This is a genomic window from Kribbella sp. CWNU-51, from assembly GCF_054073265.1.
This window is the reverse complement of sequence record NZ_JBSXMZ010000047.1, coordinates 1-164,636: the sequence shown is the minus strand read 5'-3', so window position 1 is coordinate 164,636 and position 164,636 is coordinate 1. Positions and strand designations below refer to the sequence as shown.

General features: G+C 68.9%; 157 protein-coding genes and 1 pseudogene. 100 read left to right on the top strand and 58 right to left on the bottom strand.

All coding sequences use genetic code 11. From position 1 onward, the window contains the following. Positions 1 to 62 precede the first annotated feature (62 nt). Complete coding sequence (locus ACXC9Q_RS36810) at positions 63 to 704, bottom strand: NAD(P)-dependent oxidoreductase (RefSeq protein ID WP_457061263.1); 642 nt, start codon at positions 702 to 704, stop codon at positions 63 to 65. 2 nt (positions 705 to 706) lie between these two features. Further along, entirely contained in the window at positions 707 to 1,609 is a 903-nt protein-coding gene (locus ACXC9Q_RS36805; RefSeq protein ID WP_457061262.1) for an EamA family transporter, read from the bottom strand. Positions 1,610 to 1,682: 73 nt separating this feature from the next. On the opposite strand from ACXC9Q_RS36805, the gene ACXC9Q_RS36800 reads away from it, so the two are divergent. Continuing rightward, positions 1,683 to 2,180 (top strand): MarR family winged helix-turn-helix transcriptional regulator, encoded by a 498-nt coding sequence (locus ACXC9Q_RS36800; protein ID WP_457061261.1) that lies wholly within the window; start codon positions 1,683 to 1,685, stop codon positions 2,178 to 2,180. Positions 2,181 to 2,185: 5 nt separating this feature from the next. Further along, positions 2,186 to 3,388 (top strand): methyltransferase, FxLD system, encoded by a 1,203-nt coding sequence (gene fxlM, locus ACXC9Q_RS36795; RefSeq protein WP_457061260.1) that lies wholly within the window; start codon positions 2,186 to 2,188, stop codon positions 3,386 to 3,388. Here fxlM and ACXC9Q_RS36790 read toward each other — a convergent pair. Then, a complete protein-coding gene (locus tag ACXC9Q_RS36790; protein WP_457061259.1) occupies positions 3,372 to 4,091 on the bottom strand; it encodes a hypothetical protein in 720 nt (239 codons plus the stop codon). The two genes, fxlM and ACXC9Q_RS36790, sit on opposite strands and share 17 nt — an antisense overlap. A gap of 134 nt (positions 4,092 to 4,225) precedes the next feature. Here ACXC9Q_RS36790 and efp point away from each other — a divergent pair, with 134 nt between their 5' ends. Then, entirely contained in the window at positions 4,226 to 4,789 is a 564-nt protein-coding gene (efp, locus tag ACXC9Q_RS36785) for an elongation factor P (protein ID WP_405067392.1), read from the top strand. A gap of 26 nt (positions 4,790 to 4,815) precedes the next feature. Beyond that, the gene (nusB, locus tag ACXC9Q_RS36780) at positions 4,816 to 5,226 is read left to right on the top strand and encodes a transcription antitermination factor NusB (RefSeq protein WP_328520027.1); all 411 of its coding nucleotides are present in this window, start codon (positions 4,816 to 4,818) and stop codon (positions 5,224 to 5,226) included. 229 nt (positions 5,227 to 5,455) lie between these two features. Here the strand turns inward: nusB and bldD are convergent, their stop codons facing one another. Next, a complete protein-coding gene (bldD, locus tag ACXC9Q_RS36775) occupies positions 5,456 to 5,968 on the bottom strand; it encodes a transcriptional regulator BldD (protein ID WP_134119831.1) in 513 nt (170 codons plus the stop codon). Positions 5,969 to 6,173: 205 nt separating this feature from the next. On the opposite strand from bldD, the gene pyrR reads away from it, so the two are divergent. The 9 genes from pyrR (at position 6,174) to ACXC9Q_RS36730 (ending at position 16,918) form a co-directional block, all read left to right on the top strand. After that, positions 6,174 to 6,809 carry a bifunctional pyr operon transcriptional regulator/uracil phosphoribosyltransferase PyrR gene (pyrR, locus tag ACXC9Q_RS36770; protein ID WP_457061258.1) on the top strand — a complete coding sequence of 212 codons (636 nt, stop codon included), beginning with the start codon at positions 6,174 to 6,176 and terminating at the stop codon, positions 6,807 to 6,809. Next, complete coding sequence (locus ACXC9Q_RS36765; protein ID WP_457061268.1) at positions 6,809 to 7,750, top strand: aspartate carbamoyltransferase catalytic subunit; 942 nt, start codon at positions 6,809 to 6,811, stop codon at positions 7,748 to 7,750. The genes pyrR and ACXC9Q_RS36765 overlap by 1 nt, the downstream gene beginning before the upstream one ends. Next, complete coding sequence (locus tag ACXC9Q_RS36760) at positions 7,747 to 9,039, top strand: dihydroorotase (RefSeq protein WP_457061257.1); 1,293 nt, start codon at positions 7,747 to 7,749, stop codon at positions 9,037 to 9,039. The genes ACXC9Q_RS36765 and ACXC9Q_RS36760 overlap by 4 nt, the downstream gene beginning before the upstream one ends. Beyond that, positions 9,036 to 9,527 carry a PH-like domain-containing protein gene (locus ACXC9Q_RS36755; RefSeq protein WP_457061256.1) on the top strand — a complete coding sequence of 164 codons (492 nt, stop codon included), beginning with the start codon at positions 9,036 to 9,038 and terminating at the stop codon, positions 9,525 to 9,527. The genes ACXC9Q_RS36760 and ACXC9Q_RS36755 overlap by 4 nt, the downstream gene beginning before the upstream one ends. Then, positions 9,524 to 10,645 (top strand): glutamine-hydrolyzing carbamoyl-phosphate synthase small subunit, encoded by a 1,122-nt coding sequence (gene carA / locus ACXC9Q_RS36750; RefSeq protein WP_457061255.1) that lies wholly within the window; start codon positions 9,524 to 9,526, stop codon positions 10,643 to 10,645. The genes ACXC9Q_RS36755 and carA overlap by 4 nt, the downstream gene beginning before the upstream one ends. Further along, entirely contained in the window at positions 10,645 to 13,950 is a 3,306-nt protein-coding gene (gene carB, locus ACXC9Q_RS36745) for a carbamoyl-phosphate synthase large subunit (RefSeq protein ID WP_457061254.1), read from the top strand. Before carA ends, carB begins: the two co-directional genes overlap by 1 nt. Next, positions 13,943 to 14,983: a quinone-dependent dihydroorotate dehydrogenase gene (locus ACXC9Q_RS36740; RefSeq protein WP_457061253.1), complete on the top strand. Its 1,041-nt coding sequence runs from the start codon at positions 13,943 to 13,945 to the stop codon at positions 14,981 to 14,983. The genes carB and ACXC9Q_RS36740 overlap by 8 nt, the downstream gene beginning before the upstream one ends. A gap of 23 nt (positions 14,984 to 15,006) precedes the next feature. Then, positions 15,007 to 15,843: an orotidine-5'-phosphate decarboxylase gene (gene pyrF, locus ACXC9Q_RS36735; RefSeq protein ID WP_457061252.1), complete on the top strand. Its 837-nt coding sequence runs from the start codon at positions 15,007 to 15,009 to the stop codon at positions 15,841 to 15,843. 112 nt (positions 15,844 to 15,955) lie between these two features. Beyond that, positions 15,956 to 16,918, top strand: a complete 963-nt coding sequence (locus ACXC9Q_RS36730; RefSeq protein ID WP_457061251.1) for a DUF4037 domain-containing protein — start codon at positions 15,956 to 15,958, stop codon at positions 16,916 to 16,918. Here the strand turns inward: ACXC9Q_RS36730 and ACXC9Q_RS36725 are convergent. Then, positions 16,891 to 17,760, bottom strand: a complete 870-nt coding sequence (locus tag ACXC9Q_RS36725) for a LysR family transcriptional regulator (RefSeq protein ID WP_457061250.1) — start codon at positions 17,758 to 17,760, stop codon at positions 16,891 to 16,893. The two genes, ACXC9Q_RS36730 and ACXC9Q_RS36725, sit on opposite strands and share 28 nt — an antisense overlap. Positions 17,761 to 17,828: 68 nt before the next feature. On the opposite strand from ACXC9Q_RS36725, the gene ACXC9Q_RS36720 reads away from it, so the two are divergent. The 10 genes from ACXC9Q_RS36720 to ACXC9Q_RS36675 all read left to right on the top strand — a co-directional run bounded on the left by ACXC9Q_RS36720 (position 17,829) and on the right by ACXC9Q_RS36675 (position 27,767). Continuing rightward, positions 17,829 to 18,800, top strand: a complete 972-nt coding sequence (locus tag ACXC9Q_RS36720) for an EamA family transporter (RefSeq protein ID WP_457061249.1) — start codon at positions 17,829 to 17,831, stop codon at positions 18,798 to 18,800. Between the two features lie 8 nt (positions 18,801 to 18,808). After that, positions 18,809 to 19,177, top strand: a complete 369-nt coding sequence (locus tag ACXC9Q_RS36715) for a hypothetical protein (RefSeq protein ID WP_457061248.1) — start codon at positions 18,809 to 18,811, stop codon at positions 19,175 to 19,177. A gap of 101 nt (positions 19,178 to 19,278) precedes the next feature. After that, a complete protein-coding gene (locus ACXC9Q_RS36710; RefSeq protein ID WP_457061247.1) occupies positions 19,279 to 19,653 on the top strand; it encodes a hypothetical protein in 375 nt (124 codons plus the stop codon). 116 nt (positions 19,654 to 19,769) lie between these two features. After that, entirely contained in the window at positions 19,770 to 20,084 is a 315-nt protein-coding gene (gene mihF / locus ACXC9Q_RS36705; protein WP_329476222.1) for an integration host factor, actinobacterial type, read from the top strand. Positions 20,085 to 20,128: 44 nt separating this feature from the next. Then, a complete protein-coding gene (gene gmk / locus ACXC9Q_RS36700; RefSeq protein WP_457061267.1) occupies positions 20,129 to 20,767 on the top strand; it encodes a guanylate kinase in 639 nt (212 codons plus the stop codon). Positions 20,768 to 20,770: 3 nt separating this feature from the next. Further along, positions 20,771 to 21,073, top strand: coding sequence for a DNA-directed RNA polymerase subunit omega (gene rpoZ / locus ACXC9Q_RS36695; protein WP_325039561.1), 303 nt, complete (start codon positions 20,771 to 20,773; stop codon positions 21,071 to 21,073). 36 nt (positions 21,074 to 21,109) lie between these two features. After that, the gene (gene coaBC, locus ACXC9Q_RS36690; protein ID WP_457061246.1) at positions 21,110 to 22,402 is read left to right on the top strand and encodes a bifunctional phosphopantothenoylcysteine decarboxylase/phosphopantothenate--cysteine ligase CoaBC; all 1,293 of its coding nucleotides are present in this window, start codon (positions 21,110 to 21,112) and stop codon (positions 22,400 to 22,402) included. 801 nt (positions 22,403 to 23,203) lie between these two features. Then, a complete protein-coding gene (locus tag ACXC9Q_RS36685; RefSeq protein ID WP_457061245.1) occupies positions 23,204 to 24,313 on the top strand; it encodes a winged helix DNA-binding domain-containing protein in 1,110 nt (369 codons plus the stop codon). A 179-nt stretch (positions 24,314 to 24,492) separates the two neighbouring features. Continuing rightward, positions 24,493 to 25,686 (top strand): methionine adenosyltransferase, encoded by a 1,194-nt coding sequence (gene metK, locus ACXC9Q_RS36680; RefSeq protein WP_457061244.1) that lies wholly within the window; start codon positions 24,493 to 24,495, stop codon positions 25,684 to 25,686. Between the two features lie 62 nt (positions 25,687 to 25,748). Beyond that, the gene (locus ACXC9Q_RS36675) at positions 25,749 to 27,767 is read left to right on the top strand and encodes a primosomal protein N' (protein WP_457061243.1); all 2,019 of its coding nucleotides are present in this window, start codon (positions 25,749 to 25,751) and stop codon (positions 27,765 to 27,767) included. On the opposite strand, the gene ACXC9Q_RS36670 is transcribed toward ACXC9Q_RS36675, so the two are convergent. Continuing rightward, on the bottom strand, positions 27,764 to 28,753 hold the full coding sequence (locus tag ACXC9Q_RS36670; protein WP_457061242.1) for a helix-turn-helix domain-containing protein: 990 nt from the start codon (positions 28,751 to 28,753) through the stop codon (positions 27,764 to 27,766). The two genes, ACXC9Q_RS36675 and ACXC9Q_RS36670, sit on opposite strands and share 4 nt — an antisense overlap. Positions 28,754 to 28,825: 72 nt before the next feature. On the opposite strand from ACXC9Q_RS36670, the gene ACXC9Q_RS36665 reads away from it, so the two are divergent. From ACXC9Q_RS36665 to ACXC9Q_RS36655, 3 genes are read left to right on the top strand one after another with little or no spacing between them, the layout of a single operon-like run. After that, a complete protein-coding gene (locus tag ACXC9Q_RS36665; protein ID WP_457061241.1) occupies positions 28,826 to 30,040 on the top strand; it encodes an MDR family MFS transporter in 1,215 nt (404 codons plus the stop codon). 47 nt (positions 30,041 to 30,087) lie between these two features. Next, positions 30,088 to 30,705 carry an HAD family hydrolase gene (locus ACXC9Q_RS36660; protein WP_457061240.1) on the top strand — a complete coding sequence of 206 codons (618 nt, stop codon included), beginning with the start codon at positions 30,088 to 30,090 and terminating at the stop codon, positions 30,703 to 30,705. A gap of 13 nt (positions 30,706 to 30,718) precedes the next feature. Beyond that, positions 30,719 to 31,261, top strand: coding sequence for a DUF1707 SHOCT-like domain-containing protein (locus ACXC9Q_RS36655; protein ID WP_457061239.1), 543 nt, complete (start codon positions 30,719 to 30,721; stop codon positions 31,259 to 31,261). A gap of 9 nt (positions 31,262 to 31,270) precedes the next feature. On the opposite strand, the gene ACXC9Q_RS36650 is transcribed toward ACXC9Q_RS36655, so the two are convergent. Both ACXC9Q_RS36650 and ACXC9Q_RS36645 read right to left on the bottom strand, forming a co-directional pair. Further along, positions 31,271 to 32,410 (bottom strand): hypothetical protein, encoded by a 1,140-nt coding sequence (locus ACXC9Q_RS36650; RefSeq protein ID WP_457061238.1) that lies wholly within the window; start codon positions 32,408 to 32,410, stop codon positions 31,271 to 31,273. Continuing rightward, on the bottom strand, positions 32,410 to 33,549 hold the full coding sequence (locus tag ACXC9Q_RS36645; RefSeq protein ID WP_457061237.1) for a C39 family peptidase: 1,140 nt from the start codon (positions 33,547 to 33,549) through the stop codon (positions 32,410 to 32,412). The genes ACXC9Q_RS36650 and ACXC9Q_RS36645 overlap by 1 nt, the downstream gene beginning before the upstream one ends. Before the next feature lie 381 nt (positions 33,550 to 33,930). Here ACXC9Q_RS36645 and def point away from each other — a divergent pair, with 381 nt between their 5' ends. From def to ACXC9Q_RS36625, 4 genes are read left to right on the top strand one after another with little or no spacing between them, the layout of a single operon-like run. Beyond that, the gene (gene def / locus ACXC9Q_RS36640; RefSeq protein WP_457061236.1) at positions 33,931 to 34,479 is read left to right on the top strand and encodes a peptide deformylase; all 549 of its coding nucleotides are present in this window, start codon (positions 33,931 to 33,933) and stop codon (positions 34,477 to 34,479) included. Then, on the top strand, positions 34,476 to 35,408 hold the full coding sequence (fmt, locus tag ACXC9Q_RS36635) for a methionyl-tRNA formyltransferase (RefSeq protein WP_457061235.1): 933 nt from the start codon (positions 34,476 to 34,478) through the stop codon (positions 35,406 to 35,408). Before def ends, fmt begins: the two co-directional genes overlap by 4 nt. Further along, the gene (locus ACXC9Q_RS36630) at positions 35,405 to 36,787 is read left to right on the top strand and encodes an RsmB/NOP family class I SAM-dependent RNA methyltransferase (protein WP_457061234.1); all 1,383 of its coding nucleotides are present in this window, start codon (positions 35,405 to 35,407) and stop codon (positions 36,785 to 36,787) included. Before fmt ends, ACXC9Q_RS36630 begins: the two co-directional genes overlap by 4 nt. Positions 36,788 to 36,840: 53 nt before the next feature. After that, the gene (locus tag ACXC9Q_RS36625) at positions 36,841 to 37,827 is read left to right on the top strand and encodes a DMT family transporter (RefSeq protein ID WP_457061266.1); all 987 of its coding nucleotides are present in this window, start codon (positions 36,841 to 36,843) and stop codon (positions 37,825 to 37,827) included. 15 nt (positions 37,828 to 37,842) lie between these two features. On the opposite strand, the gene ACXC9Q_RS36620 is transcribed toward ACXC9Q_RS36625, so the two are convergent. After that, positions 37,843 to 38,802, bottom strand: coding sequence for a DMT family transporter (locus ACXC9Q_RS36620; protein ID WP_457061233.1), 960 nt, complete (start codon positions 38,800 to 38,802; stop codon positions 37,843 to 37,845). A 129-nt stretch (positions 38,803 to 38,931) separates the two neighbouring features. Here ACXC9Q_RS36620 and ACXC9Q_RS36615 point away from each other — a divergent pair, with 129 nt between their 5' ends. From ACXC9Q_RS36615 to ACXC9Q_RS36600, 4 genes are all read left to right on the top strand, one after another. Beyond that, positions 38,932 to 40,134, top strand: a complete 1,203-nt coding sequence (locus tag ACXC9Q_RS36615; protein WP_457061232.1) for a cysteine desulfurase-like protein — start codon at positions 38,932 to 38,934, stop codon at positions 40,132 to 40,134. A gap of 38 nt (positions 40,135 to 40,172) precedes the next feature. Beyond that, positions 40,173 to 41,744, top strand: a complete 1,572-nt coding sequence (locus tag ACXC9Q_RS36610; RefSeq protein WP_457061231.1) for a hypothetical protein — start codon at positions 40,173 to 40,175, stop codon at positions 41,742 to 41,744. 69 nt (positions 41,745 to 41,813) lie between these two features. Next, positions 41,814 to 43,001 carry an ROK family transcriptional regulator gene (locus ACXC9Q_RS36605; protein ID WP_457061230.1) on the top strand — a complete coding sequence of 396 codons (1,188 nt, stop codon included), beginning with the start codon at positions 41,814 to 41,816 and terminating at the stop codon, positions 42,999 to 43,001. Between the two features lie 8 nt (positions 43,002 to 43,009). Further along, the gene (locus ACXC9Q_RS36600; protein ID WP_457061229.1) at positions 43,010 to 44,284 is read left to right on the top strand and encodes a glycoside hydrolase family 125 protein; all 1,275 of its coding nucleotides are present in this window, start codon (positions 43,010 to 43,012) and stop codon (positions 44,282 to 44,284) included. Here the strand turns inward: ACXC9Q_RS36600 and ACXC9Q_RS36595 are convergent. Beyond that, on the bottom strand, positions 44,277 to 44,753 hold the full coding sequence (locus ACXC9Q_RS36595; RefSeq protein WP_457061228.1) for a hypothetical protein: 477 nt from the start codon (positions 44,751 to 44,753) through the stop codon (positions 44,277 to 44,279). The two genes, ACXC9Q_RS36600 and ACXC9Q_RS36595, sit on opposite strands and share 8 nt — an antisense overlap. 78 nt (positions 44,754 to 44,831) lie before the next feature. After that, positions 44,832 to 45,740 carry an ABC transporter ATP-binding protein gene (locus ACXC9Q_RS36590; protein WP_457061227.1) on the bottom strand — a complete coding sequence of 303 codons (909 nt, stop codon included), beginning with the start codon at positions 45,738 to 45,740 and terminating at the stop codon, positions 44,832 to 44,834. 98 nt (positions 45,741 to 45,838) lie between these two features. Between ACXC9Q_RS36590 and ACXC9Q_RS36585 the strand changes: the two genes are divergently transcribed. After that, a complete protein-coding gene (locus tag ACXC9Q_RS36585; RefSeq protein ID WP_457061226.1) occupies positions 45,839 to 46,423 on the top strand; it encodes a GNAT family N-acetyltransferase in 585 nt (194 codons plus the stop codon). A gap of 3 nt (positions 46,424 to 46,426) precedes the next feature. Here ACXC9Q_RS36585 and ACXC9Q_RS36580 read toward each other — a convergent pair whose 3' ends face one another. The 3 genes from ACXC9Q_RS36580 to ACXC9Q_RS36570 form a co-directional block, all read right to left on the bottom strand. Continuing rightward, on the bottom strand, positions 46,427 to 47,092 hold the full coding sequence (locus ACXC9Q_RS36580; protein ID WP_457061225.1) for a response regulator: 666 nt from the start codon (positions 47,090 to 47,092) through the stop codon (positions 46,427 to 46,429). Between the two features lie 21 nt (positions 47,093 to 47,113). Continuing rightward, the gene (locus tag ACXC9Q_RS36575; protein ID WP_457061224.1) at positions 47,114 to 47,770 is read right to left on the bottom strand and encodes a response regulator; all 657 of its coding nucleotides are present in this window, start codon (positions 47,768 to 47,770) and stop codon (positions 47,114 to 47,116) included. A 76-nt stretch (positions 47,771 to 47,846) separates the two neighbouring features. Next, entirely contained in the window at positions 47,847 to 48,998 is a 1,152-nt protein-coding gene (locus ACXC9Q_RS36570) for a sensor histidine kinase (protein WP_457061223.1), read from the bottom strand. A gap of 154 nt (positions 48,999 to 49,152) precedes the next feature. Here ACXC9Q_RS36570 and ACXC9Q_RS36565 point away from each other — a divergent pair, with 154 nt between their 5' ends. Next, entirely contained in the window at positions 49,153 to 49,647 is a 495-nt protein-coding gene (locus ACXC9Q_RS36565) for a DUF6069 family protein (RefSeq protein WP_457061222.1), read from the top strand. Here the strand turns inward: ACXC9Q_RS36565 and ACXC9Q_RS36560 are convergent. After that, a complete protein-coding gene (locus ACXC9Q_RS36560; protein ID WP_457061221.1) occupies positions 49,644 to 50,342 on the bottom strand; it encodes a FadR/GntR family transcriptional regulator in 699 nt (232 codons plus the stop codon). The genes ACXC9Q_RS36565 and ACXC9Q_RS36560 overlap by 4 nt on opposite strands. A gap of 244 nt (positions 50,343 to 50,586) precedes the next feature. On the opposite strand from ACXC9Q_RS36560, the gene ACXC9Q_RS36555 reads away from it, so the two are divergent. After that, the gene (locus ACXC9Q_RS36555) at positions 50,587 to 51,798 is read left to right on the top strand and encodes an alpha-hydroxy acid oxidase (RefSeq protein WP_457061220.1); all 1,212 of its coding nucleotides are present in this window, start codon (positions 50,587 to 50,589) and stop codon (positions 51,796 to 51,798) included. Here ACXC9Q_RS36555 and ACXC9Q_RS36550 read toward each other — a convergent pair. The 3 genes from ACXC9Q_RS36550 to ACXC9Q_RS36540 form a co-directional block, all read right to left on the bottom strand. Continuing rightward, positions 51,745 to 52,944 (bottom strand): sensor histidine kinase, encoded by a 1,200-nt coding sequence (locus ACXC9Q_RS36550; protein WP_457061219.1) that lies wholly within the window; start codon positions 52,942 to 52,944, stop codon positions 51,745 to 51,747. The genes ACXC9Q_RS36555 and ACXC9Q_RS36550 overlap by 54 nt on opposite strands. Before the next feature lie 77 nt (positions 52,945 to 53,021). Further along, the gene (locus ACXC9Q_RS36545; RefSeq protein ID WP_457061218.1) at positions 53,022 to 53,660 is read right to left on the bottom strand and encodes a pyridoxamine 5'-phosphate oxidase family protein; all 639 of its coding nucleotides are present in this window, start codon (positions 53,658 to 53,660) and stop codon (positions 53,022 to 53,024) included. Next, the gene (locus ACXC9Q_RS36540; protein WP_457061217.1) at positions 53,660 to 54,937 is read right to left on the bottom strand and encodes an MFS transporter; all 1,278 of its coding nucleotides are present in this window, start codon (positions 54,935 to 54,937) and stop codon (positions 53,660 to 53,662) included. The genes ACXC9Q_RS36545 and ACXC9Q_RS36540 overlap by 1 nt, the downstream gene beginning before the upstream one ends. A gap of 143 nt (positions 54,938 to 55,080) precedes the next feature. Here ACXC9Q_RS36540 and ACXC9Q_RS36535 point away from each other — a divergent pair, with 143 nt between their 5' ends. Further along, entirely contained in the window at positions 55,081 to 55,533 is a 453-nt protein-coding gene (locus ACXC9Q_RS36535; RefSeq protein ID WP_457061216.1) for a hypothetical protein, read from the top strand. A gap of 100 nt (positions 55,534 to 55,633) precedes the next feature. Here ACXC9Q_RS36535 and ACXC9Q_RS36530 read toward each other — a convergent pair whose 3' ends face one another. Further along, on the bottom strand, positions 55,634 to 56,281 hold the full coding sequence (locus ACXC9Q_RS36530; RefSeq protein WP_457061215.1) for an alpha-ketoglutarate-dependent dioxygenase AlkB: 648 nt from the start codon (positions 56,279 to 56,281) through the stop codon (positions 55,634 to 55,636). Positions 56,282 to 56,611: 330 nt separating this feature from the next. Between ACXC9Q_RS36530 and ACXC9Q_RS36525 the strand changes: the two genes are divergently transcribed. After that, complete coding sequence (locus ACXC9Q_RS36525) at positions 56,612 to 57,313, top strand: hypothetical protein (protein ID WP_457061214.1); 702 nt, start codon at positions 56,612 to 56,614, stop codon at positions 57,311 to 57,313. Positions 57,314 to 57,492: 179 nt separating this feature from the next. On the opposite strand, the gene ACXC9Q_RS36520 is transcribed toward ACXC9Q_RS36525, so the two are convergent. Continuing rightward, entirely contained in the window at positions 57,493 to 57,927 is a 435-nt protein-coding gene (locus ACXC9Q_RS36520) for a hypothetical protein (protein WP_457061213.1), read from the bottom strand. A 349-nt stretch (positions 57,928 to 58,276) separates the two neighbouring features. On the opposite strand from ACXC9Q_RS36520, the gene ACXC9Q_RS36515 reads away from it, so the two are divergent. Together ACXC9Q_RS36515 and ACXC9Q_RS36510 are read left to right on the top strand one after the other, a co-directional pair. Further along, positions 58,277 to 59,182, top strand: coding sequence for an aminoglycoside phosphotransferase family protein (locus ACXC9Q_RS36515; protein WP_457061212.1), 906 nt, complete (start codon positions 58,277 to 58,279; stop codon positions 59,180 to 59,182). Between the two features lie 114 nt (positions 59,183 to 59,296). Further along, positions 59,297 to 60,487: pseudogene (locus ACXC9Q_RS36510) on the top strand (amidohydrolase family protein); the annotation flags it as partial. 201 nt (positions 60,488 to 60,688) lie between these two features. Here the strand turns inward: ACXC9Q_RS36510 and ACXC9Q_RS36505 are convergent. Together ACXC9Q_RS36505 and ACXC9Q_RS36500 are read right to left on the bottom strand one after the other, a co-directional pair. Next, positions 60,689 to 61,405: a hypothetical protein gene (locus ACXC9Q_RS36505; protein WP_457061211.1), complete on the bottom strand. Its 717-nt coding sequence runs from the start codon at positions 61,403 to 61,405 to the stop codon at positions 60,689 to 60,691. A 258-nt stretch (positions 61,406 to 61,663) separates the two neighbouring features. Then, entirely contained in the window at positions 61,664 to 64,510 is a 2,847-nt protein-coding gene (locus ACXC9Q_RS36500; RefSeq protein WP_457061210.1) for a S8 family serine peptidase, read from the bottom strand. 187 nt (positions 64,511 to 64,697) lie between these two features. Here ACXC9Q_RS36500 and ACXC9Q_RS36495 point away from each other — a divergent pair, with 187 nt between their 5' ends. The 3 genes from ACXC9Q_RS36495 (at position 64,698) to ACXC9Q_RS36485 (ending at position 66,944) form a co-directional block, all read left to right on the top strand. Next, positions 64,698 to 65,042: a YciI family protein gene (locus ACXC9Q_RS36495; protein WP_457061209.1), complete on the top strand. Its 345-nt coding sequence runs from the start codon at positions 64,698 to 64,700 to the stop codon at positions 65,040 to 65,042. Between the two features lie 58 nt (positions 65,043 to 65,100). Then, a complete protein-coding gene (locus ACXC9Q_RS36490) occupies positions 65,101 to 65,910 on the top strand; it encodes a dienelactone hydrolase family protein (protein ID WP_457061208.1) in 810 nt (269 codons plus the stop codon). Positions 65,911 to 66,167: 257 nt separating this feature from the next. Continuing rightward, on the top strand, positions 66,168 to 66,944 hold the full coding sequence (locus ACXC9Q_RS36485; protein ID WP_457061207.1) for a hypothetical protein: 777 nt from the start codon (positions 66,168 to 66,170) through the stop codon (positions 66,942 to 66,944). A 24-nt stretch (positions 66,945 to 66,968) separates the two neighbouring features. Here the strand turns inward: ACXC9Q_RS36485 and ACXC9Q_RS36480 are convergent, their stop codons facing one another. Further along, on the bottom strand, positions 66,969 to 68,267 hold the full coding sequence (locus ACXC9Q_RS36480; RefSeq protein WP_457061206.1) for a lectin: 1,299 nt from the start codon (positions 68,265 to 68,267) through the stop codon (positions 66,969 to 66,971). A gap of 135 nt (positions 68,268 to 68,402) precedes the next feature. Here ACXC9Q_RS36480 and ACXC9Q_RS36475 point away from each other — a divergent pair, with 135 nt between their 5' ends. From ACXC9Q_RS36475 to ACXC9Q_RS36445, 7 genes are read left to right on the top strand one after another with little or no spacing between them, the layout of a single operon-like run. Further along, a complete protein-coding gene (locus ACXC9Q_RS36475; protein WP_457061205.1) occupies positions 68,403 to 69,716 on the top strand; it encodes an ROK family protein in 1,314 nt (437 codons plus the stop codon). Next, on the top strand, positions 69,713 to 71,215 hold the full coding sequence (locus tag ACXC9Q_RS36470) for a sugar ABC transporter ATP-binding protein (RefSeq protein ID WP_457061204.1): 1,503 nt from the start codon (positions 69,713 to 69,715) through the stop codon (positions 71,213 to 71,215). Before ACXC9Q_RS36475 ends, ACXC9Q_RS36470 begins: the two co-directional genes overlap by 4 nt. Continuing rightward, the gene (locus tag ACXC9Q_RS36465) at positions 71,212 to 72,246 is read left to right on the top strand and encodes an ABC transporter permease (protein ID WP_457061203.1); all 1,035 of its coding nucleotides are present in this window, start codon (positions 71,212 to 71,214) and stop codon (positions 72,244 to 72,246) included. Before ACXC9Q_RS36470 ends, ACXC9Q_RS36465 begins: the two co-directional genes overlap by 4 nt. A gap of 16 nt (positions 72,247 to 72,262) precedes the next feature. Then, entirely contained in the window at positions 72,263 to 73,306 is a 1,044-nt protein-coding gene (locus ACXC9Q_RS36460; protein ID WP_457061202.1) for a substrate-binding domain-containing protein, read from the top strand. Between the two features lie 21 nt (positions 73,307 to 73,327). After that, the gene (locus tag ACXC9Q_RS36455) at positions 73,328 to 74,491 is read left to right on the top strand and encodes a Gfo/Idh/MocA family protein (RefSeq protein WP_457061201.1); all 1,164 of its coding nucleotides are present in this window, start codon (positions 73,328 to 73,330) and stop codon (positions 74,489 to 74,491) included. Further along, complete coding sequence (xylA, locus tag ACXC9Q_RS36450; RefSeq protein ID WP_457061200.1) at positions 74,488 to 75,648, top strand: xylose isomerase; 1,161 nt, start codon at positions 74,488 to 74,490, stop codon at positions 75,646 to 75,648. Before ACXC9Q_RS36455 ends, xylA begins: the two co-directional genes overlap by 4 nt. A gap of 21 nt (positions 75,649 to 75,669) precedes the next feature. Next, a complete protein-coding gene (locus tag ACXC9Q_RS36445) occupies positions 75,670 to 76,671 on the top strand; it encodes a sugar phosphate isomerase/epimerase family protein (RefSeq protein ID WP_457061199.1) in 1,002 nt (333 codons plus the stop codon). A gap of 31 nt (positions 76,672 to 76,702) precedes the next feature. Here the strand turns inward: ACXC9Q_RS36445 and ACXC9Q_RS36440 are convergent, their stop codons facing one another. Next, the gene (locus ACXC9Q_RS36440) at positions 76,703 to 77,647 is read right to left on the bottom strand and encodes a LysR family transcriptional regulator (protein ID WP_457061198.1); all 945 of its coding nucleotides are present in this window, start codon (positions 77,645 to 77,647) and stop codon (positions 76,703 to 76,705) included. Positions 77,648 to 77,743: 96 nt separating this feature from the next. On the opposite strand from ACXC9Q_RS36440, the gene ACXC9Q_RS36435 reads away from it, so the two are divergent. From ACXC9Q_RS36435 to ACXC9Q_RS36405, 7 genes are read left to right on the top strand one after another with little or no spacing between them, the layout of a single operon-like run. Continuing rightward, a complete protein-coding gene (locus tag ACXC9Q_RS36435) occupies positions 77,744 to 78,631 on the top strand; it encodes an acetaldehyde dehydrogenase (acetylating) (protein WP_457061197.1) in 888 nt (295 codons plus the stop codon). Beyond that, positions 78,628 to 79,638 carry a 4-hydroxy-2-oxovalerate aldolase gene (gene dmpG, locus ACXC9Q_RS36430; protein WP_457061196.1) on the top strand — a complete coding sequence of 337 codons (1,011 nt, stop codon included), beginning with the start codon at positions 78,628 to 78,630 and terminating at the stop codon, positions 79,636 to 79,638. The genes ACXC9Q_RS36435 and dmpG overlap by 4 nt, the downstream gene beginning before the upstream one ends. Continuing rightward, positions 79,635 to 80,498 (top strand): 2-keto-4-pentenoate hydratase, encoded by an 864-nt coding sequence (locus ACXC9Q_RS36425; protein WP_457061195.1) that lies wholly within the window; start codon positions 79,635 to 79,637, stop codon positions 80,496 to 80,498. Before dmpG ends, ACXC9Q_RS36425 begins: the two co-directional genes overlap by 4 nt. After that, positions 80,495 to 81,226: an aspartate/glutamate racemase family protein gene (locus ACXC9Q_RS36420; protein ID WP_457061194.1), complete on the top strand. Its 732-nt coding sequence runs from the start codon at positions 80,495 to 80,497 to the stop codon at positions 81,224 to 81,226. The genes ACXC9Q_RS36425 and ACXC9Q_RS36420 overlap by 4 nt, the downstream gene beginning before the upstream one ends. After that, positions 81,202 to 81,693 (top strand): RidA family protein, encoded by a 492-nt coding sequence (locus tag ACXC9Q_RS36415; protein WP_457061193.1) that lies wholly within the window; start codon positions 81,202 to 81,204, stop codon positions 81,691 to 81,693. Before ACXC9Q_RS36420 ends, ACXC9Q_RS36415 begins: the two co-directional genes overlap by 25 nt. A gap of 24 nt (positions 81,694 to 81,717) precedes the next feature. Then, positions 81,718 to 82,038, top strand: a complete 321-nt coding sequence (locus ACXC9Q_RS36410; RefSeq protein ID WP_457061192.1) for a hypothetical protein — start codon at positions 81,718 to 81,720, stop codon at positions 82,036 to 82,038. Positions 82,039 to 82,078: 40 nt separating this feature from the next. Next, complete coding sequence (locus ACXC9Q_RS36405; protein ID WP_457061191.1) at positions 82,079 to 82,828, top strand: YqjF family protein; 750 nt, start codon at positions 82,079 to 82,081, stop codon at positions 82,826 to 82,828. On the opposite strand, the gene ACXC9Q_RS36400 is transcribed toward ACXC9Q_RS36405, so the two are convergent. Continuing rightward, on the bottom strand, positions 82,800 to 83,684 hold the full coding sequence (locus ACXC9Q_RS36400; RefSeq protein ID WP_457061190.1) for a hypothetical protein: 885 nt from the start codon (positions 83,682 to 83,684) through the stop codon (positions 82,800 to 82,802). The two genes, ACXC9Q_RS36405 and ACXC9Q_RS36400, sit on opposite strands and share 29 nt — an antisense overlap. Positions 83,685 to 83,783: 99 nt before the next feature. Between ACXC9Q_RS36400 and ACXC9Q_RS36395 the strand changes: the two genes are divergently transcribed. The 3 genes from ACXC9Q_RS36395 (at position 83,784) to ACXC9Q_RS36385 (ending at position 85,478) form a co-directional block, all read left to right on the top strand. Then, positions 83,784 to 84,281, top strand: coding sequence for a MarR family winged helix-turn-helix transcriptional regulator (locus ACXC9Q_RS36395; RefSeq protein ID WP_457061189.1), 498 nt, complete (start codon positions 83,784 to 83,786; stop codon positions 84,279 to 84,281). A 79-nt stretch (positions 84,282 to 84,360) separates the two neighbouring features. Further along, positions 84,361 to 84,543 (top strand): hypothetical protein, encoded by a 183-nt coding sequence (locus ACXC9Q_RS36390; protein ID WP_457061188.1) that lies wholly within the window; start codon positions 84,361 to 84,363, stop codon positions 84,541 to 84,543. Positions 84,544 to 84,683: 140 nt separating this feature from the next. Continuing rightward, positions 84,684 to 85,478, top strand: coding sequence for a GNAT family N-acetyltransferase (locus tag ACXC9Q_RS36385; protein WP_457061187.1), 795 nt, complete (start codon positions 84,684 to 84,686; stop codon positions 85,476 to 85,478). Between the two features lies 1 nt (position 85,479). Here ACXC9Q_RS36385 and ACXC9Q_RS36380 read toward each other — a convergent pair whose 3' ends face one another. Both ACXC9Q_RS36380 and ACXC9Q_RS36375 read right to left on the bottom strand, forming a co-directional pair. Next, entirely contained in the window at positions 85,480 to 86,064 is a 585-nt protein-coding gene (locus ACXC9Q_RS36380) for a GNAT family N-acetyltransferase (protein ID WP_457061186.1), read from the bottom strand. Further along, a complete protein-coding gene (locus tag ACXC9Q_RS36375; protein WP_457061185.1) occupies positions 86,061 to 86,858 on the bottom strand; it encodes an SGNH/GDSL hydrolase family protein in 798 nt (265 codons plus the stop codon). The genes ACXC9Q_RS36380 and ACXC9Q_RS36375 overlap by 4 nt, the downstream gene beginning before the upstream one ends. Positions 86,859 to 86,915: 57 nt before the next feature. On the opposite strand from ACXC9Q_RS36375, the gene ACXC9Q_RS36370 reads away from it, so the two are divergent. Beyond that, the gene (locus ACXC9Q_RS36370; RefSeq protein ID WP_457061184.1) at positions 86,916 to 89,939 is read left to right on the top strand and encodes a sacsin N-terminal ATP-binding-like domain-containing protein; all 3,024 of its coding nucleotides are present in this window, start codon (positions 86,916 to 86,918) and stop codon (positions 89,937 to 89,939) included. On the opposite strand, the gene ACXC9Q_RS36365 is transcribed toward ACXC9Q_RS36370, so the two are convergent. Further along, positions 89,907 to 91,682, bottom strand: a complete 1,776-nt coding sequence (locus ACXC9Q_RS36365; RefSeq protein ID WP_457061183.1) for a BTAD domain-containing putative transcriptional regulator — start codon at positions 91,680 to 91,682, stop codon at positions 89,907 to 89,909. The two genes, ACXC9Q_RS36370 and ACXC9Q_RS36365, sit on opposite strands and share 33 nt — an antisense overlap. Before the next feature lie 53 nt (positions 91,683 to 91,735). Then, positions 91,736 to 92,551, bottom strand: coding sequence for a class I SAM-dependent methyltransferase (locus ACXC9Q_RS36360; protein ID WP_457061182.1), 816 nt, complete (start codon positions 92,549 to 92,551; stop codon positions 91,736 to 91,738). A gap of 313 nt (positions 92,552 to 92,864) precedes the next feature. On the opposite strand from ACXC9Q_RS36360, the gene ACXC9Q_RS36355 reads away from it, so the two are divergent. The 5 genes from ACXC9Q_RS36355 to ACXC9Q_RS36335 are packed head-to-tail and all read left to right on the top strand — an operon-like array spanning position 92,865 to position 98,391. Further along, on the top strand, positions 92,865 to 94,724 hold the full coding sequence (locus tag ACXC9Q_RS36355; protein ID WP_457061181.1) for an ABC transporter substrate-binding protein: 1,860 nt from the start codon (positions 92,865 to 92,867) through the stop codon (positions 94,722 to 94,724). Further along, positions 94,721 to 95,815, top strand: coding sequence for an ABC transporter permease (locus tag ACXC9Q_RS36350; protein WP_457061180.1), 1,095 nt, complete (start codon positions 94,721 to 94,723; stop codon positions 95,813 to 95,815). The genes ACXC9Q_RS36355 and ACXC9Q_RS36350 overlap by 4 nt, the downstream gene beginning before the upstream one ends. 5 nt (positions 95,816 to 95,820) lie before the next feature. Continuing rightward, on the top strand, positions 95,821 to 96,696 hold the full coding sequence (locus ACXC9Q_RS36345) for an ABC transporter permease (protein WP_457061179.1): 876 nt from the start codon (positions 95,821 to 95,823) through the stop codon (positions 96,694 to 96,696). After that, entirely contained in the window at positions 96,689 to 97,507 is an 819-nt protein-coding gene (locus ACXC9Q_RS36340; protein WP_457061178.1) for an ABC transporter ATP-binding protein, read from the top strand. Before ACXC9Q_RS36345 ends, ACXC9Q_RS36340 begins: the two co-directional genes overlap by 8 nt. Continuing rightward, the gene (locus tag ACXC9Q_RS36335; protein WP_457061177.1) at positions 97,504 to 98,391 is read left to right on the top strand and encodes an ABC transporter ATP-binding protein; all 888 of its coding nucleotides are present in this window, start codon (positions 97,504 to 97,506) and stop codon (positions 98,389 to 98,391) included. The genes ACXC9Q_RS36340 and ACXC9Q_RS36335 overlap by 4 nt, the downstream gene beginning before the upstream one ends. 722 nt (positions 98,392 to 99,113) lie before the next feature. On the opposite strand, the gene ACXC9Q_RS36330 is transcribed toward ACXC9Q_RS36335, so the two are convergent. Further along, positions 99,114 to 101,147: a phosphocholine-specific phospholipase C gene (locus tag ACXC9Q_RS36330; RefSeq protein ID WP_457061176.1), complete on the bottom strand. Its 2,034-nt coding sequence runs from the start codon at positions 101,145 to 101,147 to the stop codon at positions 99,114 to 99,116. Between the two features lie 235 nt (positions 101,148 to 101,382). On the opposite strand from ACXC9Q_RS36330, the gene ACXC9Q_RS36325 reads away from it, so the two are divergent. Genes ACXC9Q_RS36325 through ACXC9Q_RS36305 form a run of 5 tightly spaced genes read left to right on the top strand, consistent with a single transcriptional unit; the run spans position 101,383 to position 107,339 of the window. Continuing rightward, positions 101,383 to 103,623, top strand: coding sequence for a GAF domain-containing protein (locus ACXC9Q_RS36325; RefSeq protein ID WP_457061175.1), 2,241 nt, complete (start codon positions 101,383 to 101,385; stop codon positions 103,621 to 103,623). Continuing rightward, complete coding sequence (locus ACXC9Q_RS36320) at positions 103,620 to 104,003, top strand: response regulator (protein ID WP_457061174.1); 384 nt, start codon at positions 103,620 to 103,622, stop codon at positions 104,001 to 104,003. Before ACXC9Q_RS36325 ends, ACXC9Q_RS36320 begins: the two co-directional genes overlap by 4 nt. Then, complete coding sequence (locus ACXC9Q_RS36315) at positions 104,000 to 105,118, top strand: response regulator (RefSeq protein ID WP_457061173.1); 1,119 nt, start codon at positions 104,000 to 104,002, stop codon at positions 105,116 to 105,118. Before ACXC9Q_RS36320 ends, ACXC9Q_RS36315 begins: the two co-directional genes overlap by 4 nt. After that, the gene (locus ACXC9Q_RS36310) at positions 105,115 to 106,707 is read left to right on the top strand and encodes a peptide ligase PGM1-related protein (protein WP_457061172.1); all 1,593 of its coding nucleotides are present in this window, start codon (positions 105,115 to 105,117) and stop codon (positions 106,705 to 106,707) included. The genes ACXC9Q_RS36315 and ACXC9Q_RS36310 overlap by 4 nt, the downstream gene beginning before the upstream one ends. A gap of 8 nt (positions 106,708 to 106,715) precedes the next feature. Next, entirely contained in the window at positions 106,716 to 107,339 is a 624-nt protein-coding gene (locus ACXC9Q_RS36305) for a histone deacetylase (protein ID WP_457061171.1), read from the top strand. Here ACXC9Q_RS36305 and ACXC9Q_RS36300 read toward each other — a convergent pair. Then, positions 107,329 to 109,446: a M6 family metalloprotease domain-containing protein gene (locus ACXC9Q_RS36300; protein ID WP_457061170.1), complete on the bottom strand. Its 2,118-nt coding sequence runs from the start codon at positions 109,444 to 109,446 to the stop codon at positions 107,329 to 107,331. The genes ACXC9Q_RS36305 and ACXC9Q_RS36300 overlap by 11 nt on opposite strands. Before the next feature lie 192 nt (positions 109,447 to 109,638). On the opposite strand from ACXC9Q_RS36300, the gene ACXC9Q_RS36295 reads away from it, so the two are divergent. The 3 genes from ACXC9Q_RS36295 to ACXC9Q_RS36285 all read left to right on the top strand — a co-directional run bounded on the left by ACXC9Q_RS36295 (position 109,639) and on the right by ACXC9Q_RS36285 (position 112,107). Further along, positions 109,639 to 110,544 carry a universal stress protein gene (locus ACXC9Q_RS36295; protein WP_457061169.1) on the top strand — a complete coding sequence of 302 codons (906 nt, stop codon included), beginning with the start codon at positions 109,639 to 109,641 and terminating at the stop codon, positions 110,542 to 110,544. Between the two features lie 127 nt (positions 110,545 to 110,671). Further along, on the top strand, positions 110,672 to 111,121 hold the full coding sequence (locus ACXC9Q_RS36290) for a YybH family protein (protein ID WP_457061168.1): 450 nt from the start codon (positions 110,672 to 110,674) through the stop codon (positions 111,119 to 111,121). 89 nt (positions 111,122 to 111,210) lie between these two features. Beyond that, the gene (locus tag ACXC9Q_RS36285; protein WP_457061167.1) at positions 111,211 to 112,107 is read left to right on the top strand and encodes a hypothetical protein; all 897 of its coding nucleotides are present in this window, start codon (positions 111,211 to 111,213) and stop codon (positions 112,105 to 112,107) included. Here the strand turns inward: ACXC9Q_RS36285 and ACXC9Q_RS36280 are convergent. After that, positions 112,047 to 112,715, bottom strand: coding sequence for an excalibur calcium-binding domain-containing protein (locus tag ACXC9Q_RS36280; RefSeq protein ID WP_457061166.1), 669 nt, complete (start codon positions 112,713 to 112,715; stop codon positions 112,047 to 112,049). The genes ACXC9Q_RS36285 and ACXC9Q_RS36280 overlap by 61 nt on opposite strands. 172 nt (positions 112,716 to 112,887) lie before the next feature. Here ACXC9Q_RS36280 and ACXC9Q_RS36275 point away from each other — a divergent pair, with 172 nt between their 5' ends. Then, a complete protein-coding gene (locus ACXC9Q_RS36275) occupies positions 112,888 to 113,427 on the top strand; it encodes a PaaI family thioesterase (RefSeq protein WP_457061165.1) in 540 nt (179 codons plus the stop codon). Here ACXC9Q_RS36275 and ACXC9Q_RS36270 read toward each other — a convergent pair. The 5 genes from ACXC9Q_RS36270 to ACXC9Q_RS36250 all read right to left on the bottom strand — a co-directional run bounded on the left by ACXC9Q_RS36270 (position 113,418) and on the right by ACXC9Q_RS36250 (position 119,735). After that, positions 113,418 to 114,680 carry an aminotransferase class I/II-fold pyridoxal phosphate-dependent enzyme gene (locus ACXC9Q_RS36270; RefSeq protein WP_457061164.1) on the bottom strand — a complete coding sequence of 421 codons (1,263 nt, stop codon included), beginning with the start codon at positions 114,678 to 114,680 and terminating at the stop codon, positions 113,418 to 113,420. The two genes, ACXC9Q_RS36275 and ACXC9Q_RS36270, sit on opposite strands and share 10 nt — an antisense overlap. Positions 114,681 to 114,758: 78 nt before the next feature. Beyond that, a complete protein-coding gene (locus tag ACXC9Q_RS36265) occupies positions 114,759 to 117,170 on the bottom strand; it encodes a transglycosylase domain-containing protein (RefSeq protein WP_457061163.1) in 2,412 nt (803 codons plus the stop codon). 168 nt (positions 117,171 to 117,338) lie between these two features. After that, positions 117,339 to 118,307, bottom strand: coding sequence for an aldo/keto reductase (locus ACXC9Q_RS36260; protein ID WP_457061162.1), 969 nt, complete (start codon positions 118,305 to 118,307; stop codon positions 117,339 to 117,341). Between the two features lie 16 nt (positions 118,308 to 118,323). After that, the gene (locus ACXC9Q_RS36255) at positions 118,324 to 118,701 is read right to left on the bottom strand and encodes a DUF2255 family protein (protein ID WP_457061161.1); all 378 of its coding nucleotides are present in this window, start codon (positions 118,699 to 118,701) and stop codon (positions 118,324 to 118,326) included. Next, positions 118,698 to 119,735, bottom strand: coding sequence for a zinc-binding dehydrogenase (locus ACXC9Q_RS36250; RefSeq protein ID WP_457061160.1), 1,038 nt, complete (start codon positions 119,733 to 119,735; stop codon positions 118,698 to 118,700). Before ACXC9Q_RS36250 ends, ACXC9Q_RS36255 begins: the two co-directional genes overlap by 4 nt. Before the next feature lie 101 nt (positions 119,736 to 119,836). Here ACXC9Q_RS36250 and ACXC9Q_RS36245 point away from each other — a divergent pair, with 101 nt between their 5' ends. Together ACXC9Q_RS36245 and ACXC9Q_RS36240 are read left to right on the top strand one after the other, a co-directional pair. Next, complete coding sequence (locus ACXC9Q_RS36245; RefSeq protein ID WP_457061159.1) at positions 119,837 to 120,718, top strand: helix-turn-helix domain-containing protein; 882 nt, start codon at positions 119,837 to 119,839, stop codon at positions 120,716 to 120,718. Between the two features lie 2 nt (positions 120,719 to 120,720). After that, on the top strand, positions 120,721 to 121,122 hold the full coding sequence (locus ACXC9Q_RS36240) for a (R)-mandelonitrile lyase (RefSeq protein WP_457061158.1): 402 nt from the start codon (positions 120,721 to 120,723) through the stop codon (positions 121,120 to 121,122). On the opposite strand, the gene ACXC9Q_RS36235 is transcribed toward ACXC9Q_RS36240, so the two are convergent. Both ACXC9Q_RS36235 and ACXC9Q_RS36230 read right to left on the bottom strand, forming a co-directional pair. Continuing rightward, entirely contained in the window at positions 121,022 to 121,564 is a 543-nt protein-coding gene (locus ACXC9Q_RS36235) for an ATP-binding domain-containing protein (protein WP_457061265.1), read from the bottom strand. The genes ACXC9Q_RS36240 and ACXC9Q_RS36235 overlap by 101 nt on opposite strands. A 350-nt stretch (positions 121,565 to 121,914) precedes the next feature. Next, a complete protein-coding gene (locus tag ACXC9Q_RS36230) occupies positions 121,915 to 123,372 on the bottom strand; it encodes a HelD family protein (protein WP_457061157.1) in 1,458 nt (485 codons plus the stop codon). Between the two features lie 241 nt (positions 123,373 to 123,613). Here ACXC9Q_RS36230 and ACXC9Q_RS36225 point away from each other — a divergent pair, with 241 nt between their 5' ends. The 4 genes from ACXC9Q_RS36225 to ACXC9Q_RS36210 are packed head-to-tail and all read left to right on the top strand — an operon-like array spanning position 123,614 to position 126,267. Then, positions 123,614 to 124,996, top strand: a complete 1,383-nt coding sequence (locus tag ACXC9Q_RS36225) for a ferredoxin reductase family protein (protein ID WP_457061156.1) — start codon at positions 123,614 to 123,616, stop codon at positions 124,994 to 124,996. Next, positions 124,993 to 125,496: an FMN-binding protein gene (locus ACXC9Q_RS36220; protein ID WP_457061155.1), complete on the top strand. Its 504-nt coding sequence runs from the start codon at positions 124,993 to 124,995 to the stop codon at positions 125,494 to 125,496. Before ACXC9Q_RS36225 ends, ACXC9Q_RS36220 begins: the two co-directional genes overlap by 4 nt. After that, positions 125,493 to 126,146, top strand: a complete 654-nt coding sequence (locus ACXC9Q_RS36215) for an FAD:protein FMN transferase (RefSeq protein WP_457061154.1) — start codon at positions 125,493 to 125,495, stop codon at positions 126,144 to 126,146. Before ACXC9Q_RS36220 ends, ACXC9Q_RS36215 begins: the two co-directional genes overlap by 4 nt. Continuing rightward, on the top strand, positions 126,085 to 126,267 hold the full coding sequence (locus tag ACXC9Q_RS36210) for a hypothetical protein (RefSeq protein WP_457061264.1): 183 nt from the start codon (positions 126,085 to 126,087) through the stop codon (positions 126,265 to 126,267). The genes ACXC9Q_RS36215 and ACXC9Q_RS36210 overlap by 62 nt, the downstream gene beginning before the upstream one ends. Here ACXC9Q_RS36210 and ACXC9Q_RS36205 read toward each other — a convergent pair. The 3 genes from ACXC9Q_RS36205 to ACXC9Q_RS36195 all read right to left on the bottom strand — a co-directional run bounded on the left by ACXC9Q_RS36205 (position 126,257) and on the right by ACXC9Q_RS36195 (position 129,609). Beyond that, positions 126,257 to 127,150, bottom strand: a complete 894-nt coding sequence (locus ACXC9Q_RS36205) for a carbohydrate ABC transporter permease (protein ID WP_457061153.1) — start codon at positions 127,148 to 127,150, stop codon at positions 126,257 to 126,259. The genes ACXC9Q_RS36210 and ACXC9Q_RS36205 overlap by 11 nt on opposite strands. 1 nt (position 127,151) lies before the next feature. Further along, positions 127,152 to 128,093 (bottom strand): carbohydrate ABC transporter permease, encoded by a 942-nt coding sequence (locus tag ACXC9Q_RS36200; protein ID WP_457061152.1) that lies wholly within the window; start codon positions 128,091 to 128,093, stop codon positions 127,152 to 127,154. Between the two features lie 160 nt (positions 128,094 to 128,253). Next, positions 128,254 to 129,609: an extracellular solute-binding protein gene (locus ACXC9Q_RS36195; protein ID WP_457061151.1), complete on the bottom strand. Its 1,356-nt coding sequence runs from the start codon at positions 129,607 to 129,609 to the stop codon at positions 128,254 to 128,256. A gap of 266 nt (positions 129,610 to 129,875) precedes the next feature. On the opposite strand from ACXC9Q_RS36195, the gene ACXC9Q_RS36190 reads away from it, so the two are divergent. Both ACXC9Q_RS36190 and ACXC9Q_RS36185 read left to right on the top strand, forming a co-directional pair. Further along, positions 129,876 to 132,239: a glycoside hydrolase family 3 N-terminal domain-containing protein gene (locus ACXC9Q_RS36190; protein ID WP_457061150.1), complete on the top strand. Its 2,364-nt coding sequence runs from the start codon at positions 129,876 to 129,878 to the stop codon at positions 132,237 to 132,239. A 4-nt stretch (positions 132,240 to 132,243) separates the two neighbouring features. Next, the gene (locus ACXC9Q_RS36185) at positions 132,244 to 133,290 is read left to right on the top strand and encodes a LacI family DNA-binding transcriptional regulator (protein ID WP_457061149.1); all 1,047 of its coding nucleotides are present in this window, start codon (positions 132,244 to 132,246) and stop codon (positions 133,288 to 133,290) included. A gap of 1 nt (position 133,291) precedes the next feature. On the opposite strand, the gene ACXC9Q_RS36180 is transcribed toward ACXC9Q_RS36185, so the two are convergent. The 3 genes from ACXC9Q_RS36180 to ACXC9Q_RS36170 form a co-directional block, all read right to left on the bottom strand. Continuing rightward, positions 133,292 to 133,948 carry a hypothetical protein gene (locus tag ACXC9Q_RS36180; protein WP_457061148.1) on the bottom strand — a complete coding sequence of 219 codons (657 nt, stop codon included), beginning with the start codon at positions 133,946 to 133,948 and terminating at the stop codon, positions 133,292 to 133,294. After that, positions 133,945 to 134,766 (bottom strand): ATP-binding cassette domain-containing protein, encoded by an 822-nt coding sequence (locus ACXC9Q_RS36175; protein WP_457061147.1) that lies wholly within the window; start codon positions 134,764 to 134,766, stop codon positions 133,945 to 133,947. Before ACXC9Q_RS36175 ends, ACXC9Q_RS36180 begins: the two co-directional genes overlap by 4 nt. A gap of 182 nt (positions 134,767 to 134,948) precedes the next feature. Next, complete coding sequence (locus tag ACXC9Q_RS36170; RefSeq protein WP_457061146.1) at positions 134,949 to 137,363, bottom strand: beta-glucosidase; 2,415 nt, start codon at positions 137,361 to 137,363, stop codon at positions 134,949 to 134,951. Between the two features lie 46 nt (positions 137,364 to 137,409). On the opposite strand from ACXC9Q_RS36170, the gene ACXC9Q_RS36165 reads away from it, so the two are divergent. Beyond that, on the top strand, positions 137,410 to 137,976 hold the full coding sequence (locus tag ACXC9Q_RS36165; protein ID WP_457061145.1) for a TetR/AcrR family transcriptional regulator: 567 nt from the start codon (positions 137,410 to 137,412) through the stop codon (positions 137,974 to 137,976). A gap of 16 nt (positions 137,977 to 137,992) precedes the next feature. Here the strand turns inward: ACXC9Q_RS36165 and ACXC9Q_RS36160 are convergent, their stop codons facing one another. Continuing rightward, positions 137,993 to 138,712, bottom strand: a complete 720-nt coding sequence (locus ACXC9Q_RS36160; protein ID WP_457061144.1) for a sulfite exporter TauE/SafE family protein — start codon at positions 138,710 to 138,712, stop codon at positions 137,993 to 137,995. 3 nt (positions 138,713 to 138,715) lie between these two features. Continuing rightward, complete coding sequence (locus ACXC9Q_RS36155) at positions 138,716 to 139,132, bottom strand: YkvA family protein (protein ID WP_457061143.1); 417 nt, start codon at positions 139,130 to 139,132, stop codon at positions 138,716 to 138,718. Positions 139,133 to 139,196: 64 nt separating this feature from the next. Between ACXC9Q_RS36155 and ACXC9Q_RS36150 the strand changes: the two genes are divergently transcribed. The 3 genes from ACXC9Q_RS36150 to ACXC9Q_RS36140 all read left to right on the top strand — a co-directional run bounded on the left by ACXC9Q_RS36150 (position 139,197) and on the right by ACXC9Q_RS36140 (position 141,488). Then, positions 139,197 to 140,159, top strand: a complete 963-nt coding sequence (locus tag ACXC9Q_RS36150; protein WP_457061142.1) for a CPBP family intramembrane glutamic endopeptidase — start codon at positions 139,197 to 139,199, stop codon at positions 140,157 to 140,159. Positions 140,160 to 140,226: 67 nt separating this feature from the next. Next, complete coding sequence (locus ACXC9Q_RS36145; RefSeq protein WP_457061141.1) at positions 140,227 to 140,643, top strand: hypothetical protein; 417 nt, start codon at positions 140,227 to 140,229, stop codon at positions 140,641 to 140,643. 305 nt (positions 140,644 to 140,948) lie between these two features. Continuing rightward, a complete protein-coding gene (locus ACXC9Q_RS36140) occupies positions 140,949 to 141,488 on the top strand; it encodes a GNAT family N-acetyltransferase (protein WP_457061140.1) in 540 nt (179 codons plus the stop codon). A 464-nt stretch (positions 141,489 to 141,952) separates the two neighbouring features. On the opposite strand, the gene ACXC9Q_RS36135 is transcribed toward ACXC9Q_RS36140, so the two are convergent. The 3 genes from ACXC9Q_RS36135 to ACXC9Q_RS36125 all read right to left on the bottom strand — a co-directional run bounded on the left by ACXC9Q_RS36135 (position 141,953) and on the right by ACXC9Q_RS36125 (position 144,807). Beyond that, positions 141,953 to 142,684, bottom strand: a complete 732-nt coding sequence (locus ACXC9Q_RS36135) for an amidohydrolase family protein (RefSeq protein ID WP_457061139.1) — start codon at positions 142,682 to 142,684, stop codon at positions 141,953 to 141,955. 46 nt (positions 142,685 to 142,730) lie between these two features. Beyond that, positions 142,731 to 143,459, bottom strand: coding sequence for a hypothetical protein (locus ACXC9Q_RS36130; protein WP_457061138.1), 729 nt, complete (start codon positions 143,457 to 143,459; stop codon positions 142,731 to 142,733). A gap of 118 nt (positions 143,460 to 143,577) precedes the next feature. After that, positions 143,578 to 144,807: a DegT/DnrJ/EryC1/StrS family aminotransferase gene (locus tag ACXC9Q_RS36125; protein WP_457061137.1), complete on the bottom strand. Its 1,230-nt coding sequence runs from the start codon at positions 144,805 to 144,807 to the stop codon at positions 143,578 to 143,580. A 234-nt stretch (positions 144,808 to 145,041) separates the two neighbouring features. Between ACXC9Q_RS36125 and ACXC9Q_RS36120 the strand changes: the two genes are divergently transcribed. Next, a complete protein-coding gene (locus ACXC9Q_RS36120) occupies positions 145,042 to 145,245 on the top strand; it encodes a hypothetical protein (protein WP_457061136.1) in 204 nt (67 codons plus the stop codon). Between the two features lie 164 nt (positions 145,246 to 145,409). Here the strand turns inward: ACXC9Q_RS36120 and ACXC9Q_RS36115 are convergent, their stop codons facing one another. Further along, complete coding sequence (locus ACXC9Q_RS36115) at positions 145,410 to 146,624, bottom strand: hypothetical protein (RefSeq protein ID WP_457061135.1); 1,215 nt, start codon at positions 146,622 to 146,624, stop codon at positions 145,410 to 145,412. Between the two features lie 108 nt (positions 146,625 to 146,732). Here ACXC9Q_RS36115 and ACXC9Q_RS36110 point away from each other — a divergent pair, with 108 nt between their 5' ends. Then, the gene (locus tag ACXC9Q_RS36110) at positions 146,733 to 147,356 is read left to right on the top strand and encodes a maleylpyruvate isomerase family mycothiol-dependent enzyme (protein ID WP_457061134.1); all 624 of its coding nucleotides are present in this window, start codon (positions 146,733 to 146,735) and stop codon (positions 147,354 to 147,356) included. Positions 147,357 to 147,467: 111 nt separating this feature from the next. Here ACXC9Q_RS36110 and ACXC9Q_RS36105 read toward each other — a convergent pair whose 3' ends face one another. Next, on the bottom strand, positions 147,468 to 149,399 hold the full coding sequence (locus ACXC9Q_RS36105) for a potassium transporter Kup (protein ID WP_457061133.1): 1,932 nt from the start codon (positions 149,397 to 149,399) through the stop codon (positions 147,468 to 147,470). Between the two features lie 92 nt (positions 149,400 to 149,491). Between ACXC9Q_RS36105 and ACXC9Q_RS36100 the strand changes: the two genes are divergently transcribed. From ACXC9Q_RS36100 to cpt, 3 genes are read left to right on the top strand one after another with little or no spacing between them, the layout of a single operon-like run. Then, entirely contained in the window at positions 149,492 to 150,775 is a 1,284-nt protein-coding gene (locus tag ACXC9Q_RS36100) for an MFS transporter (RefSeq protein WP_457061132.1), read from the top strand. 23 nt (positions 150,776 to 150,798) lie between these two features. Beyond that, complete coding sequence (locus ACXC9Q_RS36095; RefSeq protein ID WP_457061131.1) at positions 150,799 to 151,386, top strand: hypothetical protein; 588 nt, start codon at positions 150,799 to 150,801, stop codon at positions 151,384 to 151,386. A 10-nt stretch (positions 151,387 to 151,396) separates the two neighbouring features. Continuing rightward, on the top strand, positions 151,397 to 151,930 hold the full coding sequence (gene cpt, locus ACXC9Q_RS36090) for a chloramphenicol phosphotransferase CPT (protein ID WP_457061130.1): 534 nt from the start codon (positions 151,397 to 151,399) through the stop codon (positions 151,928 to 151,930). Here the strand turns inward: cpt and ACXC9Q_RS36085 are convergent. Next, the gene (locus ACXC9Q_RS36085; RefSeq protein ID WP_457061129.1) at positions 151,918 to 152,529 is read right to left on the bottom strand and encodes a TetR/AcrR family transcriptional regulator; all 612 of its coding nucleotides are present in this window, start codon (positions 152,527 to 152,529) and stop codon (positions 151,918 to 151,920) included. The two genes, cpt and ACXC9Q_RS36085, sit on opposite strands and share 13 nt — an antisense overlap. A gap of 75 nt (positions 152,530 to 152,604) precedes the next feature. On the opposite strand from ACXC9Q_RS36085, the gene ACXC9Q_RS36080 reads away from it, so the two are divergent. From ACXC9Q_RS36080 to ACXC9Q_RS36070, 3 genes are read left to right on the top strand one after another with little or no spacing between them, the layout of a single operon-like run. After that, entirely contained in the window at positions 152,605 to 153,615 is a 1,011-nt protein-coding gene (locus tag ACXC9Q_RS36080) for a hypothetical protein (RefSeq protein ID WP_457061128.1), read from the top strand. 1 nt (position 153,616) lies between these two features. After that, positions 153,617 to 154,561 carry an aldo/keto reductase gene (locus ACXC9Q_RS36075; RefSeq protein ID WP_457061127.1) on the top strand — a complete coding sequence of 315 codons (945 nt, stop codon included), beginning with the start codon at positions 153,617 to 153,619 and terminating at the stop codon, positions 154,559 to 154,561. A 30-nt stretch (positions 154,562 to 154,591) separates the two neighbouring features. Further along, on the top strand, positions 154,592 to 155,182 hold the full coding sequence (locus tag ACXC9Q_RS36070) for a TetR/AcrR family transcriptional regulator (protein WP_457061126.1): 591 nt from the start codon (positions 154,592 to 154,594) through the stop codon (positions 155,180 to 155,182). Here ACXC9Q_RS36070 and ACXC9Q_RS36065 read toward each other — a convergent pair. Further along, positions 155,169 to 156,266: an aldo/keto reductase gene (locus ACXC9Q_RS36065; RefSeq protein WP_457061125.1), complete on the bottom strand. Its 1,098-nt coding sequence runs from the start codon at positions 156,264 to 156,266 to the stop codon at positions 155,169 to 155,171. The two genes, ACXC9Q_RS36070 and ACXC9Q_RS36065, sit on opposite strands and share 14 nt — an antisense overlap. Positions 156,267 to 156,367: 101 nt before the next feature. Here ACXC9Q_RS36065 and ACXC9Q_RS36060 point away from each other — a divergent pair, with 101 nt between their 5' ends. Continuing rightward, positions 156,368 to 158,380: a GMC oxidoreductase gene (locus tag ACXC9Q_RS36060; RefSeq protein WP_457061124.1), complete on the top strand. Its 2,013-nt coding sequence runs from the start codon at positions 156,368 to 156,370 to the stop codon at positions 158,378 to 158,380. 80 nt (positions 158,381 to 158,460) lie between these two features. Here ACXC9Q_RS36060 and ACXC9Q_RS36055 read toward each other — a convergent pair whose 3' ends face one another. Beyond that, complete coding sequence (locus ACXC9Q_RS36055; protein WP_457061123.1) at positions 158,461 to 158,979, bottom strand: VOC family protein; 519 nt, start codon at positions 158,977 to 158,979, stop codon at positions 158,461 to 158,463. A gap of 32 nt (positions 158,980 to 159,011) precedes the next feature. After that, complete coding sequence (locus tag ACXC9Q_RS36050; protein ID WP_457061122.1) at positions 159,012 to 159,752, bottom strand: LysR substrate-binding domain-containing protein; 741 nt, start codon at positions 159,750 to 159,752, stop codon at positions 159,012 to 159,014. 48 nt (positions 159,753 to 159,800) lie between these two features. Between ACXC9Q_RS36050 and ACXC9Q_RS36045 the strand changes: the two genes are divergently transcribed. Beyond that, complete coding sequence (locus tag ACXC9Q_RS36045) at positions 159,801 to 160,175, top strand: DUF5997 family protein (RefSeq protein WP_457061121.1); 375 nt, start codon at positions 159,801 to 159,803, stop codon at positions 160,173 to 160,175. A 60-nt stretch (positions 160,176 to 160,235) separates the two neighbouring features. Here ACXC9Q_RS36045 and ACXC9Q_RS36040 read toward each other — a convergent pair whose 3' ends face one another. After that, positions 160,236 to 160,964, bottom strand: coding sequence for an alanyl-tRNA editing protein (locus tag ACXC9Q_RS36040; protein ID WP_457061120.1), 729 nt, complete (start codon positions 160,962 to 160,964; stop codon positions 160,236 to 160,238). Positions 160,965 to 161,061: 97 nt separating this feature from the next. Between ACXC9Q_RS36040 and ACXC9Q_RS36035 the strand changes: the two genes are divergently transcribed. Then, positions 161,062 to 162,402 carry a sulfatase-like hydrolase/transferase gene (locus tag ACXC9Q_RS36035; protein WP_457061119.1) on the top strand — a complete coding sequence of 447 codons (1,341 nt, stop codon included), beginning with the start codon at positions 161,062 to 161,064 and terminating at the stop codon, positions 162,400 to 162,402. Here ACXC9Q_RS36035 and ACXC9Q_RS36030 read toward each other — a convergent pair. Continuing rightward, a complete protein-coding gene (locus ACXC9Q_RS36030) occupies positions 162,395 to 163,552 on the bottom strand; it encodes a pyridoxal phosphate-dependent aminotransferase (protein ID WP_457061118.1) in 1,158 nt (385 codons plus the stop codon). The two genes, ACXC9Q_RS36035 and ACXC9Q_RS36030, sit on opposite strands and share 8 nt — an antisense overlap. A 23-nt stretch (positions 163,553 to 163,575) precedes the next feature. Between ACXC9Q_RS36030 and ACXC9Q_RS36025 the strand changes: the two genes are divergently transcribed. Beyond that, positions 163,576 to 164,424 (top strand): NAD-dependent epimerase/dehydratase family protein, encoded by an 849-nt coding sequence (locus tag ACXC9Q_RS36025; protein WP_457061117.1) that lies wholly within the window; start codon positions 163,576 to 163,578, stop codon positions 164,422 to 164,424. Positions 164,425 to 164,636 lie beyond the last annotated feature (212 nt).

The window sequence follows — 164,636 nt, the reverse complement described above, 5'->3', positions numbered from 1 at the left end:
CACCCACGACGCACGCACCAAACTCCGCCACCTATACCCCACACATTAGGTGCGACGATCTACTAGTAGCCCACGGTGAAGCGGTGGGGTGTGTGTTGTGGCTGCTCGGCCTCGTCTAGCAAGGCGATTGCGAAGTCTTCGATGGAGAGGTGGGAGTTGCCGTGGGCATCGGTGAGGAGGTGGTCCGTTCCCTTGCGGTAGGTGCCGGTGCGGGTGCCTGGTTCGAGGAGGGCCGGGGGACTGACGTACGTCCAGTCGACGTCGTCGGCTTCGCGGACCAGGGCGAATTGTTCGTTGCAGGCAAGGGCGATTGGGCGCAGGTGGGCTGGGAAGTCTGGTGCGTCCACGAGCATGAGGTCCGTGCCGGGGACGATCAGACTGGCCGCGCCGCCGACCAGGATCAGGCGTACGCCGCTGGACCGGAGACCGATGAGGAGTCCTTTGGCCGCTTGGACCAACTCGGCTTCCTGACCGGGCTGTGGACGGGTCGCACTGATGACGACGTCGTGGCCGGCGCTCAGGGCGGCGACGTCATCCGGGTCGGACGCGTCGCCTCGGCGGATGTGTAGAGCGGGAGAGGCGGGGAGTGTCGCGAGGCGGCTGAGGGTTCGGCTCACTGCCGTCACCTGGTGGCCGCGGGCGAGGGCGTCGTGGACGACTCGGCTGCCGACTGCGCCGGTGGCGCCCCAGACGAGGACGCGCATCGTCAGCTCCTCTCTCCGGCTGCCACGAGGACCGGCGCTGGACTGACCGGCCTCGTCCTGCGCCGTACCTGGGCGCTGATGAGCGCGGCCAGCACGATCAGGCCGCCGATAGCTTGGGCGGTGGTGAGGTGCTGGTCGAGGACCAGCCAGCCGAGGGTGGTGGCGGTCACCGGGCTCAGCAGCCCGAGGAACGTGACATCGGTGGGGGACAGCTCCCGAAGGCCACGGAACCAGAGGGCATACGCGACCGCGGAGCCGATGATCGTCAGGTAGGTGTAGCCCGCGATGTTCTGCAGAGTGAACGCAGGCGGTGCGCCCTCGACCAGGAACGCGACGGGCAGCAACACCACACCGCCGGCTACGAGCTGCCAGCCGGTGGTGGCCAGCAGAGGAGCGGGCGACATCCAGCGCTTACTCAGTACGACGCCTAGCGCCATGACGACCGCTCCACCGAGGGCTGCGACCACACCCCAGGTGTCGAGCTGAGCGTTGGCCCGGAGGACCAGCATGCCGACCCCGAACACACCGGCGATCGCAGTCAGGACAGTCCGCAGCGACAGTCGCTGACCCAGCAGACCGGTAGACAGCAGCGCGACGAGGAGCGGCTGGATCGCGCCGACCGTTGCGGCCACGCCACCCGGCAGCCGGTAGGCGCCGATGAACAGCAGTGCGTTGAACGCCCCGATGTTGAGCGTGCCGAGGACCAGCGATCGCCACCACCAGCTGCCCCGCGGCAGCGTGCGGGTGATCGCGATCAGCAGCAGTCCGGCCGGCAGGGCCCGGAGCAGCGCGGCGAGGAGCGGACGGTGTGGTGGAAGGAGCTCGGTGGTGACCAGATACGTGGTGCCCCAGAGCATCGGCGTGATCGCCGTGACCAGGAGGAGCGAAACTCGATTGCTTAGCACTAAGATAAAGTATCTCAGCGCTAAGGAACTTTCAATACCTCACCGCTAAGCGAGTTGGTCGTAAGCTGGACAGATGGCAGATCACGTCGACCTGGTGCTCGAGCAGTGGCGCGAGCGGCGGCCCGACCTCGACGCGTCGCCGATGGGCGTCATCGGCCGGCTGAGCCGGCTGAGTCAGCTGTTCGACGGCGAGCTGCGGCGCAACTTCGCCCGGCACGACCTCGACCGGGCGTCGTTCGACGTCCTCGCGACCCTGCGGCGGAGCAACTCCGAGCACAGCCTGACCCCGGCCGGTCTGATGCGGTCGTCGATGGTGACGTCCGGAGCGATCAGTCAGCGGCTCGACCGGTTGGAGGCCCGCGGACTGGTCACCCGGGCGCCGAGTGAGACCGACGGGCGCGGCGTCCGGGTGTCGCTGACCGCCGAGGGGCTGCGGTTGATCGATGCCGTGCTGCCGACCCACGTCGACACCGAGAGCCGGCTGCTCGCCGGACTGTCCGGGGCCGAGCGCGACCAGCTCGCCGGTCTGCTGCGGACACTGCTGGAATCGCTCGGGGACAAACCGGACTGACCACTATGGCGCCCCCCGGCAACGACTCGGCCCAGGCGGAGTTGTTGCGTGCGGCCCTCACCCGGCATTTGGTTGCCGAAGGCACCATCCGCGACGAGCGGGTGGCGGCCGCGTTCCGGACGGTGCCGCGGCACCTGTTCGTCCCGTACACGCCGCTCGACCTCGCGTACGCCGACGATGTCGTGCTGATGAAGCGGAACCAGGCCGGCGTGGTGATCAGCTCGGTGTCGCAGCCGAGCATCGTCGCGCTGATGCTCGAGCAGGCCGGGATCGAGCCTGGTGACCAGGTGCTCGAGATCGGCTCCGGCGGCTACAACGCCGCCCTGATGCGGGAGCTGACCGGGCCGAAGGGGTCCGTGACCACGGTCGACATCGACCCCGAGGTCACCGCCCGCGCCCGTGCACTTCTGGACCAGGCCGGGTACGACGACGTCCTGGTCGTGCAGGCGGACGGCGAGTACGGTGCGCCGGGTCAGGCGCCGTACGACCGGATCGTGGTGACCGTGACGGCCTGGGACATCCCGCTGGCCTGGATCGACCAGCTTCGGCCCGGCGGGCGGATCGTCGTACCGCTGCGGGTGCGTGGGCAGACGCGGGCGATCGCGTTCGACCGGGTGGGCGGTCACCTGGACAGCCGGTCGATGACTTGGTGCGGATTCGTCTGCATGCAAGGGGCCGGTGCGAACTATGAGCGGCTCGTCCCGATCAGGGGCGACGAGGTGGGCGTCTGCTTCGACGAGGATCAGGAGGTCGACGCGCATCCGTACGACGGTGTGCTGGAGCAACCGGGGGAGCGGGTCTGGTCAGGGGTGGTGGTGAACCGTGAGGAGCCGCTGTTCGATCTGAACCTCTGGCTCGCGACCACATTGCCTGGGTACTGCGTTCTGTCCGGTGACGGACCGGGCGTCGTCGCGCCGACGCCGCACTGGGGAGCCGCAGCGGTGGCGACCCGCGACAGCATCGCCTATCTGACGTCCCGTCAGGCTCGGAGCGCCCTTGCCTCGTTCGTGGAGCTGGGGTGCAACGGTCACGGCCCGGATGGACGTGACCTGATCGATCGGATGGTCGACCAGGTGCGGATCTGGGACGTCCATCACCGGCGTGGTACCGGACCGGCGTTCCAGGTGCACCCGGTCGGCGACGAGCTCCCGCCGGGCTTCCACATTGGCCGGCGGCACAGCTACATCACGGTCAGCTGGCCGGAGTGACTCCGGGGCGCGGCGGGTTGCGGACGGTCTGCCAGAGCTCGTCGATGTCGGAGCGGTCGTCGGGCTCGGGGGTGTCGACCCAACCACTGGCCCAGACGTCCTCCTCGCGGTCCAGGTCGAAGATCGACTCGGCGAACGCGGCCGAGCCGACATACCGGGACTCGTCCTCGTCCGGCTCGGCGTCCGCGGGCTGGGGCGAGCCGGGGGTGGTGCCGGTCGGCGCGACCAGGGCGCGGGCGTACTTCTGTGCGTCGAGGATGCCCAGGTCCCGCTCGTCGCACAGCAGCCGGATCGCGCCGACCTCGTGGCCGGTGCGCATCAGCTCGCGCACCCGGGTGTCGAGATCCTGCTTCGGTGCGGGCAGGTTGTTCTGCGGCGGGCGATGCGCGGGCGATTGATTGGCCGGCAACCAGATCTCAGCCGGCTGGTACTGCGGGGCCGACTGGGCCGGCAGTTGGTTGGACTGGCCGGGTGACGTCCGCTCACCCAGGTGGCGCGGCTGGCGGCCGGCCTGCATGCTCTGCTGGAGCGCGGCGGCCACCTGCTGACTGCCCGGCGCGGTCCCCTGCTGCGCCTGGATCCGCTCGATCAGCTTCTGGACCCGCGGCCTCGGCGTACCGGTGGGCTTGGTCGACCGCTGCTTCAGCTTCCCGATCACGCTGAGCACGATCATGATGACGATGAAGATCGCGAACTCGGCCACCGGTGCCTCCGTAGTGCTCGGGAATGCCAGCGTAGTCGCCGCCAGGGCCGCTGCCCGCCACGGAATCGGAGGAAAGCGGTGGTGACCGCTACAATCCGGTGTTACCGCTGATCGATTTCGAAGGGCATACCCGCGTGGCAACGACGAACGACCTCAAGAACGGCATGGTGCTCGACCTGGACGGGCAGCTGTGGTCCGTCGTGTGGTTCCAGCACCACAAGCCGGGCAAGGGCGGCGCCATCGTCCGGACGAAGCTGAAGAACGTGCTGTCCGGCAAGGTGGTCGACAAGACCTTCAACGCCGACGTCAAGGTCGACGTGGCCACGGTCGACAAGCGTGACATGACGTACCTGTACAACGACGGCTCGGCGTACGTGTTCATGGACAAGAGCACCTACGACCAGCTGCAACTGCAGCCCGAGGTGGTCGGCGACGCCGTGCACTTCCTGCTGGAGAACCAGGACGCCATCGTCGCCGTGCACGACGACCTCCCGTTGTACGTCGAGCTCCCGGCCTCGGTCGAGCTCACGGTGCAGTACACCGAGCCGGGTCTGCAGGGCGACCGCTCCAGCGGCGGCACCAAGCCGGCCAAGCTGGAGACCGGCTACGACATCCAGGTCCCGCTGTTCCTGACCACTGGTGAGAAGGTCAAGGTCGACACCCGCACCGGGGACTACCTCGGCCGCGTCACCTCCTGAGGCTTTGAGAGAGCTGACAACAGAACATGTCTGCCCGTAGCAAGGCCCGCAAGCGCGCACTGGACGTGCTGTTCGAGTCGGAGGTCAGGGGACTGCCGGTCGGCGGCACCCTGGCCGACCGGGTGGCTGACAACGATCCGCCGGTGAACGAGTTCACCGTGGCGCTGGTCGAGGGTGTCGCGAAGCACATCGACGTGATCGATGACCTGCTGGAGACGCACTCGGTGGGCTGGTCGCTGGACCGGATGCCCGCGGTCGACCGGAACATCCTGCGGATCGGGACCTACGAGCTGTTGTTCGACGACCAGGTGCCGGACGTGGTCGCGGTGAGCGAGGCGGTGGCCATGGCGCGGGACCTGTCCACCGACGAGTCGCCGGCGTTCGTCAACGGGCTGCTGGCCAGACTGCTGCAGTTGAAGCCCACCCTCGGCGTCTGAAGAAATTTCGAGCTGAGGAACGAGGGGGGCGAGCCCTCCGGGAAGTCAGGCCCGAAACCGTCTCGGTACGGTCTCGGGCCGGGCAGGTACGTCCCCGTGGTGGTGGCGCGGGAGGAACGGCCCCGGCCTCGGTGGTGCCTGTTGTGAGGTACTGCGGTACTGCGAGGAGGCGGGCGGCCGTGGGCCAGCTGCTACGAGCCCCGACCGTCTCTGCTGCCTCCGTCCGGCGTCAGGCGCCGGCTGCCTCGGACTCCTCGACGTCGCCCTTCGCCTCCGGGTTCAGCACACCCCAGGAGATGAAGCGCTCGGTAAGAGTCGTCGGCGACTCGTCGTAGATCACGGCGAGGGTCCGCATGTCGTCCTGACGGATCGACAGCACCTTGCCGTTGTAGTCCCCGCGCTGAGCCTGAATCGTGGCCGCGTACCGCGTCAGCGGACCGGCCTCGCTCGCGTCGAGGTGTTGCAGGGCCTCCAGGTCGAGGATCAACCGGGGAGGAGCGGCAGCCGCGGCGGCCGCGCTGGCGTTACCAGGCAGCAACTCACGGATCGGCACGCCGTAGAAATCGGCGAGCTCGGCGAGCTTCTGGACCGTGACGGCTCGATCGCCGCGCTCGTACGAGCCGACGACGACCGCCTTCCAGCGACCCTTGGACTTCTCTTCCACGCCATGCAGCGACAACCCTTGCTGCTGGCGGATGGCGCGTAGCTTGCCACCCAGTGTCTTCGCGTATTCGCTAGGCACGCTGGTTCTTCCCTCCGACTAGATTTCGTCATGTCCGGCCCGCCGGAACGGGCCGGTCGGTGAAACCCCCTCGATTACACAGAGTAACAATATTCTGGGCCAGAGGCCAGCGTCAAGACGGCGTGTCACATCCGATACCATGTCAAGCGGTCCGAACCTGCTTTAAAGACCCGTCCAGAGAGGCGGGAAAGGAGGAACGGTTGCGATGAACCATGCCCACAACGCCGCGCCCCAACCGGCGCCGCGCGAGGTCCTGGACGCTTCCGACATTTCCCGGGCGTTGACCCGGATCGCGCACGAGATCCTCGAGCGCAACCGCGGTGCCGACCCGGTAGTCCTGCTCGGCATCCCCACCCGAGGCGTCGGCCTGGCCGCACGCATCTCCGCCCGGATCGCGGCGGTCGAGGGGCAGAGTGTGCCGACAGGGTCACTCGATGTGACGATGTACCGCGACGACATCGGCCTCAAACCACCCCGCGGCCTGGAACACACCGACATCCCGGCGGGCGGTATCGACGGCAAGGTCGTCGTACTGGTCGACGATGTGCTGTTCTCCGGCCGCACCATCCGCGCGGCCCTGGACGCCATCGGCGACATCGGCCGTCCGCGCGCCGTCCAGCTCGCGGTGCTCGTCGACCGCGGCCACCGCGAACTGCCCATTCGCGCCGACTACGTGGGCAAGAACCTGCCGACCTCCCTGGTCGAGCGGGTCACCGTCCACCTGACCGAGTACGACGGTGCCGACGCGGTGCTGATCGCCGACAAGACGACGCCAACGTCCGAAGATCCGAGGCTCAGGACCCACGGTTCTTCGGACGCAAGGGATGGGGTGAGGTCGTGATGAAGCATCTGCTGAGTGCGGGGGATCTGAGCCGGGACGAGGCGAACCTGATCCTGGACACCGCCGAGGAGATGCGGTCGCTGGCCGACCGCCCGATCAAGAAACTGCCGGCCCTGCGCGGCCGGACCGTGGTGAACCTGTTCTTCGAGGACTCCACCCGGACCCGGATCTCGTTCGAGGCCGCCGCCAAGCGGCTGTCGGCCGACGTGATCAACTTCTCCGCCAAGGGCTCCAGCGTGAGCAAGGGGGAGAGCCTCAAGGACACCGCCCTCACGCTGCAGGCGATGGGCGCGGACGGCGTGGTCTGCCGGCACGGATCCTCCGGGGCGCCGCACCTGCTCGCGACCTCGGGCTGGATGACCGGGGCGGTGGTCAACGCCGGCGACGGCACCCACGAGCACCCGACCCAGGCGCTGCTCGACGCGTTCACGATGCGGCGGCACCTCGGTGCGCTGGACGGCCGCCGGATCACGATCGTCGGCGACGTCCTGCACTCCCGCGTCGCCCGGTCGAACGTGCTGCTGCTGTCGACGCTCGGCGCCGAGGTCACGGTGGTCGCGCCGCCGACGCTGCTGCCCGTCGACATGACGAACTGGCCGTGCGCCACGTCGTACGACCTGGACGCCGCGCTGGCCAAGAGCGACGCGGTGATGATGCTGCGGGTGCAGCGGGAGCGGATGAACGACGCGTTCTTCCCGAGCGCCCGCGAGTACACCCGCCGCTACGGTCTCGACGTCCACCGGATGGCGCAACTGCCGGACGACGCAATCGTGCTGCACCCCGGCCCGATGAACCGCGGCATGGAGATCAGCGCCGACGTGGCCGACTCCACCCGCTCGGTCATCGTCGAGCAGGTCACCAACGGCGTGGCCATCCGGATGGCCGTCCTTTACCTGCTGCTCTCCGGCAGCAACGACACGACTGAGGAGCAGACCGCATGACCGCGTACCTGATCACCGGCGCGAAGATCCTGGGCGGTGAGGTGGCGGACCTGCTGATCGACAACGGCGAGATCGTTGCCGTCGGCACCAACCTGGAGACGCCGGGCGGGGTCGAGACGATCGACGCCACGGGGCTGATCGCGCTGCCGGGACTGGTCGACCTGCACACGCACCTGCGTGAGCCCGGCCGGGAGGACGCCGAGACCGTCCTCACCGGCACCCGGGCCGCCGCGCTGGGCGGGTTCACCGCGGTCTTCGCGATGGCCAACACCGACCCGGTGGCCGACACCGCCGGGGTCGTCGAGCAGGTCTGGCGCCTCGGCCGCGAAGCCGGGTACGCCGACGTCTACCCGATCGGCGCGGTCACGGTCGGCCGGAAGGGGACGCAGCTCGCAGAGCTGGGCGCGATGGCGGACTCGGCGGCTCGCGTGCGGGTGTTCTCCGACGACGGCGACTGTGTCTGGGACGCCGCCTTGATGCGGCGCGCACTCGAGTACGTGAAGGCCTTCGGCGGCACGATCGCCCAGCACGCACAGGAGCCGCGGCTCACCCAGGGCGCGCAGATGAACGAGGGCGCGCTGTCCGGCGTCCTCGGCCTGACCGGCTGGCCGGCTGTCGCCGAGGAGGCGATCATCGCCCGCGACGTCCTGCTGAACGCGCACGTCGGCTCGAAGCTGCACATCTGCCACCTGTCCACCAAGGGCTCGGTGGAGATCGTCCGGGCGGCGAAGCGCCGCGGGCTCGACGTGACCGCCGAGGTGACGCCGCACCACCTGCTGCTGACCGAGGACCTGGCCGCGTCGTACAACCCGGTCTTCAAGGTGAACCCGCCGCTGCGGACCAAGGAGGACGTCGAGGCGGTTCGCGAGGGCCTGGCCGACGGCACGATCGACATCGTCGCCACCGACCACGCGCCGCACCCGGTCGAGGACAAGGACTGCGAGTGGAGCGCGGCGGCGCCCGGCATGCTCGGCCTCGAGACCGCGCTCAGCGTGGTCCAGCACGCGATGGTCGACACCAAGCTTCTGACCTGGGCGGAGGTCGCGGACCGGATGAGCTACCGGCCGGCCGCGATCGGCCAGATCGGCGACCACGGCCGGCCCTTGGAGGCGGGGAGCCCGGCCAACCTTGTCCTGGTGGATCCGGCGGTCGTGCGGACGATCGTCCCCCGGGAGTCGGCGTCGCTGTCGCGGAACACGCCGTTCGACGGGATGACGCTGCCGGGCAAGGTGGTCGCGACGTTCCGCAAGGGTACGGCGACCGTCCTGGACGGGAAGCTGGCCAGGTGAAGGCGTTCCTCGGCATTCTCGGCACGCTGCTGATCCTGGCGGCGGCCTACTACGGCATGTACCGGGGCTGGCGGAACCGCAAGTCCCGGCAGGCCGATCTCGCGCCGCTGCCCGCGGTGCCGGAAGACAGGACGCGGGGCGTGGAAGGTGTGTACGTCGCCACCACGTCGGCCGGCGACTGGATGGACCGGATCGCCGTGCACGAACTGGGCGTCCGCAGTACCGCGGACCTGGCCGTCAGTCAGGCCGGCCTGATCTTCCATCGGCAGGGTGCGGCGGATGTGTTCATTCCCGCGGACCACCTGACCGGCGTCCGGACCGACCGCGGGATCGCCGGCAAGGTGACCGCGGAGAAGTCGGGCCTGGTGGTGGTCACCTGGAACCACGACGGCCGCGCGCTGGACACCGGCTTCCGGCCCCGCCGCAAGGCCGACACCGCCCCCTTGACCGAATCCATCGCAACTCTGATCGGAGCCGAGCAGACATGAGCCAGCCTGCATTGCTGGTCCTGGAGGACGGCCGGTCGTTCGCCGGTACGTCGTACGGGGCGACCGGAGAGACCTTCGGCGAGGCGGTGTTCACCACCGGCATGACCGGCTACCAGGAGACGCTGACCGACCCGTCGTACCACCGTCAGATCGTCACCCAGACCGCGCCGCACATCGGCAACACCGGGGTGAACGACGAGGACGACGAATCACAGAAGATCTGGGTCGCGGGCTACGTCGTCCGCGACCCTGCTCGGGTGCCGTCGAACTGGCGCGCGACCCGGTCCCTCGACGACCAGCTCAAGGGTCAGGGCATCGTCGGGATCTCCGGTATCGACACCCGCGCGCTGACCCGGCACCTGCGCGAACGCGGTGCGATGCGGGCCGGGATCTCCACCGAGATCCTGGACCCCGCCCAGCTGCTGACGAAGGTGCTCGAGCAGCCGCCGATGGTCGGGGCGGACCTCGCCGACGAGGTCACCACGGCTGCGGCGTACGTCGTTCCGGCCGAAGGGGAGAAGCGGTTCACTGTCGTGGCGCTCGACCTCGGGATCAAGTCGATGACGCCGAAGCGGATGGCCGAGCGCGGCATCGAGGTGCACGTGCTGCCGGCCACCGCGACGCTCGACGAGGTACTCGCGGTCGACCCGGATGGCATCTTCATGAGCAACGGTCCCGGCGACCCGGAGACCACCGAGCACCCGACCGACCTGCTCAAGGCCCTGCTGCAGCGGGGGAAGCCGTACTTCGGGATCTGCTTCGGCAACCAGGTGTTCGGCCGGGCGCTCGGGCTGGGCACGTTCAAGCTCAAGTACGGGCACCGGGGGATCAACCAGCCGGTGCTCGACCGGGCCACCGGCAAGGTCGAGATCACCGCGCAGAATCACGGGTTCGCGGTGGACGCGCCGCTCGACGAGACGGTCGAGACGCCGTACGGCACGGCTGAGGTGTCGCATGTGTCCTTGAACGACGACGTGGTCGAAGGACTCAAGCTCACCGGCCGCGACGGCCGGGTGCTCGCGTTCTCTGTGCAGTACCACCCTGAAGCGGCAGCAGGGCCGCACGATTCGGCCTACCTGTTCGACCGGTTCGTAGAACTGATGGAAGGACGGGTCTGATGCCGCGGCGTACAGACATCGAGTCGGTCCTGGTGATCGGCTCCGGCCCGATCGTGATCGGGCAGGCCTGCGAGTTCGACTACTCCGGCACCCAGGCCTGTCGCGTGTTGCGCGAGGAGGGCTTCCGGGTCGTGCTGGTGAACTCGAACCCGGCCACGATCATGACCGATCCGGAGTTCGCCGACGCGACCTACGTCGAGCCGATCACGCCGGAGTTCGTCGAGAAGGTGATCGAGAAGGAGCGCCCGAACGCACTGCTCGCCACGCTGGGCGGCCAGACCGCGCTGAACGCGGCGATCGCCCTGCACGACAACGGCGTCCTGGAGAAGTACGGCGTCGAGCTGATCGGCGCGTCCGTCGACGCGATCCAGCGCGGTGAGAACCGGGAGTCGTTCAAGCACATCGTCGAGAAGCTCGGCGCGAACGTCGCGCGGTCGCGGATCTGTCACACCCTGGACGACGTGATGGGTGCGGCCGGGGAGCTCGGTTACCCGCTGGTGGTGCGGCCGTCGTTCACGATGGGCGGCGTCGGCTCCGGGATGGCGTACGACGAAGCCGACCTGCGCCGGATCGCCGGCGCCGGACTGCGCGCCAGCCCGACCACCGAGGTGCTGATCGAGGAATCGATCCTCGGCTGGAAGGAGTACGAGCTGGAGGTGATGCGCGACAAGGCCGACAACGTCGTGATCATCTGCTCGATCGAGAACGTCGACCCGATGGGCGTGCACACCGGCGACTCGGTCACGGTCGCGCCGGCGATGACGCTGACCGACCGTGAGTACCAGGTGATGCGGGACCTTGCCATCGGCATCATTCGCGAGGTCGGGGTCGACACCGGCGGCTGCAACATCCAGTTCGCGGTGAACCCCGACGACGGCCGGCTGATCGTGATCGAGATGAACCCGCGGGTGTCGCGCTCGTCCGCGCTGGCGTCGAAGGCGACCGGCTTCCCGATCGCCAAGATCGCGGCGAAGGTTGCCATCGGCTACACCCTGGACGAGATCCCGAACGACATCACCCGGCAGACGCCGGCCAGCTTCGAGCCGACGCTGGACTACGTGGTGGTGAAGGTGCCGCGGTTCGCGTTCGAGAAGTTCCCGGCCGCGGACGCGACGCTGACCACGCACATGAAGAGCGTCGGCGAGGCGATGGCCATCGGCCGCAACTACACCGAGGCGCTGCAGAAGGCGCTCCGCTCGCTGGAGAAGCCGGAGGCCCGGTTCTCCTGGGCCGGGTCGCCGTCGACCGGCCTCGAGCCGTTGCTGGAGGCAATCAAGACGCCGCACGACGGCCGGCTGCGGACCATCATGGACGCGATCCGGGCTGGGGCCACGCCGGAGCAGATCTTCGACTCCACTCGCATTGATCCCTGGTTCGTGGACCAGCTCTACCTGATCCACGAGACCGCTCTCCAGGTCTCGGCCGCACCGCGGCTGACACCGGAGGTGATCAAGCTGGCCAAGCGGCACGGGTTCTCGGATCTGCAGCTGGCCGAGATCCGCGGGCTGACCGAGGACGTCGTCCGCGGGGTCCGGCAGGCGCTCGGGATCCGGCCGGTCTACAAGACGGTCGACACCTGTGCGGCCGAGTTCAAGGCCGAGACGCCGTACCACTACTCGTCGTACGACGAGGAGACGGAAGTCGCACCGCGCGAGACCCCGGCCGTGCTGATCCTCGGCTCCGGGCCGAACCGGATCGGCCAGGGGATCGAGTTCGACTACTCCTGTGTGCACGCGTCGATGGCGCTGCGCGAGGCCGGCTATTGCACGGTGATGGTCAACTGCAACCCGGAAACGGTTTCGACCGACTACGACACCTCCGACCGGCTGTACTTCGAGCCGCTCACCTGCGAGGACGTTCTCGAGATCGTGTACGCCGAGATGCAGGCCGGCCCGGTCGCCGGGGTGATCGTGCAGCTCGGTGGGCAGACGCCACTGGGTCTGGCGCAGCGGCTCGCGGATGCCGGCGTACCGATCGTCGGGACGTCACCGGCCGCGATCCACCTCGCGGAAGAACGGGGCGCGTTCGGAAAGGTGCTCGCCGAGGCGGCGCTGCCGGCGCCCAAGCACGGTACGGCGATGTCCTTCGACGAGGCGCAGCTGATCGCCACCGAGATCGGCTACCCGGTGCTGGTGCGGCCGTCGTACGTGCTGGGCGGTCGGGGCATGGAGATCGTCTACAGCGAGGCGGAGCTGACCGCGGCGCTGAACCGGCTGAGCGCCGGGTATGGCTCGTGGGAGCACCCGGTGCTGATCGACCGGTTCCTCGACGACGCGGTCGAGATCGACGTGGACGGCCTGTTCGACGGCGACGAGTTGTTCCTCGGCGGCGTGATGGAGCACATCGAGGAGGCCGGGGTGCACTCGGGCGACTCATCGTGTGCGCTGCCGCCGATCACGCTCGGGAACGCCGACATCGAGAAGATCCGGACGTCGACCGAGGCGATCGCCCGCGGCGTCGGCGTACGGGGGCTGCTGAACGTGCAGTACGCGCTGGCCGGGGACGTGCTGTACGTGCTCGAGGCGAACCCGCGGGCGTCGCGGACGGTACCGTTCGTGTCGAAGGCGACCGCGACTCCGCTGGCCAAGGCGGCGGCCCGAGTGATGCTCGGGGCAACCATTTCCGAGCTGCGGACCGAGGGTCTGCTGCCGGCCGAGGGCGACGGCGGGACGCTGCCGACCTCGACGCCGATCGCGGTGAAGGAAGCCGTGATGCCGTTCAACCGGTTCCGGACCATCGACGGCGCGTCGGTCGACACCGTGCTCGGGCCGGAGATGCGGTCCACCGGCGAGGTGATGGGTATCGACGACACCTTCGGGACCGCGTTCGCCAAGTCGCAGGCCGGGGCGTCACAGCCGCTGCCGAGCTCGGGCAAGGTCTTCGTGTCGGTCGCCAACCGGGACAAGCGGCACATGATCTTCCCGGTGAAGCGGCTGGCGGATCTCGGCTTCCAGATCTACGCGACCGAAGGGACGGCGGACGTCCTGCGGCGCAACGGGGTCGAGGCGGTCACGGTCCGCAAGAGCAGCCAGGGTCCGGGGCCGAACGGTGAGCCGACGATCGTGCAGATGGTCCAGGACGGCGAACTGAACCTGATCGTCAACACGCCGATCGGGATCACCAAGGGCGGGTCCCCGCGGCTGGACGGCTACGAGATCCGGAGTGCGGCGGTGGCGCGCAACATCCCGTGCATCACGACGGTGCAGGGGCTGGCGGCCGCCGTCCAGGGGATCGAGGCGCAGCAGGCCGGGGACATCGGTGTCCGGTCGCTGCAGGACTGGGTGCCGAGGATCCGCGGTGTATAGCCGGGTCGTGCGGCCGGTCCTGTACCGGCTGGGTCGCGGCGACGCGGAGGTCGCGCACGAGCAGACGCTGCACGGCCTCCGCCGCCTCGGCCGGATCCCCGGCGCGGTCGCGGCCCTGTCCCGGACGTACGGCGCGTTGCCGACCGGCTCGCCCCGGACGGTCTTCGGCGTCCGCTTCCCCTCCCCGATCGGCTTGGCCGCAGGGATGGACAAGAACGGGATCGCCCTGCCCGCCTGGCGCGCGCTCGGCTTCGGCTTCGTCGAGGTCGGCACCGTGACCGCCCATCCGCAGCCGGGGAACGAGAAGCCGCGGCTGTTCCGGCTGGTCGAGGACGAGGCCGTGATCAACCGGATGGGCTTCAACAACCTCGGCTCATCCGCGCTGGCCGACCGGCTGGCGGCGTACGGCGAGCTGGGCTATCCGTTGGGGATCTCGATCGGGAAGTCCAAGGTGACTCCGCTCGAGGACGCGGTCGAGGACTACGTGACCTCACTGCGGCGGCTCTCGGCGTACGGCGACTACTTCGCGGTCAACGTATCGTCGCCGAACACGCCGGGGTTGCGGTCGCTGCAGGACGCCGGGCATCTGCGTGAACTGCTGACCGCCCTGCACGCCGAGGCGTCCTCGCTGAGCGTTGGCGGCCTGGGCGGCAAGCCGATCCTGGTCAAGATCGCGCCGGACCTGACGCCGTCCGCCATCGACGAGTTGCTCGCAGTGTGCACCGAGGTCGGCGTGGCGGGGATCATCGCGACCAACACCACGATCGGGCGGTCGGGGGTCGAATCCCATCCGCTGGCGTCGGAAACCGGCGGGTTGTCCGGGCGTCCGTTGACCGAGATCGCGGCCAAGACGGTCGCGCACATCCACGCGGAGACCGGGGGAGCGCTGCCGATCATCGGCGTCGGAGGCATCCTCGAGCCCGCCGATGCGACCCGGCTGTTCGACGCCGGGGCCAGCCTGGTGCAGGTTTACACCGGACTGATCTACCGCGGGCCCGGCCTGATCCGCCGCATCAACCGAGGACTGACATGAGCCACCGACCCATCGGGAGTGACATGAGGAACGAACCCTTCGGCACCCGGCTCCGGGCGGCCATGGACACCCGTGGCCCGCTGTGCGTGGGGATCGACCCGCACGCCCACCTGCTCGAGCAGTGGGGCCTCGCGGACACCGCGGAGGGTCTGGCGTCGTTCACGTACGGCGTGGTGGACGCGCTGGCCGACCGGGTCGCGGTGTTCAAGCCGCAGTCCGCGTTCTTCGAGCGCTTCGGGTCGGCCGGGATCGCCGTACTCGAGCAGGCGACGATCCGGCTGCGCGAGGCCGGCGCGCTGGTGATCATCGACGCGAAGCGCGGTGACATCGGGTCGACGATGGCCGGCTACGCGGCGGCGTACCTGGCGGAGAAGGGGCCGTTGGCGTGTGACGCGCTGACGGTCAGTCCGTACCTCGGGTTCGGGTCGTTGCAGCCCGCGATCGAGGTGGCGCGCTCGGCTGGTGCGGGGCTGTTCGTGCTGGCGCTGACGTCGAATCCGGAGGGGCCGCAGTTCCAGTCCGCGCGGACGGTCGATGGACCGACCGTCGCCGGCGCGGTGCTGGACGGTCTGCGTGCGCTGAATGCGGAAGCCGACGACCTTGGGTCGTTCGGCGCCGTCGTCGGCGCGACGATCGCCTCGACCGATGAAGACCTCGACATTCGTGGTCCGCTCCTCGCGCCAGGCCTCGGCGCCCAGGGCGGCACGGCGGATGGGTTGGTCAAGGTGTTCGGCCCGGCGGTGCGGAACGTCGTACCGTCGAGCTCGCGCGAGATCCTCGGCGCGGGACCTTCGGCCGTGGCGCTGCAGGATGCGGCCGATCGGGCAAATGACGGGTTCCGGACCGTCCTGGGGTACTGACAAAGGCCGGTGAAATCCGGTAGAATTTGATTTACCAAATGGCGCGATCAATTTCGCGCCATTTGGTATTTTTTCTTGCATTTACCGGATCGCGCATGCGATCTTTCTCGACATGTCTCCGGGTCTGGAATTGTGCCGGCGGTTCTACGGCGAAGTGGTGCGTCCGCTCCTGACGGTGCCGCACAGCGCGGCACTGATGGGCCGCGGCTCCGAGGTGCTCGGGTTCGACGACGAGATGTCGACGGACCACAACTGCGAGGCGCGAGCCCTGCTCTTCGTCGAGGAGGGAGTCGCGTGTCGACCCGAGGTGCCGAATCGCTTTGCCGGGCGTCCGGCCTTTGTCGAGGTGCACACGATCCGCTCGTATTTCGAGCAGCAACTGGGATTCGATCCGGCCCAGGACCTCGCGGTGCGGGACTGGTTCACGTTCCCTGAGCACAAGCTCCGCATGTTCACCGCGGGCGCGGTCTTCCACGACGATCTCGGGCTGCAATCAGTCCGTGATCGGCTGGCGTACTACCCGGATGATGTCTGGCGTTATCTGATGATCGCGGCGTGGTGGCGGGTGCATCCGGAGATGAATCTGGTCGGCCGGTCCGGATATGTCGGCGACGAACTCGGGTCCGCGGTGATCGGCGCGCAACTCGTGCAGGACTTGATGCGGCTGTGCTTCCTGATGGAGCGCGAGTACGCGCCGTACTCGAAGTGGTTCGGTACGGCGTTCAGCCGGCTGTCCTGTGGTTCGACGATGGAGCCGGTTCTGCGCGACGTGTTGCGAGCCGAGACGTGGCAGGAGCGCGAGCAGGCGCTGATGGCGGCGTACCGGCTGGTGGGGGAGTTGCACAACCGGCTGGAGATCACAGCGCCGGTGGAGCTCGGGATCGAGCAGATGTGCGGCCGGCCGTTCAAGGTGGTGTGGGGTGACTTCCCCGGCGCGCTCGCCGCCGGGATCCAGGATCCGGAGGTACGGCGGATCGCCGAACGCTGGCCGGTCGGCGGGATCGACCACGTCCGCAACGTGATTCTCTGGAAGGGCAAGAAGCTCCGTCAGCTGGTGGGGCTCCTCGACTCCTGATAGAGGCTGGTGAGCAGGGCGACGGCGGCTTCTGTCGCCGGGTGCGGGTCCTGACGGTGCCAGATCAGGTGTACGTCGACCGGCGGAGCGTCACGGAGTGGACGATAGACGACGCCGTCGCGGCGGTACTGCGTCGTCGTCGCCTGCGGGGTCACACCTACGCAGCGCCCGGAGGCGATCGCGGCCAGCCAGTCGTCGACGTCGTGGGTGTACTCGATCTTCGGACGCGCCTCCTCCGGCCAGAGGTCCACGGTCGTGCTCCCGGTCCGGCGGTCGATCGACAGCGTGCGGTCGCGCAGCTGATCGAGCGTGAGCGAGCGTTTCCGGGCCAGCGGGTCGTCGGTGGGCAGCGCGGCGTACCGCCGCTCCTGAGCCACCGTGACGTGCGCGAACCGTCGCAGATCGATGTGTGTCCGCACCACCGCGAGATCACACAGTCCCTCCGCCAGGCCGCCCGTCGCCGTGTTGGTCCGGATCAGCTGCAACTCGATCCCCGGATGCTCGCCGGCCCACCGCCGCTGAAACTCCGTCGTCAACCGCCCCACCGCCGACCACGCATGCCCGATGCGCAACCGCGAATGCCCGCTCGTTGCCTCGATCACCAACTCGTCGACCTCGGCAAGCACCTGCCGCGCCCGCGCCAGCACCCGCACTCCCGCGGTCGTCGGCGTCACCGACCGACTGGTCCGATGCAGCAACCGCACGCCCAGTTCCCGCTCCAGCGCCATCACACTGCGCGACACCGCCGCCTGCGACACCCCTAACTCGATGGCCGCATCCGTAAACGTCCCCGCATCCACCACCGCGACCAGACACCGCAACTGCCTGACCTCGAGATCCATAACCCCAGCGTATAGATCACCCCACCGATGCATTTTGCGCACGACCTCCGCGGCCTGACGCTCGGAGCATGCGCAGAGGCAGGCTCGGTGGGGTACTGATGATGCTCGGGAGCGGGCTCTCGAACCAGGTGGGCGCGTCGGTGGCCGCGCTCGCGTTCCCAGTCATCGGGCCCGTAGGCGTGGTGGCTATCCGGCAGTGGATGGCTGGGGCCGTCTTGCTGGCGGTCGGACGGCCTCGGCTGCGGAGTTTTACGGCTCGGCAGTGGCGGGTGGTGCTGGGGCTGGCGGCCGTGTTCGCGGTGATGAATGTGTCGCTGTACACGGCGATCGACCGGATCGGGCTCGGGCTGGCGGTGACGCTGGAGTTCCTCGGGCCGTTGGCGGTGGCGTTGCTGGGGTCGCGGCGGCTGCTCGACCTGTTGTGTGCGCTCGTGGCCGCGCCTGCAGTGGTGTTGTTGACGCGGCCTGAGGCGACGACGGATTACCTGGGTGTGGGGCTCGGGTTGCTGGCGGCGGTGTGCTGGGCTTGCTACATCCTGCTCAACCGGGTGGTCGGACGGGAGTTGCCGGGAGCAACGGGGTCGGCCGCGGCGGCGGGGGTGTCCGGGCTGGTCTATGTCCCGATCGGCGTGGTCGTGCTGTGGCATCACCCGCCGACGCTCGCTGCCGCGGCGTACGCGTTGGTGGCCGGCGTGCTGTCGAGCGCCGTCCCGTTCCTCGTCGATCTGCTCACGCTCCGGCGGGTGCCGGCCCAGTTCTTCGGGGTGTTCATGAGCGTCAACCCGGTTCTCGCGGCTCTCGTCGGGCTCGTCGTGCTGAACCAGCACCTCGGGACGCCCGACTGGCTGGCGATCGCGGTGATCGTGACCGCCAACGCGGTGGCGATCTCGTTCGGCGTACGGCGCGACGCGCTACATCACAGCCCGGTTCCAGTCGGCCGCTGCGACGTTGTTCACGGCGTGCGAGCGGTGGCGTTGACCCCGCGGTTCGGAAAGGTGTCCGCGGACGGGGAGCGACGGTCTTCCCGCGCGACACAGTAAGGATCGGAATGCGCAAGGTGGCGGCCCTCGCGGCGGCAGTGACAATCGGCGCCGGCCTCTTGACGGCCTGCTCAGGTGGCGACTACTGCGGCGACCTGAAGAACTATGCCGAGTCGGCGAAGAACCTCGACATCAAGGACTCCGACGCCGTCGGCAAGATGCTCGACCAGGCCAAGAGCGTGTCGAAGTCGGCGCCGGACGACCTGAAGGATGACTGGAAGACCGTCATCGACTACGCCGAGAAGGCGCAGGACGCCAAGGGTGACACGGCCAAGCTGACCGAGCTGGCCAAGAACGACGGCGAGAAGATCACGCCGGCCATGGACGCGATCACCAAGCAGGCCAAGGACACCTGCAAGGTCGACCTCGGGGCCTGACCCGGCCAGGACGGCGGCCGTCCCCGCCGTCCTGCCCCGCTACTGTGCTGCGGAAAGTATTCGTTTCGGATGATTTGGTGACCGCCGGTAGCGTCGGGCCTGTGAAGCGCACACTCGCCCTCGCCCTGACCGTGATCGCCGGTGCCGCCACGATGACCGCCTGCACCGATGAACAGGCCTACTGTGTGGATCTCGCCAAGTACGCCGCCGGTGCGGTGAACGTCGACCCGCAGAAGCCGGCCGACTACGTGAAGATCCTCGACGACGCGAAGAAGCTGCAGGACTCCGCGCCCGACGCGGTGAAGGACGACTGGGGCGTCGTGGTGGCGTTCGCCGAGAAGGCCCAGAAGGCGGGCTCGGACCGGGTCGAGCTGGCCAAGCTGAGCAAGGAGACCGGCGGCGTGATGACGGCGTACAAGGCCATCAGCAGCCACGCCAAGGACTCCTGCAAGGTCGACGTTCCCGCCCTGAACTGATCATACGATCGTTCCAATCCGCCAGCTGGCCGCCGACTCCGCTCACCAGCGCCGGATCAGAGGCTGGACCCGTGTTAGGTTCCCTTGCGAAGCCATACAACGGGACAGGTGAGACGGTGCCACTTCCTACTTTGACCCCGGAGCAGCGAGCGGCGGCTCTGGACAAGGCCGCGGCGGCGCGGCGTGAGCGAGCCGAGATCAAGAACCGGATCCGGCATTCGGGAGCGTCTCCGACGGAGGTGCTCCACGAGGGGCAGACGAACGACGTGATCGGGAAGATGCGGGTGAGCGCGCTGCTGCAGTGCATTCCCGGCGTCGGCAAGGTGCGCGCCCAGCAGATCATGGAGCGGGCGGGGATCTCGGAGACGCGGCGGGTGCGCGGCCTCGGCTCGAACCAGATCGCCGCGCTCGAGCGCGAATTCGCCGAGTGAGCCAGACCGAAACCCTGACCGGCTCGTTGGACACTGGTGTGACGATGACCACGCACCCGAAGAACACCACGAACGAGCCGGCGACGGGAGGACCCGCGGCCGGCGGTGGGCGGCCCGCGCGGCTGACCGTGCTGGCCGGCCCGACGGCGGTCGGGAAGGGGACCGTCGCCGCGGACATCCGTGAGCGGTTCCCGGACATCTGGATCTCGGTGTCCGCGACGACCCGCAAGCCCCGGCCGGCCGAGACGCACGGCGTGCACTACCTGTTCGTGTCCGATGCCGAGTTCGACCGGATGATCGCCGACGGTGAGCTGCTCGAGTGGGCCGTCGTGCACAAGGCGGCCCGGTACGGGACGCCGAAGCAGCCGGTGCTCGACAAGCTGGCCGAGGGCCGGCCGGCACTGCTGGAGATCGACCTGCAGGGCGCCCGCCAGGTCCGCGAGACGATGCCGGAGGCGCAGTTCGTCTTCCTCGCCCCGCCGAGCTGGGACGAGTTGGTCCGGCGTCTGGTCGGCCGCGGGACCGAGACGGTCGAGGAGCGCGAGCGCCGGCTGGAGACCGCGACCCTCGAACTGGCCTCCGAGAAGGAGTTCGACGTGACGATCGTGAACGCGTCGGTTCGGGAAGCCGCCGATCAGTTGGTAAAGTTGATTCGATCACCCAAAATCTCTGAAAAGAGCTGACACTTGTCTGGCAACCAGCCCGTCGCCATCGGCATCACCTCCCCGCCGATCGACGACCTGCTCACCCACACCGACTCCAAGTACAAGCTCGTGCTGTACTCGGCCAAGCGGGCGCGGCAGATCAACGCCTACTACTCCCAGCTCGGCGAGGGCCTGCTGGAGTACGTCGGGCCGCTGGTCGAGACGCACGTGCAGGAGAAGCCGCTGTCGATCGCGATGCGCGAGATCAACGAGGGCGTGCTGACCTGTACGGACATCGACCCGGAGGCCGAGGCGGAAGCCGCCGCGGCGGAGAAGTCCGAGTAGTCCTGACCCGGCGACCGGGAAACGGAGTCCACGGAGATGTCCGCAACCGGTGAAACCCCCGGAGCCGCAACCGGCCCGGGGGCTGTCGTCGTGCCCAGGACCCGGCCGAATGTGGTGCTCGGGGTCGGTGGCGGGATCGCGGCGTACAAGGTCTGTGATCTGCTCCGGCGGCTGACCGAGTCCGGCCACAGCGTGCGGGTGGTGCCGACGGCGGCCGCGCTGGAGTTCGTCGGCGCGGCGACCTGGGCTGCGCTGTCCGGGCAGCCGGTGACGGCCGATCCGTTCGACAACGTCGAAGAGGTCCCGCACGTCCGGATCGGCAAGGCGGCCGAGCTCGTCGTGGTCGCCCCCGCGACGGCCAACCTGATCGCCAAGGCCGCCCACGGCCTGGCCGACGACCTGCTCACCAACACGCTGCTCACCGCCCGCTGCCCGATCCTGTTCGCGGCCGCGATGCACACCGAGATGTGGGAGCACCCGGCCACCCAGGCGAACGTCGCGACCCTGCGGTCCCGCGGCATCACCGTCCTCGATCCCGCCGTCGGCCGCCTGACCGGCGCCGACACCGGGCGCGGCCGGCTGCCCGAGCCGTCCGAGATCTTCGCGATCAGTCAGTTGATGCTCGCCGACGAGGCCGCCCGCGCGGCCGGTCAGTCGGTCGCCGATCTGACCGGCAAGCACGTCCTGATCAGCGCCGGCGGCACGCGCGAACACCTCGACCCGGTCCGGTACCTCGGCAACTCGAGCTCCGGCAAGCAGGGCTACGCGCTCGCCCGGATCGCGGCCGCCCGGGGCGCCAAGGTCACGCTGGTCGCGGCCAACTCCGAGCTGCCCGACCCGGCGGGCGTCCAGGTCGTCCCGGTGACCAGCACACGGAACCTGTACGACGAGATCACCGGCCGCGCGGGTGACGCGGACGCGATCGTGATGGCGGCGGCCCCGGCCGACTTCCGCCCGGCCGACGTCGCCGAGCACAAGATCAAGAAGACCGCCGACGGCTCGGTCCCCGCGGTCAACCTGGTGCAGAACCCGGACATCCTGCAGACGATCTCGCACGACCGCACCCGCGCCGGCCAGGTGATCGTCGGCTTCGCGGCCGAGACCGGCGACGCGGAGCACAGCGTGATGGAGTTGGGCCGCGCCAAGCTCGAGCGCAAGGGCTGCGATCTGCTCGTCGTGAACGACGTCTCCGGCGGCAAGGTCTTCGGCAGCGACCTGAACGAGGCCGTCATCCTCGACCGCAACGGCAACGCCCTCCCGGTCCCGTCAGGCTCGAAGGACGCCCTGGCCGGCGTCATCTGGAACCTGGTCGCCGCCCACTGGCACTAGCCTCTCTGGCCGACTCCCCACCACAGCCATCCACCCCCGCCACCCCACAACCACCGCCACCCCGCCGCCGCCGGCGCCCACACCGGCTCGGCAGCGCACCCAGCTCAGCCGGCGGCCATTTCAGACTCTTCTGCTGGATGTGTGGGCGAGGTCGGCTGGGCGTGCCAGCTCGACAGGTGGTGTCGGCCAGGGGTGCTGGTCGGAGCAGGCATTCACGCCTGGCTCTGGCCGGCCAGGCCGGGGCCGGGGGGACACCTCCTGTCGCGCTGGCACGCCCAGCCTCCGGGCCGCAGCCGGATCGGCCGCGCACGGGCGGGCAGGTGCAGTGGCTGGACGGGCTCGTCGTGGCGGCGGGTGGGACCGGTGGCGATCCGCGTGGCCTGGGACACCACCTGGGGGCCTCGGACAGGCTGTGCGGTGTCCGAGGTCCCCGGTACCTGTCCAGGGTCGCGCCGATCAACACCCCCGGCGGCGCAAGCATGTCGGGACCCCGGCGTCTTGAGTGTCTGGAGGCTGCCGACCGGATGCCGGGAACCGGGGGCCGCGACCGGACCACGGGCCGTCTCAGGTCACCGGTCCTGGGTCCGCCCGCTGACCACGACACGGCAGGTGGGCCACCACCCACACATCGAACAGAAGAGCCTCACATGGCCGTGGCGGGAGGGTGGATGGGCGCGGCGGGGTGTGAATGGGCACGCGAGGAGGGTGGATGGCGGTGGTCAGGGCGTGGGGGGTGTGGGTGTGAAGGGGATGCCGGGGTTAGGACAGGAGTTGTCCGGTTCTGTGGTTAGGGTCGGGGGAATGGAGATCACCTGGCAGGCCGTTGTTGCCCGGCGGATGCGGCGGCATTACCTCAATGAGTCCGCTGCGACACCGGTTGACGCCGTACGTGCGATGTCTGGGGCGCATGCGCAGATCCTGGCGGCGGGGGAGTTGTCGGTGGCGCTGCGGGTCGCCGGTGCTACCCGGGAGAGCGTGCAGCGTGCGGACGGGCTGGTGAAGACGTTCGGACCACGCGGGACCGTGCATCTGCTGCCCCTCGACGACCTGCCGATGTGGACCGGCGCGCTGTCCGCGTTGCCGCGGGGTGCCCAGGCGCCTGAGGTGATGCGGATGACTCCCGGCCAGACTGCCGAGGTGATCGCCGCGATCGGTGCTGCGCTCACGCACGATGACCTGACCGTCGACGAGCTCACGGTCGAAGTCGTACGGCGTACTGGCGCATGGGCCGGCGATCTCGTCATGCCGGCGTTCCAGGGGTACTGGCCGCGCTGGCGGCAGTCAATCTCGGATGCGGCGAACGCCGGTGTCCTCTGCTACGGCCCGATGCGCGGCCGCGCCACGACGTACTCGAACCCGCACCGCATCAAGCCCTTCGAACGGCTGCCGGCCGAGAAGGCGCTCACCGAACTCCTGCACCGCTACCTCTACGCCTACGGACCGGCCACGCCGCAGCACTTCGCCCGCTGGCTGAAGACGACGCCGACGTTCGTCAAGCCGTACTTCGACGACCTCCCGCAGGCCGAGCTGGACGGGCAGACCGTGTGGCACGCGCCGGGCGACGAGTTCCCGGACGACCGGGCAGACGGTGTGCGGCTGCTGCCGTACTTCGACGCGTACGGCGTCGGCAGCCACCCCAGGGAGTTGCTCTTCCCCGGCAAGGCCTTCACGAGGGCGACCGCGCGCGGTCAGGCCGGCAACTACCCGCTCCTGCTGATCGACGGCATCGTCGCCGGGGTCTGGCACCAGAAGAAGGCCGGCCGGACACTGCAGGTCACCGTCGAGACCCTCGGCAGCCTGAATCGCCGCCGGCGCACGCTGCTGGACGCCGAGATGGACCGGTTGGCTGCGATCCTTGCCTGCACACCGTCGCTCACCCTGGGCGACGTGGCGGTCGGTCCGCACGCCTGAATCCGGACCGCCTGTCCAATATATGGCCGCGAGTCTCGGATAGTGGTCGAATTCGGAGCGTTACCGGGACTCCGGGGAAAACTGCTGGCATACTTTCCGAGATGCATCGCCAACCGCCGGTGCATGGGGGGATCGTGCGGCCTCGGTCGCGCGGCACAAGAGGAATCCGAGGGAGAACTGTGGCGAGGCGCCTTTTCACGTCCGAGTCAGTGACCGAGGGTCACCCGGACAAGATCGCTGACCAGATCAGCGACTCCATCCTCGATGCTTTGCTGGCCGAGGACCCGAAGAGCCGCGTAGCGGTCGAGACCCTGATCACCACGGGTCTGGTCGTCGTCGCGGGCGAGGTCACCACGACGGCGTACGTCGATATCCCGGGGATCGTGCGTGCGCGCATCCTGGAGATCGGCTACGACTCGTCGCTGAAGGGTTTCGACGGCGCGTCCTGTGGGGTGCAGGTCGCCATCGGCAGCCAGTCGCCGGATATCGCGCAGGGCGTCGACACGGCGTACGAGACGCGGTCGGACGCGTCGAACGACGAGCTGGACCTGCAGGGGGCAGGCGACCAGGGATTGATGTTCGGGTACGCGTCGGACGAGACGCCCGAGCTGATGCCGCTGCCGATCACGATCGCGCACCGGCTGTCCGAGCGGCTGTCCGAGGTCCGTAAGAACGGCACGCTGGCCTACCTGCGGCCGGACGGCAAGACCCAGGTCACGGTCGAGTACGACGGTGACAAGGCGGTCCGGATCGACACCGTGGTGGTGTCGAGCCAGCACGCGTCCGACATCAGCCTGGACACGATGCTGACGCCGGACATCAAGAAGCACGTGGTCGACCCGGTGCTCGAGCAGTTCGACATCGACTCGGCCGGCTACAAGCTGCTGGTGAACCCGACCGGCCGGTTCGAGGTCGGCGGCCCGATGGGCGACGCCGGGCTGACCGGGCGGAAGATCATCATCGACACCTACGGCGGGATGGCGCGGCACGGTGGTGGCGCGTTCTCCGGCAAGGACCCGTCGAAGGTGGACCGGTCGGCGTCGTACGCGATGCGCTGGGTGGCGAAGAACATCGTCGCCGCCGGGCTCGCCGCGCGGGCCGAGTGCCAGGTCGCGTACGCGATCGGCAAGGCGGCGCCGGTCGGTTTCTACGTCGACACGTTCGGCACCGAGACCGTGCCGGTGGAGCAGATCACCGCGGCGGTCCGCGAGGTGTTCGACCTGCGGCCGGCCGCGATCATCCGCGACCTGGACCTGCTCCGGCCGATCTACGCCCAGACCGCCCGCAACGGCCACTTCGGCCGCACCGGCGAGGACTTCACCTGGGAGCGCACCGACCGCGTCGAGGCGCTGAAGGCAGCCGTCAACAAGTAGTTGTCCACAGGGGGACGGCAGTGCGTCCGCGCACTGTCGTCCCGCCGGACTAGCATTTCCCGGTGACATCGGACTCGCCGGAGCAACTGACGCTGCTGCGGGACACCGTGCGCAAATCCCGGACCAAGGAGCCGGCCGGGATCACCGCCACGTTGCCGGTGGCACGGATCGCGGTCGATGTCTCGCTGCCGCATCTCGACCGGCCGTTCGACTACCTCGTTCCCGAGGATCTGGCCGCGGCCGCTCAACCCGGCGCGCGCGTGAAGGTCCGCTTCGCCGGCAAGGACCTGGACGGCTTCGTCCTGGAGCGCCTCCAATCGTCCGACCATGACGGCAAGCTGGCCCGGATCCGCAAGGTCGTCTCGCCCGAGCAGGTGCTGACGCCGGAGATCGCCGACCTCTGCCGCGCGGTCGCCGACCGGTACGCCGGAGTGTTCGCGGACGTCACCCGGTTGGCCGTCCCGCCCCGGCACGCGAAGGTCGAAGGCGAGCCACTGCGCTGCAACCAGCCCGCGCCGCCGCCGCTGTCCACCTCGCGCTCCGAGTGGTCGGCGTACCCGAGCGGCTTCCTCGACGCGATCACCCGGTCGGAATCACCACGCGCGATCTGGACCGCCGTACCGGGGGCCGATTGGGCGCTCGCGTTCGCGCAGGCCGCAGCGGTGTGTGCGGCGTCCGGTCGGGGCGCGTTGCTGCTCGTGCCGGACGCGCGTGACCTCGAGCGGTTGGCAGCGGCCTGTACGACGGTGCTCGGGGAGGCGGGATTCGTCACGCTGTCCGCGGACCTCGGGCCGACGGCTCGGTACCGGGCCTTCCTCGCGGCGCTGCGCGGGTGTGCGCGGGTGGTGATCGGGACGCGGGCGGCCGCGTTCGCGCCGGTGGCGGAGCTCGGCCTGGTCGCGTTGTGGGACGACGGCGACGACTCGTACGCCGAGCCGCGGGCGCCGTACCCGCATGCGCGGGAAGTCTTGCTGCTCAGGGCTTTCCAGCAGAAGTGTGCGGTGCTGCTCGGTGGGTTCGCGCGTACGGCGGAGTCGGCCGCGCTGGTGGAGTCGGGGTATGCCAACGAGCTGATCGCGGATCGGGCGGTGATCCGGACAGCGGCTCCGGCGGTGCACATCGCGGGGGAGTCGGACACGGACCTGGCCCGCGATCCGGCGGCTCGGGCGGCGCGATTGCCGCATCGCGCTTTCGAGATCGCCCGTGAAGGGCTGCGGTCGGGGCCGGTGCTGGTGCAGGTGCCGCGGGCCGGGTATCTGCCGAGCCTGGTGTGTCAGACCTGCCGGGCGCCTTCGCGGTGCGCGACGTGCGGTGGGACGTTGCGTCGTACCGGTGGATCCGGGCCGGCGAGTTGCAGCGTGTGCGGCCGGCCGGCGACGGATCATCGCTGCCCGGAGTGCGGCGACACCCGGATGCGCGCCGCGGTCGTCGGAGCTCGTCGTACGGCGGAGGAGTTGGGGCGCGCGTTTCCCGGCGTGGTCGTGCGTACGTCGGGGGGCGACAACGTGCTCGACGTCGTGTCGGACAGCCCGGCGTTGATCGTCAGCACCCCCGGAGCCGAGCCGGTCGCGGACGGCGGCTACAGCGCGGCGCTGCTGCTGGACACGTGGCTGATGCTCGCTCGTCCTGATCTGCGTGCGCCGGAGGAGGCGGTGCGGCGCTGGTTTAACGCGGCGGCCCTGGTGCGCCCGACAGGCACGGTCATCCTGGTCGGCGACCCGTCAGCTTTGCCTTTGCAGGCGGTCGTCCGCTGGAGTCCTGAGGGATACGCGACTCGTGAGGTCGAGGAACGCCGGGCCGCTCGTCTTGCACCAGCGGCGAAGTTGGCCGAACTGACCGGGCCGTCGGAGTCCGTCACCGACCTGATCGCCCGTCTCCGCGAGCTGCTGCCGGCGACGACCGGGTTGGAGGTCCTGGGGCCAGTCGACGTCGACGACGAGACCGTCCGGGCCGTCGTACGGACTCCTCGCGCCCACGGCCCGGCGTTGGTGCGTGCGCTGAAGGAAGGTCAGTCCGCGCGCAGCGCGAAGAAGAACCCGGGCTCCGTTCGAGTCCAGGTCGACCCGCCGAGCTTCGGTTAGGCCGACGTGGCCAGGGCAGTGGACGCGGTCAGCAGTTGCGTCCCGAGAGCGGTCCGGTAGTAGAGCACGGCCCGGCCATCCCTCCGCGAGTCGACCACACCGGCGTTGCGCAGGATGCTCAGATGCACGCTCAACGTCGGTGCGGTCACCCCGAGTTGATGCGCCAGGTGCGTCGTCGACATCGGCAGATCCAGATGACTCACGATCGCGGCCCGCGTCCGCCCGACCAGGTCCGCGAGCGGCGACTCGGTCGCGTCCTGCCGGTTCTCCCACAGCCGCCCCAGGCCGCGCGGCGGATACGTGATGGTCGGCACGTGCGGTGCCTCGGACACGGGGAGCGCGGCCGGCCAGGTGAACACGCACGGCACCAGCAACACCCCCTGGCCGGCCAGCGGTTCACCGTCGCACGCGAACGGGCGATCAATCTCGATCCGATCGCCAGTGAACCGCACCGACGGATGCAGGTTGCGGAACAGCCGCTCGATCCCACCGCTGGCCAACTCGTCCAGCCGGAACGCCAGATCCTCCTGCAGCAGTGAGCGCATCCGGCGCCAGTCCGGCTCGAGCGCGCGCCGCCAGTAGGTCTCCAGTGCCGACGTGATCAGGTCGAGGGCCTTGGCCGGATCGCCCATCAGGTCCGGCAGGAGCGGGTGCGGGTTGTGCCGGTGCAGCCTGCCGATCTCGTTCACGACCAGGTCGTGCGGCGTTGCCGCGATCGCGGCGAGACCGGACTCCAGGCTGGTCGAGCGCCGCGGCGGAGCCGGCGTGATGAAGTCCGGGATGTAACCGAAGGACGGGATGAGTGCCTTCAGCAACGTCAGGTCCGGGCCCTCGATGATCGGCCGGACCTTCTGCAGCCACGGACCGTGCACGCTGCGCGCGGTGTTGTTGCTGAGCGCCCGCACACTGGTGACGGCCTCCCACACGGGCGACAGCGCGAACCGGATCCGCCCGACGTCCTCAGCGTTCAGCCTGATCGTGATCACGGGCCTACTCTAGCTGATTAGTTCTGTGCCTAATCGTCGACACCGATCGGGTGGACCACGAGAGTTGTGCCCATGACGACTGCCGCTGCTGTCGAAGCCCCCGCTCCGACTGCTCTGCCCAGGGCCTTCTGGGCGCTGTGGGTGTGCCAACTGGTCAACCGGCTCGGCAGCTTCGTGCAGCCGTTCCTGGTCCTCTACCTCACCCACGACCGTCACCTCTCCGCCGGGACGGCGGGTGCCGTGGCGGCCGCGGTCGGTGCCGGGACCGTGGCCGCGCAGCTCGCCGGCGGCTGGCTGGCCGACCGGGTCGGTCGCCGGCTGACCATGCTGATCTGCTTCTTCGGCACCGCGGCGGCGCTGATCCTGCTCGGGTCGGCCCGGGCGATGGTGATGATCTGGCTGGCCGCGTTCCTGGTCGGTCTGCTCGGTGACCTGTTCCGGCCGGCGGTGCAGGCGACGGTGGCCGACATGCTCCAGCCGGGCGAACGGGTCCGTGCGTACGGACTGCTGTTCTGGGCGATCAACCTCGGATTCTCGGTCTCCACCGTGAGTGCGGGGGTGCTGGCGTCGATCGGCTACGGCCTGCTGTTCTGGCTGAACGCCGGTACGTCGGTGGTCGCGGGCGTGGTGATCTGGGCGATGGTGCCGGAGAGCCGCCCGGTGCTGGACGAGGACGCGCCTCGTCGGCCGCTGTTGGCGGTGGCTCTGCACGACACCGTGTTCCTGCTGATGATCCTGATCCAGATCGGGTACGCGACGATCTACTTCCAGGGGTACTCGACGCTGCCGCTGGCGATGGCGGCTGACGGTCTGCCGTCGCAGACCTACGGACTGGTGATCGCGCTCAACGGTGTCGTGATCGTGCTGATCCAGCCGTTCCTCGGCAAGTGGCTGGTGAAGATGGACCGGCCGAAGCTGCTCGCCGCGTCGATGCTGGTGGTCGGTCTCGGGTTCGGGCTGGGCGCGGTCGTGCACAGTTGGTGGGGCTACGGGCTGTCGGTCGTGGTGTGGACGATCGGCGAGATCGGGTTCGCCGCGGTGATCGGCGCGGTGTTCGCCGATCTCGCTCCGGTCGACCTGCGCGGGCGCTACATGGGCCTGTCCGGGATGGCTTTCGGCGTCGGCACGGTGATCGGGCCGCTGGCCGGGACCAACGCTCTCGAGCACCTCGGCCCGACCGTGACCTGGATCGGCTGTGCCCTGCTCGGCGTGGTGATCTCCCTCGGGCAGTACTCGCTGGCTCCCGCGCTGCACGCCCGGGCCGCGGCGAACGCAGCGACCGTTTGAGCTGAGTCGTCCGGCCCCTTCACACCCGGTCTCGTAGGGTTGCGAGCATGACTGAGCGGACGATCGACGTGGTGGTGTTCGACATCGGCGGGGTGCTGCTGGACTGGAGCCCCACCTACCTGTACGCCGACCTGATTCCCGACGAGCAGGCGCGGACACATTTCCTGACCAACGTGACCACCCCGGCCTGGAACCACAAGCAGGACGAGGGTCGCCCCTGGGCGGAGGCGATCGAGGAGCTCACCAGCCTGCATCCCGAGCACTCCGAGTGGATCGAGGCCTACGACACCGGCTGGCTGAAGATGGTCAAGGGCGTGTTCGAGGACACCGCCGCAGTTCTCACCGACCTGCAGGCTCTCGGCATCCCGACGTACGCGCTGACCAACTTCTCGGCCGAGAAGTGGGAGGTCGCGAAGGACGCGTTCCCGATCCTCACCCACTTCGACGGCGAGGTCGTCTCGGGCGCGGAGCAGACCGTCAAGCCGGGCGAGAAGATCTACCGCATCCTGATCGATCGCTACGGCCTCGACCCCGCCCGAACCTTCTACACCGACGACATGCAGTACAACGTGGACGGCGCCCGTACGGTCGGCCTCGACGCCGAACTCTTCACCGGCGCCACCGAACTGCGCACGCAGCTCCGCAGCCGCGGCCTCTCCGTGTAGCTACAGTGGAACGGTGAGCATCCGGCCCGAAGACCGCTCGTCCCTGGTCAGGGATACCGACCGGGACACGGCCGTCCGACGCGTGCAGGAGGCCTACACCGAGGGGTACATCTCGTACGAGGAGATGGACCGGCGTCTCCACCGGGTGCTCACCGCCACGACCCGCCACGAGATCGCGTCGGCGCTGGCCTCGCTGCCGGCGGAGGACCCTGGCACCACGTCCACGATCTCCGCGGCCGCCGGCCGGATCCAGCGGCGTGGCGAGTGGCGCGTGCCCAGGACCCTCAAGGTTCAGTCCGCCTTCGGCCGGGTGCAGCTGGACCTGTCCAGGGCGGTCTTCGAGCACCGGGTCGTCGACCTCGAGCTGCACCTCGGCACCGGCGGCGCCAAGATCACCGTGCCGCGCGACGCGATCGTCGATCTCGAAGGTCTGCGCACCGGCTGGAGGGACTCGCACTACACGCCGCGGCGGCAGCCCCGCCCGGGCGGGCCGACGATCCGGATCTCCGGGACCATGGGGTTCGGACGGTTGAGGATCCGCCACGCGTGGCGCTGAGGGCTGTCCTCAGGCGACGGCCGCCGCGATGCTTTCCGTGTACGCCGGTGAGTTCGAGAGGTACGCCGCTTCGACGTACACCGTGCCGTCCTGGCAGGTGAGGGGAGTGAGCGCGGCACCGGCCGGACTGGTGTAGATGCGCTGGGGTTGGGCGAGGCCTGGGCGCCACCGGTTGATCTGGTAGGTCTCGGTGCCGGCGGTGACGGTGCGCGTCTCCCAGAGGATCCAGTTGCCGCAGGCAAGGATCGTGGCGGTGACGACGGTGCCGAGGGAACGGGCGGGGGAGTCGCCGGTCGGGCGGACGTACGCCTTGCTCTGGTACTGGTCCGGGTCGGATGCGGCGACCTCCGACCAGACGGTCGCGCCGCGCAGCGAGGCACCGCTCCATTGGATGCAGTTGGTTGCCGCTGGCACCGGTTGGGTGGAGCCGGCGGTGAGCGATGCGGTGAGGAGGCGCTTGCAGCGGCGCGCGGTCTCGGGGGCGGTGATCTCGCTGAAGGTGACGGTGTCGGCCGACACGACCGGATCGGCGATGTAGCCGGGAGCGGCGACGCAGGTGACGGTGTGGGACCTGAGGGTCGCCAGGTCGGCGACGATCAGGCACGAGCGGTTCTTCGCGTCGGTGGAGGAGTAGGCGAAGGTGGCGTCGTACGCGCCGATCTCGGGCTCGGAGATCTGGGGGAGTCCGGTCAGGGCGGCCGGGTGGCCGGTGGTGAGGTCGTAGCGGAAGAGCTTGATCTGTGGGTCGGGTCCGTCGGAGCGGATGTCCTCGATCAGTGCCCAGTGATCGTCGATCACGACGGGGGACTGCGCGACGAATCCGGCCGCCGGGGTGTGCCGGACCACGACCTTCCTGGTGGTCCGGTCCGCGACCGTTGTCGTGCCGGCTTCGTCGCTGCCGCGGGTGACGACGTACTTGCGCTGCTGGGTGACGAGATGCTGCCCGTCCACCGGTTGCCGTAGCACCTTCGCCCAGGCAGGGATCGCCGTACCGGAATCTGTCGGCGGCGCCGGGGTCGACGGCCTGCCCGTCGGTGTCCGGGTCGGCCTCGTCGGCGAGTTGGTGGGGCCCGCCTCCTTCGACGGTGACGAGCAGCCGGCCAGGAGCAGGACGAAGAGAGTGCCTATGGCAACGGTGGTACGGCGCATCAGAGCCCGATGTTCTGGAAGGAGTTGGCCAGGGTGGCGTTGAAGAGGGCACTTGCCGGGACGTTCTTCGGGCCGTCGGTCACGTTGCCGCGGCTGTTGAACCGGCGTTCGTTGAACACCTCGTAGATGCCGATCGTGCCCTTGGCCCGGTCGTAGCCGCGGCCGACCTGGTAGTGGCCGCTGTGGTTGAAGGCGAGGTACGGGAAGTACCGCTTCAGCAGTTGCACGTGCTCGATCACCGGCGCCTTGTAGCCGCCCAGGTGCTTCTGGTGGACGGTGAAGAAGGTCTGCGCGTTCCAGTGCGACACGCTCTGCACGATGTAGGCGCCGGCCGGCTTGTCCCAGTTGGTCTTCAGATTGGTCTGCCGGACCATCGCGGAGATCGCCGTCCCGGATGTGGTCGAGCCGAGATCCTTGGCCCACGACGCCTGGGTGTCCTTCTGGTTGTCGTCCCCCCAGTCGATCGACTGGAACGTGGCCGGACCACACCAGTACCCCCTCTCCTGCGAGGTCTGGAAACCCTTCATGATGTACGCCGAAGCCGGCAGCTTCACCGGCGCGGCCGGCGGATTCACCGGCGTGGGCACCGGCGTCGGCGTCTCCTGCGTGGGCGGGGTCCGCGTCGGCGTAGCCGGCGGCAGAGTAGGCGGCGTAGCAGTCGGTGCCGGCCCAACCGGAGTCGCCTCGGTCCCCGGACCAACCGGAGTCGGCCGAGGCGTCCCCGGACTGACCGGAGTCGGCTGAGTGGTCGACGCCTCCCCGTTCTCCGTAGGTGCAGCGGACTCGGCGAGCAGGCGCAGTTCTCGTGCCTTGGCTCGTCCGTCCCAGGCCGCCTGCATCTCGTCGAGTTCGGCGTTCACGCGGGTGCTCTTCGGCATGGCCGCACGTTCCGCCACGAACGCGGCAGGCGTGAGATCGCCCGTGGGGATGTCCTGCTCGACCCCCACCTCGCCGTCGGCATGCCGCTCCGGCGGGCTGAGCGTCGCCCGCAGTTGAGCCCCGGTCGGGACTTGGTCGACGAACCCGAGCCCGAGACAGTAGTTCTCGGTCTCGAGCTTGAAGCACCGCATCATCGACCCCGCCTGCGCGGACGGTTCCGCCGACAGCACCTGCAGATCACCAGGCGACGTCTCGGTCACCTGCTTCACCACCTCGCTCCACGACCGCGCCGCCGGCTGCTCAGGCACCGGCTGGCTGGGGGCGGCTGTGGGGGTCGCGGTCGGACTCGGGACAGGCTCGGCCGGAGGAGCCACGCCGGCCGGCTCAGGATCGCGGGGTTGATAGGCAGCGGCTGTGAGGGGTGCCTGTGCAAGCAGTGCACCCAGGAGGATCAGAGTTGCCCCCCGTGCTGCTGTGGGCATTGGGTCTCCCGTTGGGCGTGTGACGGCAGTGACTGTAGGTACGCCTGAGACCACAGTACGTGCTTGTGGCAACAATGTGGAGGGGCCCTGCCCCTGAACCGCCGCCCGCGGCCAACTAGACTTGGCCGGTCCAGGTCCGTGGAACGCTGTGGAGAGTCTGTGTCGGTCCAACCCATCCGCCTGTTCGGCGACCCCGTCCTGACCACGAAGGCCGAGCCGGTCGTCGACTTCGACGCCGAGCTGCGCCGCCTGGTCGCGGACCTCACCGACACCATGCAGGCCGCGCCCGGCTCCGGCCTGGCCGCGCCGCAGATCGGGGTCGGGCTGCGCGTGTTCACGTTCCACGTGGAGGGCGAGCTCGGGCACCTGATCAACCCGGAGCTGACGCTCTCGCCCGACGAGCAGTTCGGCCCGGAGGGCTGCCTGTCGATCCCCGGCCTGACGTTCGACTGCCGCCGGGCGCTCTCGGTGATCGCCAAGGGTTTCAACATGTACGGCGACCCGATCGTGATCGAGGGCTCCGAGCTCCTGGCCCGCGCCATCCAGCACGAGACCGACCACCTCGACGGCATCCTGTTCGTCGACCGGCTCGACACCGACACCCGTAAGCAGGCGATGAAGGCGATCCGCGCGGCCGACTGGTCCGGCCTCGCCGGCCCACCGCAGATCAAGGTCTCGCCGCACCCGACGAACGGATTCGGCCTGTGAGAGTCGTCTTTGCCGGTACGCCGGAGCCCGCCGTCACCGCTCTCAAGGCGATCGTTGCCAGCCGCCACGAACTCGTCGGCGTGGTCACGCGTCCGGACGCACCGGCGGGCCGCGGCCGCAAGCTGGTCGCCTCGCCGGTCGCGCAGTACGCCGAGGAGCTCGGTGGGATCGAGATCCTCAAGCCGGTGAAGCCCAGGGATCCCGACTTCCTGGCGCGGCTGGCCGAGATCGCGCCGGACTGCTGCCCGGTCGTCGCGTACGGCGGCCTGTTGCCGCAGGCGGCCCTGGACATCCCGCGGCACGGCTGGATCAACCTGCACTTCTCGGTGCTGCCCGCCTGGCGTGGCGCCGCGCCGGTGCAGCACTCGATCATTGCCGGGGACGACGTGACCGGGGCCACCACGTTCCAGATCGTGAAGGCGCTCGACGCCGGCCCGGTGTACGGCGTACTCACCGAGCCGATCGGTCCTTCGGACACCTCGGGTGACCTGCTGAACCGGCTGGCGGTGTCCGGCGCGAAGCTCCTGGTGGACACGCTGGACGGGGTCGAGGCCGGCGTACTGGAGGCTCGCGAGCAACCGGCCGACGGCGTGACGCTGGCGCCGAAGATCACCGTCGAGGACGCCGAGCTGGATCGGGCCGCGCCGGCGCAGCGGGTGGATCGGCTGGTGCGTGGGTGCAACCCGGCGCCGGGGGCGTGGACGATGTTCCGGGGCGAGCGCTTGAAGGTTCTCGCCGTACGGCTGACCGACGAGGAGCTGAAGCCTGGTGAGCTTCGGGCGACCAAGTCGAGCGTGAAGGCCGGCACCGGGAGTAAGGCGGTGGAGCTGGTGACGGTTCAGCCGCAGGGCAAGAAGCCGATGGCCGCCGCAGACTGGGCCCGTGGTGTCCGCCTCACCGATGAGGATCGGCTGGGACCTTCCACGTGAGCGACCGGTCGCCGCGCAATCGGACGCCGCAGCGCCGCCCGGACCGGGTGCGCCGGGTCGCGTACCAGGTCATCCGGCAGGTGAACGGCGAGGCCGGCTATGCGAACCTCGTCCTCAACAAGGCTCTCCGTGAGTCGCGCCTCGGCGGTCGTGACGCCGCGTTCTGCACCGAACTGGTGCACGGGACGCTCCGCTGGCAAGGCACGTACGACGCCTTCCTCGCGCGCAGCGTGTCCCGCCCACTCGAGGACCTCGACCCTGAACTCCTCGACCTCCTCCGGCTCGGCAGCCACCAGCTCCTCCGGATGCGCGTCGACTCGTACGCTGCCGTGTCGGAGATGGTCACGCTCACCCGCGCCGAGATCGGCCAGAAACGCAGCGGCCTGGTCAACGCCGTCCTCCGCAAGATCAGCCAACGCACTCTCGATCAGTGGATCGCCGCGGTGGCGCCGCCGGCCGCCGAGGATGCCTACGGCTACCTGGCGATCGCCAAAGCCCACCCCCGCTGGGTGATCGAGGCCTTCGCCCAGGCGCTGGGTGACCGCAGTGGGCTGGAGCGGTTGCTTGATGCGGACAACGAGCCGCCTCGGGTGACGCTAGTGGCTCGGCCGGGGCTGGCCGAGGTCGATGAGTTGGTCGCGGCTGGGGCCACTGCGGGGAAGTGGTCGCCGTACGCGGCCGTGCTGCAGGGTGGTGGCGATCCCGGGCGGATCGACGCGGTTGCCACCGGTCGGGCCGGCGTGCAGGACGAAGGGTCGCAGCTCGTCGCTCTCGCCCTGGCCGCGGCTCCGATCGAGGGATCGGACAGCAGCTGGTTGGACCTTTGCGCGGGACCAGGCGGCAAGTCGGCGCTGCTCGCAGCGCTCGTGCAACAACGTGACGGCCAACTGACCGCGGTCGAGCCGCTCAAGCATCGGGCCGAGCTGGTCCGGGCCAACCTGCGGGCAATCCCCGGCGAACACAAGGTTCTCGTCGGAGACGGGACCAAGCCGACGTGGCCGGCCGGGTCCTTCGACCGCGTGCTGGCCGATGTGCCGTGCACCGGCCTGGGAGCGCTCCGACGTCGCCCGGAGGCCCGCTGGCGCCGTACGCCGGACGACGTGAAGGAACTGCGGCCCCTCCAGGAGGACCTCCTGGACTCGGCGATCACCTCGGCGCGCACCGGCGGCGTGGTCGCGTACGTCACCTGCTCACCGCACCCCGACGAGACCCGCGCCGTGGTCGACGCCCTACTGCGCAAACGGTGCGACGCGACCCTCGAGGACGCGCGCCCCCTGTTCCCCGGCGTACCGGACCTGGGCGACGGTCCCGACGTGCAGTTGTGGCCGCATCTCCACGGCACCGATGCGATGTACCTGGCCCTGATCCGCCGGTCATAGAGTGGACCGGTGTCAGGCGCAATCTGGCGAACGGTCATGATGGTGACGTGACAATGACCGCGACCCGCCCGCCGGCCTCGACCCGTCAGCACCACCTGATCGGGCTCACCGCCGCCTTCGGCATCGGCATGCTGGTCGCGATCCAGTCCCGGATCAACGGCGAACTCGGCAGCGTCCTCGGTGACGGTGTCGCGGCCGCGACGATCTCGTTCGCCACCGGCCTGCTCATCCTGCTGATCGGTACGGCGGTGATCCCCGCCGTACGCCGCTCCCTCGGTGCCGTCTGGCGAGCGATCCGCGAGCCACGGCGCGGGTACGGCGGTCTGCGCTGGTGGCAGTGCCTCGGGGGACTCGCCGGCGCCTACCTCGTCGCCACCCAGTCGATCACCGTCTCTGTGATCGGCGTCGCGGTCTTCACCGTGGCGGTCGTCGCAGGTCAGGCGGTCAGCAGTCTGATCGTCGACCGCCTCGGCTTCGGCCCGGCCGGCCCGCAGCCGTTCACCACGCTGCGCGTCGTCGGCGCGGTCATCGCCCTGCTGGCCGTCGTCCTCGCGGTGTCGGACCAGCTGAGTCACCCGGATGGCCTGCTGCTCGCCGTACTGCCCGCGCTCGGCGGCGTCGGTACCGCGGTCCAGCAGGCGATCAACGGACGCGTCGCACGCACCGCCTCACCGGACGCGTACGGCGCGGTCGCGGCCGGCGTGGTCAACTTCGGGGTCGGGCTCATCGCACTGCTGATCGTCTTCGGAGCCGACCTCGCGCTGCGGGGTGCGCCGCATCACCTGCCGAGCAACCCGTGGCTGTACTTCGGTGGCGCGTGCGGTGTGATCTTCATCAGCGCGGCGGCGGCTGTGGTTCGGGTGGTCGGCGTGTTCGTGTTCGGTCTCGGCACCATCGCCGGTCAGTTGATCGCTAGCCTGTTCATCGACCTGTTCCTCCCGGCCGCGGACAAGGCGGTCACGTTCCCGGTCGTCGCCGGCACCGTGCTGGCCCTCGCCGCCGTGGTGATCGCCGCCGTCCCCAACCTCCGCCGCGGCTGACCTCGCCGGCGGCGCTCAGGTCGTCGCGGGCGCCTCGGCGGCGACCATCGGCGTGCGCCGCGGCGGACGCAGCAACCCTTGCGAGACGGCGACTCCGAGCAACACCACCAGGCCGCCGACCGGCTGGTACCAGGTGATGTGCTCGTGCAGCACGAGGACGCCGACCACGATCGAGAAGATCGGCATCAGGTAGGTCACCATCGACGACCGGCTGGCCCCGATCAGCCGGATGTTCCGCAGGCTGAGCACGAACGCGAGCCCACTGCCGAGCGCACCGAGCGCGACCACACTGAGCACGACCTCGATCGACAGCGACCACGGGGCGGGCGGCGCCTGCCGGGTGACGATCGGTGCCACGATCGCGAGCTGGACCGTTGCGCACAGGAACATACTCGCGGACAGTGCCGTCCCGGATAACGTGGTGCCGGCGATGAACCGCTTCTGAAAAGGAATCGCCAGCCCGTAGAAGACCGCCGCGAGCATGCACAGCGCCTGGCCGGTCAGATCCGCACCGGCGTCGACGTGCCAAGCGCCCAGTACGACGAGCATCCCGCCGAACCCGATGACCAGCCCGAGCACCCGCTGCCGCGAGAACGTCTCGGTGCGGAAGATCAGCACGGCGATCGGCAGTACGACGAGCGGGGTGATCCCGTTCCAGATCCCCGCCAGGAGGGATGGAATGCGCTGCTCGCCGTACCCGAACAGCGTCCACGGGATCGTGGAGCCGATCGCGCCGGCGACGAACAGATACAGCCACAGCCGGGGGTCCCGGGGTAACGATTCGCGCTTCACCGCCAGGATCACCAGCAGGACGACGGAGCCCGCGATCACGCGCCCGAGCGCCAGGTAGAGCGGCGGAAGCTCGCGCACTCCGACAGAGATGAACAGGAAGCTGCAACCCCAGATGGCAGCCAGGGTCAGCATCGTCGGAAGCCAGGCCCGCACTGGTGCGGCGGCCTTGTCAGTAGTCGTCACCGTAGTCACTCCTGACATCCTGCACTACCGCGGCGACATTCCGAAGATTTTTATCCGGGATCGGGCAAGCCTGGTGAGAAATGGACAACGGATGGCAACGGGCTTGGTCGCCGGGAGAGGATGGCGGCCATGGGTGCCTTCGAGGTCGTGTCCGTCCGTAAGCAGTTCCCCGCGCTCGACGAGGGCGCGGCGCATTTCGACGGTCCGGGTGGATCGCAGACCCCGCAGGTGGTCGCCGACGCGGTGGCCCGGACCCTGACGTCGGCGCTGGCGAACCGCGGTCGGCTGACGACTGCCGACCGCCGGGCCGACGAGATCGTCATCGGGGCGCGGGAGGCGATGGCCGATCTGCTCGGCACTGAGGCGAGCGGCATCGTCTTCGGCCGCAGCATGACTCAGCTGACGTACGACTTCTCCCGCACGCTCGCCAAGACCTGGTCGGAGGGCGACGAGGTCGTCGTGACCCGCCTCGACCACGACGCCAACGTCCGCCCGTGGGTGCAGGCCGCCGAGGCCGTCGGCGCGACCGTGAAGTGGCTCGGCTTCGACCCCGCGACCTCCGAGCTGGACGACATCGCGCCACTCCTGACCGACCGCACTCGCCTGGTCGCCGTCTCCGGCGCTTCCAACCTGGTCGGCACCCGTCCGGACGTCGCCCGGATCGCCGATCAGGGCCACGCGGCCGGTGCGCTGATCTACGTCGACGGGGTGCACCTGACCGCGCACGCCCCGGTCGATGCGACGTACGCCGACTTCTACGTCTGCTCGCCGTACAAGTTCTTCGGGCCGCACCTCGGGGTGCTGAGCGCCAAGCCCGAGCTGCTGGAGACGCTCCGGCCGGACAAGCTGCTCCCGTCGTCGGACGCCGTACCCGAGCGCTTCGAATTCGGCACGCTCCCGTACGAGCTGCTGGCCGGCACAACCGCGGCCGTCGACTTCATTGCCCGTCTCGGCGGAACTGGAGCCACCCGACGCGAGCGCCTGCTCAGCTCGATGCAGCTGGTCGAGGAGTACGAGGACGGCCTGCGTGAGGATCTCGAGTCACGGCTGGCCGCCATCCCGGGCGTGACCCTTTACGGCCACGCGGCTCGCCGTACGCCGACCCTGCTCTTCACTGTCGAGGGCCATCCGCCGGCCGCGGTGGCCGAGCATCTGGCCGCCGCCGGGGTGAACGCTCCGGCCGGATCGTTCTACGCCTACGAGGCTGCCCGCCACCTCGGCCTGGGTGCTGCCGGAGCCGTCCGCGCCGGTCTCGCGCCGTACTCCGACCAGTCAGACATCGACCGTCTCGTCGCGGCGGTGGCGAGCCTTGACGGTTCTTCTGACCATTAACTAAAGTCCGTGGGGAAATTCGCCGCCGAGGGAGTCAGGTGAGAGAACCGAGCACTGTTTTCGTCCAGGCGGGACTCTCGGACGGGCTGACCAGCACGGTCCGGAACGGCGCGACCTGGTCGGCCGACGGCATCGATGTCAGCTGGTCGGACGGCGCCATCGACGTCACCGGGCCGACCGTCGCGCGCGTCGCGCTCCGCTGGTCCGAACGGCTCCCCGCCGACGCGCTGATCCTCGGCGACGCCTGGGAACGCTCGTACGGCGACCTGCAGTGGCGTCACCAGCAACCCGAGCGACTGCTGCCGTGGTACTTCCTCGCCCACGACCCGCAGACCGGTACGACGACCGGCGCAGGCGTCGACGTGCAGCCGAACGCATTCTGCTCGTGGACCGTCGACGCCGACGGCTTCACGCTCTGGCTCGATCTCCGCAACGGCGGGGGTCCGACCCGGCTGAACGGACGTACGCTGGCCGCAGCGACTGTCCGTCGGTTCGAGGACGCCGGCTCGCCCTGGCTGACGTTGCACGCAGCGGTCGCCACCATGAGCACCCGGCTACCGGCGCGACCTGAGCCCGCGCCGGTGGTCGGGGCGAACAACTGGTACTACGCGTACGGCGAGAACTTCGACCAGAAAGCAGTAGAGGTCGACGCCGCGACAATCGTGGAGCTCGCCGACGATCACCCGGTCAAGCCGTTCAGCGTCGTCGACGACGGCTGGTACCCGGGCGGCATCGCGTCGGGCGGTCCGTGGGACGCGGGTGCGCCGGGAGTCTTCGACGACATGGCCGGCACGGCCGCGGCGATCACGGCGATCGGCGCCCGCCCGGGGCTGTGGTTCCGCCCGCTCCTGGTTCGCGAGGCCGGTCCGTGGGGTCGCCCCGGGCCGCACGACAAACCCGGTCGCGCGCTCGATCCGTCGTACCCGGAGGTGCTCGACCTGGTCCGCGCCGATCTGCGGCGGTTCAAGGACTGGGGCTTCGAGCTGGTGAAGCACGACTTCAGCACGTACGACGTGTTCGGCCGGTTCGGGCCCGCGATGGGTTCGCGACTGACGGGCAGCGGTTGGCAGTTGCACGATCCGTCGCGGACGACGGCGGAGATCGTGCTCGCGTTCTATCGCGAGATCCGGGCGGCCGCGGACGACGTCGTACTGATCGGCTGCAACACCGTCGGGCACCTCGCGGCCGGGCTGGTCGACGTGCAGCGGACCGGTGACGACACGTCCGGACGGGACTGGGAGCGGACCCGCAAGATGGGCGTCAACACGCTCGCGTTCCGGTTGCCGCAGCACAACCGCTTCTTCGCCGTCGACGCCGACTGCGTCCCATGCACGTCGCAGACGCCGTGGGAACTGAACCAGCGGTTCCTGGATCTGGTCGCACGGTCCGGTACGGCGCTGTTCGTGTCGATCGATCCACAAGGCCGCACCGAGCAGTCGGACCGCGCGCTGAGCGACGGTATACGGTTGGCGCTCAGTGGTGGTGACGCGTCCGGGATCGAGCCGCTGGACTGGCTGACGAACACGACCCCGAACTCCTGGCGCTCAGGCGCCGAGACGATCCAGTACGACTGGTCACGTCCGTGGGGTGCGGACCCGATCTCCGACTAACTGGGGGGAGTTGTGACTGTACGCCGGGGCACGAACCTGGATCGTGTCGGCGGTTTCAATGATGCCGTCGTGCTCGATGCGATTCGCCGGAGCGAGCAACTGAGCCGGGTCGAGCTCGCCGAGGTGACCGGCCTGTCCGGTCAGGCGATCTCCAACATCGCCCGCCGCCTCCTTGACGCCGGTCTGGTTCGCGAAGCCGGCCGCCAGCGCAGCGCGGGCCTGGGCAAGCCGCGCACTCTGCTCGAGCTCGAACCCACCGGCCAATACGCCGTCGGCGTCCACCTCGACCCCGCCGTCGTGACCGTGGTGCTGCTCGACCTCACCGGCGACGTGGTCGCGCGCCGGCGGGTGGACACGCCGTACGCCGACGATCCCGACGTACTGATCGCCGGAATCGCGGCGACGATCGAGGACGTCATGACTCTCGCCGCCGCGCCACGGGATCGCGTGGTGGGTGTCGGAATCGCCGCACCGGGGCCGATCGATGCCGAGCGTGGTTTCGTGGTCGACCCACCCAACCTGGCGGCTTGGCATCTGGTTCCGATCCGGGACGAGCTCCGGGAGCGGACCGGGTTGCCGGTGCTCCTCGACAAGGATGTGACCGCAGCGGCGTCGGCCGAGAAGTGGGCCGGCGGAGGTGGGAGCTTCGTGTTCTTCTACCTGGGCACCGGCGTGGGGGCCGGCCTGGTGATCGGTGACGAGGTGGTCCGCGGTTCGTCGAGCAACGTGGGCGAGATCGGTCACGTCATCGTGGACCCGGACGGGCCGGTCTGCTACTGCGGGCGGCGCGGCTGCGTCGGCGAGGCGAGCCAGCCGCGGTACCTGGTGCAGCAGGCGGTCCGGGCCGGGGTGCTTGCCTCAGGCATCGACCTCGACGACCGGCAGGCCGTGGACGCGGCGTTCGCCCGGCTGTGTTCGCTGGCCGCGGCGGATCCGGGGCCGGCCCGGGAGATCGTTGCAGCGCTGGCCGTCCGGATCGCCAAGGTGGTCGAGGACATCGCGAATCTCCTCGACCTGGAGCGGGTGGTGTTCGGTGGCCCGCACTGGGAGCGGCTCGCGCCACTGTTCGGCGACGCGGTCCGGACCGCCCTGGACGGACGTTTCCTGGTCCGCTCCGTCCACCCCTTCGAAGTCGCCGGTACGGCGCTCGGCGTCGACGTCGGCGCGATCGGCGCGGCCAGCCTGGTCCTCGACCAGACCTTCTCGCCGAACCCCTCGGTACTGTTGCAGAGCCGCGAACTCGTGGCAGATAGGTGATTGTGTTGATGATCGATCCCGAGGTCCTCGCCCGGGCTACCGCGGCGGTCCACCGGGCGACCGGCGACGAGACGATCGCGGAGATGTTCCGGCGCTCGATGGCCGAGAACCTGCCCGCCGTCGCCGAACGGCTGCCGGACGGGACGACGTTCGTGCTCACCGGCGACATCCCGGCGATGTGGCTGCGCGACTCCGCCGCCCAGCTCCGGCCGTACCTGCTGCTGTGCAAGGACGATCCGGGCCTGCAGGCGGTCCTCATCGGAGTCCTGCACCGGCAACTGGAGTACGTCGTCCTCGACCCGTACGCCAACGCGTTCAACCGCGAGGCGAACGGCGCCGGTCACACCACCGACGAGACCGAGATGTCGCCGTGGGTGTGGGAGCGCAAGTACGAGATCGACTCACTCTGTTTCCCGCTCGAGCTGGCGTACCGGCTGTGGCGGATCACCGGTCGGGCGGACGTGATCGACGAGCGCTTCCGGGCCGCGGCGTCGGCGATCATCGACCTGTGGACCGTCGAGCAGGATCACGAGGCGAGGTCGCCGTACCGGTTCCAGCGGGACGAGCCGGACATGCTGCCGTCGGACACGCTGGTCCGCGAAGGGCGGGGCCGGCTGACCCGGCCGACCGGGATGTCGTGGAGCGCGTTCCGGCCGAGTGACGACGCGACCGAGCTCGGGTTCAACGTGCCCGGCAACATGTTCGCGTCCGTCGTCCTCAGCTATCTGCAGGAGATCGCGGCCGAGGTACTGGATGACGAGCCGCTGTCCGCGCGGGCCAAGGAACTCAAGGCCGACATCGACGACGGCATCGCTCGGCAAGGCACGATCGATCATCCGGAACACGGCCACGTCTACGCCTACGAGGTCGACGGCGCCGGAGCGGCGCTGGTGATGGACGACGCGAACATGCCGAGCCTGTTGGGCATCCCTTTGACCGGGTACGCCGCCGCCGACGATCCGACGTACGTCGCGACTCGCGGGCTGCTGCTGAGCCCGGAGAACCCGTACTACTACAGCGGTACGCACGCCGCCGGCATCGGCAGCCCGCACACCCCGCCGAACCAGGTGTGGCCGATTGCCCTTGCTGTGCAGGGATTGACGAGCACATCGGCGGAGGAACGCCAGCGGTTGCTGGAGCTCCTGCGCGACACCACGGGCGGCACCGGTCTGATGCACGAGTCGTTCCACGTCGAGGATCCGGCTGTCTTCACCCGCGAGTGGTTCTCCTGGGCGAACGCGATGTTCTGCGAGCTCGCCCTGGTGCACGCCGGGATCAGGTGACGTCCCGGCGCCGCGTCGTCCAGACCGCGAGTACGGCGAACACCGCGCAGTAGGCGATCAGGGTCAGCAGGGCGCGCCACCCGCCGACGGCATCGCGAACGCCGGGCGGTGCGTCGTTGGCAGCCATACCGGTGACGCTGAACACCAGCGAGCCCGCGTTCGTGCCGGGCAAGACGTTGGCGAGGAACTTCAGATCCGGCAACAGGCTGCTGACCACTCCGGCCAGCAAGGTCTCGATGCCGAGAATCCACACCACACCGAGGCCGATCGGCAACGCGACGTTGCGGAAGGCAACGGCCAGGACCGCGCCGGCCAGGCACCACATCATCAGCACCAGCCAGCCACCGCCGAGACCTTGCAGCAGGTCGACCGGACCGGGCCAGTTCATCGCGCCGCCTTCGGCGGCCGCGATGCCGAAGCTGGAGAGCGCGCAGGCCGCGAAGATGCCGAGCACCCAGATCGCGATCATCGTGGCGAGTGCGAGGAACTGCGCCGCACGACCCAGACGGCCGACCGCTTGCGGAGCTTCAGCAGCTCCGCTCGATAGCTACCCAGCATCGGTGGTCTCCCCGCTGGTGGTGAGCTCGAAGAAGATGTCCTCGAGAGCTCGCTCGGTGCTGTGCAGCTCGGATACCGCGATCCCGGCCTCGACCAGCACCCGGTTCACCTCGGCGGCCCGGCCTGGGTCCACCTTCACCCTGAGCGTGTCGTCGTACAGGTGCACCGCGCCGGTGCCGAGGAAGTCGGTGAGGACTGCTTGGGCGGTGTCGCGCGGTGTCGCGCGGACGACCAGCTCCTGCTCGCCGCGCAGCTCGTCGACGTTGTGCTCGGCAACCATCCGGCCGGAGTTGATGATCCCGACCCGGTCGCAGATCTGCTGCACCTCGCCGAGCAGGTGGCTGGACAGCAGTACGGTCCGCCCGTCGGAGCCGAGTTCGCGGATCAGCCGGCGCATGTCGCGCATTCCGGCTGGGTCGAGCCCGTTGGTCGGCTCGTCCAGGATCACCAGCTCCGGATCCTTCAGCAACGCGGCCGCGACGCCGAGCCGCTGCTTCATCCCCAGGGAGTACGTCGAGAACCGGTCCTTCGCCCGTTCGGCCAGATCAACCAGCTCCAGGACCTCGTCGACCCGTTGTCGCGGCACTTCGGCGTACTCGGCCAGCAGACGCAGGTTGTCCAAGCCGGAGAGGTACGGATAGAACGCGGGCGACTCGATCATCGACCCGGTCCGGCCCAGTACGTCGGCCTGCCCAGGATGACCGCCGAGCACGCGGACGTCACCACTCGTGGGCGCGATCAACCCGGTCAGAATCCTGAGCGTGGTCGTCTTCCCGGCCCCGTTCGGCCCGAGGAACCCGTAGACCTCTCCAGACAGAACCGTCAGGTCGACACCATCCACCGCGAGGGTGTCGCCGTACCTCTTCGTCAGCCCGCTGACCTCGACTAGCGCATCCATACCCCAGAGCGTGCCGGTGCAGGCCTGCCGACCGCGTCGCCCAGGAGGACTGACCGCAGCTACCCCGCTCGGAGTATCGCCGAGCATACTGAGTGATCGTGGAGCGTCGAGAAGCACTGCTGTCGGTCCGGCCGCTGGACGCTGAGACCTGGCCGGCGTTTGCCGCGCTGGTCGAGGCGAACAACGGGGTCTGGGGTGGGTGCTGGTGCATGGGCTTCCACGTGAAGCTGGGAAAGGAACGCACCGCGGCCCAGAACCGCGCCGAGAAGGAGCAACGCGTCCGGGATGGGAGCACCCATGCCGCACTGGTCTTCGACGGCGACCAGTGCGTCGGCTGGTGCCAGTTCGGAACGCCTGAGGAGCTGCCCGAGGTCAAGAGCAAACGCCTGTACGAGAAGGGCTTGACCGACCCCCCGGACTGGCGCATCACCTGCTTCTTCACCGGTAAAGGCCACCGCGGCCGCGGTGTCTCCGACGCGGCCCTGGCGGGCGCCCTCGCGCAGATCGCCCAGTACGGCGGTGGCACCGTGGAGGGCTACCCCGAGGAAACCGACGACCGGAAAGTCTCCGGCTCCTTCCTCCACACCGGCCCGATGCCCGCCTTCGAGTCCCACGGCTTCACCCGGATCCGTCCGATCTCCCCGCACCGCTGGGTCGTCGCCCGCACGGTCACCCCGGACTGAGCCTCAACCGAGCCAACCCGGCCGGACCAAGCCGGTCTGGTAGGCGACCACGACCAGCTGAGCGCGGTCGCGGACGCCGAGTTTGATCATTGCGCGGCTGACATGGGTCTTCGCCGTTGCCGGGCTGAGGACCAGGCGCTCGGCGATCTCGTCGTTCGAGAGGCCTTCGCCGACCAGGGCGACGATCTCCTTCTCGCGTTCGGTGAGGACGTCGAGTTCCTTGCTGGCGTGGGGTTGGCGGCTGCGGGACGCGAACTCCGCGACCAGGCGGCGCGTGACACCGGGGGAGAGGAGCGCATCGCCGCGCGCGACAACCCGGACCGCCTGCAGCAGCTCGACCGGCTCGGTGTCCTTCACCAGGAATCCGCTGGCCCCGACCCGCAGTGCCTCGAAGACGTACTCGTCCAGGTCGAACGTCGTCAGGATCACCACATGCACATCGGCCAGCTCCACGTCCGCGCCGATCTGCCGCGTCGCCTCCAGTCCGTCGGTGCCCGGCATCCGGATGTCCATCAGCACCACATCGGGCTTCTCGGCCCGCGCCACCGTGACCGCCTCGGCTCCGTCCGCCACCTCGCCGATCACCGTGATGTCGTCCTCGGCGTTCAGCAACGACCGGAACCCGGCCCGCACCAACGCCTGATCGTCCGCCAGCAGCACCCTGATCATGCGCTCACGCTAGAGCATCGGTCAGGCCAAGCCGGCGTCGTGCGCCAGCAGCGCGATCTGGGTGCGGTTGCCGAGCTCGAGCTTGGTGAGGATGTGTGAGATGTGCGCCTTCACCGTCGCCACGCTCATGTAGAGCTCCGCGGCGATCTGCGCGTTCGCCTTCCCCTGGGCGACCGCGAGCATCACGTCGTACTCGCGGGGTGACAGCCGCTTGAGCGACGTCTGCGCGACGGTGTGCGCGTCGGCCTGGGTCGCGGCCTGGTCCATCAGTCGCCGGGTGATCGCCGGTGACAGGATCGGGTCGCCGGCGGCCACCCGCCGTACCGCTTCGACGATCTGCGCGGGTGGCGTGTCCTTCAGCAGGAAGCCGCTCGCCCCGGCGCGGAGCGCGTGCAGCAGGTTCTCGTCGGTGTCGAACGTCGTGAGGACGACGACCTCCGGCGGATTGGTCCGGGCTCGCACCCGCCGCGTCGCGACGATCCCGTCCACCCGCGGCATCCGCAGGTCCATCAGCACGATGTCCGGGAAATGCGCGTCCACCGCGGCCGGCACCTCGTCGCCGTCGGCAGCCTGGCCGACCACGGCGATCCCGTTCGCGCCGTCCAGCATCATCTCCAGGCTAGCCCGGACCAACGCGTCGTCGTCCACCACCAGGACCCGGATCGTGGTCTCGCTCATCCGCGTCCTCGCTTCGCTCCGGGCGCGGCTGAGGCACAAGTCGCCCTGTGCTTGATGATGAACTCGCTCCGCTCGCTCATGGGGGCCACGGTAGCGAGGCCTCGAGCCGGAAGCCGCCGCCGGGCACCCGCCCATGGTCCAGCGTGCCGCCGGCGAGTTGCACCCGCTCCGTCAGTCCGACCAGCCCGGTCCCGCTGCCGGGGGTGAGCGGCGTCCCGTTGGACGCCGGATTGGTCAGCTCGATCCGCAGCCCGTCACCCGGCCGCCCCGCCACCGTCAGCGTGACCGGATGCCCGGCCGCGTGCTTGCGCGCGTTGGTGAGCCCTTCCTGCACGATCCGGTACGCCGTCCGTCCCGTTGCCGGCGGCAACGACGTGGCGTCGGCGACACGGTCGTCGTACGAGATCGCCGTACCGGCGTCGCGGGACTCCTCGACGAGCGCCCGGAGGTCGCCGAACGTCGGCTGCGGCCGGCCACCCGGGAGATCGTCGATCTCGGTGTCGCGCAGCACGCTGATCACCTCACGCAACTCGTCGAGCGCCTGGTGCACGCCGGTCCGGATCACGCCGGCCGCCTTCGCGAGCTTCTCCGGTGACGAATCCGGGCGATACTCGAGGGCGCCGGCGTACGTCGCCAGCAGGGACAGGCGATGCGCGAGTACGTCGTGCATCTCGCGCGCCATCTGCGTCCGTTCGAGGGTCCGCGCCTCGGCGACCCGGCGGCCCTGCTCGGCCTCGGCCCGTTGCGCCCGCTCCCGGAGGGAGGAGAGGAGTTGCTGCCGGGCCTGGACCCATTGACCCCAGCCGAGCAATGCGGCGTGGACGGCGAAGTCGAGTACGGCGAACCACAGGAACGGGAGATTGCCGATCGGCCACAGCAGACCCTGGACCAGGTGCGCCGTGGCCTGAAAGAGGGCGACCGGGGCCGCCGTACGCAACGGAAATCGCAGGGCGACGGTCAGCGTAGCGGCCGTCGACGCCGGCGTCGCAGCAGGGGAGACAGCGGCCAGTACCGCCAGTGCAATCGCTGTCGGGATCGGGTGGCGCCGCAACCCGAGGAGCAGCCCGCAGGCGACGATCCCGACCACGATGTCCAGTGCTAGCCACTTGTGCTGGGCGGGGTCGGACATCCGGCCGACGATCGTCAGCGCCGACAGCAACCCGATCGCGACGACGCCCGAAACCTCGGCGGCCCGATTGCGCCGCCGGGTCGGCATACAACTCTCCATGCCGCCGACCCTAGGCCCCGCCCTCATCCGTCACCACCGACCAAAGTCGATGCCTGGCCGACTTCGGACCACCCCACCGCAGCCACCGGACCGATGCCGCCAGCCCTGCCCTCCAGGACTGTTGATCGCACAACACCGAACCCCGGAGGCACACATGCCCACCAACCACCCTCACCCCGACTCGGTCACCCCCGCCCGGCTCACCTCCACCTACTCTCGCCTTCCCGAGGCTCCGGACGACCCGAGGCCGATCCGTGTTCCCGGACGCAGTCGGCTGGCTGTGGTCGGCGTGACCGTCGCCGCCGCGCTCGCCGTGTGGGCGATCCTGGCACCTCTCGCCGGCATCACCCTGGAAGCCCAGCAGGGCGGCCGGATGCACATCAACGCCGGCTCGGTCTTCTTCGCATCGGCAGTCGTGGCCTTCGCCGGCTGGGGACTCCTCGCCATCCTGGAGCGACGTACGCTCAATGCTCGCAAGGTCTGGACGGTCGTGGCCGTGATCGCCTGCATCACATCCCTCAGCAGCCCGGCCTTCAACGGCATCGGCCTCGGTGCCAAGCTCGGCCTGGCCTCGCTCCACCTCGTCGTCGGCGCCGCGGTGATCGTCGGACTGCGCCGTACCGCCCTCTCCGCCACCGAGCGCTGCTAAGGCAGTTGGAGCTGAGCAGCCTGGTAGAAGCCACGGATATGCGCGGTCACCAACTCGGCCGCGCTGTCCGGCTGACCGGTGCGGACCGCGGTCAGGATCGCGCGATGCTCGGCGCGCAGCCCGACCGCGGTCGCCTCCCAGTCGGGCAGATTCGGTACGGCGGCCAGCACGTACGAGTGAATCGCCGACCGCAGCGACGCCATCACCGCCGCGATCAGCACGTTCCCGGCCAGCCCCGAGAGCGCGACGTGAAACTCCGCGTCGAGCAGATGGAACTCCTCGGGTGACAACCCGGTCGCGTCCATCCGGTCGAGCAGTTCCTCGGCGACCCTGAGCTCAGCGGTCTCCACCTGCCGCCCGGCCGCCTCCCGGGCCGCCCACGACTCCAGCAGCAGGCGGGTCTGGACGACGTCCCCCATCGGCAGGTGATTCGTTGCCAGATGCAACCGCAGTACGGCGGTCAGCGGCGACACCGGCTCCGCCACGATCACCGCACCCGCCTCCGGCCCGGACCCGGTCGCGGTCCGCACCACGCCCATCGCCTCGAGCACCCGGACCGCCTCCCGCACCGACGGGCGGCTGATCCCGAGCTGCTCGGCCAGCACCCGCTCGCCCGGCAGCCGCCCGCCGATCCGCAGCCGCCCGGCCGCGAGATCGGCCTCGACCCGGTGCAACACCAACTCGTAGTTCTTCACGCCCACCCCAACCCGGTGCGGGCAGGATTCCTGCGGAGTCCGGGGAGGGTTTTACCCCCGATTCGGGCAGAAAACCTCCCCGAAGCCGGCGGGCTCCATGGCAGTGACGGGGGTGGGTTGTTTTGCACCTGGACGACTCTACCTGTGTGGTCGGACCACAGGCTATGCTGTGGTCCGACCACAGATCAGGTGGGGCGGTTCGCCGTACCGGAGCCTGGTCTCCGCCGGCCGTTCCGGAGTACTGATGACCGATCGACAGCTGCCCAAATGGTCCGAGCTGAAGCCGCTGCTGCGGCCGAAGCCGATCACGGCGAACCCGACCGACCGCCGGCTCGAGAAGGCGCTCACCATCGCGGATCTGCGCGCGATCGCCAAGCGCCGGACGCCGCGGTCGGTGTTCGACTACACCGACGGCGCGGCCGAGGCGGAGATCAGCCTGAGCCGGGCCCGCCGGCTGTTCGCCGAGATGGAGCTGCAGCCGTCGATCCTGCGCAACGTCTCCGAGATCGACCTGGGCACCTCGATCCTGGGCGGGCGCTCGGAGCTGCCGTTCGCGTTCGCGCCGACCGGATTCACCCGGATGATGAACCACGAGGGCGAGAGCGCGGTCGTCAAGGTCGCCGAGCAGATCGGGATCCCGTACGCGCTGTCCACGATGGGCACCACGTCGATCGAGGACGTCGCGGCCGCCGCGCCGGACGCGCGGAAGTGGTTCCAGCTGTACGTGTGGAAGGACCGGGACGCGGGGGAGGACCTGGTCAAGCGATCCGCGGCCGCGGGGTACGAGGCGCTGATGCTGACGGTCGACGTACCGGTCGCGGGGGCACGGCTGCGCGACGTACGCAACGGCTTCACCATCCCGCCGTCGCTGACTGCGAAGACTGTGCTCGACGCGTCGCTGCACCCGGCCTGGTGGGCGAACCTGCTGACCACGCGGCCGCTGACGTTCGCCTCGCTGTCCACCTGGCACGGTACGGTCGCCGAGCTGCTGGACAAGCTGTTCGACCCGACCATGACGATCGACGACCTGACCTGGCTGCGCTCGATCTGGTCCGGGCCGTTGATTGTCAAAGGCATCCAGACCGTCGAGGACGCCCGCCGGGTGGTCGACGCCGGCGCCGACGCGATCGTGCTGTCGAACCATGGTGGCCGCCAGCTCGACCGGGCGCCGACGCCGCTGCGCATCCTCCCCGACGTCCGCAAGGCGGTGGGCACTGACGCCGAGATCTATCTCGACACGGGGATCATGTCGGGCGCGGACATCGTCGCCGCGATCGCACTGGGTGCGGACGCCTGCCTGGTCGGCCGCGCGTACCTCTACGGTCTGATGGCCGGTGGTCAGCGTGGCGTGGCCCGGGCCGCCGAGATCCTCACCAAGGAGGTCCGGCGGACGATGGCTCTGCTAGGCGTGTCCCGGGTCGCCGACCTCAACCCGTCCCACGTCCGCCTGCCCTGACCGTTCGGGCAGCGGCAACGTCGCGATGATCCGCAGGCCGCCGGTCGGCGTACGGGTCGCGGTGAGGGTGCCGCCGAGAGCGGTGGCGCGTTCCCGCATGCCGACGATGCCGTTGCCTTCCGTCGGCGGGCCGGTGAGGGAGTGACCGTCGTCGTCGACCTGGAGTACGAGCGCCTGTTCGCCGTACTGGATCCGCACCGTCGCCGCGGTCGCTCGGGCATGCCGTACGACGTTCGTGAGCGACTCCTGGATGATCCGGAACGCGGCCCGGTCCAGCCCGATCGGCAGCGGCTCCGGGTCGCCGTGCACGATCGTGTGCACCTCGAGGCCGGCCCGGGACGTCCGGCTGACCAGGTGCTCCAGCCGATCGAGCCCGGTGACCGGCTGCCGGGGCGCCGACTCGTCGTACTGCCGCAGGATCCCGACGATCGACCGTAGCTCCACCAGCGCTTCCTTGCTGGCGTCCTTGATCGCCGACAGTGCCGGGCCGGCCTGCTCGGGCTGCCGATCGACCAGGTGCAGCGCGGTCGACGCCTGCACGTTGATCAGCGAGATGTGGTGGGCCACGACGTCGTGCAACTCCTGCGCGATGCGCAGCCGCTCCTCACCGGCCTGCCGCAGCTCCGCTTCCTTCCGGGTCCGCGCCGCCGCCATCACCCGGTCGCGGTGTGCGCGGAAGAGCTCGGCCACGAACCCCAGTACGACGAAGCACGCGCCGACCAGGAGGACCTGGTACACGCCATCGTGGTTGATGCCGAGCACCATCCGCCCGCCGACGTGCCCGAGGTACAGACCGGCCAGGGCCGACCAGCCCGCGAGCCGATACCCGAGCCGGATGCTCGTGAAGACGGCGATGACGAACGGGAAGACGATCGGACCCCACGGGTACTGCATCAGCATGTAGACGAGGGACGCGACGACGGTTGCCCATAGCACCGGAATCGGGTGGGTCCGGAGCCAGTACAGCGCCAGCGACGCCTTCAGGAGCAGCAGCACCATGAACCAGTCGGCGGGCCGGCGATCCGGCTGGCCGTCGGCCGCTCCGAACGAGCCGACGACCAGGAAAACGGCCAGGAACAGCGGCAGCGCGAGCCGGCGCACCCGGGCCCCGAGGGCGGCTGCGTCGATCGGCTCAGTCGTGCTCACAGTACGAAACCGTAGAGGGCGGCGGGCCGGGTGTCATCGTCGCCACGGAGTATCCGGGCCTGCTCCCCGCGCGGTAGTCAGTACTTGACCTGGTAGATCTTCTCCTCGTACGCCTTGCCGTAGTACTGCTCGAGCTCGGCCAGGTCGGTGTCCTGCCGTTCGAGCGTCTTGGAGATCTGCGCGCGCCTCGGCATCGCGTCCGGCTCCCAGGTCTCGGGCTTCCAGAGCTTCGAGCGCAGGAACGCCTTCGAGCAGTGGTGGAAGATCTCCTCGATCTCCACCAGCAACGCCAGCTGCGGGCGGTTCCCCTTCACGATCATCTCGTCGAAGAACGGCGCTTCCTTGACGATCCGGGCCCGCCCGTTGATCCGCAGCGTGTCGCCGCGGCCGGGGATGAAGTAGATCAGCCCGACGTGCGGGTTGCTCAGGATGTTGGTGAACCCGTCGACCCGCCGGTTCCCCGCGCGCTCGGGGATCGCGATCGTCGTGTCGTCAAAGACCTTGGTGAACCCCGCCGGGTCGCCCTTCGGCGAGACGTCGCAGCTGCCGTCGGCGGCCGACGTGGCGATGAGGCAGAACGGCGACGCGGCCAGCCACTGCCGGTCCAGGTCGTGCAACTCCTTGCGGGCCTTGCCGGCCGCGGCGGCCAGCGGCTGCGGAACCACGTCCCGCAGCTCGTCGTGCGATGTGATTTCAACCAGTCCGGGGATCTCCATCAGGCGGCGTTCTCCTTTGCCGGCAACGGCTGGACGGCCCTCGTCCGTGCTGCCCATCGTACGGCGGGACCAGTTGCGCAACTGGTCCCCAGGAACAGTGCACCGACGACGATCCAGCCGATCGGACCCCAACCGAGGATGACGGTGGTGAGCAGCGCCGGGCCGAGCGTGCGGGCGATCGCGGGGCCGGCGCCGAAGAAGCCCTGGTACTGGCCCTGCTTGTCGGCCGGTGCGAGACCGAAGCTGATCTCCCACGCACCGGAAGCCAGCTTCATCTCTCCGAGCGTCAGCAGCGCGGCGGCGAGGACCAGCACGACGGCAGCCGTCGCCGCGTTCATCGTGGCGGCGGAGATCGCGAAGACCCCGCAGGCGGCCAGCATGGCGACTCCGGCGTACCGGACCGAGCGGGTTGCGGTGTGGAGGTCCGTCACGCTCTTGGCGATCCGCACCTGGAACAGTGTGACTCCCAGCGTGTTGACGATCAGCAGCGAGGCGACGACCCAGTCCGGCGCGTCGGTGTGCGAGACGATCCACAGCGGGGCGACGAGGCTGAGCAGCGGCATGAAGAGCAACATGAGCGCGTTCAGCAGCGCGAGGACGGCGTACGGCCGGTCCCGCAGTACGGCGAGATGCGGCTCGCCCTTGACCCTTTTGCTGACCATAACCGGCGGGACGCGGTGGATCAGGCGGGCCGCGATCAGGAAGCTGACCGCGTCGATCGCGAAGACCGTCAGGTACGCCGCTGAGGTGTCGAAGCGGAGCGCGATACCGCCGAGCGCGGCGCCGACTGCGAGTCCGCCGTTGACCGTGGACTGGAGGAACGCCCGGATCCGGGTGCGCTCAGCCGGCTGCACCAGCCCCGCGAGCAGCGCCTGACGCGCGGCGGTCAGTCCGGTCTGACTGCTTGCGTAGGTGATCGCCGCAACCAGGAACAACGGGAAGCTTCGCACGAACAGGAACGAACCGACCGAGGCTGCCGTGGTCAACGCCAGTGCGACCGCAACTCCGCGGGCGCCCTTGCGGTCGGCCAGGTTGCCCAGCGGGACACCCGTGAGGAAGCCGACCAACCAGGCGACCGTCAGCCCGAGTCCGACCTCGGCGGTCGACAACCCGACCACACGGGTGAAGAACAGCGCTGAGGTGACGATGAAGGCTCCGTCGCCCACCGAGTTGGCCAGTTGCGCCATCGCCAGATCCCGGGCCGCTCCGGCCGGCGGCAGGATGCTGGAAGGCCCACGGTCACGCCTGCTGCGGATGCGGTCGGCGGTGAGGCTCATCGGGGTCTCCCTCGGCTCGGTGTACCTCGAGCCTAGGAGAGTGGCGGCCCAGCTGGCAGGTCCACTTTCACCTTCAGATGATGGGCCACATTGGTCTGTGGACAACTCAGATCGGGCGTCGGAATCACGGCACCTTGTTAAGTATGAGCTTCCAAAACCTGGCACCGACCTGGGCCACTCAACCCCTCTCCGACCCCGCGCTCGCCACCGATGTCGTCGACCTGATGGTCAGCCTCGGCGAGCGCCGGCGCGGCACGTTCACTGCCGTACTGTGCGACCACGACGACCGCTACATCGCCACGGTCGCCGTCGACCTGCCGTCCGAGTTCAAGCACCTCGAGCCGTCCCTGCGGAGCGGTGACGTCTGCGGCTCGGCCCTGAGCCCGATCATCCCCGCCCTCCGGACCACCCCCGGCGCCGCCCTCATCCTGGCCCTGGGCCGCCCTGGCCCGGCCCTCTGGCCTGACCTGGACACCGAATGGGCCGAAGCCGCGACCCACATCTGCACCGCCGCCGAAGTCCGCCTCCTCGGCTTCTACATAGCCTCAGCCACCCACATCTACCAACCAACCGTGCGAGCGTCGGCAGCCGCCTGACAATCGTCCGACCCCACCGAGTGACCTCACGTGGGTCTCGAAGGAGCGCGTGATGATGACCGACATGCTGCCTGACCGGCCGCCTGCCGCGGCGAGGCCGTCAGCGCACGCCGCGGGGGCGGAACTGGATGCTGATCCGCGGACCTACCCGTCCCGACGCCTTGGGGATCGCGTGCTCCCAGGTGCGCTGACACGAGCCGCCCATCACGATCAGGTCCCCGTGCCCCAGCGGATATCGGACAGTCGACCCCACAGGCCCGGTGGATCCACCACCCGGCCGCGGCCGCAACGCGAGCACCCGCGGCTCACCGACGGACAGGATCGCCACCATCGTGTCCTCGTGGTTCCCACGCCCGATCCGGTCCCCGTGCCACGCGACGCTGTCCCGGCCGTCCCGGTAGAAGCACAACCCCGCCGTCCGGAACGGCTCGCCCAGCTCCTCGGCGTAGCGCGCACTCAACGCATCCCGGGCCTCGTCCAGGATCGGCAGCGGCAGGTCCTCGTTCTCGCTGTAGAAGCAGAGCAGCCGCGGCACGTCGACCACCCGGTCGTACATCTGCCGGCGCTCCGCCTGCCATGGCGCATCCCGCGCAAGCCGCTCGTACACCTGATCTGCCCCGGTCAACCATCCCGGCAGCACATCGATCCACGCACCGCGCCCGAGCTCGGTCCGCCCGAGCCCATCCAAAGACCCCAACGCCGGATCCTCGAACGCATCCAGCAACGAGCCCTGAAGGTCAGCACCCATGCCCCCACCATACCCCGGGATTCGAACATCTGTTCCCTTGAGCTCAACTGCTGGGATGGCGCTGTGACCTGGGCGTTTGCGTTGTGGACGGTGTCCGCGACGGGGAGGCCAGTCGTTGAGCCTGGTGACGAACCTTGGAGGGATGAGCTGGCGTTTGATCATCCGGGCGCACCGCTCGGCGTCGAGGACGCTTCGCGTCGCTGCGCGATGGCCGACGACGACCGCGACCCGGGGGCCCTGAGTGGGTGCGCAGGGGCTTGTCGCCGACCAGGGATGGCCGGGGAGTAGTTCTGCTGCGATTCTGTTGTGACGAAGCCCTGGAGGGGTGTTATGACCGGGGAAAGTTCCGCGGCCGCAGCCAGCCCGACCGATGTCGCGCGGCGGCGACTGTTCGTGGTCACCGGCATCTCCGGGCTGGCCGCCACCGTCCTCATCCTTGTCGCTGTGGCCGTCGGCACGCGCCCGGAGCCCAGCTTCAACGCTCCCGCGTCCGAGTTCCTCGCCCACTACCGATCTCCCAACACGGCTGGGAGCGAGTCCCGATCCTTCCTCCTGGCCGTCGGCCTGATTGCGTTCGTCTGGTTCGTCGTCGCGCTGACCACCCTGTTGCGGCGCGCCGAGGGCGAGCTGCCGTGGCGCTCCACAGTCGCGCTGGTCTCCGGTGTGATCTTCCCGGCCCTGGTGCTGTCCCTCGGGAACGAAATGGCTGCCGTATTCCGCGCCGATGACCTCGACCCTCAGATCGCCAGGTATGCCTTCGATGAGAGCCAGGCCGCGTTCGCCAACGCTCGGGTGGCGGGTGGCAGTTTTGCCGTCTGCTGCGGCTGGGTCATCGTCTCGACCAGATTCCTCCCGCGCTGGCTGGGTTGGCCGGCGATCGCAATCGGCGTTGGTCTCGCTCTCAGCCGCATCAGTTGGACCAGCCCTGTCTTTCTGCTGCCTTACCTGTTGTTCTGGCTGTGGGTACTCGTAGTGGCCGTGCTGCTAATTCGTCGCGGCGTCACCGGTGGCCCGCAACGACGGACCGGCTGAGCGCTCCACCGCACTCAGATGCGCCAGAAACCGATCAACCGGCCCGACCACCGACTACTTGGCCTCCAGACCGGTCCATGAGAGGCCGGCGTCCGGAAGATCCACACTTGGACTACCCAGCCGCGACCGCGCTCAGAGCGTCGACAACACCCCAGATAACGGACACTCAGTGACGGTCGCTACGCGAATAGATGTGGGTTGGCGGCCCAGCTCGGCGGTGACGCAACTGATGTAGTCGTGACGTAGCCGTCCATCGTCGGCACCTGGCCGGGCGCCGGTGCGTTGTACGGCGCGGTGATCTCCTCGCCGAGCTTGAAGCGGTTCTGCTCGTTCTGGATGTTGAACAGCTGGGTGTGGGTGTGCGGGTACTCCTCGCCGGAGTCGGGAATGGGGCTGTCCATGTCGGTGGCCACCGTGTACGGCACCACCTTGCGATCGGCACCATGCTCGGCCCACTCCGGGATCGGGTTCGAAAGGTCCTTGCCGAGCACGCCCTCGAACGTTTTGCCGTCCCCAGGCCCGTACAGGCGACCGAGCACGTTATCCAGTGACCGGTTCTCGAACAGCACCACGACCACGTGATCAAGCGCGTTGTCCCTGCTCTGACCCGCCATCCCAGACTCCTGATCTCCCGATAGAGCACCGCTGCCACAGACCGCCGCAGGCGACGCCGGTGCCCTGGTTTTAGGCTGAAACGTAGGCAAGTCGTGCCACAGATGAGCCACCCCGCGAGGGTGATCTCGGCTGGAGGACCGGACCGAGAGGTGCGACCTCGGCGGATCGTCGTGGTCGGTGAGCAGCGAGTCATGTAGCACTCCAGACCCGCCGCGCAAAGGCCGTTCGTAGGACAGAACATGACTCCGACCGCTCTACGTCTGCGGCGCGCTCAACAAGACCACGGAGTAGCAGCTACAGCGTCCTTCGAGCCGCGTCCCGCTAGTTCGAACGAAAGGTGCTCAGGTCGTGACGCCCAAGATGAATCCCGACGAGATCGATATCAGCCAGACCCTGGTCAGCGGGCTGATCACCAGCCAGTTTCCGGACTGGGCGCACCTGCCGCTTGCGAAGGTCAGCTCGGCTGGTACTGACAACGCGATCTACCGGCTGGGCGACGCGATGGCTGTGCGCCTGCCTCGCCTGGGCAGAGCCGCCGAGACCGTGGCCAAAGAGCAACGGTGGCTACCACGACTCGCTCCACACTTGCCGTTGTCCATACCGGTGCCACTCGCCGCCGGCATCCCTGAAGGGGAGTTCCCCTACCCCTGGTCGGTGTATCGGTGGCTGACCGGCGAAGATCTGGCCGCCCGGACGGATGTTGACCTCTGCGACGTGGGCGGCCGGCTTGGCGAGTTCATCGCCGCACTCCAGCGCATCGATGCCGCGGCCGGGCCGGTATCTCCACGGGCTACTCCGGTCGACGCCCGCGAGGACGACGTCGTTCGCGTCACCATCCGACAGTTGAGCGAAGAAGGCTCCCTCGATGGAGATGCGGCGATCGCGGTCTGGGAGTCGGCCCGGGCTGCTCCCAGCTGGAACCACCCGCTGGTGTGGATCCACGGCGATCTCTTTCCCTCCAACCTGCTCGCCGTGCGCGGTCGATTGGCAGCAGTCATCGACTTCGGCCTACTGGGCCTTGGCGATCCAGCGACGGACATGCTTCCGGCCTGGACTTTGTTGACTGCTCGCGGCCGCGAGTTCTTCCGTGCCGCGGCGGAAGTTGATGATGCGACCTGGGTCCGGGGCCGTGGCTGGGCGTTGAGCGCCGGGCTGGGGGCGGTGCGCGTCTATCGCAGGACCAACCCCGTCCTTGCGGCCGCCGGTCGGCATGCCATCGACCAAGTGGTAGCCGATCACCAGAACTCGACCTGACCAACCGGCGGCACGCCCTGGAGTCACCGAGCGGCGGTTGGGTGGCGCTATCGGGCATCCAATGGCCCAACTGTCCACGAGACTGCCGTACGACGCCCACCGACTGGAGGACGGATGTCACGCGTGCTGATTCGGAACGTCGCGGTGCTGGTGGTGCCGGAGACCGGGGAGTGCCGGGTCGACGAGGCTCAGGACATTCACGTTGACCTCGGCCGGATCACCTCGATCACGCCGACGCCCGCCACCTCCCACGAGCCCGCGGTAGCGGGCGACATCGCGGCGTCGGGGGAGTGGGAGGTGATTGACGGGGCTGGGTTGCTGGCTGTGCCTGGGTTGGTCAACTCGCATACGCACAGTCCGATGGTGATGATGCGGGGTGCGGCCGAGGATGTGTCGATCGACGACTGGTTCAACCAGCGGATCTGGCCGATGGAGGTCAATCTGACGCCGGAGCGGGTCCGCGTCGGTGCCCGGCTGGCATGTGCGGAGATGTTGCTGGCCGGCGTCACCACGTTCGTGGACCACTACTTCCACGCCGATCAGATCGCGGCCGCCGCGGTCGAGTCCGGCATCCGCGCCGACCTCGCACCCACGTACTTCTCGTCCGCCGGCCCAGAAGCCATCGACGCCGCCATTGCCACCGCCCGCGACCTCCGCGCCCTCGACCCCCGGATCACCGCCAGCCTCGGACCCCACGCGACGTACACCGTCTCCGACGACGACCTCCGTCGTACGGCGGACATCGCTCAAGCCGAGGGATTCCGCATCCACCTGCACGCCGCTGAGACCGACGACCAAACCCGGTCCTCACTCGACAAATACGGCGTGACGCCGATGCAGGTGCTCGAACGCACCGGCGTACTGGAGGCCGGTGCACTGATCGCCCACGGGTGCGGCATCCGCGAGTCCGACCTGCCCATCCTCGAGCGGTACGCCGATCGCACCACGGTGGCCAGTTGCCCGAAGGTGTACCTCAAGCTCGCGATGGGCGAGGTCACCCCAATCAACGGTCTCCAGTCGATCGGCGTGCGGGTCGGCGTCGGCACCGACGGAGCGGCCGTGCACAACACTCTCGACGTCTGGGAGTCGCTGCGCATGGTCGCCCTCACCCAGAAGCAACGCGAACACGACGCCGAGTGGATGACCCTGTCCGACACCCTCCGCTTAGCCACCCGCGGCGGCGCAGCAGCCGCCGGTCTCGCCGATCGCATCGGCGCCCTGGAGCCAGGCCGCCAGGCCGACATCGCCCTCATCGACCTCTCCGGCCCGCACAACCAGCCGCTCCACGACCCCCGAGCACCCCTGGTTTACTCCGTCCGGCCGTCCGACGTCGTAACAGTCCTCGTCGACGGCAGAGTTGTCGTCCGCGACCGCCAACTCACCACGATGAGCCTCGACGATGTCCTGGCCGGACGCCCAAGCCCTGGCCCACACCCTCGTGGACCTCTCCAAGGGCGGCGCAGTCCAGCACTACGCCCCCTGAGACCCTCGTCCGACCCGAAGGGCCTACTGGGCTGTGAGCGCCTGCACGATGAGTTCGTTGCGTGCATCCTGCCCGCCGGGCACCGTGGTGTGGACGCCTTCGCGCAGGTACATAGTGAGGCGGGCCGGCTTGGCCGCGAGGTACTCGGCCCAGCGGACGATGCGGAGGTTCGGGTACTTCTTCTGCGCGTCGGACAGTTGGGAATTGACCCAGGCGCCGTTGCGCTGATCCGCGAGCTGAACGGTCGCGGACTTGGCGGTCCGGGCGATCTGGGTGTTGACCCAGACGACGGTGCGGTGGGATCCGACGATCTTCATCGTGCGGTCCACCTGGGCGGTGAACGCCGGTGGATTGAAGATGTCGTTGGTGCCGGTGGCCATCAGGATCCGTCGCGGCAGGCCGTACCTGGATGCCCAGCTCTGGAGCGCGTCGACCGCAGGCGCGGTCGGCCGCCCCGACCAGTTGTTGACCGCCAAGCTTGCGCCGGAGCGGCTCAGCAGCCGGCTGGCGAGCGCCTTGCCGTCCTGGACCGCGATGCTGTCGCCGAACATGTACACGCCGTCGTGGTCGCGGACGTACGTGATCGTCGCCTCGCTCGCGATCGCCCGGCTCAGGACGGTCCAGTCCCCGAGCTCGCCGGATCCGTAAAGGTCGGCCGCGGTAGCGCTCTCGGCAGCTACAACAGTCGAAACCGCCGCCACCGCCCCGGCCATCAGGATCTGCCGTCGATTCGGTCTCATCGTGATTCCCCCCAGACAAGAACTGTGAGGAAGGCCCCCACCCCGCAGCTCGAACGTTAAAATCCTTGCCACGTTGACGATTGGTCGACAGCGGCGGCCTGAACGATACAGGCCTAGTCCGCAGGGGAGTCAAGGCAGCGAGACCGAACGGAGACCTGATCTGCAGCTTGCTGCAAGTCCTGTAACGCCGATACGGGCCTGACCGATAAACCAGCACACCCCGGCCAGGAATGGCCGGGGTGTGCGTGGGTCGAGCTGTCAGCTCACCGTGAGGATCTTGTTCACGGTGTACGCCTGGGCGTGGTCGGCGTCGGCCGGGAACCACACGCGGTAGGCGATCTGGCCACGGATGGCCGGCTTGATGCCGAACGCGTAAGCACCGGAGGTGCTCAGCTTCACCGAGGCGATCGACTTCCAGACCTTGTTCCCGTACTGCTGCAGGTATACCGGCTTGCCCGAATGCGCCGGTGCGACGTATCCGTTGAACTTCGTCGCACCGCCCAGCCGGATCGACGCCGGCGCCAGCGTCGCCGAGATCGTCGGCGCCACCTGCACCGTGACGTCCGCGGTGCGCGTCCCCATCAGGTCACCGTTGCCCGGGAAGGTCAGCATGATCACCGACGACACGGCCGGCTTGTACACGTAGCTGAGTGTTCCGGTCGACGACGTCTTCAACGCCGCCAGCAACTTGAACGCCGTCACGTTCTTCGGCCGCACGTAGATGTTGACCGGCAACCCGGCGTACGCCTTGTTGTCGATCCGCAGCGTGCTGCCCCTGATCGTGATCGACCCGCCGTAATTGATCAGCGTCGACGTCACGGCGATCCCCGACTTCATGCCGAGCAGTTGCGTGGTCGCGACCGGACTGACCTTCCCACCGCGGTCCTTGACCCACGCCGCATAGGTGTACGTCGTTCCCTGCAGCAACCCGGTGTTCTTCACCGCGGACCCGGACCCCGCGTAGACCAGGACGCCGGTGGTGATCGTCGGCGCCTTGCTTCCGGCGTTCCGCCGAACGATCACCTGATCGAGGTCGGGCGTCGCCGGCACCTTCCACGACAGGTTCGCCGCCAGGTAGGCGCCAGTGGCGTCGAACGTCCCCACCGCCTGCGGTGCGAGGTCGGCCGTGCTGAACACCGTCCTGACCAATGGCAGCACCGTGCCGTCGGCAGCTTTGAGAGTCTCGCCGATGATCTTGTACGCGGTGTTGTCCAGCAGCGGCGCGGTCGGCGTGATCGTTGCCTTCCGCGTTGCCGCGTCGTACGTGAGGGTTGCCGGAACGACCGCGTCCGTCTTGCCGTTCAGCAGCTTGACCGTGGCCGGGATCACGGTCGCCGGATCCATGTCGCGTGCGAACGTCAGTGTCGGCTTGACGGACACCGCTGCCGACGTCGACAGGTCCGCCGGAGACACGTCACGCACGGGGTACGGCGAGCCCCAGCTGGAGCCACCGGGGCCCTCCGCGCTGACGGTCAACGTGTACGCCCGCGTGTCCCGCGACCCGTTGTCGTTGCGCACGGCAATGAACGTGCTGCCGGCCTGCACGCTGACGTTCGCGGTCGCGGTCAGCTGTACGGGCGCGTTGCACCCCGTGTCCGGGTCGATCGGCGTCGTCGGGTACGGGTTCACCGCATCGGTGAGCGGGAGCAGGTCGCCGGCGTACACCGCCACCCGGGGCCCGAAGTTCGACGAGAAGGCGCAATTGAACTGAGGTCCGGTCAGCGACACCTTGAGGTTGCGCGCGGCCGCCGAGGTCACCTCGTACCAGTCGACGTCACCCTCGACGCCGATCGTCGAGCTGATCGAGCCGGTGTCGGTCGACACCGCGATCGCCCGCTCAGGCTGATCGTTGCCGTCCGCCGGGTTGACCGGGAAGTCCGTGGTCCACTTGCCGCCGAGCGCGGCGTACGCGTCGAGCATGCCGGCCCCGTAGTACGGGTCGTTCCCGCGTGGTCCGGCGTCACGTGCCAGAACCTTGAGCCGCTGGGCGACCTGGGCGGGCGTGAACGTCGGCCACTTGTTCTTCACCAGCGCGGCCACACCCGCGACGATCGGCGCCGAGCAGGAGGTGCCGGTGCAGTACCAGTACGGCAGGAAGCCGGGCGGGGTCAGCGACCGCGCGCCGGTGCTGAGGATGTCCCAGCCCGGGGCGGCGATGTCGACCCAGTCGCCGTACGAGCTGAAGTCCGTCAGGACGCCGCCGGCGTTGGTCGCCGCGACGGCGATGACCTCGGGGTAGGCCGCGGGGAACTGGAAGTCCGAGTTGCCCGCGTTGCCGGCCGCCACGACCACTACCACGCCGCTGGCCACGGCCCGCCGCACCGCGTCGTGCAGGACCGCGTTGTCGTCGGGTCCGCCGAGCGACATGTTGATGACCTTGGCGCCGTGGGCGACCGCCCAGTCGATGCCCTCGGCGATGTCGACGTCGTACCCGGAGCCGTTGGCGTCCAGGACCTTGACCGGCATCGCCTTCGTGGACCAGCCGACACCTGCGATACCGGCGCCGTTGTTGGCGCCGGCAGCGATGATGCCGAGCGTCATGGTGCCGTGACCGTTGTCGTCGATCGGCCCGCGGTTGGGCGAGGTGGCGTTGTAGCCGGGCACCAGGTGACCGACGAGGTCGGGGTGACCGGCGTCGACGCCGGTGTCCAGGACGGCGACGATCTGGCTGCCGGTCGACTTGGACAGGTCCCAGGCCTGCGGGACCCGGACGGTGTTCAGGTAGGTCTTCTGATCGGTGCTGTAGAACTCGTCGTTCGGGACGGCCGAGATGCTGCGCTTGTAGTTCAGTGAGGCGAGCTCGACCGTCGGGTCGGCCTTCACCTTCTTCAGCAGGTCCGGGGCCGGGAGGTCGCCGGTGAGCGTGACGACATCCGACGAGACGGAGTCCTCGGTGGTGGCGCGGAACTTGGAGACCGCGGCCTTCCGGGCCGAGGACGTCGCCTTCTTCTTGAACTTCACCATCACCGCGTTCGGCTCGAACTCGGTCTTCGCGGCGGTGTGGTGAGCGGTCAAGGGCGGCCGGTACGGGCCTTGGGCCGCGGAACCGGAGGAACTGGTCAGGACGACCAGTCCGCCCGCGACCAGGGCGGCAGGTAGGCCCACGCGTAGCAAGTGGGCAGGGCGGAAGGACAAGGGGACCCCCCCAAGGGTCTCAGAGTGATAGTCGCCCGGAGTATGTCAGAGGTCTGGACCGCTGTACGTGCCGGACCAGATGTCAAAAGCTGCAATCCTGCAACGACGTCCCGGCTGAGTGCCGACGTACGGCGCTGGACACTACGAAAGGTGATCGATGAAGTACATGTTGCTGATCCGGCCGGATGACGACTACGCCGACGGTGTGCCGGAGGACATGGTCCGGAGGACCGACGCCTGGGTGGCCGAGGTGACGGCTCGCGGCATCCGCCGCGAGGGCGCCGCCCTCCGGCCGCCGGCCGAGTCGACCGGCGTACGACGCCGCGCGGGCAAGGTGGTGACCACCGACGGTCCGTTCGCCGAGTCCAAGGAGCAGATGGGTGGCTTCGACCTGATCGACTGCCGGGACCTGGACGAGGCGATCGAGATCGCCTCCAAGCACCCGGTCGCCGAGTTCGGCATGGTCGAGATCCGCGCGATCGTCGAGGACCTCCGAGAGTGAGGACCGGCGCCGGCCCGACAACAGCTTGTTGCCGATCGCGCACTCTAAGCTTGCGCTCATGACCGCGGCACCGAGCTCCGACCTGGCCGGCTGGCGGGGGGCGCCGTTCACCGGCGCCGGCCTGACGTACGACTGCGTCGAGAAGGGTGCGGGCCCGGGGGTCGTGCTGATCCCGGAGATCCCCGGCCTCACGCCCGAGGTGCTGGGTCTCGGCGAGCACCTGGTCGCTGAGGGATTCACTGTGGTGATCCCGTCGCCCTTCGGTACGCCGGGACGCCCCGAGACCATGGGATACACGCTGGGCATGGTGGCTCGCCTGTGTGTCTCCAAGGAGTTCCGGTGCTTCGCGGCCAACGCCGAGCGTCCGATCACGAAGTACCTGGGTGCCGTCGCCAACGATCTGGCGGCGCGTACGCCGGGACGGGGGGTCGGCGTGATCGGGATGTGCTTCACCGGCGGGTTCGCGCTCGCCACGGCGGTCGAGGACGCGGTCAAGGCGCCGGTGCTGAGCCAGCCCTCGACGCCGTTCCCGGTGTCGGCGCGGCTGCGGCGCGATCCGGGTTTGTCCCAGGCCGAGCTCGAGGTCGTCAAGGAGCGGACCCGCACCGACGGGCTGTGCGTGCTCGGCATGCGGTTCAGCCGCGACCGGATGTCGCCGTCCGAACGGTTCACCACGTTGCGGGCGCAACTGGGTGACGCATTCGAGGTGATCGAGCTCGACTCCGCGCCGGGCAATCCGGACGGGTACGGCCGGAGCGCTCACGCAGTGCTCACCCGGGACCTGCGGGAGGACCCGCCGAACACGGCCTTTCACGCCCGCGCCCGGATGGTCGAATTCCTCCGGCAGCACCTTACTGCTACCGGCTGACAGTTGCCGGTGACTGTCAGTGCGGAAATGTTAAAGCACCGTTGAGGAATGCAGAGCGTGTGATTCAGCGGACGCTGCGTGGGGGAGGCTTGCTCTATCTGGGGTGAAATGTTGCGGAGTGCAAGGGCGGGGGCGCGGTGGGTGACGCGCGGGCATTTCCTCTGGTCTCAAGCGCCGCAGGCATGGCACGATCGGCCACCGGAGGCACTTCAGGGGGCGCGCATGGCGATGGCCAGGCACTTGACGAGTGAGGCTGCATGAACGGGCGGACAGCGCAGGAGAGCCGAGTCCCGGTGAACGGGACCGCGGCCGCGAACGGGACCAATGGTCACGGTCCGCAACCGGAAGCCCGGCTCGGACAAGTCCCGGCGGACGACCCGGCCGGCGCCGGCTGGCAGGCCGACCAGAAGATCGCCGAGATCCCGGTGAGCCAAGGCGAGGCTCAGGACGCGGGCGAGAAGCAGGCCCAGGACCCAAGCCGGAAGGGTCCGCCGCCCAGCGACTGGACCAAGGAGGTCCGCGACCGTCCGCGGGTGCCGAACGGTACGACGCTCGGCCAGTTCAACACGCCCGTCCGGGTCGATGAGATCGCCGTCGCCGCGATGGCCCTGTCCGAGAACCTGCAGGCCGCGACCCGTGGCATGCCCGAGACCGTCGAACTGCGGCGGTTCCGCCGCGACCTCGACCAGGCCGCGAGCACCTTCCGCACGATCGCGAGCGAACTGGAGGTCACCGCCGGTCAGCTGATCCGCCTGGCGGCGAACGAAGGCCAGGCCTGCGGTGTCGGCTGGGGTGTCTGTCCCAAGCACGGCCTCACCCTGATGAACGTCGGTGAGACCGTCACGTGCCACATCCTCGGCTGCGAGCACACGAACGAGGGCGCTGTCGAGCGCTGTCAGCACCCCGTCGCGTACCGGGTGGTCGACGCGGCCGGTCCGGCGCTCCTCACCTGCGCCGGCCACGCGATCGCCTGCCGCCTCTACTTGGACAACCCGGTCATCTCCGCCGCAGCGGACAGCATGGAGCTGTTCTAGGAGATCCGGCAGGACGTCAGTTGGTCATTCGCGTTCGGCGAGAGCGCGATGTTCGTAGAAGATCACGCCACCCGTGCCCTGGCTCGGCATCGGCACCGTCGGCCGGACCGACGTCACCGGTGCCTGCCCCTTGAACATCCGACCGCCATCGTTGGTCAACCGCAGGTAGTAGTCGGCGGAGCACGCCGTACCGTCCTCGTCCAGCGCGCGGATCCCCGAGCCGGCCGGCACCCACGCGCTGGTCTCGGCGGTCTTCGCGATCTGGTTGCCCTCGTTGTACTCGTCGAACATCGAGATGTAGAGACCCTGCACCCCGACCCGCGTCAGGTTGTAGAACTGCCGCCACATCAGCTCGCCGTGCTGCCGATGCCCGGACTGCAGATCACCGGGAATGACGCACGGCTGGTAGTCGATGCCGTGGGCGTCGCAGTCGGCCTGGTCCTGCTGATTCACGTTGTTGTAGTAGTGATCCGCGCCGGCGATGTCGCTGATCCGCCCGACCATCCACGGCGACAGCATGTTGAAGGCGTGATACACGTCCAGGTAGCCCGGCCGCGAATCCTCGTTCCCCGGCAGCCAATGCGTCGGTACGCCGCCGATCACGTAGCACCCCTGGTCCTTGAACCAGTTCACGACGTCCAGGCAGACCGATGCCGGGAACGCCTTGTTCGCCTCGTCGAAGCCGAAGCCCCAGATGCATACCACTGGCTTGCCGTTCTGCCGCGCGTACGCCGGTGAGGACGTGTAGGCACTCATCTTCGACGTCCAGTCGGCCTTCATCTCCGACTGCATGTTCGTCCAGCCGGTGGCGTCGTACATGATGTAGAACTTCCGGCCGTACTGTTCGGCGGCCTGCCGCACTTTCGAAGCCATCGCATCCTGTGTCGGCCCTTCACCACCGGTCGGGTTGAACCGCTGCAGCGCGGCCGTGTCGCACCCGTTCTGCTGCATCCACTGGAAGTGCGTGTTCACGGTCTGCTGGTCGTACGACGAGAACAGCCGAGCGGGCTGTCCGTTGCCGAGGTTCGAGTACGCCGTTTGGTACGTCGAGTTGTAGTCGCGGACGTCCGGCCAGCTCACGATCGCCGTGTTGGTCGGCGACGGCGGCTGACCCCAGTTGTTGCTCCAGTGCCACCACCCGTTGATCGGCGCACCGTCACCACCACACGCGAACCAGCCTTGGTAGCCAACGGTGACCTTGCCGACCACGTCTCCGGGCGGGCTGGCGGCGACTGCGTATTGAGAGGCGGGAAACTGGGGGACTGTCCCGACGAGGGCGGTGGCAGCAGTCGAGGCAAGCAAAGTACGGCGGGAGAGTTTCATGACTGACTCCTGTGGGGGCCGGAAGGAAATCTTGAACAGACTCTTGCAAGAAAGCGATCGTCGCAAACCCTTGACGCCATTCTCGTGTGAACTTAGTTTGTTGGGTCAACAGACAAAGTCGGGGAGGGGTGGCAGATGACGCTGACCGACGGTCGTCGCCCGGGGAACCGTGGGGTCGCTGCCGATCACGTCTCGCTCCGCCGCAACAACCTGTCCGTGGTGCTCCGGCACGTTCGCGACCTCGGCCCGCGATCGCGCGCCCGGATCGCCGCCGACACCGGCCTGAACAAGGCGACCGTCAGCAGCCTGGTCGCCGAGCTCGTCGAGCGTGGCCTGCTCCGCGAAGGCCCGGCCGACTCCACCCGCGCGCTCGGCCGCCCCGGTCAGCTCGTCGAGCTCGACGGCACCGGCGTCTGCGGCGTCGGCGCCGAGATCAACGTCGACTATCTCGCCGTCGCTGCGCTCGACCTGGCCGGCAACGTCGTCCTCGAGAAGCGGGTCCCGCTCGACGTCGCCCACCTCGACCCGGGTACGACGCTCGACCGGTTCGCGGGCCTGGTCCGTGAGGCGGTCGCGGCCGCGGACGCACGCGGTGGACAGCTTGCCGGTGTGACGCTCGCCGTTCCCGGTCTGGTCGAAGGCGAGACCGGTGACCTGAAGCTCGCTCCGAACCTGGGCTGGGCTGAGCTCTCGGTCGCTCAGGAGATGCGCGCCCGGCTGGGCGAGCCGACGTACCCGTTGCACGTGGACAACGAGGCGAATCTGGCTGCCCTGGCGGCCTATGCCGAGCTGCGGCGGACCGAGGACGGGACGGACGGCGGCGTCGGCAAGGGTGGCGCCGGTGGTCCGGTGCATGACCTCGTCTTGTTGACCGGGGCGGTGGGTGTCGGCGGCGGCGTGGTTGCGGGCGGGCATCTGCTCCGCGGCGGGCGCGGGTACAGCGGCGAGGTCGGGCACATGCCGGTCGCACCGCCCGGCCGGACCTGTGGTTGCGGCCGGACCGGTTGCTGGGAGACGGTCGTCGGGCTGACCGCACTGTTGCACAAGGCAACGGACCGGGACGATCCGGTCCGGGATCCGTCGCTGGACGTGGAGCAACGGCTGGCCGGGATCACCCGGCGCGCCGAAGCGGGGGACGCGCGGACGCTGTCCGCGCTGAAGGACGTCGGCATCTGGCTGGGGATTGGGGGAGCGATCCTGGTGAACATCCTGAACCCGGACGTGCTCGTGCTCGGCGGTTACTTCGCCGTGCTCGGGCCGTGGCTGAAAGAGCCACTGGAGAAGGCGATCCGCGACCGCGTGATCGCGCCGGACGGCGGCGGCTGCCGGGTGATCCGGTCCGATCTCGGCTTCGCCGCCGCGGTGCGTGGTGGCGCGCAGATCTCGCTCGACCAGGTCTTCGTCGACCCGACCGTGATCGGCCGGACGGCCACGGGAGTCGCGCAATGACCGACTTGCTCGCGATGACCGGCATCGTCAAGGAGTTCCCCGGCGTACGGGCGCTCGACGGCGTCGACCTCGATGTCCGGGCCGGCGAGGTGCACTGCCTGCTCGGCCAGAACGGCGCCGGCAAGTCCACGTTGATCCGCGTGCTGACCGGCGCGCACCAGCCCGACGCCGGCACGATCCACATCAACGGTGAAGAGGTCCAGCTCAACAGCCCGACCGCGGCGATCGACCGCGGGATCGCGGCGATCTACCAGGAGCTTGACCTGGTCCCGGACCTGACCGTCGCCGAGAACATCTTCCTGGGGCACGAGCCGGCTCGCTACGGCTTCAGCCGCCGGCATGAGGCGACGACCCGGGCCCGCGAGATCCTGCAGGGCCTCGGCCACGGCGAGATCCCGGTCCACCGGGCGGTCGGTTCGTTGCCGGCCGCCGGCCAGCAGGTCGTGAGCATGGCCCGGGCGCTGTCGCGGGACGCCCACCTGATCGTGATGGACGAGCCGTCCGCGGTCCTCGATCCCGAAGAGGTCGCGAACCTGTTCCGGGTCATCCGCGGCCTCACGACGCGCGGCGTGGCCGTCGTCTACATCTCGCATCGCCTCGAGGAGATTCGCCAGATCGGCGACCGCGTCACCGTGCTGAAGGACGGCGCCACCGTCGCCACCGGCCTCGACGCCCGCGAGACGCCGACCAAGGAACTCATCCGGCTGATGACCGGCCGCTCGATCGAGTACGTCTTCCCGCCTCGCCAGGAGATCCTCAGTACGGCGCCCGTCGTGCTGGAGGTGGACGGCCTGACCAGGCCGGGTGAGTTCGCCGGGATCGGGTTCACCGTCCGTGCGGGCGAGATCGTCGGCCTGGCCGGACTCGTCGGCTCCGGGCGTTCCGAAGTACTCGAGACCGTGTACGGCGCGCGCCGGGCCGCGAGCGGATCGGTCACGGTGAACGGCGTGGAGTTGCGGCCGGGCCGGGTGCAGGCGGCCGTGAAGGCCGGGATCGGGCTGGCACCGGAAGAACGGAAGAGCCAGGCCCTGCTGCTGGACGAGGCCGTGTACAAGAACATCACGGCCTCCACCCTGCAGCGGTTCGCCCGCGGCGGATTCCTGAACAGGGGAGCCGAGCGGGAGGCCGCCGCGGAGCTCACCAGGGCGCTGGATGTCCGCCCGGCGGGTGTGGATCAGCCGGTGCGCAACCTGTCCGGCGGCAACCAGCAGAAGGTCGTGCTGGCCCGCTGGCTGCTGCGGGACTGCCGCGTGCTGCTGCTCGACGAGCCGACGCGCGGCGTCGACGTCGGCGCGCGGTCAGAGATCTACGCGTTGATCCGCAAGCTGGCCGCCAACGGGGTCGCGATCGTGCTGGTCTCCAGCGAGGTCGAGGAAGTGCTCGGTCTCGCCGACCGAGTCGTCGTACTGCGGGAGGGGCGTGCCGTCCATACCGGGCCCGCGCAAGACATCGACGAGCACCAGGTCCTCGACCTGGTGATGGAAGGGAGTGCTGTGTGAGTGAGGAGATCGCACCTTCGGAGACTGCCTCGAACCAGGCGACCGTCACCCAGCCGGCAGCACAACGCTCTTCGAACCTGCTGAGGACAGGCGCCGGTCGCAACCTCGGTCTGGTGGTGGCACTGGTCCTGCTCTGCATCGTCGGCGTGATCACCGCCGGGGACACCTTCGCCACCGGGGCCAACCTGCTGACGATCCTGCGGCTGGCCGCGGTGATCGGCGTGGTCAGCGTCGGCATGACGTTCGTGATCACCGGCGGCGGCATCGACCTGTCCGTCGGCGCGATGGTCGCACTGTCCTCGGTCTGGGCGACCACGGTGGCCACCCAGCAACTGGCCGCGGACTACCACTGGATCGTCATGGTCACCACGGCGCTGGCTGTCGGCGCCGCGTGTGGTCTGGTGAACGGACTGTTGGTTGCCTACGGCAAGGTGGTTCCGTTCATCGCGACGCTGGCGATGCTGGCGGCGGCCCGCGGTCTGGCCGAGATCATCTCGGATCGGCGGACGCAGATCATCACGGTGAACTCGTTCGTCGACTTCTTCGGCGGCTCGCTGCTCGGCGTACCGGTGCTGGTCTGGATCTTCCTGCTGGTCGCCGCGGCCGGCTGGGTCTTGCTCAACCGGACCACCTTCGGCCGCCGCACGTTCGCCGTCGGCGGCAACGGCGAGGCGGCCCGGCTGGCCGGCATCAAGGTGCAACGCCACACGGTCGCCCTCTACGTCCTGTGCGGGCTGTGCTGCGGCATCGCCGCGGTCATGCTGATGGCGCGGACGACGACGGGCAGCTCGACCCATGGTCAGTTGTACGAACTCGACGCGATCGCGGCCGTGGTGATCGGCGGCACGCTGCTGTCCGGTGGCCGCGGCACGATCGTCGGCACGGTGTTCGGCGTACTGATCTTCACCACCCTGAACAACGTCTTCACCCTGAACAACCTCAGCATCTCCGCCCAGTCGGTGGCGAAGGGCCTGATCATCGTGATCGCCGTCCTTCTCCAGCAGCGCTTGGCTCGCAGCAGCAGCTCATAGCAGAAGGAGGACAAAGATGTCCGCACGTTCCCGAACACTGATCGGCACAGTCATCGCCGGTCTGGGCGTCATCGCAGTGACCGCCTGTACCAGCAACACCCCCGAGGCCGAGAAGACCGAGCCCGCCGCCACCCAGGCGGCCCAAGGCACGAACGAACAACCCGGCAAGAAACTCCGGATCGGCTTCTCCGCGCCGGCCGCCGACCACGGCTGGATGGGTTCGATCACCAAGGCGACCCAGGCGGAGGCGAAGAAGTACTCCGACGTCGAGCTGCTCGTCGCCGAGGGCACGAACGACGTGAACCTGCAGATCAGCCAGGTGGAGACGTTCATCAACCAGAAGGTGGACGCGATCGTGCTGCTGCCCTTCGACGGCGCGGCGCTCACCCCGGTGGCGATCAAGGCGATGGAGGCCGGTATTACGGTGGTGAACGTGGACCGCGAGTTCGACAGCCCGTTCGCCGCCCGTACGACGGTGCTCGGCGACAACCACGGCATGGGTGTGTCGGCCGGCACGTACATCTGCCAGCAACTGAAGGGCAAGAAGGACGCGGTGGTCGCGGAGATCGCCGGGATCGACTCGCTGCCGTTGACTCAGGACCGCAGCCAGGGATTCAAGGAAGCACTGGCCGACTGCGGCCTGAAGGTCAGCAACCGGGTTGCCGCCGAGTTCACCGTCGAGTCCGGTGAGAAGGCCGCGGCGAACCTGCTGCAGGCGGCGCCGAAGATCGACGCGATCTGGAACCACGACGACGACCAGGGTGTCGGCGTGATGGCCGCGATCAAGAACTCCGGCCGCAAGGAGTTCTTCGTGGTCGGCGGGGCCGGCTCGGCGAACGTGATGCGGGACATCAAGTCCGGCAACTCGCTGCTGAAGGCCACTGTCATCTACCCGTCCACGCAGGGCGCGGACGGCATCCGGCTGGCCCGGTTGCTGGTGCAGAAGAAGGCCCTCGGCGACCTGGTGGAGGTCGAGGTGCCGCGCACCGTCCAGCTGTACGCGCCGGTGGTGACCAAGGACAACGTGGACCAGTACCTGCCCACCGCATTCGAGAGCTGAGACGAGAGCTAGAGGAGAGCAATGACGAACCTGGGCATCGGCCTGATCGGCTACGCGTTCATGGGCGCGGCCCACTCGCAGGCCTGGCGGAGCGCGCCGCGCTTCTTCGACCTGCCCCTGGACCCCGAGATGTTGGTGCTCTGCGGCCGCAACGCCGAGGCCGTCCAGGCGGCCGCGACGAAGCTCGGCTGGAAGGAGACCGAGACCGACTGGCGCAAGCTGCTCGGCCGCGACGACATCCAGCTGATCGACGTGTGCACGCCGGGCGACAGTCACGCCGAGATCGCGATCGCCGCGCTGGAGGCGGGCAAGCACGTGCTGTGCGAGAAGCCGCTGGCGAACACTGTCGAGGAGGCCGAGGCGATGACCGCCGCGGCCGAGGCAGCGGCGGCCAACGGGATCAGGTCGATGGTCGGGTTCACCTACCGCCGGGTGCCGGCGATCGGGCTGGCTCGCCAGCTCGTCGCCGAGGGCAAGCTCGGCACCATCCGGCACGTCCGGGCGCAGTACCTGCAGGACTGGATCGCCGACCCGGAGGCGCCGCTGTCGTGGCGGCTGGACAAGGAGAAGGCCGGCTCGGGCGCGCTCGGCGACATCGGCGCGCACATCATCGACATGACGCAGTACATCACCGGAGACACCATCGGTGAGGTGAGCGCCCGGCTCGAGACGTTCGTGAAGGAGCGCCCGGTCGCCGCCGAGCACTCCGGCCTGGCCGGTACGGCGGGCACCGAACGCGGACCGGTCACCGTCGACGACGCGGCCGTGTTCCTGGCCACCTTCCGCTCCGGCGCGCTGGGCGTCTTCGAGGCGACGCGCTTCGCCACCGGCCGCAAGAACGCGATCCGGATCGAGATCAACGGCAGCCTGGGCAGCCTCGCGTTCGACTTCGAGGACATGAACCTCCTGCACTTCTACGACGCTACCGAGGACTCGAGGACGGCAGGCTTCCGCCGCATCCTCGCCACCGAACCCGCCCACCCGTACGTCGCCGCCTGGTGGCCGCCCGGCCACCTGCTCGGTTACGAGCACGGGTTCACCCATCAGGTCGTCGACCTGGTCACCGCGATCGCCGAAGGAGCCGATCCGGCACCGTCGTTCGCCGACGGGCTGCAGGTCCAGCGTGTGCTGGCCGCGGTCGAATCCAGTTCCACGACACGACAATGGCAGGAGATTCCCGAATGAACAGCTACACCCCGACCAAGGACGACAAGTTCTCCTTCGGTCTGTGGACCGTCGGCTGGCAAGGCGTCGACGTCTTCGGTACGGCGGTCCGCCCCGCGATGGACCCGGTCCACGCGGTGGAGAAGCTCGCGGAGCTGGGCGCGGCCGCGGTCACGTTCCACGACGACGACGTCGTACCCGACGACGCCACTCGCGGTCAGGTGCTCGAGCGGTTCACCAAGGCGCTGGCCGACACCGGCCTGGGCGTCGAGATGATGACCACGAACCTGTTCAGCCACCCCGTCTTCAAGGACGGCGGCCTGACCGCGAACGATCGCCAGGTCCGGCGGTACGCCCTGGCGAAGGTGCTCCGCAACGTCGACCTCGCGGCCGAGCTGGGGGCGACGACGTACGTGCTCTGGGGTGGGCGTGAGGGCGCCGAGTCCGGCGGCTCGAAGAACGTGCGGGCCGCGCTCGATCGGTACAAGGAGTCGATGGACCTGCTCTGCGCGTACGTGCGGGAACAGGGCTACAACATCCGCTTCGCGATCGAGCCGAAGCCGAACGAGCCGCGCGGTGACATCCTGCTGCCGTCGATCGGTCACGCGATTGCCTTCATCAACGATCTGGCGGATCCCGAGCTGGTCGGCATCAACCCCGAGGTCGGGCACGAGCAGATGGCCTCGCTGAACTACGCGCACGGCATCGCGCAGGCGATGTGGCACGGGAAGCTGTACCACATCGACCTGAACGGGCAGCACGGTCCGCGGTTCGACCAGGACCTGCGGTTCGGGGCCGGGAACCTGCGCGAGGCCTTCTGGACGGTCGACGTCCTGCAGGGATCCGAAGGGCAGCCCGGGTACGACGGGTACGTCCACTTCGACTACAAGCCGCCGCGGACCGAGGACGAGGAAGGCGTCTGGGAGACGGCACGGGCCTGCATGCGGAACTACCTGATCCTGCGCGACAAGGCGCGGGCGTTTCGTGCCGACCCCGAGGTCGCGGAGGCCCTTGCCGCCGCACGTGTCGCGGAGTTGTCCGAGCCCACGCTGGCCGAGGGTGAGACGCTGGCCGAACTCCGCAGCGAGAAGTACGACCGGGAGGCGCTGGCGGACCGCGGTCTCGGGTTCGAGAAGCTGGACCAATTGGCGATGGAGCACCTGTTGGGTGTCCGATAGGCAAGGGAGGCTGTAGACCACATGGCTCGACCGATCACGTTGTTCACCGGCCAGTGGGCCGACCTGCCGTTCGAGGAGGTGGCCCGGCTGGCGTCGTCCTGGGGGTACGAGGGCCTGGAGATCGCCTGCTGGGGTGACCATCTCGACGTACGGCGTGCCGCCGAGGACGAGGCGTACGTGCGCGACCGCCTCGACATCCTCGAGAAGCACAACCTGAAGGTCTGGACGATCTCGAACCACCTGCTCGGGCAGGCGGTCTGCGACGACCCGATCGACCAGCGGCACCAGGCGATCCTGCCCGCGCACATCTGGGCCGACGGCGAACCCGAAGGCGTCCGGCAGCGCGCCGCCGAGGAGATGAAGACGACGGCCCGCGCCGCCCGCGCGCTCGGCGTCGACGTGGTCGTCGGCTTCACCGGGTCGTCGATCTGGAAGACGGTCGCGATGTTCCCGCCGGTGCCGCCGGCCATGATCGAGGCCGGGTACCAGGACTTCGCCGACCGGTGGAACCCGATCCTCGATGTCTTCGACGAGGTCGGGGTCCGGTTCGCCCACGAGGTGCACCCGTCGGAGATCGCGTACGACTACTGGTCGACGACGGCGACCCTGGACGCGATCGGTCACCGGCCGGCGTTCGGGCTGAACTGGGACCCGTCCCACTTCGTCTGGCAGGACCTCGACCCGGTCGGCTTCCTGTGGGACTTCAAGGACCGGATCTACCACGTCGACTGCAAGGACGCGAAGCGCCAGGTCGGTAACGGGCGCAACGGCCGGATGGGTTCGCACCTCGCCTGGGGCGACCCGCGCCGCGGCTGGGACTTCGTGTCCACCGGCCACGGCGACGTCCCGTGGGAGGCCTGCTTCCGGATGCTCAACACCATCGGGTACGCCGGCCCGATCTCGGTGGAGTGGGAGGACGCCGGGATGGACCGCCTGGTCGGCGCAGCCGAAGCCGTCCAGTTCGTCCGCTCGCTCGCCTTCGACCCGCCCACCGCGTCCTTCGACGCTGCCTTCTCGTCCTAGAGCTTGGCGAAGAAGTCCTGGAGGTCCCTGATCACAAGGTCGGGGGCTTCCAGGGCGGCGAACTGGCCGCCGCGGTCAGTTGCCGGGCCTGCTGCCGCTGAAGAATCGTCAGACAGCGCTCGAGAACGGCCGACCTGTTGCCGTTGGCAATCGTGATGAAGTGCGTCACGTGGTAGTCGGCCAACGGCCGGGTCCGTACGCCGACCCGTCGGAGCGAGCGATACGACTGCGCCATCAACGCCGCACCGACCCTGGCCGCGACAAGCGCGAGAATCGCCTGCACCGTGTGAGCGGTCGCAACGCAGTGGGGGACCGTACCGAGGTCTTGGTAGATGGCCATCACCTCGTCATAGGCCTGGGGCGCGGATTCGCGCGGCCACATCACCAGGTCCAAGTTCCTCAGCGCCTCTGATGCGAGCGGCGCGGTGTCGGCCGCCAGCGGAGAGTTGTCGGGAAGGAAGACACTCAACGGCTCCTGCGCCCAGGGGATGCTCAGGAGTTCCGGGGCCCTGATCGGGAGGCGGTGCACCGCGAGGTCGAGGTCGCCGGCCTTGATCTCCGCCATCAGCGACATGTCGTCGAAGGACTCCCGCAGCTGCAGTTCGACCTCTGGCATCTCGCTGCGCAGCCGCGCGATCGCCGGACCCAACGGTCCATTGATGGCCGATCCGACAAAGCCGATCCGGAGACGTCCGGCGTGCCCGCGGGCGACGGCGCGGACCTCGGCGTCGAGGTTGTCGACACTGCGGAGAATGTCGGCCGCCCGTGCGACGAACACGTCCCCGGCGGCGGTCAGCGTGACCCCTCGAGGCGTCCGGTCCAGCAGCGCCACGCCAAGCCGCCGCTCGAGGTCGCGAACCTGTCTGGTCAGCGACGGCTGGCTGATGGTGAGCCGATCCGCCGCCGCGGTGATCGATCCCTCGTCGGCGATCGCGCACACGTAGGACAGCAGGCGAAGGGTATAGGCGTAAGGCATGACTCAGATGCTAAGTCATGCCTTTTGCTCGCGAGCGCGGGCGCGGCCCCGCATCCTCGTACCGACCACCGCCACGCCGGAGGGAAGCGACATACGGTGACTACGAAGACCTTGACCGCCGCGATCGTCGGCTCGGGAAACATCGGTACGGACCTGATGTTCAAGCTGCTGCGCTCGCGACAGATCGAACCTCGATGGATGGTGGGAATCGATCCCGAGAGCGCCGGCTTGGCCCGCGCCCGCGATGCCGGCCTGGAAACGACCGCGGAGGGCGTGAACTGGCTGCTCGGCCAGTCTGAACTGCCCGACATCGTGTTCGAGGCGACCTCGGCCGCCGTTCACGCGGCGAACGCGCCCCGCTATGCCGCCGCCGGTATCACGGCGATCGACCTGACGCCGGCCGGTGTCGGGCCTGCCGTGATCCCGGCCGTCAACCTCGACGATCACCTTGATGCCCCGAACGTGAATCTCGTGAGTTGCGCCGGGCAGGCGACCATCCCCATGCTCGCCGCGATCAAGTCCGCGGCGAACGTGACGTACGGCGAGATCGTCGCCTCGATCGCCTCCGCGTCGGCCGGACCCGGGACCCGGCAGAACCTCAGCGAGTTCTGCCTCAAGACGGCGGACGCCCTGCGGACCGTGGTCGGCATTCCGCGTGCGAAGGCGATCTCGGTCATCAACCCGGCGGAGCCCGCGATGACGATGCGGGCTACCGTCTACGCCTCCGTGACCGACGCGGACGAATCCGCGATCGAGGCCGCCGTGACGGCGATGGTCGCTTCGGTGGCGACGTACGTCCCCGGTTATGAACTGCAACTGCTCGACGTCGACCGCGACGTCGTCACGTGCATGGTCAACGTCGAGGGTGCCGGCGACTATCTGCCTCGCTATGCCGGAAACCTGGACATCATCACCGCCGCGGCTGCCGCGGTCGCGGACGGAATCGCCCGCACCCGATCCGAGCGGAAGGAGACCGTGGGATGACCTTGCACCTCGTGGACACGAGCCTGCGCGATGGCATGAGCAGCGTCTCGCACCAGTTCACCACAGACCAGGTCGCGGCGATCGCCGGCGGCCTCGCCCGGGCCGGCGTCCGGACCATCGAGGTCGCCCACGGTGTCGGCATCGGCGGTTCGTCGCTGCAGTACGGTCGTGCTGCCGCCACTGACAAGGAGTACGTCGAGGCCGCTGTCCAGGCGGCTGACGGAGCGTCGATCGCCGCCCTCTACGTCCCCGGCATCTCGACCTTTGCCGACCTCGAGGACATCGAGCAGGCCGGAGCCACCACGCTGCGGGTGGCGGTCCACTGCACCGAGGCCGACTGCGCGGAGCAGGCCGTGAAACGGGCCCGCCAGGATGGTCTCACCGCCATGTGCTTCCTGATGATGAGTCACAAGATCGAGCCGGCTGAGCTGGCGCGGCAGGCATCCAAGCTCGAGAGTTACGGCGCGCAGGCCGTGTACGTCGTCGACTCGGCGGGAGCCCTGGTCCCCACTCAGGCGGCGGCCCGCGTCGCGGCCCTGCGCGGCGCTCTCGACATCCCGGTGGGTTTTCACGCTCACAACAATCTCGGTCTCGCGATCGGGAACTCGCTCGCCGCCGCCGAGAACGGAGCGACCTACATCGACGGCTCGCTGCGCGGGCTCGGCGCCAGCGCGGGGAACGCGCAGACGGAAGTGCTGGCGGTAGCGCTCGACCGGTCGGGCTTCCAGCTGGACGTCGACGCCTTCGCCCTCGCCGAACTCGCCGAGCAGGTGGTCGCGGCCTGCATGAAGGCTCCCCAGATCATCGACGAGGCCGCGCTTCTGATCGGCTACGCCGGTGTCTACTCCACCTTCTTCCACCCCACGAAACGCGCCGCCGCCAAGTTCGGCACACCCGTGCGTGACATCCTGCTGGAACTGGGCCGACGCAACATCATCGGCGGTCAAGAGGACATGATCATCGACGTCGCGGCCGAGTTGGCCGGCCGGCGAGAGGCCTCCCGATGACAGTGGCGTCGCGCGATCACCAGGCGGCGAGTCAGATCGCCCAGGAGCTACTGACGGCCCGGCGCGGACGCCTGCCGATGCCGCCGATCTCCAGAACGCACCCGGCGCTCGACATCGACGATGCCTACGACATCCAGTCTCACCAGGTCGATCAATGGCTCCTCGACGGCGACACGATCGCCGGATTCAAGATCGGCCTGGTGGCCGAGGCGATGCAGCAGCAGATGGGAGTCCACGAGCCGGACTTCGGGCACGTCATGGCCAGTTCGATCCATCGGCCGTCGGCGGAGCTGGACCGGGCCGGATACGTCGCGCCCTTGGTAGAGCCCGAGCTCGGGTTCGTCCTTGCCGCTGACCTGCCCAGTAGTGGCGTCACCGCCGACGATGTCCTCGCCGCCACGGCGTACGTCGTACCGCTCATCGAAGTCGTAGATTCCCGGATCAGCAACTGGGAACTGACCATCGTCGACACCGTCGCGGACAACGCCTCCTCGGGCGGCGTCTACCTCGGTGCGAGCCGGCACTCCCCGGGCAGCATCACGCTCACCGACGTCACCTGCACCCTCCTGGTCAACGGGGTCGAGCGTGCCAGCGGCACCGGGCGGGACGTTCTCGGTCATCCCGCCGAGGCCGTTGCCTGGCTCGCCAACGAGCTGGGGCGCCGAGGCGTCCGGCTCGGGGCCGGCCATCTCATCCTGTCCGGCGCGATGACGCGGGCTGTTCGCGTCGAAGCCGGTGATTCGATCACCGCGGACTTCGGGCAGTTGGGTAACCTGCAACTCCCGGTGACCCGTTCCGCCGCGACACCAACTCACGACATCTCGTTCGACACACAAGCGCGGAAGGGCTCCGGATCATGAGCGTGCCAATCACTGCCTCCCACGTCGGTGTCCTCGGCCACACGATCGAAGGCGCGGCGTTGTGCTGGACCGAGGTCGCCCGCCACAGCGCGAAGCTCGGGCAGCCCCAGCATCCTGACATCACGATGGACTGCATCTCCTTCGAACGAGTGATGCCCGCCTGGGAGGCGGGCGATCTCGCAACGGTGCGGGCCGTTCTCCTCACCAGCGCCGAGAGACTCGCGAAGGCCGACGCGGAGTTCTTCGTCTGCCCCGACAACACCGCGCACCTGGCGCTCGAGGCCGCCGGGCCGGAGTTTCCGCTTCCGGGCTTGCACATCGTCGACGTCGTCGCCGACGCCGCCCAGGCGGCCGGCTACCAGCGAGTCGCGATCCTGGGTACGCGCTTCACGATGAATGGTCCCCTCTATCCGCGCGAACTGGCCAAGCGTGGCATCACTGCGGTGATCCCGGCGGAGGCCGAGCGCGAACGCATCCACGACGCGATCTTCACCGAGCTCGTCTACGGGCGGGTGCCGGAGAGCGTGCGGAGTACCTTCCACGGCATCGCCGAGCGGATGCAGGCCGAGGAAGGCTGCGACGCGGTTGCCGCTGTGTGCACGGAGATCGACTCCTCCACCTCCCCGATCCCCGTCTTGGACTCGACCCGCCTCCTCGGCCGTGCGGCTGCCGAAGTGGCGCTCGGGCGCAGGCCGCTTCCGGTGTGGAGTGGGGGCGCGTTCGGGTGAACCGGCCACAGGACCACCTCGCCAGAGCTGGTTTGGAGCTGCCCCCGCACCCACCCAGGCCCGCCGGGGAGTATCGGTCCGCCGCCCTCGACAGGGGCTTGCTGTTCACCTCCGGCCAGGTCCCGCTGGCCGATGGGCGACTGCTTGCCCAAGGCAAGGTCGGCCAGGAGGTCGAGCCCGGCGTCGCAGCATTGTGCGCACAGGCGGCCGCCCTGAACGCCCTCGCGGCGGCGGCCGAGGTGATCGACCTGGCCGAAGCCCGCGGCTGTGTCTCACTGCGCGTCTTCGTCGCCGGTACGCCGACCTTCACCGACTATGTATCGGTTGCCGACGGCGCTTCACGAGTCATCGCGGCGGCGTTCCCCGACGCAGGCCTGCCCGTTCGCACCGCAGTCGGTGTGGTGTCACTCCCGCTGGACGCCCCTGTTGAGGTGGAACTGATCCTCACGCTGGACGCCGCCCGCTGACCTCTGGGGGCTACGCTCAGTGGCATGACTTCTGGCAGGTACGTCGCGCGGATCGTCGAGGTCCCGGATCACGGCATCAAGCTGGAGCCCGCGGAGGGTTCGGTCACGCCGGAGGAGCCGACCGAGGTGAACCTCCTCGGGATGGCGATCGCGCTGGCGCTCGGCGCGGCCGGGTATCGGCATCACGCCGAGCAGCGTGATCCAGAGCTGCAGACACTCGACACGCTGCTGAGCGGTGACGCCGTGATGCCGTGGCGACCGGCCGACGACGGCGCTACGCCGTACATCGTCTGCGCGCTGAACGACGGGCGCCCGACGTGCGAGGTCCGCCCGACCGCCGACTGATGGCGAGCCCGCGACGTAGGGACCTGCGGTCTGCCGACTGATGGCCGACGCGATCTGGCCGGCGGCGCCGGAGCTGCGGCGGCCGCGGATCCTGCGGCAGCGGTGGCTCGATCTGACGTTCCTGCACTGGGCCGTCGAACCGGCTGACGTCGCGCATTTCTTCCCGGCGGGCACCCGTCCCGACACCTTCGAGGGACGCACGTACGTCGGCCTCGTGCCGTTCCGGATGGTCGACACCGGGCTGCCGCACGGTCCCGCCGTACCGTATGTGAGCACGTTCCTGGAGACCAACGTCCGCCTGTACTCCGTCGACGAGGCCGGTCGGCGCGGTGTCGTCTTCCTCAGCCTCGACGCGAACCGCCTGGCTGTCGTCACCGCGGCTCGCACCGTCTTCGGCCTGCCATACCGCTGGGCTCGGATGACGCACAACCGCGACGGCAACCACCACACCTACACGTCGACTCTCCGCTGGCCCGGCGTCCAGGCGGGGGCGACGATCGACGTCGAGGTCGGCGCTCGCCTGGCACTCGGGCCGCTCGAACACTTCCTCACCGCCCGCTGGGCCCTTCACACCCACCGCGCCGGCCGCACCTGGTACCTCCCCAACCAACACCCACCCTGGATCCTCCACACCGCCGAGCTTGTTGCGCTGGATGCCGACGACGTCCTGACCTCGGTCGGCCTGACCGCGCCGGGCCGACCGCCCGATCATGTCGCCTTCAGTCCAGGCGTGCCTGCCGAGTTCGGCCTGCCGGTGAGGGCTACTTCAGCAGGGCATCCGTCTGGCTGACGAGGAACGGGAGTTCGACCTGCCTGGCCCAGCGGTTGACCTCCGTCGCGAGCGCCCGGGATCCGGCGAGGTCCCCTTCATCCCGAAGCAGTACGGCGATCAGAGCTTGCTGAGCCAGTGCACCCAGCAGATGCCCGACCTTCTGCCGGAGCTCCGTCGACCGCTCCCACTGCTCCCGCGCAAGCACGAGATCCTCGGCAGTATGAGCGTGATCCCCGAGATGCCGCAGTGCGAGCGAGGCGAGCAGCTCGTCGCCCCTCTTCTCGCCAAGCTCCAGCGCGGCCGCGAAGTGGGCGAACGCGGCCTCGGGCGCGCCCTGCAGATTGTCGGCAATAACACCGGCATAGAACGAAGCCATCCCACGCCGACCATCGTCAGGCGCCTCGTCCCGAAGACGCTCAGCTTGCCCGCCCAAAGCCGTGGCGGTGGTCCGGTCGCGGCCAGCCGACCTGACGTCGCCCCCATCCGATCCGATGGCGACCGTCTGGTCGCGGCCTTCTGGACCTGTGGCGAGCGCCTGGTTGCCTTGGTCGGCATCGGCTGGCTCGTCTGCGCGGGCGAGTTCGGTGCCGTACGCCTTGCGCAGGTGCAGCATCTCCGCGTCCCAGGTGATCGTTGGATCAATTGACTCGTGGAGGAGTTGGGTGAGTGCGGTGAGCGCTGCGGGGGCGTGGTCTGTCTGCTGGGCGAAGTCTTGGTCGACGGCGACCTCGGCGCGGGCCAGCGCGAGAGCGCGGTGCTCGGCGGGGTCGTCGGGTTGGGTCGCGCGAAGGAGGTGGGAGGCCGCGGTCCATTGGCCGGCGCGCATGAGGTGGGTGGCGGCGGTGGTGATGGCGGTGGCGGCGAGGTGGGTCATGGAAGTGGCTCCTCACGGTGAGCTGGACGGTGGAGCAGCAGGGTATTTCGACGTCGAAATATTTGACAACTAACCTTCAGTGGATGAAAAGTTGGACGGGTGAAGGATTGGGTGGATGACCATGTCGACCTCTGGTCCGCGGAGTGGCCGGAGCTCGATCGCCGGGTCGAGGGCATCGCGGTCCGGCTGCAGGCGCTGGCGCGCTACCTGGATCGGCATCGGGACGCGGTGCTGGCGGAGTTCGGGATGCAGTGGTGGGAGTTCAAGACGCTCCACATGCTCCGCCGCGGCGGTTCGCCGTACCAGGCGACCCCGGGCGAGCTCGCCAAGCAGTTGGGGATGTCGGCGGCGGCCCTCACCAACCGCCTGGACGCACTCGAGCGCCGCGGCTATGTCGAGCGCGCGCACGACCGCGACGACCGCCGCAAGGTGGTCGCCACGCTCACCCCGTCCGGCCACAAGATCTGGGAGCGCGGCATCGGCCAGATCCAGCACGTCGAACAGGACCTGATCCACAGCGTTTCCTCCAGCGACCGCATCCGCCTCGAGGCGCTCCTCCGCCGGCTGCTCATGGCGACCGAGAAATCCGACGGCTGATTCACAGCACGGGATGTCAAGATCGCGTCCGCGGCTCCGACCTCTGGTTGTACGGACCAGAGAATCGGAGGACGGACTGATGGAACCGCTGAACCTGATGGTGTCGCTGAGTCACTTCGCGAACGAGAAGCCGAAGAACAAGCACGGGCTGAGTGACCGGGTCGGGCGCGGCCGGCGGGGTGCGGAGCGTCCGCAGCCGGAGCGTGCGCACGGATGGTGGCGGAGCCGGCTGCAGGGAGTGGCGAGGATCGCCACGCGGTGAGCCGCACCGGCGGGAGCCGGTGGTCACTGGTGGTGGGGCTCGGCTGAAGGAGTGGCGAGGCTAGCCACGCGGTGACGGGCTGGTATTTCACCAGAGTGAAATACGGGGCGGATTCCGGGGAGTCGTGGAAGAGTCCTCCCGTGACTGATGCGAAGAGTGAGCAGGCCCGGCAGTTGCTGGCGGTGTACGACGACCAGTTGCGTGGGACGAGCGAGAGCGCGGACGTGCCGACGAGCATGGACGGGCCGGTGATCCGGGTCGAGTACCCGAACCGTGGGTTCGTCAGCTATCGATCGCTGGAGGGGCTCGACAGCGCCGAGGTCGAAGCGCTGATCGCCCGCCAGCGGGACTACTTCGCGGCCAAGGGCCAGTCGGTCGAGTGGAAGCTGCGCGGTCACGACCTGCCGGCGGATCTGCCGGAGCGGCTGCGTGCGGCCGGGTTCGAGCCCGAGGAGCAGGAGACCGTCCTGGTCGCGGAGAGCGCGGACATCGTCGAGCGGCTGCGCGGGCGCACGTCCGTCGACGGCATCACCATCGGTCTGGTGAACGACCACGCCGACTTCGAGCGCATCGCGGCGATGGAGTCGACCGTCTGGAACGACGACTGGTCCTGGCTCACCGACGATCTGGTCCGCCGTCACGCGACCGGGCTGACCGACATCTACGTGGCCGAGGCGGACGGCGACGTCGTCTCCGCGGCGTGGGCGGTCTACAAGAAGGGCACCGAGTTCACCGGTCTGTGGGGTGGCTCGACGCTCGCGGAGTGGCGTGGCAAGGGCATCTACAAAGCCCTCGTCGCGGTCCGCGCCGCCCGCGCGGTGGAGCTCGGCTACAAATACCTCCACGTGGACGCGTCCGACGACAGTTCCCCGATCCTGCAGCGCCTCGGCTTCCTCGCGGTCACCACCACGACGCCGTACGTCTACACCCCGTGAGTCAGCTGGGTGGGCGGTAGAGGGCGTAGTGCATCGGGCCGTTGTGGGGGAGTTCCAGTTCGGCGATCGTGGTGAAGCCCAGAGACTCGTAGAACGAGAGGTTCGCGGGGTCCTGGGTCTCGAGGTACGCCGGTAAGTGCTCGCGGTCCGCGGCGGCCAGGCCGGGCGCGACGACGGCTCGGCCCAGACCCTGGTGCTGCCGGTCGGGGGCGACGCCGAGGATGGCGAGGAGCCAGAGCGGAGTGCGCGGGCGGAAGATGCCCATCGCCTGGCCGTACTCCGCGGCGACGGCCGCGCGTGATCCGGCGAGTTCGTTGAAGGCGTCGGCGAGCTGGGCCATGGCATTCGGGGGAGTGGCGGGCGTCGTCCAGATGGCGACGGCGCTGACGTCGTCGGTGACCCAGACCCGGCCGTGCGGGATGCCGATGCCGGTGAGGAAGTGGCGGTTGTACTGCGAGAGCCGGGTGAGGTAATCGTCGGGGTCGAGCCCGGCCCGGGTCATCGGGTAGTCCTCGAACGCCTGCGTCAGGGTCCGGACCGCCGCGTCGATGTCGGAGGTCGTTGCCTGGCGCACCTTTTCGGTCATGATCGGAGCGTGTGCACGATCAGGTCGGCGACGGCGCGCATGCCGGCCGCGTTCGGGTGGTACGGGACGAAGCCGCGGAGGCGGCCGAGCGGGCCACGACTGAACCCGGTCGTCCACGGCTCGGGTGAGCCGATGCCATGGTCGCGGCTCGCGGCCGAGGCCGTGATCAGCAGGGCGCCCGTGCTGGCCGCAGCCTTCGCGAACGCCGCGGCCAGGCCGTCGGCCATCAGGGCGACGCTCGGCAGTTGTTCCTCGTTCAGCGGTACGTCGCGACGCGGACGAGTGCTCGGCCCGACGAGGGTGAGGTAATCGACGAGCACGACCTGGGCGTCCGGCGCACGCTCCCGCACGCGCTCGACCACGGCGACGAGGGAATCCGTGACGGCCTGGTACGCCGCGTCGTCCTTGAGGTAGCTGACCCGCGCCCGGATCCGGTTCGCGACGCGCCGGCCGAAGATGGTGGCAGGCTTGGCCAGCAGGTTCAGGTAGCTGCCGCGGATGAACGTCCCGACGTAGTCGAGATCGTTGCCGCCGACAGTGATCGTGACGAGCGCCGTCTCCGGGGTGACGGCCTCGAGCTGCGGGGCGGCCTCGTCCTGCCGGGTGTCGAGGAGGTGCGCGGTGGTCGCGCCGGAGTACGTGACGTCAGTCAGCTCCAGCCCGAGCTCCGCCGCGATCAGGTGTGCATAGTTGTTGCCCGATCGGCCCGCCGGGGCAGACACGATCGGGTCGATCCCCGGACCGGAGGCGAACGAACTTCCGAGGGCGACGTAGCGGCTGCCGGGAGAGATCACCGGACCACGATAACCGGGGCGGCGGGCAGGCTCGTGGCGTTGGGGCATACTGCACCGGTGAGCGACGACGTGTTCGGTACGGCGGGGATTCGCGAGCGGGTGCTGGCCGGGTGGTCGGCGGCGCCGGTGCGGTTCCGGGAGGACGCGAACGCCGAGGAGGACCTGGCGCTCGGTGGGTACGTCGACCGGCTCGTGATCGAGCTCGCGCAGAACGCCGCGGATGCGGCCGCGCGAGCGGGGGTGCCGGGGCGAGTGCTGTACGAGTTCCGCGGCAGCACGCTGGTGGTTGCCAACACCGGTACGCCGCTGTCGGCCGAGGGAGTCGAGTCACTTGCGACGCTGCGTGCCTCGGCGAAGCGGGACGAGCCGACGGTCGGGCGTTTCGGGGTGGGGTTCTCCGCCGTACTCGCGGTGACCGACGAGCCGGTGATCCTGTCGGGGACCGGTGGGGTGCGGTTCTCCAAGGCGGACACGGCGGCCGCGATCGCCGGGCTCGGGTCGGCCGGCCTCGACACCGAAGTACGCCGGCGGGACGGGCAGGTGCCGGTGTTGCGGCTCCCGTTCGAGGCCGAGGGCGAACCACCCGAGGGCTACGACACCGCGGTCATCCTCCCCCTCCGCGACGAGGCCGCCGCCGAGCTCGTTCGTCGACTGCTGGCTGAGGCGGGAGACGCGCTGTTGCTCGCCCTACCCGGTCTCGAACACATCGAGATCGAGACCGACGACGGACGCCGGGTCCTGCAAGACGCCGAATCCCGCTGGTGGATCCACCGCGCCGACGGAGTGTTCGACGACCGAGAACGCGAAGCACTCCTCGCCGACCGCCCCACCGAAGAACGGTCCCGCCCCAGCTGGTCGGTGGTGTGGGCCCTTCCACGCCACGAGGTTGCGCCTGCGGCAGCTGTGGGAGAAGAAGAGCAGGCGGTGTCGTGGGGTAGCGGAGGGGAGCTGCCAGGGGTTGCGCAGGCTCCTACGCCTACGGACGAGCCGTTGTCATTGCCTGCGTTGCTGTTGGCGAGTTTTCCGTTGGATCCGACCCGGCGGCATGTGGCCAAGGGGCCGTTGGCTGATCGGCTGGTGCGGGAAGCGGCGTCGGCGTACGGCGCATTGGTGCGGGAGCGGGCCGAAGCCGGCGACGACGTGCTTCAGCTCGTGCCGACCGGGCTGGCGGCGGGCCCTCTTGACGGCGCGCTCAGGGATGAGATCGGCCAGGTGCTGCCCAGCACGCCGATGGTGCGGGCGGTTCAGGACGGCGCTCTGCTCAGGCCGCGGGATGCGGTTGTGGTGGAAGGCGCGGACGACGCGTTCAACGGGGTGCTTGCGCCCATCGTGCCGGGGCTGATCCGGTCCACCCGGCAGGATCGCCTGGCGTTGGATGCGCTCCACGTACGGCGGCTCGAGCTGGCGGAGGTGGTGGATCAGCTCGGGGGAGTGGCGGCCGACGAGCCGCCCGAGTGGTGGCGGAACCTCTACGGCTCGCTGGCCGGCATGGTGACGGATGCCTTGCTGCGTGAGTCTCTCGGCACTCTGCCCGTCCCGCTCGCGGACGGAAGGCTCGTCCGCGGCGCACGCGGTCTGCTCCTCCCGGGCCCGGAGATCCCGACCGACAACCTGGCCGCCTTCGGGGAGTACGGCGTCCGCGTGGTGCACCCGGAGGCCGTCGACCCGGCGCTCGAGCGATTGGGCGCCCTCCCGGCGACACCACGGACGTTGCTCGAGGACAGCGCCGTACGCACGACCGTCGAGCACTCGATCGAGGCCGACGATCCCGACGCCGTCGCGCACGCCGTCCTCAGCCTCGTCGCCGCCGACCCGTCCCAAGCCGAAGGGCTGTGGTGGCTCTCCGACCTGGTCCTCCGCGACGCCGACGGCGACCACGTCCCCGCGAACGCGCTCGTCGTCCCCGGATCCGAGGCCGAGGCGGTGCTCGACGACGAGGAGGTCGCGCCGGTCGCCCGCGAGGTGCTCGACCGCTACGGACAGCCCGCATTGGAGGCGGTCGGCGTACTCGCGACCCTCGGCCTCGTCACGGCCTCGGACGTCGCCCTCGATCAGTTGCCCGAGGCACTCAAAGACCTCGACGGCATCGAGGATTGGGCGTACGACGTGGCGCCCGACGGATCCCGGTACGGCGCGACCGTCGGAGAACTCCTGGCGATCCGCGACCTCGACTGGATCACCGACGACGCCTGGCCGCGCGTCCTCGAACTGCTCGGATCGTCACCGGAACTCCGGCGCGCCCTGGTCACCCAGGTCCGCGTCGTCGGGCCGGACGACCGTCCACTCGGCGTGCCGTCGTACGCGGCCTGGTGGATCCGCGACCGCGTGCTGCTGGACGACGGCGAGCCCTTGGCCGGGCGGGCCGATCCGGACGCCGAGCCCGTGCTGGCGACCTTCCTGGACGACGCGCCCGAGTGGACGGCCGGCCTCGACCCCGAGGTGCGTACGGCGGTCGGCCTGGTCCGCGAGGTCGGAGATCTCGACGCCGACGGCCTCAGCCTGTTACTCGAACGGCTGGCGGACCCTGACCGAGAGGTGGAGGAGGTCGATCTGCTGCGCCTCTGGCGTCACCTCGGCACGCTGTCGCTGTTCCCGGGCGACGCGCCGGACCACGTCCGGGTCCTCGCGGACGACGGCCTGACCCAAGTCACCGATGCTGGTCGCGCGGTCGTCGTCGATGGCCCGATGTGGTTGCAGCGTGCGGATCTTGGCGGTTTCGTGGTGGCGTCGGGTGCCGCGGCGGACGGCTTGAGCGACCTGTTCGACGTACCGATGGCGCAGGAAGTTGCCGAGGGCAAGATCGACGGTCCGGGTACGGCGGCCGACGTGCCGGCGATCGTCCGCGAGCTCGTCCCCGAGGTCCCGTGGACGTGGTGGGAGCACGAGGAGCTCACCGTCGATGGCGTCGAGGTGTCGTGGTGGGTCGACGCCGACGGCGCACCGCACGCGGCGACGTTCGACGGCCTCGCGAAAGCGCTGGCGTGGGCGAGCGGCCGCTGGGATCAGCGCCATGTGATCCGCGCAGTGCTCAACGAACCGGACCGCAGTTCAGAACTCCTGATCGACGCCGCCTACGACTGACCGCAGCGCGGGGTTGTCGATCGAGGTGCTGAGCGACTGGGCCGAGGCTGTGGCTCGGGGATCGCCCAGGCGGCCGAGGTGAAGTTGAGCGTGGACCAGAAGTTCGCGCAGGTCGCACCGCGCGGCCAGGGCGGAGAGCCTGGTCGTCAAGGTCAGCGCGCGTTCGGTCTCGGATCGATCCAGGGCAGCGGTGATCGCGGCGTCCAGCACGTGCGCGTGCACCCACTGGTAGCGATCCGGCTCAGTGCTGGCCCGGGTCAGGGCCACGTCGAGCCACTTCGTCGCGGCCGAGTAGTCGCCTCGCCGGGCGTTCAGTAGAGCGAGACCCCGGCCGGCCATGCCTTCCCAGCAAGGGTCGCCGAGCTGGCAGCCCAAGGCCCAGGCCTCCTCGAAACCGTCCGTGGCCGTGTCGAGCTTTCCGGCGTACAGGTCGAGCTCGGCGGCGAGCGCTTGCGGCCAAGGCTGGAAGGCGATCCAGCGTTCCTGCCGGACCAGGTCCAGTGTCTCCGCGAGCGCGGCCCCTGCCTCGCTGTACTCCGAACGCAGCAGATGTGCGCGCCCGACGAGTGACAACGACCACGCCTGCTGGCGGCGATCGCCACAGCGGGCGGCGAGCTCGACCGATGCGTGTAGTTGCTCGAACGCGAGGGCATAGTCGGACCGGTCGGACGAGTTCATGCCGCGGACACCGAGGATCGCGGCCCGCTCCTCGTCGGTTTCGGCCACCGCCTGTGCCTTGCCCAGCCACTCGTCGGCGGTGCCGCGTCGTCCGGCCTGCACCTCGATGAATCCCAGCTCGCGCATCGCGAGCACCGTGGTCGCTCGCTCACCGGCCTGATCGGCGACGAGGAGCGCTTCGTTCAGGATGATCGCACCCTCCTCGTCGTGGCCGCGGATCGCGTGCACGAGCGCGCCGCCGAGGGCTGCGAGCGCACGGGCTTGCAGCGTCTTGTCGTTGCACCGCACGGCCGATGCAGCTGCTTGCCGTAGGCAAAGGATGCCGGCATCCACGGCACCGGCCACCAGTGCGGCGCGTCCGGCCTGGAGCTGGCTCACGGCCGCCGCACGACTGCTGAGCGGAGGCCCCTGCTGGGTCCCGATCAGGGCGGCTCCGCGTAAGGATTCGGTCACCTCGACTCCCAGCTCGTTCCGGAACAGGTCCTCACACAACGTGATCTGGCGCAGCGCGCCGGCCTCGTCGCCCGACTGCGCCAGGCTGCGGACGAGCAGCTCGTGGTTGCCCTGCTCGAGTGGATGGGCGGCAACCGCCTTGGCCGCGAACGGGATCGCGTCGGCAGCCTGACCGGTTGCCAGCAAGGCGATCGCGTGCTGCCGCAGCCGCGCCTCGATCGCGCCGGCGACCCGGCGACGCTCGACCAGCAGCCACGACTCGAACTCGGGACATGACTCGAGCTCCACACCCTCCAGCAGTTCGCCGCTCGACATCAGCAACAAGTCGTCCAACTGCAGGACATCCACCGTCGTGGCGTCGAGGCCGGCGGACACCGGATCGCCGGTCAGCACATCGGGTACGCCGATCGCCCGGCGGAGCTCGGCCAGGGTCCAGCGGAGTGCACCGAGCGGATCCTCGGCATCCGCGAAGAACAGCTCGGCGAGCCGGCGGCGGCTGGGAGGCCGCTCGGCCAGCAACACATACCCGAGCAGCCCCCAAGCCTTCTTCCCCCGCGGCTGACGTCCCGGCTTCTCGATCACCGGCGGTCCGAGCAATCGGATCAGCGGCACAGATCTCACCCCCTCGCGTGAGACCTCCAGTGTCGCCTGGGGCGTCACCTGTGTCAGCGCCGTACGCCGACCGCCTCCAGGTACTCCGCGCGCGCCGCGACCGTACCGTCGTCTGCGTAGTCGAACGCTCGCGGTACGTCGGCGAGATCCGTGGCCAAGTGGCGATAGTCCTCGCCGTCCAGCGACCCGGCCAGCCGGGTAATCGGTCCGTAGAAGTCCATGAACCACATGGCGAAGTGCTCCGGCGAGTGGTAGCGGAACACGTAGTCACGCTTGGTCAGCGCCGTCCACTCGACCCGATCACCGAACAGCTCGACCAGATGGTCCTCGGTGCCCCACAGCGTCGGCGACTGCACCCCGGCCGGCGGCGGCGCCCACTTGGACACCGTCTTGAACAGCCGGCCGATCATCCCGGCCGGCGTCCAGCTCGCCAGCGCGATCTTGCCGCCCGGCCTGACGACCCGGACGAGCTCGTCCGCCGCGCGCTGGTGGTCGGGCGCGAACATCACACCGACTGTGCTCAGCGCGAGATCGAACGCTTGATCCGGGACCGGCAGCTTCTCTGCGTCGCCTTCGGTGAAGGTGACCGGAAGGTGCTCCGCCGCGGCCCGTTCGCGGCCCTGCTCCAGCAGGTTCGCCGCGTAGTCGACACCAGTCGCCTCGGCGAATCGCCGGGCCGCCGCCAGTGCCGCGTTGCCCTGACCACAGGCGACGTCGAGGGCGCGCTGCCCGGCCCGGACGTCGGCGGCCTCGACCAAGAGCTCGGCGATGATCTGCAACGTATTGCCCACCCGCGGGTAGTCGCCGGTCTGCCACCCGGCCCGCTGCTTGTCCTTGATCGCCTCGAAGTCCACGGCCGTACTCGTCATCTCGTTCCCCCTGGAAGTCACTACCACTTCGGTGGCCGGATCTGGCCACCTGGATCCCAGCCAAAACGGTCACCGTGTGACGCGGCGTGTGACGACCCAGGGCGCCGTACGACGGGACCAACACTCCCGCTGGTCACGCAGAGCAAAACATCGTTGTCATAGGTTGGTATATCGACTGATCTGCGGATATGACTTCGTAATTCCCACGCGGCGATGAACTCTTGCCAACGTTGTCATCGCTACTTATAGTCCGACACACCTCTCAGTCAGTGACCGGCCTGTACGCGCAACGGAAACGGAGGTGACTTTCGTCATGAACACGGTGCCAGACATGAACGAAGGGCCGCGCCCGCAGTTCGAAGATGTCGAAGACGTCATTCGCTATCAGTTGAGTCGGCGAAGCCTGGTCGGAGGAGGTGCCGCGGCCGCGATGACCGCCTTCCTGGCGGCCTGCTCCGGCGGTGGCGGCTCGTACTCCGACAAGCCCGCCAACGACAACAAACCCGCTGCCACCAAGTCGATCCAGATCGGCAAGGCCAACATCCCGGTTCCACGGGACCAGTCGGTGATCGTCGGCCAGGTCGAGTACACGGTCTTCGACAGCTTCAACGGGATGATCCCGAACGGCTCGCCGTCGGGTGCCGGCGTTGAGCTGAGCACCGAGCCGCTGTTCTACCTCAGCTTCGCCACCGGTGAGATGCGGCCGTGGCTGGCGACCGAGTACAAGTACAACGACGACCACACCGAGGTGACCTTCAAGTTCGACCCGAAGGCGCACTGGAACGACGGACAGCCGCTGGGCGCGAACGACTTCAAGTTCACCATCATGCTGCTGAAGGATCGCCCGGACCTGTTCGGCGGCGGCGGTGAGCTGAAGGAGTTCGTCAAGGACATCGAGGTGCCGGACGCCCAGACCGCGGTGGTCAAGATGACCAAACCGGGACCACGGTTCCACTACAACTTCATCTCCGCGATCGCCGGTCCGCCGCTCGGGATCATGCCCGAGCACGTCTGGAAGGCGCAGGACCCGACGAAGTACAAGGACAACCCGCCGGTGCACAGCGGTCCCTACAAGCTGAAGCAGGCGATCCGGAACCAGAAGATGTTCGTCTGGGAGAAGGATCCGAACTACTGGAACAAGGACAAGCTCGACGTCAAGCCGCAGTACGTCGTCTACCAGAGCACGTCGAAGCAGCTCGACCAGGCGTCACTGGCGTTCGAGCGGGCCGAGTTCGACGTCGGCTCGGTGGACGAGCAGCACGCCAAGCAGTTGCGCAACACCGGCTACCCGGCCTTGCAGACCACGCAGTTCCACGACCCGAACCCGCGGGTGATGTGGCTGAACTGCGACCCGGCCCGGGGTGTGATCTCGGAGCCGAAGATGCGCTGGGCGATCAACTACTGCCTCGACCGGGAGAAGATCGGCAAGTCGATCTGGCCGGTCCCGGTGCCGCCGGCGCAGTACCCGTGGGCGGACTACCCGACCAACGACAAGTGGAAGAACGACGAGCTCGCGAACAAGTACAAGTTCGAGTTCAACCCGGACAAGGCGACCCAGCTGCTCGACGAGATCGCGCCGAAGAACGCCGCCGGCAAGCGCACCTACAAGGGCAAGGAGATCAACCTCGAGATCATCACGCCCTCGCCGGTCGACGGCGGTGAGTACGCGATCGCGAACGTGCTGAAGACCGAGCTGGCCAAGGTCGGCGTCCCGGCCACCCTGCGCAGCCTGGCCGGCAACGTGCACGACGAGAAGTTCCAGCGCGGCCAGTACGACATCGACTCCAGCTGGGCCGGGATCGCGGTCGACCCCGAGCAGCTGTACTCGGACTGGACCAGCGACAAGTACCAGCCGGTCGGCAAGAACGCGGCCGGCAAGAACAAGCTGCGGTACCGGAACCCGAAGTTCGACGAGATCTCCGAGAAGCTCGCCCAGCTCGACCCGAACAGCGAGGAAGCCAAGCCGCTGCTCAACCAGGCGCTGGAGATCTACTTCCAGGACCTGCCGATGCTGTCGGTGATCCAGACCGGTTACCCGTCGTACTTCAACACGACGTTCTGGAAGGGCTGGCCGACCGACGAGGACCTGTACGAGGTCCCGCTGAACTGGTGGCAGCACTTCATCTTCGTGCTGGGCAAGATCGAGCCCACCGGGCAGAAGGGACCGGCGTGACGGCGGAGGCCCCGCCTGCGGTAGCTGTCGGCAAGAGCCAGGACTCCGCACCCGTCTCGGGGGTGCGGGCCTGGCTGTCGCGGCATCCGCTGGCGGCGTACGCGATCCGCCGGTTCGGGCTGTATCTGATCGAGCTCTGGGGCGCACTGACCATCGCGTTCTTCTTCTTCCGGTTGATGCCGGGTGACCCGATCCAGACGCTGATCCAGACCCTGCAGCAGAACTACATCTACAACGCGCAGGCGAGTGCCGAGATCATCGCCCGCTACAAGCACGAGTTCGGGCTGGACGGGAACCTGCTGACGCAGTACCTGACGTACATGCAGAAGCTGATTCTGCACGGCGATCTCGGGCCGAGCCTGATCAACTACCCGACGCCGGCCCAGACGGTGATCCTGCGATCGTTGCCCTGGACAATCGGTCTGCTCGGCATCTCCGCCGTACTGGCCTGGATCTTCGGCATCGCGATCGGCGCGGTCGCCGGCTGGCGGCGCGGCAAGGCCGGCTCCGCGATCGCCACCAATCTGTCGATCGCGCTGTCGCACGTGCCCTACTTCTTCGTCGCGCTGGTCCTTGTGTACATCTTCGCGTACTCGATGGGTGTCCTGCCGGCCAGATCGGCGTACGACTCGAACATCGATCCAGGGATCAGTCCGCAGTTCGTCGGCAGTGTGCTGAAGTACGGGTTGTTGCCCGCGTTGTCGATCGTGATCATCGGGACGTTCAGCTGGATCCTGTCGACCCGGATGCTGATGGTTCCGATTCTCGGCGAGGACTACCTGGTGTACGCCGAGGCGAAGGGACTGAAGGGCCGGCAGGTCCTGACCCGGTACGCGCTGCGGAACTGCTACCTCCCGCAGGTGACCGCGTTCGGGATCTCGCTGGGCTTCATCTTCAACGGGAACGTGCTGGTCGAGCAGCTGTTCAACTACCCGGGACTGGGCACCACGCTGGTCACCGCGATCCAGCAGCTCGACTTCAACACGATCCTCGGCGTGACCGACATCGCGATCTTCTCGGTCCTGACCGCCGTCCTGCTCCTCGACCTCGTGCTCCCGCTGCTTGACCCGCGGGTCAAGTACTGGAAGTGATGACGATGAGAATCCTGACCGCGGTACTGCGGACGATCCGGAACAGCCGGCGGCTGGCGACCGGACTGGTCATCCTCGGACTGCTGATCCTGATCGCGCTGTTCAGCCCGCTGATCACCAAGGCCATCGGTGGTGGCCAGGACCCGATCGAGCTGGCGGCGTACGACAAGTGGCTGGTGCCCGGGCCGGACCACCTGCTCGGCACCGACCAGTTCGGGCGGGACGTGTTCGCGATGGTGGTGAAGGCACTCGCGGTGTCTCTCCAGATCGGTGCGATCGCCGGTGTCATCTCGACGGTGATCGGTGTGATCGTGGCGTTCGTCGCCGGGTACAAGGGCGGCTGGATCGACAACGTGCTCTCGACGTTCACCGGGATCCTGCTGGTGATCCCGACGTTCCCGTTGCTGATCGCGCTGTCGGCGTACGCGAAGAGCGTGAGTCTGTTCCAGGTCGGCGTGATGATCTCGATCTTCGCCTGGCCGTTCGCGGCCAAGACGATCCGGTCGCAGGTGCTGAGCCTGCGGACCCGTCCGTACGTCGACCTGGCGCGGGTCAGCAAGGCGCGCGACCTGGAGATCATCACCACCGAGCTGCTGCCGAACCTGCTGCCCTTCATCGGCGTCGGGTTCGCGGCGTCGGCGCTCGGCGCGATCTTCGGCCTCGTCGGCCTGGAGATCATCGGCCTCGGGCCGGCCGGCGTGATCGACCTCGGCCAGATCATCTTCAACGCGATCGGCACCGGCGCGCTGACGCTGGGTGCCTGGCCGATGTTCGTCGTGCCGATCGCATTGCTGACCTTGTTGTTCGCGGCGCTGAACATGGTCAACATCGGCCTCGAAGAGGTCTACAACCCGCGACTGAGGGGAGTGGCCGGTGAGTGACTCGGCGAACGTGCTGGAGATCAAGGGGCTCGAGGTCGCCTACTCGACCAACCGTGGCGACGTGAAGGCGGTCCGCGGGATCGACCTCGACGTACGGCGCGGCGAGATCCTCGGCATCGCCGGGGAGTCGGGCAGCGGCAAGAGCACGCTCGCGGTCGCACTGCTCCGGCTGCTCAAGCCGCCGGGCAAGGTGACGGGCGGGTCGGTGATGTTCCATCCGGCCGGGCGGTCGCCGGTGGACCTGCTCAAGGTGCAGGGCGAGGAGCTCCGGGTGCTGCGGTGGTCGGCCTTGTCGTACCTGCCGCAGGGGTCGATGAGTTCGCTCAACCCGGTGATGCGGGTGCGCGACCAGTTCAAGGACGTGATCCTGGAGCATGCGCCGGGGCGACGTGACTCGCTGTCCGAGTTGATCCCGCGGCTGCTGGGACAGGTCGGGCTGGAGCCGCGGGTCGCCTCGATGTATCCGCACGAGCTGTCCGGTGGGATGAAACAGCGCGTGCTGATGGCGATCGCGGTCGCGCTCGAACCGGATCTGGTGATCGCGGACGAGCCGACCACCGCGCTGGACGTGACGATCCAGCGGGTGATCCTGCAGTCGCTGGCCGATCTGCGCACCGACTTCGGGGTCACGCTGATGGTGATCTCGCACGACATGGGTGTGCACGCCCAGCTGGCCGACCGGGTCGCGGTGATGTACGACGGCGAGTTGGTCGAGGTCGGCGGCGTACGTCAGGTGTTCAAGAATCCACGGGATCCCTACACCCGGCAGTTGATCGAGTCGATCCCACGACTGGGACGGAGGGCATCGTGACGTTGGAGCTCGAGCTTCGTGGCGTACAGCAACGATTCCATGCTCGCGGGGTGGCCGGCGGGTATGTGACCGCGGTGGACGATGTGAGCTTCACGCTCGCCGCGTCGCCGCCGCAGATCGTGAGTCTGGTCGGTCAGAGTGGCAGTGGGAAGAGCACGATCGCGCGGAACGTCCTCGGCCTGCAGAAGCCGACCGCCGGATCGGTGCGGTACGGAGGGAAGGACATCTTCCGGCTGAGTCGCGCGGAGTACGACGAGTACCGGCGCGACGTCCAGCCGGTGTTCCAGGATCCGTATGCGATCTTCAACCCCTTCTATCGCGTGGATCGCGTGCTGTGGAAGGCGGTGAAGAAGTTCGGGCTCGCCTCCACGCGGTCATCCGGTCTGGAGCTGATCGAGGAGTCCCTGCGGGCGGTGCGGCTGGAACCGGAGAACGTCCTCGGACGGTATCCGCATCAACTGTCGGGCGGCCAGCGGCAACGCATCATGCTGGCTCGGGTGCACATGCTGCGTCCGTCGTTCATCATCGCCGACGAGCCCGTGTCGATGCTCGACGCCCAGGTCCGCAAACACTTCCTGGACATCCTGCTCGACTTCCAGCGCGAGCACGGGATGACCACGCTCTTCATCACGCACGACCTGTCGACCGTCTACTACCTCGGCGGCGAGGTCATGGTCATCACCAAGGGCCAGATCGTCGAACGCGGTCCGGTCTCCACCGTGATGCACGAGCCGTCCCACCCGTACACCGAGCTCCTGCTCGACTCGATCCCGCAACCCGACCCCGACAACCGCTGGACCACCCGCATCCAGGTCGACGAGCTGGATCGCGTCGACGACAACACCCCCGCCGACGCGACCAAGCCCGAAGCCCCGATCCTCTGAGCGACCATTTCAGGCGTCAACCCCCGAGCTGGTGGGTTGCCCTCTCGAAATCCCGGGGGGCAACCCACCAAGTGAGGGGTTGACCCCACAAGGGGGCTCTATTGCTCGATGTATGGGGAGGTGGTCTGGTTGGGTCCGCTGGGCCGGCGGGAGCTCGAGGCCACCCGGACCGCCCAAGTGAGCTGAGCGCCTCCCCTGCGGCCAGGACCCGTGCTCGGCGCCAGGGTTGCGCCCGCCTCCGCCCCCCGGTCGTCCGGGGAGGATTTCACCCCCGTGAAGGGACATTTCCCTCCCCAGTCCACCCACCTCCCGGACCTGGGACACCTACTGGGGGCCAGTCGACCGCCGCTCGGAGCGGACCCAACCGATCCACGATCCGAACCCCACCTCACCGGACGCTGAGTCGTGGATCCAGGCGATCAAACCCGCGTGTCGACTACCCCGATCCACGACTCGACGACCGGCCTGCCGTTGACACCTCGCTCCACGACTCGCCAAAACACAACCACGACCCCCTGTGCACGCCCGACGACTAAGCCAGGGGGTTGACGCCCGAATTTCAGCGGTCAACCCCCGAGCTTGTGGGTTGCCCCCTGAGAATTTGGGAGCCGAACCCACCAACTCAGGGGTCAACCCCTGAAATGGCCCAGGCCCAGCGTCGGCGTCGGCGTCGGCGTCGGCGCCGGCGCCGGCTTGGGCTTGGGCTTGGGCCGAGGGTGCGGTCAGACGGTCTTGATGGCTGGGTCGCTGATGCCGGGGGTGCCGGTTTCGACGTGGCCGGCGAAGCGGCGCAGGTACGACGGCTCCGAGTCGATGGCGACCGAGACGTCGTACCAGCGGCTGGTGGTGGTGATGGTGTGGGTGGTCTTGCCGGGGCGGAGGTCGAGCCGCTTCGGCTTGCCGCCGTACGCTCCCGTGAGCGTGACGCGGCGGGCGACGTCGGTGGTCAGGGTGAGGTCGACGTTGCCTGTGCGGGTGTTCTCGCGGGCGGTGATCTCCAGGCCGGTGGCGGGCTTGCCCTTGAAGGTGCGGAGGAAGCCGTTCGGCCCGTGCACGGTCAGGTCGTAGACGCCGTTGGAATAGCTGGTGTTCCAGCTGTCCGCGACGCTCTTGCCGGCCTCGGTCGTGTAGGTCCACGGGCCGTCGGTCCGGTTCGCGGACGTGATCAGGAACTGGGCGCCGGCGTGCGGGCCGGAGCTGAAGGTCAGCCTGTACTTGCCTCCGGCAACCACACCGTCGACGATCGATGCGTAGGGCAACGGCCTGGTACGGCGGCTGCCGCGCTCCTGAGCCGGGATCCGGCCGACCGCCGGTGGCGTCGGCACGTAGTCCGGGTGCCGCTTGTCGTCCGGCGGCTCGTAGGCCGTGGTGTCCGGGAGCCGCGCCGGCCGGGTGGCCGTCGTACCGAAGTCGAAGGCCGAGCTGAGGTCACCGCAGATCGCCCGCCGCCACGGCGAGATGTTCGGCTCGTCCACGCCGAACCGCTGCTCCATGAACCGGATGATCGAGGTGTGGTCGAACACCTCCGAGCACGTGTAGCCGCCGGTGCTCCAGGGCGACACGACCAGCATCGGCACGCGCTGTCCCAGACCGTACGGGCCTGGCGCGACCTTGGTCCCGGTGTACAGGTCGGGCCCGACGTCGACGGTCGACAGACCCTGCGCCGCGGACATCGGCGGGTACGGCGGTACGGCGTGATCGAAGAAGCCGTCGTTCTCGTCGTACGTGATGAACAGCGCGGTCTTGCTCCAGACCTCGGGGTTCGAGGTGAGGGCGTCGAGGACCTGGGAGATGTACCAGGCGCCGTAGTTGGCCGGCCAGTTCGGGTGCTCGGTGAAGGCCTCCGGCGCGGCGATCCAGGAGATCTTCGGCAGCCGGTTGTTCTTCACGTCGGCGGTGAGCTGAGCGAACAGGCTCTCGCCGGCCTTCGCGTTCGTGCCGGTGCGGGCCTTGTCGTACAAGGGGTTCCCGGCCTGGGCGTTGCGGTAGGTGTTGAAGTACAGCAGCGAGTTGTCGCCGTAGTTGCCGCGGTAGGCGTCGTCGATCCAGCCCCAGCCGCCGGCGGCGTCCAGGCCGTCGCCGATGTCCTGGTAGATCTTCCACGAGACGCCGGCCTGCTCGAGCCGCTCCGGGTACGTCGTCCAGCCGTAGCCGACCTCGTCGTTACCCAGGACCGGGCCGCCGCCGGTGCCGTCGTTGCCCGTGTAACCGGTCCACATGTAGTACCGGTTCGGGTCGGTCGAACCCATGAACGAGCAGTGGTAGGCGTCGCACAGGGTGAACTTGTCGGCGAGCGCGTAGTGGAACGGGATGTCCTCGCGGGTCAGGTACGCCATCGTGGTCGAGCTCTTCGCCGGGATCCACTGGTCGTACTTGCCGTTGTTGTGCGCCTGGTGCGCGTCGGGCCAGCTGTGCGCGAGGTCCTGGATGAACTGCAGGCCGAGGTTGTCCGCTTCCGGCCGGAACGGCAGGATCTCCCGGCCGGCGGCGTCCTTCTGGTGCCATACCGGCTGACCGCTCGGCAAGGCGACCGGCCGCGGGTCACCGAAGCCGCGGACACCGTTGAGGGTGCCGAAGTAGTGGTCGAACGATCGGTTCTCCTGCATCAGTACGACGATGTGCTCGACGTCCTTGATGTCGCCGAACCGGCGATGTGCCGGGATCGCGGCGGCCTGCTCGATACTGTTCGTCATGGCGGCGAACGCGGCCGATGCTCCCGCGAGCTGCAGGAACCTCCGGCGATTGATGTCTGGCATACGGGTCTCCTGACGGGCGGTGGGGCGGATGGAGTCTGGAACACCAGGACTGCGTCGCAGGCACCCTAGTCTGAACGATTAACACCCGGAAGATGAACTCTGCTGTCCATTCCCGGTGATTTTCAAACTGTTCTGAACGCCGCATCCGTAGTTCGATCACCGGCAGCGATTGCTCTCCGCGACGTTCGGCGGGAGACTGGACTAGCGCGCGGCCTGGGGGTTGGGGGAGGCTGCGATGGGCGGGCGGGCGCTCGCTGGAGGCGCCGCAACAGAGGTGGAGCGGCAGCGGCTCGAAGGGCAGCTCGCGGCCTTGACCGACCAGTTCGCCGCCGCCAACGAAGTACTCTCCGCGGTCGGCCGCTCGGCCGGCGACCCGGACTCCGTCCTCACCACCATCGTCGAGAGCGCCCGCCGGCTCTGCCGCTCGCAGGCCGCCCAGCTCTACCCGTTCGAGGACGGCTACTACCGACTCAGCAAAGCCGTCGGCATGTCGGCGGAGTCGATCCGCTACATCACCGACCACCCGATCCCGATGGACCGGGGAACGCTGATCGGCCGAGCCGGCCTGGACCGCACCACCCAGCAGATTGCCGACGTCCTGGCCGACCCCGAGTACAGGCTTCAGGACCTGCAGCAGCTGGGCGGCTTCCGGACGTTGATGGCCGCGCCGATGGTGATCGACGACCAGGTGGTCGGGGCCCTGTGTATCTGGCGCAACGAGGTCAGACCGTTCGACGAGCGGGAGCAGAACCTCGTGACCGCGTTCGCCGGGCAGGCGGCGATGGCGGTGAACAGCGTGAAGCTCGTCCAGCAACTCGAGGCCCGCGGCGCCGAACTCGCCCGGAAGGTCGGTGAGCTCGAGGCGCTGCGTGAGGTCGGCGAGGCGGTCAACTCCAGCCTCGACGTGTCCAAGGTGCTGTCGACCATCGCCAAGCACGCGGTCCAGATCTCCGCCACCGACGGCGGCTCGATCATGGAGTACGACGAGGACCAGCGACAGTTCCTGGTCCGGAGCGTCTACCGGACCGACCGGAGTGTGATCGAGCGGCTGCGGGCGACCCGGATCCATCTCGACGAAACGCTGGTCGGTCGTGCGGCCAAGCTGGGCCGGCCGCTGGCGGTGCCCGACCTCAGTACCGCGGAACTCGATCCACATCTCGCGGTGTTGTACGAGGCCGGTTGGCGTTCACTGGTCGCCGTACCACTGCTCCGGGAGGGGCAGATCGTCGGTTCGCTGGTGGTCCGGCGGAAGCGACCTGGGGAGTTCTCGGCGGAGACGCTCGCGCTCCTGGAGATGTTCGCGGACCAGTCGACGCTCGCGCTCCTGAACGCGCAGCTCTACCGAGAGCTCAAGCAGCGCAGCGCCGAGCTCGAGGTGGCCAGCCGGCACAAGTCCGAGTTCCTGGCCAGCATGTCGCACGAGTTGCGGACGCCGCTCAACGCCGTCCTCGGCTTCTCCGAAGTCCTGCTGGAGCGGATGTTCGGCGAGCTCAACGAGCGGCAGGAGGAGTACCTGCGCGACATCCACGGCTCCGGCAAGCACCTGCTCGAACTGCTGAACGAGATCCTCGACCTGTCCAAGGTCGAGGCCGGCCGGATGGAGCTGGAGTACACGACGTTCCCGCTGCGCCGGTTGCTCGACAACACCGCGGCGATGCTGCGCGAGCGGGCCACCCTGCACGGCATCGACCTGCGGGTCGAGGTCGGGCCCGGCGTCGACGAGGTGTACGCCGACGAGCTGCGGCTGAAGCAGGTCGTGCTGAACCTGATGACCAACGCGGTGAAGTTCACCGGCGACGGCGGCTCGGTGGTGGTGAGCGCGACCCGGTCCGGGGCCGAGGTGCACATCGCGGTCACCGACAGCGGTCGCGGCGTACCGCCGGAGGACCGGGAGCGGATCTTCGAGTCGTTCCAGCAGGGCGGTCGCGGTCCGTCGCAGGAAGAGGGCACCGGGCTGGGGCTGACGTTGTCGCGGCGGATCGTCGAGCTGCTCGGCGGCCGGATGTGGTTGGAGAGCGAGGTCGGCGTCGGCAGCACGTTCGGATTCTCCTTACGCAGCAGGGAGAACGAGCACCGGCCTGACCCGGCCCGGACCGTCGGCGACGTCGTGGTCATCGAGGACGACCGGCCGTCGCTCGACCTGATCACGGCCTATCTGTCCGGCGCGGCGCTGCAGGTCACGGTCGCCGGCGACGGTCAGTCCGGGCTGGACGCTGTCCGGCGAGTCCGGCCGGACGCCGTACTGCTGGATATCCGGCTGCCGGGGATCGACGGGTGGGCCGTGCTGCACGCCTTGAAGGCCGAGGCGGCAACCCGCGACATCCCGGTGATCATCGTGTCGATCGTCGAGGAACGGGCTCGGGGCGCGGCGCTCGGGGCCGCCGCGTATCTGGTCAAGCCGGTCAGTAGGGACGCGTTGTTGCAGGCACTGCGAGCGGTCGGCGTGGTGGCCGGCCCCGAGGGGGAGAATCGATGAATCCGGGCCGGATCCTGGTGGTGGAAGACAATCCGAAGAACCTCAAGCTGGTACGGGACGTGCTGAGATTCTCCGGGTACGAGGTGATCGAGGCGACCTCGGGTGAGGACGGGGTTCGGCTCGCGGCCTCCGAGCATCCCGACCTGATCCTGATGGACCTGCAGCTGCCCGGCATCGACGGCGCCGAGGCGTTGCGACGGATCCGGGCCGGCGAGCAGACCCACGCCGTACCGGTGGTCGCGGTGACGGCGTTCGCGATGGACCACGATCGGCAGCGCGCCTTCGACTCCGGCTTCACCGGGTACGTCGAGAAGCCGATCAGCGTGCGCCGGTTGCCGCAGCAGGTCGAGGACTTCCTCCGGCTGGGCGGTGCGACATGACGAAGGTGCTCGTGGTCGACGACCAGCCACCGAACGTCCGGCTGCTGGAGGCCATCCTCAGCCCGCGCGGGTACGACGTACTGACCGCGTCGTCGGGTGAGCAGGCGCTGGAGCTGATCGATGCCGAGGACATCGATCTCGTCCTGCTCGACATCCTGATGCCGGGGATGGACGGGTACGAGGTGTGCCGGCGGATCCGTGACCAGGTGGACACGGCGTACCTGCCGGTCGTGATGGTGACGGCCAGCGGCGACGAGCAGAAGGTGAAGGCGCTCGAGGCTGGCGCGGACGACTTCCTCACCAAGCCGGTCAACCAGAGCGAACTGCTCGCCCGGGTGGCGTCGCTGGCGCGGATCAAGCGGTACCAGGACACGATCAAGCGGCAGGCCGCCGAGCTGACCGCGTGGAACCAGGAACTGGAGTCGCGGGTCGAGAGCCAGGTGTCGCAGTTGCAGCGGATGGGCCGGTTGCGCCGGTTCCTCAGCCCGCAGCTGGCCGAGCTGATCGTGGACTCCGGCGACGAGTCGTTCCTGGCCAGCCACCGGCGCGAGATCGTCGTGGTCTTCTGCGACCTGCGCGGCTTCACCACGTTCGCGGAGGCGAGCGAGCCGGAGGAGGTGATGGGCGTGCTGGAGGAGTACCACCACGCGCTCGGCGACCTGATCTTCCGCTTCGAGGGAACGCTGGAACGCTTCGCGGGCGACGGCCTGATGGTGTTCTTCAACGATCCGGTGCGCTGCGAGGACGGCCCGTTGCGGGCGCTGCGGATGAGTGTCGCGATGCGGACCCGGGTCCGCGGACTGGCCGAGACCTGGAGCCGGCGCGGCCATGACCTCGCGCTCGGGATCGGAATTGCCCAGGGGTACGCGACGCTCGGCACCATCGGGTTCGACGGACGGCTCGACTACGCGGCGATCGGGAGTGTGACCAACCTGGCCGCGCGGTTGTGCGCCGATGCCGAGGCCTGGCAGATCCTCGCCACGGAACGGGTCTACGGGGCCGCCGGCGACGCGGTGATCGGCGAGGATGCCGGTCTTCGTGAGGTCCGCGGCTTCAGCCGAACCGTGCACGCGTTCAGTGTCCGCGGTCTCGACAACGCGAGGATCGTGTCATGACCGGCGATCTGTGGACCGCTCCCGGTGAGGTCGGCCGTGGACTGTCCACCCTGACCGAGGAGGAGCGGTATCAGCGCTTCGACCAGTTGCAGGCGCGGATGGGCGGGGTGTGGGACGCGATGCGGATGAACTACGACGACGAGTCCGTGGTCGTCGTACCGTCGATCTCGCTGGACAAGACCGAGGCCGCCGGGACCGGGACGGCCATGGAGGCGTACGAGGAGCGGTTCTTGTTCCTGCTCATCCTGTTGCGCGAGCCGCGGCTGCGGATGGTGTACGTGACCTCGATGCCGATCGCGCCCGAGATCATCGAGTACTACCTGTCCTTGCTGCCCGGCGTGATCCCGAGCCATGCGCGCGCCCGGTTGTCGCTGATCCCGGTCAACGACGCGTCGCCGATCCCGCTCAGCGAGAAGCTGCTGGCCCGGCCACGGCTACTCAGCCGGATCGCCGCGCTGGTCCCGAACCCACTGCGGTCGCACCTGATTCCCTACAACACGACCGAGCGCGAACGCGATGTCGCGATCAGCCTCGGGATCCCCATGTACGCCGCCGATCCGCGGCTGGCACCACTGGGGTCGAAGTCCGGCGGCCGCCGATTGTTCGCCGAGGTCGGCGTACCCCATCCGCTCGGGGTGGAGAACCTGCACACGCTCGACGAGCTCGCCGATGCGCTGGTCGGGATGCGTGCCGAACGGCCGGCGATGGACAGCGCGATCGTGAAGCTCAACGAGGGCGTGTCCGGTGAGGGCAACGCGGTCGTGCGGCTGAAAGGGCTGCCGGCGCCCGGATCGGCGGGGGAGCGGGACGAGGTGATGACGCGGCTGCGCGAGATGGAGCTGGAGTCCGTGACGACCCCGTTCGAGGTGTACGCCGCGAAGTTCGCGGAGAACGGTGGGATCGTCGAGGAACGGATCGTCGGTGCCGAACTGCGCAGTCCGAGCGTGCAGCTCCGGGTGGTGCCTGGTGGTGGGGTCGAACTGCTGTCCACGCACGACCAACTGCTCGGCGGCGCGAGCGGGCAGAGCTACCTGGGCTGTGTGTTCCCGGCGGCACCGGAGTACGCGCGGATGATCACCGAGCATGCCGCGACGATCGGCCGGCGACTGGCGGATCAGGGTGCGCTCGGGCGGTTCGCGATCGACTTCGTCGTGGTGCGCGATGCCGCCGGCGGCTGGACGTCGTACGCGATCGAACTGAACCTACGCAAGGGCGGGACGACGCATCCGTTCTTGACATTGCAGTACCTGACCGACGGGAGGTACGACCCACGGACCGCGTTGTTCGTCACGTCGTTGGGGCAGGAGAAGCACCTGGTCGCGACGGATCACCTCGAGTCGGAGCTGCTCAAGGGGTTGGCGCCGGCCGATGTGTTCGACATCGTGGCGCGGCACGGGCTGCACTTCGATCAGTCGCGGCAGGTGGGCATCGTGTTCCACATGATCAGCTGTCTGACCGAATGCGGCCGGCTCGGGCTGACCGCCGTCGGGGACACGCCGGCGGAGGCCGATCGCCGGTACCGTGATGCTTCCCGCATTCTGCTGGCGGAGGCGGAGCAGGCCTTCGTGGAGCAGCCACTGCCGAGCTGAGAGGTGCGATGGAGCGAGTCTGGTACGTCGCCTACGGTTCCAACCTCGCTCTCGACCGATTCCGGTGCTACCTGGCCGGCGGCTGCCCTGCCGGCGGCGCACGCGTGTACGCGGGCTGCCGCGATCACAGCGACCCCCAGCGAATCGCCGGTGTCCACGTGCCTGGCGGGCTCGTGTTCGCCGGTGCGTCGCGGGTCTGGGGCGGTGGCTCGGCCTTCTACGACCACGCAGCGGCGGGATGTGTCGCCGGCCGGGCCTATCTGCTGACGGCGGACCAACTGGGCGACGTCGCTGCTCAGGAGATGCGCCGGGAGCCGGGCGGCGAGTTCGCCCGCGAGCTGGCCGCGCTGCTGCCGGACGTGGACGCGCTCCACACCATGGGACCCGGCCGCTACGAGACCGTCGTACGCCTCGGCGAACGCGACGGCCACCCGATGTTCACCGTCACGCATGACCCGGCCGCCGACCTCGAGCCGGCCGCGCCCACAGCGCCGTACCTCCGCTGGATCGCCACCGGCCTGACCGAAGCCCACGGCTGGAACACGCAGCAGATCGTGGAATATCTGCAGGCCGCGCCGGGCGTCCAGAAAGCCTGGACGCCCGACGCGCTGACCGACCTGCTTACCGCTTGATGGCGACGCAGGTCGCGGTGGAGTGCTTTGACGGGTCGCTTTCGGAGGTGGCGGTGAGGGTGATCTTGGCGAGGGGGGTAGTGCCGGCCTTGGTGTAGACGGGGACGGTGACCTGTTGGCCGGCGTTGGCGGTGGTTAGGGCGTTGGGGACGGCGATTGACCAGTCCTTGCCGTTCACCTTGGCGGAGACGCGGTAGACGTCGCCCTTCAGGTACGGCGTGATGTCCTCGGGGTGCTCGGAGACGGTGCCGGCCTTACCGGTGTTGGTGAGTGAGAAGTTGCAGGTCTGGACACCGTTGGACGCCGGCTTCGCGACCGTCGGCAGGACGCGGACGCCACGCTTCTGGGCGCCGGAGCCGTCCAGTGAGCGGACCGCGACCGTATAGGACAGCACGCCGGCGCGGTCCCGGTGCACGTTGGTGATGTAGAAATGCAGCCGGTTGGCGGTGTCGGTGTACTCGTACTCGCTGCCCGAGTTCGTGCCGGCGTGGAACAGCGCGTCCGACAGCTGGCGGTAGTCGCCGATCGTGATCGGGACCTTGGTGCCGTCGGGCAGCACGTAGTCGGTCATGGTGATGTCCTGCGGGTTGGCGTCGACGACCCACTCGAACGGCGCCTGATCCTGGTTCTTGGTCTTCGCCAGCAGTACGCCGGAGTCGGAGGTGAATGAGTCCGTGCCCATCCGGTCGACCACCTCGACGGTGTAGTTCTGGTAGCCGCGACCATCACACATCGGATCCGTGTTCACATCACAGGGCGCATCGAGATCGCCCGTACCGCCGAGCTGGATGTTGATCCCGGACAGGTCCTTCGGCCCAGGTTGCACGGTCCGCGCGATGACATTCGCGATCACCACCCCGGACGAGGCCAGCGCCTCGCGGGACAACCGCAGGACGTTCTGTTCGTCGACCATCTGCAGCTTGATCTTGTTCCGCAGCATGTGCTGGGCGCCCATCGACGCACCACCGGTCGCCGGGATCGTCCAGCGGCTGTGTGGGCCACCCGGACCGTTGAAACTTCCGCGGCTGAGCATCTCCCACATGCCGGTGTAGTCGCGCCGGGCCGGGATGCTGTACGGGTTGTTGTAGTTGTCGCCGATGCCCAGGATGTGGCTGAACTCGTGGGCGAACACGGCCATGCCCGAGCTCTCCGCCTGGGTCGACGAACCACCGCCGGCGTTCGGCCAGATCGACGCTCCCGCGGCCCATGACGTCCAGTCGACGTACCGGGTGTTCGACCAGTTCGGCAGGCTCGGGTCCGGCGGACCGAAGTCGTCGCTGACATCCTCCTTGGTCGGGAACTTCATCATCCCGAACTCCTGCCAGGTGGACGACTCGTCCTGGCCGGCACTCAGGAAGAACACGAAATCGAACCCGGCCGGCACGTCGGGACCCTGATCGGCCACCCACGCCGCGCGACCGTCGGTGCGGATGTTCTTCGTGCAGTTGTCGCCGGCCGGGCAGGCGGTGCCACCCTGGAACTCCATCGCGTACTCGTGCGACTTGCCGGGCATCCGATACGGGCCGAACGCGGTCAGGTCGACGCCGTACCGGCCGCCGGAGTCCCCCATCCAGTACTCGTGCAGGGTGTGGCCGCGGTTCAGCGCGTTGGGCGTGTTGAGGAAGTTCTTGTAGAACTCGCCGACCTGGTCGCGCGGTACGCCGTTCGCCTCGGCACTCGGGTTGCCGAAGACGGTCGAGCCCTTGGGCTTGGTGATGACGAAGTCCTGGTTCGGATAGTCGAGCAGCACGAGCGCACCCTTGAACGTCCGGACCGAGCCCTTCGTCGCCGGGTTGGCCCAGTCGGTCCCGGGCGGCTTGACGTAGTCGCTCCAGGTCATGTGGTCCGGGTTCTCCCAGTTCTGCGGGTCGATCGGACCGGGCAGACCCTGGGATGTGGTGGCGATCCGCCGGTCCTGGCCCGACTCCTGCCACGGCTGCTTCTGCGGCCAGTGCGGATACTGCCAGGCATTCACGGGATCCGGGGGAGCGGCCGCCGCGTCGGTGGTCGCGGGAGCAGGTGCGGTCAGGGCCACGCCCGCGACGGCTGCGGCGCCGAGTACGGCGGCCAGCCGTACGGCGAAACGGGACTTCCGGAGGTTGGGCACGGGCGGTGTCCGATCGACGAGGGCGGATAACGGATCGGGATTTTGCCCGTCAGCATGCCCTTTTCACGGGCTGCCGACACGGCGGTTTTCCCCTGCGTCACCAAGCCGGGCGTTTTCCGCAACCATCGAGCCCGGGGGATGGAATCGGCGCGGGGCAGGCGGACAATTACAGCATCGGGAAAGGGGCCGGAGATGGCCGATGACGTGATCATCGTGGGAGTCGACGCCGCGTGGCAGCGCAGCAAGGCACTCGACTGGGGGGTGACCGAGGCGCTGCTGCGGGAGTTGCCGCTGCGCGCGATCCACGGCGTCGAGGAGCCGAGGCGCTACAGCGACACCCACGCTCCGGTGCGGGTCGACGGGGAATCGGTCGTCCCGGTGAGGATCGACAAGGCGGCCGCCCGGGTGGTGGACGAAGTGCGCCAGTACCTGGCGGGAATCGACACCGAGCTGGACCTTGGCGTCGACCTGCGCGTCGGGAAGCCGGATGACGTGCTGGTCGACCTCAGTGCGACCGCGACGATGCTGGTGCTCGGCCGGCGCGGGCACGGCGTCTTCGCCGACCTGCTGATCGGCTCCACCTCCGACGCGGTCGGCAACCGCGGCCGCGGCCCGGTGGTCGTCGTACCGAGCGGCTGGCAGCAGCAGGAGCACCGCACCGCCCCGGTCCTGGTCGGCGTCGACTGGATCGAGTCCGAGCCCGACCAGCCGGCTATCGAGTTCGCTGCGGACCACGCCGCCGCGCACGGCGTACAGCTCACCCTCGTCCTGGTCTGGGACTTCCCCTGGGAGGTCGCCACCGACCAGCCCGCTTCCGCCGAAGATATCGACCAGTGGCACGACATGGCTGATGCCCGCGGCGCCGAGCTCGTCGAGGAGTGGCGCGCCAAACGCCCCGGCGTCGAGATCACGCATGACGTCCACCAGGGCCACCCCGTCGAAGGCCTCCTCGCCGCCGCCGAGACCTTGAACCCCCAGCTTCTCGCCGTCGGCGGCCGCCCCCGCTCCCGCCTCGCCGAACACCTCCTGGGCTCCACCGCCCGAGGCGTCCTGCACCACACCACCCACCCCATCGCCATAGTCCACCAACGCCCGTAGGTGCCGTCGCAGCCGACGACTGAACGTTCAGCGGGAGCTGAACAAGAAGTCGATCCGGCTGTGAATCCGCCGCGGTCCCATGGTGCGTATGTCTTCCAGAGCACCGGACGATGACGGGAGATGTGCCATGGGAGCGGACAAGGGTCTGGAGACGCTGATCGAGGTGGTGCGGCAGTCGGCGGAGGCTTACATCCGCGGTGACATCGACGCCTACCTGGACCTGATCCACCACAGCGACGACTACACGTTGATGTCGCCATTGGGCGGGGAGGTCGTCCGTGGTTTCGACTCCTCACCGGAGGCGTTGCAGAGCACACGCGAGATGTTCCGTGCCGGGGAGGCGACGGTCGACATCGAGCAGTGCTACCACTCCGGCGACCTGACGGTTCTCGTCGCGGTCGAACGGCAGCATGGCGAGGTCGGCGTACTGCCCGCCCAGGACTGGTCCCTGCGCGTCACGCTGGTCTTCCGACGCACGCCATCAGGCTGGGACCTGGTGCACCGCCACGCCGACCCTCTGGTCCACCCCATCGGCTTCGGTCAACTGTCCGAACTGGCGCGAGGGGCCGCCGGCTGACACGCCCAGAGGCCCGTACGGCGTGCCGGGTTGCCACCGCGAGCGCATACTGCGAGATGTAGGGGGAGCTCGTATCAGGGGGACCGACGATGCCTGTGCCCGGTGGTTACTCCATCAAGACCTATCGCTATCTGCGGATGGCGATGATCGCCATGATCGTCCTGCTCGGCGCGTCGCTGGTGATCGAGTGGTCGAAGACCGATCCGCATTGCCTGCAGAACTCGATCAGTGCCTACTACTACACACCGGTACGCGCGATCTTCGTCGGCTCGCTGATCACGATCGGCGTGTGCATGGTGGTGCTGAAGGGCAACACCGAGCCGGAGGACATCCTGCTCAACGTGGCCGGCATTCTCGCGCCCGGTGTCGCGCTGGTCCCGACGCCGGGGCGGGGCACCTGCCACTCGGTGCCGGTGGACCTCGGCGACGCGGCGGCGAACGTCTCGAACAATATGCTCGCGTTGTTCATCATCGCCGTGCCGTGTCTGGTGGTCGCCGCGATCTTCATCATCCGGGATCGCATCCAGCACCCGAACCAGTGGACGTGGATGTACGTGGTCGGCCTCGCCGTGTCGACGCTGATCTTCGGTGGTGGGCTCGTGTGGTTCTTCGTCGACCGCGAGGGCTTCATCGACAACGCGCACTACGCGGCCGCGATCACGATGTTCGTGTGCATCATCGCCGTGGTCCTGCTGAATGCCGAGCAGTTCCGGCGCAAGCAGCGCAAGCACGCGGTCCCGCACTCGCCGGCGAACCGGTACTCGGTGATCGCATTGCTGATGGTGCTCGCGCCGCTCGTGATGGTCGGCTGGAAGGCGCTCTTCGGCTGGCAGCACGCCGTCCTGTGGATCGAGGGCGCACTGATCCTGCTGTTCGCCGCGTTCTGGGTGAGTCAGACCCAGGAGCTGTGGAACGACGGCATCCGTCAGGAATTGCCGCGGTCACAGGCGACGCCGTCACCGTTGCGATCCAGTTCGGTCGAGTAGCCAGGGTCGCCCCGGTGGAGCGGCGCCTTACCGGCGGCGCGCACCTCGGCACAGTTCTTGTAGACCACGGTCGTGGTCGTGGCCTGGGGCGCGGTCGGCTCGGTGGTCGGCACCGACTCGGTCGGTGTGGGCGCCGGCTCCGACGGTCGCGTCTGCGTCGGTGTCGGCGTAGGGCTCGGTGTCTGCTTCGGAGTCGGTGTCTCGCTCGGGGTCCGGGTCTGCTCGTGCGTGGGCTCGGTGGTCGGTGCTGTCGTCGGCGCCTTGGACTGCGGTGCGGTTGGCGTGCTCCCCGGCGCCGGAGTTGTCCCGGCCTCGGTCGTCGCTGCGCCGGTGGGCGCCGTACTGGCCGACTCGCCGCCGCTGAACGGGTTGAACAGCACCAAGGCGATCAGCGCGAGCGGGATCGCTGCGATCACGCCGAACTTGACCCTGCTCGTGCCGCCGAACCGGCCCAGCGGACCGCGGACGGCGCGGCCGTTCTCGTCGACCCAGAACGCCCAGGCGTCCGGCGCGGGCGGCCATGTCTTTGCGGGCCGCCAATGTTTCGGTGGTCGCCACCGCGCCGTCGGCGGATCGGGCCAACCAGGCGGTGCGTTGAACTGCCTCACTCCCAACCTCCCCAGTGCGTGCAGCAGCCTAGCGACAGCAGGCAGAGAGGGAAGCCCGGGGCCAGGAAGCCCTTGTGTTTCATGCGTTTGACCGCAGTCCTCGCGGCGTGGGCCGTCGTGTGAGGGCTAAGTCTCGTTGACAGACCCAGCGGGGTGGTGTGAGGCTCGGTGCATGACTGAGACGCAGGAGCAGGCGCCCGGGTTGGCGGACGACTCGACGAGCCGCAGCCGGACTTTCTCGTGGATGGACCCGGCGCTGACGGCGGCGCGGATCGGGAGCACCTCGGGCCTGGAGATGCTGCGGGCGATGCAGGGTGGGGAGATCCCGGCGCCACCGATCCTGCATCTGGTCGGAGCGACCGGGTTGGAGGCGGAGGAGGGGCGCGTCACGGTGTTCATGCCGGCGGCCGAGTTCCACTACAACCCGCTCGGCACGGTCCACGGCGGGATCATCGCGACACTCCTCGACACCGCGGCCGGCTGCACCGTGCACTCGACTCTGCCGGCCGGCATCGGCTACACCTCCCTCGACCTGATGACCCGGTTCATCAAGCCGGTCACCGTCAAGTCAGGTCTGCTCCGCTGCGAAGGCACCATCATCAGCCGAGGCCGCCGTACCGCGGTCGCCGAATCCCGCTTGTTCGACGAGCGCGGCACGCTGCTGGCCCAGGCGACTTCTACGTGCCTGATCTTCGAGGTGCCTCAGGCCTGATCGGCGAGGAGCTTCTCGGTGGCGACCAGGCGGACGCAGGTGGCGAGGCCGGTGATGGCGGCTTCAACCTCGGGGAGTTCGGGGTAGGTGGGGGCGATGCGGATGGTCTGGTCGGTGGGGTCGTCGCCGTACGGGTGGGTGGCGCCGGCCGGGGTGATGGCGATGCCGGCCGCCTTGGCCTTGGCGACGACCTCACGGGCGCAACCTTCCGGCACCTGCAGGCTGATGAAGTAGCCGCCGGCCGGGTTGGTCCACGAGGCCAGGCCGGTGCCGCCGAGCTCGGCGGTGAGGATCTTGTCGACCACGTCGAACTTGGGCCGGATCACGTCGGCCAGCGTCCGCATGTGCGCGTGCAGCCCGTCGGCGTCGCGGAGGAACTGAGCGTGCCGCAGCTGGTTGATCTTGTCCGGACCGATGCTCTGCTTCACGGTGTGGCTGAGCCACCACTCGAGGTTGGCCGGTGACGATCCGAAGAACGCGACGCCGGCGCCGGCGAACGTGATCTTCGAGCTGGAGCCGAACACGAAGGCCCGATCCGGGTGATCGTTCTCAGCGCACAGCGCGAGTACGTCGGCGATCGTCGCGGGCGAGTCGGTCAGGTGATGGACGGCGTACGCGTTGTCCCAGAAGATGCGGAGGTCCGGTGCCGCGGTCTCCATCGCGGCGAGCCGGCGGACGGTCTCGTCGGAGTAGACAGCGCCGTCCGGGTTGCTGTACTTCGGCACGCACCAGATGCCCTTGATCCGCGCGTCCTCGGCGACCAGCCGCTCGACGACGTCCATGTCGGGTCCGTCGGCAGTCATCGGCACCGGGATCATCCGGATCCCGAACCGCTCACAGATCCCGAAATGCCGGTCGTACCCCGGCACCGGGCACAGGAACGCGAGCCCGTCCACGTCGGCCCACCGCTGCTCGGCCCCCGGCACCTTCCCGAGCAGCGCGAACACGACGGCGTCGTGCATCAGTTCGAGGCTAGAGTTCCCCGCCGCCAGCAACTGCTCGACCGGCACCTGCAGATCCTCGGCGAAAATCGCGCGCAACTCCGGCAGCCCGTTCAACCCGCCGTAGTTCCGCAGGTCGGTCCCATCGGCCGCGACCGGTTTCCCCTCCAGCCCCAGCACTCCGTTGGCCGCATCCAGCTGCTTCGGCGAAGGCTTCCCGCGGGTGAGATCGAGCTTCAGCCCCTTCGCCACCAACGCCTCATAGTCCTGCCGGGCACGGTCACGCTGGGCGGTCAACTCTTCGACACTCACGGGGGGAGTCCTTTCACGGTGCTAGGTGTTGGGCCCCAGCCTAGTGATCACCCGACCGCGTGGAGAAACAGGGACTGGTCAGCGGCCGCCGCGGCCACACTTCGGGTACTTGGGGTCCCAGGGTGGGCAGCCCGGGATACCGGGTGGCGGCTTGATCGTCGGCGGCGTACCCGGCGGTGGCGGGATGATCGGCGGTGTCGGGACGGTCGGCGGCGCCTTGCTGCCGTTGGACAGCACCAGCGTCACCGTCGCACCCTCGGGCGCACCGTCCTCCTGCCGTGGCGTGGTGGACGCGACCGTGCCCGCCGGCGCGTCCGAGTCCACCGGGGTCGGAGAGATCGCGGCCTTGAAGCCCATCGACAGCAGCTTCGCCGTGGCGTCCACCGGGGTCATGCCCTTCAGGTACGGCAGGTCCTTCACGTTGCCGCGGATCGTCTTGTCGTCCGGCTGGACGAACTTGCTGGTCGGCAGTCCGCGCAGCGCCAACTGCATCGCCGTCTCCCAGATCGGACCGGCGGTCCCCGAACCGGAGGCATCACGCATCTTCTCGCCGTTGAGGGTCTGACCGATCAGATCCTTGTACGGCGGGTTGGCGTCGGCCACCACCGACGCAGCGGCCAGCTTGGACGAGTAGCCGGCGAACCAGACCGCGTGGTTGTTTTGGATGGTTCCGGTCTTGCCGCCCAGATCACTCTTGCCGAACTTCAGCTTGCCGCCGGTGGCGCCGGGCTCCATCACCTTGTGCAGCACGTAGTTCACGCCGTCGGCGACCGTCGGCGAGAGTGCCCGGCGGCAGCCCGGACCCGGGGTCGGGATCGCCTTGCCCTTGTTGGTGATCGCGGTGACGACCACCGGCGTGCAGTACATTCCGCGCGCGGCGAACGTCGCGTACGCGTTCGACAGCATCAGCGGCGTGATCAGACCGGCGGACCCGAGCGTGAACGACACCACCTGCTCCAGCGGCTTCATCGTCTGGGCGTCGTACATGCCGAGCTTCGCGGCGATGGTGGCGATCGGGCACAGGCCGATCTGCTCGGACAACTGCAGGAAGTAGGTGTTGGTCGAGGCCTTGGCCGCGTCGATCATGGACGGGTCGATCATCGTCCTGGTCGAGTTGCTCGGGTTGTACTCGTCGACCGACGTCGTACCGCTGCAGGTGCTGAACTTCTTGCCACCGAGGCTGATCGTCTGCGGGGAGTTGATCCGGTAGGTGAGCGGCACGCCCTTACCGATCGCGGCGGCGATCGTGAACGCCTTCATCGTCGAGCCGTTCTGGAAGCCGCCGTACCCACCGGGGTAGGACTTCTCGACGTTGAAGTTGTACGTCGTCTGGCCCTTCTTGCTGCCGTAGCTCCGGCTCTGCGCCATCGCCTTCACCAGGCCGGTGCCCGGCTGGACCATCGTGATCGCCGCGACCGCCTGGTCGCCGGGCTTGGAGTGCTTCTTGATCGAGGACTCGGCCGCCGCCTGGATCTTCGGGTCGAGTGAGGTGCGGATCACCAGGCCTGCGGTCTCGATGTAGTTCTCCGCGTCCTCCGGGTTCTTGCCGAAGGCCGGGTTCTCCTTGAGCTTGGCGACGACGTAGTCGCAGTAGAACGGGTACCTGGAGCTCGCGCAGCCGCTCGGGACATTGATGACCTTGGCCGGATTGATCACCGGCGTCTTGATCGCGTCCTGGGCCTGCTTGGCCGTGACGACGTTGAGCTCCTGCATCCGGCGCAGCACGACATCGCGACGTTCCTTGGCGCGCCCCGCGTGGTCGATCGGGTTGTAGCCGGTCGGGTTCTTCACCAGGCCGGCCAGCATCGCCGCCTGCGGCAGCGTCAGCTTCGCCGCGTGGACGCCGTAGTAGTGCATGGCCGCGGCGTCGATGCCGTACGAGCGGTCGCCGAAGTAGGCCAGGTTCAGATACCGGTTGAGGATCTCGTCCTTGGAGAACTGCTTCTCGACCGCGATCGCGTAGCGGAGTTCGGCGATCTTGCGCTCGTACGTCTCGGCGGTGGCCGCCTTCACTGCCTCCGGCGTGCGCGCCTTGTTGATCAGGGTCAGCTTCACGTACTGCTGGGTGATGCTGGAGCCACCCTGCTGGACGCCGCCGGACGACTGGTTGCGCAGCATGGCGCGCAGGGTGCCCTTCGCGTCCAGGGCGCCGTGCTGGTAGAACCGGTCGTCCTCGATCGCGACGATCGCCTGGAGCATGATCGGGCTGATCTGCTTCAGCGTGACCTGGGTCCGGTTCTCCTGGTACAGCGTGGCGATCGTCGTGCCGTCCGCCGCCTGGATGATGGTCTTCTGCGCCAGCGGCGCCGTCTTCAGGTCCTGCGGCAGGTACTGCACGGTGTCGTGGGCCTTCGCCGTGGTCACCCCGGCCAGACCCGCCAGGGGGAGCGCCAGGCCGGCGACGAGAGCTCCCGCCAGCGCACTCACCACGAGGAAAACGAACACCGACTGAACGACGTTGGGCCGTCGAGCCCGCTCGCCTTTGTGCATGGTCCGGCAGATTACGGCAGGAAAAGGGCTTCCGGGACCCTTTTCGTTACGGACTTTACACATCTGCGCGGCGATCTCACCATCTGTGACGGTGCGTTCACTCCGCGGCGATCACTCCAGGCTCCGCGAGTACCACGGCGTGGCGTGCGTCACGGCTCAGCCGATGGGTCAGTAGCCGGTGGGTGGGCGGGGTGTGTAGGCCGACTCCAGCGTGGTGAGCTCTTCCGGGGTGAGGGTGATGTCGAGGGCGGCGACGGCGTCGGCGAGGTGGTTCGGTTTGGTGGGGCCGACGATGGGAGCGGCGACGACCGGGTTGTGCAGGACCCAGGCGAGGCCGATCTGCGCCATCGGGACCCCGCGGGCCTCGGCGACCGCCTGGACAGCGTCGGCGATGGGTTCGTCGTTGGCGGCGAAGAAGCGGCGGCCGACGGGATCTGTGTCCGCGCGGCGCGTCGACGTACCCCACGGCCTGGCCAGGCGGCCCTTGGCGAGTGGGCTCCACGGGATGCTGCCGACGCCCTGGTCGGCGAGCAGGCCGAACATCTCGCGTTCTTCTTCGCGCTGCATCAGGCTGTACTGGTTCTGCATCGAGACGAACCGGGTCCAGCCGTGCAGGTCGGCCGCGTGCTGCAGCTTCGCGAACTGCCAGGCCCACATGGACGACGCGCCGAGGTACCTCACCTTGCCGGCCCCGACGACGTCGTGCAGTGCCTCCATCGTCTCCTCGACCGGGACATCCGGGTCGAAACGGTGGATCTGGTACAGGTCGACGTACTCGGTCCCGAGCCGGGTGAGCGACGCGTCGATCTGTTCGAGAATCGCCTTGCGGGACAGGCCGGATCCGCCCGGGCCGTCGTGCATCCGGAAGTGCACCTTGGTGGCCAGTACGACGTCCTCGCGCCGGCTGTACTTGGTGATCGCCCGGCCGACGATCTCCTCGGAGCTGCCGTACCCGTAGACGTTGGCGGTGTCCCAGAATGTGATGCCGAGCTCGACCGCCTGCCGGAAGATCGGCTCAGCCGCGGCGTCGTCCAATGCCCACTCGCTGAACCCTCGCGAGGTGTCCCCGAAACTCATGCACCCCATGGCGATCCGGCTGACCTTGAGCCCTGACTTGCCCAGACGTGTGTACTCCATCAGCTTGCTTCTTCCTTCAGTCGCGGGGGAGGAGGCGTAAGGTCACCGGCGCGGCGCCGGGACCGACCACGGCACCAACAGGACCGGGGCCGTAGCGGTCGTACTTCGCGTGGTAGGCGTCGTCGATGCTCATGTGGACGTCCTCGGCGGCCTCGGCGAAGGTGACGTCACGTTCGACACCGCCGGCCTTGATGCGGCCGGTACCACTGGCTTTCGCCCGGCGGTACCAGGGGGTGCCCGCGTTGACCATGGACCGGATGTAGATGTCGTCGCCGGCCCGGACCATCCAGATCGTCACGTAGGGCCGGAGTGTGCCGTCCTTGCGGTACGACGAGACCCGGAGCTCGGTCGCATCGCCGATGCGCTGCAGTTCCTCGGCTGTCCAGGTGGTCATGAGCGGACCAGGACCTTCAGGGCCTCGCGGTCGTCCATGGCGCGGTAGCCGTCGGGGACGTCGGTGAGGTCGATGGTGCGGTCGAAGACCTTGCCGGGGTCGACCTTGCCCTCGAGTACGCCGGGCAGGAGAGGCTCGATGTAAGCGCGGGCCGGGGCCGCGCCTCCGGTCAGGGTGATGTTCGGGCCGAACAGGCTCGCGAAGCCGACCGGCGCGTCGGTGTACTGCGGGACGCCGACGCGGCTGATCACGCCACCGGGGCGGACGACGCCGATGGCCTGTTCGTACGCCGGCATGTGGCCGACGGCCTCCAGGACGACGTGGGTGCCGTCGCCGCCGGTGAGCTCGCGGACCTTGGCGATGCCCTCATCGCCGCGCTCGGCGACCACGTCGGTCGCGCCGAACTCGAGGCCGAGATCCGTGCGGACCTTGTGCCGGCCCATCAGAATGATGCGCTCGGCCCCGAGTTGCCTCGCCGACAGGACAGCCATCAGGCCGACCGCGCCGTCGCCGATCACGGTGACGGAGGTCCGTGCAGACACGCCGCCCTTCAACGCCGCGTGGTAACCGGTGCCGTAAACATCGGACAGAGTCAGCAGGGACGGGACCAGCGCGGAGTCCTCACCCACTGGCACCTTCACCAGCGTGCCGTCGGCCAGCGGTACCCGGACGGCCTCGGCCTGGCCGCCGTACACGCCGTTCGCGTTCCAGAAGCCGCCGTGCCGGCAGGAGGTCTGCAGGCCCTCGCTGCAGAAGTCGCATGTCCCGTCGGACCAGGCGAACGGGGCGATGACGAAGTCGCCCGCGCGGACCGTCGTCACCTCGCCGCCGACGTCCTCGACCACGCCGACGAACTCGTGGCCCATCGACTTCCCCTCCGGCGTCGCGGGCAGGTTGTGATACGGATGCAGGTCGCTGCCACAGATGCAGGACCGGACCACCCGCACCAGGGCGTCCGTCGGTTGCTGGATCACCGGATCCGGTACGTCGATGACGCGCACATCTCCGGCGCCGTACATGTAAGTCGCTCGCATGGTCCCAGTAAAGGTCACGTTCCAGCCGCGCGGGAGTCACTGCCGATCCAGGTAATGCCAGTGCCTCCCTCCTCCCGGCGACGGTCCGTAACCTTGGCGGCATGGACCACCGAGCCGAGATCAAGGAGTTCCTCAGCTCCCGGCGTGCGCGCCTGACCCCTGAGCAGGCGGGCCTGCCCGTGTACGGCGGCAACCGCAGAGTGAAGGGGTTGCGACGGGAAGAGGTGGCGCTGCTGGCCGGTGTCTCGGTGGACTACTACGTCCGGATCGAGCGAGGGCACCTGGCCGGTGCGTCCGAGAGTGTTCTCGAGGCGCTCGCCCGCGCGCTGCAACTCGACGACGCCGAGCGGGCTCATCTGTTCACCCTCGCCCGCGAGTCCGACCCCAGCCCCACAGTCCGGCGGCGTACGGCGATGAAGGGGGTGCGGCCGGCGATCCAGCAGGTCCTGGACGCGATCACCGACGCGCCGGCCTGGATCCGCAACGGACGCCACGACCTGCTGGCGGCGAACCCGATGGCGCAGGCCCTCTACGCGCCGATGCTCGCCGACCCACGCCGCCCGGCGAACACCGCCCGGTTCGTCTACCTCGACCCAGCGTCGAAGGAGTTCTTCGCCGACTGGGAGCGCGCGGCCGACGACATCGCCGCGATCCTGCGGTTGGAGGCCGGCCGCAACCCGCACGACAAAGCGCTGACCGAGCTCATCGGCGAGCTGTCCACCCGGAGCGAGACCTTCCGGACCCGGTGGGCCGCGCACAACGTCCGCTTCCACCGGACCGGCAAGAAGAAGCTGCACCACCCCGTCGTCGGCGACCTCGACCTCGACTTCGAGGCGATGGAGTTCCCGTCCGACCCGGGCCTGATCCTGCTCGTCTACACCGCGCCGGCCGGTACGCCGACCGCGGACGCGCTCAAGCTGCTGGCCAGCTGGGCCGCCACCCAGGATCGGCCCGCCGAAATCGTTGCTCAAGACAAGGAATAGCTGTGCAGATCCTCCCCAAGACCCCCACCGCCAAAGGCCCCGCCGAGTGGTTCACCGGTGACGTCTGGTTCGACGTCGTGATCCGCGGCGAGGCGCCGTCCCGGGTGCGGGTCAACACCGTCCGGTTCGCGCCCTGTGCCCGGACCGCCTGGCACCGGCACACGAACGGCCAGACCTTGCACGTCACCGACGGCGTCGGCCTGATCCAGTCCCGCGGTGGCGAGGTCACCGTGATCCGCCCCGGCGACGTGATCTACACCCCGCCGGGAGAGTGGCACTGGCACGGCGGTGCCCCGGACAACTTCATGGTCCACACCGCCATCTGGGAAGGCACCGGCTCCGACGAACCGGAGACCGAGTGGGGCGACCACGTCCCGGACGCGGAGTACGTCGTACCTGCGTGAGCACCTCCGGCAGGTCGCCGGGGCTGAGGATGCCGAGGCGTTTGGTGGCGCGGCTGACGGCGACGTAGAGGTCGGAGAGGCCGCGGTCGGACTCGGTGATGATGCCGGCCGGGTCGGCGATCAGCACGGCGTCGAACTCGAGGCCCTTGGACCGGAGTACGTCGAGGAGCGCGACGTCCGCGTCCAGGACGGACGGATCGTGGCCGTGGGCGACATCCGGGAGTACGGCGGCCAGCTCGGCGTACCGCGGCGCCGGGACGATGACGGCGAGGCGGCCGTCGCCGATCGACTCGCGTTCGGCCTTGATCGCGGTGATCAGGGCATCGGTGAACTCCCCGGCCGGCACGCTCCGGATCGACGGATCGACGCCCGTCTCGCGGACCGAGGTCGGTGGCAGTAGTGACGGGTCGATCGCGGTCAGGACGTCCGCGGCGACGGTCATGATCTCCGCGGGTGTGCGGTAGTTGACGGTCAGCTCGGCGCTGCGCCACCGCCGCGGCGCGTACGCGTCGAGCAGGTCGGCCCACGACCGCACGCCCGCCGCCGACCCGGTCTGGGCGATGTCGCCGACCAGTGTCATCGAGCGACGCGGGCAACGGCGCATCAGCATCCGCCAGTCCAGCTCAGACAGCTCCTGCGCCTCGTCGACGATCACATGCCCGAACACCCAGGTGCGGTCGGAGGCCGCGCGCTCCGCCAGGGTGACCGGGTTCTCGATCAGCTGGGTCCGGCGGGCGACGAGATCGGCGAACTGCTCGATCTCCCACGGCATGATCTCGATCCGGTCCGCGGTCAGCTCGATAGCGACGACGCCGCGGGCGTACTCCCGGTTGGCCGCCTCGGCCGCGTCCGCATCGGAAGCCTGACGGTTGCGTGCGGCAACAGTCGCGTCGGTGTCACCGAGCAACTCGGCGGCCTCGTCGAGCAGCGGGACATCGGCCGGTGTCCAGTCCGCGTCCAGCGGCCGGAGCACTGCGGCACGTTCCTCGTCGGTGAGGTGCGGTGCCGCCGCGGCCAGTCGCTCGGGTGAGGAGAACAGCACCGACACGACGAGTTGCGGAGTGAGTTCCGGCAGAGGCGGTCGAGCAGCGCCTGGACCCGGTCGTCCTCGGTCAGTTCCTTGCGGATGTCCTCGATGTCCTCCGCGCCGACGTACTGGCGCCCGAGCCGGTCGACGATCTGGTTGGTGAACGTCTTGAGGATCCGCCCGACGAAGATCCCGCGTGCCCGGTTGTACGGCTCGTCCGACTCCCGGGCCTTGGTCTGCGCCTTGCGTACGACGTCCGGATGCAGCACGAGCTCGTGCTGGTCGACCTTGAGCCTGATCGGCCCGCCCGGGACCGGCTGGAAGCCGCGGACCGCCTGCGCGAGGACGTCGGCCATCGCCAGGCCACCTTTGATCCGGGCGGCCGCCGGCGACTCCGGCGCCGTCGCCACCACACCCGGGTACAGCTCACTGATCGTCGCCAGCACGACGCCGGTCTCGCCGAGCGAGGGCAGCACCTGGTCGATGTAGCGCAGGAACGTGCTGTTCGGCCCGACCACCAGTACGCCGCTGCGCGCAAGTTGCTCGCGATACGTGTAGAGCAGGTACGCCGCCCGGTGCAGCGCGACCACGGTCTTGCCGGTGCCCGGACCACCTTGGACGACGAGGACGCCAGGGAGTCCGGAGCGGATGATCTCGTCCTGCTCGGACTGGATCGTCGCGACGATCTCGTTCATCCGGCCGGTACGGCTCGCGCCGAGCGACGACAGCAGCGCGGCCTCGCCGATCAGCGTGCTGCGCTCGGCGTCATCGAGTGCGTCGAGGTCGAGGACGTCGTCGTCCACGCCGACCACCGTCCGGCCGTGCAGCCGGATGTGCCGCCGCCGCTTGACGCCCAGCGGGTCGGCCGACGTGGCGCGGTAGAAGACCTGCGCGACCGGAGTCCGCCAGTCGATCAGGATCGGGTCGTAGTCCTCGTCGAACAATCCGATCCGGCCGATGTGGAACCGGTCGCCGGCGGTTTCGTCGATCCGCCCGAAACACAATCCGCGCTCCACCGACGACAACTGGGAGAAGCGGCCGGAGAACAAGTCCTTGAACGATTCGCGCTCCGTGTAGCCCTGATTGTGCTGCGTGGTTTCCTCGCCTTGGACGCGGTGCAGTTCCGCCCGGGCCCGCTCCCGCAGCACGTCGAGCCGGTCGTACATCGCCGTCACCAGGCGTTGTTCCGCGGCGATCTCGCGCGCCGGCACCTGATCCGTCATCCTGCCCCCGATTCGTGATTGCAGAATCCCCGAATTCCTGATAATCTGTTGCCAGATGCCTTTCCAGGGCATCTTTTTTGTTTTACGACACAAAACACTCAACGGTAGCGAATTCCGTCGCCGCGGGCAATACCCGCCGATCTGGAACGACCGTTTCACAGCCGGCTCACAGGGAAGCCGAAGGTCGCGCTCAGATGGCCACTCGACACTGGGGTGGATCCGCCACATCCCAGGAGCCGCCATGATCGAGACACCCGTCCTCGTGCTGCCAGGACGACGGGCTCGCAACGACGGTTCGGTGCGGCTCGGCGCCCTCGCCGTGCTGTGGCTGAGCCTGTTGCTGGTCAGCTACTGGTGGGTGGCCGGCGGCGGGGTGCAGGAGCTGGGCGGCTGGGCCACCGCGCTCACCTCGCTGGGCCGGCTGACCGGGTTGGTGGCCGCGGTGTTGCTGCTCGCCCAGGTTGTCCTGATGGCCCGTGTGCCGGTGCTCGAGGCCGCGTTCGGGCAGGACCGCCTGGCTCGTATTCACCGGCTGGTGGGGTTCACGTCGTTCAATCTGATGCTGGCGCATGTCGTCACGATCACCTGGGGGTACGCCGCGGGGGAGTTGGGCAAGACACCCGCGATGCTGTGGGATCTGACCGTCGACTATCCCGGCATGCTGCTCGCGGTCGGTGGCACCGTCTGCCTGTGTGTGAGCGTGGTGACGAGTATCAAGGCCGCGCGACGGCGGATCCGGTACGAGTCATGGCATCTCCTGCACTTGTATGCCTATCTCGGGGTCGGACTCGCGCTTCCGCACCAGCTGTGGACGGGCCAGGAGTTCCTGTCTTCGACCGGCCGGACCGTGTTCTGGTGGACGGCCTGGGCGGTCGCGGCAGCGACGATCCTCGTTTACCGGGTCGGTGTGCCGATCTGGCGCAACGTACGACACGGGTTGCGCGTGACAGCCGTCGTACCCGAGGCCGATCGCGTGGTTTCGGTGTACGTCGCGGGTCGGCGACTGGACCGGCTTCGAGCCGAGGCCGGGCAGTTCTTCCATTGGCGGTTCCTCGGCCGGCCAGGCTGGACGCGGGCCAACCCGTACTCCTTGTCGGCCGCGCCGGACGGACGCGGTCTGCGCATCACCGTCCAGGAGGCCGGTGATGGCAGTGTGGCACTCCGCGCGGTGCGGCCAGGCACGCGCGTGTTCGTCGAGGGTCCGTACGGGCGCTTGAGTCTGCGAGCCCGGACCGAGCGGAAGATCGCCCTGATCGGCGCCGGCGTCGGCATCACGCCGCTGCGAGCTCTCGCCGAGGGGCTGAGCTACGCCCCGCGCGACGCGATCCTGGTCCAGCGGTACACCGACGAGCCGTTGTTCTCCTCTGAGTTGCAGGCACTGCGGTACCAGCGCGGTCTCGACCTGCTGACACTGCCCGGTCATCGTCGGCGCACCAACTCATGGCTCGGCCCAGGAATCGACAACCTCGACGACCTGCAGGCCCTGCTGTCCTGGATCCCCGACATCGCCGAGCGCGACGTCTACCTGTGCGGCCCCGACAACTGGACCCAACTGGTGAAACGCACCCTCACCGCCGCCGGCCTCCCGCCCGAACGCCTCCATCTCGAATCCTTCAGTTGGTGAGCTCTGTGAAACGCATCGTCTTCTGGTTCCTCGGTACGGCGTCTGTTGTCGTGCTGCTGTTCGGCTACCACACCTCGACCTCCGGGCCGCAGGCCGTGGCGCCGCCGATCGGTAGCGGCTCGGTGAGCAGCACGCCGACGCCCAGCCCCGCGGCCGGTGCCGGGTCCGGCGGTGATGGGACCGACACCGGCGGCACTCCCTCGCCGTCGACAACGCCTTCGTCGTCCTCGTCCACGGTCACCGGTGACGTTGCGTCGACGCAGTGGGGACCGGTCCAGGTCCAGCTCACTCTGCAGAGCGGGAAGATCACCGACGTCAGCGTCCTGCAGTACCCGAACGGGAATCACCGTGACGCCGAGATCAACGACTATGCGTTGCCGATCCTGATCGACGAGACCAAGCAGGCGCAGAGCGCACAGATCGACATGGTCAGCGGCGCGACAGTCACCAGCGACGGCTACATCCGTTCCCTGCAAAGCGCTTTGGATCAGGCGAGATGACCACGAGCCGGTACGTCGACCACGTGATGGGTATGCCGATCAGCCTGGCCTTGCGCGGCCGCCACACCGACGACGACCTGGCCGCGCGGGCGTGGGCCGGCGCGCTCGACATCCTCCGCGCAGCCGACCGCATCTTCAGCACCTACCGCACGGACTCGTACATCTCCCGCCTCAACCGCGGCGAGCTGACCGTCGCGGACTGTCCGCCCGAGGTCGCCGAAGTCCTCGAGCTGGGCGAACGCGCCCGAGTGGAGTCCGGCGGTGCGTTCGACGTACGGCGCGAGCACGGATTGGACCCGAGTGGAGTGGTGAAGGGATGGGCGGTCGAACGCGCCGCGCATGCCTTCGAAAAGTTGCCGGACACGGACTACTGCCTCTCCGCCGGCGGTGACATGACGTGTCACGTCGCCACGCCGGACTCGCCCGCCTGGCGGATCGGCATCGAGGATCCGCACGACCCGGACAAGCTGGCCGCTGTCGTCCCGATCCGCAGCGGTGCGATCGCCACCTCCGCCCTGCACCGGCGCGGCGACCACATCCGACGCTCGCACCGGCACCACGCCGAACACGCTAGCCTCGGTCACCGTCATCTACCCGACCCTCACCCAGGCGGACATCGACGCCACCGCGGCCTTCGCCCTGGGGTCTGACGCACTGACCTGGCTCCGGTCCCGCCCCCGGCGTACCGGCCTGGTGATCCTCAGCGACGGCACGCGCCACCTCGTCCTGAGCCCTGAGGCCAGGGACGAGCCGGTTGTAGCTACTTGCTGAAGCCGGCGGTCAGGCCGCTGAGCAGTTGACGACGGAAGACGGCGTACAGGATGACGATCGGCAGAGTGGTGAGCACGACCGAGGCGAGGACCGCCGGGACGTTCACGCTGAACTGACCCTGGAAGGTCCACAGTGCGAGGGGAAGCGTCCGCTTCTCCGGGCTCTGGGTCAGGATCAGGGGGAGCAGGAAGCCGTTCCAGACCGCGAGGCCGTTGTAGATGCCGACGGTGACGAGGGCCGGCCGGGTGAGGGGCAGCGCGAGCGTCCGCAGCATCCCCCACTCGCTGGCGCCGTCGACCCGCATCGACTCGAACAGTTCCTTCGGTACGTCCCGGATGAAGTTGGTCAGCACCAGCACCGACAGCGGGATCGCGAACGCGATCGACGGCAGGATCAGCGCGAGCAGGCTGTCGTAGAGGTGCATCTTGATGATCAGCAGGTAGACCGGGATGATCGTCGCCTGCAGCGGGATCGCGAGGCCCATCAGGAACAACCCGTTCGTCAGCCCCAGGAATCGGCTGCCCGCTCCGCGGACGATCGCGTACGCCGCCATGAACGCGATCGCGCCCGCCGGGATCACGGTGCCGGCGGCAACGATCACGCTGTTCAGGAAGTACCGCGGGAAGTCGGACTCGATCACCAGTCGGTAGTTGGCGAGCGTCGGCTCCGTCGGCAGTGAGAGCGGGTTGTGGGTGAAGTACACGGTCTGGTCTTTGAAGCTGGTGACGACGATCCAGTACAGCGGGACCATCACGACCAGGAGCCACAGCCAGCCCGCGATCCCGCCGAGCCAGTTCATCTGGCGCAGCTTTCGCCCGGCCGGAGCGCCGCCGCGGCCGGCCGGGCGCGCCGTCGCCCGCGTTTCCCCGATCACCACGGCCATGTCACATTCCTTCCATCTGGCTGGCTGTCGTGCTGCCGCCGAGTTTGCGGAGCAGCAGCGCCAGGAGCAGGCCCAGGACGACGATGACGACCGCGATCACGCTGGCCAGACCCATCTGGTTGGACATGAACCCCTGCTGGTACATGAGCAGCGCCAGTACCCGGGTCGAGTCGCCCGGTCCACCGGCGGTCAGCACGAAGATCAGGTCGAAGAAGGTCAGCGACCCGACCACCATCAGCGTCGACGACGTGATGATCGTGTACTTCAGTTGCGGCACCGTGATGCTGAAGAACTGCCGCACCCGCCCCGCGCCGTCGATCGCGGCCGCCTCGTACATCGAGACCGGGATCTGCCGGACGCCGCCTTGGTAGATGAGCGAGTGGAACGGGATGAACTGCCAGGACACGATGAAGATGATCACGGCGATGGCGAGGTTGCCCTTGCCGAGCCAGTCCTGGGTGAGCAGGCTCAGGTGCAGACCGGGCCCGAGACCGAAGTTCGGGTCGAGCAGCGCCTTGTAGGTGATCGCGATCGCCGCCGAGCTGAGCAGCAGCGGGATGAAGAACAGGACGGCGAGGAACGCGCGGTAGCGCTGCCGGCCGGCCAGGAACACCCCGAGCAACAGGCTCATCGGGGTCTGGACCAACCAGGACAGGATCATGATCTCGAAGGTCACCAACAGCGCGTGGTACAGCCCCGGATCCTTGAGCGCGACGCGCCAGTTCGACACGCCGGCGGGATGGATCGGGCCGAGACCGTCCCATTGGGTGAAGCTGAGGACGAATACGCCGATCAGCGGAACGACGCCGAAGAGGATGAACACGGCCAGGGCGGGCAGCACCATCCAGGCGACCGGACCGCTCCGCCCGACGCGGGACGAGCCGTGGCCGTCCGTCGTTGCGCGGCCGGTCGCCGGTGCGACGGGCGGAGCGGTCGTGGTCATGGGGCCTCCGGACCTTGAGTGAGGAGCGCAGAGCGCCCGGTCATGGGGCCTCCCGCCCTGGACTGAGGAGCGGAGGGAGCGAAGCGACCGGAGCGACGAGGGAAGGGCGGGAGCCAAGGCCCCATGACCCGCCGCGCCGGAGGCGTGGCAAAAAGCACAGTCACTGGCCGATCACCGCGTTCATGTTGTCGGCGAACTGCTGCGGGGAGATCGACAGCTGGAACAGCTTGGCGATGTTGTCGAGCAGCGTCTCGGCCTGGGTCGGGCTGAGCGCCTGGTCCCAGGACTGGGCGAAGGTCTTCGCGTTCGCCGAGGTGTCGTAGACGAAGTTCAGCCAGTCCTTGTCGTTCGTGTCGGTGATCGAGGAGAGCCTGTCCTTCGAGTTCTTCGCGACCGCGATGTTGCCCGACTTCACCCACGCGTCGACCGAGTCTTTGTCGAGGGTGTTGTTGGCCAGGAACTTCTTCGCGTTGTCCTTGTCGGCCTGGCTGGCCTTGGAGGAGATCGACAGGTACTGGCCCGGGTTGCCGACGGTGTCGGTCGGGTCGCCCTTGCCGCCGTCGTACGGCGGGAAGTTCATGTAGCCGAGGTGCCCGCCGGTCACGAAGTCGCCACCAGAGGCCTTCATGTTCCCGTAGGTCCAGGCGCCGTGCAGCATCATCGCGGCCTTGCCGGTGTAGAGCAGGGCCTGGTCGGCGTTGGAGTCGGCGGTGATCGAGGAGAAGCCCTTGATGAAGCCGTTCGCCTTGATCAGGTTCTGCATCTCCTCGAGCGCCTTCAGCGCGGACGGGTCGGACCAGCCGTTCGCCTTGCCCTCGTAGATGCTCTGGAAGACCTCGCTACCGCCGATCCGGTCGAACAGGAACTCCAGCCACATCATGTTGGTCCAGCGGGACTGCCCGCCGAGCGAGAACGGCGCGATGCCCTTGTCGTTGAACTTGGGCACCAGGTTCATGATGTCCTGCCACGACTTCGGGGGCTCGGCGCCGACCTTCTCGAACGAGCGCTTGTCGTAGAACAGCACGATCGGCGTGACGGTCTCGACCGGCATCGCGTAGATCTTGCCGCCGACGGTGGCCGCGCCGAACGCGGACGGGAAGATCGAGTTCTTCAGGTCGGCCTGGTCGCCGAACCAGCCGGTCAGGTCCTCGACCTGGTTGGCGTCGACGTAGGACTTCAGGCCGCCGCCGCCCCAGCCCCAGATCAGCGTCGGGCCCTGGCCGGCACCGATGGCGGTCTTGATCTTCTGCTTGAAGGCGTCGTTCTGGAACTCGGTGGTCTTGATCGTGCTGCCCGAGTTCGCGTCGTTGAACCGCTTGACCTGAGCCTCCCGGATCGCCTGCTGCGGCTGACCGGTGAGGAACCAGTACGTCGTCGTCCCGCTGCCGGCGGCCGCGCCGCCGCTGCTGGTCGAACCGGGCGTGCTCTTCGGGCCGGAGCTGCCGCACGCGGCGAGACCGGCCGCCAGTGCGCCGCCACCGACCAGGCCGAGGAAGGTACGCCGAGATGTCGTCATGGGATCCACTGTGATCTCCGTACTCCGTGCTGCCCCCACAGGTTGCGGAAGCACCTGTCGATATGACTTGTTTTCGAAACATAGATTTCGGAGATACTGCTGTCAAGACTTGAACAACTGGCACTCTGGGGTCACAGTGAGGTCACGGATTCGCTTGTTGTCACAGGAGAATCACGAAAACCGCCGCGGACCGCAACATCAGCCGGAATCGTCGAAAGTTTTCGATACTTTGTCACCATGCCGGGTTCTGATTTAGGGAGAACTTCTTGTCCACCTCGAGTGATCGGCCGTGGCGCGATCCCGCGCTGTCCGCCGCCAGGCGCGCCGACCTGCTGCTGCAGGCGATGACGCTGGAGGAGAAGATCGCCCAGTTGGGGAGCCGCTGGGCCGGCAACGACATGGCCGACACCGAACTGCCCGCGGACGAGACGATCAACGTCGCGCCGATGGAGGACGTGTTCGCCACCGGCGCCTCGCTGTCGCTGGCCGAGGCGAGCCGCGACGGCCTCGGTCACCTGACCCGGGTCTGGGGCAGCGTCCCGCTGTCGGTCGAGGAGGGTCTGGCCGAGCTGATCCGTCAGCACGAGGTCGTCCTGAAGGACTCCCGGCTCGGCGTCCCGGCCCTGGTCCACGAGGAGTGCCTGACCGGCTTCACGACGTACGGCGCGACCGTCTACCCGGCGTCGATCGCATGGGGTGCAACTTTCGATCCCGGACTGGTCGAGCGGATGGCCGCCGCGATCGGGCGGGACATGGCGGCGGTCGGCGTACACCAAGGGTTGTCGCCGGTGCTGGATGTGGTCCGCGACTATCGCTGGGGTCGCGTGGAGGAGACGATCGGCGAGGATCCGTATCTGGTCGCGCTGCTGGGTTCGGCGTACGTCCGGGGCCTGCAGAGTGCGGGCGTGCTCGCGACGCTGAAGCACTTCGCCGGTTACTCCGCGTCCCGGGCCGGGCGCAACCACGGTCCGGTGTCGATGGGCCGGCGCGAGTTGCTCGACATCATCCTGCCGACGTTCGAGACCGCGATCGCGACCGCCGGCGCCGCGTCGGTGATGAGTTCGTACTCCGATATCGACGGGCTGCCCGCGAGTGCGGATCCGTGGCTGTTCACCGACGTACTGCGTGACGAGTGGGGTTTCGGCGGCACGGTCGTGTCGGACTACTGGGCGGTGCCGTTCCTCGCCTCGATGCATCGGGTCGCGGCCGACAACGCCGATGCGGGCGTGGTGGCGCTGACCACCGGCACCGATGTCGAGCTGCCGGACGCGATCGGCTTCGCCGGACTGCTCGACAAGGTGAAGTCGGGGAATGTGTCCGAGGACCTGATCGATCGCGCGGCGCGGCGACTGCTGCTGCAGAAGATCGAGCTGGGTCTGCTCGATCCGGGGTGGACCCCGGAGGGTTCGGTCCGTGCCGGTGGGGTGGACCTCGACTCGGCGGAGAACCGGGCCATCGCGCAGGAGCTCGCGGAGAAGTCCGTCGTGCTGCTCGACGCCGACTCGGCGTTGCCGCTGTCGCGCGAGCTGACGAAGGTCGCGGTGGTCGGGCCGTGCGCGGGCGACGCGCGCACGCTGATGGGGTGCTACGCGTTCCCGAACCATGTCCTGCCGCGGTATCCCGACCGCGATCTCGGCATCCAGGTGACCACCCCGATCGATGCCCTGCGCAACGAACTGTCCGGCGTGGATCTCCTGCATGCGAAGGGCTGCGAGGTCATGGGCGAGGACCGCTCCGGCTTCACGGCGGCGGTCGAGGCGGCGCGTGCCGCGGACCTTTGTGTCGCGTACGTCGGCGACCTGTCCGGACTGTTCGGCCACGGCACCTCGGGCGAAGGGTGTGACGCCGAGGACCTGCGGCTGCCCGGGGTTCAGGCCGACCTGCTCGACGCGCTGCTCGACAGCGGCACACCGGTCGTGGTCGTGGTGGTCTCGGGTCGTCCCTATGCGCTCGGCGGGATCGCGGATCGGGTCGCCGGCCTGGTGCAGGCGTTCATTCCCGGCCAGGAGGGTGCCGGCGCGATGGCCGGCGTCCTCAGTGGGCGGATCGTGCCGAGTGGCAAGCTGCCGGTGCAGATCCCACGGCACGTCGGTGGGCAGCCCGGTACCTACCTGCAGCCGGCTCTCGGCAGCGTGGAGAGCGCCGGCATCAGCGGCCTCGAGGTCCGGCCACTGTTTCCCTTCGGGTACGGCGGGTCGTACACGAGTTTCGCGGTGGACGACCTGCGGTTGAGTGCGACCGAGATCGGCAACGACGGCGAGTTCACCGCGACGGTGCGGGTGCGGAACACCGGTGAACGCGCCGGCGACGAGGTCGTCCAGCTGTATCTGCGTGATGTGGTGGCGCGGGTGGCGCGGCCGTTGAAGTTGCTGACCGGGTTCTCGCGGGTGTCGCTGGAGCCGGGGGCCGCGGCCGACGTGACGTTCCGGGTGCACGCCGATCGGACGGCGTACACGGGTCCCGATCTGCGGCGGATCGTCGAGCCCGGAGACTTCGAAGTGATGCTGGGCACGTCGTCGATGGACCTGCCGTGTCGTGCCACGGTCCGGATCACCGGGGATGTGAGGGTGGTCGGGCACCAGCGCGTGCTGACGACGCCGGTGACGGTTCAGGATCCCGGAGGAGGGTGATGAGATGTCGCGGTTGAAGGGTCGCGTCACCCTGGCGACGGTGGCGGATACGGCCGGCGTCTCGGTGGCGACGGTCTCCAAGGTAGTGAACGGTCGCAGCGACGTCGCTCCGGCCACCCGGGCGCGGGTGCAGGAGATCCTGGAGCGGCACGGGTACGTCGGCCGCCGGCCGGACCCGGTCCAGCGCGACACCGTCGAGTTGTTCTACCAGGGCGTTGTCAACGCGTACTCGGTCGAGGTGATCCAGGGCGTGGTCGAGGCCGGTCAGGAGGCCGGTGTGGATGTCATCCTCAACGCACACCCGCGGTATCCGCGACCGTCGAACGTCGGCCGGACGGCCCGGTGGATCCGGGAACTGATCGGCAACCGCCGCCGGGCCGCGATCGGCATCACCAGCGAACTGTCCGAGGCGGACCTGGCCGCGCTGTCGCGGGCCCGGCTGCCGCTCGTGGTGGTGGACCCGGTGAACATCGCGCAGCCCGATGTGACCAGCGTCGGCTCGACCAACTTCGCCGGCGGCATGGCCGCGACCCAGTACCTGCTGTCGCTCGGGCACCGCCGGATCGGCTACGTCGGCGGTCCGCCGACCTCGGGCTGCAACCAAGCCCGGATGAGCGGCTTCCGCAGCGCCATGGAGGCGGTCGGCGCGCCCGTGCCGGCCGAGCACATCTGGTTGCAGGACTTCCTGTACGACGATGGCCTGGTCGGCGGCTGTGCGCTCCTCGATCTACCGGACCGTCCGTCCGCGATCTTCGCCGGCAGCGACGAAGTGGCACTCGGCATTCTCGAGGCGGCTCGAGCGCGTGGTCTGCGCGTCCCCGAGGATCTCAGCGTGGTGGGCTTCGACGACACCGAGGTCGCCCGCCTCGCGTCACCGCCGCTGACCACCGTGAAGCAGCCCCTCCGCGAGATGGGCGCTGTCGCCCTCCGCACCGCCCTCCAACTCGCCGCCGGCGAAAAGGTTGCTTCCCACCACGTAGAACTCGCCACCTCCCTGATCATCCGCGGCTCAGCCGCCCCCAACCACATTTCCTCCGTCGTCGCCTCCTGACTCATCCCCTCCGGTCGGCGAGCGCCTTCGTGGCGAACAGGGCAGCGATCAGGATGGCCACGGCCAAGGCGGTCAGGAGCGTGAGCGGTACGGCGGTGCCGCCCGGCGTGCGTCCATCCGACAGCAGCGTCATCAGGGGACGGATCGGGGAGATCCAGCGGAGTAGGAGGACGGCCAGAATCGCGGCGGCCGCGGTCAGCATCGCGATGCCGATGCGGGGGATGACCAGGCTCGAGCAGAGCAGTCCGATGGCGATACCGATCATCGCGGCTGCGAGTTGGGCGGCCGCGCCGACCACGAGATCGCCGGCCGTGACGACGTGCTTCCCGGTGACGATCGGGTAGACGATGCCGACCACGAGCAGCGGGACGCACCAGGTCAGGACGACGGTGACGGTGATCGCGAGGACGCGCAGCGAACTGCCGATCATGACCAGGGTGATCTTGTGCTGGGTCGGGTCCTCGTGGTTGACGAGGCTCACCGTCAGCCAGGTCGCGCAGACCAGCATCGCGAGCACGCAGAACGCATACGACGACTGGAGTGGTCCGTTGTCGGACGTCGTACCGACGGCCATTGCGGCGAGGAAGATCAGCGTCGGCGGGAGGTAGCGCTGGGAGAGCAGGACGCTGGCCATGAGGTAGCGGTAGAGGGCGGTCACTCGGGCTTCACCTGCCGGACCGCGGTGACCGACCAGCCGTGATTGAGCGCAGTCAGCAGGGCCGCGTCGTGGCGGCCGGTCGGCAGCATCAACGTGACACCGGTGTCGTGGCGGCGTACCTCGAGGACGTCCGGCTGCCGGGTCCAGTCGAGCTCGGCCCCGGCGATCAGGGAGATCTCGGTCAGCGTTGCCGGTGGCCTGCCTTCGGTGGCGTGAAGCTGTCCGTTGCGGAGTTCGCAGACTCGGGTCGCGATGGAGCGCACGACCAGGTCGGAGTGCTCGGTGAAGGCGACCGCGGCGCCCTGCTCGGCAGTTTCGGTGAGGAGCTCGCGCAGTGTCGCGTGAGCGGTGGAGTCGAGTCCGGACCAGGGCTCGTCGAGGACGAGTAGTTGCGGTGGGTCGAGCAGTGCCTGGGCCAGCGCGACCTTCTGCGCGTTGCCCTTGGACAACTTCCGCATCGGCGTGTCCGCGCCACCCGACAGCGCGAGCCGATCCAGCAGTTCGCCGGCGCGGTCCCGAGCCACCCGGGCGCTGAGGCCACGGATCCGTCCCATGTGCCGCAGGTACGCCGAAGCCGACAAGCGATCGTGCGACGCGAACACGTCGGGCACGTAGCTCACGACCCGCGCGGTGCGCCGGACCGTGCCCGTCGATGGACGGGACAGGCCGACCATCAGCTTGAGCACGGTGGACTTGCCCGAGCCGTTGGCGCCGACCAGTGCGAGCAGCTCACCCGCGTTCACCCGTAGGTCGACGTCCGCCAGGATCTCCCGCCGGCCGTACCGCTTGGAGACCTTCCGGAGCCGTACGACTTCCATGCGGCGAGCCTATCCACGCATTGGGGGTCATCCCGCTCGCCGGCGGGCGGTCCGGTCACCGGGATCTTCGCCGGCACCACGAACGCCGACGCTCGGCCCCTACTGTGAGTCCGACACCGGCCGTCGCGTCGTACGACGACCGGCGTCGAACCAGTCCGGGCCAGGCTCGGCCAGCCGGGCAGCTAGCGGATCCGCAGTTCGGTCGAGAGCGGCAGATCCGACACAGCCGAGCCGGCCCGGAGAGTGAAGGCACCGGGCTCGGTGGTCCAGCCGTTGTCCCAGTGCTCGAAGGTGCGGTCGTGCAGTTGGACCGTGATCTCCCGGGCCTGACCGGCCTCCAGGCGTACGACGGCGAACCCGGCCAGCCAGCGGACCGGGCGGTCCACGGTGCTTTCGGGCCGTTCAGCGTACACCTGGACGACGTGCTTACCGTCGCGCTCGCCCGTGTTGCGAACGATCAAGGCGACGGACGACGGGTCGTTGGCGCGGAGATCGGAGAGCTCCCACGTGGTGTAGCCGAGGCCGTGACCGAAGCCGAACGCGGGCTCGGTGCCGGCCCGGAGCCAGGCGCGGTAGCCGATGTGCACGCCTTCGTCGTACCGGACGACGCCGTCCTGCGGGGTGACGTCGATGACCGGTACGTCGTCTTGTTCGCGCGGCCACGTGGTCGGGAGGCGGCCGCCGGGCTCGACGACTCCGAGCAGTACGTCGGCCAGCGCGTTGCCGTACTCCTGGCCGCCGAAGTAGGTGACCAGCAAGGCCGCGACGTCGTCACGCCAGGGGAGGAGGACCGGCGAACCCGCGTTGACGACCACGACCGTGCGTGGATTGGCCGCGACCACGGCCCGGACCAGCTCGTCCTGGCGGCCCGGCAGTGCGAGCGTCGTACGGTCGTAGCCCTCGGACTCGACCTTCGAGTTGGTGCCGACCACCACGAGGGCGACGTCCGCCGCCCGGGCGGCAGCGACGGCCTCGTCGATCAGCGCCTGGGGGTCCGAGCGGTCCGGCTCGACGCCCACGGTGATGCTCAGCGCGTTGCCCAGACCGCCCTCGCGATCGGGGAGATCGAGCTCTACGCGGACGTCGATCGGCTGGCCGGCGGTCACCGCTAGCGGAGCCGTGACCGACGGCGGCGACAGGAGCGCGGCGCCCAGGTCCGTGCCGACCGGTACGGCGGTCTCCTCGAGCAGGAGGTTGCCGTCGGCAAAGATCCGGCCGCGGCCGACGGAGGCGAAGCCGAGCAGGATGTCGCCGCTCTCGGCCGGGGTGTAGGTGGTGTGGAACTCGAAGACCGCGGTGTCGGTGATCGGTGCGTTGCCGCCGAGGTAGACGAGGGCGCTGGAGAACCGGTTCTCGGCGAACAGCTCCATGCCGTCCGCTTCGAGGAAGCGGACGCGGGCGCCCGGCTGGCCGTTCACCGGATTGGTCATCGTGGCGAGCGGGAGTTCGGCGACGCCTTCCTGGACCACCGCGCCGATCGAGTAGGTGATCTCGGCGTTCGGGAGGGCCTGTTGCAGTCCGGCGAGGGGCGAGACCACGGACGACGGGATCACGGTCGCGCTGCCGCCGCCCTGAGTCCGGGCGTCGCGGGCGTTGTGGCCGATCACCGCGACCCGCTGCAGCGCGCCGGCGGTCCACGGCAGCTCGCTCTTGTTGCTGAGCAACACCGAGCCTTCAGCCGCGGCAATGCGGGTGAACGCGACGCCATCGACCTGCGGTACGTCGGCCGGCTTCTCGAAGCCTTCCAGTGCGCCGACCCGGGCGGCCAGCGCGAGCAGGCGCAGTACCTTCCGGTCGATCGCGTCCTCCTTGACCTCGCCGGACCGAACGGCCTCGACGAGTGCATCACCCCACGCGCCGACCGGGCCCGGCATCGCCAGGTCCTGTGAGTGCTTCGCGCTCTCCACGCTGCGTACGGCGGTCCAGTCGCTCACCACAACCCCGTCGAAACCCCAGTCGGTGTTGAGCGGCGACTCGAGCAGTTCGTTCTCCGAGGCGGTGGCGCCGTTGATCGAGTTGTACGCGCTCATCACCAGCCACGCCTTGGATTCGGTGACGGCCTTCTCGAAGGCGAGCAGATACACCTCGCGGAGGGCGCGCTCGCTCACGACCACGTCGGCGGTGAAGCGCTCGGTCTCGAAGTCGTTGGCGACGTAGTGCTTCGGCGTGGCGCCGACGCCGAGCTCCTGGACGCCGGCGACGTACGCGGCGGCGAGCTCGGCGGTGAGGACCGGGTCCTCGCTGAACGCTTCGAAGTGCCGTCCGCCAAGGGGTGACCGGTGCAGGTTGATGGTCGGGCCGAGCACGACGTCCACGTTCTTGCGCCGGGCCTCGAGGGCCGAGACGACGCCGTACCGATGGGCGATGCCGAGGTCCCAGGACGACGAGAGCGCGGTCGCCGACGGGAGGTTGAGCGACGGGTCGCGCTCGTCCCAGACAGCGCCACGGACGCCGCTCGGGCCGTCGGACAGCACCATCGAACGCAGGCCGATCCCGGGCAGGGGATGGGTGGACCAGAAGTCTTGTCCGGTCAGGATCCGGACCTTCTCCTCGAGCGTCAGCTGCCCGAGCAGGTCGTCGAAGTCGGCGGGAATCATGGCGACGACTGTACGCGCGAAAACCGAGTAGTGCTAGGTTTTGGTCATGGCTTCCAGAGGTCCGTACGCGAAAGGTGTCGCAAAGCGGGAGGAGATCCTGCGGGCGGCGCTCGAGGTGATCGCCCGGCACGGCTACCGGAAGACCTCGACGCGGGAGCTCGCGGCCGCGGTCGGGCTGAGCGAGGCCGGGCTGCTGCACTACTTCGGGTCCAAGGAGAAGCTGTTCGAGGCCGTTCTGCGGGCGCGGGACGAGGCGGATGTCGAGCGGTTCGAGCAGTCGGAGCTGATCGGCAAACTGATCGCGATCATCCGGCACAACCGCGACGTACCGGGCCTGGTCCAGCTCTACTCGACCTTCTCCGCCGAAGCCGGCGATCCCCAGCACCCCGCCCACGACTACTTCGTCGATCGGTACGCGCGTCTCCGCGAGTCCCTGGCCGAGTCGGTCCGGGCGCGTCAGGCCGCCGGCACCATCAACCCGTCCGTCGACCCCGGCACCATCGCCACCCTCGTGATCGCTCTGTCCGACGGCCTCCAGATCCAGTCCCAGTTCGCCCTGAACGCCGAGCCCGCCGACCTCCTCGAGGACCTGATCCAGCTCCTCCACCCCTGACCGCGGGCGTGCCGGGTCAGGGTCCGATGAGGAAGAGTGCTCCGGCGGCGAGCAGGCCGAGTTCGACGAGCAGGACGAAGACGCGATCGCTGATGCGGCCGACGATCTGCTTGCCGGTCCAGGCGCCGAGCAGGGTCGCCGGGGTGAGAGCGACGCCGTAGAGCAGGACCTGGCGGGTGAGCAGGTCACCGGCTCCGTAGGTGGCGATCTTCGTGAGATGCATCGTGAGGGCGCTCGCGGCTTCGGTGCCGATATAGGCGGCGCGGGTGAGGCCGTAGGCCAGGAAGAACGGTGCTGTCAGTGGGCCGACGGAGCCGAGCAACGCCGAGCCGAGGCCGGATGCCGCGCCGACCACGGCGAAGGCCGGATCGGCGGGCTTGCGGGTACGCCGATTGAACCGCCGCCAGACCACCACGGCGATCAAGAACACCCCGAGCAGCCGTTGCAGTGCGGCGAGCGGCGCGTGGGTGAGCAGGATGCCGCCGGCGACCGCGCAGGGCACGGCGCCGAGGGCGAACCAGCCGATCAGCGGCCGGCGGAGTTCACGCCGGTTCAGCCAGGCCCGAGAGCCGTTGCTGGACAGTTGGGTCAGGGTCAGCATCGGCACTGCGACACGCAGACCGAAGAGCGCCGTGAACACCGGCAGCAGGAGTACTCCTCCGCCGAATCCGGCGACCGCGGACAGCGCCGCCAACGCGAACGCGGCTGCCGAGGCGACGAGGAGATCGGTGAGCATTGCTTAGGAGGTGGTGGGGAGGCCGGCGAGGCGTCGTACGGCGGCCAGGCCGTCCGGCGTACCGGGCCAGTGCCGGTCCAACGCGGCAGGACCGGCTCGGCGAGTGACCGAACGGAGTGCGAACGCGACGATCACCGCGTCGTCGGCGTACCCGATCACGGGGATGAAGTCGGGCACCAGGTCGAACGGTACGGCGAGGTAGACCAGCAGGAGCCATAGGCGGACCCGGACCCCGCGAGGCAGCGTTCGGTCAGCCGCCAGGCGCCGCAGCAGTCGCACCAGGTCGGGCAGGAGCCGCAGGGCGTCGCGGATCCGCAGTTCGTCGGGGCGGGCGAACCACAGGGCCGCGATCAGCGCTATCCACAACAGCATGATGCCGGCGGCGGCACCCACCACGATCGACCACCACTCACCTGTCACGCGGCCCATTCTGGCTCTGGGTGCTGGAGGGCGGTCCCTGGGCCGGCGGGGGGATAGTAGTCGCATGACGAGATCCGCCGACGAATCCGCCGATCCCGCCGAGCTCAACCCGCCCGGCCCGCCGACCCCGGCCGACCCGTCATCGTCCGGCACCCACGCCGGTGATCCGGCCTCCGACGCGGCGAGTCCCGGCGGTCCGTCAGCGACCCCTCCGGCGTCCCCGGCGTACGTCGGCGCCGACTCCGGCGATTCGGCTTCCGTTGCGATGCCGGTCGGGGTCAGTCGGCGGCTGCTGACGCAGGAGGTTTGGTTGGTGCTGGCGTTGTCCCTGGGGGCTTCTGGGGTGTCGGCGCTCATTTCGTTTGTAGGGGTGCTGACGTCGGCGAAGCCGATCAGTGGGCAGACGGCGGTGATCGTGGGATCGCGGGCGCCGGGGCGGCCTTGGCTGGATCTCTCCTGGCAGATCTTCGCGGTGGTGACCGCACTGGTGCCGGTCGCGCTCGTGGCGCATCTGTTCGCGCGCGGTGGTGAGTCGCTTCGGGCGATCGGATTCGATCTGAGAGATCGGTGGCGCGATCTCGGTCGAGGGACGGCGGTCGCCGCCTGCATCGGGGGAGCGGGCCTACTCTTCTACATCGCTGCACACGCGTCCGGCGTGAACCTGACCGTCGACCCGTCCCAACTGCCCGACTACTGGTGGCGCATCCCGATCCTCGTCGCGGTCTCCGCGCAGAACGCCATCCTCGAAGAAGTGATCGTCCTCGGCTACCTGAACCACCGCCTGGACCAGCTGGGCTGGTCCGTCCGCAGCGCCACCGCCGCAAGCGCACTCCTGCGCGGCTCCTACCACCTCTACCAGGGCCTCGGCGGCTTCGCCGGCAACGTGATCATGGGCGTGATCTTCACCTACCTGTACCGCCGCTGGGGCCGGATCATGCCGTTCGTCGTGGCCCATACGCTGATGGACACCACCGCCCTGATCGGCGCGACCTACCTCCTCGGCAAGGTGTCCTGGCTGCCGAGCTGAGTCTCGCTCGAGCCCACTGAAACGACTGACACGTAACCGACCGGGCCTTTCGCTGGTTGATGGTGTCGTGACAGTTAACGGGGAAATCACCAGTCCGCCCGAAATCGACGCAGGTTTGGCCGCCGCCGCGCTGGCCGTGTTCGCACACCGGCACGAGGTCGTCCATCTCCTGTACGCCGCGACCGACGAGCCGGACGCGCTCACCCGGATCGGAGGCCTGCTCCGCGTCGACGAGGCAACCATCGCCCGCGTGCTCGACCAGCCGTTCCGGTGGATGCTGCCCCAGTTCCGCACCGAGCTGGAGTCGATCGCCGCCACACCGACCGCCCTAACCACGCCCACCCCACGGACCGCGCCGGTCACACCCGCCCCACTCGCCGCGCCGGTCGCGTCCGGTCCACTCGCCGCGCCGGTCGCGCCCGGCCCACTCGCCGCGCCCCGCGCCGCACCCACGGAGCCCACCCCCACCCCGGCCACAACCTGACTGGCCACAACCCGACCGGCGACGGACTGACGGGCCGCGGACTGACCAGCCACGAGCCGACCTGCGACGGACTGACCGGCCGCGGACCGACCGGCGACGGACTGACGGGCCACAACCCGACCGGCGACGGACCGCGGACTGACCAGCCACGAGCCGACCTGCGACGGACTGACCGGCGACGGACTGACGGGCCACAACCCGACCGGCGTCGGACTGACGGGCCGCGGACTGACCAGCCACGAGCCGACCGGTCGCGGACTGGCTGCCGTCGGTCCAACCGGTGTGCCCAGGGCTAGGTTGAGGTGATGCAGACGTATGGCGCGGACATCCTCGGGATCGCGGATGAACTGACCGACGCATACGTCGAGGTGTTCACGGCCCCGCCATGGGACCACCGGGATCCAGAGCAGACCCGGATCGCGTTCCGGAAGCGCCTGAACAGCGATGCGCTCCGGGACGGGTTCCGCGCCTGGATCGAGCGGTCGGACGATGGGCGGATCGCCGGGTTCGTGAGCGGCTGGACGACGCCGGCGCCGTTCCGCCGGGATCGCGCGTACGGGAGCGTGCTCGACCGGCTGGGGCCGGAGCAGGTCAGGGAACTGCTGATCGGTGCGTTCGAGATCGACGAGCTCGGCGTGGCCGAGCGCGCCCGGGGGACCGGCCTCGGCCGGCGGCTCCTGTCGCTGGCCACCGCGGAACACCCGCGCGCGTGGCTGCTGACCTGGAACCAGGCCCACGCCACCATCGCCTTCTACCGCCGCATCGGCTGGAAGGAACCCGAAACCCGCGGCCCCGAACACGACATCATCGTCTTCCTAGCCCCCAATCACCCAGGCACCGCCTAACCCCTCAACCACTCCGCCCGAACCACCCCTCAACCACTCCGCCCGAACCACCCCTCAACCACTCCGCGTGAACACCACCACCCACCTGAGCGCCACGTCCCACCGCGTCCCCATTTCAGGGGATAACCCCCGACCTGGATGGTTGCCCCCTGCGATTCTGAGTGGGCAACCCTCCACCTCAGGGGTTATCCGCACGAGTGGTGCCCCGTCTCCTCGGATACCACCAGAGATTCCAGCACCCGAATGGATATCCGTGTTCGCCGTCCGGGTGCCGTCCGGGTGCCGTCCGGCGGGCGGGGGCGCGGACACCATGTCGGGGCCTGGAACACCTCATGGCATGTCCCAAGTCCCGACACCCTGTCCCAGCCCCTGCTCCTGTCCGGGGGCGGAGGTGGAGGTGGGGTGGGGCGGCGGTGGAGCGGGGAGCGGGGAGCGGGGAGCGGGGTGGGCGGGGTGGCGAAGCGTTAGAGGGTGAAGAGGGTGGTGGCGTTTTGCCACATGATGGCTTCGTGCTCGGTGGGGGTGAGGTTGGCGGCTTCGAAGGCGCCGATGGCTACTGAGGGGTCGATCAGGGTGGCGTCGGTGCCGAACATCAGGCGGGACGGGCCGAGTTGGTCGAGGATCCAGCGGATGCGGTTGGCGTCGGGGGCCGACCAGCAGGGTTCGAACCAGATGCGGTCCGAGCGGGACGCGGCCTCGGGGACGAGTGGCCAGCCCGGCGCGCCCATGTGGCCGGCGATCACCCGGGCGTCCGGGACGCGGTCCGCGACGTCGGCCAGGTCGACGACGTTGCCGGCCCAGGTGTGGACGAGTGTCGGCAGTCCGTACTCGGTGGTGAGCTCGATCGCGGCCTGCATCGCGGGTGAGTCGATCGGCGTCCGGCTGTATTCGGTGTGGATCTTTGCGCCGACCCACCGCGTCCGGCCGTCCCCGGCCAGGAGTTCGCGCAGGTCTGCCTTCGCCTCGTCGAGCCGGCGCGGGTCGACCACGATCATCCCGCGCAGTCGTGGGTCGGCGGGCAGTTGTGCCGCGAGCGACCGGTTGCCGACGGGAGCGTCGTACACGATGGCCTCGATCGCGGAGACGAGTTGGATGTCGATGCCGAAGCGGTCCATCAGTTCGATGTTGACATCGACCGGCCCGACGTCCATCGAGAAGAACCAGGGCCCCCAGTGGGCATGTACGTCGATCAGCACGATGGCTCCAAAAGACGGTTCGGGCACCAGTGGGCGTGTACGTCGATCAGCATGTCGGCTCCAGGAGGGTGGTCAGGTTCTGACTGCCGGTCTGGGCGATCTCGGCGGGGGTGAGCTTGGACGTGAGCAGCCGGCGTACGACGGAGTGGGTCTCCTGGAACGGCGTTCGACAGCCGAGGACCAACCGGTCCGCGCCGACCTCGCCGGCGACGATCTCCAGCGAGTCCGGGCCAGTGAGCATCCGGGTCGAGGTGTGGAACCCGGGCTCCGAGCGGGCCAGGATCACGAAGTCGCCCAGGTAGTAGAAGTGCGTGTCCAGGAACACCACCCGCGCTCCGAGTCCACGCAGCGCCGGGCCCACCCGCCGTACGTCGCCCTCGGCGAAGATCGTCAGACCGGCCTCCACCAGCAGCTTCACGACGTGACCGAAGGAAGGGAACCCGGGCTCGACGCTCTGCGCGGTCGGCGCCAGCCGGATCGCCCGCGGTGGCGACGCCGCGGACAGTTGCCGCTCGAGCTCCCGCTCGGCACCGAGCGCATCACGCAGGTCCAGCACCGGGCACAGCGACCAGCCGTTGCTCTCGGCAACCTGCTGGGCCTCGTCGTTCCCGGACGATACGTCGAAGTGCACCGCCCGCAACGCGGACACGACCCCACCCGAGATGCCCGTGGCCTTGAACACCTCCTGCACGGTCTGGGCCCGGCCCCAGCGGCCGGTCGTGACGTCGTGCCCGACCAGTACGTCGCAGTCGAGCAGCGGGGGAGTGTCGGTCATGGGGCCTCCCGGCCTGGACTGAGGAGCGTAGGGAGCGTAGCGACTGGAGCGACGAGGGAAGGCCGGGAGTTAAAGCCTCATGACCCCCGCGCCGGAGGCGCGGCATTCAACACGGTCATCAGGCCTCCTGGGCCAGTGCGCTGTGGACCTTGCGGATCGCGGCGACGATGTCGTCGACGTCGGTCTCGGTGTAGTTCTCGTTCCAGGGCAGGACCAGCAGCCGGCTGTTGATCAGCTCCTCGGCGTTCGGACACAGACCGACCGGGTACGAGACGTCCTGCAGCGGGAAGCCGGACTGTCCGTAGGTGATCCGCTCGCGGACCGCGGGTGCGGCGTACAGCAGGCCGGTCAGATATCCGCCGTTCGCCGGTACACCCTCAGCGGTGAGCGCAGCAGCCCACTCATGCAGCTCGCCGGCCGCAGGCGAGACGATCAACGGGTACTGCCAGTAGACGTGGTCGCCGCCATCCGGGGGAGCCGTGATCCCGGCCAGGTCCGCGATTCCCGCCGACGCCCGGGCAGCCGCCGTACGCCGATCTGCCACGACGCCACGCAGTCGCGTCAGTTGCGCGCGGGTGACCGACGCGACCAGTTCGGTCATCCGATAGTTGAGGGCGAGGAACAGATACGTCCGCTCGTCGGTGTCGCGCGGCCAGCCCTTGTCCGCGAACAGCCGCATCCGGCGGGCCCGCGCCGGGTCGTCGGTGACCGCCAGCCCGCCGTCACCCGCGCTGATGTGCTTGGTCTGCTGCAGGCTGAAGCAGCCGATGTGCCCGATCCGACCGACGAATGTGTCGCCGACCGGCGCGAGGTAGGCCTGCGCGCAGTCCTCGATCAGCAGGATTCCGTGCTGATCGCAGAGCTCGCGCAACTCCCGCACCGGCGCCGGTTTGCCGAACAGATGGACGACGATCACGGCCTTGGTCCGCGGCGTGATGGCGGCCCCGACCGCGGCTGGGTCGAGGTTCCCCGTGATGGGGTCCACGTCGGCGAACACCGGTACGGCGTTCTGCATCATGATCGGGAACACCGTGCCCATGTCGCTGATCGGCGTGGTGATGATCTCGTCACCGGGCTCGGGGTCGACCGCGGCCACCGCCAGGTGCAGAGCCGCCGTACCCGAGCTGCACGCGACCGCGTACCCGGCGCCGAGCAGGTCGGCGAACTCCAGCTCGAGCGCCGCCCCTTCAGTGCCCCAGGTCGCGGACAGCATGCCGCTGCGGAGCACCCGCTCCACTGCCTTGACCTCGTCGTCGCCGAAGCGCCGCCCGCTGGCGTCCATCACCGACGGCAGCGGGGACGTGCGCACCGCAGTGCCGCCGTCCCGGGCGAGCACGGTCTTCTCCATCGCTGCGAACCTCCTGGAGTTGATGTTGCTCACGGCAACGGTAGGTGGACGAGATCGCGGTCGGCGAGTCCCCACACGCTATGCCGCTCGCCACGGACCGGCGTCAGCTGGGGCACGGTGTACCACCCGTCGCCGAGTTTTGTTCACCAGCAGCTTCGCCTCGGTGAGCCCCGGCCCGAGCTGGTACGGGTTCCCGCCGAAGTTCGTCTCACAGTAGACCCCGGTGCGGTCAGTGTGGAGAGCTTGTTCGTGCCGCGGACGACGGTCCTGGTCCGGAGGTCGTATGTGAACCAGCCGCCGACCTGGACCGGCGACACGCCGGACGTGATGGTCCAGATCCGGTCGCCGACCTGCTCGGCGACGCTGCTCGACGTCACCGCGGAGGCGGGTCCCAGGGTGGTGACGGTTGTTTCGGTCAAGTCCGGAATTGCAGCCTAGGCCGGTGCCGAAACGCTCACCAGGCCTGCGCATATGACGACGAGACTGCACAATCCCCGTGTGGATCGCTTGTCCACAAGGCCTCCCGGGACGCGGCGCACCCAATTACGGTCATGGCTGAAATTAGCCGGACGTGCGTTAGTGCGTCAACAGGCGGGGAAAGATCAGAGATGAACGCGGTAGACGACCAGCGGGCGGCCGCTGCCGTTGCCTAGCTGGGTGCCGGTGGCGTCGGCGAGCCCGGCGCGCTCCAGCCGGTTGAGGACCCGGCGGGCGGTGCGGGGCTGGATGCCGAGGTAGTCGGCGACGGTCCGGGTCGTCAGACCGTCTCCCGGCGTGGCGTGCACGAGCTCCTGCAGTCGCTCGAGCGTCGCCTTGGACAGCCCGGCGCGCTGGGCGAGAAGTTGCAGCTTCGAGCGCTGCTGCGCCCGCGGTGCCGCGCCGCCGACCAGGACGAGGTCGATGTCGTTGCGCAGCGAGACCACGGCCGCGGTCCGGCCGGCTGTCTTCGCCCGGCCGAGCGCCCGCCGGGCGAGCGCCTCCGTCTCGGTCCCGGAGCCGCCGATACCGAATCCGATCCGCACCGGCCCGAACTGCTCCTTGAGCCTGGTCAGCATGCCGAGCTCGGTGAACGCAGCCGTCGCCTGCTCGAGCGGTCCGCGTGTGGTCACGACCAGATACCGCTTGTCGTCGTACCGGATGACGCTGCCGCCGAGCGAGCCGGCCTCGCGCCTGAGCGCACTCTCGCCGTCGGCGGCTATCTCGACCAGACCCAGCGCGATCTGCGCATCGTCACTGCGCAAAGCGCCATGGACGAGCAGCAGACTGTTCACGGCCGCCCGCACCGAGTGGACCGACGGCGCCAGCCGGAGGGTGGTCTGCTCGGTCCGGAGCTTCTCGTACGCCGATCGCAGGCAGGTGATCGCGACAGTGGCGCCGGCCTTGCGGTGGAACGCGATCACGTCGTCGGAGCTCAGCCCCGGGCGATACGGCAGCACGCGGATCCCGCGGGTCGGCAACCCGACCTCGTCGAACGTCTCGCGGACCTGGGCCTCGTCGAGCACATCGATGCTCATCGAGGTGACGTCGCGGCCCTCCCGGAGCAGCTGGACCAACGCCCGCATCAGCGTGGCGCCGGTGTACTCGACGTAGGCCGCCGGGCGGTCGAGCAGGCCGTGCGCGGCCGCGAGTTGATAGGGGACCACGCCGGTGAACAGCCACGCGTCGACGCTGGGCGGCGCCGCGGCCATGACCTTCGGGGTGTCGGTCTCGCGCCGGTACCGCAGCGGGACGACCTCCACCCCGCGCAGCGCCCCGACGATCCGGCTGCTGGAGGTGACCAGATCAGACGGCCCGACCACCCCGATCGTCGTCACCATGTAGCCCCCTCTTTCATTCGGCTCAGTTTCACCAGATCGCCGCACCGCCGCAAGAACCCGCGCCGTACGCCGGACCCGGAGGTTGGCCTGGTCCGCTACGTTTCGACCATGAGCAGGCTGATGCGATCGCACGAGTGGGTTGCCGCGGGTACGGCGCTGTGCCGGGGAGCGCTCGTGGAGCTGGACGGACCATCGCTACTGCCAGGGTGGACCCGCAAGCATGTCGCGGCTCATCTGTCGCTCAACGCGGAGGCGATCGGCAACCTCGTGCACTGGGCGAGGACCGGCGAGGAGCGCCGGATGTACACGTCGCCCGAGCAGCGCGGCGCGGACATCGAGGCGGCCGCGGTGCGGCCGGCCGACGAGTTGCTCGCCTGGTTCGAGGAGTCCGCGCAGGTGCTCGCGGACGCGATGGCCGAGCTGACCGACGAGCAGTGGCAGCGGCCGTTGCTCAATGCCCAGGGACGAGATATCCCTGCGTCCGATACCCCGTGGATGCGCAGCCGGGAGGTGATGATCCATGCGGTCGACCTCGGCACGGGCGTGACCTTCGCCGACCTGCCGGCCGACTTCCTCGAAGCCCTGTCCGCGGACATCAGCGCTAAGCGTGGCGACGTACCCGAGGTGACGGGACCGCTGCCGGAGGTGGCCGCGTATCTCGCCGGGCGGTCGTACGACGGTGTGCTTGGTGCGGACGGGAAACCGGCCGAGCCGCTGCCGCCCTGGCTCTAGTGCACGACGCGGTAGTGCAGGTGGGTCACGATCATCGGGCAGCTCCGTTCTCTCAGAGGGACTCGACGCCAGGACTGCCTGTTCTCGCGAGGCTTGAACGAATCGTGCGCTTTACACCTCGATATGGGCCCCGATGATGACGGTGCGGTCGCGGGGGAGGTTGAAGAACTCGGCCGCGTCGGCGGTGATGTGGGACGTGGCGATGAACAGGTGCTTGCGCCAGGGGGCCATCGTCTCGGCCTCGCCCGCGCGGAGCTCGATCTTGGACAGGAAGTAGGAGGCATTGTCCAGGTCGATGTGGCCCTCGGTCTCCTCGGGATCGAGTGTGGCCAGGGCGGCCGGTACGTCGGGCGTCTCCATGTAGCCGAACTTCGCGGTGACATAGGTGATCCCGTCGTCGCCGTACCCCAGATCGTCGACGAACGCCCGCTGGTCGTCCGCGACGCGAGGCACGGGCTCGGTCTCGATCGACAGGATCACCACGTGCGCGTGCCGCACCTGGTTGTGCTCGACGTTGGCCCGCAGCGCCAACGGTGCGGTCCGGTTGCCCCGGTTGAGGAAGATCGCTGTCCCCGGGACCTCCCGAGCCACCAGCTCCCCACTGCGCAACTGGTGGACGAACTCCCGCAGCGGGCCTTCGGATTCCTCGCGCTCGGCGGTGACGACCGCGCGGCCGCGTTGCCAGGTGGTCATGATCGTGAACGCGGTGAGCGCGATCAGTAGCGGCAGCCAGGCGCCGTGGGCCAGCTTGGTGAGGTTGGCGGCGACGAACAGCAGGTCGACCGCGAGCAGCGGGACGGCGCCGGCGAAGATCAGCCACTTCGGGATGTTCCACCGGTAGTGGGCGACGTAGAAGAACAACAGGGTCATGATCGTGATCGTCCCGGTGACGGCCATGCCGAACGCGTACGCCAGCGCGGCCGAACTGCGGAACGCGAAGATCAGCGTCAGCACCGAGACCAGCAGCAGCCAGTTGATCCACGGAACGTAGATCTGGCCGATCGTGGTCGCCGACGTGTGCTGGATCCGGAGCCGCGGCAGGTAGCCGAGCTGCGCGGCCTGCGAGGCGACCGAGTAGGCACCGGTGATCACCGCCTGGGAAGCGATCACCGTGGCCGCGGTCGCGAGCAGGACGAGTGGCAGCCGTCCCCAGTCGGGCACGAGCAGGAAGAACGGGCTGCTGATATTGGCCTGGTCCTTGAGAATCAGCGCACCTTGGCCCATGTAGCTCAGCGTGCAGGCCGGGAGGACGAGGAGCAGCCAGCCGCGGGTGATCGCCCGGCGGCCGAAGTGACCCATGTCGGCGTACAGCGCCTCGGCGCCGGTGACCGAGAGCACGATCGCGGCCAGGGCGAAGAACGCGATGTGGAAATGACCGGTCAGGAAGCCGATCGCGTACGTCGGTGACAGCGCCTTGAGGATGCCCGGGTGTTCGGCGATTCCGCTGATGCCGCAGGCGCCGATAACGACGAACCAGGTGATCATGACCGGCCCGAAGACCCGGCCGATCGTCTCGGTGCCCCGGCGCTGGATCAGGAACAGCACGATGATGATCACCGCGGTGATCGGTACGACGTAGTCGCCCAGGGACGGCTGGACGACCTTGAGGCCCTCGACCGCGGACAGCACCGAGATCGCCGGGGTGATCATGCTGTCGCCGAAGAACAGCGACGCGCCGAAGATTCCCACCGAGGCCAGCACGACCGCGGACCGGCGGCCCGCGCCGTAGCGGCGGACCTGCGTGATGAGGGCCATGATGCCGCCCTCGCCGTCGTTGTCGGCGCGCATCGCCAGCAGGATGTAGGTGACCGTCACGATGATCATCACCGACCAGAAGATCAACGACACCACGCCGAAGACGTTCGAGTCGCTGACCGGCACCGGGTGCGGGTCCTCCGGGCTGAACACGGTCTGCAACGTGTAGATCGGGCTGGTCCCGATGTCGCCGAACACGACCCCGAGCGCGCCGACCACGACCGCGAGCCTGACCGTGTCGCGGGCGCTCGGGCCATGACCGGCGTCCGTCTGCTGATGATCCGTCACGGGACCGGACGATACAGCGCCGGGGAGGCAGTCATGTCGAGACGCGGCGGCCGGTTCCGACGTACCCGGTGACTACGGAGGAGGTGCCGGGGATGACACCGGAGCGGGTACTGCGGACCTACATCACGCTGGTCGTGGTCTCGACCGGCGCGTCCTCGATGATCTGGGGGATCAACACCCTGTTCCTGCTCGACGCGGGACTGAGCATCGGGCAGGCGTTCGCCGCGAACGCGTTCTTCACCGCGGGGATGGTGTTGTTCGAGATCCCCACCGGTGTCGTAGCGGACACGATCGGACGGCGTACGTCGTACCTGCTCGGGACGGTGACCTTGATCGCGTCCACGTTGCTCTATTTGCTGTTGTGGCAGACGCGGGCGCCGTTCGCGGCCTGGGCGGTGGGGTCGGCCCTGCTCGGGCTCGGGTTCACGTTCTTCAGCGGTTCGACCGAGGCGTGGCTGGTGGACGGACTGCACGCGACCGGTTACCGCGGGTCGCTCGACGAGGCCTTCGCCAAGGGGCAGGTGGCCGGCGGGATCGCGATGATGGCCGGCTCGATCGGAGGCGGCCTGCTCGCCCAGGTGACGAACCTCGGCGTTCCGTACGTCGCTCGCGCGGTGCTGCTCGTGATCACCTTCGCCGTGGCGTGGCGGGCGATGCACGACATCGGCTTCACCCCCAAGCCGCGGGTCTCGGTGCGCGCCGAGATGGGCGGGATCCTGCGAGCCTCGCTACGGCACGGGCTGCTGAACCCGCCGGTCCGCTGGCTCATGCTCGCCGGCCCGTTCACTGCGGGAGCCAGCGTGTACGGCTTCTACGCCGCGCAGCCGTATCTCCTTCAGCTCTACGGCCACGCGGACTCCTATGCGATCGCGGGGCTGTCCGCCGGGATCGTCGCCGGTGCCCAGATCGCGGGTGGCGCGTCGGCGTCGTACATCGCCCGGATCTTCCGGGACCGGATCCTGACCCTCGTCGTGGCCATCGCCACCTCCGGCGCTGTGATCGCGCTGATCGGCCTGGTGACGTCGTTCTGGGCCGCTCTCGGGCTGCTGATGGTGTGGGGCACGATGTTCGCCGCCATGAGCCCGGTCCGGCAGGCGTATCTGAACAGCCACATCCCGTCGGCTCAGCGGGCGACCGTGCTGTTGTCGGACAACCTGCTCGGCTCCGCCGGCGGCGTGGTGATCCAGCCCGCCCTGGGCCGCGCCGCGGACGTCTGGGGCTACGGCCCGGCGTACCTGCTGACCGCCGTCATCCAGCTCTGCGCGCTGCCGTTCCTCGCGCTGGAGATCCGCCGTGGGCGCATGCACAGCGGACCGGCCGCTGACGGCAACCATGCCGTGTCACAGCTCGCGCTGCTATCTCGTCGTGTCTCCTGACGGATACCGAAGAAGGAGTCTTTGTGAGGAAAGTCATCAGGTCCCTGGGGACCGCGGTTGTGGCGGGATCGCTGGCGCTGGCGGGTGCGGCGACCGTGGGTGTCGCGCCGGCCAGTGCGGCGACCGAGTGCACGACGAACACCAGGAGTCTCAATCTGCCCGGCAAGCCTGACGTCAAGCTGACCGTCAAGCTGTGCGTGAGCGGATCCGGCACCTACCGGACAGCCATGGCCTACTTCAGCTGGTCGGGAAATCTCGGCTACATCGGCGGCACGCGCGTCAACATGCTCTGGGTCTCCATCCGCCTCGAGCGGAACGACGGCGAGCAGAGCTACAACAGCAGCTACTACACCGGCTCGGTGAACGCGCAGTATTCAGGCAGCGTGTCCCTCGGCACGACGAAGTCAGGCACGCTGCCCAGCGGCGGGTGGAGCGCCGACAGCACCGTTCAGTACGACATCACCGACGATGGGCTGAGCCCGACGACCTGGGAGCTGACCGGCTCCCCCTTGATCAGCAGATCAACGTCGGCCCGAACGGCGGCGGCGCCGGCCGCCGGTCGGAGACCCGCCCGGACAAATCCGTCGAGGCCACCAGCGGCGAACCACTAGCCTGGCATCCGTGACGGCTCGCTTGGTGATCATCAACGGTGGATCCAGCTCCGGGAAGACCGGGATCGTGCGGTGTCTTCAGGCAGTGCTGGACGAGCCGTGGCTGGCCTTCAGTGTGGACGACTTCGTCGATGCGATGCCGGCGGCGATGGAAGGTGCGGCGGACGGGATTGAGATCGGCCCGGACGGCGCGGTCTCGGTCGGGCCGGCGTTCCGGGAGCTGGAGGCGGCGTGGGTGACCGGGATGGTCGCGATCTGCCGGGCGGGGGGCCGGGTGATCATCGACGACGTCTTCCTGGGCGGCGCGGTCTCGCAGCAGCGGTGGCGCGACGCGATCGGTGACCTCGAGACGCTCTGGGTCGGCGTCCGGTGCGCGCCCGAGGTCGTGGCGGGTCGCGAGCTCGCCCGGGGCGACCGGGCCGTCGGCATGGCCGCGCAGCAGGCGCTGGTCGTCCACGAGGGCGTGAAGTACGACGTCGAGGTCGACAGCGCCCACGCCGAATCCATCGACTGCGCCCGTACGATCGCCGGCTACCTCAGGTAGTCCACCCGCGCGAGTGCGGTGCCGATGCGCCGGCGGTGATCGGCGGCGACCTCGTCGGCGTCGTCGCCCGCCAGGATTCGCCGTACCGACTCGAGGTGCACGGTGCGGTAGGCGGCGACCGTGAGGGCCGCGGTGAGCCGCGCGTCGGGGACCTCGGTGCGATCCATCGCGGCGGCGATCGCCTGTTCGAGGTGGTCGAGCAGCTCGCGGGCCCGGGACTGCAGAGCCCGTGACGACGCGACAACTTCCCAGAAGCGGGCGAACTGGCCGCGCATCGCGGCCAGCGGATGCCCCGCATCGGCCAGGTCGACCAGCAGGGTGGAGAGCGCCGCCACCGCGGAGGTGCCGGGCGTGCGGTCGGTGACCGCCGCAACGACCAGGAACTCCGCCTCCGGATAGCGGTCGAACAGCATGTCCTCCTTGCGCGGGAAATGCGCGAAGACGGTCGGCCGGGCCACGTCGGCGGCCTCGGCGACCTCCGACACCGAGACGTCGTCGAAGCCACGCTCCAGGAAGAGCGTGGTGGCGACCTCGGAGATCCGCGTCCGGAGCTCGGCCTTCTTCCGCTCCCGGCGGCCGTGCGGTGCGTGCTGGTCCACAGGCGTCAGGATAGGTGGAGTCATACCCGATAAAAAGATGTACTGAGTATGAGATTGGTTGCTACGCTGCTGACCATGCTTCCTGTTGGGGTGAACTACGACACCGGCCTGCGGTACGACGGCCGCAGCACGCGCACGCGATTCGACGCCGGAACGGTCCGGGACGAGCTGCGGCTGATCGCGAACGACCTGCACGTCCCGGCGGTCCGGGTGTCGGGCAACGACCCGGACCGGTTGGTGATCGCGGGGGAGGCGGCCTTGGAAGCCGGGCTCGACCTGTGGTTCTCGCCGGTCCCGATGGATCTGGAGCCGGACGACTTCATCGCGTTCCTGACCGACTGCGGCGCCCGGGCGGAGATACTGCGGCAGTCCGGCCGGGGCGACGTCGTACTGGTGCTGGGGTGCGAGCTGTCCGTGTTCTGCAAGGGTTTCGTGCCGGGCGAGACCTCGGGGGAGCGGCTGGCGACGATGGCCGACCCGGCCACCTGGACCGATCAGGAGAAGATGGCGCAGTTGTTCGCCGGGCTGGCGCGCTGGGGTGAGGTCCAGCAGCAGTTGGTCGCGGCGGCCCGCGGGGTGTTCGGCGGCCGGATCACCTACGCCGCGGGGATGTGGGAGGACGTGAATTGGGAGCTGTTCGACATCGTCAGTGTCGACGCCTACCGCGACGCTACCAACGCGGCGAACTTCCGGGACGAACTGCAGGCCCGGCTGAAGTGGGGCAAGCCGGTAGCGGTCACCGAGTTCGGCTGCTGTGCCTATCGGGGTGCGGCCGATCGCGGCGGTTCGGGCTGGATGATCGTCGACCGGAGTGCCGACCCGCCGGCGATCAACGGGACCTACGAGCGCGACGAGGAGGAACAAGTGGAGTACCTGTTGGAGCTCGTCGAGGAGTTCGACCGGATCGAGCTCGCGGCTGCGTTCTGGTTCAGCTTCGCCGGCTACGAACTGCAGCACCGTCCCGACGATCCACAGCACGACCTCGACCTGTCGTCGTACGGGCTGGTCGCGGTCGGCGACGACGGCCGGTGGACGCCGAAGCGGGTGTTCGGGAAGTTCGCCGAGCTGAACGACGGGCGGCGCTGAGATGGAGCAGGTCCGGCTTGGGGCGACAGGTCTGCGGGTGTCGCGGATCTGCCTGGGGATGATGAGCTTCGGCACCGGCGGGGCGCGGGAGTGGCATCTCGGTGAGGACGCCGCGGACCCGATCGTCCGGCGGGCCGTCGAGGGCGGCGTGACGTTCTTCGACACCGCCGACGCCTACTCCAAGGGGACCGGGGAAGAGCTGACCGGGCGGCTGCTGGGCAAGTTCTTCGGCCGGCGTGAGGACTACGTGCTGGCGACCAAGGTGTACTACCCGACCGGCCCGGGCCCGAACGATCGCGGCCTGTCCCGCAAGCACATCCTGGACGCGATCGACGCGTCGCTGCGCCGGCTCGGCACGGAGTACGTCGACCTCTACCAGATCCACCGGTGGGACGACGAGACGCCGATCGAGGAGACGATGGAAGCGCTCGCGGACGTCGTCCGCGCGGGCAAGGTCCGGTACCTCGGCGCGTCGAGCATGTTCGCCTGGCAGTTCGCGAAGGCGCAGCGGGTGGCTCCGATCCCGTTCGTCTCGATGCAGAACCACTACAACCTGGTCTACCGCGAGGAGGAGCGCGAGATGATCCCGCTCTGCATCGACCAGGGCGTCGGTGTCATCCCCTACAGCCCGCTGGCCCGCGGCCTGCTCGCCCGGACCGGAGGTACGGCGAGATCCGGCGCCGACCCGGTCGCCGACGACCTGTACGGCGAGAGCGACCTGGCGGTGGTGGAGGCCGTCCGAGCGGTCGCGGCCGAGCGCGAAGTAGCACCCGCACAGGTCGCGCTCGCCTGGCTGATGGGCGCTCCCGGCGTGACCGCGCCGATCGTCGGAGCCACGAAGCTCCAGCACGTCGAGGACGCGGTCGCCGCGGCGGACCTGCCCCTGACCTCCGACGAGCGAGCCCGCGTGGAGGCGCCGTACCGTCCGCATCCGGTCACGACGTAGCTCATTGGACCGGCAGGTACAGTCACTGGTGTGCTGACGGCGAAGGGTGTGGCGACGCGGGAGCGGATCGTGGCGGCGGCCGCGGCCGAGATCCGGGAGCGTGGGGTCTCCGCGGTGACTCTGGACGACGTCGGGCGGCGGAGCCGGACCGGCAAGAGCCAGCTGTTCCATTATTTCCCGGACGGCAGGGAGCAGTTGCTGCTGGCGGTGGCGGAGCGCGAGGCCGATCAGGTGCTGGAGGATCAGGAGCCGCACCTCGGGCAGCTGACCTCGTGGGACGCCTGGCACGAGTGGCGTGATGCCGTCGTCGAGAAGTACCGGCGCCAAGGGGTGAACTGCCCACTCGGCGTACTGATCACTGAGATCGGCCGGCACACCCCAGCGGCGCAGGCGGTCACCGCCAAGCTGCTCTCGCAGTGGCAGCGCCGGATCCAGGCCGGTATCGAGGACATGAAGGCCGCGGGCGAGATCCGGTCCGACGTGGATCCCGCCCGTGCCTCCGCGGCGCTGGTCGCCTCGATCCAGGGCGGCGTCGCCATCCTGATGTCGAGCGGCTCGGCCCAGCATCTCGAGTACGCCTTGGATCTGTGCCTGGACTACCTGCGCGCTAGTTCCAGTTGAGCACCGGCGGGCGGTAGCCGGCCGGCTTGTCGGCGACCTTCGCATCCGGGTTGACCAGCCAGCCCTGGTACGCCGGCGTGAACATCCGGTAGACCGACTCCGGCGGTACGGCGCTGGCCTCGTCGAGTGCGGTCCGGAGCTCGTCCGGCAGCTCGAAGTCGAGGGCCTTCATGCTGGCCTGCAGTTGCTCGGGGCTGCTCGCACCGACGATCGCGGAAGCGATCCCGGGCTGCGTCGCGACCCAGTTGATGGCGACCTGGGCCATCGTCACACCGAGCTTGTCCGCCACCGACTCCACTGTCTTCAAGAGGTCCCAGTGCCGCTCGGACCACGCCCGCACCGGCGCGCCATCGCCGGTGAGACGCCCGTCGCCGGCCACGCCTTGTGCGTCGTCCCGCCGGTACTTCCCGGTCAGGAACCCGCTGCCGAGCGGACTCCACGCCGTGATCCCGAGCCCGAGCTGCTGCCCGACCGGGACATGCTCGGTCTCGATCGTCCGCTCGACCAACGAATACGGCAGTTGCAGGTTGACCATCGGCGTCATCGCGTGCGCGTCCGCGAGGGTCTGCGCGCGAGCGGCGTACCAGGCCGGTACGTCGGACAGCCCGGCGTACCGGATCTTGCCGGCCCGGGTGAGGTCGTCGAGCGTGCGCAGGACCTCTTCGACCGGGGTGATCCGGTCCCACGTGTGCAGCAGGAAGAGGTCGAGGTAGTCGGTGCCGAGGCGGCGCAGGGACGCCTCGACCGCGCGGATCAGATGCTTGCGGCCGTTGCCGCCCGCGTTCGGGTCGCCGGGGTCGACACTGTTGGTCGCCTTGGTGGTGAGCACCATCCGCTCGCGGATCCCGGACTCCGCGATCAACTTGCCGAGGATCCGCTCGCTCTCGCCCGCGGTGTAGAAGTCGGCCGTGTCGAGAAAGTTGCCGCCGGCATCGACGTACGCGCGGAAGATCGCCCGTGCCTCGTCCTCGGTCTTCCCGTACGGCGCGTGGAAGCCGGCCGTCCCGAAGTTCATCGTGCCCAGAGCCAGCCTGCTGACACGGAGTCCCGACCGGCCGAGCAGGTAATAGTCATCAAGTGCCATGCTCACAGCGTGGCTCGGCGAAAGTGGACTGGCAAGTACAAACTTGTCCGGACGAAGAGGTCGCCCACGACAGCAGAGGCTACGTCTGGTTGGGTTGGACGGTGCGATTGTCTGAGCAGCAGCGGATGGTGCTGGAGCGGCTGGCGGAACTCGCCGTACCGAGGGACGATTTCCCGTCGGCGGCAGAGGCCGGGGCGGTGGAGTTCATCGAGCGGGTGCTGACGCTCGATCGGCCGGACTGGCGTGCGCGGGTGGAGCGGGCGCTGGAGGTGGCCGGGCCGGAGCCCGATCTCGAGGCGGTGCTCGCGGACGATGACGGTGCTTGGCTCGTGCGGCTGGTGCAGCAGGGGTACTACGCGGAGCCGGCGGCGTGGGCGATGGTCGGCTGGCAGACAGGCGACTTTCCGGCAGTTGAGACCGAGCTGACGATTACACCGCGGTCGGCGCTGGCGGATCGGTACGACTGTGTCGTGATCGGCTCGGGTGCGGGCGGGGGAGCGGCGGCGCAGGTGCTGGCCGAGTCCGGGCGATCCGTGCTGGTGGTGGAGACCGGGCGCTACCCGACCACGGCATCACTGACGCACGACCATCTGCGGAACCCTCGCTCGGTGGCTGGGCTGCCGGCCATGACCGACCCCGATCCGCACGGGCGACCACGGATCGCCGTGGTCGACGGCGTACCGAGTCAGGTGCTGCCGCCGGATGGTGGTTGGGGCAACAACGCCTTCACGGTCGGCGGTGGCACCCGGGTGTACGGCGCGCAGGCGTGGCGGTTCGTTCCGCGCGACTTCACGATGGCCACGACGTACGGCGTACCCGAGGGAAGCGCGCTGGCGGACTGGCCGATCACGTACGACGACCTCGAGCCGTACTACTCGTTGGCCGAGCAACGGTTCGGCGTGAGCGGCGGTGGAACGGATCCGTGGCACGAGCCACGGTCGATCCCGCTGCCGATGCCACCCCTGCCGAGGACCGGTCCGGCTGACCGCCTCGCCGCGGCCGCTGACCGGTTGGGTTGGGGGATTCTCGACGTACCGCTGCTGATCAACTCGGTCGACTACCAAGGGCGGGCCGGCTGCGTCCGGTGCGGGCAGTGCGTTGGCTTCGCCTGCCCGGTTGAGGCGAAGGCGGGCACTCACAACACCGCGCTGCCGGCCGCACTGGCGACTGGTCGCTGCACGCTGGTCACCGAGACGACAGCCGAGCGTCTGGTCACCGACCAGTCCGGCCGGGTCAACGGCGTCGCACTGGTCGCCGACGACGGGTACGGCGGGATCTGGCGACGGACTGTGGAATGTGCGGAGGTGGTGGTCGCGGCCGGTGCCTCCGAGACGCCTCGGCTGTTGCTGAACAGCGCCCACGAGCACGAGCCGAACGGCCTCGGCAACAACCAGGATCAGGTCGGCAGGCACCTCCAGGCCCACGTGTACGCCGGAGCGGCCGGACTGTTCGACGACGAGGTGATGGACCTGGTCGGGCCCGGGGCGTCGATCGCGACCTGCGACTTCCGGCATGGCAACGACGGGATCGTCGGTGGCGGGATGCTGGCCAACGAGTTCGTGCCGACGCCGGCCGCGACGTACGACTATCTGGCCGGTGCCGGGCTGATCCCGCGCGCCGGGGCTGCGGGGAAGGCGGCGATGCGGCGCGAGTCGCGGCGGATGCTGCGCGTGGTCGGGCCGATCCAGGAGGTGTCGTCGGCGGAGTCGCGGGTCCGGGTCGATCCCCGCGTCCTCGATCGCTTCGGGAACCCGGTGGTCGTGATCAGTGGGTCGATCCATCCGGAGGATGTGCGGGCGCACGGCTTCATGAGCGCGAAGGCCCGGCAGTGGCTGGAGGAGGCCGGCGCGGTGCGGACGGCCGTTGGTCAGGTCGGCACGCTGGGACGGGCGAGCAGCGGGCAGCACCAGGCCGGGACGTGCCGGATGGGCGACGATCCGGCCCGGTCGGTCACCGATCCGTACGGGCGGGTGTGGGGACACGACAACGTCTGGATCGCCGACGCATCGGTGCACGTGACGAACGGGGGAGTGAACCCGGTGCTGACCGTGCTGGCCGGCTCACTCCGGATCGCCCACCACCTCAGCAAAATCCCCTTACGACCGAAGAAGTGAGGGTCCTGACCCTCGGATCTTCGGACGCAAACGACGGGAGACGCGGCGACGGGAGACGCCGCGACGGGAGATGGCTGGGGTCAGCCGAGGATGCGGGAGATGCCGACGCCGCTGCGGGCGTCGCGGCCGTACTTGGCGACCTCGGCGGCCAGGTCCAGCCGCGCGACGCCGGCCTTCTGCCGGTCCTCGTCGGTGAGCAGGTCCGCCGGGATGATCCAGACGATCTCGAACTCGAGTCCGTTCGGGTCCTTGCCGTACAGCGACTTCGTCGTACCGTGGTCGGACGCGCCGACCAGGGCGCCGTGCTCGCTCAGCGTCGTGGCCAGATCCTCGAGGTCGCCGAGCGTGTCCACCTCCCAGGCGAGGTGGTAGAGGCCGACCGTCGATCGGCCGGCACCGGACGGCCCGGCCTCCGATCCGATCTGGAACAGCCCGAGATCGTGGTCGTTGGTCGACCCCGGCGCCCGGAGGAAGGCCGCGCCCTGCAGCGTGTCACCGCCCTCGGTGTAGCCGAAGCCGAGCACGTCCCGGTAGAACGCGACGCTCTCGGCCACGTCCCGGACGTACAGCACCGCGTGATTCAACCGGAAGATCGCCATGAGGGTATGGTAGTTGAGAACTCAACCGAATACTAGCGTCGGCGCGACGGCTTGCGCCGCCCGCCGGCGGGAGCCTGCTTGCCGGTCTTCTGCCCGCTCTTCTGCCCGCTCTTCTGCGCGCTCTTCTGGGCCGACTTCTTCGCCGCGGTCTTGGCCGGCTTCTCGGCCGGAGCCGGGCCGCGAGTGCTGTTGACCGTCCGGCCGCGGACGATGCCGATGAACTGCTCCACCAGCTCCGAGGTGTCGTCGTCGCGCCAGGACAGCGCGACCTCTGACTCCGGCGCGTCGGTGAGCGGCCGGTAGGTGAGGTCCTTGCGGTGGTGCAGCCGGGCCAGCGACTGCGGTACGACGAGCAACCCGGTGCCCATGGCAACCAACGCGACGGCGTCCGCGGTGCCGGCCGGACGTTCGCCGATGATTCGCCCCGGTGGGTGATCCCAGCCGAGGACGTCGTCCAGCGGGTACAGCATGAGTTCGTCCGAGAGATCCGCGGTGGTCACCTCGTCGGCCGCCGTGACCACGTGGTCGTTCGGGACCACGACCACCGTCTGCTCGACGTACAAGGGAATCGCGTGCAGTCCGTCGCGGTCGATCGGCAGCCGGAGCAGGACGGCGTCGGCCTCGCCGCCGCGGACCAGTGCGGGCGCGTCGGCGGCGGCGACCTGGATCAGCTCCAGCGGGACCCGGGGCAGCCGCTCCGTCCAGATCCGCACCCACTTGGCGGGTGTCACGCCGGGCACATAGCCCAGCCGGAAGGAGGATTGTCCGGTCACGGCAGTCAGGTTACCGGGCGTGATCAGGGCACGGACTACGCTGCTGCCATGACATCGCGCAAGACACCCCAGACGATGAAGCCCGCGACGGCGGCGAAGAAGCTGGACGTGTACCTCCCGGCCACCCCTGCCGAGTTCCAGGAGGGCGTCGTGTCGCGCGACGAGCTGAATGCGCTGCAGGCGGAGCCGCCCGAATGGCTGCGCGAGCTGCGGCGGACCGGACCGCACCCGCGCTCGGTGGTGGCGGCCAGGCTCGGAGTCTCGATCAGTGGCCTGGCTCGCGCCGGGATCACCGAGGCGCTGACCACGGACGACATCGAGGCCATCCGGGCCGAGAACCCGGACTGGCTGGAGCACGAACGTGCGACGCAGGCCGAGGTCCGCCGGCAAGAAGCCGAGCTGAAGAAGAAGGCGCGCTCCTGACCGACCTCCGGCGAGCAGGCGGCGACGAGGCGGTCCGGCAGTCGTCTCGTCGTACGCGGGTCAGCTGAGGCGCACGCGGAGGCGGCGGAAGCCGCGGCCCTTGCTCTCCATCTTGACCACGTCCATCCGGCCGATCATCGCCGTCGAGGCGACGTGCGTGCCGCCGTCGGCCTGGGTGTCCAGACCGTCGATATCGACGATGCGCACGACCTCGATGTCGGGTGGCAGCAGGTTCGTCGCGGTGCGGATGATGTCCGGGATCGCGAACGCCTCGTCCCGGGGCAGGTTGCTGACCGTGATCCGGCGATCGGTCCGGATCTCCGCGTTCACCGCCTCGGCGACGCGATCCTTGAAGTCCGGCGGCACCTCGGACAAGTCGAAGTCCATCCGGGCGGTGAGCGGCTCCATGTTCCCGCCCGTGACCAGCGCGCCATAGTCGCGGAACACCACGCCGGTCAGCACGTGCAAACCGGAGTGCGTCCGCATCAACGCCGTACGACGCTCGTCGTCCAGCGCCCCGCGGACGGCGGTCCCGACCGGCGGCACCGGGTCGCCCTCCTGCGGCACCAGGTAGAGATCGTCCCCCTTGACCGTCCCCACGATCCGGGTCCGCACCCCGCCCCACAACAGCACACCCTCATCCGGCGGCTGCCCGCCCCCACCTGGGTAGAAGGCGGACCGGTCGAGCACGATCCCACGCTCCGGATCGACCCCGATCACCGTCGCATCCCACTCCCGCACCGAAGCATCCTCGAGATCCAGCCGATGCGTATGCCCATGCAGCTCCATGAGCGCACTCTGCCACAGCCGGATCCACGTGAAGGGTTGACGTGACCTCCGGTCGGCGCGGTTCGGCAAGCGGTCTCCAATCGATGAGAATGGCCCCATGCCTTCCCGTCCGAACGTCGTCGTCTTCCTCACCGATCAGCAGCGCTGGGACACCACCGGCCTGCACGGCAATCCGCTCGATCTCACCCCGAATCTGGACCGCAACGGTCGGGCCGGGACACACTTCGCCAACTCGTTCACCTGCCAACCGCTGTGCACACCGGCCCGCGCGACGCTGCAGACCGGTCTCTATCCGACGACGGCCGGGCCATGGCGCAACGGGATCCCGCTGCCGGAGGACACGACGACGATCGCGCACCACTTCGGTGCCGCCGGCTACGAAACGGCGTACATCGGCAAGTGGCATCTCGGCGACCCGGCGTCGCGTGGACCGGTCGACCCGCGCTACCGCGGCGGCTACGACTACTGGCTCGCGGCCAACGCGCTCGAGCACACGTCGGACGCTTACGACACGATCGTGTACGACGGGACCGGGGCGCGGGTGAAGCTGCCCGGGTACCGGGTCGACGCGGTGACGGACGCCGCCATCCGGTACGTCGCCGTACCGCGGGAGGAACCGTTCTTCCTGTTCGTGTCGTTGCTCGAACCGCATCACCAGAACCGGCGGGACGACTATCCCGCGCCCGAGGGGTACGCCGAGCGCTACCGCGGGGCGTGGACGCCGCCTGACCTCGCGACCCTCGGTGGGACGGCGCACCGGCAGTTGCCCGGGTACCACGGGATGATCAAGCGGATCGACGAGGCGTACGGACGGTTGCTGGAGGCAATGACCAGTCTCGGGCTGCGCGACGACACGATCGTGCTGTTCACCTCCGATCACGGGAATCACTTCAAGACGCGCAATGACGAGTACAAGCGGTCGGTCCACGACGCGTCGATCCGCGTGCCGACAGTGGCGACCGGCGGTGTCTTCACCGGCGGCGGTCAGGTGAACCAGCTGATCAGCCACATCGATCTCGTGCCGACGCTTCTCGACGCGGCCGGCCTACCGGTGCCGGACGGGCTGCAGGGCAGGTCCGTGGTGCCGCTGCTGCACGATCGCACCGCCGAGTGGCCCGACGACATCTTCGTGCAGGTCAGTGAGTCGGAGACGGCTCGTGCCGTACGCACCCAGCGGTGGAAGTACGGCGTGACCGCGCCGGACGACGGTCCCGGCGCCGATCGGTACGACGAGGCGTATCTCTACGACCTGATGGCGGACCCGGACGAGCTCGACAACCTGATCGGCTACCAGTCGCACGCGCACGTCGCCGAGCGGCTTCGCGAGCGGCTCGCGCGGCGGATGACCGACGCGGGAGAGAGTGTCCCGGCCATCACGCCCAGCCCTGAGCGTCCGTCGGGACAACGGCTCATCCACCCGGCGGAGGCCTTCAGCTGACGAGTGCCGTGAAGGCGTCGAGAGCGCGGCGGATGTTGTCGACCGAGTTCGCGTAGGAGAAGCGCAGGTGGTTCTCGCCGTACTCACCGAAGGACGTGCCGGGAAGGACGGCGACTCCGGCTTCGTCGAGGAGGCGGTCGGCGAGGGTGGCGGCGGACTGGCCGAGCTCGCTGATGTTGGGGAAGGCGTAGAACGCGCCGCCGGGCTCGACGCAGGAGACGCCTGGTACGGCGTTCAGGCCGGAGACGATGACCTCGCGGCGTTCGCGGAAGGCTTCGAGCATCCGGTCGACGTCGTCCCACGGGCCTTCGAGGGCGGCAATGGCGGCGTACTGGCTGAAGGCCGACGTACACGAGACCGAGTTGATCAGCAGGCGGGTCACCGGCTCGACCAGAGGCTGCGGGAAGACGCCGAAGCCGAGCCGCCAGCCGGTCATCGCGAACGTCTTCGACCAGCCGTCGAGGAGGATGGTCCGCTCGGCCATCCCGTCGAGGTCGAGGACGCTGTGGTGATCGCCGTCGTAGCGCAGCGCCCAGTAGACCTCATCGCTGAGAACGACGAGGTCGTGCTCGATCGCGATCTCGGCGATCGCCCGCAGTTGCTCGGGGGTCGACGCGCTGCCGCACGGGTTGTGCGGGGAGTTGAGGATCAGCAGCTTGGTCCGGTCGGTGACGAGCGACCGCAGTTCGTCGGGATCGATGACGAACCCGTTCTCCTCGCGCAGCGGCACCGGCACCGGCTTCGCGCCGGCGAACGCGGCGATCGACGCGTACATCGGGAAGCCGGGGTCGGGGTAGAGGACCTCGTCGCCCTCCTCGCACAACGCCATGATCGTGAAGAACATGATGGGCTTGGCGCCCGGCGTGATCAGCACCCGATCCGGCGTGGTCGTCATCCGGCCGGTGCGCTCGAGGAACTCCGTGACGGCGGTCCGCAACTCCGGGATCCCGGGCGCCGGCACGTAGTGCGTGAAGCCCTTGTCCAGGGCCTGCTGCGCGGCGGCGATCACGTGCTCCGGAGTGTCGAAGTCCGGCTCCCCGATCTCGAGATGCACGACCTCCCGCCCACTCGCCTCCAGCGCCTTCGCCTTGGCCAGCACCTCGAACGCAGACTCGGTCCCGAGACGTTCCATCCGCCCAGCAAGCTTCACAGGCTCCACCCTAGTCTGAACGCATGACACGAGTAGCGGTGACCGGGAGCAGCGGCAAGCTCGGCCGGGCGGTGGTCGATCACCTCACGGACCACGGCTGGGACGTGGTCGCCCTCGACCAGGCCGCGCCGGCGCGGGCCGATGTGGCGTCGACGCGGCTCGACCTGACCGATTTCGGTCAGACCTACGAGGCGATCGCCGGGATCGACGACCGGCACGACGGGGTCGACGCAGTGGTGCACCTGGCCGCGATCCCGGCGCCCGGGCTGCGGCCGAACGCGGCGACGTTCCAGAACAACATGACTGCCACCTACAACGTGTTCTCGGCGGCGCTGCGGGCCGGCGTCCGGAACATCGTGTGGGCGTCCAGCGAGACCGTGCTCGGACTGCCGTTCGACGAGTTCCCGCCGTACGTGCCTGTGGACGAGGACTACCCGCCGCGGCCGAACAGCACGTACTCGCTGGTGAAGACGCTCGAGGAGGAGCTGGCCCGGCAGTTGTGCCGGTGGCATCCGGACCTCAAGCTGATCGGCCTGCGGTTCTCGAACGTGATGTATCCCGAGGACTACGTCCGCTTCCCGTCCTTCAACGCCGACGCGCACGCGCGCAAGTGGAACCTCTGGGGCTACATCGACGCCCGCGACGGCGCCCAGGCGGTCCGCAAGGCGCTCGAGTACGGCCTTACCGGGACAGACGTGTTCATCGTGGCCAACGCGGACACGGTGATGTCCCGGCCGAACGAGCAGTTGCTCGCCGAGGTGTTCCCCGGCGTACCGGTGAAGCGGCCGTTCGGGCCGAACGAGACGCTCCTGTCCATCGACAAGGCACGCCGGCTCCTCGGCTACGAGCCCGAGCACTCCTGGCGGGACTGACCCCGGATCCGCAGGCGCACCGCATGTGCAGATCGACAGGACGTATACGTCCACTAAGGAGCCGACGGTCGGTCGGGTCAGCCTCTTTCCGCCGGTCCGACGCGGACACTTCCTAATGGGTGTTATCGGGTCGGTTGGTGACAGACTCGGTGGCTGGTAGCCGCTGGTGGGTGAGCACTGATACCTCCTGGACTGTTTGAGTCCTGTCGACA

Excerpts from the sequence above, each read along its gene's own strand:
- ACXC9Q_RS36810 (WP_457061263.1), bottom strand. The coding sequence starts at position 704 with ATGCGCGTCCTCGTCTGGGGCGCCACCGGCGCAGTCGGCAGCCGAGTC.
- ACXC9Q_RS36800 (WP_457061261.1), top strand. The coding sequence starts at position 1,683 with ATGGCAGATCACGTCGACCTGGTGCTCGAGCAGTGGCGCGAGCGGCGG.
- fxlM (WP_457061260.1), top strand. The coding sequence starts at position 2,186 with ATGGCGCCCCCCGGCAACGACTCGGCCCAGGCGGAGTTGTTGCGTGCG.
- nusB (WP_328520027.1), top strand. The coding sequence starts at position 4,816 with ATGTCTGCCCGTAGCAAGGCCCGCAAGCGCGCACTGGACGTGCTGTTC.
- pyrR (WP_457061258.1), top strand. The coding sequence starts at position 6,174 with ATGAACCATGCCCACAACGCCGCGCCCCAACCGGCGCCGCGCGAGGTC.
- ACXC9Q_RS36765 (WP_457061268.1), top strand. The coding sequence starts at position 6,809 with ATGAAGCATCTGCTGAGTGCGGGGGATCTGAGCCGGGACGAGGCGAAC.
- ACXC9Q_RS36760 (WP_457061257.1), top strand. The coding sequence starts at position 7,747 with ATGACCGCGTACCTGATCACCGGCGCGAAGATCCTGGGCGGTGAGGTG.
- carA (WP_457061255.1), top strand. The coding sequence starts at position 9,524 with ATGAGCCAGCCTGCATTGCTGGTCCTGGAGGACGGCCGGTCGTTCGCC.
- carB (WP_457061254.1), top strand. The coding sequence starts at position 10,645 with ATGCCGCGGCGTACAGACATCGAGTCGGTCCTGGTGATCGGCTCCGGC.
- pyrF (WP_457061252.1), top strand. The coding sequence starts at position 15,007 with ATGAGGAACGAACCCTTCGGCACCCGGCTCCGGGCGGCCATGGACACC.
- ACXC9Q_RS36730 (WP_457061251.1), top strand. The coding sequence starts at position 15,956 with ATGTCTCCGGGTCTGGAATTGTGCCGGCGGTTCTACGGCGAAGTGGTG.
- ACXC9Q_RS36725 (WP_457061250.1), bottom strand. The coding sequence starts at position 17,760 with ATGGATCTCGAGGTCAGGCAGTTGCGGTGTCTGGTCGCGGTGGTGGAT.
- ACXC9Q_RS36720 (WP_457061249.1), top strand. The coding sequence starts at position 17,829 with ATGCGCAGAGGCAGGCTCGGTGGGGTACTGATGATGCTCGGGAGCGGG.
- ACXC9Q_RS36715 (WP_457061248.1), top strand. The coding sequence starts at position 18,809 with ATGCGCAAGGTGGCGGCCCTCGCGGCGGCAGTGACAATCGGCGCCGGC.
- gmk (WP_457061267.1), top strand. The coding sequence starts at position 20,129 with ATGACCACGCACCCGAAGAACACCACGAACGAGCCGGCGACGGGAGGA.
- coaBC (WP_457061246.1), top strand. The coding sequence starts at position 21,110 with ATGTCCGCAACCGGTGAAACCCCCGGAGCCGCAACCGGCCCGGGGGCT.
- ACXC9Q_RS36685 (WP_457061245.1), top strand. The coding sequence starts at position 23,204 with ATGGAGATCACCTGGCAGGCCGTTGTTGCCCGGCGGATGCGGCGGCAT.
- ACXC9Q_RS36665 (WP_457061241.1), top strand. The coding sequence starts at position 28,826 with ATGACGACTGCCGCTGCTGTCGAAGCCCCCGCTCCGACTGCTCTGCCC.
- ACXC9Q_RS36660 (WP_457061240.1), top strand. The coding sequence starts at position 30,088 with ATGACTGAGCGGACGATCGACGTGGTGGTGTTCGACATCGGCGGGGTG.
- ACXC9Q_RS36650 (WP_457061238.1), bottom strand. The coding sequence starts at position 32,410 with ATGCGCCGTACCACCGTTGCCATAGGCACTCTCTTCGTCCTGCTCCTG.
- ACXC9Q_RS36625 (WP_457061266.1), top strand. The coding sequence starts at position 36,841 with ATGACCGCGACCCGCCCGCCGGCCTCGACCCGTCAGCACCACCTGATC.
- ACXC9Q_RS36615 (WP_457061232.1), top strand. The coding sequence starts at position 38,932 with ATGGGTGCCTTCGAGGTCGTGTCCGTCCGTAAGCAGTTCCCCGCGCTC.
- ACXC9Q_RS36600 (WP_457061229.1), top strand. The coding sequence starts at position 43,010 with ATGATCGATCCCGAGGTCCTCGCCCGGGCTACCGCGGCGGTCCACCGG.
- ACXC9Q_RS36595 (WP_457061228.1), bottom strand. The coding sequence starts at position 44,753 with ATGATCGCGATCTGGGTGCTCGGCATCTTCGCGGCCTGCGCGCTCTCC.
- ACXC9Q_RS36590 (WP_457061227.1), bottom strand. The coding sequence starts at position 45,740 with ATGGATGCGCTAGTCGAGGTCAGCGGGCTGACGAAGAGGTACGGCGAC.
- ACXC9Q_RS36580 (WP_457061225.1), bottom strand. The coding sequence starts at position 47,092 with ATGATCAGGGTGCTGCTGGCGGACGATCAGGCGTTGGTGCGGGCCGGG.
- ACXC9Q_RS36575 (WP_457061224.1), bottom strand. The coding sequence starts at position 47,770 with ATGAGCGAGACCACGATCCGGGTCCTGGTGGTGGACGACGACGCGTTG.
- ACXC9Q_RS36570 (WP_457061223.1), bottom strand. The coding sequence starts at position 48,998 with ATGGAGAGTTGTATGCCGACCCGGCGGCGCAATCGGGCCGCCGAGGTT.
- ACXC9Q_RS36565 (WP_457061222.1), top strand. The coding sequence starts at position 49,153 with ATGCCCACCAACCACCCTCACCCCGACTCGGTCACCCCCGCCCGGCTC.
- ACXC9Q_RS36555 (WP_457061220.1), top strand. The coding sequence starts at position 50,587 with ATGACCGATCGACAGCTGCCCAAATGGTCCGAGCTGAAGCCGCTGCTG.
- ACXC9Q_RS36545 (WP_457061218.1), bottom strand. The coding sequence starts at position 53,660 with ATGGAGATCCCCGGACTGGTTGAAATCACATCGCACGACGAGCTGCGG.
- ACXC9Q_RS36540 (WP_457061217.1), bottom strand. The coding sequence starts at position 54,937 with ATGAGCCTCACCGCCGACCGCATCCGCAGCAGGCGTGACCGTGGGCCT.
- ACXC9Q_RS36535 (WP_457061216.1), top strand. The coding sequence starts at position 55,081 with ATGAGCTTCCAAAACCTGGCACCGACCTGGGCCACTCAACCCCTCTCC.
- ACXC9Q_RS36530 (WP_457061215.1), bottom strand. The coding sequence starts at position 56,281 with ATGGGTGCTGACCTTCAGGGCTCGTTGCTGGATGCGTTCGAGGATCCG.
- ACXC9Q_RS36525 (WP_457061214.1), top strand. The coding sequence starts at position 56,612 with ATGACCGGGGAAAGTTCCGCGGCCGCAGCCAGCCCGACCGATGTCGCG.
- ACXC9Q_RS36520 (WP_457061213.1), bottom strand. The coding sequence starts at position 57,927 with ATGGCGGGTCAGAGCAGGGACAACGCGCTTGATCACGTGGTCGTGGTG.
- ACXC9Q_RS36505 (WP_457061211.1), bottom strand. The coding sequence starts at position 61,405 with ATGAGACCGAATCGACGGCAGATCCTGATGGCCGGGGCGGTGGCGGCG.
- ACXC9Q_RS36495 (WP_457061209.1), top strand. The coding sequence starts at position 64,698 with ATGAAGTACATGTTGCTGATCCGGCCGGATGACGACTACGCCGACGGT.
- ACXC9Q_RS36490 (WP_457061208.1), top strand. The coding sequence starts at position 65,101 with ATGACCGCGGCACCGAGCTCCGACCTGGCCGGCTGGCGGGGGGCGCCG.
- ACXC9Q_RS36485 (WP_457061207.1), top strand. The coding sequence starts at position 66,168 with ATGAACGGGCGGACAGCGCAGGAGAGCCGAGTCCCGGTGAACGGGACC.
- ACXC9Q_RS36480 (WP_457061206.1), bottom strand. The coding sequence starts at position 68,267 with ATGAAACTCTCCCGCCGTACTTTGCTTGCCTCGACTGCTGCCACCGCC.
- ACXC9Q_RS36475 (WP_457061205.1), top strand. The coding sequence starts at position 68,403 with ATGACGCTGACCGACGGTCGTCGCCCGGGGAACCGTGGGGTCGCTGCC.
- ACXC9Q_RS36470 (WP_457061204.1), top strand. The coding sequence starts at position 69,713 with ATGACCGACTTGCTCGCGATGACCGGCATCGTCAAGGAGTTCCCCGGC.
- ACXC9Q_RS36460 (WP_457061202.1), top strand. The coding sequence starts at position 72,263 with ATGTCCGCACGTTCCCGAACACTGATCGGCACAGTCATCGCCGGTCTG.
- ACXC9Q_RS36455 (WP_457061201.1), top strand. The coding sequence starts at position 73,328 with ATGACGAACCTGGGCATCGGCCTGATCGGCTACGCGTTCATGGGCGCG.
- xylA (WP_457061200.1), top strand. The coding sequence starts at position 74,488 with ATGAACAGCTACACCCCGACCAAGGACGACAAGTTCTCCTTCGGTCTG.
- ACXC9Q_RS36445 (WP_457061199.1), top strand. The coding sequence starts at position 75,670 with ATGGCTCGACCGATCACGTTGTTCACCGGCCAGTGGGCCGACCTGCCG.
- ACXC9Q_RS36440 (WP_457061198.1), bottom strand. The coding sequence starts at position 77,647 with ATGCCTTACGCCTATACCCTTCGCCTGCTGTCCTACGTGTGCGCGATC.
- dmpG (WP_457061196.1), top strand. The coding sequence starts at position 78,628 with ATGACCTTGCACCTCGTGGACACGAGCCTGCGCGATGGCATGAGCAGC.
- ACXC9Q_RS36425 (WP_457061195.1), top strand. The coding sequence starts at position 79,635 with ATGACAGTGGCGTCGCGCGATCACCAGGCGGCGAGTCAGATCGCCCAG.
- ACXC9Q_RS36420 (WP_457061194.1), top strand. The coding sequence starts at position 80,495 with ATGAGCGTGCCAATCACTGCCTCCCACGTCGGTGTCCTCGGCCACACG.
- ACXC9Q_RS36410 (WP_457061192.1), top strand. The coding sequence starts at position 81,718 with ATGACTTCTGGCAGGTACGTCGCGCGGATCGTCGAGGTCCCGGATCAC.
- ACXC9Q_RS36405 (WP_457061191.1), top strand. The coding sequence starts at position 82,079 with ATGGCCGACGCGATCTGGCCGGCGGCGCCGGAGCTGCGGCGGCCGCGG.
- ACXC9Q_RS36400 (WP_457061190.1), bottom strand. The coding sequence starts at position 83,684 with ATGACCCACCTCGCCGCCACCGCCATCACCACCGCCGCCACCCACCTC.
- ACXC9Q_RS36390 (WP_457061188.1), top strand. The coding sequence starts at position 84,361 with ATGGAACCGCTGAACCTGATGGTGTCGCTGAGTCACTTCGCGAACGAG.
- ACXC9Q_RS36380 (WP_457061186.1), bottom strand. The coding sequence starts at position 86,064 with ATGACCGAAAAGGTGCGCCAGGCAACGACCTCCGACATCGACGCGGCG.
- ACXC9Q_RS36360 (WP_457061182.1), bottom strand. The coding sequence starts at position 92,551 with ATGACGAGTACGGCCGTGGACTTCGAGGCGATCAAGGACAAGCAGCGG.
- ACXC9Q_RS36355 (WP_457061181.1), top strand. The coding sequence starts at position 92,865 with ATGAACACGGTGCCAGACATGAACGAAGGGCCGCGCCCGCAGTTCGAA.
- ACXC9Q_RS36345 (WP_457061179.1), top strand. The coding sequence starts at position 95,821 with ATGAGAATCCTGACCGCGGTACTGCGGACGATCCGGAACAGCCGGCGG.
- ACXC9Q_RS36330 (WP_457061176.1), bottom strand. The coding sequence starts at position 101,147 with ATGCCAGACATCAATCGCCGGAGGTTCCTGCAGCTCGCGGGAGCATCG.
- ACXC9Q_RS36325 (WP_457061175.1), top strand. The coding sequence starts at position 101,383 with ATGGGCGGGCGGGCGCTCGCTGGAGGCGCCGCAACAGAGGTGGAGCGG.
- ACXC9Q_RS36320 (WP_457061174.1), top strand. The coding sequence starts at position 103,620 with ATGAATCCGGGCCGGATCCTGGTGGTGGAAGACAATCCGAAGAACCTC.
- ACXC9Q_RS36315 (WP_457061173.1), top strand. The coding sequence starts at position 104,000 with ATGACGAAGGTGCTCGTGGTCGACGACCAGCCACCGAACGTCCGGCTG.
- ACXC9Q_RS36310 (WP_457061172.1), top strand. The coding sequence starts at position 105,115 with ATGACCGGCGATCTGTGGACCGCTCCCGGTGAGGTCGGCCGTGGACTG.
- ACXC9Q_RS36305 (WP_457061171.1), top strand. The coding sequence starts at position 106,716 with ATGGAGCGAGTCTGGTACGTCGCCTACGGTTCCAACCTCGCTCTCGAC.
- ACXC9Q_RS36295 (WP_457061169.1), top strand. The coding sequence starts at position 109,639 with ATGGCCGATGACGTGATCATCGTGGGAGTCGACGCCGCGTGGCAGCGC.
- ACXC9Q_RS36290 (WP_457061168.1), top strand. The coding sequence starts at position 110,672 with ATGGGAGCGGACAAGGGTCTGGAGACGCTGATCGAGGTGGTGCGGCAG.
- ACXC9Q_RS36285 (WP_457061167.1), top strand. The coding sequence starts at position 111,211 with ATGCCTGTGCCCGGTGGTTACTCCATCAAGACCTATCGCTATCTGCGG.
- ACXC9Q_RS36275 (WP_457061165.1), top strand. The coding sequence starts at position 112,888 with ATGACTGAGACGCAGGAGCAGGCGCCCGGGTTGGCGGACGACTCGACG.
- ACXC9Q_RS36265 (WP_457061163.1), bottom strand. The coding sequence starts at position 117,170 with ATGCACAAAGGCGAGCGGGCTCGACGGCCCAACGTCGTTCAGTCGGTG.
- ACXC9Q_RS36260 (WP_457061162.1), bottom strand. The coding sequence starts at position 118,307 with ATGGAGTACACACGTCTGGGCAAGTCAGGGCTCAAGGTCAGCCGGATC.
- ACXC9Q_RS36255 (WP_457061161.1), bottom strand. The coding sequence starts at position 118,701 with ATGACCACCTGGACAGCCGAGGAACTGCAGCGCATCGGCGATGCGACC.
- ACXC9Q_RS36250 (WP_457061160.1), bottom strand. The coding sequence starts at position 119,735 with ATGCGAGCGACTTACATGTACGGCGCCGGAGATGTGCGCGTCATCGAC.
- ACXC9Q_RS36245 (WP_457061159.1), top strand. The coding sequence starts at position 119,837 with ATGGACCACCGAGCCGAGATCAAGGAGTTCCTCAGCTCCCGGCGTGCG.
- ACXC9Q_RS36235 (WP_457061265.1), bottom strand. The coding sequence starts at position 121,564 with ATGACCGTCGCCGCGGACGTCCTGACCGCGATCGACCCGTCACTACTG.
- ACXC9Q_RS36230 (WP_457061157.1), bottom strand. The coding sequence starts at position 123,372 with ATGACGGATCAGGTGCCGGCGCGCGAGATCGCCGCGGAACAACGCCTG.
- ACXC9Q_RS36225 (WP_457061156.1), top strand. The coding sequence starts at position 123,614 with ATGATCGAGACACCCGTCCTCGTGCTGCCAGGACGACGGGCTCGCAAC.
- ACXC9Q_RS36215 (WP_457061154.1), top strand. The coding sequence starts at position 125,493 with ATGACCACGAGCCGGTACGTCGACCACGTGATGGGTATGCCGATCAGC.
- ACXC9Q_RS36205 (WP_457061153.1), bottom strand. The coding sequence starts at position 127,150 with ATGGCCGTGGTGATCGGGGAAACGCGGGCGACGGCGCGCCCGGCCGGC.
- ACXC9Q_RS36200 (WP_457061152.1), bottom strand. The coding sequence starts at position 128,093 with ATGACCACGACCGCTCCGCCCGTCGCACCGGCGACCGGCCGCGCAACG.
- ACXC9Q_RS36195 (WP_457061151.1), bottom strand. The coding sequence starts at position 129,609 with ATGACGACATCTCGGCGTACCTTCCTCGGCCTGGTCGGTGGCGGCGCA.
- ACXC9Q_RS36185 (WP_457061149.1), top strand. The coding sequence starts at position 132,244 with ATGTCGCGGTTGAAGGGTCGCGTCACCCTGGCGACGGTGGCGGATACG.
- ACXC9Q_RS36175 (WP_457061147.1), bottom strand. The coding sequence starts at position 134,766 with ATGGAAGTCGTACGGCTCCGGAAGGTCTCCAAGCGGTACGGCCGGCGG.
- ACXC9Q_RS36170 (WP_457061146.1), bottom strand. The coding sequence starts at position 137,363 with ATGATTCCCGCCGACTTCGACGACCTGCTCGGGCAGCTGACGCTCGAG.
- ACXC9Q_RS36165 (WP_457061145.1), top strand. The coding sequence starts at position 137,410 with ATGGCTTCCAGAGGTCCGTACGCGAAAGGTGTCGCAAAGCGGGAGGAG.
- ACXC9Q_RS36160 (WP_457061144.1), bottom strand. The coding sequence starts at position 138,712 with ATGCTCACCGATCTCCTCGTCGCCTCGGCAGCCGCGTTCGCGTTGGCG.
- ACXC9Q_RS36150 (WP_457061142.1), top strand. The coding sequence starts at position 139,197 with ATGACGAGATCCGCCGACGAATCCGCCGATCCCGCCGAGCTCAACCCG.
- ACXC9Q_RS36140 (WP_457061140.1), top strand. The coding sequence starts at position 140,949 with ATGCAGACGTATGGCGCGGACATCCTCGGGATCGCGGATGAACTGACC.
- ACXC9Q_RS36130 (WP_457061138.1), bottom strand. The coding sequence starts at position 143,459 with ATGACCGACACTCCCCCGCTGCTCGACTGCGACGTACTGGTCGGGCAC.
- ACXC9Q_RS36125 (WP_457061137.1), bottom strand. The coding sequence starts at position 144,807 with ATGGAGAAGACCGTGCTCGCCCGGGACGGCGGCACTGCGGTGCGCACG.
- ACXC9Q_RS36115 (WP_457061135.1), bottom strand. The coding sequence starts at position 146,624 with ATGGTGACGACGATCGGGGTGGTCGGGCCGTCTGATCTGGTCACCTCC.
- ACXC9Q_RS36110 (WP_457061134.1), top strand. The coding sequence starts at position 146,733 with ATGAGCAGGCTGATGCGATCGCACGAGTGGGTTGCCGCGGGTACGGCG.
- ACXC9Q_RS36100 (WP_457061132.1), top strand. The coding sequence starts at position 149,492 with ATGACACCGGAGCGGGTACTGCGGACCTACATCACGCTGGTCGTGGTC.
- ACXC9Q_RS36080 (WP_457061128.1), top strand. The coding sequence starts at position 152,605 with ATGCTTCCTGTTGGGGTGAACTACGACACCGGCCTGCGGTACGACGGC.
- ACXC9Q_RS36075 (WP_457061127.1), top strand. The coding sequence starts at position 153,617 with ATGGAGCAGGTCCGGCTTGGGGCGACAGGTCTGCGGGTGTCGCGGATC.
- ACXC9Q_RS36065 (WP_457061125.1), bottom strand. The coding sequence starts at position 156,266 with ATGGCACTTGATGACTATTACCTGCTCGGCCGGTCGGGACTCCGTGTC.
- ACXC9Q_RS36055 (WP_457061123.1), bottom strand. The coding sequence starts at position 158,979 with ATGGCGATCTTCCGGTTGAATCACGCGGTGCTGTACGTCCGGGACGTG.
- ACXC9Q_RS36045 (WP_457061121.1), top strand. The coding sequence starts at position 159,801 with ATGACATCGCGCAAGACACCCCAGACGATGAAGCCCGCGACGGCGGCG.
- ACXC9Q_RS36040 (WP_457061120.1), bottom strand. The coding sequence starts at position 160,964 with ATGGAGCTGCATGGGCATACGCATCGGCTGGATCTCGAGGATGCTTCG.
- ACXC9Q_RS36035 (WP_457061119.1), top strand. The coding sequence starts at position 161,062 with ATGCCTTCCCGTCCGAACGTCGTCGTCTTCCTCACCGATCAGCAGCGC.
- ACXC9Q_RS36025 (WP_457061117.1), top strand. The coding sequence starts at position 163,576 with ATGACACGAGTAGCGGTGACCGGGAGCAGCGGCAAGCTCGGCCGGGCG.